Genomic DNA, 190,327 nt, shown 5'->3' with positions numbered 1-190,327 from the left:
TGTGGCGCAGGAAAAACAGAGATCCTTTTTGAAGGCGTTAATGAAGCCTTAAAACAAAACATGAGAGTCTGCATTGCCACACCCCGCACCGATGTCGTTCTCGAACTTGCCCCTCGATTGCAAAAAGTTTTTCCAACGATCCAAGTGGCAGCCCTTTATGGAGGAAGTGAAGATCGACATCTATTTTCACCCTTAACGATCGCAACGACCCACCAATTATTCCGTTTCTACGAGGCTTTTGATGTCATCATTGTCGATGAGGTCGACGCCTTTCCGTACACTTACGACCACACACTACAATGGGCCGTGAAAAAATCAGCAAAAAGCTCGGCAGCAAAAATCTATTTAACGGCAACACCTAACGAAAAATGGCAGCTTGAATGTAAAACAGGCAAACGTCCATTTATCACAATCCCAGCCCGATTTCATCGCTATTCCTTACCAGTTCCAACTTTCACATGGTGCGGAAATTGGAAAAAGTCATTTGAAAAAGGAATCATCCCCGCACCTATCGAAAAATGGACAAAAGAAAGAATACAAAGAGGAAAACAAGCCCTTATTTTTCTCCCAAACATCAAATTAATGGAAAAAACGGCCCCATACTTTAGAAAACTTCATCCAAACATCGAATCCGTCCATGCTGAAGACCCAAACAGGAAAGCCAAAGTCGAACGAATGCGCAAAAAAGAAACACAAATCCTTCTCACGACAACCATTCTCGAAAGAGGTGTCACATTTCCGAATATTGATGTCGCAGTCGTTGGAGCCGAAGATGGCATTTTTACCGAAGCCGCCCTCGTGCAAATTTCCGGTCGCGTCGGAAGAAGTTTACAACATCCAACTGGAAACATCACGTTTTTCCATCATGGACGAACAAGGGCAATGAATAAAGCGTACAACCACATTATCCAAATGAATAAAGAAGCGAAAGAAAGGGGATTAATCGATGTCTAATCATTGTTTAAATTGTCATCTCCCACTTCCATTCGAACTCACCTGGCAATCACTATTCAAACAATTGCCACCCTCCTATTTATGTAAAGACTGCAAAAAGCAATTGGCTCCTATACACCCGCCAATCTGTCCAAAATGCAGCCGCCCGCTTGAAAAACTTTCGAAAGACTATATTAAGGGGGATGTATGTCTCGACTGCTATCGCTGGGAAAATGATACGAACTGGACCAACATTCTCGATAAAAATATTTCTTTCTATGAATACAATGACTTTTTAAAAGATTTGCTTGCCCGTTTCAAATATCGCGGCGACTATATACTAGCAAAAATTTTTTCACAAAAAATCCAAAAGGAACTAGAAAAAATCAGCTGCGACGAAATCGTTCCGATCCCGCTTAGCAATGAACGCCTTCTCGAACGAGGATTCAATCAATCCACTGCATTAGCAACCGAAGCAAACTTAAACGTTGCTAATCTCCTAACAAGAGTGCATACCGAAAAACAATCAAAAAAGTCTCGCCAGGAACGAATTCATCTTCAACAAGTTTTCAATCGAAAAGATGACGTTAAACTGGAAGGGGAAAATATTCTCCTGATCGATGACATCTATACAACGGGCTCAACACTTAGACATGCGGCAAAAATATTAAAAGAGGCAGGCGCAAAAAGCGTCACATCCATCACAATTGCAAGAGGTTAACTATTAACAAAATCAATTAACATCCGATATAATAAATATATTAGTGATCAGTAGGAGGAGAACCGGATGGCAGATTTAGAAAACTGTCCGAAATGTGGTGCATTGTATATTAAAAACAATGTTCGTGACGTTTGTGAAAAATGCTATAAAGAAGAAGAAAAACGATATGAAGTTGTTTATAAATTTTTGAAAAAACGCGAAAATCGCTCGGCTACTAAAGATACCGTCGTCGATGAAACAGGAGTCGAAGAGGAATTACTATATAAATGGGTTCGTAAAGGCCGGCTCCAGCTCGCACAATTCCCTAACCTTGGATATCCTTGTGCAAAATGTGGAACAATCATAAGAGAAGGGAAACTCTGTGTAAAATGTACAGGAAGCATCCTAAATGACCTAGAATTACATAAAAAAGAAGAAAAACGAAAAGAAAAACTCCAAAAACGCACATACTATAGTCAGTCATAATTAACAAAAAAATCCAAACTCGCTGTTTGGATTTTTGACTAAATGGGAAAAATCGACTATAAAACTTTCACAAAAACTACCGATATAAACAATATAGGAAAAAATACGTTCGAACGAAAGGGGCGTAACCAATGAAAATTAACAACATTGGAAATCATGGAATCAACCCATATAAAAAGCAAATGAATAAAATGGAACAAGTAAATAAGAGCGGAAAACAAGTTGATAAAGTAGAGATATCCGGTGCGGCAAAGGAAATGCAGCAACTATCGAGCATCGAAAAAGAACGCCAAGCAAAAGTGGAACAATTAAAAAAACAAGTCGAGAACGGTCAGTATAAGATCGATCCGGAGAAAATTTCCACTAGTATAATGAAATATTACCGACCATAAAGTTTAACGGAGCGTGAGAAACATGCAAGTGCAAAATGATATGAAGATTCCATCTTTTACACAACAAGAAAAGCCCCTTGAATTAAAAGCGGGCGATGTCTATCAAGCAACAATAAAAGATAAAATCTCTGATCATGAGGCTGTACTGCAAATTAGAGGCCAAGAGGTAAAAGTGAGTATCCAAGGTAATTTCCCTTCAAGCGGGAATTTGTCAATTGAAGTAAAGGATACAAAACAGGCCATGCCAGTTGTAAAAGCGCTCCCACAAACAGAAGCAGCAGTTAATCAACAAAAGACTGTCCCATTTGTTATGGGAAATACAAAATTACCTGATGATTTAAAGGCTGCTGTAAACCTCCTAGTGAAACACAATATTCCTCTTGAACAAACCACACTGAGTCAAGTGAAGTCTTTTATGGAGCATGAAACAGGGACAACTACTCAAAAGTTGGAAACAATTGCAGCAATCATAAACAAAGGCTTGGATCTCACAAAGTCCCAGTTACAAGCAGTTCATCAAGCATTGCACTCATCTTCAATCGAACAGCTTGTTCAAGACATCGCCCCTGGCTTTGATCAGAAAACAATGGAAGCGATAAAAGGCAACACTACAGTCATTCTTTCAAAAAATAGAAACATTACTCAATCGGATCAGCTTTATCGTGTTGGTATGGATAAAGTAAATGAGGTTCTAGAAAAATTAGCACAGGGTATAAAGGATCCGCAAAAACTGCGGTTAATTGACTCATTACAAAAGGAATTAATAAAGGAAGGAGGATTGGAGCGGGTAATCAAACTTCTTCACGCGAATTTTTCCAGTGAGCTTAAAGCCGATCCTGCCCTATCCTCTTTAGTAAAAGATGCGATAAAACTTGGGTCACTAAGTCAATCATTCTTATTTGAAGCAGTAGAAAAATCGAACGTTCAGACGAATCAGGCAAATACCATTCAACAGGCGATCAAAATGGTTCAAAAAAGCCCAAATATGAATGAACTGATGCAATTCATTAAAGAGCAACTAATAGATTCAACCAATCTATCAACTATAGAATCAGAATCATTGAGAAACGTAGTGGAACATGCTGAACAGCTTCAGTCAAGTGGACGAGAATTGGCAGCACGTAAAGAATTGATGACCGAATTACATGCCATTAATAAAAATCATAAACTGCCTGTGACAGCGCCTATCTCGGAAGATACCGCATACCAAGTCAATGATGATTTCTTAGCAACATTGCCTATCCAGTCTAAGGATGTAATCGTCACGACGATTACAAAAAAGCTATCACAAGCGGCTATTGATTTTAAAGAAATAAAAAGGGAAATTTCAAACAATCTACAATCAATAATTAAATTATTTGATATGTTTAAACAAAATGCCGGAAACCAAGCAAAGCCCTTATTAGAATCAACGATTAAACAATTGGATAAAGCCATTTTACGAAGCGACTTTATGCTTTATACCGATATGACAACAGAAAAGAAGCTATTACAAGCAAGTTCACAGTTAAATGAAGCGAAAAAGCTTTTAAGCACAGGCAATTTTTCGGACGCAAATAAAATTGTAAGTGAAGTCAAAACGATGATGGACAAGTTGATTTTTAAACCTTCAAATGTGAAAGTACAGCATTTTGTAACAAAAGAATTTTTACAGCAAGAGGAGCCATCATTATCTAAGCAGCTGATTCATTCATTAAATGATTCAAACCAAACATTAAAACAATCACCATCCGCACGGCAAGCATTTGAGTTTGTTCGAAATTTAGGTTTAACCTATGAGTCAGAACAGGCACATTCCTTAATCACAAAAGGGCAGGGCCAAGCATCGTTAGACTCTACTGTAAAAGGGATCTTACAGAGGCTTGCACAGACTGAAGGGAATCCTACGATAGATCAAACATTGCAAAACCTTACCGGACAACAGCTATTAAGCAGGTCAGATCAATCAAGTACACAAAGTTTAATGTTTGCTCTACCATTTCTTATTCAAAATAAAGTGGAGAATGTGAAAGTCTATATTAATTCTAAAAATCAGTCGGAAAAAATAGATTGGGAGCATTGCAGTCTTTATTTTCTATTTGAAACGAAGAAGCTTGGTGAAGTGGGGATTCTACTTTCCTCATCCGATCGGGTCCTAAATCTCACGATAAAAAACGACCGCCAAGGATTTAAGGAAAAAATTACACCACTTGCTGAAGTGGCAAAAGAAAGATTAAAGGAAATCGGCTATAGCATAGGGACAATCCAATTTACACGATTAACAGAGTCAAATAAGTCTTTAACACCTAAAGTAGAAGCTGAAAAAAAGAACATCACAAGAGGATTGGACCTTACGATATGACAATGAAATATTTTAACCCCAAAAACAAACGAATACTTAATGGTCCATCGGCAGCAGTTATCCGCTATGATGAAACACAACCTGGTCCAACAGTCGTTGCACATGGTACAGGCAATGTTGCCGAAAAAATCATTGAACTAGCAAAAAAACACGGAGTTCAAATGCAAGAAGATGCAGGACTTCTTCAGCAATTGATTGATGTAGACTTAGGTGATAATATTCCTCCACAACTATATTCAGTCATTGCCGAAATATTAATATTAATTGAGGAAATGGAAAAAAACTATTAAAAAATGAAAGAATCATCCGATATATAGAGTGATTAGGAGGTTAAAATCATGGAATTTTTAACAAAAGAATTCATTTATTCAAAATCATCACAAGAAATAACCTCATTGCTCTATGAAGCATTAATGGATCGAGTGCGCGAAGCAATTGATGCAATAGAAAAAAAGGACTTTATTGAAGCAAATACAAAGCTTCAAAAGGCAAATGATATTTTACAACGATTAGGTGTAGGTTTGAATTATGAAGCGGGGATTATTGCTGACCAGCTTGATACCCTTTATAACTATATGGCAAATAACTTAGTAGAAGCAAACTTGAAAAAAGATACGACCCTTTTAATAGAAGTTCTTCAAATCACGGAATCTATCGCAAATGCTTGGAATGAAGCATTAAAAAATAAAGAAAAACAAGAAACTCAACTTCAACGAAAAGCGAATGCTTACGAACAGCATGTAGCAGTAGCAACACAGGAATAAGAGAAATGAGGAGAATCGAACATGAGGATTAATCACAATATCCAAGCATTAAATGCGTACAGAAATTTATCACAAACGATGAGCAGTACATCGAAAAGCCTTGAAAAACTTTCATCCGGACTGCGCATTAACCGTGCGGCAGACGATGCGGCAGGACTTGCCATTTCCGAAAAAATGCGTTCACAAATCCGCGGTTTAAGTATGGCTGAACGAAATTCATTGGATGCTGTTTCTCTTATTCAAACTGCTGAAGGGGCATTGAACGAAACCCATTCCATTTTGCAAAGAATGAGGGAATTAAGTGTGCAGGCATCAAATGGCACACTAGAGGATAATGATCGTGGCGCGATACAAGCCGAAATGAATCAATTAACATTTGAAATTGATCGTATCGCTGATACGACGCAATTCAACCAAAAGAAATTATTCAGTGGTGCGGAAAAAGGAAGACCATTTGCCGAAATTAGCTCGGATCAAGTGACTTATCAGGGAACGGGAACATGGAAGGGTACGATTACAGCGGATCCTACAGACCCTGCTCAAGTCGTAATGGACTTTTCTGCAGCATTTGGAAAGCAACTATCGACAGCAATTGATGGCAAAACCTTTACAGTTAATGGCAAGACGTATGAAATAGATATTACAAATGGCAAAACACCTGGCCTTTCTAAATCTAGTAATATCGCTGTCAATTTAACAACGGCTCAATGGAAAGACAACGCAGCGAATGATACAGATGCCGTTTCAAATATAAATAATTTACTTGGTGCATTAACATCAGCAATTAATGCAAATGATCCTACTTTCACTGCAAAAGCAACAAATGCGGCAAATACTGGAACTACAACTGATAATATCATTAATAATGGTAAAATCACTTTAACGACTAAAGCGAATATGGCTCCAATTGATGCCGCAACTATAAAAGTAAGTACAACCTTTGCAAATACAGCAGTCAAATATTTAGACCCTACTAATTTAACAACAGAAGTAAAAAATGTCATCGGCAAACCAAATGCAATTAATGCTGAGACGTTTAATCTAAAATTTTCTGAAGTTCCAAAAGCAGGGGATCAATTAAAAATTGGCAACTTAACGATTAATTTCGGCACTCCATCAAAAGCGTACGCAAACAATAGCGCAACAATCGATATAACTGGAAAAGATGTTTTTACTGTATTAAACGAAATTAATCAAACTTTAGTAACTGCACAAAAGGATACGACAAATAACCCGTTAAAAGATCTTGCACCAACCTTTAGTGTTGTTGGAAATACATTATCATTAGGCACGACAAAAACGAATGACGGTACGAGCGGTTTGGCAATCCAGCTAATTGACAAAGATTTTGAAGCAAACGCAGGAAAAGATCTTGAAATTCAGTTCCAAATTGGAGCAAACAGCTCCGAAACATTAACGATGTCTATCGGAATAATGGATGCTGCTAGCTTAGGACTTGCAAGAGACTTACAAGGAAACAAAATTACAACACCAGGACTAAACGCTCAAGCAGGAGTAGATGTAAGTACGGCGCAAGGAGCTAGTGAAGCGATTGACCTTATCGATCAAGCGATCCAAAAGGTTTCTGCAGAACGAAGCAAATTAGGGGCATACCAAAACCGATTAGAGCACACCGTTACAAATTTACAAACTGCCAATGAAAACTTAACAGCTGCTGAATCACGTATTCGTGACCTTGACATGGCAGAAGAAATGACAAATTATACACGTAACAATATTCTAAACCAAGCCGGTCAAGCAATGCTCGCGCAAGCAAACCAGCTGCCACAAGGAATTCTACAGTTATTGAAATAAATTTCAACATGGGGTGGAGGACAAATAGGACTCCACCCTTATTTATTGGGGATAATCTCCAACTGAAATTTTATTGAAACTCACGTAAAATAAGAAAAAAGCGATGAAGAGGTGAGCACCGTGGAAGTAGGGAAAGTAGATAAATTAGGTTTAAATAAACTTCAAAAAAAGAATCAAGTAGCTTCAGAGACGGTCTCGTTTTCAGAAGTCATGTCTAAAGGACGTGAAAATAGAACGTTAGAAAGAATGACCAAGCTGATGCAAGACATCGAGGACCAAGGACAAAAGCTTGCCAAATCAAGAACGATTGAAGATTTTCGTAAATATAAAAAACTTGTGAAATCCTTTATGGAGGATGCCGTCAATAATGGTCTAAAGCTGGAAGAACAGCGCGGTCTCAACTGGCGTGGACGTTCAAAAGTTTATAAAATCGTTAAAGAAGTAGATTCGAAATTAATCGATTTAGCCAATAAAGTACTGGAAAAAGAACAAAAAGGAATAGATATATTAGGACTTGTCGGAGAAATTCAAGGATTAATCGTTAATATTTACACTTAACATTTTTCCTTATTTGCCGATAAAAAAGATAGAAACTTAAAACAGGAGGGTCTTTCATGCTGACCCAAAAGCTAATAGAAATATTGCAAAAAACACTTAAGCTTCATCAAAGTCTATATGAAATTGCTGTTGAAAAAACAGAAGTTATAAAATCAGCCAATATCGAATCATTACAGAACATCATCCAAAATGAACAAAAGCATATTGCAGCCATTCAAATGTTTGAAAATCAACGACAAGAATTGGTTGCACGATTTAAAAAAGATTTAGCCATTGAAATGGACGGGTTCACTATTTCAGCACTACTTACTCATTTAAATGGACCCGAGAAGGAACAGATTCAAGAACTACAAGCGAATTTAATCCAACAAGTGGATGAATTGAAAAATGTAAATACGTTGAATCAACAATTACTTATGCATTCCTTACAATTCGTTCATTTGAATTTAAACTTTTTCGATCCAGAGCCTGAATCACCAAATTATACAAAATCAGCAGATGAAGAGCTTGTCGAAACGACGCGATCTTTATTTGATTCTCAAGCCTAACGAGAAAAGGAGGGAAACCATTGCGTTCAACATTTTTCGGTTTAGAAACGGCCAAACGCGGAATGTTTACTTCGCAAAGTGCCATTTATACAACAGGAAATAATATTTCAAATGCGAATACACCTGGATATACAAGACAACGAATAGAATTTATCCAAACAGAAGGTTTTCCATCACCGGCGATGAACCGACCTGAAATTCCGGGCTTACTCGGAACAGGAGTAAAAGAAGGATCGATTGAGAGAATTAGGGATCAATTTATCGATCGGCAGTATCGCAATGAAAATACGAAATTAGGATACTGGCAATCCTATGCTGGGTCTGTACAAAAAATGGAAGAAATTATGAATGAACCGAGTGACTATGGTTTATCAAAAGCGATGTCGCAATTTTGGCAGTCACTTCAAGATTTAAGTGTAAACCCTGAAAATGAGGGGGCAAGGATGGTTGTTTTACAACGTGGACAATCATTAGCAGAAACATTTAATTATTTGCATGATTCTTTAACGTCCGTGCGCAATGAGCTGAATCATGAAATGGATGTAACGGTTCAACAAGTCAATTCATTAACGACCCAGCTTGCCGCTGTAAATAAGCAAATTAGTGAAGTAGAGCCTCATGGTTATTTACCGAATGATTTATACGACCAAAGAGACCGTTTACTTGATGAATTATCGAGTATTGTTCCTATTGAAACGACCTATCAAACATCAGGTGGCAAACCATCACCAAAAGCAGAAGGTACAGCTAGTATCAATCTAGTCATTGGAAATAAAAAGATAAGCTTAGTAAACGGCTCAAATGCAAGTGCTCTTTCTATTGAAAAAGATGAAAAAGGTGTAAGTTCAATTTCAGTTAATGGTGAAATCGCGACAAGTGATATGAATAGCCTCACAGGCCAAGGAAAACTAAATGCATTAATTCAAGCATATGGAACAGGTGAAGGCAAAGGGTTGTATCCGGAAATGCTTGATAACTTAGATAAACTAGCTTATACATATGCAAGCATTTTTAACGAGATTCATTCAAAAGGCTATGATAAGGATGGAAATGGCGGAGTCGATGCAAATGGCAATCCACTAGGCAAAAACTTTTTCGAAGGACTAGGAACTGATTATAAAGGGGCGGCAGGAAGTATTAAGGTAGCTGACCTCAAACCGTCAGAAATCGCTGCTTCACTAGTGAAAGGTAATGCAGGAAATGGTGGCAACGCGATTGCTTTAGGGAATATTAAAGACTTGCAATTCTCTAATAACTCTGTCACGTTAAGCGATGGAACGAAACTTGAAAATTTAGAAATAAATAATGGAACGATCCAATCGTTTTTTGAAGGGACAATTGGAAGTATGGCGGTAAAAGGTCAGCAGGCAAATCGACTCGCACATAATAGTGAAGTCCTTCTAAATTCTGTAGATAAAAACCGTCAATCAGTTACAGCAGTTTCTTTAGATGAAGAGTTTTCAAACTTAATACAATTTCAACATGCCTATTCAGCATCTGCTCGCATGATTACAGCAATCGATGAGATGCTTGATCAAATTATTAATGGACTGGGACATGTTGGGAAATAGGGGTGAAATGAGATGCGCGTAACACAAAGTATGATATCGAATAATGTGATGTTTAATATTAACCAAAGCTATTCACTCATGGATAAGCTAAATGAACAAATGACAACTCAAAAAAAGATTTCAAGACCGTCGGATGATCCAGTCGTTGCGATGAAAGGAATGTTTTATCGGACAAATGTAATGGAAATTGAGCAGTTCAAAAGCAATTTCTCAGAAGCGCGAAATTGGGTAGAAACAACCGATTCTGCATTAAGTGAAATGAATAAAGCCTTGCAACGGATTCGTGAAATAACGGTAAGTGCGAATAATGGAACATATGATAAAGAGCAAACGAAAGCAGTAGCGGATGAAGTTAGTCAATTAAAAGAACATATTGCCTCCATTGCTAATTCTAAAGTCGGCGACAAATATATTTTTAACGGAAGCAATACATTAACAGCCCCTGTTCAAACGACTGATGCAGGTATCAAAGCACAATTTTCTGAAGGTAATGTAAATATGGAGCTTTCTAAAGGAATCTATGTTCCAGTTAATATCAATGGAACGAATGCCTTTATGGGTGGTGCAAATGGGGACAGTGTCTTTACAGAATTAGACAATCTGGAAAAAACATTACGAGGAGAAGGATCCGGAAAAATAGGCGACTTCATTCAAACGATGGATGACCGGATTTCTAAAGTTTTATCTGCTCAATCCGAAATCGGTGCACGAACAAACCGCTTAGATTTCATGGAAGAAAGAATTGACAATCAAAAACTTATCGCGAAACGGGTCATGTCAGATAATGAAGATATCGACTTTGAAAAACTCGTCACAGACTTCAAAACACAGGAAGCCATTCACCGTGCTGCGATGGAAGCCGGTGCAAGAATCATCCAACCGACACTATTGGATTTCCTAAGGTAAAAGGGAAGCTATTCATTTCGAATAGCTTTTTTTGTAAGATATAGAAAGAAGGGGATGAATTTCTATGCAGGTGTCACAAATTAGACTCCAATCCCAGCAGGCACAAATTGAATTACAAACGAGACCAGCCACACAAACGATCGAACAGCCAAAAGCACAAATGGATATCCAGCAGCCCCATGCGGAATTACAAATACATACAATTCCCGGCAAACTTTCCATTGACCAAACCGAAGCATGGGAAGAGATGGATATTAAAAGTGTCTTTCGACGAACCGAAGAAAATGCCCAATATGGCAAGCAGAAGGCAATGGAAGGAATCGCAAGAATTGCCTCTGAAGGCGACCAACTGATGAAGATAGAAAACAGTCGGAAAGTAATCGTCGAGCAATCGGCCCAACGAGCACTTGAGAACCAAACATTCGACACGAATATTACATGGATTCCATCGTTTTTTTCTGTAAAAACGGACTACCAGCCAGCGAAAGTAACTATTGATTGGAATACCCACCAAGCAAACATCAATGTGAACACACAAAAACCAATTATTACGTATCAACCAGGTGAAGTAACAGCAAGATTGAAACAGCATCAAGCATTAAATATAGACTTTACGCTGTAAGATGAAATGGAGTGTTATAAATGAAAATCGAAACAAAATATCACGGCGAAACCGAAATAAATGAAAAAGACGTTCTCCACTTTGAAAAGGGAATCCCAGGGTTTCCAGAAGAACACAAATTTATTTTGCTTCCATTACCAGACCAAGCCTTGTTTACGATTATGCAATCGCTTCAAACGGCCGGACTTGCATTTGTCTTAACAAGTCCATTTAATTTTATCGACAAATACGAATTTGCTCTTGATGAAAGTACAATGGAACAATTGTTTATCGAAAGTCAGGAAGATATTAGCGTATTCACAATTGTAACGGTCCAAGATCCATTTGAAAAAACAACCGCAAACCTGCAAGCACCAATTGTGTTAAACATAAAAAATAACAAAGCAAAACAAGTCATCCTAAACGATTCACCATACAAAATCAAACATCCGCTCTTTGAGCAACCAGTAAAGGGGTGAGACGATGCTAGTCCTATCACGAAAAAAAGGTGAAGCCATCCAAATCGGTGATGACATCGAAATCACCATCACCGCCATCAAAGGCGACCAAGTCAAAATCGGCATCAACGCACCAAAAAATGTAGAAATCCATCGGAAAGAAGTCTACCTAGACATCCAATCCGAAAACACCGAAGCATCAAAAGATATCACAAACCTTCTATCACTCCTACCAAAAACAAAAAAAGAATAAAATTTTTATCAAAAACTATTAAACCTCCTCGAAACCTGTCGATATAAATAATGTAAGCGAGAGTTGAAAGGACGGCCGACTTTCTGCTCTTGCTAAACAAACTAATTTATATCGTTCACAAGGATGTGAGCGGGATATTCAAGGAGGAAATTATATTATGCAAATCAATCATAATATTGCGGCGTTGAATACTTATAACAAGTTAAATGCTGCTTCAAATGCTCAGTCTAAATCTATGGAGAAATTGTCTTCTGGTATGCGTATTAACCGAGCAGGAGATGATGCAGCTGGTCTTGCTATTTCTGAAAAAATGCGCGGACAAATTCGTGGATTAGATATGGCATCTAAAAATGCTCAAGATGGTATCTCATTAATCCAAACAGCTGAAGGTGCATTAAACGAAACACATGATATCCTTCAACGTATGCGTGAATTAGCAGTTCAATCTTCAAACGATACAAATACAGATGCAGATAGAAATGAAATTCAAAAAGAAGTTAGCCAATTAAAAGATGAAATTGGCAGAATTGCTAATACAACAGAATTCAACACTAAAAAGCTTTTAAACGGTGACCTTGAGGGAGCAAAAACTGCACAAGGCACAGAATTAAAATCTGTTGAATTAAATGCTGCCGGTGCCGCAGCTACTGACGCTACACTTTTAACAGATTTAACTGATGCAAATGGTAACTCATTAGGTCTTAAATCTGGCGATGTTATAAAAATTAATGCAAAAATTAATGGTACAGCACAATCGGAAACAACAGTAACAATTGCTGATGACACTGATGTGGATGCATTATTAACTGCAATTGGAAGTATCGCGGGCGGAACAGCAACTATTGAAGCTGATGGTACTCTTAAAGTTGTAGGTGCAGATGGAACTGCTGGTGCAATCTCAGATCTTAAATTGTCTGTTGATGATCGTCAATTATTTAATAATAAATTCAGTAACTTTAAAGAAACACAAGCAGCTTTAGATACAAATGTTGATTCAGCACTATCTTTCCAAATTGGAGCAAATGAAGGACAAACAATGAAAGTAGATATTAACAGAATGGATGTTCAAGCACTTTCACTTCAATCCGTTGATTTAAGTACAGAACAAGGTGCTCAAACTTCAATTTCTGTTATCAATAGTGCAATTGAAAAAGTATCTACTGAGCGTTCAAAACTTGGTGCTTTCCAAAACCGCTTGGATCATACAATTAACAACTTAGGTACATCTTCCGAAAACCTAACTGCTGCGGAATCTCGTATCCGTGACGTTGATTATGCTTTAGCTGCCTAACAGTGACAAGCACAGTCGTCCTAGCTGGTAACGGCTAGAGATTATGATCGGGTGAATTGCTGGAAAACCCTTAGAGCTTTTCCTACCACAACGTAGTTGGAAACGACAAGCGTGATGGTGAGAAAAAAGAAAAGATTGGGCAATCAGCAGCCAAGCTCCTGTCTCGAAAGAGTGGAGAAGGTCCAACGACTAGGATAGACCATCTAAGGCGTAAGCTATGATGATGAAATCCATAGGTGAAACAATGATCATCAGCATTGTGAATCCGAAGTGCCCGACCCCTATAAGAAATTATGAGGGTGAAGATATAGTCTAGTCATTTATGAAAGTAAATGTTCGCACGATGGCGAAAGAAATGATGAACCAAACTAAGAATTCTATTCTTTCTCAAGCAGCACAAGCAATGTTGGCTCAATCCAATCAAATGCCTCAAGGAGTATTACAACTCTTGAGATAATTGGTTGAAGGGCGTCTTATCTGGAAACGGGTAAGAGGATTACTGGGTGAATTGCTGGAACTTCCTAAAGCTTCATCAACCACAACGTAACTGGAAACGGTCTGCGTGAAGGTGTGAAAATGATGCAGATGAAACAATGGATAATCAGCAGCCAAGCTCCTGTGAGGAAACTCTGGAGAAGGTTCAACGACTAGAGAATACGGTCTAAGGTGATAAGCTATGACTATGAATCTCGTAGGGCAGCGGGAAGCTGTTCGAAGTGCCCAGCTCCATGAAAAATCATGGATGAAGATATAGTCTATTCTATGATCGAAAGACATAGTCGCAAAGCAAGCGAACCAACAACCACAAGGAGTATTACAACTTCTTCGTTAATTTATTAAAGAAGGGCTTTGGGTTATCCAAAGCCTTTTCTATATTTTTGTAGTAATTCTATAATAAGTTCATTTTCCTAAGTTCTCGTAGTTTATAAACAATAGACCAATAGCTTCTGTCAAGTTGTACAGCGATCTCTTTATCGGAATATCCGTTTTTCTTAAGAAATATGATCCGGTTTATTTCTTCAGTCGTATAATTTCTCCACCTTTCCGAGTCACTTACTACAATTTGATAATTAGAATACTGTTCCTTCCACTTTACTTTTTCCTGTTTCAAGCGAAAAATCCAATTTGTTTTATAATACATACTTGGACATGTTTTTGTTATATCTTCGATTATATTTAAAAATAAAAATGTTTGTTTAACTGATGTAGTACGTAAAATTAATCCATTTCCATCTTTTCTGCTAGCTAAATGTAAATGAATATCAAAAGTATTCTTAATGTGATTTTTTAATAGAGTTAAATCTTCGGAGGTGTAATTCTGTAAGTATAAGTATATTTGCGGAGTTAAGTAAATTTTTTTATTAATATGATTAACGCGATGGGTAATTGACAATGTTCCATCATCCATATAAAGTACAGCTAAAAAATAATTGAGTTTACAGTAGTCTAACATTGATTTTGGAATGGTCTTAGCACCATTTTCAACATAAAATAATTTTAATAACTGGGTAAAAAGTGGATTCGATCCTGATCGAAGTGTTTGACTTTGTGCCGTAATATAAAATAATCCTCCCATTAAATCTGCTTTCCATTCCCGATACGCTTTTTGATTTTTGCCATAATGTTCTCTATAACTACTATTTTTTCTTCTACTTCCTTTATATAGTTTCGTTAGTTCTCCATCTCCGATAATACTAGCTATTAATACATTCGTCTGAACTTCGTTTAAATTTGCAAACATTTTAAACACCTCTCAACAGGAACGTATGTTTCTATTTTAACATGAATACTATTAATTGGCATGAGTAGTAAGAAAAAATTCAGTAGTTTTAGGTAAAATATTTTAATCAGAGTAATCTTTTATTCTAAAATTTATTGTAAATAATTTTCACAATTCTACTAAAAAGTGATAATTTTTTACCGATATAAAAAGCAGGAATTAAAGGAGTTTTTCTAATGATCATTAACTATAATGTTCCTGTTATCAAAACATTAAACCAATTAAATAAAACAAATAAAAAAGTGGCATCTGCTGTCGAAAAACTATCTTCTGGTCTTCAGATTAATCGTGCCGGGGATGATGCAGCGGGGTTAGCAATTTCTGAAAAAATGCGGGCACAAATACGAGGACTTGGGCAAGCCCATCGTAATATCCAAGATGGTATTTCGCTTATTCAAACTGCTGAGGGTGGGCTATCGAATATATTATCACCACCTTTAGAGCGAATGAGAGAGTTAGCAGTACAAGCAGCAAATGATACGTTAACTGAAGAGGATCGAGCAGCGGTTCAAGATGAAATCGAACAGATTAAGCAAGGGATTGAACAAATTGTTCAAAATACAAATTTCAATGGGGTGCCATTACTAAAAGGAATTCGGGATTCTATTCCTCATAATCCGGCACGAAACCCTAATCAATTTCTTGGTATTGATCTTTCAGGAACACAATTTGCATCAAGTGATGGGGTGAACTGGTCAGTCCAAGCAACGACTGGAGCAGGGATTAATACTAATGGCCTAACCTGGGGGGACAACCAGTTTGTAGTTGTTGGAAATAATGGTCTAATCCGAACATCAGTAGATGGAACATCATGGGTCAATCAAAATTCAGGCACTTCCAATACTTTACATAATGTAATCTATGGCAATAACCAGTATGTGGCGGTTGGTTCAAATGGAACGATCCTTACATCTTCAAATGGGAGTGATTGGACTGCTCAAACATCTGGTACGACTGAAAATATCATAAATGTCCTGTGGAATGGTAATCAATATGTAGCAGTTGGAGGAAGAGCAACCATACTCACATCTGACGATGGGGTCACTTGGACAACTCGTTATTCAGGTGTTTCCAATACGTTACGAGCAATAGAGTGGGATGGAAGTCAGTATGTAGTAATGGGCGACAACGGAAAGTTCCTTACTTCATCTGACGGAAAATCATGGGCCTATCATTCTACTGGCATTTCAAGTAATTTTGTGGATGTTGCACGGAATGATAATACGTTTGTAGCGATAACTGATGATGGAAGCATTTTGTCTTCATCAAATGGTAATAACTGGACTATTCAAGTATCGTCTTCAAGAAATTGGTTAAATGATATTGCTTGGAGTGGAAGTCAATTTGTCATCACGGGAGGAACTCCCACTGCGAAAGAGATGATTTTATCTTCATCTGACGGATTATCTTGGACTACACGCATGTCGGGAACGTATGCCCCTATTCAAGCTATGGTATGGGCTGGAAATACTGATTCTGAGCAAGTAGATAATTCTTTAAAACCAATAGTCTTCTCCTTACAAGTTGGACCTAATGCAAATCAATCAGTTCAAATTAGTATAAATGATGCAGGTATCGAGAGCATAGGGATTGCTGATGTAAATGTGCTCACAAGAAATGGCTGGGAGGCTGCGATTGATCGTGTAGACCAAGCGATTGGGAAAATAATTTCAGAACGTACGAAGCTGGGTAGTATGCAAAACCGTCTTGAACATGCAATGAATAATAATGAAAATTATGAAGAAAATCTAACAGCCGCAGAATCTCAAATCCGAGACGCTGACATAGCAAAATCAGTAATGGAGCAAACAAGGAATTCTATTCTTGCTCAAGCAGCACAAGCCATGTTAGCACAATCACAGCAAATGCCTCAAGGGGTGTTGCAGCTTCTAAGATAATAATTTTTAAAAGGAAATATTTCTTCTTTTAAAAGTATATAAAATTTACTGATAAAAAGTATTGGGTCGAGGAATACCTATGGAGGTAATGAACAAGCATGAAAAAATTAATTAGTCTATTATCTATATTAATACTAGTATTTTCTTTCTTTTTACAAGAAACACAAGCGTCCACAGTTAATACGAAAAAAAGTCGTGTGACATATACATTAAAAGATAATAAAGGGAAGAAATGTATTGTTTATGTTGTTCCGACAAGTGAAAAGAAAGCAAGAGGTTCGAATAATGCTAAATATGGTTGGAACACTCTATGGGCTGGAGTAAACGAGGGTGATCTAATATATCACGGAAATTATAAACTTTATATTAAAAAGTCGGGAAAGAAAAATGTTAGTTATACTGGCTTCAAACTTAAAAACTATACTTATAATGCAACAAGAAAAATGATGTATTCCATACCATCGAAACATAAAGGACAGCCAGACCTTTTTATTATCTCTGGAACGGAATCATCCAACTTTGAATATGGTGAAATTTATTACATTCAAAGTGGTAAGCTAAAAAAAGCAAAAAATGCTTTTGAATATACACTGCGCCCACATAATATCGGCAAAAATAAATACCAAGTACCTGCTTATAACAATGCGAACGGAAAATGGTATATTAGTGATTTTAAGTTGGCTCTATCCAGTGGTAAATTGGAAGAAACTCAAGTACTCATTAAAAGATATAAAAATATGGATAAATTTATTAAAGGATGGAGAAAGGACTGGAAATAGAAATTCGAGGAAATATGGGGACGATTCTTTTGTTAATCTAATTTATGTTCTTGGTTTCATAGCAATAGTCCCCGATTTTTGAAAGTTCTACGGAGATTTCCCTTTTAAAAATACCAAATAGAATATTTGTTCTGTTTTTGTTATTATTAATGTATAAGATCGAAAAGGGTTGTGATATATTAATGGTAACGAGCATGGTGTTTGAGAAGCCCCCAATTTATTCCGCTGTTGATTATGATGGACTTTGGAAAAAACTTATTAATGAGCTGTTTGAGGAGTTTGTCCTATTTTTTGCACCCGATTTATATGAAAAAATTGATTTTTAGAAGAAGTATGAATTTTTGCAGCAGGAGCTTTATAAAGAAGTTATTCAAGAGAAGAAGGGCAAACAAATTGCTGATCAAATTGTTAAAGTATACTTAAAAAGTGGTATAGAAAAATGGCTTCTTATCCACATTGAAGTTCAAGGGGATCCCGATCCAGAGTTCCCAAATTGCAGTCTTAGCTGGTATGTATGCAAGTATGTCTAAAAATGATGACGATACCCGCTTTCGTTTCAAACTCAAATTAATGCGGTTACTTTTGCAAAAAAGTAACTTTCCTCAAGAAGAACAACGCATCTATTTATCTGCCCTTATTTATTTTGTAGACTACATCTTGCAAATTCCCGATGAATTGACATCCAAATTAAGAAATGAAATCATGATCATGAAGGAGGAAGTGGATATGTTCTTTTTAGATCGAAAAAATCTACCCCCAACTTTTGGTGAAATAAGAGAAGAAGCACGTGAAGAAGGCTTAGAGCAAGGACGTAAACAGATTGCCCTTGAAATGTTAGCAGATGGTATGGATGTTGAAGTAATTGCTAAATATGTAAAACTTCCTATCGAAGAAATTAAAAGATTGAAGAAAAAGGGATGGACACAGTGACACCCCGAATTCCCCAAAAATGTTGATAAGGGATTTAACGTCTTTTATTTGAGAGGGATTCTATCTATTACCAAGCCAGAGGATAACTGTACTGGAACTTCTATAAGCTTTTTCAACCACAATATAACTGGAAATGGTCCATCGATAGCTTAAATAAAATCATAGGAAACTTGTTTTTATTGAAAACGAGTTTTTTATGATTTTTTTAATTCAAGTCATTCCCGAAAACAAACAAATCCATCCTAAACATTCACAAAAAACTACCGATATAAATAATAGAAGAAAAGACTTTACAGATTAGGGAGTGAAACCAAATGGTTCGTATAAGCGGATTGGCCAGCGGCATGGACATCGACCAAATGGTAAAGGATTTAATGAAGGTAGAACGTATGCCTTTAGATAAATTAAAGCAAAAACAGCAAACCCTTGAATGGCAACGGGATGATTATCGTTCATTGAATACATTGTTTTTTAATTTTCGACAAACATTAACAAATATGAAATTAACGCCAGCATATCGTGCGAGAAGTACCGTTTCAACGAATGATCAATTTCTGACAGCCACTGCTTCAAGTGCAGCTGCGATGTCATCGTACTCAATTTCGAAAGTGAAACAGTTGGCAACGGCTGCCACAAAAGTAAACACAGGGAAGATATCTTCTGGCACAGAAAAAGTAGATATAAATCAAAGTATAATGAGTCAAGCAGGTAAACTTAGTGGACTTACATGGGAACAAGGTGTTGTTGAATCAAAGTCTATTAGTGTATCAGAAGATGGGACTGAACTGAAATTTCCATTGGATGGAGCAAACCTAAAAGATATTAACAACATGAATATTAAAGTCGATGGGAAAACCTATAAACTTGTAACTGACCCTAATGCAGTTCTAGCCGACAATGAAGTTCGTGTCTCTGTATCTGATACTGGTACCGATGGGGTTCTTACATTTAAATCATTAAAAAAAGGAAGCAACGTAAAAATTGACTATGTTGCCGATAAAAAAATAGAAAAAACAACTATATCAGATCAAACAACAGGGTTTCAGTTAAACCATGGAGCAATTGTTACTGATTCCAACTTTTCTATCGTTTTAAATAATAAAACGTTTAAACTTGACGAAAATGGAACTGACTTAATAGAAGTAGATGCATCAGGTAATCCAGCCTCCTCAGGATTGAAACTTGGCACATTAGATAAAGAAACAGGGAAAGTTACATTTAGTGATGCTTATAAAGAAGAACTAAAAAAAGAAGCTGAGGAAAAACGAGCTGCTGAAAATTTAGGTGAGAAGGATACAGTAAGTTTTGATGTTTCCACAACCTATCAACAAAACTACACAAGTTTTAAGGTGGCTACATCTACCTCTCAATATCCTAATGGAGTTGAGGAAAACTTTTTTGTTCAAGGAAACGATTCTTTAAGTAAAGTTATGACAAATGTTAATAATTCCAATGTGGGTGTTTCACTGTTCTATGATTCTTTTTCCGATCAAATGACGTTAACACGTACGGAAACAGGAAACTTTAACGGAGATGAAACAGTTCAAGAAATTTCAACCTCAGGTAATTTTATTGATACCGTATTGAAATTTGGTGGAGCTGCTGAAACAGGCGGTACAAACGCAAAATTCAACATTAATGGTCTAGATACTGAAAGAACATCCAATACTTTTGAAATGAATGGCGTCACATTTACACTGAAGAAAACTTTCGATACTGCCGAAAGTGTATCTATCAAGAACGACTCTTCCAAAGTCTTTGATAATATCAAAGCGTTCGTCGATGAATACAATAAATTAATAGATACGGTGAATAAAAAAATCTCAGAAGATAGATACAGAGATTATGGTCCTCTAACAGACGAACAACGTGAGCAGCTTTCCGATAAACAGCAAGAAATGTGGGAAGAAAAAGCGAAAAGTGGTCTGCTTAAAGGGGATACAATGCTTTCGGGTGCACTTACTCAAATGCGGATGTCAATGTATCAGCCGGTTGATAATGCAAATGTCGCCTTTGCTTTTAAACAATTGGCTGCAATCGGAATTAAAACAACGGCGAATTATTTAGAAGGTGGAAAGCTTGAAATTGATGAAGCTGCACTGAAAAAAGCGATTGAAGATGATCCGACATCTGTAGAAAATCTATTCAGAGGTACAGGAGATACAACTTCCTCCAAAGGGATTGTCCAACGACTCTATGATGATGTCTCAACAACAATTAATAAATTAAATGATCGCGCCGGAAAAGCATATTCCACAAACCAGCAATTTACAATAGGAAGAAATTTAGATGATGTAGCTAAAAAAATAACATCCTTTACCGATCGATTAAAACAAATCGAGGATCGTTATTACCGTCAATTTTCAGCAATGGAATCGGCTATTCAAAAATCAAACAACCAAATGAATTACCTATTACAGCAATTTAGTAGTGGACAGTAAATTTACTAGAAAGGAATGGGAGAGTATGGCAATGTCCAATCCCTATCAAACGTACCAAAAGAACTCTGTCACAACAGCATCGCCAGGAGAGTTAACATTAATGCTTTATAATGGCTGCTTAAAATTTACGAATCTCGCAAAAGTAGCGATTAAGCAAAAAAATATCGAAGAGAAAAATAAATACATCCTAAAAGCTCAGAATATTATTCAAGAGCTAATGGTTACATTGAATATGGATTTAGAAGTTTCAAAAAATATGATGTCACTTTATGACTATATCCATTATCAATTAATTCAAGCGAATATTAAAAATGACATCGCTGCTCTTGAGGAAGTAGAAGAGTTTGTTACGGAGTTTCGTGATACATGGAAACAGGTTATCCAATTAAATCGTCAGCAGCAGTATGGGGTTCAAGGTGGCAAAGCATAATGAATCCGATTCAGGAATGCTGTAACCTTACTAAGGAATTGATCGAGTTTTTAAGAAATAATAATGATGCCGATCGGGATAATGTGATTCAAAAAGTCGAACATTTTCTCGTAAAACGCGAATCACTACTTGAGGATATCAAGCCACCTTTTTCAGCTGAAGATCAATTATTAGGTGAAAGATTGATCTTATTGGGAAAGCAACTAAATCTACTATTGATGAATGTAAAACAAGAAATTCAAAAAGATTTGAATGGATTAAATAAAAAAAAGAAATCGATGAATCAATATGCGAATCCATATGCAAATATTCAAAATGACGGTTTTTTCTATGATAAAAGAAAATAAATGAAAAATAGGACCATCAACTGATGGTTCTTATTTTTTTTAAAGCTTGAAAAATGTATAAAAAAATATAGAACATACGTTTTGGTTTGTGATATAATAAAAAAAAGGACATTTAAACCTTCCACATTAAAGTTCTAAATCTACAAAGACAATTCTTCATGAAAAAACTTAAACTATTCACCAAACAATCACCGATTAGTTTACTTACTAATTTCCACCTAACACTTTTACAAGATTTTTGCGGAAAACATATGGAAAATTTGAATCACATCAATTGAAACAATAAGGCATCGCTCTGTTATCTAAAATCGCATTGAAAAAGATTCGATAACGAAAGGATGATGAACCAATATGGAAACGAATTATATGATTAATCGATCAATTTATTATTGGTCAGGTGTTTATCGTTCTAATTTACAGAAAAGAATGGCCTATCGGGAATTACGAACGGTCATTGCAATAAATATTTTAAATTTTGATCTTCTTAACGATACAAAAAGATTTCATACCTCATTCCATTTATATGAGGATAAAGATTTTTTCAAACTTACTAATATGATGGAATTTCACTTTGTGGAAATGCCGAAGCTAATTAATGAATGGAAACAAGGGAAATTAGATCCATGGAATGATTTATTGGCCAGGTGGTTGCTTCTGTTAGGGATTGTTGATAGTCGGACCGATACGTTCTACGAGGATATTTATAATGAATTGGAGGCGATTGCGATGAAAGATGATGTGTTAAAGTCTGCATTTAAAAATTGGGATTATTTAAGCGCAACCCAAGAGGAACGACTTGCATATGAGGCGAGGCTGAAACATGTTCTGGATGAAGAAGCAGCCATTCGTGAGGCTGAATTAAGAGAAAAAGAAGCACTGGAGAGAGGCCTGCAAAAAGGTATACAGCAAGGAATGAAACAAGGAATTGAACAAGGTATCGAACAAGGCCAATTAGAAAAAGCAAAAGAAATAGCTCAAAAAATGCTTAAAAAAGGGCTTGATATTGAAAGTGTTATGGAATTAACAGGACTTTCGAGTGATGCCATTGAAATATTAAAAAGGAACATAGATTAATTCGCAAAAAACAACTTGCTAATTTTTATTACTCCTCTTATAATAACTTTAATATTCAATCAATTCCCATAAATTAAAAACTACGAAGAGAAAAGTAAGATTTAATCATTTTTTTAAAGAGAGCTTCGGGAGCTGAAAAGAAGCAAAAAATGGAAATCTGAAAAATGGCCTCTGAGTTTCGTGCTGAACGTATCAATCGATATTAGTAGGTTCCGACGAGAGTTGGTACTCGTTATCCATACCACAGTATAAAAGTGTAAGCTTGAGTACTTGTCGAGGCTGTATGTGTGAGCATGCAGTAAAGTAAGGTGGTACCACGTTGATTCAACCACGTCCTTATCGTTAATGATGGGGGCGTGGTTTTTTATTTTGTTTTAAATTTATTAAAGCCAGGGAGGATAACAGCATGGGTAAGAATTTAGTGATTCAAACAGATTTTGGTACAAGTGATGGGGCAGTTAGTGCAACGTATGGAGTGGCCATTTCTGTTGATCCGGATCTTCGGATTTTTGATCTAACACATGATATTCCACAATATAATATTTGGGAAGGCTCTTATCGTCTCTACCAAACCATCACGTATTGGCCAGCGGAAACGGTCTTTGTTTCCGTCGTTGATCCGGGAGTGGGATCAGATCGTTTAAGCATTGTCGCTAAAACGGTGGATAATCAATATATTGTTTCACCTGATAACGGGACACTCACACATATTAAAAAACAGATTGGTATTAAAGAGGCGAGAGTGATTGATGAAACGGTCAATAGATTGCCCAAGTCGGGCGAATCATACACATTCCACGGTCGTGATGTCTATGCCTATACGGGCGCACGCTTAGCGGCAAATGTAATCACGTTTGAACAGGTAGGACCTAAAATCGATGTGAAGCAAATTGTTGAATTACCGAACACAAAGGCTAGCCTCAATAAGGGGGTGATTTCCGGAACAATTGATATTCTAGATGTTCGCTTCGGGAATCTTTGGACGAATATAAGTCGTGAATTATTTAAAAGCGGAGTATTGAATACGGAACATCATTAGAAGTGACGATCTCTAATAATCGACATCAAGTGTATAAAAACAAAATGACATTTGGTCGTTGTTTCGCGGATAGTCGGCTAGGAGAACCATTGCTTTATGTAAATTCTTTAGACAAAATAGGCGTTGCTCTTAACCAAGGATCTTTTGCAAAAGCTTATCATATTTCGACCGGGGCGAATTGGAAAATTAGTATTCGCAAAATAATGTAATAATTGCAGAAAAACTAGCCAAAAGTACTAAACATTCCCATTGACAAACCGATATAAAAAATAAAAGGGTTGTAAGGGGTGAGAGGAAATGATTGATAGACTTGGAGGACAGGCGCTACCTGCAGCAACAATAACTACTACAGTCCAAGGAGATACGGATAATAGTAACCTTGCAGAATCGACGCAATCCAGGCATACAGAAGAAATGAAAGTGGAAGTGGTGCCAAAGGATAAACTCGAAAAAATAATTGATAGTATGAATGAGTTTGTTGCTGCATCAAACACTCATTTAAAATTCGAATTTCATGATAAATTAAATGAGTATTATGTAACAGTAGTTGATGACACAACACAGGAAGTCGTTAAAGAAATTCCTTCAAAGAAAATGCTCGATATGTATGCGGCAATGACTGAATTTCTTGGCGTTATGGTAGATAAAAAAATATAATAAATACATATATGTTTTCCTAGTTAATCCAGTATATGAAATAATTAAAACTATGATAAAATGAGTGTAGCCACCTGGAGTAGGTGGTTTTAATTATGTTTTTAATAATGATCTCATGGGGGACATATTATGCCTGTGTTCAATGTGATGGAGGAAATTGTAAGAAATGCAATTGATGAACATAAAGATCAGTTGAATTTAACATGTGCTTGTGAAAATTGTTTAGACGATATTTTAGCACTTTCATTAAATCGGTTACCTCCGAAATATATCGTGAATCCAAATACGAGTCCATTTGTTCGGGCTGCATATACAGCCGATCGACAAGGCGCGGCGAACATAATTAGCACCGTTTTTCAGGCAGCGGAAATCGTATCGAAAAATCCGCGGCATATATGATGTATTAAGGAATTTTTGAAGTATAGTATTTATGTAGTTTTGTTATTATTTTTCAGATAAATAATAGGTACTTAGTATTGTTCAAATAATACGAGCACCTGCAGAAGAAATCAACAACCTAATTTAACATTGCCTTAACAAAAATAAGATCTAAGAGGTGGCCAATGAATTGGTTCAGTAAAAAAACAATAAATGAACAACCTGTTCTTGAGAAAGATGAGCAACTAATCTCGATAAACATTAAAGATCATGAAGTAAACAAACAGATGCAAATGATTCGTTTTACAGAGGGAGATTTACGCATCGCAGCATCTATAAAATATATTGTTGATCAAAACATTGAAAAGATCGTTGATGATTTTTATGATGCAATCGGTCATCAGGCAAATTTAATGAACATCATCAATCAGTATAGTAGCATCGACCGGCTGCGACAAACATTAAAACGCCATATAAGTGAAATGTTTGTTGGAGTTATTGATGATGGCTTTATCGAAAAGCGGAAAACGATAGCTGTTGTTCATTTACATATTGGGTTAGAACCTAAATGGTATTTAGGGGCATTTCAAAATCTATTGTATTCCTTAATTGAACTCATTGAAGAACATGTAGAATCAAAAGCTAGGGTAATTGAAATCATAAAAAGCATTTCAAAACTTCTTAACTTTGAACAACAAATTGTTCTTGAAACATATGATAAAGAATATCAAAAAGTCCGCAAGCAGCATGAAGAACAAAAGAAAATTATTGAGCAGCAAGTGGCCCAAGTATCTGAAACGCTTTCTCAATTTTCGACCCAAACCAATGATTTTATGAATCAACTAAATTTACAATCTGCTGAAATGCTGTCCATTGCTAGTCAAAATGTTGAAGTAGCAAAACTTATGTCTGCGGAAGCAAGTATTAGTAAAGAAAAATTAAGTCAAGAACTACAATTAATCAATAATATTGAAGCAAGTACTCTAAATATCAATGAACGGGTTAAAGAGCTTAAGAAAGCATCGGATCAAGTTCATTCCATCATTTCCATTATTACGAGTGTTGCTGAACAAACAAACTTATTAGCATTAAATGCAGCAATCGAATCTGCAAGGGCTGGCGAGTATGGAAAGGGATTTTCGGTCGTTGCTGGTGAAGTAAGAAAATTAGCCGAAGAAACAAAAAAATCAATCGGTAATATTTCTACATTAATCGAAAGCATAAAAAGTCAAATTGAGAATGTAACAATTTCGATCGGAGATGTGACAGAACTTACAAAGGAAAGTTCAAAAGAGATCACTAATATGGACTCATTCTTTGATAAAATTTTACAAGCAGCAGATGAAAATAAACATCATAGTGATCGAACTAAAATTGAGCTAACGCAAACGTCGGAAATTATTCAACAAGTGACAAACCTTATGGAACAAATTGCTATTTCTTCTGACGATTTAAAGGAGCTTTCACAAAGATTTAATACAAATTAAATAGGAGGTATCCAAATTTGGATACCTCTTTTTACTATAAAGGATCTACCAGAAGAACCCTGGGTAGCCATATCCATACGGATAGCCGCCGTAAAGGGCAGGAGCTAGCAAGGCAGATCCTGCAAGTCCTCCGAGAACTCCGCCTAAAAATGGTCCACCGAAAAATGGTCTGCCCCACGGACGACCGAACCCCCATGGACGACCAAATCCCCAAGGGCGTCCCCAAATTCGTTGATCATTGGCATTGTATTGATACTCATTCCAATTTGGCATTTGATGATAATACTCAGGATGCATCACATTTCCTCCTCTTTTATTTATAAACGCTTTCCCTAAAGGATATGAAAATTACACAAAGAGGGTTTGGGTGAATATCCCACTTTATGAAAAATAAAAAAATACAGAAAACTAGTTAAGAGTATGCTATAATTTTTTCCAAATAGGACAAATGGGGGATATGGGAGTGGAACAATTTGTAGAGAATCTCTTTACTCAAGACGTTATCGAAAACATATTAAATCGATTTAATCTAGATCATTCCTATAAAAAATTAGGTGATTTTGAAAATTATGTGTTCGAAGTGTATGAGCTGGGTAAGCCTAAAATATTGCGGATAACACATAGTTCGCATCGTTCCAAACAGGAATTGGAATCTGAGTTAGACTGGATTCAATATTTGAATCGTTGCGGAATTAGCATACCAAATGTTTTACTTTCACCTGACGAAAAAACAGTAGAGGAATTTACGGTTGAGAACTCCTCTTTTTTTGCCAGTCTTTTTGAAAAAGCATCCGGTGATCCGATTACATTAGATGATTCCATTTTCAATGAAAAGTTGTTCTATAAATGGGGGAAAATGATCGGGAAGATGCATCGCCACACGAAAGAGTATCAGCCTTCGGAAGGAATTGTTCCAAGACAACACTGGGATTCCGCCGATCTACTTGATTTTGAAAAATATTACTCAAATGAGGAGTTACTTGAACATACAAGGAATGTCGTGGGAAAAATTCAGCAATTAGCGAAAAGCAAAGATAATTATGGATTAATTCATTCTGATATTCATCAAGGGAATTTTTTCTATGATGGTAATACGATACATGTTTTTGATTTCGATGATGCAAGCTATCATTATTTTGCTTCCGACATTGCTATTCCGCTTTATTATGCGACGAATTCAAAGCATTTTTATAGTACGAGGGATGAACGAAATCGGTTTGCTAAAAAATTTTTAACCGCTTTTCTCGACGGATACGAAGAGGAAAATAAATTTTTTAGTGACTGGATCGAAATGATACCTTTATTTTTACAACTTCGAGACAGTGAATTATATGCAGTTTTTAATAAAAAAGTTGCTCCCGAGGAACGAAATGATCGTGTAAAACATTGGATGAAGGAAATTAAACAACGGATGGAAGAGAATGTAGCCATTGTCGATATAGACTTTTTGACATAATTCTCAAATTCGACAAAAAACTTTTCGTTTTAAGCAGGAATATGATGGGCTATAATAGAAATATATAAACATAGTATTTATAATAGGAGGCAGTTTCCAATGTTTAAGCAAATGGAAGCGGCATCCATATAATGAGGAGGAGTCCATATGATGAACTACAACATACGTGGCGAGAACATTGAGGTAACTCCAGCAATTAGAGAATACACAGAGAAAAAAGTAAGTAAATTAGAACGATATTTTACAGAAGTACCTGAAGCAAATGTACATGTTAATCTTAAAGTGTATCAAGATAAATCATCTAAAGTTGAAATTACCATTCCCCTCCCGCAATTAGTCCTAAGGGCAGAGGAAATTAATAACGATATGTATGCAGCAATTGACTTAATTGTTGACAAGCTCGAACGACAAATTCGTAAACATAAAACGAAAGTCAATCGTAAATTCCGAGAAAAAGGAAATGCAATGGAATTTTTCTCAAACGGTGAAAGCCAAGCGGAATCCGACGATGATCTTGAGTTTGAAGTTGTTCGTACAAAGCAATTTGATTTGAAACCGATGGATAGTGAAGAAGCGGTTCTTCAGATGAACATGCTTGGACATAATTTCTTCGTCTTCACCGATGCAGAATCAAATAACACAAACATCGTATATCGTCGAAAAGATGGGAAATATGGTTTAATCGAAACGAAATAGTGATCTGACAATAAGGTGAGTACCTACAGTTGTAGTGTCTCGCCTTTCTTTTTCCTTAAAAGTGGGTGATAAAATGAAGTTGGATGATATTGATCGAAAAATTCTTCAAATTTTAACAGAAAACGGGCGTGCATCCTATGTAGATATTGGCAAGGAATTAAACTTGTCCCGTGTAGCAGTTCGCGAGCGAGTACATCAATTAATGAATAATGGCGTAATCGAAAAATTTACTGTTGTGATTAACTCAGAAAAAATTGGAAAGCACGTATCCGCGTTTTTTGAAGTGGATTGTGAACCAGCTTTTTTAGTTCAAGTTGCACAAGCTCTTGCAGATAATCCAAGTGTAGCCAGTTGCTATCAAATGACAGGTCCTAGCACATTACATATGCATGTTTTAGTCGACGACTTTATTGCTTTGGAAAATTTCATCAACAATGAATTGTATGCGTTAGACGGGATAACAAGAGTTGAAAGTAATATTTTATTAAGGCGATTTAAAAGCCGAAATGGATTGAAGCTTTAAGTGAAACAACTGCATGCTAAGAGTGGAATTTGAGTTCGTAATCCTGGAGCCTGAGACCAAGTGAACGAATCCGCTGGATGCGAGAAGATGAGGACGGGAAATCCAAGTGGACGAATCCGCCGGATGCGGGAAGATAAGGATGGATGCACCCTGCTCAAGTGGACGAATCTGCTGGATGCGGGAAGATAAGGATGGATGAAACCTGCCCAAGTGGACGAATCCGCCGGATACGGGAAGATAAGGATAGATGAACCCTGCTCAAGTGGACGAATCTGCTGGATGCGGGAAGATAAGGAAGGATGAACCCTGCTCAAGTGGACGAATCCGTCAGATACGGGAAGATAAGGCCAGGAAAACCATATTCAAGTGAACGAATCCTCGAAATAAACCCTAAAAATGACATAGCGTGCTAGTTACTAAAATGCGCTTAATCCGAACCGGGCATCTTTTTTGCTCGGTTTTTCTTATTAAAAAAATTTATTGTAGAATAAAATGAAAATTTTCTATATAATCGTAATTAATTAAAAAATAATTCCGTTTGTAAATTATTTTTACAAAAAAGACTAACAAATGTTAATCAAAAAGGATTATTTGTTTTCAAGGAGGGAATAGAAGGTGAAATTGGATCATTTGTATCAGCCATATTCTTCGGTTCGTAACACAATATTTGCGAAAAATGGAATGGTGGCGACATCGCAGCCATTGGCAGCTCAGGCTGGACTTAGTATTCTTCGAAAAGGCGGAAATGCGATTGATGCGGCAATTGCCACGGCGGCCGCTTTAACGGTAGTTGAACCAACTTCAAACGGAATTGGTGGGGACGCATTTGCACTCGTTTGGACGAATGGGAAGTTGCATGGATTAAATGGGAGCGGTCCGGCACCTAAGTCCATTTCTATCGATGACATCAAGGCGAGAGGACATGAAAAAATGCCAACATACGGTGTCATTCCGATTACCGTTCCTGGTGCACCAGCTGCTTGGGTCGAGCTATCAAAGAAGTTCGGCAAACTGCCGCTGCAAGATGTACTCCAACCAGCGATTCGCTATGCGGAGGACGGCTATCCGCTCACACCAATATTAGGGAAAAATTGGATGGCGACCTATAAACGTTTCAAAGAAATTTTCAAAGGGGAAGAATACCAGCCTTGGTTTGACACATTTGCACCGAATGGAAATGCCCCTCTTATAGGTGATATTTGGCGTTCACCTGGTCATGCTGCCACATTACAATCAATTGCAGAGACAGATGGGGAAAGTTTTTACCGTGGAGAATTAGCTGAAAAAATTGCAGATTATATTCAGAAATATGATGGATTTTTATCAAAAGAGGATTTGGCTGATTTCAAAGCGGAATGGGTCGAACCGATTTCTACTCACTATCGCGGCTATGATGTATGGGAAATTCCACCGAATGGGCAAGGGCTGGTAGCATTAATGGCCTTAAATATTGCGCGCGGCTTTGATTTTACCGAAAAAGAAACGGTCGAGACATATCATAAACAAATTGAAGCGATGAAGCTTGCATTTACTGATGGGAAAGCTTTTATTACTGATCAAAGACATATGAAACTTACGACAGAACATTTATTATCAGAAGAGTATGCAAGAACGAGACGTGAATTGATTGAAGACATGGCATTAGTCCCTGATCCATATAAGCCGCCAAGTGGAGGTACCGTGTATTTGGCTGCCGCGGATGGGGAGGGTAACATGGTTTCCTTTATTCAAAGTAATTATATGGGATTCGGTTCGGGAATTGTTATCCCTGGAACAGGCATTGCTTTGCAAAATCGTGGACATGATTTTTCTTTAGATCCGGAGCATTCCAATGCTTTACAGCCTGGGAAGAAAACCTATCATACGATTATTCCTGGTTTTCTCACAAAAGATAATCAAGCTGTTGGCCCATTCGGCGTCATGGGTGGTTATATGCAGCCGCAGGGACATTTTCAAGTAGTCATGAATACGGTCGATTTTCATTTGAATCCTCAAGCTGCCTTGGATGCCCCGCGTTGGCAATGGATAGAAGGGAAGAAAATTGTTGTCGAAGCGAATTTTCCAAACCATCTCGTGCAGGCATTGATTCGTTTAGGTCATCAAATCGAAATTGCTCCTGATACTGGCGGTTTTGGCAGGGGGCAAATTATTTGGCGAAATCCTGAAACGGGTGTTTTAATGGGAGGGACAGAATCTAGAACAGATGGATCGATTGCTGCTTGGTAGTGAATAGGATTGGTTCGATCAAATATGGTCAATCTAACGATATCGATCATTTTGTGTATGAGGAAATTTTTCAACGAGAATAGCATCAATAGAAATGATTAAAGGATTGTGATAGTTTTGAAACAAATGGATATTTTTATTGCCTTTTTCCGATCGGGTATGCTCGGCTATGGAGGAGGATTATCCGCCATTCCGCTTATGCATAGGGAAGTCGTAGAAACGTATAAATGGATGGATGACGAAGAATTTTCCGATATATTGGCATTGGCTAATACACTCCCCGGGCCGATTAATACGAAAATGTCTGGATATATTGGCTGGAGGGTTGGCGGCTTTTTAGGGATGCTTACGGCACTTGCTGCAACGGTTCTGCCTACCGTTATTTTAATGATTATTTTATTAACGGTATTACATGCGTATAATGACAAACCATGGGTAAGAGGGATGTCAAAAGCCGTTGTACCAATTGCTGGTGTCATGTTAGGTGTGCTCACATGGGATTTTGTTAAAAAGTCAAAGAGTTCGATGGGGTGGATGTCAACTCTCATTGTCATCGGGATTAGTATTATCGTTATCAATATTTTAGGACTTCATCCAGCGATCATGATTGTCGGACTTCTAGTTGCTGCTTTATTTTCGAAACAGGAAGAGAAAGAAAAGCAGGTGAAAGCATCATGATCTATTGGCAAATTTTCGTAGCGAATTTTATGGCGAATTTTTTAGGATATGGAGGGGGACCCGCTTCTATTCCCTTACTTGAACATGAAGTAGTTGACCGTTATAAATGGTTTACCGTCCATGAATTTAGTGAAATGGTCGCGTTAGGAAATGCGTTGCCGGGACCAATAGCGACTAAATTAGCTGGTTTTGTTGGTTACCAGCAAGGGGGGATATTAGGAGCCATTGTCGGTTTATTTGCGACCATTGCGCCCTCCATTATTTTACTGATCATTTTATTGGGGATTTTACTAAAATTTAAAGAGTCTCCGAAGGTAAAAAATATGACGAAACTCGTTCGTCCGGCGATAGCGGTACTATTAGGAGTCATGACAATTGACTTTTTCTCCAGTTCATACGAAGGAATTGGTATCATACATACCATCTTTTTAGGTGGTGCGAGTCTGCTATTATTAGAAAAGTGGAAAGTAAGTCCCGTCTACGTTATTTGTGGGGCTTTACTATACGGAGCAATCTTTCTTGGGTAAGGAAATTTTTGGCCTGCTACATGTTATCAGGTCTTAATTTTTTTCTCCTACTTGGTATGAGTTGTCACTTCATAGTATACAATGGTAAAATTTAATCAGGTTTCAAAATAAGAATGCTTGGTGAGAGGATTTTTGGTCTTTCATCACGAAAGAGTTAAGACCTAAACGAAAGTTCACTCACATTTACTATAAAGGAGCGTTTACTACATGGCAGCTTTTTTAGAAAAAGTTTTTGATGCAAACAAACGTGAAATAAAACGACTAGATAAGATGGCGAATCAAATTGAAGAATTAGCATCTGATATGGAAAAAATGTCTGATGAACAGCTTCGCGAAAAAACAGAGGAATTTAAACAACGCTATCAAAACGGCGAATCATTAGATGATTTACTAACAGAAGCTTTCGCTGTTGTTCGGGAAGGTGCTCGTCGTGTTCTTGGTCTTTATCCATACCACGTCCAATTAATGGGTGGGATTTCCTTACATGAAGGAAATATCTCGGAAATGAAAACGGGTGAAGGGAAAACCTTAACAGCGACAATGCCCGTATACTTAAATGCGCTTTCCGGAAAAGGCGTCCATGTTGTCACTGTTAACGAATATTTAGCTAGCCGTGATGCGACAGAAATGGGCGAACTGTATGAGTTTCTTGGCTTAACTGTTGGCTTAAACTTAAATAGTATGTCAAGTGAAGAAAAACAAGAGGCATACGCTGCTGACATCACTTATGGAACGAATAATGAATTTGGGTTCGACTATTTACGTGATAATATGGTGTTATATAAGGAACAGCGGGTGCAGCGTCCATTGTATTATGCAGTAATTGATGAGGTCGACTCCATTTTAATCGATGAAGCGCGGACACCTTTAATTATTTCCGGTCAAGCACAAAAATCTACTTCTTTATATATTCAAGCGAATGCTTTTGTTCGTACATTGAAAAAAGAAGAAGATTACACATACGACGAAAAAACGAAAAGTGTTCAATTAACAGAAGAAGGAATCAATAAAGCAGAACGTTATTTCTCAATTGATAATCTATTCGATATTTCACATGTAACATTGAATCATCATATTAATCAGGCGTTAAAAGCAAATGTCAGCATGCATTTGGATGTTGATTACGTTGTACAAGATGGGGAAATTGTGATTGTCGATCAATTTACCGGTCGTCTCATGAAAGGACGCCGCTTCAGTGATGGCCTACATCAAGCAATTGAAGCAAAAGAAGCCGTTGAGATTCAAAATGAAAGTATGACAATGGCAACAATTACATTCCAAAACTACTTCCGAATGTATGAAAAGCTTGCCGGTATGACAGGTACGGCGAAAACGGAAGAAGAGGAATTCAGAAACATTTATAATATGAGAGTTATTGTTATTCCTACGAATAAACCAATTATTCGGGACGACCGTCCGGATTTGATTTATGCAAGTATGGAAGGGAAATTCCGTGCAGTTGTTGAAGACATTGCCGAACGTCATAAAAAAGGCCAACCGATTCTTGTCGGTACGGTAGCAATTGAAACATCTGAATTAATCTCCGGTTTATTACAGAAAAAAGGCGTTCGCCATAATGTATTGAATGCGAAAAATCATGAACGTGAAGCCGAAATAATTGCTGAAGCAGGCCACAAAGGCTCCGTAACGATTGCTACAAACATGGCTGGTCGTGGAACAGATATTAAACTAGGTGAGGGAGTTAAAGAACTTGGTGGATTAGCCGTTATCGGTACAGAGCGCCATGAATCTCGCCGGATTGATAATCAGCTTCGTGGTCGTTCAGGACGTCAAGGTGATCCAGGGGTCACACAATTTTATCTCTCCATGGAAGATGAATTGATGCGTCGTTTTGGTTCAGATAATATGAAAAACATGATGCAGCGTTTAGGTATGGATGATTCCCAACCAATTCAAAGTAAAATGGTATCGCGAGCAGTGGAATCAGCACAAAAACGTGTAGAAGGAAATAACTTCGATGCCCGTAAACAACTTTTACAATATGATGATGTGTTGCGCCAACAACGTGAAATCATTTATACTCAACGAAATGAAGTGCTCAATTCCGAGAATTTACGTGAAATCGTTGAAAAAATGATTCAGTCTGTTCTTGAACGCAATATTCAACTATATGCTTCAAGTCATGAGGACGAAGAAAACTGGAATCTTCAAGGACTAGTTGATTTTGTTCACGGCAATCTTTTACCTGAAGGCGATTTAACAATTGACGAATTACGTGGTAAGGAACCTGAAGAGATATCAGACCTTATTATGGAAAAAGTCAAAGTCCGTTACGATGAAAAGGAAGAGTCGTTAACACCTGAACAAATGCGCGAATTTGAAAAAGTTGTTCTCCTTCGTGCAGTTGATTCAAAATGGATTGATCATATCGATGCAATGGATCACTTGCGTCAAGGAATTCATCTTCGTGCATACGGTCAAGTGGATCCGTTACGAGAATATCAAAGTGAAGGGTTCGCTATGTTTGAAGGGATGATTGAAGCAATCGAAGAGGATGCAGCGAAATATGTGATGAAAGCTGAAATTAGAAACAATCTTCAACGTGAAGAAGTAGCTAAAGGTCAAGCGGTGAATCCGAAAGAAGACGGGGAAAAGGTGAAAAAGAAACCGGTGAAAAAATCCGTTGATATTGGCCGTAATGCTCCGTGTCCATGTGGAAGCGGCAAGAAGTATAAGCAATGTCATGGTAAGAATGTTTAAATCTAAGATACAAATGGATTTTTTTAAGGGACAGGTGAAAAAGCCTGTCCTAAACTAATTACAAATTACACCCTGAGGTGAGGCAAAATGGAATTATTTGAAATACGTACAGAACTTGAGAAAACAGCTAAGAAACTAGCGGACTTTAGGGGGTCTCTTTGACTTAGAAAACAAAGAAGCCCGCATTGCCGAATTAGATGAAAGAATGCTTGAGCCTGACTTTTGGAATGATCAGCAAGGTGCACAAACGATCATCAATGAAGCTAATGGCTTAAAGGATTTAGTTAATGAATATAAGGAACTTCTTGATATTCAAGAAAACCTTGAATTAACTCATGAACTTGTGAAAGAAGAGAATGATGCGGAACTTGCTGGGGAACTAGAATCTGAATTGGAAATATTAGTGGAGAGAGTAAATCAATTTGAATTACAACTTCTATTAAGCGAACCATATGATAAAAATAATGCGATTCTTGAGCTTCATCCCGGTGCAGGTGGTACGGAATCACAAGACTGGGGTTCCATGCTTTTACGCATGTACACACGCTGGGCAGAGAAAAAAGGTTTCAAAGTGGAAACGCTCGATTATTTACCTGGTGATGAAGCTGGTATTAAAAGTGTCACTTTATTAATTAAAGGACATAATGCATATGGCTATTTAAAGGCGGAAAAAGGGGTTCATCGTCTAGTCCGAATCTCACCGTTTGATTCGTCAGGCCGCCGTCATACATCCTTCGTTTCCTGCGAAGTTATGCCGGAGTTTAACGAAGAGATTGAAATCGACATTCGCACAGAAGACATCAAAATAGATACGTACCGTGCAAGCGGTGCCGGTGGACAACATATTAATACAACCGATTCAGCTGTTCGTATTACTCATATCCCAACAGGTATCGTTGTTACATGTCAAAACGAAAGATCGCAAATCAAAAATCGTGAGCAAGCAATGAAAATGCTCCAAGCAAAACTTTATCAGCGTGAACTCGAAGAAAAAGAAAAAGCACTCGCTGAAATTCGTGGAGAACAAAAAGAAATCGGCTGGGGAAGCCAAATCAGATCCTACGTCTTCCACCCATACTCAATGGTCAAAGACCATCGCACCAACACAGAAGTAGGAAACGTCCAAGCAGTAATGGACGGCGAGCTTGACAACTTCATCAACGCCTACCTCCGCTCCCGCATATAAGTGTCACTTTATAGGTGCCTGACACCGGTGTCATTACACCGGTGTCAGGCACCGTTTGTGGACACTTTCCATCTGGGATGGACAGTTAATGTTTGATTTGAATTCTTTTTATAAGAAGCTTTTACCTGCGTGGTGAAGGCTTCTTAACGTTGAGATTGAAGACCTATCATTAAAATTTTTGAATCGCTCAAACACGGTATTAATTATTACCGAAAAGAAGAAAGAAATACGTAAAGGAATTTTGAATAAAATTGACCGTAGTGTGACAAAACTAACAGCATATGGTGGTTTTACTGAGAGTGAGAGACCGGTACTTATGTGTGGTCGATCAAATAGAATTCACAAAGTTGAAACAACTAGTGAAACCCCTTGATCCATCTGCATTTGTCGTGGTTAAGGATGCATCAGAGGTACTTGGGGAAGGTTTCAAAAGAAGCGAAAAAGGTATATAGTAATAATGATAAAGGATTAATTTTCCAACATCTAAAGACTTGTGGTAATAAGTCAAGAGAAAATCCATAAAAAATAAAGTTGATTTTGGACTTTCAAAGGAAAAAAAGGCGCACTGAACTAAACCCGCACCATCACAAGAACGCTTGTTCGGGTTTGCTGAAAGGATTCAAAAGCAGCTATTTGCTTTTGAGTTACACGCTCCTTTTTGGCGTGTAGAGTTGGTGATTGCGTAGTAGCACATCCACCAAACGCACTAATTTTCTTGCAGTCATGACAAGGGCTCTTTTGTGTTGAAATTTCGGAACTTCTTTATACTTCTTTAAGTAAAATTCACGATAGGCGGGTTCATTTCGTTGGACCGAGTTGGCAGCTTCAACTAAGTAATAACGAAGATACTGATTTCCCGACATGACTCGTGGTGTTCGTTCCGATTCATAGTCGCCTGATTGCGATTTTTTCCAGAAGAGACCGGCATATTTAGCTATTTGCGCTTGTGTTTCAAATCGATCAATTTGACCGATTTCGGCGATAATCCCTGCCGCATAAACCGGACCAATACCCGGCACGCTTTTCAAGCACTGTCCTTCTGGAATAATGTGAAATAGGGACTCAATCCCTTTTTCTAACTCTTTGACCTGGTTTTTAAGTGTTTGAATGAGTTTGGCATAGGTGGCCAATACGACATCAACGGAGTCCTGTACGACCTTGCCTAAACGGTAGGAGTCACGAATCGCCTTTTGGATGGATTTCGCAACTTTTTCTGGCTGACGAAAGCGACCTTTTCCTCTCTCTTGAAGGAACTCAGCCAGCTCTTCCAGCTCCATCTGAGCGATCTCATCCAGCGAAAAGGATTCAGCGAACAACTCCATCATGGTCGAACCAAAAACAGAAGTATCTACTTCATTGGTCAATGTATTGCACTTGTAATAGAGATTTTCAAGGAAATGCTGCTTACACTCGGTCAATTGATGAATGACCTGATAACGAGAACGCGTTAAACGCTGAAGGGCAACATACTTTTCTTCCTTGATGATGGTTTTATTATAGCGCCCAAACCGAAGAAAGTCGGCAATCCGAAATGCATCAATTTTATCGGTTTTATCTTCTTCAAATAAGCCTTTAAACCGATGGATCGCCTTTGGATTTTGAACCACCACTTCCACCCCAATCCGTTTTAAGTCGGCATCGTTATCTAAAAGATGCGCAGGGTGAAAGCTATACACAGAGGTGGATTCCATGCCGACAATGATTTTTTCGTAATGGGATTGTCCATGATAAGCTAAGATATTTTCTTTAATCTGGTTCGCTCCATGAATATCGTTTGGAAAAGTCGTTTCTTTTAAACGTGTGTCTTCGCTGTCCAGAAAACACACATCAAGTTTTTTAGAGCTTACATCAATACCTACAAATAAATTCACGGAAAGGACCTCCTTTCATTTGATTATGGAATAAGCTTGGATACTGCGGGATATCCCTAGAAACAATGGTCTGGCAACAGCCTCGCGTATGAGTATTCAAAAGGTGCGTCTCTAAAAGCTGCCCCAATGTCCACTAACATTGGTATAGAAATACACCGATACAGCTTGTGTGTTTGCAGTACAACCATTGTCTGGGTCACAGTCTTTAATCGTAGTCGAACTACAGGAGGAAACAGCATATTCCCAGTTGGATCCATTCCAATGTCTATTATCCAGGGATATCCCCCAGTATCCAAGCAATTCGGGTTGTGCTATTTATGAATATAAAGAGAGAGCAGCATTGCCTCCATCATAGATAGCAATATCTTAATTATTTAGTTATCAAAGAACAATAAAAGCAATTTCTAAAACTTATTATACGAGGAGGAAATAAAATGGTTAAAAAGCTAATAGGAATTCTGATGATTTTCACATTAGCATTCGGACTTGCTGCCTGCGGCTCTAGTAGCAAGGACAATAATAATGATAATGCTAATAAAAATGAAACAACGACAAATACTAACAAATCGACAAACACAGCAAGTGCTGGGGATGCAGAAAAATTATTTAGTCAAAATTGTGCAAGCTGTCACGGTGGAAACCTCGAAGGTGCAGTTGGCCCTAATTTAACAAAAGTAGGAGCAAAATATAACAAAGATCAAATCCTCGATATCATTAATAAGGGGAAATCAGGCGGAATGCCTGGAGGACTTATTAAAGGTGATGACGCAGATAAAGTAGCTACATGGCTATCTGAGAAAAAATAATAGCAATTCAAATGACCTGATGTTAGTATGACAAACATCAGGTTTTTTCTTTGTTAACAGATATAATGACAAAAATAGAACTTTCATACTATTGAAAAAGTATTTAAAATATGAATATTTTCCTCTCGAAAGAATCAAATTTTTCAATAGAATAAAGCTTTGAAATATAAATGTAATATTATTTTCCATTAACATTCAAGTTTATGATGTTATAATAGTTTTGTGATTAAATTTCGCTATTTTACGTCAGCATTCGAGTTATTCGTGGGAAGTTAGCGAAATAGTAAAGAAAATGACAGTTATGAATTATGGGGATCTAGTAAAATGATCCTAGAAGAGTAAGGTGATTAAATGATAGAAATGCAAAATGTATATAAAAAATATCCCAATGGGATTATAGCTACAAATGATTTGAACATTCAAATCAAACAAGGTGAATTCGTATATGTCGTCGGACCTAGTGGAGCAGGGAAATCGACTTTTATAAAAATGATTTACCGCGAGGAAAAAGCAACACAAGGTAATATTATGGTTAATGGAATTAATTTAAGTAAGTTGAAAAATAGCCGAATTCCATATTTTCGCAGACAAATAGGAGTCGTTTTCCAAGATTTTAAATTGCTGCCTACATTAACGGTTTTTGAAAATGTTGCTTTCGCAATGGAAGTAATCGAGGAACAACCAAAGCAAATCAAACAACGGGTGATGGAAGTTCTTAATTTAGTCGGATTGAAGCATAAAGCAAGAATGCTTCCAACAGAGCTTTCCGGTGGGGAGCAGCAGCGTGTATCGATTGCACGATCCATTGTAAATACACCAAAGGTTGTAATTGCGGACGAGCCTACGGGAAATCTTGACCCAGAAACGTCATGGGAAATTATGAACATTTTAGAAGAAATTAATACACGAGGGACAACTGTGGTAATGGCAACACATAATCGTGAAATCGTTAATACTATTAGACATCGAGTTATCGCTATAGAAGGCGGTCGCATTGTCCGTGACGAGCAACGGGGGGATTACGGATATGAAAGCTAGAACAGTTAGAAGACACCTTCGTGAAAGCTTCAAGAGTTTAGGGCGTAATGGATGGATGATGTTTGCTTCTGCAAGTGCGGTAACTATCACATTATTGCTAGTGGGCGTTTTCTTTGTCATTATGATGAATATGAATAAAATTGCTTCCGATATCGAGCATGATGTCGAAGTTAGAGTTCATATCGATTTAACAGCGAAACAACAAGATCAAGAAGCTCTTAAAAATAAAATAGAGAATTTAAGCCAAGTTAAATCAGTTGAATTTTCTTCTAAAGAGAATGAACTTCAAAATTTAATAAATAGTATGGGGAATGACATGAAGTTATTCGAACAAAACAATCCCCTCTATGATGTATTTATTGTAAAAACAAAGAAACCGACAGATACACCGGCAGTAGCGAAACAAATCGAATCTTTCCCCCATGTCGAATCTGCAAAATATGGTGAGGGGAAAGTAGAGAAACTGTTTAATGTCTTAAAAATAAGCCGTAATGTGGGACTAGTATTAGTTATTGGTTTATTATTTACCGCGATGTTTTTAATCTCGAATACAATTAAAATTACGATTTTTGCTAGACGTAAAGAAATTGAGATTATGAAATTAGTAGGTGCAACAAACTGGTTTATTCGATGGCCATTTATTATGGAAGGCCTTTGGTTAGGGATTCTCGGATCAATTTTACCGATTCTTATTATCACATTCGGATACTATTACATGCATAGTTTCTTAGCACCAAAATTAGAAAGTAATATGATTCAAATTTTAAACTATAATCCATTTGTGTTTGAAATTACAGGCATACTCCTATTAATGGGTATTTTAATCGGTATTTGGGGAAGTACAATGTCCATTCGCCGATTCTTAAAAATTTAAACATATAACCGAGGTAGTGCTGCTACCTCCGCCATCCATACATATACATATAAAATTTCTTAAGGGGGAAAAACATTGAAAAAAAAGTCATTGCTTTCGGTTACTTTAGCATCAGTACTTGGTTTTGGCGGTTTATTTGCTTATCAATCCGATGCCTTTGCATCCAAACTATCGAATTTACAAGATCAGCAAAAAGATGTGCAAAATAAACAGTCAAATATTCACTCAAATATTAAACAAAAAGAGAACAAGATTGATGAAATTAAAGGAAAACAAAACAATCTTGAAAGTGAATTGGAAACATTAGATGTAAATATCGCAGATACAGATGAAAAAATACAAGAAAAGCAGCAACAAATTGATGTAGCTAAAAGGGAAATAGAAAAGCTGAAATCCGAAATTAATGCATTAAAAAAGCGAATCAAGGAACGAAATGAACTGTTGGACAAACGTGCCCGTACAATGCAAACAAATGGTGGGGGCTCAGTAAATTATTTAGATGTTATATTAGGTGCGGACAGCATTGCGGATTTACTTGACCGTGTATCCGCCGTTACTACATTAGTCAATGCAGATAAGCAAATCATTGATGAACAAAAAAGAGATCAAGCGGAGTTAGAAAAGAAGCAAGCAGATGTAACAAAAAAACTAAATAATCTTCAAGAAATGCAACAAAAGTTACAAGCGATGAAAGCTGAATTAAATCAACAAAAATCAAGAAAAAATGTGATATTGAAAGAACTTGGAAAACAAAAGAAAAAACTAGAACATGATAAAATGTCTTTAGAGGAAGAAAATGCAATCCTTTCTGCACAAAAATCCGCGATCGAAAAAGCGATTCAATTAGAAAAGGATCGTATTGCAGAAGAGCAACGTGCCGCAGCAGAAGCAGCAGCTGCACAGAAACAACAAAGCTCATATAGTACAAACGGCAGCGGGAATAGTGGAAACAGTAGTAATAGTGTAAATAGCGTGAGCAGTGGCGGAGGAAAATCTTCCGGAACACCAGCTGTTTCATCCGGAACATTTACACGTCCGGCACAAGGCTATGTTTCTTCTGAATTTGGTAGACGCTCTTTCGATGCAGATGGATTCCATTCAGGAATAGATATTGCTAAGGGAGGAACAGTTCCTATCGTGGCTGCCGGTGATGGAGTAGTAACTCGTTCATATTTTTCTTCAAGTTACGGAAATTGTATCTTCATTACCCATTCTGTTAACGGAAAAATTTATACGACAGTTTATGCACATATGAGTTCTCGTACCATTGGTGAAAATGCAACAGTACGAAAAGGACAAGTCATTGGTTATATGGGAAGCACTGGACAAGCCTATGGCCAACATTTACATTTTGAATTCTATATCGGACCATGGACAGCATCCCATTCAAATGCTGTAAACCCTAGAAACTATATTAATTTTTAAATGAAAGGACCACTTTATGTGGTTCTTTTTTTTGCGGAATTATTGTTATCTGATTGTTGCATGTAAATAATTAGTATTTGTATTTATGATGTTAGAAATTAAAATATGTGTTATGATACAGTGGAATAAGTTTCCGCTATTTCTCAAATAGGTAATTATTTAATTACGATAGTTTCGGACATACTGTACGAAACTATCGTAACAAAAAGAAATAACGTATCTTGTTAAAGGAGTTCAAGATGACAATTATTACTATTTTATTGGCATTTTTTTTTATTTTAAACTTTATTTTATCGGGTGCCGTCATCTTTCTAGAACGGCGAAACATAGGTGCAACATGGGCTTGGCTGTTAGTTTTGTTGTTTATTCCTGTAGCAGGATTCATTATTTATTTAGTTTTTGGACAAAACTTGAGCAGAAGAAGAATCTTTTATTGGAAAGATCAGGAGAAAATTGGAATAAAGGAAATCGCCCATCGTCAAATTGAACTGTTAAGAAATAATTCTTTCCCCTTTCATGATGAGCGGACTGTGCAATATAAAGAATTAGTTTATATGCTTCTAGTTAATGATGATGCGATTATGTCACATGATAATGAGGTAGAAATTTTTATTGATGGTGAGGACAAATTTCGCTCTTTATTTGAAGATATAAAGAGGGCAAACGATCACATTCATCTTGTTTATTACATCGTTCGAAATGACTCATTAGGTCAAAAGTTAGTTGAACTGCTTACTGAAAAGGCCAAGGAAGGGGTCAAAGTTCGTTTTTTATATGATGACATGGGTTCGCGAAAGCTTCCACGGAAATTTTTTAAAGAATTAATTGAAGCCGGTGGCGAGGTCGCGGCATTTTTTCCTGCAAAAATACCGATGCTGAATTTACGTGTCAATTTCCGAAATCACCGCAAACTTGCGATTATCGATGGTAGTATTGGCTATATCGGTGGATTTAATATTGGTGATGAGTATTTGGGGTTGGATAAAAAATTCGGTTATTGGCGGGATACCCATTTGAAAATAACGGGAAAAGCTGTTTATGCAATGCAAACACGTTTTGTATTAGATTGGAATCAAGCCTCGGCTAAAGAAATTCGTTATAAAGAAAGTTTTTTCCCCGATATACAATCTGTCGGCTACACAGATGTTCAGATTGTATCCAGTGGACCTGACTCAGAGTGGGAGCAAATTAAAAACGGTTATATTAAGATGATTAATGAGGCGAAAAAATACATATACATGCAAACTCCATATTTCATTCCAGATGATAGCCTATTGAATGCACTTAAAATCGCGATTTTATCTGGGGTGGATGTTCGTTTAATGATTCCGAACAAGCCTGATCATATGTTTGTTTATTGGGCTACATATTCCAATGTTGGGGAATTATTGAAAACAGGTGCAAAAGTATATATATACGAAAATGGATTCATTCATGCAAAAATGCTCGTAGTTGACGGGAAAATAGCAACAGTTGGTACTGCGAATATTGATAATCGAAGTTTCCGTTTAAACTTTGAAGTGAATGCCTTTTTGTATAGCCATCATCTTTCTAAAAGACTAGAATTGATTTATAAAGCAGATATGGAAAAATCAAGAGAATTAACATTAGAGGACTATTTGCAACGACCGAAATCGATTCGATTCAAGGAATCTGTCTCAAGATTATTGTCTCCAATTTTATAAAACAGCCAAATGATAGGGATAACCCTATCATTTTTTTGACAAAAATATAGATCGGGCGTACAATTTAAAATATTTAAAATTATCCTATAGTTAGAGGTGCTGGCAAAGTGGATCAATCATTTGAAACGAAAATCGTTCATCATTCATTAAAAAAGACCAATCATATTCGTAGTAAAACGACACCAATCTTTCAAACTTCTGCTTTTACTTTTAGTTCATTAGAAGAGCTTGAAGGTTTTTATCAAGGTGATGAATCTTACTTATATTCGAGAACGGGCAATCCAAACACGGATGAACTAGGACAAATGGTAGCAAACCTTGAAGGGGCACCAAGTGGGGTAGCTACTTCTTCGGGGCTATCAGCAATACTAGCTGGTCTGTTATCGGTTGTTTCATCTGGTGATCATATCGTTGCGGCTGAAGATATTTATGGTGGTACACACCATTTGTTAAAGGAAGAATTAAAAAATTTAGGAATTGAAACATCCTTTGTAAACTTTGCTGATCAAACTGCCATCCGAGATGCAATACTGGAAAATACAAAACTATTATATTCCGAAACGGTTACAAATCCCTTTTTACGTGTGGAACAGATTGATACACTAGTAAAACTAGGTAAGGATTATAATTTATATACAATGGTAGACAATACCTTTGCCACACCATATTTGCTAAATCCCTATCAGGAGGGCATCGATATTGTCGCTCATAGTGCGACGAAATATTTAGGCGGCCATAGCGATGTGACGGCGGGAGTTGTTGTTGGTTCCGAGGAATTAATGACGAAAGCACGTCAAAAAGTAGTGAATCTCGGAAGTAATTTAAGTTCTTTTGAAGCTTGGCTAACTTGTCGCGGCATAAAAACATTAGCATTACGGATGGAACGTCAATCCGCAAATGCGAAACAATTGGCAGACGCACTCTATCAAAATTCAAATATCAAAAAAGTCTATTATCCCACCGATCTTTCCAGTAAAGGAAATGGGGCAATTGTCACAATTGAATTAGCTGACACATGTGACATCCATCGATTCTTTTCATCGTTGGGCTGGGTGAAAATTGTACCTACGTTAGCCGGAGTTGAAACGACCGTATCCTATCCGTTAGGCACATCCCACCGAGCACTTTCACTCGAAGAACAGCAGAACATAGGAATCAACCAACAAGTTGTTCGTATTTCGATTGGAATTGAGGATGCTGAGGATATCATTAAGCAATTTGATGAAGCCATTAAAGCATCGGTTTAAATGATATCGCTTTTTCTGAAGGATTGTTACTTTTAACAAAGCGCAGAGTGGATTGGAGCGGAAGGAACCTGACTCCTGCGGGATATAGAGAAAAGGTCGAGACCCCACAGGCGCTAGCGCCGAGGAGGCTCGACTTCCTCCCCGCGGAAAGGAACGGTCACCGTCTATTCTTAGAAAAAATTTTTATAAAAAAAGGTTGACGAAGTAACAATTCGTCTACTATAATGCAAAACAAGAGCAATTTAAAATTTTCTAAAAAAACTAAATGAATCACTCTTATCGAGAGCGGCGGAGGGACTAGGCCCTTTGATGCCCGGCAACCTTCAAGCATTTTGCTTGAAAAGGTGCTAATTCCTACAGATCCTTTAAAGATCTGAAAGATAAGGGGAGGAACCTATTGATTAGCCCTCTTCTTATGAAGAGGGCTTTTTGCTTCCCTTCGTATATCCCACTTCAACGATCACACTTCAGGAATTTCTCGGCTCGCCTAGAGAAAAAATCAAAAACTTTGGAGGAATGTAAAATGACAAACGAACAATTTCAACCCGAAACATTATTACTACACGGAGGGCAAGAACCAGATCCAACAACAGGGTCACGTACAGTTCCTGTATATAAAACCACATCCTATGTATTTAAAGATACAGATCATGCACAAGGTTTATTTGCATTAGAACAGCAAGGATTCATTTATTCGCGAATCGGCAATCCAACTGTTGATGTGTTTGAACAGCGAATTGCCCTATTAGAAGGCGGAACTGCTGCTGTTGCATTGTCTTCAGGAATGGCTGCAATTGCTTTCTCCATTCTAAATATCGCTGGTGCAGGAGACGAAATCGTCGCTGCCGGAAATTTATACGGTGGAACATTTAATCTATTTTCTAATACCCTTCCGAAGTATGGAATTAACGTAAAATTCGTTGATGCAACAGACCCAGAAAATTTTAGAACCGCGATAACATCAAAAACAAAAGCAGTATTTGCTGAAATCATCGGTAACCCTAGCCTGCACGTTCTTGATGTAGAAGAAGTCGCGAAGGTTGCTCATGAAAATGGTGTTCCACTGATTATTGATAACACATTTGGTACTCCATACCTTTCAAACCCTATTAAATGGGGAGCAGATGTGGTCATCCATTCAGCTACAAAATGGATCGGCGGTCACGGAACAACGATTGGCGGTGTTGTAGTTGATGGTGGGAAATTCGACTGGAACAGTGACCGATTCCCGGATTTTAAAGAACCAGACCTAAGCTATCACGGTCTCCGTTATGGTGTTGATGTTCCACAAGCGGCGTTTGCAACAAAATTACGCGTACAAATTTTGCGAGATTTCGGTGCAAGTTTAAGTCCGGATAGTGCGTTCCTATTATTACAAGGTTTGGAAACATTACACTTGCGTGTACAAAAGCATGTTGAAAATGCGGGTAAAGTAGCACAATTTTTACAAAACCATCCTGCAGTTGCATGGGTTAATCATCCAAGTTTAGAAGAACATCCATCACATGAAAGAGCAGCTAAATACTTAAAAGGCGGCTTCGGATCGATTGTCAATTTCGGAATTAAAGGCGGCAGAGAAGCAGGGCGAAAAGTCATTGATAATATTCAATTATGGTCACACGTAGCGAATGTTGGAGATGCTAAATCTTTAATCATTCACCCAGCATCGACTACACATCAACAGTTAAGCGCCGAAGAATTAAAAGTTTCAGGTGTAACCGAAGAACTAATTCGCTTATCCGTCGGACTAGAAGCCGTTGAAGATCTCACAGCCGATCTGAACCAAGCCATTCTTAAAGCAACAAGTGTAACAGTTTAATCGAAGGTGTCAGGCACCGCATTTCCATAACTAGTAAATATGTGGTGCCGTTTATGATATGTATAAAATGCCTTCCCGATGAAGGAATTGAAGATTGGTAAAGGCAGGTGGGAGGTTGTAATGACAGTTATTAAAGTAGCATTGTTAGGTTTTGGAACGGTGGGTGAGGGTGTCTATAGTGCCATTCACTCACATCAAACACAGCTTAGAAAATTATTGGGAAAAGAAGTTGAGATTGTCGCGATTCTCATTCGTGATCAAACAAAAGAGAGAAAGATTGATGCGAATGTTCTTGTGACAACCAATTTTGAGGATATCATCAATATTCCGGATTTGGACGTGATATTCGAGGCAATTGTAGGAGAGGAACCAAGTAGATCCTATTTACTCCAAGCCATTGAAAAAGGCATCCATGTTGTTACTGCTAATAAAGAAATGTTTGCTAATCACGGTCATGAACTAATTCAAAGGGCCCAGCAAAATGAAACCAAAATTGGCTTTGAAGCAACAACAGCTGGAGGAGTTCCAATCATTCGAACGATTAAACAGCTATTACAAGTAAATCGTATCACCAAAATACAAGGGATATTAAATGGAACATCGAATTTTATTTTAACTGAAATGAGAGAACGAAAGCTTTCATTTGATAAAGCGCTCCAACTCGCACAGAAGAAGGGATATGCGGAAGCTGATCCAACGAATGATATTAGCGGAATCGATGCTTTTTATAAATTAATGATACTAAGTCAATTAGTCATTAATCAACAACCGAATTGGTCAGAAGTAATTATTGATGGGATCGTATCTATCACACAGGAACAGATTAAACAAGCGGAAAAACGAGGACAACGTTTTAAACATATTGCTGAAATTACCTTCAATGATCACTCTTTAGTAGCTTCCGTTCAGCCAATCATCGTTGATTCGAATCATCCCCTTTATTCCATTGAAGGTGTTGAAAATGCCGTTGCAATAGAAGCAAGTTTAGTCGGAAAAATTACCCTTCAAGGTCCCGGAGCTGGAAAGTTGGCGACCGCAAGTGCGATGATTGAAGACTTTGTGGACATCATCCAACATTCAGCAACAAAGAAACGACTCGAATATCAATCTATTTAATGAACAGAAAGAAATCGGTCCAACCTTAACGGGTTTACTTGTGAGGTGCATAAAGGAAAATCATAATTCACAGTCAAAAAGACTTAGAGATGTATTTTTCTCTAAGTCTTTTTTTAAACAAAACGACAAGTATATTAGATGCTAAAACGAATTTGAATAAGCGGAGAAATTTCCCTTAATGAGCATAATAGCATTGAAAACAGCTTAAATAGCCGGAAGTTTTCCGGCTATTAACCCAAAAAACGCAAAAAAGGGTAATTTTGCTTTGCTTAATCGGAAAATTTCCGCTTAAATCCCCCAAACCAAGCTCTATTCTACAGTATAACCGGAGATTCTCCGCTTATTTTAAAACCCAAGTTACCCAATAAAGTTAGACCCAACAATCTTCGTAATCACAAAAAATTCACACACCTCTTTATCATTTTGGCTGCTTACTAAAATCCGTTTCTTTAATCAACTTAATCAGTCGAGAGACTTCTAATAATAGAATCATAAAACATACCCAAACTCCACCAAAAGCATACCCGGCGGCAAAATCGCTCGGAACATGGATCCCTAAATAAATTTCGCTCGCAGCGATTGCTAATAAAATAAAGATAACGATCAAAAAAGTGAGTAAATTAAGTAAAGTACTTTTACTATGACGAATGATTTCGTACATAAAAAACGAATATATAATAGAACAACTTAATGCTTGTTCATTTGGAAAGGATTGACTAAACAGTTCTTTTCCGTGTGTCACGTAATGGAAAAGAATATTAAGCCCCTTTCCTAAAAAGACAGCCCCTAGTATACTCAGGAAAAAATAAAGGAATTCAATCCGCTTAATTCCCCCCTTAACGGATATCCAAACGGCAGTAAAGAGGATGAATACCAAAAGTACTTTCCAATTAGACATAGAATTGAAAAGCGTCATCACAGGTTTCCAACGTTCATTAAATGCATACATAATGATCGTATTTGTAATCGAATTAAACTGCTCAAATTCATTAGCAATAAAGTCTTGAATCATTCCAACAATTAAAAATATGAGACCAATGAAAGCAATTAATGCCCCAAATATCACTAGCTTTGTTTTTAAAAAACTATTGAATCGATTAAATGTATTTTCAATTAATAAAAGGATATTTTCTTTAATTTTCTTTCTGTTCGTTTTAATTAAATAATAGGCTAGATAAATTATGCCGATGCCAATGCAGGCAAGGGTAACATATACTTTCGCCTCATTATGAAAAGACTCCCATTTTGGCCCGAAAATATTACCTAAACTAATGAACGTACCAACCCAAATAAAGACCCCGATATAGGCAAAAATCGCAAATGTTTTAAAAGGGATTCGTGTAATACCTGAAAAGATACTAGTAATATGACGCACGCCTGGAATAAAGTAAGAAAAAAGTAATAGCCCCTTCCCATATTTTTTATTCCATTTTGCGATTTTTTCAATTTTGTCTGGCCCCATATGAATTTTACTTCCATATTTATTGAAAAATGGCTTACCTAATTTATAACCGATCCAGTAGGAAATACTTACTCCCACTATCCCGCCAAGACCGCCAAATAAAATGGTTAAATATAAATTTAATTTATGTTGATAAACAAGAAATCCAACATAGCTCATCAATATTTCATTAGGAATAGGAACGATGATTAATTCCAGCATCAATGAAATAAATAGAACCAAATATCCGAACTGATCGATTAAATGAAATAGCCAACTCAAAATGACTTCCCCCTCGATAAATAAAACAAAAACGCACTATATAGACTTTTTTATCATGATAAAAGTTTCACAAACTAAAAATGAGCTTTATATAAATTTATTATAAACAAATATTGAAAGAAATAGAAAATACTCTTCCCTCTACGAGGAAAATTAATCAACCCTTTAATGATTGAATCATCATAACTCGTCCTTTTCACACATATATTGAAATATTAACAGCGTTGAATCCTAACAAATTAGGGGGAGTCAGATGAACCGAAAATGGATGGCCGTTATGGTTTCGTGCGCATTAGTAACCGGAGCTGGCGGTACATATATAGGAATGAAGTGGCTGGAGCCGGAACAAGTACAGACACAAAACACCACAAAAGAAAACCAAATGATTAATTATGTGAAAAACAAAGGAGAATCACTGCCGGACTTAGCAAAAATTGCCCAAGCATATGACTTAATTAAAGGTTCCTATGTTGAAACAGTGGATGAAAGTAAATTAGTTGAGGGTGCCATTCAAGGAATGGTCAGCACGTTAAATGACCCGTATTCCGTCTATATGGATGCAAAAACGGCTTCACAATTTAACGAGACCCTCGAATCAACGTTTGAAGGAATTGGTGCGGAAATGACATCAAAGGATGGGAAAGCAATAATTGTTGCACCTTATAAAAACTCTCCTGCGGAAAAAGCGGGTTTGAAACCAAAAGATGAAATTATCAAGGTAGATGGGACGAGTGTTAAGGGGCTCGATCTATATAAAGTGACGACAAAGATTCGCGGGAAAAAAGGGACGACGGTCACACTTGAAATTAAACGTGAAGGTGTGAGCGATCCACTCGAAATTAAAGTAAAACGTGATAAAATTCCGATGGAAACTGTATTTGCGAGCATGAAAGAAGACGGCACCAAATCAATTGGATACATTGAGATTACTCAATTTTCACAAAATACGGCGGCTGATTTTAAAAGAGAATTAAGTAAGCTGGAAAAACAAAAAATGGATGGATTAATCATAGATGTTAGAGGAAATCCAGGCGGGCTTTTAGTAAGTGTGGAAGAAATTTTAAGCGTTTTAGTTACGAATCAAAAACCGTCTTATCAAATTCAACAGCGTGATGGGGAGAAACTCCCATATTACTCCAAATTAAAAGAAAGCAAAAAATACCCTATTTCTGTATTAGTAGATGAGGGGAGCGCATCAGCTTCTGAAATTCTTGCCGGCGCCTTAAAAGAAGCTGAAGGATATACATTAATTGGTGAAAAGACATTTGGAAAAGGAACAGTTCAGCAGGCTGTCCCAATGGGCGATGGAAGCACGATCAAGCTAACGATGTTTAAATGGCTCACGCCTAATGGAAATTGGATTCACCATAAAGGAATTGAGCCAAACATTGAAATTAAGCAACCAGATTATTTCTATATCCATCCATTGGAAGTAGAAAAAACAATGACCGTTGACATGAATAATGAACAAATAAAAATTGCCCAGCAAATGCTCGATGGACTTGGATACGCTACCGGACGGGCAGATGGGTATTATGATAAGCAAACAGAAAATGCGGTAAAAGCATTTCAAAACGAAGTGGGGCTGCCGGCTACAGGAGAAATTGATCCAAAAACAGCGGAATCGTTAGAAGAGGAAATTACTTCAGCTATAAAAAACGAAAAAAACGACCTGCAACTACAAGTTGCACTTAAAAGCTTTAAAAAATAAGGAACAGGACGCACCTGTTCCTTATTTTTTTTACCAATACTTAATAGGTTTTATGTACACAATCTGATAAAATAGAAATAATAGATTAGGTGGTGAAAAAAGTATGACGCAAATGTGGATAATGGAAATATTGAAAGGCATTGGGAAGATGTTTCTTCATCCAATATTCTACTATTCTATTATTTTAGCCGTTATTACTGGTCTTTCTCGTGTGAAACGAGAACGAAGTGATTTTCATATAAGGGTAAATGATCCATTGCAAGAATTACGTTTTTTATTTCCTGCAGGATTACTAATAGGGTTCATTCTTTCTATTATTACAGTCGGAAGTGGGTTAACAATTTCTTACTCCATCGTTACCATGTTAGCGATTATTACGATTGTGCTTTCACTTATAGGTAATTTTCGCTTTTTGTCTCCAGCATTTACGATCGGATTTTCATTTGTTTTTCTATTTTTAGCGAAACAATTAAACTGGAATCTTCCTATATTATCAGGACATCCATCTGATAATAGTTTATCAGGTTTTATTGTATTATTAGGTCTGCTGTTAATCGTTGAAGGTATACAAATGATGCGAAATGGATCAAAGAAATTTTCGCCAATCCTTCGAAATAGCAGAAGAGGTTTAGTTGTTGGTGCCCATCAGGTAAAACGAATATGGCTCATTCCTGTATTTTGTTTTCTGCCAATTGGCCCATTAACTGCCCCTTTCGAATGGTGGCCGACGTTTGATTTTGGGACAAGCTCGTATTCTTTCATTCTTGTTCCGTTTGCTGTAGGATTTCAACAGCAAATTCAAAGTACTTTGCCTCAATTAGCGGTAAAACGGATTGGGAAACAGGTAATTGCATTAGGGATAGTTATCTCAGCCATTGCTATATCAGGAATGTGGGTACCGATTCTATCAATAGTCGCAGTGATCATCGCAATCATTGGCAGAGGGTGGATTTCTTATCGACATCGTGTCCGGGAAAACGCGGCGCCATATTATTTTACACCTCGAAAAAATGGACTTATCGTTTTAGCTGTTATACCTCATTCTCCCGCTGAAAAATTAGGACTTCAAACAGGAGAGATTATTTATAAATGCAACGGGCAACTAACTGGAAACAAAAAAGAGTTTTACAAAGCCCTTCAAAAAAATCGTGCGTACTGTAAATTAGAAGTTCTTAATTCAGAAGGAGAGGTCCGCTTTGTACAAGGAGCATTATTTGAAGGAGATCACCATGAACTTGGTATTTTAACAGTAGAAGATAGGAAGAAATGGAATGGGAATGAGGCTTCTTAAAAAAACCATTGAGTTTCTAAAAGAATTATCAAATAATAAAGAGGGTAATATGATATTATCCTCTTTTTTGTGGATTGAAAATATCAATAGATAAAGTCAAATTTTAAAAATATTAAAGGATGAAATCACACAATGGTTAGAAGTTCAAAACATTTAGCACGTATATCACTTGCGATCATGGGAGTAGGATTTGTACTTACATTCCCATTTAGTGATTCGAAGATTATCGCATTTTTACACGGAGGATTTGAGGCAGGGATTGTTGGGGGTCTAGCAGATTGGTTCGCTGTCACAGCACTCTTTCGTTACCCGTTTGGAATACCTATTCCACATACCTCATTATTAACGAAAAATCGTTCAAGGATTACGAAGGCGTTAATTTCTACTTTAGAAAATGATTGGCTTTCGAAGAAAAGTATTAAAGATAAGCTGAATACGATTCAGATGACAGAAAAAATAATCAATATAGCCGAAAGGGAATTGCAATCACCACGCTTAAACAAAGCAATCGCAACTTTATTATCACAAATGATTGTGAAAGTTGACGTTCAAAAGCTTGCTCCACTTCTTTCAAAATATATGAAGGATTATCTTTATTTATATAAAATGCAATCTCTACTCGAAGTTGGGTCCAAGAAAATTCTTGATCATCAATTTGATCAAAAAGGATTGGATTATCTATTGATGCATGGGGAGAAATGGATTTCGAAAGAAGAAACGAAATACAAGCTTGGTAGTATGGCAGTAACTGCCCTTAATAAAATTGAATTAGATGGTTTTTTACAATTTGCTCTAAAATCCTTTCAAAGCTTAATTAACGAAGAGAAAATGGGGAAAATCATTCAAAATCTTATAAGTAATGTTATTCATGATCTACAAAATCCGAATAGTAATGATCGGGAAAAGGTTTTATTATCTATTCAAACGTTCTTACATAATGCCGGAGATAATCAAGCGCTCATTGAAGAATTGGAGAAATTCAAGCAATCATTGCTTGAGGAATGGGATCCGTCTGAAAGTATTGAAAAAATACTGTTTGAAATGCAAAAGAAACTAGCGGGTTATATTCAAAATAGTCCTTTTGTGGAAGCACATCTTATTCCATTAATCATGGAGCTATTCCAATCACTTAGAGGAAATCAAGAAAAAATGATGGCAATCGAAACATGGCTCCACACACAAATCACAAACTTTGTCGAAGAAAATCATTCAAAAATCGGCAGACTAGTTGAAGAAAACCTAAACAAACTCGATGATCAAACACTTATCAACATGGTAGAAAACAATATCGGTAAAGACCTGCAATGGATAAGAGTAAACGGAGCAATCTGCGGATTCATCATTGGAATATTGATTACTGGAATTGAGATGTTATTTTCTCTATAAATCCTTTTAACAATATTAAAAGCACAGAGTGGATTGGAGCGGAAGGGTGCGAGACTCCTGCGGGACATAGAGGAAAGGTCGAGACCCCACAGGCGCGAAAAGCGTCGAGGAGGCTCGACTTCCTCCCCGCGGAAAGCGAGCACCCTGTAGCGTAAAGGAACGGTCCATTATTTATTTCTAATTAAACTTTACTAAAATAAATAAGATGTTCATTAGAAGATAGACATCGAGTGATGAAGTCTATCTTCTATTTTTTACTTAATTTAATTTAAAAAAATTTTTAATAAGTAAAATTATCGGAATATATAGACTAAACACATATTATTTTGTACAATGTTTTCAGAACTTGGTTTTTATTTTGAATAATACAAATATAAATAATAAGGAGGAAGAAATACCTGTTTCTAATGAACAAAATTTACTATGTCTAAAAGGGGGAAATTAGAGATATGAAGAAAATCTTAGGTATTTCGATGTCACTTCTACTCTCAGCTGGACTAATGGCCGGCTGTGGCGGAGCAAAGAGTGGGGGAAAAGGCGGGGATGAGATAGTAATCGGAGCCAATCTTGAATTATCCGGTGGGGTTGCTTCTTACGGCCAATCGATTTTAGAAGGGGTGAATCTCGCTCTTGATGAAATCAACAAAGAAGGGATTGACGGAAAGAAAATTAAACTAATTAAAGTAGACAATAAATCGGATGCTGCTGAAGCAACAAGTGTAGCAACGAAATTAATAGATAAGGATAAAGTCTCAGCGATTATTGGTGCAGCAACAAGTACAAATACACTTGCACAAGTACAAATTGCCCAAGGGAAAAAAATTCCGCTCATTACTCCAACTGGCACTAGTCCGACTATTACCTTTGATAAAGGAAAACTAAATGACTTTGTGTTTAGAACTTGCTTTATTGATCCATTCCAAGGAACAGTCGCAGCGAATTTTGCTTCTAATGAATTGAAGGTCAAAACAGCTTCGATCCTTATCGATAGTTCAAGTGACTATGCAAAAGGATTAGCGGCAGCATTTAAAGAAGCATTTGAAAAGAATGGTGGAACCATTGTAGGCAATGACGAAGCCTATGTACAAAAAGATACAGATTTCCGCTCTACATTAACTCGGATTAAATCAAAAAATCCTGAATTTGTGTTTGTACCTGGATATTATGAAGAAGTTGGCTTAATTTTGAAACAAGCACGTGAAATAGGTTTAAATGTACCATTTATGGGTGGAGACGGATGGGATTCTCCTAAACTCATTGAAATTGGTGGAAAAGAAGCAACGAATAATACGTATATTACGAACCACTACTCATCTGGAGATTCGGATGCGAAAATTCAAGACTTTGTAAAAGCATTTAAAGCGAAATACAAAGATAAAACGCCTGACGCATTCAATGCTCTTGGATACGATACGTTATATCTCCTTGCAGATGCCATTAAACGTGCAGGAAGCTCTGAGCCTGAAAAAATTCAAAAGGCACTAGCTGAAACGAAAGAACTTGATTTAATTTCCGGAAAAATGACACTTGACGAAAATCATAATCCGATTAAATCAGCGACGATTTTAAAATTTGTAGATGGCGAACAAAAATTTGAAGCAAAAATTAATCCATAAATTGTAATAGGGGGCTAGTCCCCCTATTTTAGAGTTTATCAGGATTTTAAGGGGAGTGAGACAATGGAGATAATTCAGCAGCTAGTAAACGGTATCTCACTAGGTAGTATTTATGCACTCATTGCACTGGGCTATACAATGGTCTATGGAATTGTTAAACTAATCAATTTTGCTCATGGGGATGTCTTCATGATCGGGTCCTTTATCGGATTTTACTCGATTACCTTTTTACATCTTGGTTTCTTCCCGGCATTGATTATATCGATGGTCGTTTGTGCAATTCTAGGGGTAGTAATTGAAAGAATCGCCTATAAGCCGTTACGTAATGCGACGAGAATTGCCGCACTTATTACCGCAATCGGTGTTTCTTTATTAATTGAATATGGAATGATTTATTTAAGAGGTGCACAACCAGAAGCTTATCCGATTAATACTCTTCCTTCAAAAAGTATCCACATTTTAGGTATTACGATCAATAGTCAATCATTGTTTATTCTAGGTATATCCATTGTGCTGATGATTGTTCTTCAATTTATTGTGCATAAAACGAAAACGGGAAAAGCGATGAGAGCCGTATCTCATGATGCAGAAGCCGCAAAATTAATGGGAATTAGTGTTGATCGAACGATTTCCGCTACTTTTGCCATTGGGTCCGCACTAGCAGGAGCCGCAGGCGTAATATTCGGAACATATTATATAAAAATCGAACCATTAATGGGGCTAATACCTGGGATCAAAGCATTTGTTGCTGCTGTTTTAGGAGGAATTGGAATCATTCCGGGGGCAATGGTAGGTGGATTATTATTAGGTGTCATCGAATCACTTGTCAGTGCATTTGGTTATTCATTATGGCGTGACGGTGTTGCCTTTATCGTACTCATTCTTATACTTATTTTTCGACCATCTGGACTATTTGGCAAAAACTTCAAGGAAAAGGTTTAAGAAGGAGGAGAAGGTATGTCGATACTTAAACAGTCAAAAGGTTTTTGGCTATCAATCATTGTATCCTTAATATTTTTTGTAGTTGTCCAATGGCTAATTAGTAGTGAAATAATTAGTTCTTACTACACGAATACACTTTTTACTTTATCTATTAATATCATTCTCGCGATTAGCCTACATCTAATTATCGGAATTACCGGTCAGTTTTCGATCGGACATGCTGGTTTTCTCGCTGTCGGTGCATATGCATCAGCGATCATGACGATGAAGCTTGAACTGCCATTTCCCATTGCTTTAATTGTTGGGGGAATTGTCGCCACTATTGCTGGACTGATTATCGGGATTCCCAGCCTTCGTTTAAAAGGGGATTATTTAGCAATTGCCACTTTAGGATTCGGTGAAATTGTGCGGATTATCCTATTAAACATTGACTATGTTGGTGGAGCTAGTGGAATGCAGGTAATGAATTATACTACTTGGCCATGGGTTTACGCTTGTCTTTTAATATCTATTATTGTTATCGTCAATTTTACAAATTCGACCCACGGGCGAGCATGTATTTCGATTAGAGAAAATGAGATTGCTTCTGATGCTATGGGGATCAATACGACTTATTATAAAGTAATCGCATTTGCGATCGGTTCCTTTTTTGCCGGAGTGGCAGGAGGATTATATGCTCATAACTTCTATATTATCCAACCGACGAACTTTGGTTTCTTAAAATCATTCGATATTTTAATCTTTGTTGTACTTGGAGGTTTGGGAAGTTTATCGGGAGCAGTGATTGCGGCTGTCATTTTAACGATTGTTTCAACGTTTTTACAAGATTATGCTGAAACAAGGATGATTATTTATTCACTAGTCCTAATCATCGTAATGCTTTTCCGTCCACAAGGATTACTGGGAACAAGAGAAATTACCTCATTCTTCAAAAAAAGCAAAGATGCTGGTGGAGGGACACAAAATGGAAACAAACAAACCACTGCTTAAAGTAGATCATGTAGGGATTACATTCGGGGGACTAAAGGCTGTTTCAGATGTAAATATGGAGTTGGGAAAAGGTGAGTTGGTTGGATTAATTGGACCGAATGGTGCAGGGAAAACAACGTTTTTTAATCTATTAACAGGTGTTTATGAACCTACCATGGGGAATATTGAATTAAACGGAAAACGGATTAATGGGAATGCCCCTTATCAGATTACGAGAAAAGGAATTAGTCGGACCTTCCAGAATATTAGACTATTTAACGAGCTGACGGTTTTAGATAATGTTAAAGTTGCCTATCATTCCAATGCTAAACATGGAATATTTAGCTCTATCCTGCGTCTTCCCTCGCATTTTAAAGGTGAGAAAGAGATGGAGCAGGAAGCGATTGATTTTCTGAAAATCTTCAATCTTGATTTATATAAAGATGAAAAAGCAAAAAATCTGCCGTATGGACAACAAAGACGTCTCGAAATTGCTCGTGCATTGGCTACAAAGCCAAGCCTGCTCTTACTTGATGAGCCGGCAGCAGGAATGAATCCACAAGAAACGGAATCATTAATGAAATTAATTGCTTTTATTCGAGAAAAATTTGATTTAACAATTCTACTTATCGAACACGATATGCAGCTTGTCATGGGCGTATGTCAACGGATTTACGTTCTTGATCACGGACAATTGATTGCAGAAGGCACGCCATTAGAAATACGAAACAATCCGAAAGTGATCGAAGCATATTTAGGGGAGGAGGTTTCATAATGCTAACAATTGAGAACATCAACGTATATTATGGAAATATTCAAGCATTAAAAGGAGTCTCCCTAACGATTAATCAAGGTGAAATTGTCACATTAATAGGTGCAAATGGTGCAGGAAAAAGTACGTTATTAAAAACGATTTCCGGATTACTAAAGCCTAAACAAGGTCAAATTTTGTTCGAAAAAAGCTCGATAGCTGGGAATGCCGCACAAAGTATAGTTAAAAAGGGAATTTCCCATGTTCCTGAGGGAAGAAGGGTTTTCGCCAATATGACTGTCGAAGAAAATCTCGAATTAGGTGCATTTTTACGCAAAGATAAAGCTGGAATTAAAGAGGATTTCGAGAAAGTCTATCAGCTTTTTCCACGTTTATTAGAACGAAAAAAACAACAGGCCGGGACGCTATCAGGTGGTGAACAACAAATGCTGGCGATGGGGCGTGCATTAATGGCCCGACCGAGATTATTGCTGCTCGATGAGCCATCAATGGGATTAGCACCACTTTTAGTAAAAACGATTTTTAAAATAATTGAAGAAATTAATCAGTCCGGTACTACGATATTACTTGTTGAACAAAATGCTAATATGGCATTATCGATAGCTAATCGAGCCTATGTCATTGAAACGGGTCGTGTGGTTGCATCCGGAACTCCGGAAGAATTAGATAGTAGTGATCAAGTGAAATTAGCCTATCTTGGCGGCCATTAGATAGAAAGAGAAAGCATTGATAGTAGTTCAATGCTTTTTCTTTTTGAAATTTTTGCGAAACAATTAGAGTAAGTATGTTAAAATATAGTGGTTATCGTTTGTAAGATATGGAAGAAAAACAAATATATTGGGATTTTGCAATTTTAAATGGAAGGAATAGGTGAGGAAATTAATGAGTAAGAAAAAATTGCTATTTTTCAGTGTGGTCACTTCACTCCTCTTGTCAGCCTGCAATGCAGCAAAAGTGCCAATGTCAGTAAAAGAGCATGATATGAGCTCAATGGAGCCAGTGACAGGTGATGAAACGAAATCAGACTGGACATTGCCGAAAGATCCGAAAGCAAATGAGGATGTTCCAATGTCTATCGTAATAAAAGATAAACACGATAAACTTATCAAACAATTTGAAACTGTAAGCGAAAAGAAAATGCATTTAGTTATTGTCAGCAAAGATTTATCTTATTTCAGTCATATCCACCCAACATTAAAGGATAATGGCGAGTTTACCATCACTACGAAATTTCCGGCGGGTGGCGATTATAAAATGACTGCCGAAATGACACCAGTAGGAGCGAGCGAATACAGTTTGGAAGATCATTGGGTTCATGTAGTAGGAGATGAGCCAAAACCAAAACCAATCGTTCCCGATAAAAATCTAACGAAAGTAATCGATGGTAAGAAAGTCACGCTTTCTTTTGAAAATGAGTTAAAGGCGAAAAAAAATACGAATATTACATTCACATTGTATGATGAACAAACAAAAAAACCGATTAAGGATCTTCAACCCTATCTAGGAACGATCGGGCATGCGGTAGCAATCGATAAAGACTTGAAACATTTTTTACATGTTCACCCTATCTATACGAAAACGACTGGACCAGAAGTTACGTTTATGACGTATTTTCCGAATAAAGGAATCTATCGTATTTGGGGGCAATTTAATATTGATGGCAACATCCTTACTGTTCCATTTACACTTGAAGTTTCATAATTGTTTTACTAATAGATATTCGAAAAATAAAATGCGCTTAGTACAAGACTACTAGGCGTATTTTTAGTAGATTCATATAGATAATCTATCAATCTTGTTCAAATTGCTTTTCTAAATTCTTATCTAATATAAACACTTCAATTCTTTCCCCCATTTTTGTACTAATATCACTATGACTTGAGATTACTGTACAATTCGTAAGTTTCTCGACAATTCTCTCGAAGTTTTCGCTATACATTTCCCTAAGAACTTGACGCATTTGTTTCACTAGCTTTTTACCATATTGGTGATTAACTAAATGTTTCTCTTCAATGGTTAAAACACCTTTAAATCTAGCAATGACCATATCATGGACAATATATGTTTTTGTTTCTTGTGGCCCACGGCCAATAAGATCTCGTTGAAGTTTAATAAAGGCTTCACTAAGATCCGCTTCTAACCTTTTTTTTGTTATTGCCATGGTCAATGCCCCCATTCCATTATCTTGAAGATAATATTACTTTTGGATGTTTACCATTGTCAATAGAAAAATAAAAAAATAAAAAACCAACGAAATATTACGAAAAAATTAGTAATAAATAGATAATTTGAGAAATGATATGGAAATTGAGAAAATTCAACCGGATTTCGTTAAATTTCGTAATTTACAAATAAGCAAGGAGCGAAGTAGAATAAGCGTCATAATAAAAAATATTTCGGCCTAGTCTCAAAATTGAGAACGGAGGAACCACTTTCTTGGGGTTAATTCTACGGTTTGTAGAAGGGATGAGATCTTCTCTTTCGCCATCCTACCCGTCAGCTAACTTCGTCGGCTAAAGCGAAGGAGGTCTAAAGAGACCACCTTACCAAGGTGCTTTTTTGACTATGTTCTATACATAATCAAAAAGGAAACTTGAATTAATAGTAGGTCTTTTTGTTTTGCCTATTTTTAAAAAAGGATACTTGGAAGACAGAATGCAAAGGGAGCGAATGCTTGCTGGGCATTAGGTAGACCAATGTGTACTTTTTCTCCAAAAAATTGAGAAAAATGATTCGAATCAGAGGCATTCAAATCGAATGCATATTTACTGACCGGAACTTTTTTTACTCAAGCGGAGGGAAAGTATGTATTGGTCTATTTTTTTTGGAGGTGAAAGAAGAAAAGTAAAGATTTATTGCAGTGACTAGTTGAAGTGTAAGTTAAAAATCAGTCAAAGACTTGTGGTAATAAGTCAAGAGAAAATCCATAAAAAATAAAGTTGATTTTGGACTTTCAAAGGAAAAAAAGGCGCACTGAACTAAACCCGCACCATCACAAGAACGCTTGTTCGGGTTTGCTGAAAGGATTCAAAAGCAGCTATTTGCTTTTGAGTTACACGCTCCTTTTTGGCGTGTAGAGTTGGTGATTGCGTAGTAGCACATCCACCAAACGCACTAATTTTCTTGCAGTCATGACAAGGGCTCTTTTGTGTTGAAATTTCGGAACTTCTTTATACTTCTTTAAGTAAAATTCACGATAGGCGGGTTCATTTCGTTGGACCGAGTTGGCAGCTTCAACTAAGTAATAACGAAGATACTGATTTCCCGACATGACTCGTGGTGTTCGTTCCGATTCATAGTCGCCTGATTGCGATTTTTTCCAGAAGAGACCGGCATATTTAGCTATTTGCGCTTGTGTTTCAAATCGATCAATTTGACCGATTTCGGCGATAATCCCTGCCGCATAAACCGGACCAATACCCGGCACGCTTTTCAAGCACTGTCCTTCTGGAATAATGTGAAATAGGGACTCAATCCCTTTTTCTAACTCTTTGACCTGGTTTTTAAGTGTTTGAATGAGTTTGGCATAGGTGGCCAATACGACATCAACGGAGTCCTGTACGACCTTGCCTAAACGGTAGGAGTCACGAATCGCCTTTTGGATGGATTTCGCAACTTTTTCTGGCTGACGAAAGCGACCTTTTCCTCTCTCTTGAAGGAACTCAGCCAGCTCTTCCAGCTCCATCTGAGCGATCTCATCCAGCGAAAAGGATTCAGCGAACAACTCCATCATGGTCGAACCAAAAACAGAAGTATCTACTTCATTGGTCAATGTATTGCACTTGTAATAGAGATTTTCAAGGAAATGCTGCTTACACTCGGTCAATTGATGAATGACCTGATAACGAGAACGCGTTAAACGCTGAAGGGCAACATACTTTTCTTCCTTGATGATGGTTTTATTATAGCGCCCAAACCGAAGAAAGTCGGCAATCCGAAATGCATCAATTTTATCGGTTTTATCTTCTTCAAATAAGCCTTTAAACCGATGGATCGCCTTTGGATTTTGAACCACCACTTCCACCCCAATCCGTTTTAAGTCGGCATCGTTATCTAAAAGATGCGCAGGGTGAAAGCTATACACAGAGGTGGATTCCATGCCGACAATGATTTTTTCGTAATGGGATTGTCCATGATAAGCTAAGATATTTTCTTTAATCTGGTTCGCTCCATGAATATCGTTTGGAAAAGTCGTTTCTTTTAAACGTGTGTCTTCGCTGTCCAGAAAACACACATCAAGTTTTTTAGAGCTTACATCAATACCTACAAATAAATTCACGGAAAGGACCTCCTTTCATTTGATTATGGAATAAGCTTGGATACTGCGGGATATCCCTAGAAACAATGGTCTGGCAACAGCCTCGCGTATGAGTATTCAAAAGGTGCGTCTCTAAAAGCTGCCCCAATGTCCACTAACATTGGTATAGAAATACACCGATACAGCTTGTGTGTTTGCAGTACAACCATTGTCTGGGTCACAGTCTTTAATCGTAGTCGAACTACAGGAGGAAACAGCATATTCCCAGTTGGATCCATTCCAATGTCTATTATCCAGGGATATCCCCCAGTATCCAAGCAATTCGGGTTGTGCTATTTATGAATATAAAGAGAGAGCAGCATTGCCTCCATCATAGATAGCAATATCTTAATTATTTAGTTATCAAAGAACAATAAAAGCAATTTCTAAAACTTATTATACGAGGAGTGTAATTAAATGAAAATGGTCCGTCTTTGTTTATTGTTCATTTTGCTATGTGGGTTAATTTATCCATTAGTGACAACAGCTGCTGCTCAACTAATTTTTCCGAAGCAAGCAAAGGGAAGTCTAGTATATGATGAAGATAATATAATAGGTTCTGAATTAATTGCACAACAATTTACAACGAAGCAGTATTTTCACGGAAGAATATCATCGATTCAAAATGATGGAGCTGCTAGTGGTTCTACTAATTATGCACCATCCAATAAAGACTTACTCAAACGAGTAAAAGAATCGATTGACACCTTAAAAAGAGAAAATCCTGGAATAAAAACAAGCGATATTCCATTGGATTTGATTACGAATTCAGGATCAGGACTTGACCCGGAAATTTCTATTAAGGCGGCTGAATTTCAGATTTCCCGAGTTTCAAAAGAATCTGGAATTTCTGAGGAAAAACTTCATCTATTAATTAATCAGTATAAAGAAAAAAGGTCCTTAGGACTATTTGGAGAACCCAGAATTAATGTATTAACTCTTAACCTAGCATTGATGGATTTACTGGAGCATGAAGAGTAGACATTTTATGGTAATCTAAACTTTGGTCTTTGGGGTGATTGAAATGTTTGTAAGTGATAATTTTAGTTTTAGAAGAAAAACCCCCGAGGAAATTCTTCAGGAAATTGAACGATTAAACAAAGGTAAATTAAAGTTATATATTGGCTCTGCACCTGGAGTTGGGAAAACCTATCGAATGCTCCTTGAAGCTCATGACTTAAGAAATGAAGGAATTGATGTAGTGATTGGTTTCATCGAAACACATAATCGTCATGAAACTGAGAAACTTATTCAGAACCTTGAAATAGTGCCATTAAAGGACATTTCATATAAGGGTAAAATCTTTAAAGAGCTAAACCTAGAAAAAATTATTGAAAGAAACCCTGATGTCGTCATCATTGACGAACTAGCACATACAAATGTTCCGGGTTCTTCTAATGAAAAACGATATGCAGACGTTCAGGAGATTCTAACTTACGGGATAAACGTTATCTCCGCCGTGAATATTCAGCATTTAGAAAGTTTACATGATATTGTTCAACAAATAACAGGGGTTCAAGTGAGAGAACGAATTCCTGATTTTATTTTAAATTCTGCTCATGAGGTAATCCTTGTCGATGTGACGCCCGAATTATTACAAAAGCGTTTGAAAGAGGGAAAGATTTATACGGCCAATAAGATTGACCAGGCACTGCAAAACTTTTTTACTAAATGGAATTTATCAGCATTAAGAGAATTGTCACTACGTGAAGTCGCTAATGATGTAGATGAAAAAGCTGAAAAGGAAAATTTCATTCCCCATGGAACAAGTGAAAAAATTTTAGTTTGCATTCAGAATGATCTAAATGCAGAAAAGCTTATTAGAAGAGGATGGCGTATCGCCAGTCGTTTAAAATCAGCTCTCTATATTTTTCATGGAACCTATAAAAGCATGGACATCATGAATAGTAAGGAGAGGAAAAACATACTCGTATGGGAACAGTTGGCACTAGAATTCAATGCACAATTTATTGTAGAAGAAATGACCAATAAAAAGATTGCAAAAGTAATAACAGATATCTCAAAAAAATACAATATTACTCAAATTATTTTAGGTCAATCAGCAAGGTCACGGTTTGAGGAAATAACAAAAGGCTCCATCGTAAATGAAATAATGCGATTAACATCTGGAATTGACATTCACATAGTAGCCTAAACAAAGTTTGTTTTAGTCAAAGATATCTTCGAAAAATGTAAACTTCACCGACATGTATAAATAAACCATTCCGAGAGAAAACTTCTCCCGGAATGGTTTCATTACCCAATCATAAATCTTCCCTTTGGATAACGATAAAGTTCTTTAGTTTGTTTATGTGTTAAGGCAATAGCAATTGTCAGTGGACCTAATCGGCCAATAAACATCGTTATTGAAATAATAATTTTCCCTAGTATGGAAAGCTCCGGAGTAAGCCCCATTGATAGTCCGACCGTTCCAAAGGCCGAGGTTGCTTCAAATAAGATAACCTCGAAGTTTTTCTCTGTTTCAGTTATCGAAAGAAGCATCGTGACGATCACAACGACTGTAAAGCCAATTAATGCTACAGTGATTGCCTTATAAATCATCGTGGGAACTAAGCGTTGGCGAAAGAAAACGACATCTTCCTTCCCTCTCATTTGTGCCCAAGCTGCTCCTAATAACGTAACAAAGGTTGTCGTTTTAATTCCGCCACCCGTTGAGCCTGGAGAAGCACCAATAAACATTAAGATAATAAGTAAAAATATCGTGGAATCAGTTAAATCAGGGATGTTCACTGTATTTGCCCCCGCCGTTCTTGCTGTAACCGATTGGAAAAGGGAAGCGAGGATTTTTCCACTTGAAGAAAGCGGTTGTAGTGTCTTAGGATTACTATATTCTAATAAGAAAATAAACATTGTCCCAAATAATACTAAAGCTCCGGTCGTGCAAAGTACCACTTTACTATGTAACGAAAATCTACGGAAGGATTTATGTTCAAGGAAATCATGAACAACAATAAATCCAATTCCCCCTAGAATAATTAATGATGAGATCACCAAAGTTACAACAGGGTCTGATACGTATCCTGTTAAACTCCGGAATCCGCCCATTAAATCAAAGCCTGCATTATTAAAGTTAGAAATGGAATGAAAAACTCCGAAATATATCGCTTTTGCAAGGGGCATATCAAATGAAAAACGGATACTTAATAAAATTGCTCCTAGCCCTTCCGTAATTAGCGTAAAGAAAAGGACTGTTTTAACTAGTCGGACTACCCCCTGAGTAGAAACCACATTTAATGCTTCTTGTAACAATAATCGTTCCTTCAAAGAGATCTTTCTTCCAATTAACAGGGCGAATAAAGTTGCAAAGGTCATAAACCCAAGTCCCCCAATTTGAATTAAGGCCAACACAGTCATTTGTCCAAATACAGTAAAGGTTGTTCCAGTATCAACAACAACGAGACCTGTAACACATGTTGCAGAAGTTGCTGTAAATAAGGCATTAATCCAGCTTAACCCCTTCCCATCCTGTGTAGCGATAGGTAATTGAAGAAGCAAACAACCAATGAATATAATTACAACAAAACCAAGGATTAATATTTTTGGAGGTGAAAGCTTTAAGCGTTTATACAGATTATTTATCATCGTTTTCGTCCCTTTTTCAAGAATCTTAAGAATAGTTTACAATGACCCTTTTCTTTAATTATTTTTCTATTATATTTGAAAATTATTGAATTTCATATATGTTTATATTCCCCTTTTCAAAAAATTTAATTACAAATATTAATTACCTTATTTTATTGACAGAAACCAATTTATCAATTATCTTTAATTCAAGATATTTAATATACGAAATTATTTTTGGGGAAATAAGAGATAAAATATGTACAAAAGGAGTTGGACACTATGCAACTAAAAGGAATCCATCACGTATCTGCATTTACTGCAAATGCGCAAAATAATTTTTATTTCTATACAAAAACACTTGGAATGCGCTTAATCAAAAAAACTGTAAATCAAGATGATGTTTCGGTTTATCATTTATTTTACGGTGATGAACTAGGTAATGCCGGTACAGAGCTCACCTTTTTTGAAATCCCACATGCGGCAAGGAATCATGACGGAAATAATAGTATTTCTGAAATATCATTACGTGTAAAAAATAATCAAGCATTGGCATTTTGGAAAAATCGATTTGAAGAGTTGGCGATCGAACATAGTGAAATTGAAGAAGTTTTTAATCGGAAAGCCCTTCGATTTAAAGATTTTGAGGGGCAGCGACTCATTCTTGTTTCAGATGAAAATAATCAAGGCGTGGCAGCCGGCACTCCTTGGGGGAAAAGTCCAATTCCAAATGAATATGGGATTATTGGATTAGGACCCGTAAAATTAACCGTTCCGAATAGTGAACCCACTGTAGAGGTACTTACTGACATAATGGGATTCAGTCTAAAAGGAAAGTACCCTTCGGCGGTTCACGGTCAGCCAGATGTTCTCGTTTATGAAACCGGTGAAGGTGGAACAGGAGCCGAAGTTCATATCGAGGAAAGAACAGATTTGCCAAGAGAAAGATTGGGGCGTGGAGGGGTACATCACGTTGCATTCCGGGTGGACAATGAAGAGGAATTAAAGGAATGGGTTCAAAAAATAAAAGGGGAGAGAATGCCAAACTCCGGATTTGTAGATCGATTTTATTTCAAATCTTTATACTATCGAGAGCCGAATGGTATTTTGTTTGAGCTTGCAACGGATGGGCCAGGCTTTGCAACAGATGAGGATATTGAGCACTTAGGAGAAAGATTAGCATTACCACCATTTTTGGAACAAAAACGCAGTCAAATTGAAGCAAACTTAAAGCCGCTAGACACGAAACAATCATAAACAAAACTACTTGATTTTTCTTTTGTAGCTTGCTTATAAATGGGAAAGTCGAAAGATTAGATTATGAACCAGAAGATCAGATCAAAAATGAATAGGAAAAATGGTTAGGTACGGGAGCACATTACATTAAATGGTGCTCCCAATTTTTTTGTCTAAATACAGAGTGCTAGACACAATGGATCGAGCACTATGTGCAATAAGAAATTGAGCCAAATAATAAGTCGTCATGATTAATACATTTGAATATGGAATGTTTGCGACAAACATATTCCATGATAGGATGGAATCAGAAATAACGAATAAAATACTGCCTATGCTCGCCCATATGTTACCGGTCATGATTGCCGACCAAGTCATTAATGAAATAACAATTACATAGAAGATTACAGGAATGACAAGTGAAGCATTTCCATTTTGAATAATTGCTGTAATTAATTCCTTTCCCATGAAAAAGGAATAACAAACAATCGGAATAATGGAAACGAAACGGAGCCATGAAAACCGCCAATTGCTAAAAAAAGCACCCATATAAAAAAGGTGTCCAATAAGAAAAGCGGATAGTCCAACGATAAACCAATGAAGAGTTCCATCACCAAGCATACAGAAGAATAATCCACAAATAATGGTCCAATAGGTTTTTGATGACGTGGATGGGCGATGTAAATAAGCATAGCTAATAATTAACCACATCGGAATTAGTTTGAACAAAATCTTAATTAGCATTGGATGTTCTGGGATGAAAAAAATATACAAAACGCTCATTATTAAGATAAAGATTGGTAACAAATACTTTTTCAATTTGATCCCCGCCTAACGAAATATAATTCAGATAATTCCTAATCTTATAGTACCAAATTGATTCTTAAAGTAGAATGAAAATAAAAACTTTTTACTTGAAAGGGGAATTATGAAAGTGTTTATTAGAAGAGCAGAGATACTCGATGCAGTTGGAATCGCGAAAGTTCATGTAGATAGCTGGAAGACAACCTACAAAAACATCGTACCGGATTCTTTTTTAGATAATCTATCCTATGAACAACGGACAGAATTATGGAAAAAGAATATTAGTGAAGAAGGGAACGATGTTTTTGTTGCCGAAAATGATGAGGGTGAAATTGTAGGATTTGTCAGCGGTGGTAAAAGAGGAAATAATCATACAGAAAATGCGGGGGATCTTACTGCTATTTATATTCTCGAATCGTATCAAGGAATGGGAATTGGAAGAAAGCTAGTGGAACCGATGTTCAATCAATTTGAGAAATTAGGATATACGACAATATTTGTGGAAGTATTAGAACAAAATAAATCCCTCCATTTTTACGAGGCATTAGGAGCAAAATGGTTCGATTCTAAGAAAATTACAATAGGTGGTGCTGAATTGAATCTATTAATTTATAAGTGGGAGTTGGAGCGTAAAATCGGTTTATGAAAGGAGTATAACATGGAAAGAATCGCAGGAAAAACTGTTGAAGAATGGGAAAAGAACTATCCTTTAATTAAGCAAATGATTTCAACCGAAGAAGTATTTTGGACAAATCCGAAATACGGAACATTTAAAGAAGCAATGAAACATATATCCTTGAGTGAAAAAGATGTAAAAGAAGCAGAACAAAGATTACTACGTTTTTCTTCTTATATTGCGCAAGTGTTTCCTGAAACAAAAGAAATGAATGGGATCATCGAATCTCCTACTGTCGAGATTCCTCATATGCAAAAAGTGCTTGAAAGTAAAATGAAAAAAACAATGGAAGGAAGACTTTTGCTCAAATGTGATAGTCATCTTGCCATATCAGGATCAATAAAAGCAAGAGGGGGAATATACGAAGTATTAAAACATGCCGAAGACCTCGCCATCGAAGCAAATATGCTAACGTTTAAAGATGACTATTCTATGATTGATAGTGAGAGGTTTAGAAAATTTTATTCACAATACTCGATTGTCGTCGGCTCAACAGGAAATTTAGGGTTAAGTATTGGGATCATGAGTGCGAAGCTTGGATTTAGCGTAACCGTACATATGTCTGCTGATGCGAAGCAATGGAAAAAAGACCTGTTAAGAAGTAAAGGAGTAAATGTAGTAGAACATCCATCCGATTATAGTAAAGCAGTAGAAGAAGGGAGAAAGCAAGCAGAACAAAATCCTAACGGCTATTTTATTGATGATGAAAATTCGACTACTTTATTTTTAGGGTATGCAGTTGCAGCGTTTCGATTAAAAGAACAATTTGACAAGATGGATATTAAAGTGGATGAGGAGCATCCATTATTTGTTTATCTTCCATGTGGAGTTGGGGGCGGACCAGGCGGAGTAGCTTTCGGGCTTAAATTAGTATTTAAAGACCATGTTCACTGCTTTTTTGCTGAGCCGACCCATTCTCCTTGCATGCTTCTAGGATTAATGACAGAACAGCATGATCATATATCAGTACAAGAATTTGGAATTGATAATGTAACAGCAGCGGATGGACTCGCTGTTGGAAGACCATCACGATTTGTCGGTAAAACATTGGAAAATCTAATTAGCGGAGTATATACAGTAAGTGATGAACACTTATATGCTTTACTTAGCACTTTAGCCGATACAGAGGGGATGTATTTAGAACCTTCGGCGTTGGCGGGAGTAGCCGGACCGATTCGACTATTTAATGATCGGTCGGGACTAAAGTATTTGGAAGACCAATTTGTATTAGGAAAAATGCGAAATGCAGTTCATCTTGCTTGGGGCACAGGCGGGAGTATGGTCCCGAAGGAAGTGATGGAAACCTATTATCAAAGAGGATTGCAATTCCAATTAGGAAAATAATTACTTCGAAAAAACAAACCGGTTCGAATAAAGAACGGGTTCACTTTTGAGGTGCAAACATTGTAAAACACATAGGAAAACGCACTTGAATTCACACTATGATTCACAGTGCGTTTTTTACTGATTTATCAACATTTTGGTGAATTTTAATTGTTAATTGTTTCCTGAATCACATAGTAAAAACACGGAGTATGAAATAATTATTGGAGGTGTGTGAGTTTTTTGTGATTTAGTATGTGGATTATGTTGTGATTACAGGGGTTGTTGGATTTAATTTTAATGGATAAATTTCCCGGGCACACAGATTCCTACATGATTAGCGGTCTTAGAAGACCCCACAGATGCATTTTTACCTCGCGAAGGCTACCTGAAATGTATCCAAATGAGGTTAACTAGATTTCTTACCTTAATTGAAGAAACCAGTGATATTTAATAAGCGGAGATTTTCCGCTTAAACTACAAAATAGAGTCCTGGTTCAGGGATATAAGCGGAGATTTTCCGGTTAGGCAAAGAAAAAATACCCATTTTTACGTTTTTCGAGTCAATAGGCGGAATTTCTTCGTCTATTTAGGTCATTTTCAGTGAAATTTATTAATTAAGGGAAATTTCTCCGCTTATTTTTCAAACTTGCTAGGGCATATACTGAACTTATACAACTGGTTAGTAAAATTAAAAAAAAGGCATGGGATATTTGTATCCCTACACCTTTTTGACTGTGCAATATACTGTGAATTGTGTTGTGAAATTTATGTGATTATGTTTGTGATTTAGCGTTTTGCACCTAACAAGTGAACCCGTTATTCGAATAAACCGGTTTGTCTTTTCTCAATCTTCTTTAGAGTTCTTACCTTTATTTCGTTTATTTCCCTTACTGTTATCCCCGCTAAAAGGATCCTGGCCTTGTGATTGGGGTGCGTTTTGATTTTTACTTCCTTTGTTAAATTTTTTTGTCATGAACACCATCTCCTTTCTTATTTCCATTTCAGTTTGTCCTTATTTGATGTACAGCATTCTATTATTTCTGCTCAGCAGAAACCTTTTCCGCTTCCCAGTAAAATTCGCTGTACACGTCAGCAATAGCTTCTGCTGTACGATACAATTCATCAAGATTATTATCAACGCCACCGATTTCGAATAGCATCGCATTTTTAGCCAGATCTTGATTATACTTTCCATTTCCTTGATTATACCCTTTGATCATTACACCATGAAGCATAATACCGGGATATTTTTTCTCCATTTGCTTAGCAAATTTTAAAGCAAAGCTTCGATTTTTTTCAAAGTTGTTCACTTCTTTTCCAACAATAATAGAAATTTTGGCATATGGCTTCCCATTAATTTTAGTTGTTGTTAATTTTCGTGGTTGAGAATCCCTATGAATATCAATTATATTCGTAATATCTTTATTTCTGGATAAAGTGGATGCAACCATACTTCTTGATAAGGTGTAGGCATCATTTACAGACCATCCTTTGGCATGAAGTGCTTCTGCCATATTAGTTTTATCATGCACCACACCAATCCCACGCTCTTCAAGTTCTTCGGTTAGTTTTTTTCCAACCGCAACGACATTTACCTTTTCATTATTACTTGAAACTGCCCCATTTTTCAAAAGTGGTTTAAATGACTCATAGCTATGCGTGTGGTAAATATATACAACTTTTCTGCCATTTGTCGTCATTTTAGGTTTCTTTTTATTTGTTTCAGGAACGTCAGATTTAATATTTTCCTCATTAATTTCATTATCTTTCAGCACTTCTTCAAGAGGAGGAGAAGATTCAACAGGTAAATTCGTATAATCCGCCCCTTTTCCGGCAAAAAAGATTTCCGCATCATAGGAGTAAAATCCGGGCAGCTCTCTGCCAAGTAAGCTCCGAATATCACCAGGCTTCAAATTTGTAGCTGCATTAAAAACAACTGTCGATATTTTCGGCGGCTTACTTTTTTCCGGTAATACTTCATGTACTTGTGAAAATTCCAATCCCATTAAATAAACAAAGTTTTCCGGAGAGAAGTTTTTCATGGATTGACTTACATAGGAGGAAGTAAAATATTTGCTCCCTACTGAGGTTAGAAGGCTGGAAATAAATAAAATCGCTGCTACAAGTAAAAAGGGGACAATAAATGGTGTCCGTTTCTTCATCAACTCACCTCGTGATTCATGTTATTCTATTTATATGTTTGTAAAAATTTTAGTAGAATCACAAAATGGAATAGGAGAAATGAAAAAAACGCCTGTAGGTTCAGGCGTTTTTCTTAATGATTATCAAGTTGTAAAAAACTTCTTCGCTTTTTCAAAGTACTCCATGTCCTCATCGAGTAATTCTTCTTCGTGGAAGATAGCGTCAACCGGGCAAACTGCTTGGCATGCACCGCAATCAATACAAATATCCGGATCGATGTAAAATTGATCCTTTCCTTCAGCAATACAATCGACTGGGCAAACCTCTACACATTCTGCAGCTTTCTCTCCTTGACAAGGAAATGTAATTACAAAAGCCATATAAACTGACCACCTTTACATGATTTCTCATTAGAAACTGGAATGAGAATGATTATAGTTAGATAAAACAGAGCCAATTGGTTCTCAATTCATTATACTATCAATCAGGATATATTTATCCTATATTCTAGCATATAAAAAATTCAATCATTTTATTTATGATTTAATGATTTTTGCATGAAAACGACTTGATGTGCAAGTCCGTTTATACGTTGAATGACATTTTGATCGATGATTTCATTGCTTGAATTGAAATGGGTATCGTGAACATAGACATAATTCGGTGCAACAAATGATCGAAAAAATCCCGCAATTGGTTTTAATTGGTTTTCAATGACTAAGTAATGTTGGTATGTTCCCCCTGTTGCTGCAAAACCGATGACTTTCCCGCTAAATGCATCGACCGGTACTAAATCAAACAAGTTTTTCAATGCTCCCGTCATCGACGCTTGATAAATTGGTGTTCCAATAATGTAAAAATCAGCTGAAGACACGATATCAATAACGGTTTTCGTATCCCCCGTATACGTAGATGGGTTCCGGCCATCACAAAATTGAACATCGTATTTTTGTAAATCTAATAATTCGATCTCTATTTCAGGGAATTGTTCTTTGGCGGATTGAAGTATTTTTTCAACAACTAACCTTGTTCTTTCACCTGAAATAGTACCAGAAATTCCAAGTAGTTTCATGTTAATCTCCTTAATTATGTAGTAGTACTTCTAAAATATGCAAGGCATACCGATAAGCTACACTTTTTATATATTTTTGTATAAAATGTTGTTATAATCAATATAACAAAATAAACTACTTCGTACAACGAAAAAATTCGGAGGTGAGAAAGTTGGAAAAAAAATCTTCAACGAGGGATCAACTTCTTCATTTATTAAAAAGATATAAAAAATTAAGTGTGGTTGATTTGGAATCTCATCTTGAAATTACCGGAATGGCGGTAAGACGCCATTTAAATAATTTAGAAAATGAACGATTGATCCAATCCGAAACAATACGGAAATCGATGGGAAGACCTGTCCAAGTGTATTTTTTGACAAAAACGGGCGAAAATCAATTTCCAAAAAGCTATTCGAGTATAACAGTTGAATTTCTGGAAGACATTGAAGAAATGAACGGACAAGAGATGATAGATACGTTATTCCAAAACCGTGAACGACGATTAGAAAATAAATATAAAGAGCGTATTCAACACAATCAATTAAAGGATCGGGTAGCGGAACTGGCTAATATTCAAAACGAAAACGGGTATATGGTGGAGTGGGTTGAAAAAGAGGATGGTACTTTTGAATTAACGGAGTATAATTGTCCTATTTTTGACGTTGCTAGAAAGTACCAAAAAGCATGTTCATGTGAGCACTCTTTATTTCAAAAGATATTAAAAACAAATGAAATTGAACAAGTGTGCTGCATGTCTAAAGGCGGCGATCATTGTAAATACGTGATTAAAGAAAAGTAACATTCTTATGTGGAGGTTATTCAATCTATCCGGTGAGAGAAGCAACCAGCCCAACTTGGTCGCCAAAGCCCCGGAATGAAGCCCAAGAGCGAAGCAAAAAGTCCAACTTGGTCGCCAAAGCCTTGGAATGAAGCCCAAGAACGGAGCAACGAGTCCAACTTGGTAGTCAAAACCCCGGAATGGAGCCCAAGAACGAAGCAATCAGCCCAACTTGGTCGCCAAAGCCCTGGAATGAAGCTCAAGAACGAAGCAACCAGCTCAACTTGGTAGTCAAAGCCCTGGAATGAAGCCCAAGAACGAAGCAACGAGTCCAACTTGGTAGTCAAAACCCCATTAAGAAATTTATAGAAACGAAGCTACTTTACACGAATATTTCCAGATCCATTCTAATAGTTTTTTTTGCTTATGAAAATATTTCTTTAATGACATAAAAATCCCTTCCATGTATGATAAAGAAAAATAAGCTGGTACTTGGAGGGAGCTTTTAACATGAATAAAATACTTGTAGTCGATGATGAACCTTCAATCGTTACACTTTTAAAATTCAACTTAGAACAAGCGGGATTTTCCGTTATTACTGCCGCAAATGGTACCGAAGGCTATGAACTTGCCTTGAAGGAACAATTTAGTTTTATCGTTTTAGATTTAATGCTGCCTGGAATGGATGGAATGGAAATTTGTAAAAGACTTCGCCAGGAAAAAATAAAAACTCCAATCTTAATGCTGACAGCTAAAGGGGATGAATTGGACAAGATTCTCGGACTTGAGCTCGGTGCAGATGATTATTTAACAAAACCATTTAGTCCTAGAGAGGTTGTTGCTAGAGTAAAGGCAATCTTACGAAGAACAACGGAAACGAATGAAGCAAATGAAACCGAAGAACCGCATTATACAATCGGCCATTTGAAGGTATATCCGGAGCAATTTGAAGCTTATTTTAAAAGTGAGAAGCTAGAACTAACACCGAAGGAATTTGAACTTCTGCTCTATTTATCAAGTAATAGAGGGAAAGTTTTAAGCAGGGATCAACTGTTAGATTCGGTATGGAATTATGATTATGCAGGAGATACTAGAATTGTGGATGTCCACATTAGTCATTTACGCGAAAAAATTGAAGAAGATACGAAACAACCACAATATATTAAAACGATAAGAGGCTTTGGATATAAAATGGAAGGACCGAAAAATGAATAAACTTTGGTTGAAAATTTCTTTTCGTTTTTTATTGCTATTGTTTTTTGTCCTACTAGCGATAGGTTTTTTTATCGGAGATTTGATGAAAAATACTTATATGGATATGACAAGGAATCAATTATTTCAAGATGCAAATATTGTATCTGAATTTATTAATTCAAAAGAAATTCGAAAACAATCCAATGAATTGCAAGAAAAGGTCGAAAGCTTTTATGCCGAAAACCAACCTAGAATTACCATCATTGATGCGAACGGTGACGTGATAGCGGATTCTGAAGATAACCCGGCAAAGATGGAAAGTCATGCGAATCGTCCCGAGTTTAAAGATATTATCAAACGGCATAAGAAAAATGCTGAGTCCATTAGATTTAGTGAAACCCTTGGTTACAATATGATGTATGTGGCCACTCCTATTCAAAACGATGATCAAGTAGTCGGAGTAATAAGAGTTGCGTTTACATTGCAAAATATTGATCATGCTATAAAAAAATTGTGGCTAAGTCTTGGTTTAGCGATGGGAATTACATTAATTTTAGCAAGTATTATTGCCATTAGCTTAGCGAAAGGAATTACAAGACCGATTGAAGATATTATCCAAGTAGCTAGAAGACTTTCTGAAAAAGATTATAGTAGCAGAGTAAGGGCGAAAACAAACGGGGAACTGGAGCAGCTTTCGATCGCTATCAATACATTAGCGAAAAGCTTACAGCACCAGATGGAGGAAATTAGCGAAAATCAGCAAAAATTAACTGGTGTGCTAACCAATATGGTTAGTGGCGTCATGCTAATCAATCCGGAAGGCCGCATCGTTCTTGTAAATCCAGCTATGGAAAAAATTATTGGATCAACGGCCGATCAATTAAGAGGTAAACTACATATTGAAGCAGGCAAAAGCTTTGGTCTTAGTCAATTAATTGATCAATCATTAAAGAAAAAAATAAAAATTCATGATGAAGTGCAAATGTATTACCCCGATCAAAGAATTTTGGATGCTCATTTAGCACCCTATTTAGGGGCAAATGGAGAAATAAAAGGAATCATTACGGTCCTTCATGATATAACGGACATTCGGAGATTGGAGAAAATGCGTAGCGAATTTGTTGCTAATGTTTCGCATGAATTAAAAACACCTATTACTTCTTTGAAAGGATTTGCAGAAACATTGCTAGATGGTGCAATGTATGATCCCGAAATAGCAAAATCCTTCTTAACGATTATTCATGATGAAAGTGAGCGGCTCCATCGTTTAATTACCGATATTCTTCACTTATCAAAAATTGAACAGCATCAGCTTCCATTTCATCCCGAGCCATTAAATGTAACAGGTGTCATTTACGAAACGATCGATACGATTCAAGAAGAAATTAATAAAAAACAATTAACTATCAAACTTCCTAATCAAAAACCAGTCATCATTGATGCGGAAAAGGATCGTTTGCAGCAAATTATATTGAATCTTGTTGCCAATGCTGTGACCTATACTCCTGACAAAGGAACAATTGAAATTGGGATTGTGGAAAAAGACGACCAAATTGAGTTAACTGTGAAAGATACTGGTATTGGAATTTCGAAAGAAGAATTGCCACGCATTTTTGAACGTTTCTATCGAGTGGATAAAGCTCGCTCACGTAATTCAGGAGGAACTGGACTTGGACTTGCGATTGTCAAACATCTAGTCGAATCCCACCATGGTTCTATCCAAGTAGATAGTGAAGAAGGCAAGGGAACACTATTTACAATAACCCTTCCTAAAAAACAAAATAGGTAGATTTTCTCGAAATTCTATCAAACACATCCGATTATGGATGTGTTTTTTTATTGCAATGTTAAGTCGCTTTGCAAATTTTTACATTTGGTTGATTGAAGCGGAAAAGCGAGCACCTGCAGCGGAAATCAACCCCCTTGTTTAACAGATTCTAATTTACAATATCTTAACATTTCATTAATACACGCTTAATACCCATAGATTATCTTAATCTTGTAAGAAAAATCACCTAAAAAACTAGGGGGCAAAAGTAGATGAGAAAAAGAGTCTTAGCATTATTTAGTATGTTACTAGTGTTTGCAATTTTCGCAGCCGGATGTGGAAGCAATAATGAAACAGGCTCGAAAGCAAATGCAGAAGGTGGAGATAAAGAATCAACAAAAGGCTCAATCACTGCAGTTGGATCAAGTGCATTACAACCATTGGTTGATGAAGCAGCAAATCAATATATGAGTACAAATCAAGGGGCTACCATTAATGTCCAAGGAGGCGGAAGTGGTACGGGCCTAAGCCAAATTAGTGAAGGTGCAGTAGATATCGGTAACTCTGATATTTTTGCAGAAGAAAAGGATGGCATTGATGCAAGTAAACTTGTTGACCATAAAGTCGCAGTAGTAGGCATGGGGCCAGTAGTAAATAAAGATGCAGGTGTAGAAGACATTACGAAGAAACAACTTATTGACATCTTTACAGGAAAAATTAAAAACTGGAAAGATGTCGGCGGTAAAGATGTGAAAATTGTCATTATCAACCGTGCGGAAGGATCTGGAACAAGAGCAGTATTTGAAAAGCATGCACTTGATGGAGCAACACCTGCTAAAGCACAAGAACAAGATTCATCTGGTACTGTTCAAAAAATTGTTAGTGAAACACCAGGAGCGATTAGTTATCTAGCATTCTCTTATTTCAATGATTCGATTCAACCATTAAAAGTGGATGGCGTTGCACCAACGGAAGCAAATGTAGAAACAAATGATTGGAAAATCTGGGCGTATGAACATATGTACACAAACGGTGAGCCTAAAGGATTAGCAAAAGAATTTTTAGACTTCATCCTAAGTGATGACATTCAATCTTCAGTTATTCCGAAACTAGGTTATATTCCAGTGACAGGAATGAAAGTAGAACGTGATGCAGATGGGAATATAAAGAATAAATAGGTAACTTATAGGATTAGAACTTCCATTCATTAGTCGAAAGCTAAGAATGGAAGTTTCATTGATTGTAAGAAAAAGGGAGAAGTATTCGTTTTTTATGCTTGTGTTAGCTGCTAGAATCATTTTCTTCAAGAAACTGACACATGTCTTTGAAAGGGGAAAGTATCTTGGAATTAAAGGATATAAAGATGACTGAAAAACAGTGGAATTCTTCAACTAAGATTTGGACTGAAAAAAGGGGGAGAATTCTCACATTTACTTCTGTTTCTATCATGATTATGATTGCGATTTCCATTTTATATTTTGTTGCATCAAAAGGGTTTAGCACTTTTACAGTTAATAAAGCAAGTATCGTTGACTTTTTTACAGGACTAGAGTGGAAGCCTGGTAGTTTAAATGAATTAGGAAAACCAATTGTAGGGGCGTTGCCGCTTATTTTCGGTTCCTTTGCAGTTACTCTTTTAGCAGCCATTATTTGCTCACCACTTGCTATTGGTGCAGCGATATTTATGACAGAAATTTCACCAAAGTTTGGGAAGAAAGTGTTGCAGCCAGTTATAGAGCTTCTTGTTGGAATCCCATCAGTTGTATATGGATTTGTTGGCTTAAGTGTCGTTGTTCCTTTCTTGAGAGAGCATCTAGGAGGAAGTGGATTTGGCATTGCAGCAGGAACAATCGTTTTGACAGTGATGATTTTACCGACAATTACAAGTCTTTCAATGGATGCCATCGAAGCCGTCCCAATGCAAATAAGAGAAGCTTCTTTAGCATTAGGTGCAACACGCTGGCAAACCATTTACCGAGTTATTCTTAAGACTTCATTACCTGGCTTATTGACAGCGATCGTTTTCGGAATGGCTCGTGCATTTGGTGAAGCTTTAGCCGTACAGATGGTTATTGGAAACTCTACCGTCATACCGACTTCATTAGTAGAACCTGCTTCAACATTAACGAGTATTTTAACAATGGGAATGGGTTATACCGTCATGGGGAAAGCAGAGAATAATGCTTTATGGTCATTAGCATTAATGTTATTGCTCATGTCACTAGTCTTTATCATTATTATTCGCATCTTAGGTCGCAGGAGGGTTTACTAATGAATGCAAAACTCGTCGATCGTATGGCAACCGTTATTTTTTACGCAATTGCCGCTGTTATTGTCTTGCTTCTAGCTGGATTATTTGGCTATATTCTCGTCAACGGGGTCGGAAATATAAGTTGGAAGTTTATTACATCACCTCCACAATCGTTTCAGGCAGGTGGGGGAATTGGACCACAGCTCTTTAATTCATTTTATTTACTCGTTTTAACAATGATCATCAGCATTCCATTATCATTAGGTGCTGGAATATATATGTCTGAATATGCAAAGAAAAATGTATTTACCGATATTCTTCGCACTGTGATTGAAGTATTGTCATCCCTTCCGTCCATTGTCGTTGGTTTGTTTGGATTTTTATTCTTCGTCATTTATATGGGGTGGGGGTTCTCGATATTAACTGGTGCACTCGTCCTTACGATATTTAACTTACCGTTAATGGTTAGTGTAGTTGAAACCTCTTTGAAAGGTGTATCCAATGCACAGCGGGAAGCAGGACTTGCCCTTGGCATTTCGAAATGGGAAACGATCAAAAAAATATTACTTCCAGCAGCCATCCCTGGTATTGTTACCGGAATTATTCTTGCATCGGGGAGAGTATTCGGTGAAGCGGCCGCGTTAATATATACAGCCGGAATGAGTACGCCGATTCTCGACTTTTCAAATTGGAATCCATTTAGCCCGACATCACCACTTAATCCGATGAGACCAGCAGAAACACTTGCCGTTCATATTTGGAAAATTAATTCAGAAGGATTAATGCCTGATGTAAAAGAGGTATCGAGTGGCACATCCGCGTTGCTTATCATCTTAATCTTACTCTTTAACCTTGCAGCACGATGGATTGGAAAACTTATCTATAAAAGAATGACATCTTCTTAATAGCAAACGAAGGAGTGGAATGAATGGAAGCATTAATGGAAAAGAGACAAAGTAAAGTCGTTGTTTCACTTACGAATCGAAAAAATGAACGAAAGGACCGGACAGTAAAGAAAGAAACAGCATTAGAAACAAAGGATTTACATGTTTACTATGGGAGTAATCTTGCTTTGAAAAATATCTCGATGCCCATTTATAAAAATCAAGTGACCGCATTTATTGGACCATCAGGTTGTGGGAAATCTACCTATTTAAGAAGTTTAAATCGAATGAATGACGAGATTCAAGGATGTCGTGTCGAAGGAAGCATCTTTTATAAAGAATTTAATATTAATCAAGCGGATGTCAATGTATTTGAAATCCGAAAAAATATTGGGATGGTGTTTCAACGTCCAAATCCATTTGCAAAAAGTATTTTTGATAATGTCGCATTTGGCCCTAAACAGCACGGAGAGAAAAATAAAAAAGTATTACAGGAAATCGTCGAAAAAAGCCTACGCAAAGCGGCCCTTTGGGATGAGGTTAAAGATCGTTTAAATAAGTCAGCCCTTGCATTATCAGGAGGTCAGCAACAGCGACTTTGTATTGCAAGAGCAATTGCGATGGAACCGGATGTCCTTTTACTTGATGAACCAGCATCCGCTTTAGATCCAATTTCAACGAGTAAAATTGAAGAGTTAATCATGGAATTGAAAAAGGACTATACAGTCGTCATCGTTACACACAACATGCAACAAGCCGCCAGAATTTCTGATTACACAGCATTTTTCTACATGGGGGATCTAATTGAATACGGTGAAACAAGAAACATTTTTACAAATCCTCAGCAAAAACAAACAGAAGATTATGTTTCCGGGAATTTTGGATAGGTAAATTTACAATTTAATTGAAGGAAGTATTAGATATACATTGTTGAATTTATAACTATGTTGATTGGAGCGGAAGGCACGAGACTCCTGCGGGAGTACGGGGCAGGGGAGACCCCGCAGGCGCTTAAGCGCTGAGGAGGCTCCCCGGACCGCCCGCGGAAAGCGAGTGCCTGGAGCGGAAATCAACAGTCACAATTAGCAAAACCTATTTGAACAGAAACACGGATAATATCATACGAAGTAGGTGAAACGAATTGGCCATCTCAATGGAACAACGCGAAACAACGAAAACAATCATTAGCAGCAAGGAATTAAATGTATATTATGATCAATTCCAAGCTTTGAAAAATATATCAATCAATATGAAAAAAAATCGAGTAACCGCACTTATCGGGCCGTCAGGATGTGGAAAATCTACGTTTTTGCGGACATTGAATCGTATGAATGATTTAGTGCCACGCTTCAGAGTAGAAGGCAGTCTAAACTATAATAATCAGGAAATTTATAGTCCGAAAATTGATGTCGTCGAACTTCGAAAACAAGTAGGCATGGTGTTTCAACGTCCCAATCCTTTTCCAATGTCCATTTACGAAAATGTCGCCTATGGCTTGCGAATTCATGGAATGAAGAAAAAAGGAATGATTGATGAAATCGTCGAAAAAAGCTTACGACAAGCGGCGTTATGGGATGAGGTAAAAGATCGCTTACACACATCTGCGATGGGACTATCCGGTGGACAACAGCAAAGACTTGTTATAGCGAGAGTGTTAGCCATTCAACCTGATGTCATTTTGATGGATGAACCCGCTTCAGCTTTAGACCCAATTTCTACCTCAAAAATCGAGCAGCTAATATTAGAATTGAAGGAGCAGTACACCATCATTATTGTCACACACAGTATGCAACAAGCAGCACGCGTTTCAGATGAAACCGCATTTTTTCTAAATGGTGAGATTGTTGAATTCAATCAAACCCATTCTATTTTTACCAATCCAGAAAGAAAAGAAACCGAAGATTATATCTCGGGGAGATTTGGCTAATTGCATATTAAGAATTAAGGGGGTATTCATGGTGGCAAGACGAGTGTTTGAGGATCGCTTAACAGAACTTCATGAAACATTAATGTCGATGGGACTTCTCGTCGAAGAGGCGATATACAAAAGTGTCACATCATTAGTGAACAAAAATAGTGAACTAGCGTTGGAAGTTGTATTAGATGACGAACGGATAAATGAATATGAAGTGGAAATTGAGAAGAAATGTTTCGAGTTAATTGCTTTGCAACAACCTGTGGGAACTGACTTACGACGAATTGCCACAATGTTAAAAGTAGCAACAGATTTAGAGCGAATGGGAGATCATGCCGTTAGTATCGCTAAATCAACGATTCGTTTAAAGGACGAAACCTATTTAAAACCGCTTATTGATATTCCTAAAATGGCTGAAATCGTAAAAGCCATGGTCCGTGAAGTGTTAGATGCTTATATATCCCTTGACCGTGATGGGGCGGTTGCCGTTTCAAAAAAAGATGATGAAATTGATAAATATCTATCAATGATTTTTATGGAATTAATTGAAATTATGCAACAAGACTCAACGAAAGTAAATCAAGCTCTCCACTTTCTACTCGTCGCCCAGCACCTAGAACGAATCGGAGACTACGTAACCAACGTATGTGAATGGATCGTATATTTGAAAACCGGCTCCTTAGTCGATCTAAATAAATAATAAGACTCTAAAGCAGACGAAAAAGCGTCTGTTTTTTATTTTTCTGGCTGTGTTAAAGTAAAATGCTATTTTTGCACTATGATTGGAGCGGAAATCGATATCCTATTTTTCTGATAATACTTGACTTCTTTAAGGCCCATTATATAAAATGAAAAATATAATATATGAACATATATGCATATATTGAATATAATAGAGGTGAAACCAATGACAGAAGATAATAATCGTATTGATTTAGAGCATGATGAATTAGATGAAGAAACATTATTTATCGTTTCCCAAACATTTAAAGCATTATCTGAACCAACAAGGATTCGAATTCTGCATTTATTATCCGAAAAAGAACATTCCGTAAATGAAATTGCCGAAAAACTATCACTTCTTCAAACAACTGTATCGCATCAACTAAGATTTTTGAAAAACCTGCGCTTAGTAAAATACAGAAGAGAAGGCACAACATTATTTTATTCGCACGACGATGAACATGTTATGAATATACTGAAACAAACCATTAACCATGCTAGACATCACTGACTATCTTTTTCACATAATAACACGTGGAAAACACAGATTATAAAAGACGATCAATTAAGTCATAATCGAAAAAATAGTAACAGACTGCTTGCTTTGTTCAAGGGGGAGTTAACATGGCTGAATATAAATTACAAGGCCTTTCATGTGCAAATTGTGCCAGGGAAATGGAAGAGGAAATTCAAAAACTTGAGAATGGCGAGGATGCAAAAGTTTTGTATAACTCGAGCAAGTTAATCGTAAAAGATGATATTTCACTCACCCAAGTAGAAAAGATTTTGGCAAATGATGGAACGGCCATTGTCAAAGACGAACATGCACATGACGATCATAATCATACCCACGCACATTCACATTCAAACCGCATGCTAAAAACATTAATTATAATGTCAGCGGTGCTTTATTTTATCGCGATATTCGTTGGCAAATGGAGCGAAGGTATAGCAATTACGATCTTTATAATTGCCGCAGCATTGAGCGGATACCAAACTTTTATCCAAGGAATCAAAAACTTATTTCGTTTAAAATTTAATATCGATACATTGATGACCATAGCACTCATTGGTGCATTTGGAATTGGTGAATGGAAAGAAGGGACACTAGTCGCCATTCTTTTCGGAATCAATGAATTTCTTGAAGGTCTTGGCATGGAAAAAGCTAGAAGTTCGATGGAGGCATTGCTAAAGGTCGCTCCGAAACAAGCAACATTAATTGCAAATGGAAAAGAACAGATTGTATCTATTGAAACATTAAATGCAGGAGATATCGTATTAGTCAAGCCGGGAGAAAAAATCCCTTCGGACGGAATTGTAATCGAAGGAAAAAGTTCAGTAAATGAGGCGGCCATCACTGGTGAACCGATGCCAGTCGAAAAATCGATCGATGAATCCGTATATGGTGGCAGTATTAATAATGAAGGAATCTTAAAAATTTCCATTACGAAATCATATGAAGATTCTTCTCTTGCAAAAATTCTACACTTAGTAGAGGAAGCACAAGAAACAAAAACACCTACAGAACAGTTTATTAACCATTTTGCAAAGTATTACACACCCGCAATAATAATAATCGCGATTATTGTTATGATTGCTCCGCCACTTTTGGCAGGTGCAGATTGGGGAAAATGGTTTTACCAAGGCTTAGCGGTGTTAATTGTCGGTTGTCCTTGTGCACTCGTTCTTTCGTCTCCAATAGCTATTGTATCCGGAATCACACGGAACGCTCGAAATGGTATTCTCATTAAAGGCGGAGTTTTCCTTGAACAATTAGGAAAGATTGATACGATCGCTTTTGATAAAACAGGAACACTAACGAAAGGCGAACCGTTTGTAGAAATAATGAAAGTATTTGATGAGCGATTTTTGACGATTGCGGGCTCAGTAGAAAAGCTTTCTTCCCATCCCCTTGCAAAAGCAGTGATGCGAAAAGTTGAAGAAGCATCAGCCCCTCTTATCGAAACAACAGATGTGGAAACATTACCCGGTCAAGGGATCTCAGCAATTGTAAACGGAGAGCGCTACTTTGTTGGCAATGAAAAAGGACTGCCTACTACCGCAATGACAGCAAGCATTCAAAAAGAAATTACAGCACTTAAAGATCAGGGATATACACTTGTTACTGTCGCAGATAAAGAAAAAGTTCTTGGTTTAATGGGGATAACCGATGAAGTTCGTAGCGAAAGTAAACAAATTATTAACGAATTACATCAAGCAGGAATTAAACATACGGTAATGTTGACAGGAGATCATCAAAAAACGGCTAAAAAAGTTGCTGAACAAATTGGCTTATCAAATTACTATGCCAATCTTTTACCTGATGAAAAGGTTAAAAAAATAAAGGAACTCACACAAAAGGGAAAAATTGCAATGGTAGGAGATGGAATCAACGACGCACCAGCTCTAGCGACCGCTGATCTCGGAATTGCAATGGGAAAAGGAACGGACAGTGCCATTGAAACAGCAGATATCGTCCTAATGCAGGATCATCTAGGAAAACTACCTTCTGCAGTTAGAATTTCAAAACGCGTTAATCATATTATTAAATTAAATATATCATTAGCTCTAGGTCTAAAATTAATTGCCTTACTTCTAACAATCCCAGGCTGGCTAACACTTTGGATTGCCATTCTTTCTGACATGGGAGCGACGGTTTTAGTTACATTAATTAGTTTAACATTAATGATTGAGGCTAAGAAAAAAGGCTACAGTATTTTTTAAAAAGAAAGAAAAAATGGGGTCTGCCACGGTCATTTGGACTGTGGTACTTTTTTATGGAGAGAAATATTTTTGATAAATAACTATATTGTGAAGCATTCAAGAATAAAAATGGGAGTTTCAACGAAGGAGAAAAAATGAATTCAACCAAGACTTCAAAAAGCGTGCACTAATAATGATGTTGGCTTCTATGTTTATGCCCCAAAACAAAGAGGTAAAATAAAGGAGCAGTTTTCGTTTGATTGCCGTTATATTTGTGGCTAACGATTGGTTTTAATCAAATCAAGAGGCATATGACGGATTTTAAATAAACTTTAAACGTCTCGCATAACGCCACTTTATTTCTAATTACCATCTTCAAGAGTTTGAAAGGGTGACTAACGATCATACCGAATTATTAGTTTAAAAATAGAAATAATAAGAATTTATAGTAAAAATATGATATTATTAACTGGTAAAATATATCTTTTTCTACGGGAGGTAAAAGTATTTGAATACAAGCATGTTTTTTTTAGTTAATTCCTTGGACGTAAAGCGTGGCGGGTTAACAAAAGCATCCTTAAATCAAGCAAATACATTTGCAAATATGGGATATGATACTCATATTCTCACATTTGACTTTAATACTAGGTATGATAAAATTCGTAAAAATTTGATAGAAACAGATCAGTTAAATAAAAACGTTAAAGTATTAAACATGTATGAAGAACTTTGTGGGGAAGAAGAGTTATTAGTAAAGCCTGAACCAATTGAAACAGGGGTTTTAGACCCACATGTTGGACATAATGCATATAGAGTTTATGAAAATGGACTATACACTAGATACAAGAAATATCACGATGATGGTATTTTAGATTTTGTTGATTATTTTAATGAACAAAGATATAGAACGAAAAAAGAGGTTTATGATGAAAATGGTGTAGTTAGAAAAGTTTCATATATGGACATTAATTTAAATAAACCAAGACAAATGGTTTATTATAGAAACGATTCTCAACCGTATCTTTCTAAATGGGTGAATCCAGAAAACGGAAGAGCGATTCGAGTTAATGTCCATGAAATTAACGGAAACATTAAGAAGATCTTTAAGAATGACGAAGAATTAAAAACTGATTGGATTGAGAATGTAATTGAGGCTTGTGAAAATCCAGTCTTAGTATCTGATGCAAGAAACACAGATATTTTGATGATTAAAGTTAAGAATAAAAAAGCGGCTAAAATTTGGAGGTTGCATAGTAGTCATCTTGCCGCACCTTATGAAACGGATTCAGATATTGCACCTACAGTTCAAACGGGTATTAATCATATTGATCACCTAGATGCCGCATTAGTTCTTACTAATCAGCAAAAGATTGATATTGAAAATCGAATCGGAAAAAGAGATAACCTTTTCGTTCTTCCGCATGCAGCTAAATCTAGTATTAAAAAAGGTTTGTTCGGTGGAGTAAAGGTGGAGAAAGATGAAAAGTTGGCAGTAGTGATAGGAAGATATTCAGCTATTAAAAATTTAAATCACATAATTAAAGCCTTTAAAATTGTATTGAAAAGTGTGCCAGATGTAAGGTTAGAATTATGGGGGGAAGGTCCAGAAAGAGAAAACCTTCAAAAGCTTATTAAAGAATTAAAATTAACAGAAAATGTTTCATTGAAAGGCTATACACAGAACCCTTCGGATATTTATCAAGGAGCTTTATTTAGTGTATTAGCTTCTAAAACTGAAGGATTTGCCCTTTCAGTTTTGGAAAGTATGTCTAATTGTACACCGGTAGTAAGTTACGACATCAGATACGGGCCGAGAGAATTAATAGATCATCACAAAAATGGTTTACTAGTTGAAAAATATAATGTAGATAAATTAGCTGAAGCTATGATTACCATGTTTAACAATCCTAAAGATTCAATAAAAATGGGTAAGCTTGCATCAAAAAAGATTGAAAAGAATTACAACCAAAAATTATATGAAGAGAAATGGATAAATATAGTTAATAAGGTTATAAATAACCGACACGTAGATTAATTAATTAAAATTACTGATAAACTGATTTCAGTTGGAGAGTCTGTCAATAACAAAGCCAGAGTAAAAATCATATCATAAGGGGTATGAATTTGTCTCTTTTTCCTAATCTATGTTACAATCTCACGAAATACAAAAAAAGGTGATAATATGGGAATTCATCAATACTTCAAAAGCTTATCGGATTTAGAAAAAATTTATCGCTGTCCAGGAAAGTTTAAATTCCAAGAACATTCCGTTGCCAGTCATTCATTTAAAGTAACAAAAGTAGCCCAATTTCTCGGAACGGTGGAAGAAAATAAAGGAAATAAAGTAAATTGGCAGGCACTTTATGAAAAAGCATTAAATCATGACTACAATGAATTGTTTACAGGCGATATAAAAACACCAGTAAAATACGCCTCAGCCGAGCTAAGAGACTTGTTCAGCCAAGTAGAAGAACAAATGACGCAAAAATTTATTTTTAAAGAATTTCCAAAGGAATATCAGCAAATTTACTTAGACCGTTTTAAAGAAGGAAAAGATGACACATTAGAAGGGAAAATTTTATCAGTCGCAGATAAAATTGATTTGTTATATGAATCCTTCGGAGAAATCCAAAAAGGGAATCCTGAACCGCTTTTTCAAGAAATCTATGAAGAATCCTTATTAACAATTCTTGAATTTAAAGAAATGGAAAGCGTGAGATATTTTCTCAATGAAGTTTTACCAGACATGCTCGATGAAAAATTTATTGAACATAGCGAGCTAAACAAAGTCACACAAAAAATCGTTAAAGCAAATTTAGAAGAATAAAAAATTTTCACCCCCCTTGTGTTTTTTTCCATTTTAGAAAAGAATAGAGATAGGATTTTTAACCTTAGGGGTGAAAACAGTGTTAGATAAAATTTTGGCAGCTATTTTTCTACCAGGAATTCTCGTTGTCTTTTTCACAAGGGTAACATATAACCATATTGTGGGCTTACTATTAACAGTCGCCTTGATTGTCGCTTCTGTTTATAAAGGATACACACATACATGGCCTTTATTTATTATTGACGCTGCATCGTTAACCATTGGATTTTATTATGCAAACCGTATGGTAAACCGAAATAAAAAAAGGAAAAAACCGGAAAGTAAAAACGTTTGAGGCAAATGAAAAGTTCATTGTTTCAAACGTCTTTTTACTTGCGTTAAGTAAATGTTAGGAGAAGAGAACATGATAAAAATAACAAAAGAAATGAAAGAAGATGCAATAAGGGAAATTCAACAATTTTTTCTAAATGAAAGAGACGAAGAAATCGGGGATTTAGCTGCTGAAAATGTCTTTGTATTTGTTAAAGAAAAATTAGGGCCAATTTTTTATAATGAAGCAATTGCAGATGCACAAAAAATGGTCGTGCAAAGGATGAATTCGTTAGAAGAAGAGCTTTATACGTTGGAAAAGAGAATAAAGTAATCGATTAAGAACTTGGAACCTTTTTCCCGGTTCTTTTTCAATTTCTGTGAAATGTTAAAAAACCGAAAATTTGTTCGCTTTTTTATGGTTGAGAAACACTTGTTTGTGGTAAAATAATAAGTATGAAAAAACGTGAATAATGTACCTTTTTGGGAAGCTTTGTTAAAGTTCAGTGTTGATATTGATACCATGTTGATTGAAGCGGAAGGTGCGAGACTCCTGCGGGATCAGCTGGACAGATGAGACCCCGCGGGGAGCGAAGCGATGAGGAGGCTCATCGCCAGCCCCGCGGAAAGCGAGTACCTGCAGCGGAAATCAATAATCTAGTTTAACAGAACCTTTTTTGAAAAGATGACATAGATAGGTAAAGTGGATGGGAGGAAAATGGATTGAACGAACAATTTGAGCTCGTTTCGAAGTATCAGCCGCAAGGAGATCAACCCGAAGCTATTCGAAAAATTGTTGAAGGCATAAAAAATGGAAAGAAACATCAAACCTTACTAGGGGCAACAGGGACAGGTAAAACTTTTACCATCTCCAACGTAATAAAGGAAGTAAAAAAGCCGACTTTAATTATTGCTCACAATAAAACATTAGCGGGACAATTATACAGTGAGTTTAAAGAATTTTTTCCAAATAATGCTGTTGAATACTTTGTCAGTTATTATGATTATTTCCAGCCCGAGGCGTATGTACCTCAAACAGACACATATATCGAAAAAGATTCGAGTATTAATGATGAGATTGATAAGTTAAGACACTCGGCAACGTCATCTTTATTTGAACGTGAAGATGTAATCATTATTGCCAGTGTTTCATGTATTTACGGTTTGGGTAATCCGGAAGAATACCGAGAAATGGTCCTTTCTCTACGAACTGGAATGGAAGTTGAACGAAACCAGCTTCTTCGCAAACTTGTAGACATACAGTTTTCTAGAAATGACATTGATTTTCAACGGGGTACATTTCGAGTAAGAGGCGATGTTGTTGAAATTTTCCCAGCTTCAAAGGATGAACATTGTATTCGTGTTGAATTTTTTGGTGATGAAATAGATCGGATTCGTGAAGTTGATGCTCTAACAGGTGAAATTATTGGTGATCGTGATCATGTCGCTATTTTCCCGGCTTCCCACTTCGTAACACGAGAAGAAAAAATGCGGGTAGCGATTGCAAATATTGAAAAGGAATTAGAAGAACGTCTAAAGGAACTACGTGATAATAATCGTTTACTTGAGGCACAGAGGCTAGAGCAAAGGACTAATTATGATTTAGAAATGATGCGTGAGATGGGATTCTGCTCAGGTATAGAAAATTATTCGCGTCACTTAACATTACGCCCTTCAGGTTCCACACCGTATACACTACTAGACTATTTCCCTGAAGACTTTTTAATTGTTGTCGATGAATCTCATGTCACGATTCCCCAAATACGCGGAATGTATAATGGTGACCAGGCACGCAAGCAAGTTCTTGTGGAGCATGGATTTCGCTTGCCATCAGCTTTGGATAACCGACCATTAAAATTTGAAGAATTCGAATCACATGTGAATCAAATCGTTTACGTATCTGCAACACCAGGCCCGTATGAAATCGAGCATACTCCAGAAATGGTTGAACAAATTATTCGTCCGACTGGCCTACTTGATCCAACAATTGAAGTTCGCCCAATTGAAGGACAAATTGATGACTTGCTTGGTGAAATAAATGAAAGAGTAGAACGCAATGAAAGGGTTCTTATTACTACGTTAACGAAAAAAATGTCAGAAGACTTAACGGATTATTTAAAGGAAGTCGGTATAAAAGTACAATATTTACACTCGGAAGTGAAGACATTAGAAAGAATTGAAGTTATTCGGGATCTACGTCTTGGAAAATACGATGTGTTAGTTGGAATTAACCTGTTGAGGGAAGGTTTAGATATTCCAGAAGTATCACTAGTTGCTATTCTTGATGCAGATAAAGAAGGATTCTTGCGTTCTGAACGTTCACTGATTCAGACGATCGGCCGTGCTGCGCGTAATGCGAATGGCCAAGTCATTATGTATGCGGATAAGATGACGGATTCAATGAAGAAGGCGATTGAAGAAACAAAGCGTCGCCGCACAGTTCAAGAAAAATATAATTCAAAACATGGGATTACCCCTCAAACGATACAAAAGGATATCCGTGATGTGATCCGGGCGACTCGTGCAGCAGAAGACCAAGAAGAATATGTTGCAACAACACCAACGAAATTAACGAAAAAAGAACGAGAAAAATTAATCCAACAATTAGAACATGATATGAAAGAAGCTGCGAAGGCGCTCGACTTTGAACGTGCCGCACAGCTTCGTGATACATTATTAGAATTGAAAGCGGAAGGATGACATATATATGGCAAAAGATAAAATTATCGTTCAAGGAGCAAGAGCACATAATCTGAAAAACATTGATGTCACCATTCCGAGAGATCAATTAGTTGTGTTAACAGGGTTATCCGGTTCGGGAAAATCATCATTGGCATTTGATACGATTTATGCTGAAGGTCAACGTAGATATGTGGAATCACTTTCAGCCTATGCTAGACAATTTTTAGGTCAAATGGATAAGCCAGATGTCGATGCGATTGAAGGCCTATCTCCTGCGATATCAATTGATCAAAAAACAACAAGTCGAAATCCCCGTTCAACGGTTGGAACCGTAACAGAAATCTACGATTATTTACGTCTGTTATTTGCAAGAATTGGGAGACCAATTTGCCCAACACATGGAATTGAAATTACTTCACAAACGATTGAACAAATGGTTGATCGTATTATGGAATATCCGGAAAGAACAAAACTCCAAGTGTTGGCACCAATTGTTTCAGGGCGTAAGGGTGCCCATGTAAAAGTATTTGAAGATATTAAGAAACAAGGCTTTGTACGTGTACGTGTTGACGGAGAAATGCTTGACTTAAGTGAAGACATCGAATTGGAAAAAAATAAGAAACATTCAATTGAAGTAGTAGTGGACCGGATTGTCGTAAAAGATGAAGTTGCCTCCCGATTGGCAGATTCACTAGAAACAGCTTTGAGGCTTGCTGATGGAAGAGTCATTATTGATGTAATCGGCCAGGAAGAACTTTTATTTAGCGAGCATTTAGCATGTCCACATTGTGGGTTTTCAATTGATAAATTAGAGCCAAGGATGTTTTCATTTAACAGCCCATTCGGTGCTTGTCCCGAATGTGATGGACTTGGAACGAAGCTCAAAGTCGAACGCAGTTTAATTATTCCGAATCCGGAACTTTCATTAAAAGAACATGCAATTGCACCATGGGAGCCAGTAAGTTCACAATATTATCCACAGCTGCTTGAAGCTGTTTGTAATCATTTTGGAATTGATATGGATACACCTGTAAAAAATCTTCCAAAGCACCAATTAGATAAGATTTTGCTGGGGTCTGGTGAAGAATCGATTTATTTCCGTTATGAAAATGATTTTGGGCAAATTCGTGAAGGACATGTGAAATTCGAAGGCGTCATACGCAATGTAGAAAGACGCTACCGGGAAACAAACTCTGACTATATTCGTGAACAAATGGAAAAATATATGGGACAGCAACCATGTTCAAAATGCAAGGGCTACCGCCTCAAAGAAGAAAGCCTTGCTGTCAAAATCAATAATAAGCATATCGGGCAAGTAACAGAACTTTCAATTGAACAGGCAGATGAATTATTTATTCAGCTGGATTTAACTGAAAAAGAACGGCAAATCGCCAATCTTGTCCTTCGTGAAATTCGTGAGCGACTAGGATTTCTTGTGAATGTCGGGTTAGAGTATTTAACGTTGAGCCGTGCAGCTGGAACATTATCTGGAGGAGAAGCACAACGCATTCGTTTAGCAACACAAATTGGTTCACGATTAACCGGTGTCCTTTACATATTGGATGAACCATCAATCGGTTTGCATCAGCGAGATAATGACCGTTTAATCCAAACACTCCAAAATATGAGAGATATCGGAAATACATTGATTGTCGTTGAACACGATGAAGACACAATGCTCGCTGCGGATTATTTAATTGATATTGGTCCAGGTGCAGGTGTTCATGGAGGCGAAATTATATCTGCTGGAACACCTAAAGAAGTTATGAATGATCCACATTCATTAACGGGCCAATATTTATCCGGGAAAAAATTCATCCCATTACCAATTGAACGCCGTAAACCAGATGGTCGTTTTATTGAAATCAAAGGGGCAAAAGAAAATAATTTGAAAAATGTCACTGTGAAATTTCCACTAGGTAGCTTTGTGGCAGTAACAGGTGTCTCAGGTTCGGGAAAAAGCACGCTCGTAAATGAAGTGTTACACAAAACCTTAGCTCAAAAGCTGAATCGGGCAAAAAGCAAGCCTGGGGAGCATAGGGAGATCACTGGCATTGATTACCTCGAAAAAGTAATTGATATTGATCAATCACCAATCGGTCGAACACCGCGTTCAAACCCAGCTACCTACACAGGTGTGTTTGATGATATCCGTGACGTCTTTTCAGCTACCAATGAGGCAAAAATTCGCGGGTACAAAAAGGGTAGATTCAGTTTTAATGTCAAAGGCGGGCGCTGTGAGGCATGTCGTGGCGATGGAATTATCAAAATTGAAATGCACTTTTTACCGGATGTATATGTCCCATGTGAAGTATGCCATGGGAAACGCTACAATCGTGAGACATTAGAAGTAAAATATAAAGGGAAAAATATTGCCGATGTTCTCGATATGACTGTTGAAGATGCTGTTGAGTTTTTTGAAAATATCCCTAAAATCAAACGAAAATTGCAGACAATTTATGATGTTGGATTAGGTTATATAAAGCTTGGCCAGCCAGCAACGACTCTTTCAGGAGGGGAAGCTCAACGGGTGAAGCTAGCCTCTGAACTTCACAAAAGGTCAAATGGTAAATCCTTATACATTCTTGATGAACCAACAACAGGACTGCATGTTGATGATATATCAAGGCTATTAGAAGTTCTTCAACGACTTGTTGAAAATGGAGATACCGTTCTTGTGATTGAACATAATCTAGATGTCATTAAAACAGCAGATTATTTAATCGACCTTGGACCAGAGGGTGGTGCGAAAGGTGGAACGATTGTAGGAACAGGAACACCGGAAAAGATATGTGAGATTCCAGAGTCCTATACAGGTAAATACTTAAAACCCATTATTGAGAGAGACCGCGAAAGAATGGAAAAACGGATTGAAGAGCAAGAAAAAGCGGGTGTAGGGCAGTAATTGATAAGGGAGTGACCATTTTGGGTGGTCACTCCTTTTTCATTACATTATGGAAAAAACTTTGAATGAAGCTCAAGATTCAATTTTTAAATCCATCTTGGTCGTAAAAGCGAGTGAATGGAGCCCAAGATTCAATTTTTAAATCCATCTTGGTAGACAAAGCGAGCGAATGAAGCCCAAGATCCAAATCTTAGATCCATCTTGGTCGCTAAAGCGAGCGAATGAAGCCCAAGATCCAATACAAAAATCCATCTTGGTCGTTAAAGCGGGAGAATGAAGCTCAAGATCCAAAACTTAAACCCATCTTGGTCGTTAAAGCGAGTGAATAAAGCCCAAGATCCAAATCTTAAATTCGTCTTGGTCGTTAAAGCGAGTGAATGAAGCTCAAGAACCAAAACTTAGCTCCATCTTGGTCGTCAAAGCGAGAGAATGAAGCCCAAGAACCAAAACTTAGCTCCATCTTGGTAGACAAAGCGAGCGAATGAAGCCCAAGATCCAAAACTAAAACCCATCTTGGTCGTCCCCAAAATCGAAACCCTAGAATCAAGCCTAACCCAAACAAACCAACAATATAAATGCTTCAAAATCATCAACGACTCTTAATTTACATTTAATTTTATACAAGGCTGTTAATTATTACGAATATAATAGGTGGATTTACCATGTCCCAGTTGCTTAAAATGTGTTGAAAGTACCCTTTGAATTGTTTTGTGTGAAGTAATTTTACACCATTCTTGAATCGAGTTTGTTGTCAGCTTTTTATTTGGAAATAGTAAACAATATTCCTCTATACTACGTAATACTGCCGATGTAATATTTTCTTTGTGTCCGCATTTAGGACATACAATGAAATACTTTTCATAATGGTCAATAAATCCTTTACACTTATCACATGTGATGCCTTTTTTTAGTTGATCAAAACTATACTTCGGTACTCGTATAAACGGTGATTCATCCACATGTAAAGATAATAATTGATTGGCAAGTTTAGAATGATAGCTAGTTAGATTTGACGATTTCTTATTCATGCTGTCAATAAATCGTTCAATCTGCGAAGGGAAAATAATGGGCAAATTGATAGGGGCTTGATAAAGATAAAAATCGGGCTTAACGAAGATTAGATGTTCTTCAACTGGCAAGTGACAACCTAAATCTTGGAGGACTCTTCGGAGTAATGATGCACTTCTTTTTAATTGGAGTAAAGGATTCTTTATTTCTTTTTCTTTGCCAGATAGGAAATGCCATTCATCATTTTTGATAATGTAATCACCTTCAAAATATTTTATTTCAAAAAAATGAATGATGTCCTGAAGCATGATTAAAGAGTCAACTTGAAAGAAAGTGTTGCTATGTTCAAACAATAGATCGTTCAAAATAAGGCAATCGATCGTAAGGCTTTCCATCCATTCGTCAAATATTTTTTCACCTTGAAAGCCCTTTTCAAGGTTTAAATAATACGATTTTTCCTTTACGGATAAATTCGTTCGTATATCCATACTTCGAAAACGTCTTAATTCTACTGACTCAATACGAGGCTTCTTAATCATATCCCACATCCTTTTCAAACAATCTATAATTTTATAATATAAAAAGCTTTATGCAAACTCAAGTTAATTTTCCCCCTCATGTTGAATATACATGATAAAAAAGAGGGGGCATGAAAATGGCGATTCTAGTAACAGGTGGAGCCGGATATATAGGTAGTCATACATGCATTGAACTATTACAGGCGGGTGAGGAAATTATCGTTGCCGATAATTTTTCCAATAGTAATATTGAAGCGTTATTTCGTGTGAAAAAGATTACAAAAAAGGCTTTCAATATTTATAAAGTTGATTTGAAAAATAGAGAGGAAATCCAAAAAATTTTTAACGAAAACAGTATAGAAGCAGTTATCCATTTTGCAAGTTTAAAATCAACAAATGAGTCGATAGCAATTTCACTAGAATATTATAAAAACAATATAATAGGTACCCTAAACTTACTCGATATAATGAAGAACCACCATGTGAAAAGAATCGTATTTAGTTCATCTGCAGCTGTATATGGGATACCAGAAACGGTTCCGATTGCAGAAACTGCTGCAACGAAACCTATTAATCCTTATGGAAGAACGAAGCTGATGATTGAGGAGATTCTTCGTGATCTATATAATTCAGATAAGGAGTGGAGTATTACAATTTTAAGATATTTTAATCCAAACGGCGCCCACAAAAGCGGTCTAATCGGAGAGGATCCTAATGATATTCCTACAAATTTAATGCCTTATATTAGTAAGGTGGCGGTTGGGCAATTAAATGAGCTAAAAATATATGGGAATGATTATCCAACAATTGATGGGACCGGAATTCGTGATTATATTCACGTCGAGGATCTTGCAAACGGCCATTTGAAGGCTCTAAATAAAACAAAAGTAACCACTGGTGTTGCTACATATAATCTCGGTACCGGAAAAGGTTATAGTGTTTTCCAAATGGTTAAAGCATTTGAAAATGCAGCCCAACGAACAATTCCATATAAAATAGTCGGACGGAGGCAAGGAGATACAGCCATTAGTTATGCAAATTCGTCAAAAGCTGAAAAGGAATTAAACTGGGTGGCAAAGAAAGGAATTGATGATATTTGCGAAGATACGTGGCGGTGGCAAAAAAACAATCCATACGGATATAAAAGTACAAAATGAAATCAGCAAAAAGCCGATTTCATTTTTCAATTCTACACACTTTCTCATAAAACATATTGATTGCGTCATTCAAATAAGCTTCATAGTCGAAAGCTTGTTCATTTATTCGTTTTCCTTCTAAATAATCGTTCATCCCTTTGACTAAGCCATCAATGGAATTTTCAACAATTAAACCGTAGCCTCCTTCAACAACACTTCTAGATCCCGGAATATCTGTCACAATTACGGGTTTACCGAGGACGAGTGCTTCGAGCAATACCATTGGCTGCCCCTCTTGATTTGAGGAAAGCACAAAACAATCACAAAGATTTAATAAGGTATATGGATTGTCTATCTGACCGGTAAAGATAATTTTATCCTGTAATTGCAATTTTTTTACCTTTTCTTTTAATACGTCCCTTAATGCTCCGTCCCCAACAATATATAATCTGGCATTTTTATTTGCTGATGCAATAACGGAAAATGCATCAATTAATTTAGCATGATCCTTTTCAGGTCCGAGTCTCCCAATCGTAATAAAATTTATATTAGATGTACTGGGCATTGGAAATGCGGGGGCAGTGGACGCTAATCCTTTTAACGATAGATCAGTTTCCATCGCAAATTCATATTGATAATCTTCTTTTTTTGCAAGGATATTTTTATAATCAATCGTATTGATCACGTAGTCCATTTTTCTTGAAGATTCTTCAATAAAACGCATTAAATTTTGTTTGTTTTGCTCATGTGTCAGCTTAGAAACAGATAAAATTTTATCGTAAAAATTATATAAAGAAAAAATGATATGTAAATTTTTTCGATGCGGATATTTTTTATTTACCTTTTTGTCTATTTCTTTTCTCATATCCGAGTGAAGAAAAATACTTTTTCTTTTAAAATCTCCAAAAGCAAACAATAGGGACCAAAATGGACTGTAGCCGCTAAAGTCGATGCCGATATCAAACTTCGTTAACCCAACCATACGTCCCATTTCCCTTTGATACATTTTTGCTGGCATGAGACGTTTCATATATGGTGTGTAGGCACCATTTTGTAAAAACAGTATATGACGTAATCGTTCAGCAATAGTTGCGTTCCAACTCCCAACTCGGTAGATAATATGAACATTTTTATCTATCTTGTTTAAATTATGTATCTTTTCTTCCTTTTGATTTCCATAATCAATGAGGGTAACATCATACAGATCATAATCGATTGATTTTAATAAATTTGTTATGGAAGCAGTTATTCCATTGTTTAAAAAGCCACCGCCGTATATTAAAATTTTTGTTTTATTCGTAGCGGTACGAATAAGATACTTCTCTTGTATTTTTTCATAAAAAACGGCATTTACAAAACGCTCAGTGGCGTGACCGTCATCATGATAGCAAAATTGTTCTATAAATCGTTGATAGACCGGTTTAAATTGTTCTTTTACAGATTCAATATGTTGAATTCTATCAATAACTCCATCAATAGTCCGACAAACAGGACCAGGTAATTGATCTAGGGGGATATATGTACCACGTTTCTCCATATAATCTTCTTCATCATAAGCATAAAAAAGAACGGGACGCTTTGTCGGAAGAAATTCAAAAAAAATACTAGAGTAATCAGTGATTAAAAGATCCACTATAGACAACAGCTCATTTGAATCTATTTTATTTGGTATACAATTACGGTCCATCCCTTTATGTTTGAAATATTGCTGGGCATAATAATGTGATTTAAGCAAAACAATATATTCGGGGCCAACAGATTGTTGAATCGTCTGCACATCTTTTAATAATCTGTCACTTTCATTTACTTCAGCCCCTAACGTACCTCTCCATGTTGGAGCATATAAAATGACTTTTTTCTTTGAAGGGATGGATAATTTTTTTCGAACCAATTCCTTATCCGCATGAAACATTAAGTCAACTCGGGGATAACCCGTATCCAAAACTTTCCCGTTATAAATCGTATAAATAGCATGTGATTTCAGTAATTTTTTATATGTAAATTCATTTGGGCTAACGAGATAATCTGCACATAAAAAATTCCGTTGAATATTTTTATGTTCTGCAAAACCTTTCTTTTTAATATCTAAACCCATTGTTTTTAATGGTGTCCCATGCCACGTATTCACATAGATTTGTCCTTTTCTTTTTAGAAAATAAGAGGGGAAGGTCGTGTCATTGATTAGGTATTTCGCAGTAGCGAGTCGCTTCACATATGGGATACTTTGATAGATGACATATTCAACATTAGGAAAATGAGTAAACTCTTCATGAATGGCTGCTTTATCTTTTATCGCCCAAATATGTTGAAAATCTTTAAATGCTGGATGATCTATCAAATAGGAAAATACGACATATGGGTTCCCTGTCATACTTTCCCCATGATAGGACTCATAAAATATCATTTTATCGTTAATTGCCTTTTTTTCTATGTAATTTGTATAAATCGTTTGTTTTCGAAAATTCTTTCCGAATAGATTCTTTGCTTTTTTTAAACTTTTCTTTAACATGTTTTCCTCCGACTTCCCTTTGAAAATACGATTAAACTATTCATAGTATGGGTAGTAAAACATCGATTTATAATGCTATTTGGAAATTTTCTGCAGATTTTATGAAATAGTGTATATTTCAAATGAGAGAAGAAAAGGATGAATATGAAAGGTACAGGGCATTTCGTAATAATGGAGGAAATATATAAATGAAAGAAAAGCTGCTGCAGGTGAAAAATATTTTAAAACGGCGTATCAAATTTATTAGACAGCCGGTCAGAGACTATTTATGGAATACGAACTTTAGACAAAGAGTAAAGTACACGAAGTTTCTTAATAAAACGAAAGTGAAAAATCACGTCATTTTATATGAAGCATACCATGGGAAAAATATGACAGGTAACCCTTATGCGATTTTTAAAGGAATCCTTAAAGATCCAGCATTTCGTCATTTTCAGCATATATGGGCAATCGAAGAGGAAAAGAATATAATACCTATTTATAAAAACTATAAAAATGTCGTATTCGTAAAAATACATAGTGATGAATACTTAAAATATTTAACGGAAGCAAAATATTTAATCAACAATACGAGCTTTCCGTATTATTTTCAAAAAAAACAGGGGCAAATCTATATTAATACGTGGCATGGAACGCCTTTGAAGACTTTGGGAATGCATGTGAAAGATGCTGCGCTTTCTGATCATAAAAATATTCAAAGAAACTTGCTTCATACTGACTACTTAATTAGTCCAAACAAATTCACATATGAAAAATTATTGCAGTCACATGATATTTTTTCACTCTTTAATGGAAAAATAGCGGATATTGGCTATCCTAGGGTCGATTCGATGTTTCATGCTGATAAAAATAAAATTAGGAAACGCCTGTCCATCCCGTCTGACAAAAAGATTATTTTATTTGCACCAACGTGGAGAGGAAAGGTCAATCAAGAAACGGATACGAGTAGGAAATTACATGAGGAATTGACGGAATTAAAGGAAAAAATGGGAGACGAATATATAATTTTATTAAAAACCCATTACTTTGCATATAAGTTTTTCGAAAATAGTGATATGGCAAATATTTGTGTTCCAGAATGGATGGACACAAATGAATTACTATCAATTGTAGATCTGTTAATTACAGATTACTCCAGTATTTTCTTTGACTTTTTACCTTCAAAAAAACCAATTATCTTTTATGGTGACGATTATGATTTTTATGAAAAGGAAAGAGGTTTTTATATAGAAGTTAACGAGTTACCTGGACCGTTTTGCACAACGATTCAAGGGGTAATTGACGAAATACATCAACTGCAAATCGTAAAGGAGCAATACGAAGGGAAATATAATCAATTTTTGCAGAACTATTGCTATCATGATGATGGAAACGCAACAGAGCGATTTATAGACATTGTTTTGAAGGGCAAGGAGAGTGAAAATGTTATTAAAAATGAAAATAATAAGAAGAAAATTTTGTTTTATTGTGGAGGATTCTATAATAATGGAATTACGATTTCTGCAATTAATCTAATGAATAATCTTGATTATTCAAAATATGAAATCGTTGTTATTGAGTCTTCCGAGTTACATGATGGAAAAGAAAATAATATAAAAAAACTACACCCAAATGTAAGTGTCCTTTACCGTGTAGGCAGTTGGAACATGACGATAAAAGAATGGTATCAGCATCAATTAGTCGTTAGAAGAGGGTTATATTCAAAAGTTATGAGAAGAAATGCCCCAAAAAGCATGTATAAAAGAGAGCTATCACGTATGCTAGGGAATGCAAATTTCGATATTGTCGTTGATTTCGGCGGCTACAACTCATTTTGGACATTATTATTTGCCTGTGGATCGGATAAAAAGAAATGTATTTACTTGCATAATATTATGATGAAAGAATACGAAAAAGTAATAAACGGAGATTATAAGCATCGTAAAAATTTAAAGATCATTTTTTCATTATATCGTTATTTTGATAAAATTATTTCAGTATCTGAGTCAGCTAATAGTGAAAACTTTAATGATTTACATCAATATATTGATCATGCCAAAGAAAAAATGGTTTATGTAAATAATGTCATAAATTATAAACATGTACTAACGATGAAAGACCAAAAAAGGCTAATAAATTTTGAAAACCAACAGTTTTTAATTTTAAGTGGAGGCAATACCGAATTAGGGGTCCTAGATTTGAAAGGAGTAGCTGTACCACAGGAACAAAATATTAATTTTATCAATATAGCTAGACTTTCACCTGAAAAAGATCAAGAAACATTAATTCATGCTTTTGCTAAAGTCACCGAAGTAGAGGAAAAAGCACGACTTTACATTGTTGGAGAAGGACCTTTAGAACAACAATTAAAGCACTTAGTTCAATCTCTAGGAATTGGCAATAAAGTATACTTCACAGGACAAATAGAAAACCCATTCGTACTACTTAACCAATGTGATTGCTTTATCCTATCCTCCGAATATGAAGGGCAAGGATTAGTCTTACTCGAAGCCCTAATACTCGAAAAACCAGTAATTGGGACAAATGTTCCCGGAATAAAAAGTGTACTTGCAGATGGCTACGGAAAATTGATTGAACACAATGTCGAAGCATTAAAACAAGCGATGATTACATTTATAGAAGAAGGAATGGAAATGAAGGAATTTGATTATGTGGGGTATAATAGGGATGCGATTCAGATGTTTATACAAGAAATTTGTTAAAATAAATAGTTGTACTAAAAAGGAAAACCTATTAAGTTTTCCTTTTTTTAATATTAATTACTATTTCATTTCAAAAATATTATATGTTTCAACGTATTCATAACCAATGAAAATTTTATTTGTTTATGTTAAATTTATTTAAGACTTTGTTTTGAGCATCGTAAGACGGTGACTAAATATTAAACAACTTTAAGGAGTTAACATAAATGAGGAAAGTTTCAATTATTATCCCTATATTTAATACGGAAGAGTTTTTAACGGAGTGTCTAAATTCTGTTGTTAATCAAACTTACAAAGATTTAGAAGTTATTTTGATTAATGACGGATCAACCGATCGTTCACAAGAAATTATTGATGAGTTTTCAAATAGGGATTCGAGAATTATATCTATTCATTTAAGTGAAAACAAAGGGGTAGGTTATTCTAGAAATGTAGGTGTTTCTAAAGCAACAGGGGATTATGTGTATTTTCTTGATAGCGATGATTACCTTGCACTTAATACAATACAAATACTCGTTGAAAATATCGGGAACCATGTCATGATTTCGGGTCAACAAAAACGAATCAAAACAAAAGAAGATAGTAAAAGTCTTGTGAGAGAAATAGAACTTAAAGAAAGTAAAGAAATGAAACGGCAATTTAAAAATTGCTCATTATTGAATCGGCTTATTTCAATTGATTTTATTAAAGATAATCACCTGAAATTTTCGGAGGATGTAAGCTACTATTCTGAACTATTATTTATAGTTAATGCTATGATAAAAATGGATACTTATATATATATTAAAGGATGTTACTATAATAAAAGATGGCGTAATGATCCCATCTCGAATCCAGCATTGATGCAACAGGATAGTGATAGAATTGTTACAGACTTTTTAGAAGTATTTAATGATTTAAGGGAAAAGTATGGTAATAGTGAAGATGTCGCCCATTATTTAGATAGATTATTTTTAAATTTTTATAGAAGGAATATTATCAAACTTTTTAGCCAAAGTGGAAAGATCAATAAATTTTTTAGAAGGTTGTCCACCTCCGCAGCAAAGGTTAATAAGGAAAAATGGAAAGAGCAAAATCTTCATATTCGACGTGAATTTAATCTGTTATTAAAAGGAAAACAAAAACAATATGTAAAGTTAATTCGTCTGCATCATTTCGCTAAAAATATAAAAAGTGTAATTAAAAGCAGAAGCAAACGTAAAATTTATGTTCAATTGTATAGATCCTTATTTATGAAAATGTCTCTGAAAGAAAGAACTATAGTTTTTGAAAGTTTTTTAGGGAAAAATTATTCAGACAGTCCTAAATATATTTATGAATATATGCTAAACAATAATATGAACTATAAATATGTATGGGTGTTCAATGAAACGGGCAAAAATATCCCAGGAAATGCTAAGCAGGTAAAGAGATTTAGTCTTGCATATTATTATTATCTTGGTACATCTAAATATTGGGTGAGTAATTCTCGATTGCCATTGCATTTAAATAAACGTCCGGATAATGTATACTTGCAAACTTGGCATGGGACGCCACTGAAAAAACTTGTTTTTGACATGAATGATATTTATTCTGCAAACCCAAATTATAAAAAACATTTTTATCAGCAATCAAGACGGTGGGACTACTTAATATCACCGAATCAATATTCCTCCGATATTTTTCGTAGAGCATTTAAATTTGATAAAACGATGCTAGAATATGGTTATCCAAGAAATGATATTTTATATAAAAACAATAATGAGGAATTTATTAATTCATTAAAGGTTCGGCTAGGCATACCAATTGATAAAAAGGTTATTCTATATGCACCAACATGGAGAGATGATGAATTTTATGAGCCTGGAAAATATAAATTTAAATTAAAATTAGACTTGAATAAAATGAAAGAACAGCTTGGAGATGAATATGTAATTGCTTTAAGAATGCATTATTTCATTGCAGATGACATTGATACAAGCGGTTTAGAGGGATTTGCCTATAACTTTTCTAAATATGATGATATTGCAGAGTTATATTTAATTTCGGATATTTTAATTACTGATTATTCATCCGTCTTTTTCGATTATGCTAACTTAAAAAGACCTATTTTATTCTTTACGTATGATTTAGAAAAATATCGTGATACTTTAAGAGGCTTTTATATAGATATGGAGAATGATATCCCCGGACCAATGTTAAAAACAACAGAAGAAATTATTAGTGCAATAAAGAAAATAGAATTAGTTGAGAATGAATATAAAAGAAAATACGATGATTTTTATAAGAAGTTTTGTGAATGGGATAATGGTAAGGCAACTGAAAATATAGTTGCACATATTTTTAATAAATAAGAAAATAATTAAATAATATAAGCAGGTTTTTCTTAAAAATTTTCTCTTTTTGATTATGACATGTTATACTAAAATTCTATAGTGAAATATACAAGCTGAGGTGACATCATTTGCAAAAAGTTAAAAAGGCGATAATCCCTGCGGCAGGGTTAGGAACGAGATTCCTTCCGGCAACGAAAGCAATGCCAAAAGAAATGCTCCCTATAGTGGACAAGCCAACTATTCAATATATTATTGAAGAAGCAATTGAATCCGGAATCGAGGATATTATTATTGTAACAGGAAAAGGAAAAAGAGCAATAGAAGACCATTTTGACTATGCATTTGAATTAGAGGAAAATTTAATTGCAAAGGAAAAGTTTGAACTACTTGAAAAGGTGCGTCAACCTTCAAAAGTTGATATTCATTATATACGACAAAAGGAACCAAAAGGGCTAGGACATGCAATTTGGTGTGCAAGAAAATTTATTGGTAAAGAACCCTTTGCGGTTTTATTGGGTGATGATATTGTTCAATCTGAAATTCCTTGTTTGAAACAGTTAATAAATGTTTATAATGATGTTAACTCTTCCGTAATTGGTGTACAGCAGGTTCCAAAAGAAGAAGCGTCTAGATATGGTATTATTGATCCAAATAGACAAGAGGGACGATTATATGAGGTGAATAGCTTTGTAGAAAAGCCTTCAATTGAGTATGCACCTTCTGACATTGCAATTATGGGTAGATATGTACTAACTCCTGAAATATTTGATTATCTTGAATTACAACAAATTGGTTCCGGTGGAGAAATACAATTAACGGATGCCATTCAAAAGCTAAATGAAATACAAAAAGTTTATGCATATAATTTTGAAGGTAAACGCTATGATGTCGGTGAAAAACTTGGTTTTATAAAGACAACTATTGAAATGGCATTATCTAGAGAGGATTTACATCACGAAATGGTCAATTATTTGGAACAACTTGTAGAGAATATTTTAATTGATCATAAAAAAGTTTAAAAAAAGAGGCACAAGTGCTTCTTTTTTTTTTGAACACATTCCAGTAAATTAACATTATTTTGACTACTTTCGATAATAATTGATATTGAAGATTATTAGATTTATAATGTTGAAAGTATTAATTCGTAAAGTACTATATATTATTCATGCTAATAAATTCATAAAATTATTATGGGAAACTTGATTTTTATAGTGATTTATTTTAAAATCGTAATTTTTTCTAGGTGTATATAAAAAATATACAGTTAAATAATAATTAACATAAAAATGTTTTTCTTAAATAAATGCTCATGAAAAGTGAATGAGAGGAGTTATTGCAGTGGGTATTCTAGAATCTTTATGGAAACCAAAGGTCATTGAGAATTTTGTAGTACATTCAATCTGTTTTAATGGCCAAAAAATGATAGTAAAATTAAAAGGAACTTCAGAATTAGAAATTGAAAAAAACAATATAGATTTCTATATAAAAGAAAGAAATACAAAACAAAAACTTTTTTTTAAGGTGACCCAGGAATTAAGTGAAGAAAATTTATATGAAGCAATTGTTGATTTCACAGGAAATAACGATTTACTATTAGAAAATAGTGTTTTGGATGCTTATATTAGAGTTAAAACTAATAATAATTCAAAAAAATTCAGAATAAAGAGTCTCCATGTAGATTCTATGCCACAATTACTTATCGACAATAGGGATGCTTCAGTTGTTATTATTCCTTATTCTACGAAAAATGGTAATCTATCTTTTAAAATTGAGAAACCGAGCGTTGTTTCAAAAGTGGAGACTGTTCACTTAAATGAAAATGGAATTTTATCATTGAAGGGTTACGCGTATTATCCAACATGGGATGCTTCTAAACAAAATAATATTACGCTAACTTTACATTTGAGAAATGAAAATGGAGATTTTGAAAAGAGTTTTCAGGTGCAAAATATAAAACGTAATGATTTAGGGGGAAAATTTACTTGGTCCGGCTATGAAGTGAATATAAACTTAGTTGATTTAGATTTTGAACTAATTGAAGGAAATGAAATTAATATTGAAATCGAGCTTAGAAATAATACTCTAGAAAAAAATAATGAAAACTTCATTGAAACATCTACCATTCAGATGTTAGATGATTCAATATCAGATCAATCGATAATTATTAAGGATACACATGAAAATGAAAAAGAAGTATCAATAAAAATAAGAAATAAAACAAAGTCCGTATTTTTAATATTAAATGATAATAATTTACAAATTGAAGTAGATACCATTTTTGTAGATATTGGAAGTATAACTATAAATGCTGTTTTACTATCCAATCATCCGTTATTTCAAAGTGTGGATGGTGACTATACGCTTGTAATGAAAAAAAGGTTTTTGAATGTTATTTATGAATTCCCTATTCATATCGATAATTCTCGTTTTACATTCAAAGCAAATTTAAATGAAATGTTAGGTAAAGGTGTACTGAAGGAAGGTATATGGGATTTGTATGTTAATGTTGAAAATAAACATTACCGTATAGCATCCCGTATGGATAATATACAAAATAAACAAAAAATTATTAGTTTCCCTCAACAACTTGTTAAAGGGATTAATTCGAATGCGATAGTCGTAAAACCATATTATACTATGCATAATTGTGTATCATTATTAATACGAAACTATACATATTCAAAATCTATAAACCGAATTAATATCAATGATACCAGGATGGAAATCCACGGAAAAATTAATATTATGGTACCTAATGATGAAATACCTAATCAAGTTAACGGATCAATCTTTATTAATGGGAGGTATGGTAAATCATATGATTTTCCTGCTATATGGAAATTGCGTAAAACTAATAAGACAAATGTTGAATTTGAGTTTTCTGTAACTGCCACTTTCCCGGAAGACAAGATGACGAAAATGAAGGATTGGGTATTAGATAATATTACGTTTGAATCTATTATATGTAATCTTGATTTTGGTGAGATACAATCAAGATTTCCTTTGAATATTCGACCAGAGAAAATTGATAAATCATTTGAAGATAAACTTAATAATGTTCCGAAAATCAAAAGGTTAATGGGAAAAGGAAAACTTACTTTTTACCGTATAATTAATAAGATACTACCAGTTCAAGAAAATACCTATGTGTTCCAAAGTTATTATGGGAATAGTTATGCATGTAATCCGAAGGCTATTTATGAGGAATTGTTATTGAAACATAAAAAGATAAAAGCAGTTTGGGTTATGAAAGATCTGAGGAAGGATATTCCAGGTAAGCCTATTCTTGTAAAACCAAATTCTATAAAATATTTTTTTTACATGGCAATTGCAAAGTACTTTGTTAATAACGGAAACTTTCCTGATTTTTATGTGAAGAGAAACGGAACAATACACGTTGAAACGTGGCACGGTACCCCTCTGAAAAGACTTGGATTAGATGTTGATCCTAATTCAACTGCATACGCAGAAAATACATCAAAAGAATTATTGAATAGAATAAAACGATGGGATTATTTAATTGCTCCTAACCATTATACTGCTGAGATATTAGAGAGGGCATACAACTATAATAAAAAAACATTAGAAATTGGTTATCCTAGGAATGATATTTTTTACCGAGAAGGCAAAGAAATGAAAATAATAGATATTAAAAAGCAGCTTAATATCGACCCGGATAAAAAGGTCATATTGTATGCACCTACTTGGAGAGAAGAGGATCGGAAAGGAAGTAAAAAGTCATCCCCTTTTGAATTAAGATTTGATCTCGATCAATTCAAGGAAAGATTTGGTGACAAATATGTTTTGTTATTAAGACTACATTATTTTGATGCTGCAAGAATACACTTACTTGGTTATGAAAATTTAGTATACAATGTAACACACTACGATGATATTCAAGAACTTTATTTGATTTCCGATATTTTAATAACTGATTATTCTTCCGTTATGTTTGATTACGCAAACCTAAAAAGACCAATGATTTTCTTTACTTATGACTTGTTAAAATATGCAACTAAAATGAGGGGCTTTTATTTTGACTTTAAAGAGGAAGCTCCAGGTCCATTAGTTTTGAACGATATCGAACTTTATGAGGCAATTGAAAATATCGATGAAGTTCAAAAGGAATACAGTGAAAAGTTGAAAAAGTTCCAAGAAAGGTTCTGTAATTTGGATGATGGATATGCATCAAAACGGGCGATCGAAATGATTTTCGAAAATGGTGAGCGTAGGTGAATGAAATGAAAATATACTTTTTAATATATGATATATATGGTATGGGTGGAACTGTAAGAACGGTTTTAAATGTAGCGAATTATTTGGCAGAAAATAATTATAATATAGAAATTGTTAGTGTACTTCGTAGACGGGCTAAAGAATTTTTTGAAATTGACCCTCGCATTAAAGTAACGGTATTACATGATGAAATTGGAAGAAATAAAAGACCAAAGGATATAAAATCAAAAGTTATAAAGAGGATTAATAAATCGAAAAGTAGGTTAATTCATTCGGATGATGAAGCATTTTCATTTTTTTCACTTTTAACTGATATTAAACTGTATAATTTTATAAAATCAATTGATTCTGGTATCTTGATCACAACACGTCCAAGCTTTAATATATTTGCATCCAAATATGCTAATAAAAATGTTGTGTTAGTCGGTCAAGAACACTTGAATTTCGGAATATACCCAGAAAAATTAAAGGAATCAATTCAAAAACATTACACAAATTTAGATTATTTAATTACACTTACAGATGATGATACTAAAGACTATGATAAAATTTTTTCTGGTAGTGGTGTAATTGTAAGGAAGATTACTAATTCTATCCCTAAATTTACAGGAGCAATCTCAAAGTTGAATGAAAAAGTTGTATTAGCCGCGGGGAGGCTAGCGCCACAAAAAGGCTTTGATATGTTAATAGAAGCATTTAGTAAAGTTAACAAATATTATCCAGATTGGAAATTGAAAATATTTGGATTTGGTAGAGAAAAAAATAATCTTCAGCAATTAATTTCGGATTACCGATTATATAATCACGTTTATCTTATGGGGGCAACTCAAGATATGGAAAGTGAGCTATCGAAATCTTCAATATACGCTTTAAGTTCTCGATTTGAAGGTTTTGGAATGGTTATTGTTGAAGCAATGCAATGTGGTGTACCAGTGGTAAGTTTTGATTGTCCCAAAGGTCCAGCTGAGATTATTTCAAATAACATAGACGGTATACTTGTCGAGAATGGAGATGTAGATGCATTTGCTGATGCTTTAATTGAACTAATAGGAAATGAAGAAAAGAGGCGACAATTAGCCGAAAACGCGCTTGTTAATGTTAAAAGGTTCGAAATTGAAAATATAGGTAAACTATGGATTGATTTAATAAATGAAATTGAACAGAATAGGTTAAGCACTAAAATATTGAATAATTAATAATAAAAAATGAATGCAGAAAAATAATGAATAATGTTTTCTACCTATATAATATAAGATATGTTTTCCGGACTTTACATATTTTATATTTGAAAGAATGTGTATTTTGGTTATAATATGGGGGAAGTTATTTATTTGTAACTCACTAATTTGAGCTTTATTTTTGAACCAAACTGTAAGAGGAGAGGTTAGAATGAAAAAGGTAATAACATACGGAACTTTTGATTTACTTCATTGGGGACATATAAATTTATTAAAGAGAGCCAGAGAACTAGGTGATTATTTAATAGTTGCTATTTCAACTGATGAATTTAACGATCTTAAAAATAAAAAATCTTATCACAGTTATGAAAACCGAAAAATGATTTTAGAATCTATTCGTTATGTTGATGAAGTGATACCTGAAAATACATGGGAGCAAAAGATAGATGATGTTATTAACAATAATGTAGACGTTTTTGTAATGGGTGATGATTGGGAAGGAAAATTCGATTTTTTAAAAGACTATTGTGAAGTAGTTTATTTACCTAGAACTGTTGGTATTTCAACGTCAAAAATAAAAAAGGATTTATTCTCAGTGAGAAATGGTTAGAGAATTCTTGATTGAACTGTATTTATTGCTTTTTAAAATACAGTTTAATTTTTTCAATTTATTTCCTTTAAAAGAAAAGGTAACATTTGTTGTTTCCTTTAAAGATAACGGTCTGTTTGTATATAATGAAATGAAAAAAAAGCAAATCCCCTGTAAAATTGTTTTTCTTTGCGAAAAGTCGAGTTATAGTGAGATAAAAAAGAACGTTGATTCTGAAGTGCTATTATTTGAAATAAAAAATTTTAAAAACTTTATTAAATCTATATATCATCTTGCTACTTCAAAGCATATTATTGTTGATAATTATTTTGGATTTTTAGCAGCAATTAACTTTAAAGATGAAGTAGAGTGTATTCAGTTATGGCACGCAGCTGGTGCGATTAAAACATTCGGATTAAAAGATAAATCCGTTTCATTTAGATCAAACCATGCAAATATACGTTTTCAACGAGTATACAATAAGTTTGAAAAAATAATTGTGGGCTCAGATGAAATGGCAGAAATTTTTAAAGAGGCATTTAACATATCAGAAAATAATATATTATATACTGGTATTCCTCGTACTGATTTATTTTATAATGAAAATTATCAAAATTTGATTAGAGAAGAACTTTTAGGAAAGAATCCACTGTTTAAACATAAAAAAGTTATTTTTTATGTTCCAACTTTTCGTGATGGCAGCCTTAATGATTTTGAACTTCATTTAGATTTAGATCAGTTATATCGGGAATTGTCAAAAGAATACGTAGTAATCATTAAATTACATCCTGCCATCACGAATAAACTTATGATTAATAAAAAATTTGATAATTTTGTGTTTGATTTTTCTTCATATTCTAATGTAAATGATCTATTGTTTATTACAGATTATTTAATTACAGATTATTCGTCTATTCCCTATGAATTTTCTTTGCTAGAGAAACCGATGATTTTTTATCCATATGACTTGGAGGAATATCAACAACAAAGAGGATTTTGGGGTCCTTATGAGAAATTAGTCCCAGGTCCTATCGCTTATGAAACACAAGATATTATAAAAATAATAAAGAATGATCAATTTGATTACGAACAAATTCGCACATTTGCAAAGACTTGGAATAAGTATTCTAAAGGTACATCAAGTGAAAATATAGTAAATTGTCTTTTTAATAAGAAAAGCTTTATGAAACAAAACTAAAATAAATTGTAGACATGGTGTTCTAACTTATGAAAAATCCAATTAAAGGAATAGGGAAAAGTCTATTTATAAAAATAAAAAGACATCCAATTTCAACATATATTTATAAACTTGTTTTTTTCTGTCTCGGATTATTACCGATGAAGAAAAATTTAATTATTTTTGAGAGTTTTTTGGGCAAACAATATAGTTGTAATCCAAGAGCAATTTACGAATATATGAAGGTAAATCATCCGGAATACGTAATGTATTGGAGTGTAGATAAGAAATATCTACAGAATTTCCAAGAAAAAAACTTATTAATTATTCAACGCTTTTCGATAAGGTGGTTTATTGCGATAGCTCGTGCACGGTACTGGGTTAATAATAGTCGTATGCCTCAGTGGATTCCAAAGCCTAAGCATACTGTCTATCTTCAAACATGGCATGGTACCCCCCTAAAACGTTTGGCAATGGATATGGACGAGGTCTATATCCCTGGAATATCAACAGAAAAATATAAACAAGAATTTATTAAAGAAACAAGTAATTGGGACTACTTAATATCGCCTAATGCATATTCATCTGAAATTTTTAAAAGAGCATTTCGGTTTGAAAAGGTAATAATAGAATCGGGTTATCCCCGCAATGATTATTTATATACTAGTAACAATGAAAAAAACTTACATGCAATTAAAGAAGCCTACGGGATACCGAAGGATAAGAAAATTATCTTATACGCTCCTACATGGCGTGATGATCAGTTTTATGAAATTGGAAAATATAAATTTGATATAGAATTAGATCTTCATGAGATGAGAGAAAAACTGGGGGATCATTATATTATAATTTTGAGAATGCATTATCTTGTGGCAGAGAAATTTGATTTACAACCGTATAAAGGGTTCGTTTATGATTTTTCTAACCACGAAGATATTCGTGATCTTTATTTAATTTCTGATTTACTGATTACCGATTACTCCTCGGTATTTTTTGATTATGCTAATTTAAGAAAGCCTATTTTCTTTTATGTGTATGATATTGTAGAATATCGAGATAAGTTACGTGGATTTTATTTTGATTTTGAAAAGAATGCACCTGGTCCACTACTCAAAACTACCAATGACCTAATTAGGAGTATTAAGTCGTTGGAGGATAATGACTTTAAGCTACCAGAGTCTTTTGAATTATTTTATAATAAGTTTTGTTACTTAGAAGATGGAAAAGCATCTCAAAGAGTGGTTGAAATAGTGTTTAAATAAATATATTATTAAAACGTGGATAAAAAGTTTATCCCCGTTTTTTTTTGTTAAAAGCATATTTTTTAGTTTTGACTTTATAATTTTCCAGAAAAAATGTTTGCAAAGCTTTAAAGACTCAGATTAAAAACATTATTACTTAGATGTTAGGGGTTTACGAATTGCAGAAATTTGCTATTATTATACCAGTTTATAATAAAGAACGATTTCTGAAAGAAACTATTGAAAGTATTCTTAATCAGACAATAAATTTTTTCAAGTATATTGAAGTAATCTTAGTTAATGATGGAAGTACTGATAAAAGTGCGGAAATTTGCCAACTATATAAAAATATGTATCCAAATAATATTAAATATATAGAAATTGAAAATAATGGACCCTCTTATGCTAGGAATTTAGGACTCAGAATGGTTTCAAATGACACTAGTTTAATAGGATTTTTGGATGCTGACGATAAATATCAAAATAATTCTCTATATGAGGTATCTAATTTTTTTTACAAATATAAAGTTGATTTGGCGGTAATTCCAATTATGTATTTTACTTCTAAAGGTGAGAAAAGAGAACATAACTTAAATTATCGATTTTCTAAAGGTTCTAGAGTTATAGACATTTTTAAGGAGCATTCCGCTATACACTTTTATGCCGGTGGAGTTTTTATAAAAAAATCCATTTTAGATAAAAAAAACTTTAATTTTGATGAGTCTATAGACTACTGGGAGGACGCTCTTACCTTAAATAAATATTTTCTACTAAATCCGACATACGGAGTTATCGATCAAACATTCTACTACTATAGAAGAGAAGCAGTAGCCGATTCTTTAGTTGATAATTCATGGTCAAACAAAAAAAGATATAACATATTGGTGGAAAATGGTTATTTAACTTTAGTGGAGTTATCTATAAAAAAATATGGAGTAGTACTCCCATATATTCAATTTCTACTTGTTTATCATTTAAAGTTGTTCTTATATAAAAGAAATTCAGAAAAGATTATGACAAACCTATCTGAGATAGAAAAAAAGAATCTCATTTTATCAATTATCAATATTTTGCAGTATATTGATGAGGATTATATACTTGAGCAAAATATGAAACATTATTATAAAGAGTTTCTTATTTCACTAAAAAGAAGTGGATGGCCATTAAAGCTAAACTTGTTACCAAATGAAAATGGCAGTGATGAAATAATTATAAAAAAGAAGCAGTTTATAGGATATGGAATAAAGTTAATTGGATACTATAGTTCAGAATACTATACACTAACTAGTAAGGATTATATAAGTATTAGATCGGGAAAGAAAGATATGATTTGTACACAAAAGCATATTGAAAAGGACATTAAAATATGGGGACAACCAGTAAGAAATTTAGAGTTTGCCGGATTTGAGGTAGTTTTGCCACTTCACCGGCTTAAAATTGAATTTTATCTAAATAAGTACAGTGGATTCAGCTCTAAGTTAAACTCATTTAATTACTACGAGAGAATAGTAAAAAAAATACCTCTTTTGAGGATAGTTAAATTACTTATAACATTTTTCAAAAGAAGGAAACGAAATAGTATGAAAAAAAATGAAAGAAGAGGTATTAACTAAAGTGTGCGATATATCTATTATTATTCCAACTTATAATGCAAGAGAATATATTATAGAAACATTAGAATCTATTAGGAAACAAACCTTTACTGGGAAAACTGAAATAATTTGTGTAGACGATTGTTCGGAAGATAACACGGTAGAGATAATAAAAAACTATAAAGATACAACCGAACTTACTGTAAAAATAATACAACAAACAAAGAATCAACGACAAGGTGCAGCACGTAATCGAGGGATCGAAGAGGCAATCGGGGAATATATATTCTTTTTAGATAGTGATGATTTTCTTGATGAGGACACTTTAGAGGTTATGTATAAAAAAGCAAAAATAAGAGATTGTGATTTTGTATTGTGTGATTGGGTTTATTATTATGAGACAGACGGAGAAGTTTATGTTAATAATGATTTATTTTTATTCGAGGAATGGCTTAGCAAAGAAAATTGCGAAAAGTTATACCAAGCTCAAACATACTTTAGTGTAAATAAATTATACAAAAGAGATTTTTTATTGAAAAATGAAATAAAATTTGGAGAAGGGTATATTTATGAGGATTTTGAATTCTATATAGATGCAGTTCAAAAAGCTGATCTAATAGGAATTGTTAGCAATCCATTTTATAAAGTTAGGGTAAATCCCAATTCTACTACTAAAACTGACTCTACTACAACAGTTCATATGAATGATTTTTTAGTAGCAATTGAAAAAAGCTTAAATAAATTTAATCCTAGACATAAGGATTCATTTTACATGGTTTATAAATATTTTTTTAATAGGGCACAAATCTATTCTGAAAATAGGGTGCCTAGCCGATATAAAAGAAAGATGATAAAAAGAACTGTTGAAATATTAAATAATCGTAGTGTAAATTACTATGTTCCTAAAAATATTGTTTTGCATAATAGAATGTATTTTCAGAAAAGACTCATCCAAAATAACAAAATAACGGCAATAATGACTGTTCGGAAACTGCAAAATAAAGGGACGCTTAATAGGTACTATTTAATTCTCTCTAAAATTTACAAACGATTATTAATTAATAAGTTGAGAGAAAAAATGAGAGCAAGGGCTATGATGAGAATAAAAAATCAATCAAAAAATGCTCCAATAAAAGAAAATACAGTCCTCTTTCTGGGTTTTGATTATCGCTATATAGGTAATTCTAAATACTTATTTAATTATTTAAGAAATAATTTCTCTGAACTTAATATTAAGTTTGTCACAGTAGATTCATCTGTTCCTACAAAATATAGGATAAAACCAAGAAGTAATGAGTTTTGGAAAGCCTTAGGAGAATCAAAAATCATCATTACTGAGAGCTGGACACCTTTAGCATTCTTTAAAAAGGAAGACTCCTTATGGGTTCAACTGTGGCATGGAACTCCGTATAAGCGCTTATTTTTTGACAGTCATGAAAAATTCATTTCCAAATTCAACCGAAATCATAAACGAGATAAAAAGAGAGATATTTCCAAATGGGACTATTTGCTAGCTGATTCATTTGGAGGAAAAAGAAAGTTAAAATCAGCATTTTCTTTTCCAGAAGATAAAATTTTACCTTTAGGTTATCCTAGAGTTCAGTGGCTAAAAGATAATCAAGAAAATAATTTATTAAAAAGTGACATAAGAAAAAGATTGGGGATTAGTGGTAATAAAAAAGTCATATTGTACACACCAACATGGAGAGACTATAATTATAAAAATAGTAATCCAAATTTTGATTATCTATTAGACCTTAAAGTGCTTAATGCTGAGTTAGGGGACGAATTTGCTGTAGTAGCTAAACTACATTCAATGGAGAGAACAAGTATACCAGTGAATAATGTAATTTATCCAGAAGATACGATTGAAACACAAGAACTGTTATTAATCTCAGATATTTTAATTAGTGACTACTCATCGATTATCTTTGACATATTACCATTAAATATGGAGTTTTTATTATATGTAAACGACAAAGATGAATTTGCTTATGCAAGAGGCACATATGAGGATTTGGATAATCTATTGGAGCCATTTACACATAACAATATAGGTAGTATTCTTAATCATATCAAAAATAAATATAGCATTACAAAGCATCCAAATTATGATTTTTTGAGGAAAGAGTATTCAAATATGTTTGATTGGGATAGTAATCGTAAAGTAGCTGAAATGATAGAATCAATAGTCAAAAAAAAAGTTTCGATTTAATTAACAAATTCCCCTGGGTGTGACAATGTAATGTTGGCTCCTATAGGGGAATTTTACTTTGCTTGCCCTTTTTGTTTACGATAAATGAAATTTGGTTATATCTTTTAATAGTCGTGTAGAATAAATTCATTATGACATTTAATTGTAGAAGTGATAAAATATTATTTCAAGTGTGTTTTTTGATGAACTACTTTTATAAGAGTTTGTTAAATTTATTATTACCAATTCGTTAGGTATAAATAATGTATAATAACATTATTTAGTGAATTAATTTCTGCCTCAGAAAGGATCAACACATGCGTTCTGTAACAACAGTCATTAAAGAACAAATTAATAGCTTTTATCTTGCAAGACGTTTGTCTGTTTATGAATTAAAAAGTGCAAATCGAAATCATTATTTAGGGATATTGTGGGAAATCATTAATCCGATGATTCAAATATCGATTTATTGGTTTGTGTTCGGATATGGAATACTTCATAGTAATGGTGGCCGGCAAGCTGTTGAATTATATGGACATAAGATTCCTTATTTCCCATGGATGCTCTCTGGTATTGTTGTATGGTTTTTCGTAAACCAATCGATTACTCAAGGATCGAAGTCTATTTATAGTCGAATTAGGATGATTTCGAAAATGAGCTTCCCGATGAGTGTTATACCTACTTATGTGATATTTGCAAAACTGTATCAGCATTTAATGCTGCTTGCGGTTGTTCTTGTGATTTTTCAATTTCTCGGTTACCCAATTAATATTCATTATTTGCAATTGCCATATTTTATTATTGCAACGGTGATCTTTTTAATAACTTTGTCATTAATAACTTCAACATTAACAACCATTGTACGAGACTTTCAGATGTTGATTACATCTCTTGTACGGATTTTAATTTATTTATCGCCAATTCTATGGCCGCCTTATAACATGGATAGTAGGATTGTTGCGATTATGAAACTTAATCCATTATTCTATCTCATCGAAGGATACCGTGCATCAATCTTAGGATTATCCTGGTATCCCGTTGAGCATTGGGAATACTCCCTATATTTTTGGGGTATAATTCTTGTATTATTATTTTTCGGATCGATTCTACATGTTAAATTTAGAGACCGTTTTGTAGATTTCTTATAACTTCTATCTTTAATTAAGAAAGAACTTACTAAACGTAATGGAGAGAAATTATGAGTCATTCAGTTATTTTTGAAAAAGTAACGAAGAAATATAAAATGTATAATAAGAACTCAGAAAAATTATTAGATATTATTTTTCCCGATGGCTACGGTGAAGATTTCTTTGCTTTGCAAAACATTAATTTTACAGCAGATCATGGGGACGTAATAGGTGTTATTGGGGTAAATGGCGCCGGAAAGTCGACCTTGTCGAATTTAATTACGGGTGTTATTCCTCCGACTTCCGGAACGATTGAAATTAAAGGGCAAGCATCGTTAATCGCCATTAATTCAGGATTGAACAATGAATTAACAGGTAGAGAAAACATTGAATTGAAGTGTTTAATGCTTGGTTTTAATAAAAAGGAAATTCGGGAGTTAATGCCGGAAATTATTGAGTTTGCGGATATCGGGAATTTTATTGATCAGCCGGTGAAAAAGTATTCAAGCGGGATGAAGTCTCGTTTAGGGTTTGCCATATCGGTCAATATTGATCCGGATATTTTAGTTATTGACGAAGCTTTATCGGTTGGGGATCAAACATTTACTGATAAGTGTTTGGACAAAATGAATGAGTTCAAAGAAAAAGGGAAAACAATCTTTTTTATTAGCCATTCAATTGGTCAAGTCAAAAAGTTTTGTCAAAAAGCGCTATGGCTTGAAGCTGGTGAGGTAAAAGAGTATGGAACGATTAAGGAAATTATTCCGCAGTATGAAAAATTCCTAAAAGAATTCAAAGCAATGTCCAAAGAGGAACAACGTAACTTTAAACAACTTGTCCTCGAAAAACGAAGCAAACTAAAGGAATATAGTTCATAATATTAGACCAAAAAGGGTTGTCTCACTTCTCAGACAACCCTTTTTATTTTTAATCCTACATTTGAATAAACGGTATTGTGAAAAATAAATTTTCGATTTTGAAATTGGTGTTCAATTTGATTTTTCGTAAGCTTCCTAATATTAATTTTCATATACTCATCATATCTTAAAAAGATGGAGTAGGTTGATGTGGGAAGCTTGTTTAAAAAATTCAAATCAATTTCTAATCTTCCGTAACCGGACTCGTCGATCATAACAGGTAGTGAATATTCCCGAAAAGCATTTTTTCCATCTTTAATAACTACTTCAGTTATTTTATCCCGTCTTTCTCCGTATACGAAAAAATTAAGTTTATATGTATCGTCAGTAAAATAGTCTTCCTTAAATTTAGCAAACAGAGGAATGCGAATATATTTGTGTTCATCTTCAAGTAATGGAGATATAATGTAGGGAAGATTATCCTTAATCAACACATCCTTAACTTTTTCCTTCTTATTCCATTCAAATAGCTTTTCAAGTTCTTTATAATTTTTTTGACGGAAAAGCTCATAAACCACTTTATTTATCGGCTGGAGAAAGTGATCAGAAAACTCGTATCTTAATCCTTTTGTCGTTTTTAAAACCTTGTTAAGTTTATAATAATAAACTCGCTTGAGCTTCGTTTTTTGAAAATGTGGTGTCGCAAAAAATCTTTCGATACAATCATATTCGTATAATCGATTTAAGATCATTTGCTCTTTTTCCAACTCGAGATTTTTGTTAATAATATAGTTTATAACTTTTAGGTTACATTCTGTTTTTTGCATAATATTTGTTTGATTTGTTAATCGTGTTTGTTGATTATCAAGTCGATTTAAATAATAAATCGGAGTTTTTGTTGTTGAAATTGTGTTGCAATGGGTTAAAACGTCGATGAAAAATTGTTTATCCTCCGCAAACTTCATTTCCGGAAATTGAATCTGATTTTCTTTTATTACGCTCGCTCTAATCATTCGTGCTCTTGGCCCTAAATGATGAAAGATATGGGGAATGGAAAATGGTGATACCGCTCTTCTTTCTTTACAAGATTCATGTTCTCCAATTATTTTCGTACCAGCCGAACGATATTGAATCGTTTTGCCAACGACATAATCACTTCCTGTTTCTTCTAAAATGTTATGTAGTGATTCTATGCCAGTAGGTTCAAGCCAATCATCTGCATCTAAAAAGGTGATGTATTTAGAAGTTGACAAATGAATGCCAATATTGCGCGGCTTACCTGGTGTTCCTGTATTACATTTTAAAAATACAACAATAATGTTATCGAATTTTGAAGAATAATCTAAGAGGATATCTCTTGAGGAATCAGTCGAACAATCATCAATTAGTATATATTCGATATTTTCGAATCCAATTGACTGATTAATTACGGAATCAATTGTTTTTCTTAAATGCTTTTCAGAATTATATACCGGGGTGATGACAGTAACTTTTGATGGTTTTGTTCTGTTTTCTAATTTGTTATCAACGATATGATAGCCTAAAGAATTATAGGTTATCGGGCGGTTTTTGTTTTTTACCTTGAACATAAATTTTCCCTCAACTTTACTTAGTTATTATTTAATTTTTATCATAAGGTTTTTGATTTATACAAATAATTGGAGGAAAGAGGTGGTTTACGTTATTTTTTAGCTGTTTAGCATTAACTCCATCTTAAGACTGATGAACGATTTAAGTGAATGTGTGAAAATAAAGCTAAATGAAACTTATCAAGTCCTTTAATCGTAAAAAGGATAAAGAATACGATCAGTTAACATAAAAAATTGGTGCAATTTTAATGTCAAATTACATTTAAATTGGAGGGGTTTTTCATGCAGGAAGAAAGAAAAAAAATTATTGGAATGGTAAAGGAAGGGAAGTTGTCAACAGAAGAGGCACTCATTTTATTAGACGCGTTAGAAAATAAAAGTGAAAAAGTACCCGAAACGAATCAGGCTCATCAGGAAAAATATCAAGAAAAACAGCAATACTCCAATGAGCAAACAGAGGATAACTACTCATCACAATTCAATGATGCAAAAGATAAAATTATGGATTTTGTGAATACAGCTTTCAAAAAAATAAAAGATATCGATTTGAATTTTAATCAATCTGTTGATATCCCTCATGTTTACCAACAAGCAAATGTGACATTAACCAATATTGATGTTGACGTTGCAAATGGTCATGTTGAAGTAAAAGCATGGGACCAACCAGATGTACGTGTAGAGTGCCAAGCAAGGGTATATCGCAAAGATAACCGCGATGAAGCGAGAGCTTTCTTTATTGACAATAGTTCATTTTATTTAGAAAACGGCTTGCTTCGTTTTTCAACTCAATCGAAGTGGATGAAAGTAGATACGATTGTTTACATTCCAAAAAATGATTATGAAAAAGTATCGATTCGTACATTTAATGGAAGTGTCACTGGAGAAGGTTTGTCAGGAGTTGATTTAAAAGCAAAGACAGCTAATGGTAAAATTGTTTTGAAAAACATGAAATCCGATAAATTAGACGCGGAAACAGTGAACGGCAAAGTTCTTGTAACTGACTCAACTGCCGGTCGTTTTTCAGCTGAAACAATGCATGGCAGCATTGATGTTGAAGGTGAATATGAAACAATTGATTTGCAAACATTAAATGGAAATTTAAGTTCTGTTTTAAACAATGAAATGACAGAAACACTTCATTTAAAAGCAGTTTCTGGTAACATCAATGTTTATCTTCCATCTGACGTAGGCATAGAGGGAGATTGTAAATCAAATTTAGGGAATGTCAAAATTACTCTTGAGAACATTGATGTAATTGAAGAGAAGAAGGAAATGGTCCAGAAACAAGTCAGATTTAAACGCAGTTCTTTGACTGAAAAACCTATCCACATTTTTGCTGAAACACGAACAGGTAATATTATTGTTCAAAATAATGAAAAGGTTGATAGTCGAAGCACCGAACCTGTTCATTCAGAAGGGCAGAATGAGCCTGTCCATTCAGAAGAAAAGAATGATAATGAAGGAGAAATAAAAGAATAGGTTATTAAATCGCATGTTCTAGGAATATCTTCATTTTTGTGCATAAACTATAAATAGAATACTCGTACTCTTAATTGTAAAGGTTGTTGTTAGATGAGATGGTTATTAGGTATATTAATTAATGCTTTACTATTTGTCGCCATGGCAGGGTATTTTGAGGGATTTGAAGTATCGAGCTTTGGTTCAGCTGTCGTTGCTAGTTTTATTTTATCCATATTAAATGTACTTGTACGCCCAATATTAATTATTTTAACGTTTCCGATTACCATTATTACATTAGGGATCTTTCTGTTTGTCATAAATGCTATTACATTAATGATGACTGACCGTTTGATGGGAGATGCTTTTAATTTTGAAGGCTTTGGCACTGCGTTTTTGGTAGCTATCATCATGTCAATAGCTAATCTCATTATCCAAAAAGCTGTTTTTTCTAATAATCGTGATGAATAAAGGACAGGAATAATTTCCTGTCCTTTATTTTTGGTGATATCTTTTACTTATCCTTCACGATCACAGGATCGTACCCCTTATCCTTTAATTCCTTTAACAGCCTTTCTGCATTTTTTTCTTCTGCAAAGGCACCAATTTGGACCCTATATAGCTCCTTTGGTTTTGCTTCTTTCTTCGGAGGTGTTGTTGCTTTCTTCTTTTTAAGCTTGTATTGATCAACAATACCTTTTACAATTGCTTCTGCACATGTTTTTTGATACGATTCTGAGCGGATTAGTTTGAGTTCGCTTTTATTCGTATAAAATCCACATTCGGTAAGAATGGCTGTCATATTCGTTTCTCGAAGCACATGAAAATCCGCTGTTTTAACTCCTCGGTCAGCAAGTCCGGTAGCGATGATCAGATTTTTTTGAACTTTATTTGCAAGAGCAACTGCTTCCTTCGGCTTTGTTAAATATACATACGTTTCAATGCCGTTTGCACTTGTCCAAGTTGTTCCGTAAGCATTTGCATGAATGGCTACGTAACAGTCGACCTTTAAGCGATTTGCTTTATCTGTCCTTTCCTTTAATGGAACATCTTCTTTTTTGGAGTGTGCGAAGTAAACCGAAACATTTTCATATGTTTCAAGTAATGCTTTCGCATGATCGGCTACAGAACTTGTAAATGAGAATTCTTTATAATTATCTGGACTTCTTTTTCCAGGAGTATTCGGTCCGTGACCCGCATCAAGCATAATCTTCAACATAATCTTCTCCTTTCATTATGTCTCACTTTCATAATATGAATTTCACTTCGTTTTCGGTACCCTTAGCAAATGAATGAGGTATTTGGGGTGGTCTTAAATAGTGGTAAAATGCTAAAATAAAGAAAGTTTAATATTCCAGACTGATGAAAATAGTCATAGTCGGTTTTAAGGGAGGATGCCAATTTGGCAAAGGTTCGTATAGAGGATATAATTAAAAAATTTAATTTAGAATTAATTAGTGGTGAGGAAGGGATCCATCGACCAATTACAACGAGTGATATTTCACGTCCAGGGTTAGAGTTGGCTGGTTTTTTTAATTATTATCCGGCTGATAGAATCCAGCTGTTAGGGATGACAGAAATTACTTTTTGTGAGCGATTGGATCCAACTGAACGAAAAATTCGTTTAGAAAAACTTTGTAATGATATTACGCCGGGAATCATTATTTCAAGGGAAATGGATGTCCCGGAAGAATTAATAGAGGCGTCAGAGGAGTACTCTATTCCCCTCATGCGTACAAAAATGAAGACGACACGGTTTTCCAGCCATTTAACGAATTATCTAGAGTTTAAGCTAGCTCCAACTACAGCTGTTCATGGAGTCCTAGTTGATATTTACGGTGTAGGCGTTTTAATCACTGGGAAAAGCGGTGTCGGTAAAAGTGAAGCCGCTTTAGAACTTGTGAAACGGGGACATCGTCTTGTAGCGGATGATTGTGTGGAAATTCGCCAAGAAGATACCGATACGCTTGTTGGTAATGCCCCTGATTTAATTGAACATTTGCTTGAAATTCGCGGATTAGGAATTATTAATGTCATGACTTTGTTTGGAGCAGGTGCTGTTAGAAGTCATAAACGAATTACTTTAGTTGTTGATCTTGAATTATGGGATCAGAGTAAGCACTATGATCGCCTTGGCCTTGACGAAGAAAAAATGAAAATCATTGATACGGAATTAACTAAGCTGACAATCCCTGTTCGACCGGGAAGAAACTTAGCGATTATTATTGAGGTGGCAGCTATGAATTTCCGATTAAAACGAATGGGTGTAAATGCCGCCCAACAATTTACCGATCGTTTGGCAGATGTCATTATTGATGAAGGTGATCGGGAAGAAATGTAGAATTTACATAGAAGAGGGAAGGAGTTAAATACATATGGAATCAAACATTACACCTTTGAATCCGATTGCCTTTAAATTAGGAGGGCTTGAGGTTCATTGGTATGGAATAATTATTGGAGTAGGTATTGCTCTTGGTTTGTACCTGGTAATGAAAGAATCCGAGAGACTTGGTCTTAATAAAGATTTGTTTGCCGATCTGTTAATCTGGGCGATTCCAATTTCAATTATTTGCGCCCGTATTTATTACGTAATATTTGAATGGAATAATTATTATTCAACACACCCGCAAGACATTATTAAAATTTGGAACGGCGGAATTGCCATCCATGGTGCATTAATTGGCGCGATCATTACAACGATTATTTTTTCACGGTTAAAAAAGGTTTCATTCTGGAAATTAGCGGATATTGCAGCGCCAAGTATTATTCTCGGACAAGCAATTGGTCGCTGGGGAAATTTCATGAACCAAGAAGCCCATGGCGGTGAGGTGAGTCGTTCATTTCTAGAAAATCTCCATTTACCTGATTTTATTATTAATCAAATGTATATTGATGGAACATACTACCAGCCAACATTTTTATATGAATCAATTTGGAATATTGTTGGGTTTATCATACTTATTTTATTGAGAAGAGTGAATTTGCGAAGAGGGGAACTTTTCTTAAGCTATATTATTTGGTATTCAATCGGTCGTTTCTTTGTAGAAGGTTTAAGGACGGACAGTTTAATGCTTACGAGCAATTTAAGAATGGCACAAGTGATTTCGATTGCTTTAGTTGCCATTGCGATCGTTCTTTGGATTATTCGTAAAGTAACTGGAATGGCGAAAGAACGCTATCGTGAGTAGAACAAATGATGGGGAGAAATGAAAAATGGTTCAGTCTTTAAAAATAGGGATATGGTCAGGTTTAAAAACAACGTGGACATTGGGGAAAATAATTTTTCCTGTTACTTTAATTGTAGCCGTTTTACAATATACGCCCGTGTTACCGTGGATAATTAAACTTATCTCGCCTTTAATGGGGATTTTCGGTTTATCAGGGGATGCAGCCATTCCTATTGTGCTTGGTAACTTTCTAAACTTATACGCAGGGATCGCAGGAATTCTTTCGGTGGATCTTTCGGTAAAAGAGGTGTTTACGATCGCAGTTATGCTTTCATTTGCACACAATCTTTTAATCGAATCAAGTGTAGCAGTTAAGGTGGGCGTGAAGGTTTGGGTGATGATTCTTGTCAGGGTAGGATTAGCCATTTTGTCAGCTCTTTTTATTAATCTTGTTTGGCATGGTGGACATGAAACGGCCCAGTACGGAATGATTGCCCCACAGGATGAACAATTGTCCGGAATATGGGCAATTGCTTGGCATGCAGTTGAAAAGGCTGCATTAGGCGTTTATCAGTTAGCGATTATCGTTATTCCGTTAATGGTTGGGATTCAGATTTTAAAAGATTTAAAAGTTTTACAATGGTTTTCGCGAATGATGGCACCATTTACCCGAATTCTTGGAATGAAAGAAAACACATCTACTACTCTAGCCGCCGGATTATTATTTGGTTTAGCCTACGGTGCCGGAGTGATGATTCAAGCGGTAAAAGAAGATGGCGTAAGTAAAAAAGACGTGACATTAGCATTTATATTTCTAGTAGGTTGTCACGCGGTAGTAGAAGATACGTTAATTTTTGTCCCGTTAGGAATTCCTGTTTTACCATTGTTATTCATTCGGCTGTTTACGGCCATTCTATTAACCCTGATCGTCGGATTTATTTGGGATCGTAGGGAAATTGCAAAAAATAATATTCAAAATGCATTTGAAAGGTAGTTGGAGGAAAGATTCCCCCGTTAACAATTCAACTACGGGAACCCCTTTTTTATACATAAATAGAAAGGAAGAGCTCTATTATGACTAATAAAATCGTAGGGATACATGTTTAATGCGTAATACTAGTCGTCACCCTGTTTCGGGTGCTAATTCCTTGTGGCATGTGTATAAGACTGTCCCATTTTGGAAGGTAGTCAAAAACTTTCTAGTGATTCAACTCGCTAGATATACCCCATTTCTATCGATGAAAAATTGGCTATACCGTACATTTTTAAAAATGAAAGTTGGGGACAAAACATCTTTCGCTCTGATGGTCATGCTGGATGTTATGTTTCCGGAAAAAATTTCTGTCGGTGAGAATTCGGTTATCGGTTATAATACAACAATTCTTGCTCACGAGTATTTAATTAAAGAATATCGTCTAGGAGAAGTAAAAATTGGCAGTGAAGTAATGATTGGAGCAAATACAACAATCCTACCCGGTGTCGAAATTGGGGATGGAGCAATTGTTTCAGCGGGTACACTCGTTCATAAGGACGTACCTGCCGGAGCATTCGTTGGTGGTAATCCAATGCGAATAATCTATACGAAAGAGGAAATGGAAAAACGCAAGTAAAGAAGATTCTATCCCCCTAATTTTTTTAAGGGGGTTTTTTCTTGTTGTATAAGCTTTATGAAGGGTTGCCTCTTTAATATACAATGTTTGACTGTTAATCATTGTTCGTTTATATGTTATACTACAGAAGTTAACTATGTACGATTTGTGAGGGACTTTCATGGCAAAAGACTCAAAGGTAAGACAAGAAAATGGAGTAGTCTTGTCGTTCATACCTACTGGAGAATATTATTTTAATAAAGGAATAAATGCTTTTCATCGTCATGATTTGACAGGCGCAAGGAAATACCTTGAACGTGCAATTCAACTGGAACCATATGAACCGATGATTGCTTGTCAACTTGGCTTAGTATATATGCAATTAGAACAATACCAAGAATCTAATGATCTCTTTAATCGAATTCTTGAGGAACTTGATCCGAGTATGACCGAGTGTCTTTATTTTTTGGCGAATAATTTTGCTGAACTTGGATTATTTAGTGAGGCGAAAAACTATGCAACTTCATATCTCGATACAGATCCATACGGTGAGTTTATAGAGGATGCGGAAGATTTGCTTTATATTGTTGGGATGGAAGAAGATGGCGAGGATGACTTTCCAATCAAGGATGAGTTGATTTTAAAACAAGATAAAGCAAGACAACTCCTTGAATCAGGTAATTTTGAAAAAGCAGTAGAAATTCTCACTAATGTAATCGAAGAGTTTCCTGACTTTTGGTCTGCATATAACAACCTAGCACTAGGATATTTCTATTTAGGTGACATGGATAAAGCAGCATCCGTATTAGACGAACTCCTCGTTAAAAATCCCGGTAATCTGCATGGCATATGCAATTTAGCTGTATTTCTTTATCACCAACGACGTGATCAAGAACTGCAAGTTTTACTTGAAGGATTGGAAAAAGTCAAGCCACTATTGATTGAACATAAATATAAATTAGGTGCTACCTTTGCATTAATAGGGAGATACAAGCAAGCTTATATGTGGCTGAATAAATTAAAAAAGTATGGATTTGAAGGGGATTCCAGTTATTATTATTGGTTGGCACAATCAGCATATTATACCGGGCACGAACAAACGGCGAAAAATGCGTGGAAGCAATTATTAGAGCTTAATCCTGAAAAAGAAGGACAGGAACCATGGAATGATAAAAATATGCAAGGCGTAGGATTTGAAGACGATGTAACTTCGACACTCAAAAAACTGCGTAGTGATTATATGGAGGAACGATTGTTTGGGATTTTCATCCTATCAAAGTCAACTCGTAAAGATGAAATGGTTTCACATCCTGATTTTAAATCGCTAGATGAATTTTCACTCACAGAAAAGGTTTATTTAGCAAATGTACTTGATGCGGATTTAAAAAAACAGTTTGATCCGAATGGGATTATTTCAAGGGCACATCAAGTGGCGGATATTTTATATGAAAAGCATCATCCGATCGACGCCGCTTCGTCTGGCCTATTTCTAATGTGGTTTTCCGTTTTCTTGGAAGGCGTGAAAAATGGGCAAGAATTTACAAACTTGCGCGGATTTGCCGCTGCAACGGAATATCTATGGAATAAATTAAAGCATGAGAAAAAATCTCAGGCAGAAATATCTAAAACCTATGAAATTTCAAACTCAACCTTGCAAAAATACACAAAAATTGTCCTCCAATATTGCAAGTAAGCATATATTTGGACGGAACTGACTTTGTCTTATAGGATAGAGGTAGTTAGGGAATGCTTATAGCATTAAATAGATTGAAAAGTTGCTGACTAGTAAAGATTCTTTTCTAAAAGAATGTTGCTTTTTCTGTATTAATACGGAGTGGATTGGAGCGAAAGGAGCTTGACTCCAGCGGGACATAGAGGAAAAGTCGAGACCCCGCAGGGCGAATGCCCGAGGAGTTAGAAAAGTAGAGGCGGCTTGCTTATCGACGTACGAACTGGAGGGCAGCGACTGAGATAAAGGAATCACGATGAACCCAAAGGGTGAATCGATGATGACTTATCGTAGGGAGGTGACCGGAAGTTCGCTAGTCGATAGCCGCCGGAACTAGACAGACTCGACTTCTCACCGCGAAAAAGCAAGCTCCTGCAGCGGAAAGAAACGGACTATGTTATTTCCAAAAAAACAATCTATACGATAACGATTATTTTTGACATTTGCTAAGGAGTGTTGAGTATGTCAGAGGAAAAAATTTATGATGTCATCATTATAGGTGCAGGTCCAGCAGGAATGACTGCAGCCGTCTATACATCACGTGCCAATTTATCAACATTAATGATTGAACGTGGAATCCCGGGTGGTCAAATGGCCAATACCGAGGAAGTAGAAAATTATCCAGGGTATGATCACATTCTCGGACCTGATCTTTCAAATAAAATGTTTGAACATGCGAAAAAATTTGGTGCAGAATACGCTTACGGTGATATTAAAGAGATTGTTGATGGGGAAGAATACAAAACAATCAAAGCGGGCGCAAAGGAATATAAAGCCAGAGCGATTATTCTCGCAACTGGAGCGGAATATAAAAAAATTGGTGTTCCCGGTGAAAAAGAATTAGGTGGACGCGGCGTTTCTTATTGTGCTGTCTGTGACGGTGCATTCTTCAAAGGCAAAGAATTAGTTGTCGTTGGTGGCGGTGATTCTGCAGTTGAAGAAGGAGTTTATTTAACACGTTTTGCAAGCAAAGTAACAATTATTCACAGACGTGATCAGCTTCGTGCCCAAAAAATTCTTCAAGACCGTGCCTTTTCTAACGAGAAAGTTGATTTTATTTGGAATCATACAATTAAAGAAATACACGAAGAGAATGGTAAGGTTGGTTCTGTTACTCTTATTTCAACCGAAAATGGCGAGGAAACGGAATTTAAAACGGATGGTGTATTTATCTATATAGGAATGGTTCCACTAACAAAGCCATTCCAAAATTTAGGGATTACTAACGAAGCTGGCTATATTGTAACCGACGAAAATATGGTTACAAAAGTTCCTGGAATCTTTGCAGCGGGGGATGTACGTGAAAAGACATTACGCCAAATCGTCACTGCAACAGGTGATGGAAGTATTGCAGCTCAAAATGCTCAAATCTATGTAGAAGAACTAAAAGAAAAGCTTCACGTGTAACGAATGTCAATCGGTGTTGACTGAACTTTTTCTTAGGAATATAACCTTAACTAAAAAGTCATTGTTTTGTAACGCTCTTGAAATAAACATTCGGTATGATATAAGTAGTTGAAATTGACCCCCTTTTTTTATAAGATCCCTTGTTAGCATAGGCTCAATGCCTATGCTTTTTTTTGCTTTTAACCCCCTTTGTTCTCGATTTTTACTCACTAACATGGAATGTTTTGTCTTTCATTGTTTGAAACCTTTAAAAATAGTATAATTAAGTGACTTATATAAGAAATTTACTTTTTTACCCTACTGAGGTGATGCCGATGCAACGAGTAACTAATAATGTGTATATAAAAGAAGATAAGGTGTTGCTTTTACAAAAACCGAGTAGAAACTGGTGGGTTGCTCCTGGTGGAAAAATGGAACAGGGGGAATCTGTTCGTGAATCAGTCATTCGTGAATTTCGCGAAGAAACGGGAATATATATTAAACAACCACTACTTAAAGGTGTTTTTACTTTCAATATAAAAGACGGCAAAGACATCATTTCGGAATGGATGATGTTTTCGTTTAAGTCAACTGAAGGAGATGGCCAACCTCTGCAATACTCCGAGGAAGGCATTCTAAAATGGCATCCTATTAAGGAAATAAACAAATTGCCAATGGCAGCGGGCGATTATCATATATTGGATTATGTGATCCACGGGAATGGGATCATTTATGGGAATTTTACCTATACACCGGAATTTGAATTACTATCGTATCGATTAGATCCTAGTTAATTACATAGACACGGTATTGGAAACTAATTTTAGGAGGAGAAAGAATGAGCACAGGTGCAAATAATGTTCAATTAGTGATCATTACTGGAATGTCTGGTGCTGGTAAGACCGTTGCAATTCAAAGCTTTGAAGATCTCGGCTTTTTTTGTGTAGATAATTTACCTCCTACACTGCTTCCGAAGTTTTTGGAACTAATGAAAGACGCGACCAACAAAATGAATAAAGTGGCACTCGTTATGGATTTGCGAGGAAGGGAATTTTTTGAGCACTTATTCAAGGCTTTGGATGATCTAACCGAAACTTCCTGGGTATCTCCGCGTATTCTCTTTTTAGATGCCGATGATTCAGTATTAGTGCGCCGGTATAAGGAAACAAGACGAATGCATCCATTATCTCCGTCCGGCTTACCGCTAGAAGGAATCCGTCAAGAGCGAATGCTTCTGGAAGAGCTTAAAGGACGGGCGCAAATAATTTTTAATACATCAGAATTAAAGCCGAAAGAGTTGCGGGAAAAAATTCTAGAAGAGTTCTCAATAAATAAACAATCGATATTCACCGTCAATGTTATGTCGTTTGGATTTAAACATGGGATTCCAATAGATGCGGATTTAGTGTTCGATGTCCGTTTTCTTCCTAATCCTTTCTATATTGAAAATATGCGTCCAAAAACAGGTCTTGACCAAGAGGTTTATGACTATGTTTTAAAATGGAACGAAACGAATAAATTTCTTGAAAAGGTTATAGACTTATTAGCCTTTATGCTTCCTCATTATAAGCGTGAAGGAAAAAGTCAATTAATCATTGCGATAGGCTGTACAGGTGGACAACATCGTTCCGTAGCGTTAACAGAATATATTGGACAATATTTTAAAAATGATTATCATACTAGAATTACACATCGTGATATTAAAAAAAGGAAGGTAACAACAACATGAGCATAGAAAAAAAGCCGCGGATCGTCATTATCGGCGGCGGGACTGGATTACCTGTATTATTAAGAGGGATTAAAAAATATCCGGTTGATATTACAGCAATTGTAACAGTAGCAGATGATGGAGGAAGTTCAGGACGAATCCGAGATGAAATGGATATTCCCTCACCAGGTGATATTAGAAATGTCATGGCAGCACTTTCGGAGGTGGAACCGTTAATTGAACAAATGTTTCAACACCGCTTTAAGACATCGAATGAGCTCGCAGGACATTCGTTAGGAAATTTAATTATTGCAGCTTTAACTTCAATTACCGGTGATTTTGTTCATGCTATACAAGAAATGAGCAGAGTGTTAAATGTGCGAGGCAAGGTGCTTCCGGCTGCTAATCAGAGTGTCGTTCTCCATGCAGAAATGGAAGATGGGACAATTGTCTCCGGTGAGTCAAAAATACCTTTTTCCGGGAAGAAAATTAAACGCGTTTTTCTGACTCCCGAAGTCATCCATCCTATGCCAGAAACCATTCGCGCTATTCGAAAAGCAGATTTAATCGTTGTTGGACCGGGGAGCTTATATACAAGTATTTTACCTAATTTACTCGTTCCAGAATTAGGTAAAGAGGTATGTAATGCCAAAGCAAGAAAGGTATATATTTGTAACTTAATGACACAAGCAGGTGAAACATTAGATTTCACTGCAAGTGATCATGTGAAAGCGATTTATGATCATATGGATTGTTCGTTTATTGATACGATACTCGTAAATAATGAGGAAATTCCGGCAAATATACAGGAGAAATACAAAGAAGAGCTTGCCAAACCTGTAGTCTATGACGTCGAAAAATTAGTAGCACTTGGGATTGATGTCATCTATGATAAATTCGTCACTTATCATGATGGAGTCATCCGTCATGATACCGAAAAGGTTGCTAAAATACTTTACTCATTACTTGATCAGCCTTTAATGAATGTAGATTCTAAATAAAGAAGCTCGGGGATTAATTATAATTTCCATTACCTACATTTTATATGAAAAGCTTCTCCCCTTTTATTTGGTAGTCAAATCGATGATTGCTAAAAAAGAATAGGGAAAGGAGGTATGAAGAATGTCATTTGCTTCGGAAACAAAAAAAGAGCTCACAAATTTACAAATTAAAGATTGTTGTGCACGAGCAGAATTATCTGCTCTTATTCGTATGAACGGTTCATTGTCTTTTTCAAATAAAATCTTGGTCGTAAACGTTCAAACCGAAAATGCAGCAATCGCCAGAAGAATTTATACATTAATTAAAAGGATTTATGACACTCCTGTTGAATTATTAGTTAGAAAGAAAATGCGTCTAAAGAAAAATAATGTGTATATTGTTAGATTGAGAACAAAGGCAAAGGAAATTTTAGAGGATCTTGATATTTTAGGTGAGGGATTTACATTTATTCATCATATTTCACCTGCATTGATTAAGAAAAAGTGTTGTAAACGGTCTTATTTGCGGGGAGCCTTTCTTGCAGGGGGATCAGTGAACAATCCGGAAACTTCATCCTATCATTTGGAGATTTTTTCACTATATAAAGAACATAATGATTCGTTGTGTGAACTTATGAATTTCTTTCACTTGAATAGCAAAACATTAGAACGAAAAAAAGGGTTTATTACGTATTTGAAAGAAGCGGAAAAAATTACCGAATACTTAAATGTAATTGGCGCCCATAATGCACTTCTTCGCTTTGAGGACGTAAGAATTGTAAGAGATATGAGAAATTCAGTCAATCGCTTAGTCAATTGTGAAACGGCAAATTTAAATAAAACGATCGGTGCAGCATTAAGACAAGTAGAAAACATTCGGTATATTGATGAAACGGTTGGGCTGCAAATTCTTCCGGATAAGTTAAGGGAAATTGCGGAATTGCGTGTGGCGTATCAAGATGTCACCTTAAAGGAATTAGGGGAAATGGTTTCATCCGGTAATATAAGCAAGTCGGGCATTAATCATCGTTTGCGAAAAATCGACGAAATTGCTGATAAGTTGCGAGCAGGAGAAATAGATAAAAATTCAATGGCAAAATAAATAATTTGAAGCTGAATAAAAAGGGGGATAAAGAATAAATGATAGAAAGACAAGTTGAAGTTAAACTAAAAACCGGATTACAGGCACGCCCGGCAGCATTGTTCGTTCAGGAGGCCCATCGATTTTCTTCAGAGATTTTTCTTGAAAAAGATGGGAAAAAGGTAAACGCCAAAAGCATTATGGGATTAATGAGTCTTGCAGCTGGTGTGGGCTCAACGATTAGCTTAAGCGCAGATGGTCCTGATGAAACAGAAGCTTTAGACACGTTAGCTAAATTTATTGAAAATGAATAAAAGAAAAAGAACTGTCACTTGTACAGTTCTTTTTCGCTTTAATTTACTTTTTTTCTTCTGAACGTGTAATAATTTGATCAATTAAACCATATTCTTTTGCTTTTTCAGCTGTCATGAAATTATCGCGATCAGTGTCTCTTTCAATGACTTCTAGAGGTTGGCCTGTACGTTCAGCTAGTATTTTATTTAATTTTTCACGTAAGAATAAAATACGTTTAGCAGCAATTTCAATTTCAGTCGCTTGACCTTGCGCACCTCCAAGTGGTTGGTGAATCATTACTTCACTATTTGGAAGGGCATAGCGTTTTCCTTTTTCACCGGCAGCTAGTAAAAAAGCACCCATAGATGCTGCCATACCTGTACAAATTGTTGATACATCGGATTTGATAAATTGCATTGTATCATAGATAGCCATACCAGCTGTGATACTGCCACCAGGGCTGTTAATATAAAGGGAAATGTCCTTACCTGGGTTTTCAGCATCTAAAAATAATAGTTGAGCAACAATCGAGTTTGCTACATTATCATCGATTGCACTACCAAGCATAATGATACGGTCTTTAAGCAAGCGTGAATAAATATCATATGCACGTTCACCACGATTTGTTTGTTCAATAACTGTAGGAATTAAGTTCATACTTGTTCCTCCTTTTTGATTGGCTCGGCGAATGGTTGCCGAGATTTTTATCAAATTTTTATTCAAAGGAAAATAAATCCTTATGTAATGTTATCATACACTGATGGTCAATAAAGGTCAAACAAATCACTTTCTATTTATAAAATTTTTTCTTCTTTTGATTACACTTTAATCATAGTATCCAAAATAAATGGTTTTTAAACTTTTTCGTAAATGGTTAGTTTTTTGTTGTTTTCGTTGAACGTTCCTTTCCGCTCCAGGGTGCTCGCTTTCCGCGGGGCGGGGGCGGTGAGCCTCCTCATCGCTTCGCTCCCCGCGGTGTCTCACCTGTCTAGCTCCAGCGCCTAGCCCCTCGAGGTCAAATAACCTTCGACAAATGAAGTTAAAGAGCAAACTTCATTTGTCGAAGGTTATTTGCTTGTCGGGGCTGACCAAGGCGCTTCCGCTTTTCTTACTGTCCCGCTGATCCCGCAGGAGTCTCGCCCCCTTCCGATCCAATCCACTCTGTGCTTTCAATATGTTATTAAAGTAAAAACTAAAGAAAAAACAGCTAATAAAAAACCTCTTGTTCTATTAGAACAAGAGGTGGGTACGCCCTCGGAGGGAATCGAACCCCCATTTTAAGAACCGGAATCTTACGTGCTATCCGTTGCACCACGAGGGCATTTTATAAACCGTACGATAAAAAATTATATCCTATAACACTTGAAATTGCAATAAATAATATGAAAACAAAAAGTTATGAATATATATATATGTACGGATACTTGAATGTAAGGTAAAATGTAATTGAAAGGCAAAGGGGTGAGATTTAATTGGATTTAAAATTTGGCTTATACCAACAACAAACCTTAAAATTGTCTATGACGCAAGAATTGAAACAGGCAATCGAACTTCTCCAATATTCTACACAAGAATTGACCTCTTTTTTGGAAGCGAAAGCGACTGAAAATCCTCTTATTCAATTAGAAAATACGAATATAAAATATATAGATATACGTAACGATGGATCGAAAAAAAGTAGGTCGAAAGTTAAAGAACGGGACGACAAGCAATGGATAGATCAAATATCCCAAACGTCAATGAGCCTTCAGGATTATCTATTTATTCAAATCTCTTTGAAAACGCTATCAAAAGATGAAAAAAGAATGCTTACTCAGCTTATTTATAATCTTGATGCAAATGGATATTTAACGATTTCGCTTGAGGAGGCAGCGCAGATTTGCGGTTTGACAATCGAAATGGCGGATCAGTGTCTTAAATTAATCCATAATTTAGAACCAGCAGGAGTAGGAGCACGTAACCTTAAAGAATGTTTATTGCTCCAAATTAATCGAAAAGCGGATTGCCCACAAATTGTAAAGGATATTGTAGTAAACTATTTTAATGAATTTGCGGAGAAAAAATGGAAAGTTATTTCACATGAACTTGACGTTCAAATGAATGAAATTCAAAAGGCAGCAGATTATATTAAAAAACTTGAACCTCGGCCTGGTTCAGCTTATCATAAAGAACAGCCGCAATATATTGTACCGGATTTAATTGTAACGATAGAAAATGATAATATTGAAGTTAGTCTTTTTCAAAAACATCTACCTAATGTGCAATTTCAAAAGGATTATTATACGAAAATGTCTGCATATAAAGATCAACAAGTAAAACACTTTTTGAAAGAGAAAACAAAAGATTATCAGTGGATCATGAAAAGCCTTCAACAACGAAATGAAACACTTTTAAAAGTAGGAATGGCGATTATCGAAAAGCAGTTTGATTTCTTTTTAAAAGGACCGGCGTATTTAAAACCGTTAACGATGAAAGAAGTGTCTCAGGAAATTGGCATACATGAATCTACTGTAAGTCGGGCCGTTCGAGAAAAATATATTCAAACACCGTTTGGGACTTATGAATTAAGATACTTTTTTTCTGCCGGCTTAATGAAAACGACGGGGGAAGAAGAAGAGCAAGCATCCGCATTTCAAGTGAAGACGATGATCGCAAATTTCATTGAGAAGGAAAATAAATTAAAACCGCTATCTGACCAGTTAATCGTTGATAAATTAAAGAACCACGGAATCGTTGTATCAAGAAGAACGATTGCAAAATATCGTGAACAATTGAAGATACCTTCTTCTGCAAAGCGGAAACGGTATGGATAATAGTAAGGAGCGTTTATATGGAAGTAATTTTTTATACAAGAGAGAAATGTCAACTTTGTAAGGAAGCAAAGGAAGTATTAAAAATTCTTCAAAGTGACTATGATTTTGAATTAATAGAGAAAAATATTGACGATAGTGATGAGCTGACAGAAAAATACGGCTTAATGATACCAGTCATTGAAATGAATAAAGATATCATTCAATATGGACAAATTGATTATTATACATTAAGTAAACGATTGCAAAAAAAAGTTGATCCATCATAGTTGAATTTCTATATTTACCCTGCTAAAATAGAAAATGTAGCAAGGGTAATTTTTTTTATTGCTAATGGGACATAATATGTCTACGCGGGACGTAATACGACCAGAAGAACTGAAGGGATTAATTCTATGTATTCTTTAATTGAGCTTCAAAAGAAATTATTACCTGACATGCTTTTAATTATGCAAAAGAGATACCAAATTCTTCGTTCTATTCGATTTATGGAGCCTGTTGGTAGAAGAACTTTGGCACAAGCACTTGGTCTATCAGAACGCATATTGCGTAGTGAAGTTGAATTTTTAAATGACCAAAAGTTAATCACGATTAAAACAAGTGGTATGACTATTTCTCAGCAAGGCCTATCCGTTTTACAAGGTTTGGAAGGAATAATGAGAGATGTATCGGGTATTAATGAAATGGAAGAGCGATTAAAAAAGGAATTAAATCTTCAAGAAGTAGTAATCGTTCCCGGAGATAGCGATGAAACGCCATGGGTTAAACAAGAACTAGGAAGAGCTTGTGCAAAAAGAATGAAAAAGCGCTTAGTTGGGGAAAATATCATCGCAGTAGCTGGCGGAACGACGATGGCGGCTGTAGCTGATATGCTGACATTTGATTTTATTGGGAATACCAATACGCTGTTCGTCCCGGCAAGAGGCGGGATAGGTGAAGATGTCAAAAACGAAGCGAATTCCATTTGTGCAAAAATGGCTGAAAATACCGGCTGCAAACATCGTGTTCTATATGTACCTGATCAAGTAAGTAAAGAGGTTTATGACTCCTTTGTCAAAGAACCTATTATTAAAGAGGTTTTAAGTTTAATTAAGAAAGCCAACATGGTTTTACATGGTATTGGGGATGCTAACGTAATGGCGGAGCGCCGTAATACGAAGGAAGAAGATATGAAAATCATTCAGGATGGACATGCGGTAGGGGAGGCTTTTGGTTATTATTTTAATGAAGCCGGAGAGGTAGTACATAAAGTTCCTACTGTTGGATTGAAACTTGATGATTTTTCTCATATCGAGCATGTTCTTGCGGTTGCAGGCGGATCTTCAAAAGCAAAAGCAATAAAGGCTTGCATGAAAAGTGCTACTAATTCAACCGTGTTAATTACTGATGAAGGTGCCGCAAAAAAAATATTAAGCTAGTAGTTAAGTTATTCTTTTTCAAAAGAATTTACTTTTGAAATTAAATAAATAATTAAGTGAACTTAAGGAGGAAATTATAAATGACTGTAAAAGTTGGTATTAATGGTTTTGGACGTATTGGACGTAATGTATTTCGCGCTGCTTTAAATAATCCTGATGTAGAAGTAGTTGCTGTAAATGATTTAACAGATGCAAACATGCTTGCACATCTTTTGAAATATGATACTGTTCACGGAACTCTTGAACAAGATGTAACAGTAGACGGTGATAGCCTAGTTGTTGGCGGTCATAAAGTGAAAGTTCTAGCTGAACGTGAACCAGCACAACTTGGCTGGGGAGATCTTGGAGTAGATATCGTTGTAGAATCTACTGGTCGCTTCACAAAACGTGCAGATGCTGCTAAACATTTAGAAGCTGGTGCGAAAAAAGTAATTATCTCTGCTCCTGCAACAGATGAAGATATTACAATCGTTATGGGTGTTAACGAAGATAAATATGATGCAGCAAATCATAATGTGATCTCTAATGCATCTTGTACAACAAACTGCTTAGCTCCATTTGCTAAAGTTTTAAACGAAAAATTTGGTATCAAACGTGGTATGATGACAACTGTTCACTCTTACACAAATGACCAACAAATTCTTGATTTACCACATAAAGACTACCGTCGTGCTCGTGCAGCTGCAGAAAACATGATTCCTACAACAACTGGTGCTGCTAAAGCTGTTGCGTTAGTATTACCTGAATTAAAAGGAAAACTAAATGGTATGGCTATGCGTGTACCAACTTCAAACGTTTCTATCGTTGACTTAGTTGCAGAACTTGATAAAGATGTAACTGTTGAAGAAGTAAACGCAGCTTTAAAAGAAGCAGCTGAAGGTGAATTAAAAGGAATTTTAGCATACAGTGATCTTCCACTTGTATCACGCGATTATAATGGTGCTAAAGTTTCTTCAACTGTTGATGCGTTATCAACAATGGTTCTTGAAAACAACATGGTAAAAGTACTTTCTTGGTATGACAATGAAACTGGCTATTCTAACCGTGTAGTTGACTTAGCTGCATATATTGCAAAAAAAGGTTTGTAATCTTTTAAATAACGTAAACTAATGGTATATTTTTCTTGAACCATTTCTATTATGTCTAGCTACAGTGTCTAGCCCCTTTGCTTGTCGGGGCTGGTCGAGGCACTTTTAGCTTTTCTATGAAGTGGACAAAGGGGAGCGGGGAACATTCCCCTCTCCCTTTTTACATAGTTTTTGTACACAAAAAGGAGGGTACCTTACAGATGAATAAGAAAACCATTAAAGATATCGATTTAAATGGGAAAAAAGTATTTTGCCGTGTTGATTTTAATGTACCGTTGCAAAATGGAAATGTTACGGATGATACACGTATCCGCGCCGCATTACCAACAATTCAGTATTTAATTGACCAAGGTGCAAAAGTAATTTTAGCTAGCCATTTAGGCCGACCAAAGGGTCAAGTAGTTGAAGAATTGAGATTAACTCCGGTCGCGAAACGACTAAGTGAACTATTAAAAAAAGATATCCGTAAATCAAACGAAGCTTATGGTGAAATTGCCCAAGCAGAAATTGATAAGTTAGAAAATGGTGATGTCCTCCTTTTAGAAAACGTTCGTTTCTACCCTGGTGAGGAAAAAAATGACCCGGAATTAGCGAAAAGTTTTGCAGAATTAGCGGATGTATATGTGAACGATGCATTTGGTGCTGCTCATCGTGCCCATGCGTCAACAGAAGGAATTGCTCAATATCTACCAGCAGTTGCCGGCTTCTTGATGGAAAAGGAACTTGAAGTGCTTGGTAAGGCTCTTTCAAATCCTGAACGTCCTTTCACAGCGATTATTGGCGGAGCGAAGGTAAAAGATAAAATTGGTGTTATCGATAACTTGCTTGATAAAGTCGATAATCTCATTATCGGTGGCGGGCTTGCTTATACATTTGTGAAAGCGAACGGCCATGAAGTAGGGAAATCATTATTAGAAGAAGATAAAATTGATTTAGCAAAATCCTTTATGGAAAAAGCTAAACAAAAAAATGTGAAATTCTATATGCCTGTCGATGTAGTAGTTGCCGACGATTTTTCTGATTCTGCCAACAAAAAAGTCGTAGCAATCGATGAAATCCCATCCGATTGGGAAGCGCTAGACATCGGTCCAAAAACAGTTGAAATTTATCGTGAAGTGATTGGACAATCTAAGCTTGTCATTTGGAACGGACCAATGGGTGTATTTGAACTTGAATCATTTGCAAATGGAACAAAAGGTGTCGCAAATGCGTTAGCTGAAGCATCAAATACGTATTCTGTCATTGGCGGCGGAGACTCTGCAGCCGCAGTTGAAAAATTCAATCTTGCGGATAAAATGAGCCATATCTCAACAGGTGGCGGAGCTTCCCTTGAATTTATGGAAGGTAAAACATTACCAGGAGTAGCTGCCTTAAACGATAAATAATCAATAATGAAGAAAGGGTGTTAGAAATGCGTAAACCAATTATCGCTGGAAACTGGAAAATGCATAAAACAATGTCTGAAGCGAAAGCATTTGCTGAAGAAGTAGCTAGTTTAGTCCCTAAAAAAGATGTTGTTGATTCCGTTATTTGTGCACCAGCATTATTTTTAGATCGACTTGTTGAATCAACTCATAGCTCTGATGTAGCGATCGGAGCTCAAAACATGCATTTTGAAGAAAGTGGCGCTTTTACAGGAGAAATTAGTCCGAAAGCACTTGAAGATTTAAATGTTGACTATGTCATTTTAGGACATTCTGAGCGTCGTGAAATGTTCAATGAAACAGATGAAGCAGTAAACAAAAAAGTATTAGCTGCATTCAAGCACAACTTAGTTCCAATTGTTTGTGTCGGTGAAACACTTGAACAAAGAGAAAACAATGAAACAAAAGATTTAGTCGCTTCTCAAGTACAAAAAGCATTAGCAGGTTTAACAGAAGATCAAGTGAAACAAACAGTTATTGCTTATGAACCTATTTGGGCGATTGGAACAGGAAAATCTTCGACAGCAGAAGATGCAAATGAAGTTTGCTCCCATATTCGTTCTGTAGTTGAAGGTCAATTTTCAAAAGCAGCAGCAGACGCTGTTCGCATTCAGTACGGTGGTAGTGTAAAACCAACAAATATTAAAGAATATATGTCCCAACCGGATATAGATGGTGCGTTAGTCGGCGGAGCAAGTCTTGAGCCGCAAAGCTTTTTACAACTTTTGGAGGCGGTAAGCCATGAGTAAATCACCTGTTGCTCTCATCATTTTAGATGGGTTTGGCCTTCGCCAAGAAACGAAAGGAAATGCCGTTACACATGCGAAAAAGCCTAACTTTGACCGCTACTGGGAAAATTACCCGCATAATACTTTAACAGCTAGTGGTGAAGCAGTAGGACTGCCGGAAGGACAAATGGGTAATTCCGAGGTAGGACATTTAAACATTGGTGCAGGACGAATTGTTTACCAAAGCTTAACCCGTGTAAACGTGGCGATTCGTGAAGGGGAGTTTGTTAAAAACGAAACTTTCCTTCAAGCGATTGAACATGCGAAAAAAAATGGCACGAGTCTTCACTTATTTGGTTTATTATCTGATGGCGGTGTTCACAGTCATATTAATCATTTATTCGCCTTATTACAACTTGCTGCAAATGAAGGATTGAAAAATGTCTATGTTCATGCATTTTTAGATGGGCGTGATGTTGGACCGAAAACTGCTGCAAAATACATTAAAGAAACACAAGAAAAAATGGATGAATACGGTGTTGGTGAATTTGCTACGATTTCCGGCCGTTATTATTCGATGGACCGGGATAAACGTTGGGATCGTGTAGAAAAATCATATCGTGCAATGGTATATGGAGAAGGACCTACTTATACTGATCCATTGGAACTTGTAGAAGATTCATATTCACATGGAATTTTCGATGAATTCGTCATACCTTCTGTTATTACAAAAGAGAATGGTGAACCCGTTGCAACGATAAAGGATAATGATTCGGTAATTTTCTATAATTTTAGACCTGACCGTGCGATCCAAATCTCTAATACATTTACAAATAAAGATTTTCGATCATTTGATCGAGGACCAAAGCATCCTAAAAACTTATTTTTCGTTTGCTTAACACATTTTTCTGAAACAGTAGACGGATATGTTGCTTTTAAACCAGTAAACCTTGATAATACTCTTGGTGAGGTTTTATCGCAAAATGGATTGAAACAGTTACGTATTGCCGAAACTGAAAAATATCCGCATGTGACTTTCTTTATGAGTGGGGGCCGTGAAGCAGAGTTCCCTGGAGAGACAAGAATTCTCATTAACTCACCGAAAGTGGCGACATATGATTTGAAACCGGAGATGAGTGCTTACGAAGTGACGGATGCCTTGTTGAAAGAAATTGAAGAGGATAAACAAGATGCAATCATATTGAATTTCGCGAATCCGGATATGGTTGGTCATTCAGGTATGCTTGAGCCGACTGTTAAAGCAATTGAGGCAGTTGATGAGTGCTTAGGTCGTATTGTTGACCTTATTATCGAAAAAGGTGGTACTGCCATCATCACAGCTGATCACGGTAATGCCGACGAAGTAGTAACACTTGAGGGGCAGCCAATGACTGCACATACAACAAATCCAGTTCCTGTGATTGTTACGAAAAAAGGTATTGAGCTCCGTGATGGAGGAATTTTAGGTGATTTAGCTCCAACGATGCTTGATTTACTTGGTGTTCAACAACCTAAAGAAATGACTGGAAAGACCATTATTAAACATTAATTTTATAAAAAACTAATTTAAGAATAGGAGAAATAAACATGCCACATATTACTGAAGTATATGCAAGAGAAGTACTAGATTCCCGCGGAAATCCCACTGTAGAAGTTGAAGTTTATACAGCTTCAGGTGCATTCGGACGTGCACTTGTTCCAAGTGGTGCATCAACTGGAGAATATGAAGCAGTAGAACTTCGCGATGGCGATAAAGGCCGTTATTTAGGTAAAGGTGTAGAGACTGCAGTAAAAAATGTAAATGATATCATCGCTGAAGAACTAATTGGTTATGATGTTACAGAACAAGTTGTTATTGATAAATTGTTAATTGAGCTTGATGGAACTGAAAATAAAGGGAAACTAGGTGCGAATGCGATCCTTGGTGTTTCTATGGCAGTCGCTCGTGCAGCAGCTGATTTCCTTGGAGTAGAACTTTACGAATATCTTGGAGGATTCAACTCTAAACAACTTCCAGTGCCAATGATGAATATTGTTAATGGTGGAGAACATGCCGACAATAACGTTGATATTCAAGAATTCATGATTATGCCAGTTGGTGCTCCTACTTTTAAAGAAGCATTACGTATGGGTGCTGAAATCTTCCATAACCTTAAATCTGTATTAAAAGCAAAAGGCTTAAACACAGCTGTTGGTGATGAAGGTGGATTTGCTCCTAACCTAAAATCAAACGAAGAAGCACTTCAAACAATTATTGAAGCAATTGAAAAAGCCGGATACAAACCAGGAGAAGAAGTTATGCTAGCAATGGATGCTGCATCTTCTGAATTCTATAATAAAGAAGACGGAAAATATCATTTATCAGGTGAAGGTGTTGTTCGTACATCTGCTGAAATGGTTGACTGGTATGAAGAACTTACTTCTAAATACCCAATTATCTCTATCGAAGACGGTTTAGATGAAAACGACTGGGAAGGTCACAAGCTTCTTACCGAACGTATCGGCCATAAAGTTCAATTAGTTGGTGACGATTTATTCGTAACAAACACGAAAAAACTTTCTGAAGGTATTAAACAAGGCGTAGGTAACGCGATCCTAATTAAAGTTAACCAAATCGGTACATTAACTGAAACATTTGATGCAATCGAAATGGCTAAACGTGCTGGTTATACTGCAATCATTTCTCACCGTTCTGGTGAAACAGAAGACACAACAATTGCAGACATCGCCGTTGCTACAAACGCAGGACAAATCAAAACAGGTGCTCCTTCAAGAACAGACCGTGTCGCAAAATACAACCAATTACTTCGCATCGAAGACGGCTTAGCAGACACAGCTCAATACTTAGGAAAAGACACATTCTACAACCTAAAAAAATAGTAAACCAAAAATGCCGGCACTAAACTGCCGGCATTTTTCACTTTATTCACTTTTTAGAATAATTATGCGGAAAAATGAATATTTGGTGTCAGGCACCAAAATTTCGTTTGTGTACAAGTTGGAAGTGTGGTACATTTAAAGTACGTTTAGATGTTCGATTTGGAGGTGGGGTCTCATGCATACTTTATTTTTGACTTTATTGGTGATTGATGCGATTGCTTTAATTATTGTAGTGCTTTTACAGTCGGGGAAAAGTGCTGGATTATCAGGAGCGATATCCGGTGGTGCAGAGCAGTTATTCGGAAAGCAAAAAGCTCGCGGGATGGATTTAGTTTTACACCGAATTACAGTTGTTCTTGCAGTATTATTTATTATTTTAGCGTTAGGCGTGTCGTATTTCGGAATATAATAATACTAAAGCTACCTGACTTACCGTACGGTTGGTCGGGTTTTTTGTTTTGCCCCTTTTCTATAAAACCGTTGCTTTTAGCAAAGCTCAGAGTTGAAAGGAACGGTTTATTTAAATCATATTTCTGGATTGTTCTTTATTTCTCTGTTAAAAATAAGGTAAGAATACGTATGTAAAGGAGTTCACATCATGAAAATAGTACCACCAAAGCCTTTTACATTCGAAGCTGGAAAACGTGCTGTCTTGTTATTACATGGTTTCACAGGCAGTTCAGCCGATGTTCGGATGTTAGGACGATTTCTTGAAAAACAAGGATATACTTCTCACGCACCCATCTACAAAGGACACGGAGTTCCACCCGAAGAATTAGTACATACAGGTCCGGACGATTGGTGGAAAGATGTCATGGCTGGCTATGAACATTTAAAAAATAAAGGATACGAAGAAATAGCTGTAGCCGGATTATCACTAGGTGGGGTATTTTCCCTGAAATTAGGTTACACTGTACCTGTAAAGGGAATAATTCCTATGTGTGCTCCGATGTATATTAAAAGTGAAGAAACAATGTACAACGGTGTTGTCGACTATGCGCGCCAGTATAAAAAATTTGAAGGAAAAGATGATCTTCAAATTAATAAAGAAATTGAGGAATTCAAGAAAACGCCAATGGAAACATTAAAAGGATTACAAAACTTGATATCAGAGGTAAGGGAAAATGTCGATATGATCTACTCACCGACCTTTGTCGTTCAGGCAAGACATGATGAAATGATTAATACTGACAGTGCGAATATTATTTATAATCATGTGGAATCTGAACAGAAAGAAATAAAATGGTATGAAGAATCCGGACATGTTATTACGTTAGATAAGGAAAAAGAACAATTGCATCAAGATGTTTTCCATTTTCTTGAACAACTAAACTGGTCCGAATAAGACTTGTGGTAATAAGTCAAGAGAAAATCCATAAAAAATAAAGTTGATTTTGGACTTTCAAAGGAAAAAAAGGCGCACTGAACTAAACCCGCACCATCACAAGAACGCTTGTTCGGGTTTGCTGAAAGGATTCAAAAGCAGCTATTTGCTTTTGAGTTACACGCTCCTTTTTGGCGTGTAGAGTTGGTGATTGCGTAGTAGCACATCCACCAAACGCACTAATTTTCTTGCAGTCATGACAAGGGCTCTTTTGTGTTGAAATTTCGGAACTTCTTTATACTTCTTTAAGTAAAATTCACGATAGGCGGGTTCATTTCGTTGGACCGAGTTGGCAGCTTCAACTAAGTAATAACGAAGATACTGATTTCCCGACATGACTCGTGGTGTTCGTTCCGATTCATAGTCGCCTGATTGCGATTTTTTCCAGAAGAGACCGGCATATTTAGCTATTTGCGCTTGTGTTTCAAATCGATCAATTTGACCGATTTCGGCGATAATCCCTGCCGCATAAACCGGACCAATACCCGGCACGCTTTTCAAGCACTGTCCTTCTGGAATAATGTGAAATAGGGACTCAATCCCTTTTTCTAACTCTTTGACCTGGTTTTTAAGTGTTTGAATGAGTTTGGCATAGGTGGCCAATACGACATCAACGGAGTCCTGTACGACCTTGCCTAAACGGTAGGAGTCACGAATCGCCTTTTGGATGGATTTCGCAACTTTTTCTGGCTGACGAAAGCGACCTTTTCCTCTCTCTTGAAGGAACTCAGCCAGCTCTTCCAGCTCCATCTGAGCGATCTCATCCAGCGAAAAGGATTCAGCGAACAACTCCATCATGGTCGAACCAAAAACAGAAGTATCTACTTCATTGGTCAATGTATTGCACTTGTAATAGAGATTTTCAAGGAAATGCTGCTTACACTCGGTCAATTGATGAATGACCTGATAACGAGAACGCGTTAAACGCTGAAGGGCAACATACTTTTCTTCCTTGATGATGGTTTTATTATAGCGCCCAAACCGAAGAAAGTCGGCAATCCGAAATGCATCAATTTTATCGGTTTTATCTTCTTCAAATAAGCCTTTAAACCGATGGATCGCCTTTGGATTTTGAACCACCACTTCCACCCCAATCCGTTTTAAGTCGGCATCGTTATCTAAAAGATGCGCAGGGTGAAAGCTATACACAGAGGTGGATTCCATGCCGACAATGATTTTTTCGTAATGGGATTGTCCATGATAAGCTAAGATATTTTCTTTAATCTGGTTCGCTCCATGAATATCGTTTGGAAAAGTCGTTTCTTTTAAACGTGTGTCTTCGCTGTCCAGAAAACACACATCAAGTTTTTTAGAGCTTACATCAATACCTACAAATAAATTCACGGAAAGGACCTCCTTTCATTTGATTATGGAATAAGCTTGGATACTGCGGGATATCCCTAGAAACAATGGTCTGGCAACAGCCTCGCGTATGAGTATTCAAAAGGTGCGTCTCTAAAAGCTGCCCCAATGTCCACTAACATTGGTATAGAAATACACCGATACAGCTTGTGTGTTTGCAGTACAACCATTGTCTGGGTCACAGTCTTTAATCGTAGTCGAACTACAGGAGGAAACAGCATATTCCCAGTTGGATCCATTCCAATGTCTATTATCCAGGGATATCCCCCAGTATCCAAGCAATTCGGGTTGTGCTATTTATGAATATAAAGAGAGAGCAGCATTGCCTCCATCATAGATAGCAATATCTTAATTATTTAGTTATCAAAGAACAATAAAAGCAATTTCTAAAACTTATTATACGAGGAGGGATGTAAATGGATGAAAAAACGCAATCGCAGATTGAACGTATTTTAACCTATATGAAAGACGAAGCATACAAACCATTGACAGTGCAGGAACTGGAAGAAGTATTCGGAATTGAAGACTCTACTGGATTTAAAGATTTTGTAAAAACGCTCGTGTTAATGGAAGAGAAAGGACTTGTCGTCCGAACAAGAAGCAATCGCTATGGACTCCCGGCCAAAATGAATTTAGTCCGCGGAAAAATGATTGGTCATGCGAAAGGCTTTGCCTTTGTAACACCCGATGAACCGGGATTTGATGATATTTTTATCCCACCACATGAAAAAAATAATGCCATCCATGGTGATGTCGTATTAGTTCGCGTTTCATCTGAAAGTTCCGGTTCAAGACGTGAAGGTTCAGTTGTAAGAATTTTAGAACGTGGTATTACAGAAGTTGTCGGAACTTATACCGAGAGTAAATATTTTGGCTTTGTTATTCCGGACGATAAAAAATTTGGCAGCGACATTTTTATTCCGAAAAACGCGAATAAAGGTGCAGTTGAAGGACATAAAGTTGTTGTACATATAACGGGATATCCTGAAGGACATAAAAATGCCGAGGGTGAAGTTGTCCAAATTCTTGGTCATAAAAATGACCCAGGTGTAGACATCTTATCTATTATCCATAAACACGGGCTTCCGCTGGCATTCCCGGAAGAAGTACTGCAACAGGCGAATAGTGTACCGGAAGAAATTGATGAAAATGAAATAGGAAACCGCCGGGATCTTCGTGATCAGACAATCGTGACCATTGATGGTGCCGATGCTAAAGATTTAGATGATGCGGTGACAGTATCAAAATTAGAAAATGGCCATTATAAATTAGGGGTACACATTGCAGATGTCACACATTATGTGACGGAAGGCTCCCCAATTGATCGGGAAGCTTTAGAAAGAGGCACAAGTGTTTATTTAGTCGATCGAGTCATCCCGATGATTCCACATCGTTTATCAAATGGGATATGTTCATTGAATCCAAAAGTGAATCGTTTTACATTATCTTGTGAAATGGAAATCAATGATAAAGGTGAAGTCGTTAATCATGAAATTTTCGAAAGTATCATTAAGACGACGGAGCGAATGACATATTCCGATGTAAATAAAATTTTAGTTGATAAAGATGAGGAATTAAGAGAGCGGTACGAGCCAATTGTTCCGATGTTTGAAACGATGGAAGAGTTGGCACAAATTTTACGAACGAAACGGATGGAACGCGGCGCCATTGATTTTGACTTTAAAGAAGCAAAAGTGATTGTAAATGATGAAGGAAAACCTGTTGACGTTGTTACACGTGAACGTTCTGTAGCGGAACGATTAATCGAAGAATTCATGCTGGCGGCGAATGAAACGATTGCAGAACATTTTCACTGGCTCGATGTCCCGTTCATGTATCGAATCCATGAAGATCCTAAAGAAGAAAAGCTGCAACGATTCTTTGAATTTATTACAAACTTCGGATTAATTGTCCGTGGAACTGCTAATTCTGTTCATCCACGTGCACTTCAGGAAATTATCGAAGCGGTCCAAGGAAAACCGGAGGAAATGGTCATCTCTACCGTCATGCTTCGCTCTATGCAGCAAGCAAAATATGACCCGGAAAGTCTTGGTCACTTTGGATTATCAACACAATTCTATACACATTTCACTTCACCTATCCGACGTTATCCCGATTTAATCGTCCATCGATTAATTCGTACGTATTTAATCGAAGGCAAAATGGATGAAGCAACAAGAGCCAAATGGGATGCATCCTTACAGGAAATTGCTGATCATGCATCGAAAATGGAAAGACGGGCTGTTGATGCCGAACGCGATACAGATGAGTTGAAAAAAGCAGAGTACATGGAAGACAAAGTGGGCGAAGAGTTTGATGGAATTATCAGTTCTGTAACTAACTTTGGTATGTTTGTAGAATTACCAAATACGATTGAAGGACTTGTTCATGTCAGCTATATGACAGATGATTATTATCATTATGATGAGCGTCAATATGCTATGATAGGGGAAAGAACAGGGAATGTCTTTCGGATTGGCGACGAAATTACTATTCGTGTTATAAACGTAAATAAAGACGAGCACGACATCGACTTTGAAATTGTAGGTATGAAAAATAATCGAGCAAGAAGGGGCGCACAAGAAAAACCGCGAATCGTAAAAGTACGGGGATACAAAAAAGATTCGCAACAAAAAGGCCCACAAGGAAATAAAGATGAAGGCGAATGGTCCACACGCCCACCGAAAGCAAAAAAGAAAAAAAATAAATCTTTTGCGAACACACCAAAAAATAAACGAACAAAAAAACGCAAATAAATTGTAGCATCAATTAGGTGTCAGGCACCTGGTGTCAGGCACCTTTTAGGTCTTAAGATCTAGGGGGAGTTGAAAATATGCCAAAAGGAGAAGGCAAGGTTGTAGCCCAAAATAAAAAGGCAAATCATGATTATTTTATCGAGGAAACATTTGAAGCAGGGATCGTCCTTCAAGGAACGGAAATTAAATCGATTCGTGCAGGACGTGTGAACTTAAAGGATTCATATGCGCGAATTCATAAAGGTGAAGTGTTCATCTATAATATGCACATCAGCACATATGAACAAGGAAATCGCTATAATCATGATCCATTGCGGGAAAGAAAATTATTGCTTCATCGTAAACAAATTAATAAATTAATCGGTGAAACGAAGGAAGCAGGATATGCATTAGTTCCTCTTAAAATGTATTTAAAAGATGGCTATGCAAAGGTTTTAATTGGACTTGGAAAAGGGAAAAAGAAATATGACAAACGAGAAGATTTAAAGAAAAAAGAAGCAAAACGTGAGATTGAAAAAGCGTTTAAAGCACGTCAGCAAATGTAGCTTACACAAATTTACAATTGCATTTATCGCGAAACATGGTATAATAAGACATGTAACAGCCAGTTACTTTTAATGTTAAGCTCAGTTGTCTCGAGCGTCTTTCTCTTTATAAAAGAGATCGTAACCTTTCTATCATGGGGACGTTACGGATTCGACAGGGACAGTTTGAGCTTAAGTTGCGAGTCGAGGGGGTCGTCCTCGTAAAAACGCCAAAGCCAATAATAACTGGCAAAAACAACAATAACCTCGCTTTTGCAGCGTAAGCTAGCATAGCGGATCCTCCCTCCATCGCCCATGTGGTAGGGTCAGGGTCTCAACTTTAGTGGGCTACGCCGGTTGTCCTCCGCCTGAGGACGATGGAAGAGACCAATCAGGCTAGCACTTCGGACGCCCGTCGATAGGCAGATGAAGCTGCGAAATGCGAATATATCGACTACACTCGTAGACGCTTAAGTGGCAATGTTTCTGGACGTGGGTTCGATTAGTAAATAGTCGCCTTATGTGGTAACACATAAGTGAAAATCCGGCTTTATCGGTGAAACCTAAGTCACAAATAGTGATAGGGCAATGCCGAGCGGTATGTGGAGCAATCCAACAGCCGTGTATCGACTTATAGGCTGCCTCATGGGTAGTACTAGGATGCGGAATTCTGCATGAAGGAACTCGTGTAAATTTATATTTCGCATAATACGCCGGGGTACCTGAAGGATATTCAGGTACAAGATATAGTCAGTGCCATTACGAAAGTATGGAATAGCACGTCCCACCGTCTCCACCAAATACATATTTAATGTACATTGGTGGAAAATAACCAATATATTATAAAAGCGACTCATATAATAATGAGTCGCTTTTTATAATTTAAAAAAGTTATCTTCAAACAATATCTTCTTTTTAAGAAGCTCCGGAGTATATTTCCCATTACGAGGAGTTACCGAATCATAATTTTCGAGAATCCAAATCGAGCGCAATCTTTTTTGTTTAATTCTTAGAAATGGTAATACATTCTGCAATGTATAGAAAACATCTGATTTCTTTTTTATATATAAAGTATATGAATCTTTATACTTATCTGGATGATAATTCTTTTTATTGTTTATTGTTCCACCGGTAATAGATTGGATATAAATGAGAAGTTCTTTATCTGTTGATGCAATTGTTATACATGGACGTCGATTTTCTTTTTCGTGCATTCTTGTTAAAGTAATGCTGCCTTCTCCATCAATAATGCCTGCCACATAAGAGGCTTCCCATTTTTTCATTATGATTCCCCCTGTTTCTAACTGTACGAAACATACGTTCTTATCCTATTGTATTTTAGATAATTTTTATTTGCAATATTAAACTAAAAATAGTTCGCAGAAAAGTAAGCAGTTTCGTATTTAAATGAATTTGTGTAAATAATAGAAAACTGGTTTCATAAAAAAACCAAACAGATACACTTAAATTCTGCTTGGTTTTTTATAACCATTGTAGTCACATTGAATTGTTTCGGAAGTTATACTCTTTTCTGTAAGAAGCGCTACTTACAATTGAATAATATCTTAGAAGTAAAGTAACAAAAATGCTCTCATAAAGCTACCGACTGGAATTGGAAAAGAAATAAAAATCTGTGGAGTTTTGCATCTATCACTATCGGGGCAGGATTATTGAATAAGCCAAATAATATGTAATAAATGTAATTTTCTGATATAATTAGATAATAAATACTTACTATTATTCGGGGTGTTTAAATATGAATTTATTAGAACATGAAATATAACAACTTACTTTTTATGTAAGAGGACCTCCCATTATACGTTTCATACCTAGCTTTAAACAATTTGGGAGGTAAATTATGATAAGAGATAATCAATTTTTAAGTTATTTAAACGATGTAAATAAAGAATTTTCTGGATGGGACTTCTCGTTTATTACGGGAACTGGACGAATGAGAAGTGGCTTACTTTCTTGGTCTTATGGGAGTATGGCAAGACATCTAATTCAAAATGTTGATTCTATGTTGGACATGGGAACTGGTGGTGGAGAATTCTTATCAATGTTGAGACCATTTCCTCGTTCTGTTTATGCAACAGAAGGTTACAAACCAAACTTCGAAATAGCAAAAGAAAACCTTGAGCCTTTAGGAATAAAAGTTGTTCAACTTGAAGAGGATTCTGAACTACCATTTAATGATAATCAGTTCGAATTGATTTTAAATCAACATGAATCATATTCATCCGAAGAGATAAGAAGGACGATTCAAAAAAATGGTGTATTTCTAACACAGCAAGTTGGTGGCTTAGATTGTAAAGAAATTAATGAATCATTTGCTGTTTCATTGAACCTTGAGTTTGAAAATTGGAACCTAAAGACAGCTTTACAGGAACTTAAAAAGAATAATTTCGAAGTATTGTATAGAAATGAAGAGTTCCCAATTCAACGATTTTATGATGTGGGTGCATTAGTATATTATCTAAAAGCAATACCTTGGCAAGTTCCCGACTTTAGTATCGAAAAATATGAAGAAAGTTTATATGATATACACAAACATATTCAGTCAAAAGGATTTTATGATGTGAAACAGCATCGCTTTATTATTAAGGCTAAAGCGATATAAATAAATGAAGTCTTCTTATAAAAGGAGACCTCGACTTTACTCTTATTGTGCTAAAGGGTGCTTTAACACAACAAGGAGTTAATTAAAGAGCCTAAATGTACACTTTTTGTATATTTGGGCTATTTTTCCATTAATACAACATACTGCCATAAAAGCATTTGGTTCAATGTGCTAGTGAAAGTCGGAATTGGGAGATCTGAATAGATTCCAGTCGATATCAGAATTTTAGCGGCTACAAATCGTAATAAATGATAGTAATCTAAAGGCAATTGCTATTATAATGTCGACTATCGTTAATTTTTTTACTTAATTCGAACGATAAACAAATTGTTCGCAATTTTTCAGAAGGGGGTGCCTTTTTTCTTCATAAATTTATATTTCATATATGAAGGCAATTTTAAATGAAGAAAGGGCAGGGATGAAAATGGCAAAGTATAGAATGGTGCGTACGGATTTTTGGAAGAATCCGATTGTTATAGAAGAGATGACCCCTGAGGAAAAGTACTTTTACTTTTATCTGCTGACGAATCCGCGTACGACGCAAATTGGAATCTATCAAATTACGAAAAAGGAAATAGCTTTTGATCTGGGATATTCCATTGAGAGTAGAGAGTATTCATTCGCTAATGGAGCTTTTCGAGAAACACCATCAATTGATCCTTTACAATCCTGAAACAAGGGAGCTAGCTATTAAGAACTGGGGAAGAGAGAACCTTCAAAAAGTTGGAAAACCAGTAATGGATTGTATTGTTTCCGAATTAAAAGAGGTAGAGGATCACTCGCTTATCCAATATGTTTCGGAATGCATACATAAAGAAGAGATCCGCAGCTTATATGAAGCTTTTTATCAGCAAAAAGAGATGCTCATGGAGACGGAAGAAAAAGAGGATGATGAAAAAGTTCCATGTGAAGAAATTGACGATGCTTTACCGCTTCGTTATACGATTGGTGGACAAAAAGAAGAGGATGAAAAAGCTCTCTGTATCGAATTTGACGATACGTTGCCGACTCGTTTTACGACACGTGGGCAAAAAGAAAAAGAAAAACAAAAAGAAAAACAAAAACAACAAAAAGATCTCTATCCAAGTATAGCGAATAATCTACGCATAGTGAATCCGTCACTGAGTAATGATGATGTGAAGGAAATTATCGAGTTTTGGGATACAAATGGATTTGGTTTAACGAATGTAAATGCAAAAGAGCAGTTGTTGTCGTCGTTGGATGATTCAAGTTTTTTACAACCGAAGGAAATGATTGTAAATGCCATGAAAATAGCCTGTGCCAAGGCATTGGTGAGGTTCTATGAGGCGCCTTGGGAAAATCAACATCATTCGAAAGGTGGGACAATGGGGATTAAAAAGCTCAATCTCGTAACGGGAATGCCTTCGATAGGAAAAACTGAAAACGACCCTTAGTTTAGAATGTTTTTAGGACAACCCCCATATGAATAGAGTAAATAGGGGGGGATTAACATGTTTGCCAGAATTGCTGCAATGATAATAGGAAGTGGTCTTATAGGGATTGGAGTGAATGGCTTTTTGGTTCCTCATCATTTACTAGATGGAGGAATTATCGGTCTAGCTCTTATATTGCATTATTATTTTGACTTTCAAACAGGGTTATGGTCGGCGCTGTTAAGTATTCCATTGATCCTTTATGCATGGGTGAAGGATCGCGGCCAATTTCACGGCAGTATTTACGGAATGATTGTGACAGCTATTTTTCTGGATCTGCTAGCTCCTTATCAATTTCCTTTGCCTATATGGATAAGTGCTATTTTAGGTGGAGCCATTTGCGGAATTGGAGTGGGGTTAATGCTTCGTTATAAGACAAGCACTGGGGGAACCGACTTGATTGCTTATTTCATAGCCAAAGCTACCCCATTGAGTATAGGGCTAATTATTGCTATATTGGATGGTATCATCGTCTTAATCGGGTTTCAAACGTTGGGACTTTGGAGCGTCGTATTTTCAAGCATCACCATTTTGTCTGCTGGGCTTCTAGCAAATATCTGTTATGAACGTCCGAATAATGGGTCTGTCCCCAACTAAGTGTTAAAATTGTAATCAAATTACTTAAGGAGTGACAAAGGTGGCACGTGTATTATTTATTAATATTGGATCTGAAGGGCATATTAATCCAACGGTCGGAGTTGTACAAGAGCTTATTTCGCGTGGAGAAGAGGTCGTGTATTTTACGATTGAAGATTTTCGAGAGCGTATTGAAAAGACGGGAGCAACGGTACGAACCGTAGACGGTCAAAAATTTATTAAAGCGTTTATCTCGGGTGGCAGAAATAATGTACTCGAAAGAATTAATGGTCTCTTACATACTGCAGATATTGTCATACCAAGCGTTCTTGAACAGATTGAAGGCGAACATTTTGATTACATTATCCACGATTCCATGTTTGGTTGTGGACGTATACTTGCTCAAATCCTTAAACTTCCGGCAGTCAATTCGTGCACTACTTTTGCTGAGACCCAAGAATCGTTCAATAAAATGTTCGAACAGCTTTCACAAAAAATCCCCGAAGAAACATTTGATGAGTTTCAAAGGTTAACAGAAATGGTAAAGGATAAGTATGATGTTGAGATCCGTTCCCCATACGAAGTTTTTTGTAATCCAGCATCACTTACAATCGTTTATACAATTAAAGAATTTCAACCTTTTGGAGAAGACTTCGATCAAACTTATAAATTTGTAGGACCATCTATCACTTCACGATTAAATCAAGAAACTTTCGACATTCCTGCAATCAAGGGAAAGAGCCCAATCTATATTTCACTGGGAACTGTCGTAAATCAGGCGATTGATTTCTATAAGCTTTGTTTTAAAGCATTTGAAAACACTGACCATTCGGTTATCATGTCAATTGGGGAGAAAGTTCAACAATCTGACTTAGGTGAGATTCCGAATAATTTCATTGTGAAAAACTATGTTCCGCAAACCGAGGTGCTGAAATACACTAAATTATTTATCACACATGGTGGAATGAACAGTGTCCATGAAGGTCTCTATTACGGGGTTCCGCTAATTGTAATCCCACAAAGCGCGGATCAGCCGATTATTGCTGAGCAAGTTGCTGCTATTGGAGCGGGCATTAAATTGCAAATGCAAAGCTTGACTGCAAATGAACTACGTGAAGCCGTAAATCATGTCTTAAACGAGCCATCTTTTCATAAAAACGTTGCAAAAGTTAAGAACTCCTTTCAAAAATCGGGTGGTTCTCGTCAAGCAGTCGATGATATTTTCGAATATAAAAGACAAAAAGATATCCAAAAATAATAATTTCCGTGACAACTGCATCTTCCGGTCAGCTTTTTAACTTTATACATAATACAAAAGATTTTGTGAAAAATAACAAAAAAGGTCGAGGTCCAGGAGGTGCATCATGGAAAAAGATTATCAAGTGAGGCTTACATCAACAGAGATTACTGCTCTTTGGGGATCTTATATTAATGACAGTGCTATTTCGTGTAAACTGGAATATTTTTTATCCAAAGTGGAGGATAAAGAAATTAAACCAATAATCCAACATGCTATAGAGATTGCTCAAGGTAATTTAAGAACTTTAACTGAAATTTTTAATAAAGAAAAGTACCCAATACCATATGGGTTTAAAACGAATGAGGATGTTGATCAATCAGCTGCTAGATTGTACTCAGATACCTATGTTTTGTATTACCTCCATCAAGCATGTCAAATTGCCATTCAAGGTTACAGTGTTAATTTGTCTTTATCAGTTAGAGCAGATGTATACAGCTATTTCAGTGAGTGTATTTCACAATTGACTACATTTCTCAGAGAGATAAAGGAGCTGTTATTATCCAAAGGTCTTTATATTAGGGCTCCTTATTTACCAATCCCAGAGGATATTGATTTTGTTAAAAAGCAAAGTTTCCTTAAAGGCTTTTTTGGTGAAAAAAGACCCTTAACTGGTACAGAAATTACGAATCTTATTACCAATTTTGAGAGAAATGCTTTTGGAGCAGCAACTTTACTAGGATTTAGCCAGGTTGCTCAATCAAAAGAGGTTTCCGAGTTTTTGTTCAGGGGAGTGGAGATTGCTAAAAAGCATTGTGATATTTTTGAATCTACTCTTAATGAGGCTTATCTTCCTGCACCTATGACATGGAATATAGAGGTAACAGACTCAACCTCTTATACTTTTTCAGACAAACTAATGATGTTTTATACAACAGCACTTATTGCACTCAGTATAGGATTTTATGGCACAAGTATGGCAATGAGCCCAAGAAAGGATTTGGCTTTGCAATATGTAAGACTTTCCGCTGAAATTGCAAAGTATGCTGAGGACGGTGCAAAAATCATGATTAAAAATGGGTTTCTTGAACAACCCCCGATGGCTCTTGATAGAGAGGAATTAGCAATGCAAAAGACGAAGGAATAGGCAATATAGCCCTGACTTAGTAGAGGGCTTTTTTCTTTGAGCATGAATACTGATTTAAAAATGGGTGATTAAATGTAAAAAAAGGTATTCTTAATCTCTTGACATACTCTAGGGGGGTATTGTATATTTTGAGTGTGGAGGTGAAAGGGATGGGAGAAAACATGAATCATGAATGTAATCTTTCCGAGGGAAGGAAGAGTCATCATTCCGATAAAGTGAAGAAAAACTTGGTTACTCGCTTAAATCGAATTGAAGGTCAAATTCGTGGAATAAAAGGATTAATCGAAAAGGACACGTATTGTGACGATGTTATTACCCAAATCGCAGCCACACAGTCAGCTTTAAACAGTGTGGCAAAAATCCTTCTAGAAGGGCACTTAAAAACTTGTGTCTTGGAACGGGTGAACGAGGGTGACACAGAAGTATTAGACGAAGTACTTTTAACAATAGGAAAATTAATGAAAAAATAAATGGGAGTGAGTATAAATGGAAACAATTACTTTGAATGTTAATGGAATGTCATGTGGTCATTGTGTAAATGCTGTTGAAGGAAGCGTCGGGAAATTACAAGGTGTGAAATCAGTAAAAGTACATTTGGAATCAGGAACTGTAGACGTAGAATTTAATCCATCCGATGTATCCTTAAATGAAATCAAGGAAACAATTGACGATCAGGGGTATGACGTTGAATAAAAAAGGAAAACGTGCCTAAAAAAGCACGTTATCTTTTTCAATGAAATATACCCCCCACCAGTATAAAAGAGGTGCTAGATATGAGTAATGAAATCAAAGAAACAGATTATCAAATTATAGGAATGACCTGTGCAGCATGTGCCACAAGAATTGAAAAAGGGCTCAAAAAAATGGATGGCGTAAAAGAAGCGAATGTTAATTTAGCACTCGAAAAGTCCTCTATTAAATACGATCCAGAGGTAGTATCTGATCAAGATTTTCAAAAGAAAATTCAAAGTTTAGGCTATGATGTTGTAATGGAAAAAACAGAATTCGATATTTCAGGAATGACCTGTGCAGCTTGCGCGAATAAAATTGAAAAAAGATTAAACAAATTAGATGGAGTGGATAAAGCCACAGTTAACTTTGCATTAGAAACCGTTCTAGTCGAATACAATCCAGAACACATCTCTGTCCCTGAAATGAAAGAGGCGATTAAAAAGCTAGGATATACCCTTGAACAAAAGAAGGAAAATGCAGGGGAACAGGTGGACCATCGCCAAAAAGAAATTGAAAAACAACAAGGAAAATTTATATTCTCGCTAATCTTGTCATTTCCGTTATTGTGGGCAATGGTTAGTCACTTTAAATTTACGTCTTTCATTTGGCTTCCGGATATGTTTATGAATCCTTGGGTACAATTTGCCCTTGCAACACCAGTGCAATTTATCGTCGGTAAACAGTTTTATGTGGGCGCTTTTAAAGCGTTAAGAAATAAAAGCGCAAATATGGACGTCCTTGTTGCACTAGGAACATCGGCTGCTTATTTCTATAGTCTATATTTAAGTATTAGATCGATTGGCTCCGGCGCTCATATGGTAGAACTCTATTATGAAACAAGCGCTGTCCTTATTACTTTAATTCTGTTAGGAAAACTGTTCGAGGCAAAAGCAAAAGGGCGTTCTTCTGAAGCGATTAAGAAGTTAATGGGATTACAGGCTAAAAATGCAATTGTCGTTCGCGATGGCAGGGAGATGATTATTCCGATAGAAGAAGTTTTACAAGGGGATATTGTGTATGTTAAGCCGGGAGAAAAAATTCCGGTAGACGGAGAAATTGTAGAAGGCGAGTCGGCACTTGATGAATCGATGTTAACAGGGGAAAGTATTCCGATTGATAAAGCGGTTGGAGATGCAGTTATTGGTTCCACGATTAATAAAAATGGTTTCCTAAAAATCAAAGCAACAAAAGTCGGTAAAGATACAGCTTTAGCACAAATTATTAAGGTAGTTGAAGAAGCACAAGGTTCAAAAGCACCGATTCAGAGATTAGCTGATGTCATATCAGGGATATTTGTACCGATTGTAGTCGGTATTGCGGTTATTACTTTCTTAATATGGTATTTCTTCGTAAGTCCTGGTGAGTTTGCGGAAGCCCTTGAAAAATTTATCGCGGTATTGGTTATCGCTTGCCCTTGCGCACTAGGTCTAGCTACTCCAACTTCGATTATGGCTGGCTCCGGTCGTGCAGCCGAATTTGGGATTTTATTTAAAGGTGGAGAACATCTTGAAACAACCCACCGCATCGATACGATTATTCTTGATAAGACAGGTACGGTTACAAACGGAAAACCGTCTTTAACAGATGTTATTTTATCTGAAGGCATGGATGAAAAGGAATTTCTAACTCTGGTTGGTACGGCGGAAAGAAACTCTGAACATCCACTTGCAGAGGCAATAGTTGAAGGGATAAAAGAAAAAGGGATTGAGCTGCTGGCATCTGAAACATTCGAAGCTATTCCCGGTTTCGGCATTCAATCCACAGTGAATGGCAAACAATTATTCATCGGAACACGCAGACTCATGGCGAAGCGAAATATTAGTGTGCAGGATCAATTAGCAAAAATGGAGAACTTGGAAAAGCAAGGGAAAACGGCAATGCTCGTTGCCATCGATGGACACTTTGCCGGGATTGTGGCCGTTGCAGATACCATTAAAGAAACTTCAAAAGAAGCCATTTCTCGTTTGCACAGTATGGGATTAGATGTTGTGATGATTACAGGGGATAATACCCAAACAGCACAAGCCATTGCGGATCAAGTGGGGATAAAGAAAGTCATTGCTGAGGTTTTACCGGAAGGCAAGGCAGAAGAAGTCGAAAAACTTCAGAAAGCTGGTAAAAAAGTAGCAATGGTCGGGGATGGAATTAATGATGCTCCGGCACTTGCAACAGCTAATATTGGGATGGCGATTGGTACAGGTACCGATGTAGCGATGGAAGCTGCCGACATTACCCTCATTCGTGGTGACTTAAAGAGTATTGCGGACGCAATATTCATGAGTAAAAAGACGATTACTAATATTAAGCAAAATCTTTTCTGGGCGCTTGCTTATAACTGTATAGGCATTCCCATTGCAGCGGTAGGTTTCTTAGCACCGTGGTTAGCCGGTGCAGCGATGGCATTTAGCTCCGTATCGGTTGTTCTCAACGCTCTAAGACTGCAGAGGGTTAAGTTAAAAGTTTAATTATAGAAAGGAGTAGCTTCCATGAAAAAAAGTGTCATGATTTGGGCGACTTCAGCAATCGCTTACCTTGGGATCATCATCTTAGTATACAGTGTTTTTTGCTAGCATAAATCCAAAAGCAGATGAACCCTCTAATTCGTAAATAATAAATGGGCATGGATTATGCCTACGAGACTTGTCCTGCTGAAGATTAATGTTATTTTAAAAGTCCGATACACCGAATACGGTATCGGACTTTTTTGAGAAGCTGACATACATACATGGCTACCGATTGAACAAAAAATGACATTTATGCTCGGTAAACATACCGATTTTGACCCTGTTCTATCGGCATTCAAAGAATTAATTGAAGCTGAAGGTGAAAAGAAGTTGAGAGATGCAGGTATTGATACTTCTAAATTAAAAAATGAGCTATAAGTTTTTAAAATATCATATAATGAAAGTTGTAAAATAAACGGAAAAATTCCGTCTAAATCGGGAAATACCCATATTTCCCTAAAAATAAAGGAAGTTTTTCCGGTTATCTTATCAAAATCGTTGGATTTTGTCTTTTTTAGAGCAGTTAACCGGAAAACTTCCGGTTATTTCTGCTTCTTAAGCCTCTTTAATGTGCATTAGCCGGAATTTCTCCGCCTATGAATTCTCATATCTATTTTCCTCCAAATTATCGTATGTAAATTCTAGTTACATTTAAGAACACCACGTCTCGGTGTAACTAAATCCCATTATATCAGCATTTTGATGGTTGATTTTGGAGTTTTACATGGGGTTAAAGAATATAAAAAGCATGGCATTAAATTTCCATGCTTTTTCGTAATTATCTAACCTGTTTTTTCACTTTTTGCACTTCAAAAGGGACCCCTAACTTAAGTGTACTGTTTGTTTAACGACTTAGTATCATCGAAAACAATATTCCCGTCAGTAATTGTTAGCTGTACCTTTGTATCGGGTATCTCTTCAACAGGGATGTCAAAGAGGTTCCGTTCTAAGACGACGATATCAGCAAGCTTACCTGCTTCTAATGTACCTAGTTCATGCTCTCTAAATGTACCATAAGCCGGTCCGGCGGTATACGCCTTCAATGCTTCGGCAAGTGTGATCCGTTCATGTGGATGCCATACCGTTTTTCCGCTGTTGTCGATTCTCGTTACGGCCCGATAAATTTGTAGGAGTGGATTAAGGACGTCAATTGGGAAGTCCGTTCCAAACGCTAATCTTGCACCGGATTTTTGTAATGTATTAATTAGAAAGACATACTTTTCTCTTTCGTTTCCAATTCGATCCGTGTAGACACCTCGTTCAGACATTGCGAAATGATCTGGTTGCATGGAAGCAGTAACGTCTAGCTCTTTGAAGCGACCGATATCATCAGGATGAATTACTTCGACATGTTCAATCGAATGACGTGAATCGCGCTTACCATTCGTCTTTTGTGCTTCTTCATAGGCATCTAATGCAAGACGAATTGCGCCATCGCCAATTGCATGAAAACGAATGCTGAATCCTTCTTTATCCGCATCAACAACCCATTTTTTTATCGTATCAGAAGGAAATGAAATTTCTCCACGTGTTTCGGGTTGATCCGCATATGGCTCGAGTAAATAGGCGGTGCGAGGGGTAATGACGCCATCAATAAATTGTTTGAGACCTGACACACGAAGTTTATCCGATTGATAGGTATCTCTTAATCGTTTGACATGTTCAAGATTGCCATTTAAAGCAGGCCATAAATGAACGCGTGTTGTTAATTTCCCATTGTCTTCAAATTCTTTGAAAACATCAAAATCATTAAGAATCTCCAATGATTCCGTTGCAAATAGGTCATGAACGGCCGTTACACCTAAACTGGCAGCATGATCGAGGAAATTTGCGAATAGTTCTTTCTTTTCATCTTTTGTAAAATTATAGGCATGACGAATAACTAAACCCATTGCTTTTTCGTATAAAAGGCCATCCGGTTCCCCGTTTTCATCTTTACCGATAATGCCGTAAGAGGGGTTTTCTGTATCTCGATGAATGTTTGCAATTTCCAAAGCTTTCGTATTCACCCATACATAATGACCTTCTGCGTGAAACATAAGTGCTGGACGATCGGGGAGAATACGATCCAACGAAAAGCGATTCGGTAATTGCTGCGTATCCCAATAACCTGCATCCCATGTTGTGCCGATCACCCATTGATCTTCCGGTATTGACTCGGCAAAATTGCGAATGATTTCTAACGCTTCTTCTTCCGAGCGGGCAGGAAATAAATTGGCACTGTTCATCGCCACCGCCCCATCCATAATATGAAGGTGGAAATCATGAAATCCCGGCATAATTAATTGATCATTAAATTGATAGATTTTCGTATTCTTTCCTAAATAAGGCTTAATCTGCTCATCAGAACCAATCGCAATGATTGTCTTGTCCTTTATCGCAATAGAAGCGGGTTCCGGTTGGTCAGAAAGCCCTGTAAATACAGTGTTACTTGAAACGATTATATCTGCTAGTTGTTGACTCATTATCAATCTATCCTTTCTTTTTATAGATTAGCTTCATTATTACTCAAATTTTCATCAAAACTAAGTTCGGGAGGTGGTTTTCTAAACATTTTTGTTAAGTTTAATAGATAGATAACCCCGATAAGAAGCCAAGTTCCTCCCAGTATCAGTGAATGTATGTCTAGTTTTATCCAAAATAATCCTGTTAGTGAAGCTCCAATTAACGGAATAATAAGGTACCGGATCGTTCCGATAATCGATCTCTGTTTTTTTCGGAAAAAAAAGTTTGAGATAACCGAAAGATTAACGAAAGTAAAAGCAAAAAGTGCCCCAAAATTTATGAGAGATACGGCTGTTGTTAAACTTAAGAAAAGTGAACTTAAAGCAATGACTCCTATAATTAATATATTATAGACAGGTGTCCGAAATTTAGGTGAAAGATATCCAAATACTTTTGCAGGAAGTACACGTTCACGTCCCATGGCATACAAAATACGTGAAGCGCTTGCTCCTGATGCAATTGATGAAGCTAAACTTGCGATGATTCCTTCTGCAAGAAAAAAACTAATCAAAAAGTTGCCCCCAATATAAAATGCAATTTCCATATAAGCGGCCTCTGGGTCTTTAAATGATTGGTAATCCGGCCAGATTAGCTGTAAAAAATAGGACCCAATAAGATAATACAATCCACCAATGATAGTAATAAGATAAATCGCCTTAGGGAGCGTTTTTCGAGGATTTTTCGTTTCCTCGGAAAGAGTTGTAGCTGCATCAAAACCTAAAAAGGAAAAGCGTAGAATTGGAATCACAGACATGAAAGACGATAAATCTACATTTGAATCAATAAATGGAAGGATTGAAAAAAGTGTTCCCGCTCCTTGACCATTTAAAAGCCCTTTTATTGAAAAGACAACGAACAACGCAAGTGTTCCGAATTGCAGGATTAGAAGTGCTGTATTAACTTTAGCTGCTACCTTTATGCCTAGTATATTTATAACAGTAATTATTAGGATAAAAAGAATGATCCAAACGTACATAGGAATGGAAGGGAAATAAGCCCTCATGGCTATCCCTAGTAATAAAGCACTAATCATTGGACTGAACATATAATCTAGTATAATTGTCCAGCCAATGATAAACCCAATGTGCGGACTAAGTGATTTTTGCGTAAAAGTATAGGCTGCGCCCGCGTTTGGATAGGCTTTCACCAATTGCGCATAACTGTAGGCTGTAAATAACATAACGAATAGGGCGACAATATAAGCGGTTGAAATCATTCCATTTGTGCTATGAGCAGCAACTCCATATGTTGAAAACAACGTTGTTGGAGCCATGAAGGCTAAACCAAAAAAGACAACATGTTTTAATGAAAGGGAGCGCTTTAGAGTTGGTGAGTTTGTATCATTCATTTACCATTCCTCCATCCCCAAACGTCTAAAAAATTTATTATCCATGACACCGCCCAAAGAAAAGCGCAGCGTGATAACAGTAAATTTCACCAATGCCCTGGTACGATCTTTACATTTCCTGTTCTTGAAAATCAATTTTTGGCGGCTCCTTTTTGAAAAAACCTGTAGATATAGTTAGGTAGATAACACCAACAATAACCCAGCTAATTCCAAGTGTAATCGCAATGATATTAAGACTGCTCCAAAGGTATAGGATAAAACCTAGACCGATAAGGGGAGCTATCAAATACCCTAGTGTAAAGCCGAGGTTTTTTTGCTCTTTAGATGTAAAAAACAACACGATGACACAAATATTCACGAAGGAAAACGCAGTAAAGGCACCGACATTAATCAAAGAAGTTGCTGTTTCTAAATCTAAGAAAATGGCTGTTGAAGCTAAAACCCCAATTAATAGAATACTGTACACCGGTGAGTTGAACTTTGGATGTAAATACCCAAAGAATCGTTGCGGTAATACCTTATCTCTACCCATTGCATACAACAAACGTGATGCGCTCATTTGCGCTGCTAAACCGGAAGCAAATACGGAGAACAAAGCTCCTGCCGTGAAAATAGATAGAAATAGATTTCCGCCAATCATATATGCAATTTCTGGGGAAGCTCCTTCGATATCTTTAAATGTAGATACATCTGGAAATAGGGATTGCATAAAGTATGTGACCGTGAAGAAAAAAATTCCACCAAACGTTGCAACTAGGATAATTCCCCTAGGAATGGTCTTTTTTGGCTTAATTGTTTCTTCAGAAAGTGTTGTGATTGCATCGAATCCGATAAAAGCTAGGGCTAGTAATGCTGCAGCAGTGAAAAGACCGGAAAATTCCTTGCCAGAAGGAAATAGATTTATTGGAGCAATAAAATGCTCAGGTCCTTGTGCAATCGAATGATACGTTAGGAAAATAAAAATGATCCCAATTAGAACTTGAAACACAACGAGCAACATATTTACCGATGCTGCTAACTTTACACCGAAGATGTTTAAAACACTTATGATAATGATTAGTCCTACAATCCAGACCCACCCGGGAACGCCGGGTAATGCTGCGGAAAGGTAAATATTTGCTAATAAAGCATTAATCATTGGAAGTGCTAAGTAATCGATAAAGGAGACCCAACCAACCATTATCCCAACGTATGGATTTATAAGATTTTTAGTATAAGAGTAAACAGAACCTGCAGCAGGATATCTTTTTACTAGTTTTCCATAACTTAAAGCAGTAAAAAGAATTGCGGTAAAGACAACTATGTATGCTGCTGGGACATGACCTGAGGAAATATCAGATGCAATTCCAAACGTGTCAAATACAGCAAAAGGTGACATGTAGGCAATCCCTATTGCAATAATATGGAATAAATTTAGCCTCCGTTTCAATCGATTCGTTTCATTCATAAAACCATTCCTATCTATACAATTTGGAATTTTCGGACGTTACTAATTGTAGTAAGGTTATATAAGACTTTTTGAATCGGCTTTTAAAAGGAAAAACTCAGAAATTGAAAAAGTTTACCTAACAATCCTCATCAGATAAAGGATTGTTAGGTTCGGTATTTAATCTAGATTAACCCACACACTTTTAACTTCAGTATAATTGTCTAATGCGTAGGACCCCATTTCGCGGCCGAATCCGGATTGTTTATAACCACCAAAAGGAACGCCTGCATTCGTGAGATTATAGCAATTGACCCAAACGGTCCCAGCTTTTAATTTTCGAGAAATTGTATGGGCATTTTTTAGGTTTTCAGTCCAGAGTCCTGCTGCTAAGCCATAACGACTATTATTCGCACGGGAAACAACTTCGTCTAAACTACTATAAGGCATTGTCACAACAACTGGCCCAAAAATTTCTTCTTTTGCAATAGTCATCTCATCTTTAACATCGGCAAATACTGTTGGTTTCACAAAGAACCCTTTTTCTAACTTCTCTCCGCCAATTAAGAGAGATGCCCCTTCCTCAACGCCTTTATTTACATAGGAAGTCACTATTTCCTGTTGTCTTTCTGAAATTAGTGGACCCATTTCGGTTGTTTCATCAAGTCCATTGCCTAATTTAACATTTTTCGCATAATCTACTAGTCTATCGACAACTTCATTGTAAAGATGGTCTGGAATAAACACTCGGGAACCGGCGCAGCAAACTTGACCCTGGTTCACCATTATGCCGGAAAATACACCGGGAATAGCTTTATCTAAATTGGCATCAGGCAATATAATATTTGGCGACTTTCCGCCTAATTCTAAGGTCACACGTTTCATCGTATTTGCTGCTTCTTTCATGATTGCCTGGCCGACAGGAGTGGACCCGGTAAAAGCAATTTTATTCACTTTTGGATGTTTAACAAGAGCATTTCCGGCGGTTTTCCCAAACCCATTAATAATATTAATAACCCCTTTAGGGAATCCTGCTTCTTCTATTAGTTTTGCTAAATATAATGCAGACAATGGTGTTTGTTCTGCAGGTTTTAAAATAATCGTACAACCAGTTGCTAAAGCTGGTGCTATTTTCCATAGTGCCATCTGGATAGGAAAATTCCATGGAATGATTTGTCCAACAACACCAACAGGTTCATGATGTGTATAGTTCAAGAAGGAATTGGAAATAGGGATGGTTTGACCCATCATTTTTGTCGCCCATCCAGCAAAATACCTAAGATTTTCAATCGCATTTGGTAAGTCACCATGGACCATCTCATTGATCGATTTACCATTGTCTAATGTATCTAGTTGAGCTAAAACATCAAAATCCCGTTCCATTAAATCGGCTAGTTTATACATTAATTTTGAACGGTCATAGGCGCTCATTTTTGGCCAAGTTCCGTATTCAAAAGCCTTTGATGCGGCCTCAACTGCTAGGTCAACATCAATTTCGCTCGCTTCATAAATCGTTGCCAGCGCTTCACCTGTTGCCGGATTAATCGTATGAAATGTGTCACCTTTGACAGATTCAACTTCTTTTCCATTTATAAATAATTTTTTTGGTCCTTTTAAAAATTCACTCACCTTGGGATGTAGTTTTACGACATGATCTATCACAACGAACCTCCTATATTAAAAATTGTTCTCACTACTTTTCTTAATAAATAATAGACCGTTCCTTTCCACTGCAGGAACCTGCTTTTTCGCGGTGAGAAGTCGAGCCTCCTCAGCGCTCCTGCGCTTGTGGGGTCTCGACTTTTCCTCTATATCCCGCAGGAGTCAGGTTCCTTCCACTCCAATCCACTCTGCGTTTTCAATTAATGCAACAATCTTTTAGAAAAGAGTTTAAAGTTTTTTTGACAGAGCTGAAAGCGAGTCATCGACAATATGGATAATTTGTTCTAACTCGTTTTTCGTGATGATAAGAGGTGGAGCGATTGCGATAATATTCATTCCGGGTTCAAAGTCAAATGGTCTGATTAGTAAGCCTCTTTGATAACATTCATCGACGAGGGAAACAGACGCTTTTACTGATTCGTCGAATGGAATGATTGCATCAGGATCTTTCATTAAATCAAAACCTGCCAATAAACCTTTCACCCTTGATTTTGTAACGAATTCATATTTATCTTCTAAATAATGCAGTGCTTTTTCTAATTCAATCCCCATTCGATACGCATTTTCAACAAGACCATCCCGTTCTAATATTTCAATATTTTTTAAGCCGACGGCACAGGCAGTTGGATGTCCACTATAGGTAAATCCGTGTGCCAGCATCCCATCAAATTGTGAAATCGCATCTCTAATTTTTTCCCGCATGACTACGCCGCCAAGCTGGGCATATCCACTTGTAATCCCTTTAGCAATCGACATAAAATCAGGAACAATGTTCCAATGATCAACGCCGAACATTTTACCAGTACGGCCAAAACCGCAAATTACTTCGTCTGCAATGAGATGAATATCATTTTCATCACACAATTTTCTAATTGCTTGTAAGTATTCATCTGGTGGAATATGAACCCCGCCCGCACCTTGAATAGGCTCGACAATCACAGCAGCGATTTTATCTTTTCCTTCTTTTTCGATAATGCTTCTAATACTGCCTTCATATTCTGGGTGATTCTTATCACCAAGTTCACATTCAGTAACATGGGCTTTTGCATTTACAATGTCGGGATCCATTGAACCAGAAAAATCACGATACACATCGATTCCCGTTGCTCTTTGTGCTGCAACAGTTACCCCGTGATATCCTCTTCTTAATGAAATAATTTTTCTTTTTTCTTTATACCCTTGTAACTGCCAATAAAATCTTGAAAGCTTGAATGCTGTGTCATTTGACTCCGAACCGCCAGATGTAAAGAAAACGGTATTTAAGTCTCCAGGTGTTAAGGATGCGATTTTTTCGGCTAAGCGGACAGTTGGTTCATTGGCATATCCGTAGAAAGCGGAAGCATATGCAATATCGGTCATTTGTTTATAAGAAGCATCCGCCAATTCTTTATTTCCGTGCCCTAGATTGACATTCCAAAGCATAGATACACCATCAATATAGGTGTTTCCTTTCATATCATACAGATTGATCCCTTTTCCACTCGTAAAAATAATTTTTGGTCCACTTTCAGCTTGAGCTTTTGGATTGGTAGATGGGTGAAGAAGATGTTTAACATCAAGCTTCGTTAATTCAGCGGCTAAAGATTCCTTTTGAACGATTTGATTTTGACTCATATCTATCACTCCTATGTTAATTTTCTAATTTGATTTGTTATAAGGCATAATGATTGATTACTTGAATAGGAAATTCACTTCATATTTGCTAGTTTGTGAATGACATAAAGAAGCACATTAGCTCCTTTTTCGATATCATCGTCTAACGTAAGTTCTTGTTCATTATGACTAATTCCATTAATACTTGGCAGAAAAATCATTCCTGTATCGGCAATTTTATTCATGTATTTTGCGTCATGTCCAGGTCCGCTAAATAATTTTAAGGATGAGTAGCCTCTTTTGTCAGCGCCTTCATTTACCGCTTCAATGACTGTTGGAGAAAATTTAACGGCATCGGAGTTCCATTCTGTCGTAATCGTGACATCTACGTTATTCATTAGTGCAATGGTGCTTAATTTCTCTTTTAATCTTTCAATAGCCTCTAATCTAATTTCGTCATCCTGGTGTCGTATATCAATCGTAAATTCTACTTCTCCAGGTATTACATTTGAAACATTGGGCTTAATATTCATCTTGCCTACCGTCGTTTTTAACCCGAAAATTTCTTTTGTTATCTCATTCACTTTTGCAATCATTTTAGATGCGGGTACTAAAGCATCCCGGCGATTATCCATCGGTGTCGGACCCGCGTGATTTGTCTCGCCGATTACTTTCACACTTAACCAACTCATGCCTTGAATTCCTTCAACAACACCAATTGATTTATTTTGGGAAGCTAAAATAGGTCCCTGTTCTACATGGAGCTCGATGAAATACTTAACATCCTTCAATCGATTTTTTTCATCCCCCATGTAATTAATCGTCTCTAATGCAACTTTGTAACTAATATTTGCGCTGTCCCTTGAGTTATAGATGAACTCTTTTGTAAATTCTCCTGCAATCCCACCGGACCCTAGCATTGGTGGTGCAAACCGAGCACCTTCTTCATTGGTAAAATTAATAATTTCAATTGGGTAAATCGTTTCAATATTATTTTCATTTAAGACACGGATAACCTCTAAAGCTGATAAAACGCCAACAATTCCGTCATAACGCCCTCCACAAGGTTGGGTATCTAAGTGAGACCCCATAGCAACGACTGGACCATTATGGATTGTTCCCTTTCTTTTTCCATAAATATTGCCAAAGTCATCTACACGAACTTCTAATTTTTCTTCATGGAGCCATTTTATAAATAGGTCTCTCATGACTTTATCTTCTTCGGTTAAGGCTAAACGATTAAGTCCGCCATTTTTAGAAGATCCAATCGAAGAGCTTATGTTAAGTGATTCAAGTAAACGCTTTCTATTTACTTCTAGTAAGATTGAATTCATATGCTACCTCCTCACTAGTAATTAATGCAAGTTGCGTGCCAAAAAACAATCAGAAAAAAAAGCCTAAAAAATAGACTGTAATTCAGAAAATTAGTATTATATAAATAATTTAGAACCACATTCGAATCAAAAATGAAGCGAATTCGATTCAATTTCATTTACAAAATTCACAAGGGGGGATATAAATGGGCAAAAAGTTTTTTGAAGATCGCCATTTTTATCATATTTTTAACAAATTAAAAGATGGTATTTTCATAGCGGATCATAATGGAGTTGCATTATGGGTTAACGATACGAGTACAAAGCAGCAAGGTGCACCACGATCTAAAATAATAGGAAGAACGGTAACGGAATTAGAGAATAATGGTATGTTTACTCATTCCGTAACAAAAATTGTATTAGAAAAAAAGGAGACTGTAACAAAGGTACAAGTATCTAAAGGTAGACAATATTTAGCGACCGGATATTTGGTGAATATAAAGGAAGATAACACGGAATATGTTCTTGTACATGTTAAGGATGTCACAGAGACGGTAAAGAACTCTCTGAAGCTAGAGCAAGCTGAAACACTTCTACAAAACTATTGGGAGCAACTTCAACAAATAAAACGAAAACAAAATGTAGCTGACAGCCATCAATTTGTCATTGGTAAAAGCAAGAAACATGAAGAAATGCTTGATTTAATAGACAGGGTCGCAACGGTGGACGCTACTATCTTATTAAATGGTGAGACCGGTGTGGGAAAAAGTATGATAGCGAGGGAAATTCATCAAAGAAGCAATCGACAAGAGAAACCTTTTATCCAAATAAATTGCGGTGCAATCCCAGAATCACTGTTAGAATCTGAATTATTTGGTTATAAAAAAGGGGCATTTACTGGGGCAAATAGCAGCGGAAAAATCGGATTAGTTGAAAAGGCAAATGGGGGGACGCTTTTTCTTGATGAAATTGGCGAACTTCCGTTGACACTGCAACCGAAACTTCTTCAATTAGTTCAAAATAAATCATTTATCCCTATTGGATCAACTGAACTAAAAAAAGTCGATATTCGAATCATAACGGCTACAAATCAAAATCTTTTACAGATGGTGGAGGAAAAACGTTTCCGAGAGGATTTATATTATCGAATTAATGTCGTTTCAATACATATACCCGCATTAAGAGAAAGAAAAGATGATATTCTTCCCTTGATATATTACTATTTTGAGTTATTTAAAACGAAGTACAATAAGGCATCGGTTTTAAGTCAAGAATTACTAGATTACTTACAGAATTATAGTTGGCCCGGGAATATTCGTGAATTGGAAAATATGATCGAAAGGCTTGTTGTTACTGCGAAACCAGGTGTTATTGAAAAAACTGCTCTTTCAAATAAAGTATTGGAGGAGTTTGACAAAAAAGAAAGTAATGATTTTTATTTAAATGGGAAAAGTTTACCAAACTATCTAGAGGAAATCGAAAAAAGAATTATAATTGAAGCGCAAAATAAACATAAATCGACACGAAAAGCAGCACAATCGTTAGGGTTAACCCAATCTTCATTGATGCGAAGAATAAAGAAGTACAACATTTAATCATACAAATTTTAAATAAATAAACGATGATTCGATTTCGGTTCGAATTTATTCTACGAATTTCTGAATCACGTATATTTGTCTTGCAACTATCTAAAATTGAATTTCTGAACAGTTTGAAAACGTGGCACAAAATTTGCATGTAATTATATAGAGATTTCTTTTTAAAGGGGGAATTGGACATGGTTTTTACTATAAATAGTACACCAAGAAAAGATGGATTTAGAATGCCAGGAGAATTTGAGGAACATAAGGGGACGTGGATGCTTTGGCCAACCCGAACAGATACATGGAGGTCCGGTGCTAAACCTGCTCAAAGAGTATATATTGAAGTAGCGAAAGCGATCTCACAATTCGAACCGGTCACTATGTGTGTGAAAGCAGATCAATATGAAAACGCACGTGCTTTATTACCACATAATATACGTATCGTTGAAATTTCATCTAATGATGCATGGATGCGTGATATCGGACCAACATTTGTTAAAAATGATAAAGGTGAAGTTCGGGGGATCGATTGGGGATTTAATGCTTGGGGTGGATTGGATGAAGGGTTATATTTCCCATGGGATTTAGATCTGCTAGTAAAACATAAAGTAATGGATATTGAGCAAATAAGCCGATATGATGCCACTGATTTTATTCTTGAGGGTGGGGCCATTACTGTAGATGGCGAAGGAACATTAATAACGACAGAGCAATGTGTATTAAACCCGAATCGAAATAGAAATCTATCAAAAGAGGAAATTGAAAATAAATTAATTGAATATTTAAATGTAGAGAAAATAATTTGGTTAAAAGATGGATTGGTTGGCGATGAAACAGATGGTCACGTGGACGAAGTTGTTTTTTTTGTTAAGCCGGGTGAGGTAGCGATGGGATGGACGGATGATCCGAATCATCCACAATACGATGTACTTCAAGATGCGTATAAACGATTAGCAGAGGCAACAGATGCCAAAGGAAGAAAATTAAAGATAAATAAAATACAAATGCCCGAACAAATTACTTTAAGTGAAGCGGAAAGCATGGAAATTGACTTCTCGAGACATAGCTCCAACCGATCGCCTAATCTAACATTTATCTCAACTTATGTAAATTGTTATCTATGTAACGGTGGTGTCGTATTACCTACGTTTAATGATCCTCAAGATGAACATGCGATTGCAGCTTTTGAAAAGATGTTCCCGGATCGAAAAATTGTTACGGTAAACACCCGTGAAATTTCAGTAGGCGGAGGAAATATACATTGTATTACACAACAGCAACCTTTACCTTAAAAAATAGAGTAAAGGATTGTGTGAATAAGATGAAATAATTGGCATGAAATTTGCAACATTCTTCTGTAAGAACACGAACTGATAAAGTAAATATTTTCATATTTTTAAAGACGAATTTATGAGGTGATGATCATGAGTGAAAGCAAAATAGTAGCTCAAGAGTTGGCAGATCTTGATAAAAAACATTTCTTACATCCGACTTCTTCCATTCAACAACAACAAGAACAAGGTCCGGGGTTTATTTTCACTAAGGGTGAAGGTGTTTATCTTGAAGATGTAAGCGGGAAAAAAGTGATTGATGGCATGTCCTCTCTTTGGAATGTGAATATTGGACATGGAAGAAAAGAATTAGGGCAGGCAGCAATGGAACAAATGAATAAATTGGCTTTTAGTTCTTGTTTCGCAACATTCAGTAATGAGCCTGCGATTCGTTTAGCGGCAAAGTTGGCTGAGATCACTCCGGGTAATTTAAATACAACCTTTTTTACATCCGGTGGATCCGAAGCAAACGACACAGCTTACAAACTTGCCAGGCATTATTGGATTTTAAAAGGGAGGCCGGAAAAAAAGAAGATTATATCCAGAAAAAGATCCTATCATGGGGTAGCGATGGGAGCAACGAGTGCAACAGGTCTTAAACCTTTTAGAGACTTCACAAATTCACTGGCGCCTGATTTTTATTATGTCGATAATTTATCAGCTCGATCCTTACGTGAAATGGTTGAAGCAGAAGGTCCTGAGTCCATTGCTGCATATGTTGCAGAACCTGTGCAGGGTGCTGGCGGGGTTCATATTGCACCGGAAAATTATTTCAAAGAAGTTCGAAAAGTGTGTGATGACTACGATATTTTATTTATTACAGATGAAGTAATTACCGGTTTTGGCAGAACAGGAAAAACATTCGGGATCGAACATTATGGTGTTGTCCCGGATATGATGTGTTTTGCAAAAGGAGTAACTAGTGGCTATGCACAACTTGGTGGGGTTGTTCTTTCAGAATCTATGTTTGATGATTTTAAAGAACGATCTGTTGGCACTCTTTTACATGGTTACACATATAGCGGCCATCCGATGGCATGTGCTGTAGCATTAAAGAATATTGAAATAATAGAGAATGAAAACCTAATTGAAAACGCGAAAAATATGGGTGAAGAACTGCTTAAAGGCTTTAAATGGATTCAAGGTGAAAGAAAACTCGTTGGGGATGTAAGAGGTCTAGGTTTAATGGGAGCAGTGGAAATTAAAAGTAATAAAGGTCCATTATCTCCAATAATAGTAAATGAAGCTGCAAAACAAGGACTAATTTGCAGATCTGTAGTATTTGATGATATGGATACACTAGTATTTTCGCCGCCATTAACCATTAATAAACAAGAGATAGAAAGTTTAATAAATATTCTTCACGATTCAATTTATGCGATTGAACAGAAGTTTCTATAATAATGACCTAGTACAGATATTAGGAGGGGAATTTTGTGATAAAAAAACAATTGTTTATCAATGGTGAATGGGTTGAGGCAAAAAAACATACCCCTCTACTTTCTCCATATACGGGAGAGGTGATTGCAAATGTTCCCGATGCAACGATGGAAGAAGTAGAATTTGCTATCGAAGCTGCCTATCAAGCTAGGAACACTATGGCGGAAATGCCAATCCACCAACGGGCTACAATTCTTGAAAAACTTGCGAATTTACTTGAAAATCGCGCGGAAGAAGCAGCCATTCTTATTTCTAAAGAATCTGCTAAACCTCTTAAAGATGCAAAAGGTGAAGTAGCAAGAACAGTTCAAACTTATAAATTTTCAGCAGAGGAAGCAAAAAGAATTAACGGTGAAACAATTCCAATGGACGCTGCACCAGGAGGCGAGGGGCGCTTAGCCTATACGGTAAACATGCCGCTTGGGGTAATTGGTGCTATTACACCATTTAATTTTCCAATGAATCTAGTTGCGCATAAGGTTGGCCCGGCAATCGCTGCCGGAAATACGGTCGTTTTAAAACCAGCTAGTCAAACTCCGCTATCAGCCTATTTTCTTGCTGAACTTATGGAGGAGGCAGGATTACCACCAGGTGGTCTAAACGTAATTACAGGAAGCGGGTCGGTAGTTGGTGGAAAGCTAGTCACTGATGATCGAGTGAAGAAAATTTCCTTTACAGGTAGCCCAGAGGTCGGTATCTGTATCCGTAACAAAGCGAATTTAAAGCCAGTTACCCTTGAATTAGGATCAAATGCAGCAGTAATTATCGATAAAGACGTTAACATTGAAAAAATTATCCCGCGTTGCGTTACAGGTGCATTTAGTTCTCAAGGACAAGTATGTATTTCTTTACAAAGGATTTATGTACATAAAGAATGCTATGATACTTTCGTAGAAAAGTTTGTGACAGCAACAAAAAATCTTAAAGTCGGTGATCCTTTAAATCTACAAACAGATGTATCGGCTTTAATTCATCGTAAGGAAGTGGATCGTGCACTTTCATGGATTGAGGAAGCCAAACAAAAAGGCGCAAAAATTGCCATTGGTGGGACAAGTGAAGGAAGTATTTTACATCCAACAGTTTTACTAGAAGTAGAAAAATCAGCGAAAGTTTCTTGCCAGGAAGTTTTTGCCCCAATTGTTTTAATTAATAAAGTTGAATCTGTCGAAGAAGCGATTGATTTGGTAAACGACTCACGCTACGGTCTTCAAGCAGGTATTTATACGGAGAACATCCATACAGCTATGTATGCCTCTAAAAAGTTATATGTAGGAGGTGTATTGATAAATGATATTCCTACTTTCCGGGTCGATCATATGCCGTATGGTGGTGTCAAAGAAAGTGGGATTGGCAGAGAAGGAGTCAAGTATGCAATGAAAGATATGACTGAGCTTAAATTAGTAATCTTTAATAATAATTAGTTGGAGCTCACATGTTAAATAGAAACTTTAATAGTGGAGGCACATAATTTAGCGCTTTGGCTGCTAAAAAATGTGCCTCTTTTTTTCAAGCGTCATTATTTTTTTATTTGGAAGTTAATCGTCCATTCTCCTTTTTGATGAAGAATGGCATTTGTATTAAATGCCACGTTTGATGTAGCAGGTATATATTGTGGCAAGTTTACCTTTACAGCACCTTGATAGGTTTGGTTGTTTATTTTTTTATGCCACGTATGATTTCCTTGAACGAGATTATCACCAATGGAAATAACAGGATTATCCATTAATCCTTTGGCGTTTTCATCCATCTGATGCCTCGATTTTGATTGAATCGTATAATACACCACCATCTCCTGACCACGGTTTGTAATGGTGTAATTATTTATTATCAGTTTGATACCGTTATTTTCTGCAGACCCGATAACTGTTTCTGATTGGGCGAATGAACTTTGAAGAGGAATAGATGCCACCCCAACAAGTAAGCAAAGCAAAAAGATCATTCTACTAAATCCATTTAAGAAAACTTTCATTCAATCACATCCTAAACATGTAATTTTGCGTTCAAGAAGGAAGTATGGAAATATATGTAAAGCCCTTCGTGAACTACCTCATTTATAGATTGTCTCCATTTTTCGTAAATATGCTAAATCCAAATAAATTTGTGAAAATTAATACGAGCATCGTTAAGCTTTCTATGTAGAATTTTTTACTTGCTCTTTTGCATAATTAAGGATTGTTTTACTCAATATAGAAAAAGAGAAAATTCTAATTCAGATTTAAAGCATAGGAGGTCTTTTCTTGAGACGCTATTTAAAAGTAATAGGTATAGCTTTGATGGCTTTGGTATTAGTTGTTGGATGTCAAACAAAAACTGACAAAAACAAGAACAATGCCAATAATCAAGCCGCCAAAAATAATAACGAAACCGGATTTCCCAATTGGGGCTACGACTATCAACAAACAAGGCATGTACCTTATGACAAAATTACAAAAGATAATGTTAAAAAGCTAGGCATTGTCTGGCAGAAGGATTTGGCAGATTGGGACCCGAACGTTCCAAATGCTTCAGAAGATTTCCCGGTTGTTAAAGATGGTGTAATATACGTAACAACTTCCTATAACCGTGTGTTTGCGATGGACGCTTCAACTGGTAAGAAGATTTGGAGTTGGAAGCCGCCTAAAGAAGTACAGGATCATTTTGATAGTGCAAAAATGGAAGCCTTTTCAATTATTGCTAGTCGAGGTGTTGCGGTTGCGGAGGGAAACGTGTTTGTACTGATTGCGGATAATCGTTTGGCGAAACTGGATGCAAAAACCGGAAAACTCGTGAAAATGATTAACCTTTGGGACACGATAAAAGGAGCCACACTAGAAAATAGATACTATGAAACAAATGCTCCAATGTACTATAAAGGAAACATTTATGTTGGAAGTAGTGGAGGAGATAGTGGAGGTTTCCGAGGCTTTGTAATGGCTTTTAAAGCGAGTGATTTGACTCCGGCTTGGGAAAAACCATTCTATACTGTTCCCGAGAAGGGAAAAGGTTGGATGAAAGGGAAATATACAGGTGGCGGTGCTGTATGGTGTCCGATGTCTTTTGACCCGGATACCGATATGATGTATTTTGGCGTAGGGAATCCTGCCCCTGATTATTTTAAAAAAGTTCGACCTGGCACAAATCCTCATACTGATTCAGTAGTTGCGCTTGATAGTAAAACAGGGAAATTGATTTGGGCGAAGTCTGAAGTCGATGAGGATGAATGGGATTATGATGCAGGGTCTACTCCGATGGTTGTTAATGCCAAAGTAGGTAACAAAAAGAGAAAAGCAGTTGTTCATGGGGGAAAGAACGGAAAATGGTATGCATGGGATGCGAAAACAGGGGATACCATTTATGATGGTGTACCATTTGTCAAAATCAAACACACATCTCCGCCAACTGATAAAAATAAGGCGGTTCTCCAATGGCCGGGAACGGAAGGCGGACAAAATTACGCGCCCGAAACATATGATCCAAAAAGCAATTATGTTTTGATACCTGGTATAAACAAACCATCTTTATCTGTCGGTGCAAAGGATATAAGTGATATTGAGGAAAGGGATGGATTATTTCCGGGAACGGAAATTTTACCTACTCCTAAAGATGTTGAGATATCAGGAACGATTACGGCTATCGATATGAATACCGGCAAAAAGGCGTATCAGAATAAGACGAAACAACCGATGCGCGGAGGCTTTACGAGCACGGCCACAGGACTGGCCTTCTACGGGGAGCTGGATGGAACGGTTAACGCTCTTGATATTAAAAGCGGAAAAGTATTATGGAACATGAATAGCGGAGGAGCCCAGATTATGATGGCGCCATCGATTTATGTGCAGGACGGTAAACAATATGTAGTGTACGTTTCAGGAACCAAGGTTATTGCCTATGGCCTTGGTGGTAACAAAACCGTTACACCAGCAAAAGACCCTCAAGGATCAGGTAAGGAAACTGAGGCAAATCATGGCAGCAGCGGTAATAAGGAAAAAGATAAGAAGCAGCCGGCAAATAATAGTGTTAACGCCGAAGCTATTTATAAAAAGAGCTGTGCTTCCTGTCATGGTGGAAATCTTGAAGGATCAGTCGGCCCTGACATTAGTCATGTTGGTAGAACCATGTCTGAGGAGGACATTTTAAATCAAATCATTAATGGAAGCGGACGGATGCCGGGGAATCTTGTTAAAGGTGACCAAGCAAAAGCGCTAGCGAAATGGTTGTCTCAAAAGAAATAACTTTTTAAGGCACAAATTGTCAACCTAACCTTTTATGAACTATCAATAAAAACTGAGTCCATGAATACGGACTCAGTTTTTTTATTAGGCTCCTTTTTAACGAAAGTAACGGCTCATTTCTTACGAAAATGGACAACCATTATTCAAAATTCTGGTTATTTCGAGTAATCCATCGACATAAGATAAAGTCGAAAGGGAAAAACATAAGACACTAATAAAAACAATAGTCTTTATAACGTATGACATAAAAGGGGGTGAACTACATGTGGATGAAGCCTGAGTACAAAGAGATCAATACATCTTCTGAAGTGACAATGTATGCTTATATCGGAAAATAGCAATGTTAATACTCGATTTTAGCACTTTATAAATATACGCAAGGTGGTGTTAGATAGTATGAATGGTTATTTAAAGGCGGTGATCGGTGCAATTATCGGGGCTGCAACTGCAGGAGGTTGGTTGGTTGTTGATCTTCTGCTTCCGGAACCAATTGGAGATTATCTCTTATTTGGCATCATGGGACTTGCAAATGCTGCAATTGGATGGCAAGTTGGAAGAGTTTTGGAAAGAAAGCGAAATGTTGATAACGGCAATCTTGAAACTTCTCGGAAAGGACTGAAGACAAATTCGAATTAGAGTTTTAGGAACCGCTGCAGGAGGTGGGTTCCCACAGTGGAACTGTGCCTGTCCAAACTGCCGAGATGTTCGGGAAGGGGATACAGCACTCACTCCTTTATTACAATCATCTCTTGCGATAAGTGCTAATGAAAAAGACTGGTACCTTATCAATGCTGGACCGGATGTAACGAAACAAATTGAATCCTTTGAACCACTGCATGCAGGTCCTGAAATAAGAGAAACCCCTTTAGCAGGTGTTATTTTAACAGATGCCCAGCTTGATCATACGATTGGATTATTATCATTGCGCGAGGGGTCCAGATTGACTATATATGGAACGGAGGCTGTTAAAAAGAGTTTGCATTCAGCTTTTCCGGTGTTTCCAATGCTTAAAAACTACTGTTCATGGGAATGGCAAACTCTTTATCCCGAATTTATGCAAAAAATCGGAGCTTTTGATGAAGAAGAGCAATTGACATTAATTGTTGAGACTGTACCCGTTTCGAGAAAACCCCCGCTTTATATCCGATTAAATAAAGAGGATGATAGTCTTGTTGATGTATGGGAAGTTGGCTTAGTTTTTCACAATAAAGGTACCGGAAAACGTTTCGCTTATTTCCCTACTTTAGAAAACATTTCGCCGGATATAGAAGCACACTTGCGGAAGGCTGATGTTTTAATGATCGACGGAACCTTTTGGTCGGAAGATGAATTGACAAGGATGGGGGCAACCAATCGCAACGCAAAAAACATGGGACATTTGCCAATTAGCGGATTATCAGGAACCGCTCAAAAATTAGCATCATTCCCTGCAGAACGGAAAATTTTGGTCCATATAAATAACAGCAACCCTATTTTGAGAAAGGATTCAAGGGAGAGGTATACATTGGAACAACTTGGTTTTGAGATTGCCTATGATGGAATGGAAGTGGAGGTGTAATCGTGCTCGAACATCGTAAGTTCGTTAATAGGGAAATGGAGCCGGATCAAAAGAAAGAAAAGGTGTGGACACGGGAAGAATTTACTGAACGATTGAGGGATGTCGGGCGTTCTTCCTATCATGATAAACATCCCTTTCATACGGCGATGCACGAAGGAAAACTAAGTCGTGAGCAAATCCGTGGTTGGGTAGCTAACCGTTACTATTATCAGAAATCGGTTCCAATTAAAGATTCAGCCATTTTGTCTAATTTACCATCGAGTGAGCTTCGTCGTGAATGGATCGGGCGCATCATTGACCACGACGGCACGCACGGAGAAGATGGCGGTATTGAAGCATGGTTGCGACTAGGCGAAGCTGTAGGGTTGTCTCGTGAAGAAATTGTACGGGAGGAGCATGTTGTACCGGGTGTTCGTTTTTCCGTCGACGCTTATGTTAACTTCGCGCGGTCAAAGCCATGGATTGAAGCAGTAGCCTCCTCATTAACTGAATTGTTTTCACCTACTTTAATAGCTAAGCGTATTAAAGTACTAGAGCAGCAATATCCTTGGATCGACAGTAAAGGATTTGACTATTTTCAAAGTCGCTTAACGCAAGCGCCTCGTGATTCGGATGTAGCTCTCAAACTTGTATTGAATTATTGCCAAACGCCTGAAGCTCAAAGGCGGGCTGTTAATGCATTACGTTTTAAGTGTGATGTATTGTGGGCACAGCTTGATGCCATAGAAAAAGCCTTTCCTTGTGCAGCATATTCAGAATAAGAAAGAATAGGTGGTGAAGTCAATTTTACTTAGAAGCTCTCCGAAACTTGCAGCAAAAGCACGTTTGAAATTTGATAAGGTTAGAGGGAAACATCTTCTTTTATTACCGGAAAGGGTAGTCATTTTGAATGAAACGGCTGCCTCCATACTTACACTCTGTGATGGTAGTCAAACGGTAAGTAGTATGAGTGAAAAGTTAAGGGCTTCGCTATTGAAAGATGCGGAAGCAAAGGGGAACGATGTGAAGCCTGACTTGAATACGATAAAGGAAGATATTTCTGAGTTTCTGCAGGAGATGGTGGAACAAGGATGGGTGGTGATTTCTACAAATGAAACAGTCGATTATAAGGAGCAATAATGAAGTAGAACCCCCATATTCACTGCTCGCTGAGTTAACTCACCGCTGTCCATTACATTGTCCGTATTGTTCAAATCCGATTGAAATGACTTCAAAGGAGTCTGAACTTTCAACCGAAGAATGGAATCGCGTATTGTCCGAGGCCGCTGATTTAGGAGTGGTAGAGGTTCATTTTTCCGGCGGAGAACCGCTCCTACGTGACGACTTGGAAGTCTTAATAAGCCGAGCACATTCATTAGAAATGTATAGCAATCTCATTACAAGCGGCATTGGATTAACAATGGAAAAAGCCACTCAGTTCAAGGAGGCAGGTTTAGAAAATGTGCAGGTGAGTTTCCAGGCTGGGGAAGCAAAACTGTCGGACAAAATCGGCGGATATAAAGCATTTGAAAAGAAACGAGAAGCTGTTCAGGCGGTAAAAGAAGCCCAATTGCATTTATCGCTAAATGTTGTACTGCATCAAATGAATCTAGAAAATTTAAATGATATTATTTCACTTGCCGAAGAAATGGGAGCTGAACGATTAGAACTGGCAAATACTCAGTATTATAACTGGGCTTTGCTCAATCGTAAACGGCTGTTACCGAGCCGGGATCAAGTCGAGCGGGCACGTGAAGTTTATGAAGCCGCTAAAGTGCGTCTTAAAAGAAAAATGGAAATTATTTGGGTTATTCCTGATTATTATTCATCGACACCTAAACCTTGTATGGGTGGCTGGGGGGCAATTGGCCTAACAGTAGCACCGAATGGGGTTGTTCTTCCTTGCCCAACGGCCGGGATGATTAAAGATTTATCCTTTGAAAATATTCGACATGCATCATTAAAAGATATTTGGTATGATTCTATGTCCTTTAACAGTTTCCGTGGTGATGAATGGATGCCTGACCCTTGCCGTTCATGCGATTTGCGACACGAAGATGGAGGGGGCTGCCGTTGTCAAGCTTTTGCCCTAACGGGGGATGCCTATGCGACCGACCCAACGTGCATGTGGGCTCCGGATCATCAATTGATCGAAGCGGCAATACAGGATGCGAATAGCGTATCTTCAACACAATCATCACCAATAATCTATCGAAGGCATTTTCAAGATAAGCCCGCGTTAAAAAAATAAAAATTATTGCAAATTTGTGCTTAAGGGCCCCATACATACCCTTAAGCACTCTTTTTTTGCTAAGCAAGGCGCTTCCTCTTTTTTTTAGCAACGAAGGATAGTTAAAATAAGCGGAAATTTTCCGGTTATACAGCAGAATAGAGCTCAGTTCGGGGGATTTAAGCGGAGAATTTCCGGTTAAGCAAAGCAAAATTACTCATTTTCACGTTTTTTGAGTTAATAGTCGGAATTTTTCCGGCTATTTAAGGTATTTTCGGTGCTATTTCTTAATTAAGAGAAATTTTTCCGCTTATTTATCAAACTCGATTTAGCGTCTAATGAATTGACTTAAAGCAATTTGAATATCTTTTATTTTAAAAAATATTTAAAGAGAATAGATGTCGTAAGGCTAAACCAAATAAGTACGATGACAATGGCTGCCGGCCAATTTTTTCGTAACTTTTTTGGTGTACTGCTGGCTGTCACCCGACACTCTTGTAAAATATGTTTTGGTATTAAAGAGAATGCTCCTAAAATTCCTAATGGAAGTAAAATGGCTTCATCTAAATAACCTAATACTGGAATCACATCTGGAATAAAATCTATAGGACTTAATGCATAAGCAACAATACATACTGAAAAAGCTTTTGCATACCATGGGGTTTCCGGATGGCGATAAGCTAGATAGAGAATATAGATATTACGTTTTAAATTTTGGATAAATTCCTTCCATTTGTTTAGCCGTATTGCCATTTTTATTTCAATTCCTCTCTAATCCTCGATTGGGGTAAGTAGTTATCTTTATCCTGCTTCAAACCAATTCTTTTTAAACATGTTATGACATAGAATACTTTGTTGTGTTTATAAAGGACATCACTTCTTTCCAATTAGTTGTGTATAAATTATATTTTGGAATGGAACCCTTTTAAAGAGACTCAATTTATGAAATGAAGTGATGATCGTGGGCACGTTAATTGGACAAATTCATTCATCGGTTAGACAACTTATGCTTGTCAATCTTTTACGCAGCATTGGACAAGGCATGCTAGTTGTTGATTTGGCTTTATATCTTGATGAATTGGGTTGGAGTACTGTGGCAATAGGAAGTGTGCTTGCATCTGGGGGCTTACTTGGTGTTGGACTTGCACCTTTCATTGGGATTTACAGTGACCGATTGGGAAGAAAGCCGTTTCTGCTTTTTTCCGAATTATTAACAGCCGGGTGTGCGGTGATTGGGATCTTGACGACAAATCCAATTTTCCTGTTTATCGCTATCACACTTTCCGGTTTCGGGAAGGCGGATGCTGGTTCCCCCAGTCCGTGTGCCCCGGCTGAGCAAGCTTGGCTTGCATCCTTTATCCCAACAAAAGAACGCGGCAAAGTATACAGTCTGAATAATGCAGTTAGTTTTTTTGGAATGGCAGCGGGAGCAATGTTAGCTGGGATTATGCCCTTATGGGAAAGTTATTTTCAAGGTATATCCTTTTATCGTCTAATATTTTGTTTTATCTTCCTTACTTCACTTATTAATGCAATGATCATTTTTACAATTCGGGAAGATAAAGTTGAAAGAAAACAAGTAATAGAAGAGGGAGTAAGGAATCAAGAAAAGAAAATCTTATACGAAGAAAATGTTGCGGTCATAAAGTTGGCTGCTATTAATATCCTAAATGGAATTGCAATCGGATTAACAGGACCAATGATGGCTTATTGGTTTTCAGTGAAGTTTGGAGCGAGTAATACTCAGATTGGCGGCACACTTGCAGTCACCTTTTTGGCGACAGGTATGACTTCGATTATGCAAGCAAGATTATCCCACCAACATGGGACCATTCGATCGATTGTAATAATTCGTTTTATCGCCAGTCTGCTTTTAATTTTAATGCCAATTCTTTCTTCCTATACACTCGTTTCCGCCATGTATATCATGCGAACAGCATTAAATCGAGGAACACAGGGTGCACAGCAAGCACTAAGTGTGAGCTTGACCCGGGACATGCGCCGTGGTTTCGCATCAAGTATCAATATCTTTTCCATGCGTCTGCCGATATCAATCGGACCGTATATTACCGGTTATCTTTTCGGACTAGGTTCATTGGCCCTGCCTTTTTATATAGCATCCGGATTACAATGTAGTTTTGCATTGCTATACGGGAAAATTTTCTGCACCTACGATATGAAGGTGAAATCCCAAGTGTCATCCGGTTAATTAATTCAAAGTTATTTTGTAAAAGAATACAAAAGCGACTCTACTTTACTTTATAGTGAGTCGCTTTTATATTTAAAGTAAGAGTATGGAAGCGAGGGGAAGCAAATGAATATCCGCGTGTTAACGGAGTCCGATGCGGTAGTTTACCAGGAATTACGATTAAAAGCATTGAAAAATAATCCTGAAGCATTTGGCTCCACTTATGAGAGGGAAAGTAAGTTCACACAACAAATGATTGAAGATCGCATAAAGCCAACAAATAATAAATTTGTGCTAGGGGCATTCGATGACAGGGGAATAGTCGGAATGGTGACGTTTATGCGCGAAACTAGCCCAAAAACAATACATAAAGCGAATATTTTCGGAATGTTTGTTGCACCCGAAGCAAGAGGAAAGAATATTGGAAAATCACTCCTACTCGAATTAATAAAAATGGCAAAAAAGTGTAATGGAGTAGAGCAATTAAATCTAACGGTAGTATCAGAGAATAAACCAGCGAAAAAATTGTATGAGTCTTTAGGATTTAAGGTGTATGGGGTCGAACGAAATGCTCTTAAATTTGACGGAAAGTATTATGATGAGGATTTAATGGCATTCTACATTAATAGAAAGGATACTATTTAGATATTTCATATACTGGAGGAGTAAACATGAAAGCTGTAATCGTAAATCAAAATGGCACCAATCAGTTGGAACTTGTCGAGCACCCTATTCCAAAGGCAAAAGAAGGAGAGCTGCTCATCAAAGTACATACAGCGGCAATCAATCGAACAGATATAGTTACGAGAGAAGGGAAAAGTGGTTATTTAACAAATCCAATCCTCGGTGTTGAGGTCGCGGGAACGATTGTTGAAATCAATGGAAAGAGTTCCTTTTCTGTTGGAGATCGGGTGATGGGGCTCGTTAATGGCGGGGGTTATGCAGAATACGCAACTATGCCTATTAATCGAGCAATGAAAATACCTGAGAATTTCACATTTGAAGAAGCAGCAGCTATCCCGGAAGTATTTTTGACGGCGTATCAAACATTATTTTGGATCGGCAAGCTTCAAAAACAAGAATCGGTTTTGATTCATGCAGGTGCGAGTGGAGTTGGAACTGCAGCTATTCAACTCGCAAAAAAGCTTTGCGATGCGAAAGTAATTGTTACTGCAGGTTCAAAAAGAAAACTAGATTTTTGCAAAGAGCTTGGTGCCGATGTAGTAATAAATTATAAAGAGCAGTCATTTGAAGAAGAGGTTCAAAAAGCCACTAATGGGTTCGGTGTTGATGTAATTTTAGACTTTATTGGTGCCGAGTATTGGCAAAAGAACTTTGAAAGTATTAAAAAAGGTGGACGTTGGGTTTTAATAGGAATTCTTGGTGGCAGTGAAATTGAAAAGGTTAATTTAATGGGGTTAATGTCAAAGTATATCCAATTAACAGGTACGCTACTAACACCAAGAAGTGATGAATATAAAGCACAATTAACAAAAGAATTTATTGAAAATGTGACTCCATATTTTGAACGTAAAGAAATTAGACCGATCGTTGATACGATGTTTCCATTAGAAAAAGCTAGAGAAGCTCAACAATATATGGAGGAAAGTCGCAATATCGGTAAGATAATTCTTAAAGTAAATGAGCACCTTTCCTAAATGGGAGAGGTGCTTTAATGGGTGTGACTGAAAACTAACCGATATCCACAAATGTTTAATTTTCCCTATTTTCTTCAGATCCCATCGATTCTTTTTCCGGAAGTTTAAATGAGGCACTTGGTACTTTTCTTGGAGAGATTTTTAAATCCTCTGATGAATAGATAACAATGCTAGCTGTACCGCCATATACATGAGATCGGATCAGTATGGGTTGTTGATAATTGTTCGTAAACCGGAAATCGGGTCCGTACCAGCTGACGGTAGCATCCCTCCCCGGTGGCACATAAGCGACTCGTTTGCTATGGGAATAACGTTCCGTAATCGTCATTCCCGCTGAATCAACAGCATTATATAACGTTGAAGAGATTTGGCAGATGCCGCCGCCAATATCTTCAGAAAGTTCTCCTCTTACTATAACTGGAGCACGCAAATATCCTTTCTCCTTTGTTCTTTTTCCAACTGTTTTGTTAAAGGAAAAGGTTTCTCCCGGAAATATAACTTGGTTATTAATAGCTTCGCTTGCCAGTACAATATTATGGGAACGCTCCTGATTGCTAGAATTAAAATAGGTAGCATACTGACCGATACGTTTCACTCTTATTTGAGAAAGGAGCTCACTATCAACCGCAGGATATACTTTTCTCATAGGAGCTTCAATAGTTGAGGCATCTTTTGTGAAAAAATATGTATAAAATAATCGTTTAAATATTTCGCGATCAAGTGTATAGCCTACCTTTTCAGATATAATATTTCCATGTTTATCAATGCTGGCATTAGCAGGCGGTACATAGACGGACTTTTCAAGACGTTGAATAAATGCTTCCAATTTATCATGATCAGCTATTGGAAGATTTATTAATGGATTTGCAAAATACGTTCGATTGACACTCGCAATCGTGTCCCCTTCATATGTTATTGTCAAATTATCAGGAAGATTGCTTGTACTCCCTATTAATAAAAAAATTGAAACTAAAAAATGCTTCATAAATCGCTATCCCTCCCATCAATAGTATGGGTAGGTTTATCATTTTTCATGTTAATTAATTTTCATATACATAGTAAAAAAAAGCGAAAATATGTAAAGTAACAGACGAACAGAACGAAAAAGAGTAAGGACTTGTTATGAAAAAAGTCCTTACTTTTTTATGAGAAAAAAATTTTTTATTGTAAATCAAAAATGCCTGTGCTAATATAATGACATAAGTTCATGCAATCGTTTGCACTACTTAGAAACTCTTAAGTCAATACTATTATTTGTTGCGTTTCTTTTTTTGTAAAGGATGAAAGCGGTTTAATATAAGATTAATAGCTTTGATTCTACTTAAGAAAAGAACGCATTATTTAACGGATTTAATGCAAACGGTTTCCTAAGTAGACGACATTTCATGAATAAGTGTCAAAACAAATAATGGGGGTATCATTGATGAAAATGAAAAAGCTATTTCCAGTCATGCTTGCACTTTTGCTTTTAGTAAGTGTTGGATTAGTTGGATGTTCTTCCGGTAAATCTAGTGGTGGAAGTGCATCTAAAGGTGATGTAGTGGTTGATATTTTTCAATTTAAAGTGGAATTTAAAGATCAATTTAAAGAGGTTGCAAAAAAATACGAAGATGAACATAAAGGCGTAAAGATTAATATTACTTCAGTTGGTGGCGGAGAAGACTATGGTGCTGCATTGAAATCTAAGTTTGCGTCTGGTAATGAGCCAACTATCTATAATGTTGGTGGACCACAAGATGTAAAGGATTGGGAAGCGAAATTAGCAGACCTTTCTGATACAAAAGCAGCTTCAGTTGCATTAAAAGGAACACTTGATGGTGTGAAAAAAGGAAATGAAGTGTTAGGACTTCCATATAACCAAGAAGGTTATGGCTTCATTTATAATACAAAAGTTTTTGAAAAAGCGGGAATCAATCCGAAAGATATTACTACTTTTGCTAAATTGCAAGATGCAGTAAAAACATTAGATAGCAAGAAAAAAGAATTAGGATTAAAAGGTGTATTTGCCTTACCGGGAAAAGAAACTTGGGTAACGGGCTTACATTTATCTAATACGTTCTTATCACCAGAATTTAATGGAAATGTCATTGATACATTTAATGCGAAAAAAGTTGATTTCAAATATGGTGATGCATTCAAAAATGTACTTGATTTAGAAAACAAATATTCAGTACAACCAACAGTAAGTCTTGACTATTCTCAACAGGTAGAAGAATTATTCTCTACTGGTAAGGTAGCAATGATTCAACAAGGAAACTGGGTATATAGTTCAATTGCTGGTATTGACCAAGATTTAGCGGACAATGGCATCGGACTTTTACCAATCCCTGTAGAAGGATTTAAAGAAGATGCGATTCCGGTTGGCGTGCCAATGTACTGGGCAGTAAATAAAAATAAAGATAAGAAAGAAGTAGAAGAAGCGAAGAAATTTTTAGATTGGCTATATACTTCTGATGCTGGTAAAGAAGCGGTTATTAATGATTTCAAATTCATCCCTGCTTATGATGGTTTTGATGCAAGCAAGATTTCTGATCCACTTGCTAAAGCAGTTTACCAATATGCACAAGATGGAAAAACAATTCCTTGGGTATTCATGGGCTATCCTACTGGATGGGGACAAGAAAAATTAGGTGTTAACATCCAAAAATATTTAAGTGGAGAAATGAGCTGGGATGAATTAGTGAAAGATTCAAAAACAGCTTGGGAATCTTCAAGAAAATAATATAGCTTACTAAAAAAATAGAAAACAAGGCAGCATGAGTTGCTTTGTTTTCTATCTTATTTTAAATCTAAGTCATCTTAATGAGTGGCTTTACGGTTAGCCACTCATTAAGGTGACTTATAAAAGGCGCTTTCGCTTTTCTATACTGCTAGGAGGAATAATGATGAAGAAGAGGAATTTATGGTACTGGTTGTTTTTAGCTCCTACACTAATCGCGCTAACAATCGTTGTTATTTTACCATTAATTTATGGAGTGTATTACTCATTTACAAACTGGAATGGGATAGAAACCCCTCAGTTTATCGGTTTTGAAAATTATATCAACTTATTTAAAGATCAGGAATTTTTGGATTCCTTATGG

166 protein-coding genes, 1 tRNA gene, 1 other RNA gene, 4 pseudogenes, 2 riboswitches and 1 other annotated feature (1 of these 175 running past the window's edge) are annotated in these 190,327 nt (G+C 36.3%); of the genes and pseudogenes, 143 read left to right on the top strand and 29 right to left on the bottom strand.

What is annotated here, in order from left to right:
- From MKY81_RS20690 to MKY81_RS20610, 17 genes are all read left to right on the top strand, one after another.
- On the top strand, positions 1 to 954 hold a 954-nt coding region (locus MKY81_RS20690; RefSeq protein ID WP_341118722.1), incomplete at its 5' end, for a DEAD/DEAH box helicase.
- Positions 947 to 1,654 (top strand): ComF family protein, encoded by a 708-nt coding sequence (locus tag MKY81_RS20685; protein ID WP_341118721.1) that lies wholly within the window; start codon positions 947 to 949, stop codon positions 1,652 to 1,654. The genes MKY81_RS20690 and MKY81_RS20685, both read left to right, overlap by 8 nt.
- Before the next feature lie 66 nt (positions 1,655 to 1,720).
- Positions 1,721 to 2,119, top strand: coding sequence for a TIGR03826 family flagellar region protein (locus MKY81_RS20680; RefSeq protein WP_341118720.1), 399 nt, complete (start codon positions 1,721 to 1,723; stop codon positions 2,117 to 2,119).
- Positions 2,120 to 2,250: 131 nt separating this feature from the next.
- Entirely contained in the window at positions 2,251 to 2,511 is a 261-nt protein-coding gene (gene flgM / locus MKY81_RS20675) for a flagellar biosynthesis anti-sigma factor FlgM (RefSeq protein WP_066229091.1), read from the top strand.
- A 40-nt stretch (positions 2,512 to 2,551) separates the two neighbouring features.
- The gene (locus MKY81_RS20670) at positions 2,552 to 4,852 is read left to right on the top strand and encodes a hypothetical protein (protein WP_341118718.1); all 2,301 of its coding nucleotides are present in this window, start codon (positions 2,552 to 2,554) and stop codon (positions 4,850 to 4,852) included.
- A gap of 2 nt (positions 4,853 to 4,854) precedes the next feature.
- Positions 4,855 to 5,142, top strand: a complete 288-nt coding sequence (locus MKY81_RS20665; protein WP_066229154.1) for an EscU/YscU/HrcU family type III secretion system export apparatus switch protein — start codon at positions 4,855 to 4,857, stop codon at positions 5,140 to 5,142.
- A gap of 48 nt (positions 5,143 to 5,190) precedes the next feature.
- Positions 5,191 to 5,616 carry a flagellar export chaperone FliS gene (gene fliS, locus MKY81_RS20660; protein ID WP_108070150.1) on the top strand — a complete coding sequence of 142 codons (426 nt, stop codon included), beginning with the start codon at positions 5,191 to 5,193 and terminating at the stop codon, positions 5,614 to 5,616.
- Positions 5,617 to 5,637: 21 nt separating this feature from the next.
- A complete protein-coding gene (locus tag MKY81_RS20655) occupies positions 5,638 to 7,431 on the top strand; it encodes a flagellin N-terminal helical domain-containing protein (protein ID WP_341118716.1) in 1,794 nt (597 codons plus the stop codon).
- A 120-nt stretch (positions 7,432 to 7,551) separates the two neighbouring features.
- Positions 7,552 to 7,989 (top strand): YaaR family protein, encoded by a 438-nt coding sequence (locus tag MKY81_RS20650; RefSeq protein WP_066229106.1) that lies wholly within the window; start codon positions 7,552 to 7,554, stop codon positions 7,987 to 7,989.
- Between the two features lie 56 nt (positions 7,990 to 8,045).
- Positions 8,046 to 8,537 (top strand): flagellar protein FlgN, encoded by a 492-nt coding sequence (locus MKY81_RS20645; RefSeq protein ID WP_341118714.1) that lies wholly within the window; start codon positions 8,046 to 8,048, stop codon positions 8,535 to 8,537.
- Positions 8,538 to 8,557: 20 nt separating this feature from the next.
- The gene (flgK, locus tag MKY81_RS20640) at positions 8,558 to 10,108 is read left to right on the top strand and encodes a flagellar hook-associated protein FlgK (RefSeq protein ID WP_341118713.1); all 1,551 of its coding nucleotides are present in this window, start codon (positions 8,558 to 8,560) and stop codon (positions 10,106 to 10,108) included.
- Between the two features lie 12 nt (positions 10,109 to 10,120).
- Positions 10,121 to 11,014, top strand: a complete 894-nt coding sequence (gene flgL / locus MKY81_RS20635) for a flagellar hook-associated protein FlgL (RefSeq protein ID WP_341118712.1) — start codon at positions 10,121 to 10,123, stop codon at positions 11,012 to 11,014.
- A gap of 64 nt (positions 11,015 to 11,078) precedes the next feature.
- Positions 11,079 to 11,636, top strand: coding sequence for a DUF6470 family protein (locus tag MKY81_RS20630; RefSeq protein ID WP_341118711.1), 558 nt, complete (start codon positions 11,079 to 11,081; stop codon positions 11,634 to 11,636).
- A 20-nt stretch (positions 11,637 to 11,656) separates the two neighbouring features.
- Complete coding sequence (fliW, locus tag MKY81_RS20625) at positions 11,657 to 12,094, top strand: flagellar assembly protein FliW (RefSeq protein ID WP_341118708.1); 438 nt, start codon at positions 11,657 to 11,659, stop codon at positions 12,092 to 12,094.
- Positions 12,095 to 12,098: 4 nt separating this feature from the next.
- Entirely contained in the window at positions 12,099 to 12,326 is a 228-nt protein-coding gene (gene csrA / locus MKY81_RS20620) for a carbon storage regulator CsrA (RefSeq protein ID WP_341118705.1), read from the top strand.
- A 157-nt stretch (positions 12,327 to 12,483) separates the two neighbouring features.
- Positions 12,484 to 13,617, top strand: a complete 1,134-nt coding sequence (locus tag MKY81_RS20615; protein ID WP_341118704.1) for a flagellin N-terminal helical domain-containing protein — start codon at positions 12,484 to 12,486, stop codon at positions 13,615 to 13,617.
- Positions 13,618 to 13,939: 322 nt separating this feature from the next.
- A complete protein-coding gene (locus tag MKY81_RS20610; RefSeq protein ID WP_009792986.1) occupies positions 13,940 to 14,074 on the top strand; it encodes a flagellin in 135 nt (44 codons plus the stop codon).
- 432 nt (positions 14,075 to 14,506) lie between these two features.
- Here the strand turns inward: MKY81_RS20610 and MKY81_RS20605 are convergent, their stop codons facing one another.
- Complete coding sequence (locus MKY81_RS20605; RefSeq protein WP_341118702.1) at positions 14,507 to 15,358, bottom strand: DNA endonuclease; 852 nt, start codon at positions 15,356 to 15,358, stop codon at positions 14,507 to 14,509.
- A 215-nt stretch (positions 15,359 to 15,573) separates the two neighbouring features.
- Here MKY81_RS20605 and MKY81_RS20600 point away from each other — a divergent pair, with 215 nt between their 5' ends.
- The 13 genes and pseudogenes from MKY81_RS20600 to MKY81_RS20540 all read left to right on the top strand — a co-directional run bounded on the left by MKY81_RS20600 (position 15,574) and on the right by MKY81_RS20540 (position 26,857).
- Entirely contained in the window at positions 15,574 to 17,295 is a 1,722-nt protein-coding gene (locus MKY81_RS20600; RefSeq protein ID WP_341118700.1) for a flagellin N-terminal helical domain-containing protein, read from the top strand.
- 98 nt (positions 17,296 to 17,393) lie between these two features.
- Positions 17,394 to 18,074 carry a hypothetical protein gene (locus tag MKY81_RS20595; protein ID WP_341118698.1) on the top strand — a complete coding sequence of 227 codons (681 nt, stop codon included), beginning with the start codon at positions 17,394 to 17,396 and terminating at the stop codon, positions 18,072 to 18,074.
- A 149-nt stretch (positions 18,075 to 18,223) separates the two neighbouring features.
- Positions 18,224 to 18,400 carry a hypothetical protein gene (locus MKY81_RS20590; protein WP_341118696.1) on the top strand — a complete coding sequence of 59 codons (177 nt, stop codon included), beginning with the start codon at positions 18,224 to 18,226 and terminating at the stop codon, positions 18,398 to 18,400.
- A gap of 15 nt (positions 18,401 to 18,415) precedes the next feature.
- Positions 18,416 to 18,604 (top strand): hypothetical protein, encoded by a 189-nt coding sequence (locus tag MKY81_RS20585; protein WP_341118694.1) that lies wholly within the window; start codon positions 18,416 to 18,418, stop codon positions 18,602 to 18,604.
- The gene (locus MKY81_RS20580) at positions 18,585 to 19,004 is read left to right on the top strand and encodes a hypothetical protein (protein ID WP_341118692.1); all 420 of its coding nucleotides are present in this window, start codon (positions 18,585 to 18,587) and stop codon (positions 19,002 to 19,004) included. Before MKY81_RS20585 ends, MKY81_RS20580 begins: the two co-directional genes overlap by 20 nt.
- A 314-nt stretch (positions 19,005 to 19,318) precedes the next feature.
- Entirely contained in the window at positions 19,319 to 21,445 is a 2,127-nt protein-coding gene (gene fliD / locus MKY81_RS20575; RefSeq protein ID WP_341118689.1) for a flagellar filament capping protein FliD, read from the top strand.
- A gap of 25 nt (positions 21,446 to 21,470) precedes the next feature.
- Positions 21,471 to 21,875, top strand: coding sequence for a flagellar export chaperone FliS (gene fliS, locus MKY81_RS20570; protein WP_327990799.1), 405 nt, complete (start codon positions 21,471 to 21,473; stop codon positions 21,873 to 21,875).
- A complete protein-coding gene (locus MKY81_RS20565) occupies positions 21,875 to 22,222 on the top strand; it encodes a flagellar protein FliT (RefSeq protein ID WP_327990797.1) in 348 nt (115 codons plus the stop codon). The genes fliS (MKY81_RS20570) and MKY81_RS20565 overlap by 1 nt, the downstream gene beginning before the upstream one ends.
- A gap of 351 nt (positions 22,223 to 22,573) precedes the next feature.
- A complete protein-coding gene (locus tag MKY81_RS20560) occupies positions 22,574 to 23,296 on the top strand; it encodes an Rpn family recombination-promoting nuclease/putative transposase (protein WP_341118687.1) in 723 nt (240 codons plus the stop codon).
- A 73-nt stretch (positions 23,297 to 23,369) separates the two neighbouring features.
- Positions 23,370 to 23,637 (top strand) — a binding site (T-box leader).
- 65 nt (positions 23,638 to 23,702) lie between these two features.
- Positions 23,703 to 24,544, top strand: a pseudogene (locus MKY81_RS20555) (SAM hydrolase/SAM-dependent halogenase family protein).
- 88 nt (positions 24,545 to 24,632) lie between these two features.
- On the top strand, positions 24,633 to 24,992 hold the full coding sequence (gene flaG / locus MKY81_RS20550) for a flagellar protein FlaG (protein WP_066235718.1): 360 nt from the start codon (positions 24,633 to 24,635) through the stop codon (positions 24,990 to 24,992).
- Positions 24,993 to 25,121: 129 nt separating this feature from the next.
- Positions 25,122 to 25,391 (top strand): late competence development ComFB family protein, encoded by a 270-nt coding sequence (locus MKY81_RS20545; RefSeq protein WP_084347933.1) that lies wholly within the window; start codon positions 25,122 to 25,124, stop codon positions 25,389 to 25,391.
- 164 nt (positions 25,392 to 25,555) lie between these two features.
- A complete protein-coding gene (locus MKY81_RS20540) occupies positions 25,556 to 26,857 on the top strand; it encodes a globin-coupled sensor protein (RefSeq protein ID WP_108070134.1) in 1,302 nt (433 codons plus the stop codon).
- Between the two features lie 45 nt (positions 26,858 to 26,902).
- Here the strand turns inward: MKY81_RS20540 and MKY81_RS20535 are convergent, their stop codons facing one another.
- Positions 26,903 to 27,154 (bottom strand): hypothetical protein, encoded by a 252-nt coding sequence (locus tag MKY81_RS20535; RefSeq protein ID WP_407716576.1) that lies wholly within the window; start codon positions 27,152 to 27,154, stop codon positions 26,903 to 26,905.
- 166 nt (positions 27,155 to 27,320) lie between these two features.
- On the opposite strand from MKY81_RS20535, the gene MKY81_RS20530 reads away from it, so the two are divergent.
- The 9 genes and pseudogenes from MKY81_RS20530 to MKY81_RS20490 form a co-directional block, all read left to right on the top strand.
- Positions 27,321 to 28,313, top strand: a complete 993-nt coding sequence (locus MKY81_RS20530) for a phosphotransferase enzyme family protein (protein ID WP_066228291.1) — start codon at positions 27,321 to 27,323, stop codon at positions 28,311 to 28,313.
- Positions 28,314 to 28,460: 147 nt separating this feature from the next.
- Positions 28,461 to 29,009 carry a ribosome hibernation-promoting factor, HPF/YfiA family gene (hpf, locus tag MKY81_RS20525; protein ID WP_108070132.1) on the top strand — a complete coding sequence of 183 codons (549 nt, stop codon included), beginning with the start codon at positions 28,461 to 28,463 and terminating at the stop codon, positions 29,007 to 29,009.
- 73 nt (positions 29,010 to 29,082) lie between these two features.
- A complete protein-coding gene (locus tag MKY81_RS20520; RefSeq protein ID WP_108070130.1) occupies positions 29,083 to 29,532 on the top strand; it encodes an Lrp/AsnC family transcriptional regulator in 450 nt (149 codons plus the stop codon).
- A 615-nt stretch (positions 29,533 to 30,147) separates the two neighbouring features.
- Entirely contained in the window at positions 30,148 to 31,758 is a 1,611-nt protein-coding gene (locus tag MKY81_RS20515) for a gamma-glutamyltransferase family protein (RefSeq protein WP_066228300.1), read from the top strand.
- Positions 31,759 to 31,875: 117 nt separating this feature from the next.
- Positions 31,876 to 32,436: a chromate transporter gene (locus tag MKY81_RS20510; protein WP_108070128.1), complete on the top strand. Its 561-nt coding sequence runs from the start codon at positions 31,876 to 31,878 to the stop codon at positions 32,434 to 32,436.
- A complete protein-coding gene (locus MKY81_RS20505) occupies positions 32,433 to 32,963 on the top strand; it encodes a chromate transporter (RefSeq protein WP_066228306.1) in 531 nt (176 codons plus the stop codon). The genes MKY81_RS20510 and MKY81_RS20505 overlap by 4 nt, the downstream gene beginning before the upstream one ends.
- A gap of 207 nt (positions 32,964 to 33,170) precedes the next feature.
- Positions 33,171 to 35,684 carry a preprotein translocase subunit SecA gene (gene secA, locus MKY81_RS20500; RefSeq protein ID WP_066228308.1) on the top strand — a complete coding sequence of 838 codons (2,514 nt, stop codon included), beginning with the start codon at positions 33,171 to 33,173 and terminating at the stop codon, positions 35,682 to 35,684.
- Positions 35,685 to 35,771: 87 nt separating this feature from the next.
- Positions 35,772 to 36,870, top strand: a protein-coding gene (prfB, locus tag MKY81_RS20495; protein WP_341118675.1) for a peptide chain release factor 2 whose coding sequence is annotated in 2 segments (ribosomal slippage) — positions 35,772 to 35,834 and positions 35,836 to 36,870 — 1,098 coding nt in all. Because the reading frame shifts where the segments join, the coding sequence is not laid out codon by codon here.
- Positions 36,871 to 37,057: 187 nt separating this feature from the next.
- Positions 37,058 to 37,322 (top strand): annotated as a pseudogene (locus MKY81_RS20490) (YitT family protein); the annotation flags it as partial.
- 192 nt (positions 37,323 to 37,514) lie between these two features.
- On the opposite strand, the gene MKY81_RS20485 reads toward MKY81_RS20490, so the two are convergent.
- Positions 37,515 to 38,741, bottom strand: coding sequence for an IS110 family transposase (locus MKY81_RS20485; RefSeq protein WP_108073350.1), 1,227 nt, complete (start codon positions 38,739 to 38,741; stop codon positions 37,515 to 37,517).
- 434 nt (positions 38,742 to 39,175) lie between these two features.
- On the opposite strand from MKY81_RS20485, the gene cccB reads away from it, so the two are divergent.
- The 8 genes from cccB (at position 39,176) to MKY81_RS20445 (ending at position 48,751) form a co-directional block, all read left to right on the top strand.
- Positions 39,176 to 39,547 (top strand): cytochrome c551, encoded by a 372-nt coding sequence (cccB, locus tag MKY81_RS20480; protein WP_066228314.1) that lies wholly within the window; start codon positions 39,176 to 39,178, stop codon positions 39,545 to 39,547.
- Between the two features lie 351 nt (positions 39,548 to 39,898).
- Positions 39,899 to 40,585: a cell division ATP-binding protein FtsE gene (ftsE, locus tag MKY81_RS20475; RefSeq protein ID WP_066228316.1), complete on the top strand. Its 687-nt coding sequence runs from the start codon at positions 39,899 to 39,901 to the stop codon at positions 40,583 to 40,585.
- The gene (ftsX, locus tag MKY81_RS20470; protein ID WP_066228319.1) at positions 40,575 to 41,459 is read left to right on the top strand and encodes a permease-like cell division protein FtsX; all 885 of its coding nucleotides are present in this window, start codon (positions 40,575 to 40,577) and stop codon (positions 41,457 to 41,459) included. Before ftsE ends, ftsX begins: the two co-directional genes overlap by 11 nt.
- Positions 41,460 to 41,534: 75 nt before the next feature.
- Entirely contained in the window at positions 41,535 to 42,884 is a 1,350-nt protein-coding gene (locus tag MKY81_RS20465; RefSeq protein WP_107921423.1) for a murein hydrolase activator EnvC family protein, read from the top strand.
- 239 nt (positions 42,885 to 43,123) lie between these two features.
- A complete protein-coding gene (gene cls / locus MKY81_RS20460) occupies positions 43,124 to 44,569 on the top strand; it encodes a cardiolipin synthase (protein WP_066228326.1) in 1,446 nt (481 codons plus the stop codon).
- Between the two features lie 107 nt (positions 44,570 to 44,676).
- Positions 44,677 to 45,816 carry a trans-sulfuration enzyme family protein gene (locus MKY81_RS20455; RefSeq protein WP_066228329.1) on the top strand — a complete coding sequence of 380 codons (1,140 nt, stop codon included), beginning with the start codon at positions 44,677 to 44,679 and terminating at the stop codon, positions 45,814 to 45,816.
- Between the two features lie 273 nt (positions 45,817 to 46,089).
- Positions 46,090 to 46,203, top strand: a riboswitch (SAM riboswitch).
- 136 nt (positions 46,204 to 46,339) lie between these two features.
- Positions 46,340 to 47,635 (top strand): O-acetylhomoserine aminocarboxypropyltransferase/cysteine synthase family protein, encoded by a 1,296-nt coding sequence (locus MKY81_RS20450; RefSeq protein WP_066228333.1) that lies wholly within the window; start codon positions 46,340 to 46,342, stop codon positions 47,633 to 47,635.
- Positions 47,636 to 47,755: 120 nt separating this feature from the next.
- The gene (locus MKY81_RS20445) at positions 47,756 to 48,751 is read left to right on the top strand and encodes a homoserine dehydrogenase (RefSeq protein ID WP_066228337.1); all 996 of its coding nucleotides are present in this window, start codon (positions 47,756 to 47,758) and stop codon (positions 48,749 to 48,751) included.
- Positions 48,752 to 49,169: 418 nt separating this feature from the next.
- Here MKY81_RS20445 and MKY81_RS20440 read toward each other — a convergent pair whose 3' ends face one another.
- A complete protein-coding gene (locus MKY81_RS20440) occupies positions 49,170 to 50,474 on the bottom strand; it encodes a VTT domain-containing protein (protein ID WP_107921161.1) in 1,305 nt (434 codons plus the stop codon).
- 253 nt (positions 50,475 to 50,727) lie between these two features.
- Between MKY81_RS20440 and MKY81_RS20435 the strand changes: the two genes are divergently transcribed.
- From MKY81_RS20435 to MKY81_RS20395, 9 genes are all read left to right on the top strand, one after another.
- Complete coding sequence (locus tag MKY81_RS20435) at positions 50,728 to 52,185, top strand: S41 family peptidase (RefSeq protein ID WP_108070124.1); 1,458 nt, start codon at positions 50,728 to 50,730, stop codon at positions 52,183 to 52,185.
- Positions 52,186 to 52,288: 103 nt separating this feature from the next.
- Positions 52,289 to 53,476 carry a PDZ domain-containing protein gene (locus MKY81_RS20430; protein WP_066228345.1) on the top strand — a complete coding sequence of 396 codons (1,188 nt, stop codon included), beginning with the start codon at positions 52,289 to 52,291 and terminating at the stop codon, positions 53,474 to 53,476.
- A gap of 132 nt (positions 53,477 to 53,608) precedes the next feature.
- The gene (locus MKY81_RS20425; RefSeq protein ID WP_066228348.1) at positions 53,609 to 54,862 is read left to right on the top strand and encodes a DUF445 domain-containing protein; all 1,254 of its coding nucleotides are present in this window, start codon (positions 53,609 to 53,611) and stop codon (positions 54,860 to 54,862) included.
- Between the two features lie 449 nt (positions 54,863 to 55,311).
- A complete protein-coding gene (locus MKY81_RS20420) occupies positions 55,312 to 56,478 on the top strand; it encodes an ABC transporter substrate-binding protein (RefSeq protein ID WP_066228354.1) in 1,167 nt (388 codons plus the stop codon).
- Between the two features lie 63 nt (positions 56,479 to 56,541).
- Positions 56,542 to 57,420, top strand: coding sequence for a branched-chain amino acid ABC transporter permease (locus tag MKY81_RS20415; protein ID WP_341118665.1), 879 nt, complete (start codon positions 56,542 to 56,544; stop codon positions 57,418 to 57,420).
- A gap of 15 nt (positions 57,421 to 57,435) precedes the next feature.
- Entirely contained in the window at positions 57,436 to 58,410 is a 975-nt protein-coding gene (locus MKY81_RS20410) for a branched-chain amino acid ABC transporter permease (protein ID WP_341118664.1), read from the top strand.
- Entirely contained in the window at positions 58,385 to 59,164 is a 780-nt protein-coding gene (locus MKY81_RS20405) for an ABC transporter ATP-binding protein (protein WP_066228361.1), read from the top strand. The genes MKY81_RS20410 and MKY81_RS20405 overlap by 26 nt, the downstream gene beginning before the upstream one ends.
- Entirely contained in the window at positions 59,164 to 59,871 is a 708-nt protein-coding gene (locus MKY81_RS20400) for an ABC transporter ATP-binding protein (protein ID WP_066228365.1), read from the top strand. Before MKY81_RS20405 ends, MKY81_RS20400 begins: the two co-directional genes overlap by 1 nt.
- Positions 59,872 to 60,043: 172 nt before the next feature.
- On the top strand, positions 60,044 to 60,862 hold the full coding sequence (locus MKY81_RS20395) for a hypothetical protein (RefSeq protein WP_108070120.1): 819 nt from the start codon (positions 60,044 to 60,046) through the stop codon (positions 60,860 to 60,862).
- 88 nt (positions 60,863 to 60,950) lie between these two features.
- Here MKY81_RS20395 and MKY81_RS20390 read toward each other — a convergent pair whose 3' ends face one another.
- On the bottom strand, positions 60,951 to 61,322 hold the full coding sequence (locus MKY81_RS20390; RefSeq protein ID WP_108070118.1) for a DUF2294 domain-containing protein: 372 nt from the start codon (positions 61,320 to 61,322) through the stop codon (positions 60,951 to 60,953).
- A gap of 227 nt (positions 61,323 to 61,549) precedes the next feature.
- Positions 61,550 to 61,691: riboswitch (cyclic di-AMP (ydaO/yuaA leader) on the top strand.
- 522 nt (positions 61,692 to 62,213) lie between these two features.
- Complete coding sequence (locus tag MKY81_RS20385) at positions 62,214 to 63,440, bottom strand: IS110 family transposase (RefSeq protein ID WP_108073350.1); 1,227 nt, start codon at positions 63,438 to 63,440, stop codon at positions 62,214 to 62,216.
- 435 nt (positions 63,441 to 63,875) lie between these two features.
- Here MKY81_RS20385 and kdpC point away from each other — a divergent pair, with 435 nt between their 5' ends.
- Positions 63,876 to 64,439, top strand: a complete 564-nt coding sequence (gene kdpC / locus MKY81_RS20380; protein WP_108071984.1) for a potassium-transporting ATPase subunit KdpC — start codon at positions 63,876 to 63,878, stop codon at positions 64,437 to 64,439.
- Between the two features lie 43 nt (positions 64,440 to 64,482).
- Positions 64,483 to 65,613 carry a KdpD-like non-kinase potassium sensor gene (gene kdpDN, locus MKY81_RS20375; protein WP_108071986.1) on the top strand — a complete coding sequence of 377 codons (1,131 nt, stop codon included), beginning with the start codon at positions 64,483 to 64,485 and terminating at the stop codon, positions 65,611 to 65,613.
- Positions 65,614 to 65,714: 101 nt separating this feature from the next.
- On the opposite strand, the gene MKY81_RS20370 is transcribed toward kdpDN, so the two are convergent.
- Positions 65,715 to 67,061 (bottom strand): TrkH family potassium uptake protein, encoded by a 1,347-nt coding sequence (locus MKY81_RS20370; RefSeq protein ID WP_108071988.1) that lies wholly within the window; start codon positions 67,059 to 67,061, stop codon positions 65,715 to 65,717.
- A gap of 261 nt (positions 67,062 to 67,322) precedes the next feature.
- On the opposite strand from MKY81_RS20370, the gene MKY81_RS20365 reads away from it, so the two are divergent.
- On the top strand, positions 67,323 to 68,297 hold the full coding sequence (locus tag MKY81_RS20365; protein WP_108071990.1) for a ring-cleaving dioxygenase: 975 nt from the start codon (positions 67,323 to 67,325) through the stop codon (positions 68,295 to 68,297).
- A 126-nt stretch (positions 68,298 to 68,423) separates the two neighbouring features.
- Here MKY81_RS20365 and MKY81_RS20360 read toward each other — a convergent pair whose 3' ends face one another.
- The gene (locus MKY81_RS20360) at positions 68,424 to 69,095 is read right to left on the bottom strand and encodes a lysoplasmalogenase (RefSeq protein WP_244913485.1); all 672 of its coding nucleotides are present in this window, start codon (positions 69,093 to 69,095) and stop codon (positions 68,424 to 68,426) included.
- 115 nt (positions 69,096 to 69,210) lie between these two features.
- Here MKY81_RS20360 and MKY81_RS20355 point away from each other — a divergent pair, with 115 nt between their 5' ends.
- Both MKY81_RS20355 and MKY81_RS20350 read left to right on the top strand, forming a co-directional pair.
- A complete protein-coding gene (locus MKY81_RS20355) occupies positions 69,211 to 69,726 on the top strand; it encodes a GNAT family N-acetyltransferase (RefSeq protein ID WP_108071992.1) in 516 nt (171 codons plus the stop codon).
- Between the two features lie 12 nt (positions 69,727 to 69,738).
- Positions 69,739 to 71,100, top strand: a complete 1,362-nt coding sequence (locus MKY81_RS20350; protein WP_108071994.1) for a D-serine ammonia-lyase — start codon at positions 69,739 to 69,741, stop codon at positions 71,098 to 71,100.
- A gap of 826 nt (positions 71,101 to 71,926) precedes the next feature.
- Here the strand turns inward: MKY81_RS20350 and MKY81_RS20345 are convergent.
- The 4 genes from MKY81_RS20345 to MKY81_RS20330 form a co-directional block, all read right to left on the bottom strand.
- Entirely contained in the window at positions 71,927 to 72,055 is a 129-nt protein-coding gene (locus tag MKY81_RS20345; RefSeq protein ID WP_280523957.1) for a hypothetical protein, read from the bottom strand.
- A 61-nt stretch (positions 72,056 to 72,116) separates the two neighbouring features.
- A complete protein-coding gene (spoIIP, locus tag MKY81_RS20340) occupies positions 72,117 to 73,244 on the bottom strand; it encodes a stage II sporulation protein P (RefSeq protein WP_108071996.1) in 1,128 nt (375 codons plus the stop codon).
- A 123-nt stretch (positions 73,245 to 73,367) separates the two neighbouring features.
- Positions 73,368 to 73,604: an indolepyruvate ferredoxin oxidoreductase subunit alpha gene (locus tag MKY81_RS20335; RefSeq protein ID WP_066228382.1), complete on the bottom strand. Its 237-nt coding sequence runs from the start codon at positions 73,602 to 73,604 to the stop codon at positions 73,368 to 73,370.
- A gap of 152 nt (positions 73,605 to 73,756) precedes the next feature.
- Entirely contained in the window at positions 73,757 to 74,296 is a 540-nt protein-coding gene (locus MKY81_RS20330) for an NADPH-dependent FMN reductase (RefSeq protein ID WP_108071998.1), read from the bottom strand.
- Between the two features lie 152 nt (positions 74,297 to 74,448).
- On the opposite strand from MKY81_RS20330, the gene MKY81_RS20325 reads away from it, so the two are divergent.
- The 17 genes from MKY81_RS20325 to uvrA all read left to right on the top strand — a co-directional run bounded on the left by MKY81_RS20325 (position 74,449) and on the right by uvrA (position 95,215).
- Positions 74,449 to 75,075 carry a helix-turn-helix transcriptional regulator gene (locus MKY81_RS20325; protein ID WP_108072000.1) on the top strand — a complete coding sequence of 209 codons (627 nt, stop codon included), beginning with the start codon at positions 74,449 to 74,451 and terminating at the stop codon, positions 75,073 to 75,075.
- 489 nt (positions 75,076 to 75,564) lie between these two features.
- Positions 75,565 to 76,269, top strand: a complete 705-nt coding sequence (locus tag MKY81_RS20320) for a response regulator transcription factor (RefSeq protein WP_066228394.1) — start codon at positions 75,565 to 75,567, stop codon at positions 76,267 to 76,269.
- Positions 76,262 to 78,037, top strand: a complete 1,776-nt coding sequence (pnpS, locus tag MKY81_RS20315) for a two-component system histidine kinase PnpS (protein ID WP_066228398.1) — start codon at positions 76,262 to 76,264, stop codon at positions 78,035 to 78,037. Before MKY81_RS20320 ends, pnpS begins: the two co-directional genes overlap by 8 nt.
- A gap of 251 nt (positions 78,038 to 78,288) precedes the next feature.
- Complete coding sequence (locus tag MKY81_RS20310; protein WP_108072002.1) at positions 78,289 to 79,194, top strand: phosphate ABC transporter substrate-binding protein PstS family protein; 906 nt, start codon at positions 78,289 to 78,291, stop codon at positions 79,192 to 79,194.
- Between the two features lie 146 nt (positions 79,195 to 79,340).
- Positions 79,341 to 80,288, top strand: coding sequence for a phosphate ABC transporter permease subunit PstC (gene pstC / locus MKY81_RS20305; protein ID WP_066228457.1), 948 nt, complete (start codon positions 79,341 to 79,343; stop codon positions 80,286 to 80,288).
- Positions 80,288 to 81,172, top strand: coding sequence for a phosphate ABC transporter permease PstA (gene pstA, locus MKY81_RS20300; protein WP_066228402.1), 885 nt, complete (start codon positions 80,288 to 80,290; stop codon positions 81,170 to 81,172). The genes pstC and pstA overlap by 1 nt, the downstream gene beginning before the upstream one ends.
- Positions 81,173 to 81,207: 35 nt before the next feature.
- Positions 81,208 to 82,038, top strand: a complete 831-nt coding sequence (gene pstB, locus MKY81_RS20295) for a phosphate ABC transporter ATP-binding protein PstB (RefSeq protein WP_066228462.1) — start codon at positions 81,208 to 81,210, stop codon at positions 82,036 to 82,038.
- A 260-nt stretch (positions 82,039 to 82,298) separates the two neighbouring features.
- Positions 82,299 to 83,078: a phosphate ABC transporter ATP-binding protein PstB gene (pstB, locus tag MKY81_RS20290; protein ID WP_373454623.1), complete on the top strand. Its 780-nt coding sequence runs from the start codon at positions 82,299 to 82,301 to the stop codon at positions 83,076 to 83,078.
- Positions 83,079 to 83,106: 28 nt separating this feature from the next.
- Positions 83,107 to 83,766: a phosphate signaling complex protein PhoU gene (gene phoU / locus MKY81_RS20285; RefSeq protein ID WP_107920044.1), complete on the top strand. Its 660-nt coding sequence runs from the start codon at positions 83,107 to 83,109 to the stop codon at positions 83,764 to 83,766.
- Between the two features lie 207 nt (positions 83,767 to 83,973).
- Complete coding sequence (locus MKY81_RS20280; protein WP_165797716.1) at positions 83,974 to 84,300, top strand: ArsR/SmtB family transcription factor; 327 nt, start codon at positions 83,974 to 83,976, stop codon at positions 84,298 to 84,300.
- Between the two features lie 113 nt (positions 84,301 to 84,413).
- Complete coding sequence (locus MKY81_RS20275) at positions 84,414 to 86,513, top strand: heavy metal translocating P-type ATPase (protein ID WP_341118649.1); 2,100 nt, start codon at positions 84,414 to 84,416, stop codon at positions 86,511 to 86,513.
- A gap of 487 nt (positions 86,514 to 87,000) precedes the next feature.
- The gene (locus tag MKY81_RS20270) at positions 87,001 to 88,527 is read left to right on the top strand and encodes a glycosyltransferase (RefSeq protein WP_341118647.1); all 1,527 of its coding nucleotides are present in this window, start codon (positions 87,001 to 87,003) and stop codon (positions 88,525 to 88,527) included.
- A 147-nt stretch (positions 88,528 to 88,674) separates the two neighbouring features.
- Complete coding sequence (locus MKY81_RS20265; protein ID WP_341118646.1) at positions 88,675 to 89,319, top strand: HD domain-containing protein; 645 nt, start codon at positions 88,675 to 88,677, stop codon at positions 89,317 to 89,319.
- Between the two features lie 79 nt (positions 89,320 to 89,398).
- The gene (locus MKY81_RS20260; RefSeq protein WP_084347470.1) at positions 89,399 to 89,653 is read left to right on the top strand and encodes a CsbA family protein; all 255 of its coding nucleotides are present in this window, start codon (positions 89,399 to 89,401) and stop codon (positions 89,651 to 89,653) included.
- Positions 89,654 to 89,722: 69 nt separating this feature from the next.
- Positions 89,723 to 89,962 (top strand): DUF2164 domain-containing protein, encoded by a 240-nt coding sequence (locus MKY81_RS20255; protein WP_066228415.1) that lies wholly within the window; start codon positions 89,723 to 89,725, stop codon positions 89,960 to 89,962.
- A 389-nt stretch (positions 89,963 to 90,351) separates the two neighbouring features.
- Entirely contained in the window at positions 90,352 to 92,328 is a 1,977-nt protein-coding gene (gene uvrB, locus MKY81_RS20250) for an excinuclease ABC subunit UvrB (RefSeq protein ID WP_107920039.1), read from the top strand.
- Between the two features lie 7 nt (positions 92,329 to 92,335).
- The gene (uvrA, locus tag MKY81_RS20245; RefSeq protein WP_341118639.1) at positions 92,336 to 95,215 is read left to right on the top strand and encodes an excinuclease ABC subunit UvrA; all 2,880 of its coding nucleotides are present in this window, start codon (positions 92,336 to 92,338) and stop codon (positions 95,213 to 95,215) included.
- A 629-nt stretch (positions 95,216 to 95,844) separates the two neighbouring features.
- Here the strand turns inward: uvrA and MKY81_RS20240 are convergent.
- A complete protein-coding gene (locus tag MKY81_RS20240) occupies positions 95,845 to 96,762 on the bottom strand; it encodes a nuclease-related domain-containing protein (protein ID WP_181294651.1) in 918 nt (305 codons plus the stop codon).
- A 116-nt stretch (positions 96,763 to 96,878) separates the two neighbouring features.
- Between MKY81_RS20240 and galE the strand changes: the two genes are divergently transcribed.
- Positions 96,879 to 97,898, top strand: a complete 1,020-nt coding sequence (galE, locus tag MKY81_RS20235; protein WP_108072010.1) for a UDP-glucose 4-epimerase GalE — start codon at positions 96,879 to 96,881, stop codon at positions 97,896 to 97,898.
- Positions 97,899 to 97,917: 19 nt separating this feature from the next.
- On the opposite strand, the gene MKY81_RS20230 is transcribed toward galE, so the two are convergent.
- Positions 97,918 to 100,386 carry a glycosyltransferase gene (locus MKY81_RS20230; RefSeq protein WP_341118638.1) on the bottom strand — a complete coding sequence of 823 codons (2,469 nt, stop codon included), beginning with the start codon at positions 100,384 to 100,386 and terminating at the stop codon, positions 97,918 to 97,920.
- Between the two features lie 188 nt (positions 100,387 to 100,574).
- On the opposite strand from MKY81_RS20230, the gene MKY81_RS20225 reads away from it, so the two are divergent.
- From MKY81_RS20225 to tagH, 12 genes and pseudogenes are all read left to right on the top strand, one after another.
- A complete protein-coding gene (locus tag MKY81_RS20225; RefSeq protein ID WP_341118637.1) occupies positions 100,575 to 103,088 on the top strand; it encodes a glycosyltransferase in 2,514 nt (837 codons plus the stop codon).
- A 206-nt stretch (positions 103,089 to 103,294) separates the two neighbouring features.
- Positions 103,295 to 105,421, top strand: coding sequence for a bifunctional glycosyltransferase/CDP-glycerol:glycerophosphate glycerophosphotransferase (locus MKY81_RS20220; protein ID WP_341118636.1), 2,127 nt, complete (start codon positions 103,295 to 103,297; stop codon positions 105,419 to 105,421).
- A 110-nt stretch (positions 105,422 to 105,531) separates the two neighbouring features.
- Complete coding sequence (gene galU, locus MKY81_RS20215; protein ID WP_341118635.1) at positions 105,532 to 106,422, top strand: UTP--glucose-1-phosphate uridylyltransferase GalU; 891 nt, start codon at positions 105,532 to 105,534, stop codon at positions 106,420 to 106,422.
- 301 nt (positions 106,423 to 106,723) lie between these two features.
- Complete coding sequence (locus MKY81_RS20210) at positions 106,724 to 109,639, top strand: CDP-glycerol glycerophosphotransferase family protein (RefSeq protein WP_341118633.1); 2,916 nt, start codon at positions 106,724 to 106,726, stop codon at positions 109,637 to 109,639.
- 5 nt (positions 109,640 to 109,644) lie between these two features.
- Positions 109,645 to 110,835 (top strand): glycosyltransferase family 4 protein, encoded by a 1,191-nt coding sequence (locus tag MKY81_RS20205; RefSeq protein ID WP_341118819.1) that lies wholly within the window; start codon positions 109,645 to 109,647, stop codon positions 110,833 to 110,835.
- Between the two features lie 193 nt (positions 110,836 to 111,028).
- Positions 111,029 to 111,427 (top strand): glycerol-3-phosphate cytidylyltransferase, encoded by a 399-nt coding sequence (tagD, locus tag MKY81_RS20200; protein WP_341118632.1) that lies wholly within the window; start codon positions 111,029 to 111,031, stop codon positions 111,425 to 111,427.
- Complete coding sequence (locus tag MKY81_RS20195; RefSeq protein ID WP_341118631.1) at positions 111,420 to 112,604, top strand: CDP-glycerol glycerophosphotransferase family protein; 1,185 nt, start codon at positions 111,420 to 111,422, stop codon at positions 112,602 to 112,604. The genes tagD and MKY81_RS20195 overlap by 8 nt, the downstream gene beginning before the upstream one ends.
- 41 nt (positions 112,605 to 112,645) lie before the next feature.
- Positions 112,646 to 113,845, top strand: a pseudogene (locus MKY81_RS20190) (CDP-glycerol glycerophosphotransferase family protein); the annotation flags it as partial.
- A gap of 158 nt (positions 113,846 to 114,003) precedes the next feature.
- A complete protein-coding gene (locus tag MKY81_RS20185; RefSeq protein ID WP_341118628.1) occupies positions 114,004 to 115,437 on the top strand; it encodes a glycosyltransferase family 2 protein in 1,434 nt (477 codons plus the stop codon).
- Positions 115,415 to 117,631: a bifunctional glycosyltransferase/CDP-glycerol:glycerophosphate glycerophosphotransferase gene (locus MKY81_RS20180; RefSeq protein ID WP_341118627.1), complete on the top strand. Its 2,217-nt coding sequence runs from the start codon at positions 115,415 to 115,417 to the stop codon at positions 117,629 to 117,631. The genes MKY81_RS20185 and MKY81_RS20180 overlap by 23 nt, the downstream gene beginning before the upstream one ends.
- A gap of 296 nt (positions 117,632 to 117,927) precedes the next feature.
- On the top strand, positions 117,928 to 118,758 hold the full coding sequence (locus MKY81_RS20175) for an ABC transporter permease (protein ID WP_066230338.1): 831 nt from the start codon (positions 117,928 to 117,930) through the stop codon (positions 118,756 to 118,758).
- Between the two features lie 50 nt (positions 118,759 to 118,808).
- Positions 118,809 to 119,615: a teichoic acids export ABC transporter ATP-binding subunit TagH gene (gene tagH / locus MKY81_RS20170; protein WP_341118625.1), complete on the top strand. Its 807-nt coding sequence runs from the start codon at positions 118,809 to 118,811 to the stop codon at positions 119,613 to 119,615.
- A gap of 29 nt (positions 119,616 to 119,644) precedes the next feature.
- Here tagH and MKY81_RS20165 read toward each other — a convergent pair whose 3' ends face one another.
- Positions 119,645 to 121,183 carry a glycosyltransferase family 2 protein gene (locus MKY81_RS20165; RefSeq protein ID WP_341118624.1) on the bottom strand — a complete coding sequence of 513 codons (1,539 nt, stop codon included), beginning with the start codon at positions 121,181 to 121,183 and terminating at the stop codon, positions 119,645 to 119,647.
- Positions 121,184 to 121,465: 282 nt separating this feature from the next.
- Here MKY81_RS20165 and MKY81_RS20160 point away from each other — a divergent pair, with 282 nt between their 5' ends.
- Positions 121,466 to 122,662 carry a DUF4097 family beta strand repeat-containing protein gene (locus MKY81_RS20160; protein ID WP_108070003.1) on the top strand — a complete coding sequence of 399 codons (1,197 nt, stop codon included), beginning with the start codon at positions 121,466 to 121,468 and terminating at the stop codon, positions 122,660 to 122,662.
- A gap of 93 nt (positions 122,663 to 122,755) precedes the next feature.
- The gene (locus MKY81_RS20155; protein ID WP_108070001.1) at positions 122,756 to 123,112 is read left to right on the top strand and encodes a phage holin family protein; all 357 of its coding nucleotides are present in this window, start codon (positions 122,756 to 122,758) and stop codon (positions 123,110 to 123,112) included.
- A 43-nt stretch (positions 123,113 to 123,155) separates the two neighbouring features.
- On the opposite strand, the gene MKY81_RS20150 is transcribed toward MKY81_RS20155, so the two are convergent.
- Complete coding sequence (locus tag MKY81_RS20150) at positions 123,156 to 123,860, bottom strand: N-acetylmuramoyl-L-alanine amidase (RefSeq protein ID WP_341118621.1); 705 nt, start codon at positions 123,858 to 123,860, stop codon at positions 123,156 to 123,158.
- Between the two features lie 183 nt (positions 123,861 to 124,043).
- Here MKY81_RS20150 and hprK point away from each other — a divergent pair, with 183 nt between their 5' ends.
- The 11 genes from hprK to MKY81_RS20095 all read left to right on the top strand — a co-directional run bounded on the left by hprK (position 124,044) and on the right by MKY81_RS20095 (position 134,595).
- A complete protein-coding gene (gene hprK, locus MKY81_RS20145; protein ID WP_066230353.1) occupies positions 124,044 to 124,982 on the top strand; it encodes an HPr(Ser) kinase/phosphatase in 939 nt (312 codons plus the stop codon).
- Between the two features lie 34 nt (positions 124,983 to 125,016).
- A complete protein-coding gene (lgt, locus tag MKY81_RS20140; protein WP_108069999.1) occupies positions 125,017 to 125,829 on the top strand; it encodes a prolipoprotein diacylglyceryl transferase in 813 nt (270 codons plus the stop codon).
- A gap of 25 nt (positions 125,830 to 125,854) precedes the next feature.
- A complete protein-coding gene (locus tag MKY81_RS20135; RefSeq protein WP_341118620.1) occupies positions 125,855 to 126,802 on the top strand; it encodes a nucleoside recognition domain-containing protein in 948 nt (315 codons plus the stop codon).
- Positions 126,803 to 126,914: 112 nt separating this feature from the next.
- Complete coding sequence (locus MKY81_RS20130) at positions 126,915 to 127,418, top strand: acyltransferase (protein WP_066230361.1); 504 nt, start codon at positions 126,915 to 126,917, stop codon at positions 127,416 to 127,418.
- Between the two features lie 160 nt (positions 127,419 to 127,578).
- Positions 127,579 to 129,090: a tetratricopeptide repeat protein gene (locus MKY81_RS20125; RefSeq protein ID WP_341118619.1), complete on the top strand. Its 1,512-nt coding sequence runs from the start codon at positions 127,579 to 127,581 to the stop codon at positions 129,088 to 129,090.
- A gap of 498 nt (positions 129,091 to 129,588) precedes the next feature.
- Entirely contained in the window at positions 129,589 to 130,533 is a 945-nt protein-coding gene (gene trxB, locus MKY81_RS20120; RefSeq protein WP_066230366.1) for a thioredoxin-disulfide reductase, read from the top strand.
- Positions 130,534 to 130,847: 314 nt separating this feature from the next.
- Entirely contained in the window at positions 130,848 to 131,306 is a 459-nt protein-coding gene (locus MKY81_RS20115) for an 8-oxo-dGTP diphosphatase (RefSeq protein ID WP_066230369.1), read from the top strand.
- A 44-nt stretch (positions 131,307 to 131,350) separates the two neighbouring features.
- On the top strand, positions 131,351 to 132,241 hold the full coding sequence (rapZ, locus tag MKY81_RS20110) for an RNase adapter RapZ (RefSeq protein ID WP_341118618.1): 891 nt from the start codon (positions 131,351 to 131,353) through the stop codon (positions 132,239 to 132,241).
- Positions 132,238 to 133,221 (top strand): gluconeogenesis factor YvcK family protein, encoded by a 984-nt coding sequence (locus MKY81_RS20105; protein ID WP_280523945.1) that lies wholly within the window; start codon positions 132,238 to 132,240, stop codon positions 133,219 to 133,221. The genes rapZ and MKY81_RS20105 overlap by 4 nt, the downstream gene beginning before the upstream one ends.
- Positions 133,222 to 133,342: 121 nt before the next feature.
- Positions 133,343 to 134,302: a DNA-binding protein WhiA gene (gene whiA / locus MKY81_RS20100; RefSeq protein ID WP_107920643.1), complete on the top strand. Its 960-nt coding sequence runs from the start codon at positions 133,343 to 133,345 to the stop codon at positions 134,300 to 134,302.
- Between the two features lie 38 nt (positions 134,303 to 134,340).
- The gene (locus MKY81_RS20095; protein ID WP_066230377.1) at positions 134,341 to 134,595 is read left to right on the top strand and encodes an HPr family phosphocarrier protein; all 255 of its coding nucleotides are present in this window, start codon (positions 134,341 to 134,343) and stop codon (positions 134,593 to 134,595) included.
- Between the two features lie 43 nt (positions 134,596 to 134,638).
- Here MKY81_RS20095 and clpP read toward each other — a convergent pair whose 3' ends face one another.
- Together clpP and MKY81_RS20085 are read right to left on the bottom strand one after the other, a co-directional pair.
- Positions 134,639 to 135,265 (bottom strand): ATP-dependent Clp endopeptidase proteolytic subunit ClpP, encoded by a 627-nt coding sequence (gene clpP / locus MKY81_RS20090; RefSeq protein WP_268766454.1) that lies wholly within the window; start codon positions 135,263 to 135,265, stop codon positions 134,639 to 134,641.
- Positions 135,266 to 135,824: 559 nt separating this feature from the next.
- Positions 135,825 to 135,896: transfer RNA gene (locus MKY81_RS20085), tRNA-Arg, on the bottom strand.
- 151 nt (positions 135,897 to 136,047) lie between these two features.
- Here MKY81_RS20085 and rpoN point away from each other — a divergent pair.
- The 10 genes from rpoN (at position 136,048) to MKY81_RS20035 (ending at position 146,268) form a co-directional block, all read left to right on the top strand.
- A complete protein-coding gene (gene rpoN / locus MKY81_RS20080; RefSeq protein WP_066230382.1) occupies positions 136,048 to 137,388 on the top strand; it encodes an RNA polymerase factor sigma-54 in 1,341 nt (446 codons plus the stop codon).
- A 17-nt stretch (positions 137,389 to 137,405) separates the two neighbouring features.
- Positions 137,406 to 137,654 carry a glutaredoxin family protein gene (locus tag MKY81_RS20075; protein ID WP_325947562.1) on the top strand — a complete coding sequence of 83 codons (249 nt, stop codon included), beginning with the start codon at positions 137,406 to 137,408 and terminating at the stop codon, positions 137,652 to 137,654.
- Positions 137,655 to 137,780: 126 nt separating this feature from the next.
- The gene (locus tag MKY81_RS20070) at positions 137,781 to 138,803 is read left to right on the top strand and encodes a sugar-binding transcriptional regulator (protein ID WP_066230388.1); all 1,023 of its coding nucleotides are present in this window, start codon (positions 137,781 to 137,783) and stop codon (positions 138,801 to 138,803) included.
- A gap of 80 nt (positions 138,804 to 138,883) precedes the next feature.
- Complete coding sequence (gap, locus tag MKY81_RS20065) at positions 138,884 to 139,891, top strand: type I glyceraldehyde-3-phosphate dehydrogenase (protein ID WP_066230391.1); 1,008 nt, start codon at positions 138,884 to 138,886, stop codon at positions 139,889 to 139,891.
- Between the two features lie 200 nt (positions 139,892 to 140,091).
- Positions 140,092 to 141,276: a phosphoglycerate kinase gene (locus MKY81_RS20060; RefSeq protein WP_066230394.1), complete on the top strand. Its 1,185-nt coding sequence runs from the start codon at positions 140,092 to 140,094 to the stop codon at positions 141,274 to 141,276.
- 26 nt (positions 141,277 to 141,302) lie between these two features.
- Complete coding sequence (gene tpiA, locus MKY81_RS20055) at positions 141,303 to 142,064, top strand: triose-phosphate isomerase (protein ID WP_066230398.1); 762 nt, start codon at positions 141,303 to 141,305, stop codon at positions 142,062 to 142,064.
- Positions 142,057 to 143,592 carry a 2,3-bisphosphoglycerate-independent phosphoglycerate mutase gene (gene gpmI / locus MKY81_RS20050; protein WP_108069987.1) on the top strand — a complete coding sequence of 512 codons (1,536 nt, stop codon included), beginning with the start codon at positions 142,057 to 142,059 and terminating at the stop codon, positions 143,590 to 143,592. The genes tpiA and gpmI overlap by 8 nt, the downstream gene beginning before the upstream one ends.
- 38 nt (positions 143,593 to 143,630) lie before the next feature.
- Positions 143,631 to 144,923, top strand: a complete 1,293-nt coding sequence (gene eno / locus MKY81_RS20045; RefSeq protein WP_107920636.1) for a phosphopyruvate hydratase — start codon at positions 143,631 to 143,633, stop codon at positions 144,921 to 144,923.
- 175 nt (positions 144,924 to 145,098) lie between these two features.
- A complete protein-coding gene (secG, locus tag MKY81_RS20040; RefSeq protein WP_066230408.1) occupies positions 145,099 to 145,332 on the top strand; it encodes a preprotein translocase subunit SecG in 234 nt (77 codons plus the stop codon).
- Between the two features lie 189 nt (positions 145,333 to 145,521).
- Entirely contained in the window at positions 145,522 to 146,268 is a 747-nt protein-coding gene (locus MKY81_RS20035; RefSeq protein WP_108069985.1) for an alpha/beta hydrolase, read from the top strand.
- Positions 146,269 to 146,424: 156 nt separating this feature from the next.
- On the opposite strand, the gene MKY81_RS20030 is transcribed toward MKY81_RS20035, so the two are convergent.
- Positions 146,425 to 147,651, bottom strand: coding sequence for an IS110 family transposase (locus tag MKY81_RS20030; protein WP_108073350.1), 1,227 nt, complete (start codon positions 147,649 to 147,651; stop codon positions 146,425 to 146,427).
- Positions 147,652 to 148,085: 434 nt separating this feature from the next.
- On the opposite strand from MKY81_RS20030, the gene rnr reads away from it, so the two are divergent.
- The 3 genes from rnr (at position 148,086) to ssrA (ending at position 151,454) form a co-directional block, all read left to right on the top strand.
- The gene (gene rnr / locus MKY81_RS20025; protein ID WP_108069982.1) at positions 148,086 to 150,425 is read left to right on the top strand and encodes a ribonuclease R; all 2,340 of its coding nucleotides are present in this window, start codon (positions 148,086 to 148,088) and stop codon (positions 150,423 to 150,425) included.
- 77 nt (positions 150,426 to 150,502) lie between these two features.
- Positions 150,503 to 150,970, top strand: coding sequence for an SsrA-binding protein SmpB (gene smpB / locus MKY81_RS20020; protein ID WP_066230416.1), 468 nt, complete (start codon positions 150,503 to 150,505; stop codon positions 150,968 to 150,970).
- Between the two features lie 144 nt (positions 150,971 to 151,114).
- Positions 151,115 to 151,454, top strand: a transfer-messenger RNA (tmRNA) gene (ssrA, locus tag MKY81_RS20015).
- A gap of 370 nt (positions 151,455 to 151,824) precedes the next feature.
- On the opposite strand, the gene MKY81_RS20010 is transcribed toward ssrA, so the two are convergent.
- Complete coding sequence (locus tag MKY81_RS20010; protein ID WP_066230418.1) at positions 151,825 to 152,232, bottom strand: LAGLIDADG family homing endonuclease; 408 nt, start codon at positions 152,230 to 152,232, stop codon at positions 151,825 to 151,827.
- A gap of 575 nt (positions 152,233 to 152,807) precedes the next feature.
- Between MKY81_RS20010 and MKY81_RS20005 the strand changes: the two genes are divergently transcribed.
- The 10 genes and pseudogenes from MKY81_RS20005 to MKY81_RS19960 form a co-directional block, all read left to right on the top strand.
- Entirely contained in the window at positions 152,808 to 153,569 is a 762-nt protein-coding gene (locus MKY81_RS20005; protein WP_066230420.1) for a methyltransferase domain-containing protein, read from the top strand.
- A gap of 385 nt (positions 153,570 to 153,954) precedes the next feature.
- Positions 153,955 to 154,242 (top strand): hypothetical protein, encoded by a 288-nt coding sequence (locus tag MKY81_RS20000; RefSeq protein ID WP_066230422.1) that lies wholly within the window; start codon positions 153,955 to 153,957, stop codon positions 154,240 to 154,242.
- Positions 154,196 to 154,984 (top strand): hypothetical protein, encoded by a 789-nt coding sequence (locus MKY81_RS19995; RefSeq protein WP_321165984.1) that lies wholly within the window; start codon positions 154,196 to 154,198, stop codon positions 154,982 to 154,984. The genes MKY81_RS20000 and MKY81_RS19995 overlap by 47 nt, the downstream gene beginning before the upstream one ends.
- Positions 154,985 to 155,041: 57 nt before the next feature.
- Positions 155,042 to 155,620, top strand: a complete 579-nt coding sequence (locus MKY81_RS19990; protein WP_066230428.1) for a YitT family protein — start codon at positions 155,042 to 155,044, stop codon at positions 155,618 to 155,620.
- A 40-nt stretch (positions 155,621 to 155,660) separates the two neighbouring features.
- Positions 155,661 to 156,857: a macrolide family glycosyltransferase gene (locus MKY81_RS19985; RefSeq protein WP_341118615.1), complete on the top strand. Its 1,197-nt coding sequence runs from the start codon at positions 155,661 to 155,663 to the stop codon at positions 156,855 to 156,857.
- A gap of 106 nt (positions 156,858 to 156,963) precedes the next feature.
- Positions 156,964 to 157,983, top strand: coding sequence for a DUF3231 family protein (locus MKY81_RS19980; protein WP_341118614.1), 1,020 nt, complete (start codon positions 156,964 to 156,966; stop codon positions 157,981 to 157,983).
- A gap of 149 nt (positions 157,984 to 158,132) precedes the next feature.
- Complete coding sequence (locus MKY81_RS19975) at positions 158,133 to 158,453, top strand: metal-sensitive transcriptional regulator (protein ID WP_066230447.1); 321 nt, start codon at positions 158,133 to 158,135, stop codon at positions 158,451 to 158,453.
- A 16-nt stretch (positions 158,454 to 158,469) separates the two neighbouring features.
- Positions 158,470 to 158,676 carry a copper chaperone CopZ gene (gene copZ, locus MKY81_RS19970; protein ID WP_066230449.1) on the top strand — a complete coding sequence of 69 codons (207 nt, stop codon included), beginning with the start codon at positions 158,470 to 158,472 and terminating at the stop codon, positions 158,674 to 158,676.
- Between the two features lie 80 nt (positions 158,677 to 158,756).
- Positions 158,757 to 161,180 carry a heavy metal translocating P-type ATPase gene (locus MKY81_RS19965; RefSeq protein WP_341118613.1) on the top strand — a complete coding sequence of 808 codons (2,424 nt, stop codon included), beginning with the start codon at positions 158,757 to 158,759 and terminating at the stop codon, positions 161,178 to 161,180.
- 243 nt (positions 161,181 to 161,423) lie between these two features.
- Positions 161,424 to 161,597, top strand: a pseudogene (locus MKY81_RS19960) (HD domain-containing protein); the annotation flags it as partial.
- A 449-nt stretch (positions 161,598 to 162,046) separates the two neighbouring features.
- On the opposite strand, the gene MKY81_RS19955 reads toward MKY81_RS19960, so the two are convergent.
- The 6 genes from MKY81_RS19955 to MKY81_RS19930 all read right to left on the bottom strand — a co-directional run bounded on the left by MKY81_RS19955 (position 162,047) and on the right by MKY81_RS19930 (position 171,087).
- Positions 162,047 to 163,684 carry an amidohydrolase gene (locus MKY81_RS19955; RefSeq protein ID WP_341118612.1) on the bottom strand — a complete coding sequence of 546 codons (1,638 nt, stop codon included), beginning with the start codon at positions 163,682 to 163,684 and terminating at the stop codon, positions 162,047 to 162,049.
- A gap of 20 nt (positions 163,685 to 163,704) precedes the next feature.
- Positions 163,705 to 165,072 carry an APC family permease gene (locus tag MKY81_RS19950; RefSeq protein ID WP_341118611.1) on the bottom strand — a complete coding sequence of 456 codons (1,368 nt, stop codon included), beginning with the start codon at positions 165,070 to 165,072 and terminating at the stop codon, positions 163,705 to 163,707.
- Between the two features lie 109 nt (positions 165,073 to 165,181).
- Complete coding sequence (locus MKY81_RS19945; protein WP_341118610.1) at positions 165,182 to 166,519, bottom strand: APC family permease; 1,338 nt, start codon at positions 166,517 to 166,519, stop codon at positions 165,182 to 165,184.
- Positions 166,520 to 166,678: 159 nt separating this feature from the next.
- A complete protein-coding gene (locus MKY81_RS19940; protein WP_412733868.1) occupies positions 166,679 to 168,157 on the bottom strand; it encodes an aldehyde dehydrogenase family protein in 1,479 nt (492 codons plus the stop codon).
- Positions 168,158 to 168,388: 231 nt separating this feature from the next.
- Complete coding sequence (locus tag MKY81_RS19935; protein WP_107920542.1) at positions 168,389 to 169,774, bottom strand: aminotransferase family protein; 1,386 nt, start codon at positions 169,772 to 169,774, stop codon at positions 168,389 to 168,391.
- A 74-nt stretch (positions 169,775 to 169,848) separates the two neighbouring features.
- On the bottom strand, positions 169,849 to 171,087 hold the full coding sequence (locus tag MKY81_RS19930; RefSeq protein ID WP_107957886.1) for a M20 family metallo-hydrolase: 1,239 nt from the start codon (positions 171,085 to 171,087) through the stop codon (positions 169,849 to 169,851).
- Between the two features lie 185 nt (positions 171,088 to 171,272).
- On the opposite strand from MKY81_RS19930, the gene MKY81_RS19925 reads away from it, so the two are divergent.
- The 4 genes from MKY81_RS19925 (at position 171,273) to MKY81_RS19910 (ending at position 176,841) form a co-directional block, all read left to right on the top strand.
- Positions 171,273 to 172,661: a sigma-54 interaction domain-containing protein gene (locus MKY81_RS19925; RefSeq protein WP_341118609.1), complete on the top strand. Its 1,389-nt coding sequence runs from the start codon at positions 171,273 to 171,275 to the stop codon at positions 172,659 to 172,661.
- 182 nt (positions 172,662 to 172,843) lie between these two features.
- The gene (aguA, locus tag MKY81_RS19920) at positions 172,844 to 173,941 is read left to right on the top strand and encodes an agmatine deiminase (RefSeq protein WP_108069961.1); all 1,098 of its coding nucleotides are present in this window, start codon (positions 172,844 to 172,846) and stop codon (positions 173,939 to 173,941) included.
- A 132-nt stretch (positions 173,942 to 174,073) separates the two neighbouring features.
- Complete coding sequence (locus MKY81_RS19915; RefSeq protein WP_108069959.1) at positions 174,074 to 175,381, top strand: aminotransferase family protein; 1,308 nt, start codon at positions 174,074 to 174,076, stop codon at positions 175,379 to 175,381.
- A 35-nt stretch (positions 175,382 to 175,416) separates the two neighbouring features.
- Positions 175,417 to 176,841 carry an aldehyde dehydrogenase family protein gene (locus MKY81_RS19910; RefSeq protein ID WP_341118607.1) on the top strand — a complete coding sequence of 475 codons (1,425 nt, stop codon included), beginning with the start codon at positions 175,417 to 175,419 and terminating at the stop codon, positions 176,839 to 176,841.
- Positions 176,842 to 176,936: 95 nt separating this feature from the next.
- On the opposite strand, the gene MKY81_RS19905 is transcribed toward MKY81_RS19910, so the two are convergent.
- A complete protein-coding gene (locus MKY81_RS19905; protein ID WP_107920536.1) occupies positions 176,937 to 177,389 on the bottom strand; it encodes a hypothetical protein in 453 nt (150 codons plus the stop codon).
- Between the two features lie 268 nt (positions 177,390 to 177,657).
- On the opposite strand from MKY81_RS19905, the gene MKY81_RS19900 reads away from it, so the two are divergent.
- The 7 genes from MKY81_RS19900 to pqqE all read left to right on the top strand — a co-directional run bounded on the left by MKY81_RS19900 (position 177,658) and on the right by pqqE (position 183,419).
- Positions 177,658 to 179,631, top strand: coding sequence for an outer membrane protein assembly factor BamB family protein (locus MKY81_RS19900; RefSeq protein ID WP_108069955.1), 1,974 nt, complete (start codon positions 177,658 to 177,660; stop codon positions 179,629 to 179,631).
- Between the two features lie 263 nt (positions 179,632 to 179,894).
- Entirely contained in the window at positions 179,895 to 179,969 is a 75-nt protein-coding gene (pqqA, locus tag MKY81_RS21165; protein ID WP_133174944.1) for a pyrroloquinoline quinone precursor peptide PqqA, read from the top strand.
- 58 nt (positions 179,970 to 180,027) lie between these two features.
- Entirely contained in the window at positions 180,028 to 180,267 is a 240-nt protein-coding gene (locus MKY81_RS19895) for a hypothetical protein (RefSeq protein WP_066229338.1), read from the top strand.
- Positions 180,257 to 181,189, top strand: a complete 933-nt coding sequence (gene pqqB / locus MKY81_RS19890) for a pyrroloquinoline quinone biosynthesis protein PqqB (RefSeq protein ID WP_107920534.1) — start codon at positions 180,257 to 180,259, stop codon at positions 181,187 to 181,189. The genes MKY81_RS19895 and pqqB overlap by 11 nt, the downstream gene beginning before the upstream one ends.
- 2 nt (positions 181,190 to 181,191) lie before the next feature.
- On the top strand, positions 181,192 to 181,950 hold the full coding sequence (gene pqqC, locus MKY81_RS19885; RefSeq protein ID WP_235598287.1) for a pyrroloquinoline-quinone synthase PqqC: 759 nt from the start codon (positions 181,192 to 181,194) through the stop codon (positions 181,948 to 181,950).
- A gap of 10 nt (positions 181,951 to 181,960) precedes the next feature.
- On the top strand, positions 181,961 to 182,308 hold the full coding sequence (gene pqqD, locus MKY81_RS19880; RefSeq protein WP_202759711.1) for a pyrroloquinoline quinone biosynthesis peptide chaperone PqqD: 348 nt from the start codon (positions 181,961 to 181,963) through the stop codon (positions 182,306 to 182,308).
- Positions 182,280 to 183,419 (top strand): pyrroloquinoline quinone biosynthesis protein PqqE, encoded by a 1,140-nt coding sequence (gene pqqE, locus MKY81_RS19875; RefSeq protein ID WP_108069953.1) that lies wholly within the window; start codon positions 182,280 to 182,282, stop codon positions 183,417 to 183,419. The genes pqqD and pqqE overlap by 29 nt, the downstream gene beginning before the upstream one ends.
- A 348-nt stretch (positions 183,420 to 183,767) precedes the next feature.
- On the opposite strand, the gene MKY81_RS19870 is transcribed toward pqqE, so the two are convergent.
- On the bottom strand, positions 183,768 to 184,151 hold the full coding sequence (locus tag MKY81_RS19870) for a YkvA family protein (RefSeq protein WP_066229322.1): 384 nt from the start codon (positions 184,149 to 184,151) through the stop codon (positions 183,768 to 183,770).
- 202 nt (positions 184,152 to 184,353) lie between these two features.
- Between MKY81_RS19870 and MKY81_RS19865 the strand changes: the two genes are divergently transcribed.
- From MKY81_RS19865 to MKY81_RS19855, 3 genes are all read left to right on the top strand, one after another.
- Positions 184,354 to 185,607 carry an MFS transporter gene (locus MKY81_RS19865; protein WP_108069949.1) on the top strand — a complete coding sequence of 418 codons (1,254 nt, stop codon included), beginning with the start codon at positions 184,354 to 184,356 and terminating at the stop codon, positions 185,605 to 185,607.
- A 105-nt stretch (positions 185,608 to 185,712) separates the two neighbouring features.
- Positions 185,713 to 186,231 (top strand): GNAT family N-acetyltransferase, encoded by a 519-nt coding sequence (locus tag MKY81_RS19860; protein WP_066229318.1) that lies wholly within the window; start codon positions 185,713 to 185,715, stop codon positions 186,229 to 186,231.
- Positions 186,232 to 186,257: 26 nt separating this feature from the next.
- On the top strand, positions 186,258 to 187,244 hold the full coding sequence (locus MKY81_RS19855; RefSeq protein ID WP_066229315.1) for an NAD(P)H-quinone oxidoreductase: 987 nt from the start codon (positions 186,258 to 186,260) through the stop codon (positions 187,242 to 187,244).
- 55 nt (positions 187,245 to 187,299) lie between these two features.
- Here the strand turns inward: MKY81_RS19855 and MKY81_RS19850 are convergent, their stop codons facing one another.
- Positions 187,300 to 188,229 (bottom strand): VanW family protein, encoded by a 930-nt coding sequence (locus tag MKY81_RS19850; RefSeq protein ID WP_341118606.1) that lies wholly within the window; start codon positions 188,227 to 188,229, stop codon positions 187,300 to 187,302.
- Between the two features lie 438 nt (positions 188,230 to 188,667).
- Between MKY81_RS19850 and MKY81_RS19845 the strand changes: the two genes are divergently transcribed.
- Positions 188,668 to 189,966 (top strand): ABC transporter substrate-binding protein, encoded by a 1,299-nt coding sequence (locus tag MKY81_RS19845; RefSeq protein WP_341118605.1) that lies wholly within the window; start codon positions 188,668 to 188,670, stop codon positions 189,964 to 189,966.
- 163 nt (positions 189,967 to 190,129) lie between these two features.
- Positions 190,130 to 190,327: the beginning of a carbohydrate ABC transporter permease gene (locus MKY81_RS19840; protein ID WP_066229312.1), read on the top strand. The gene runs 663 nt beyond the window's last position; the window shows 198 of its 861 coding nt (coding positions 1-198); its start codon is at positions 190,130 to 190,132; its stop codon lies off the right edge, out of view.

It is taken from the genome of Heyndrickxia sp. FSL W8-0423, assembly GCF_038009395.1.
GTDB classification, from domain to species: Bacteria; Bacillota; Bacilli; order Bacillales; family Bacillaceae_C; genus Heyndrickxia; species Heyndrickxia sporothermodurans.
Note: the sequence above shows the minus strand (reverse complement) of the source record. Positions and strands in the feature narration are given on the sequence as shown.

What these genes read in the sequence shown, in the direction of transcription:
- MKY81_RS20205 (WP_341118819.1), top strand. Translation starts at nt 109,645, where the DNA reads ATGAAAATATACTTTTTAATATATGATATATATGGTATGGGTGGAACT.
- secG (WP_066230408.1), top strand. Translation starts at nt 145,099, where the DNA reads ATGCATACTTTATTTTTGACTTTATTGGTGATTGATGCGATTGCTTTA.
- fliS (WP_327990799.1), top strand. Translation starts at nt 21,471, where the DNA reads ATGGCAATGTCCAATCCCTATCAAACGTACCAAAAGAACTCTGTCACA.
- smpB (WP_066230416.1), top strand. Translation starts at nt 150,503, where the DNA reads ATGCCAAAAGGAGAAGGCAAGGTTGTAGCCCAAAATAAAAAGGCAAAT.
- MKY81_RS20590 (WP_341118696.1), top strand. Translation starts at nt 18,224, where the DNA reads ATGTATAAGATCGAAAAGGGTTGTGATATATTAATGGTAACGAGCATG.
- trxB (WP_066230366.1), top strand. Translation starts at nt 129,589, where the DNA reads ATGTCAGAGGAAAAAATTTATGATGTCATCATTATAGGTGCAGGTCCA.
- phoU (WP_107920044.1), top strand. Translation starts at nt 83,107, where the DNA reads ATGGTGGCAAGACGAGTGTTTGAGGATCGCTTAACAGAACTTCATGAA.
- MKY81_RS20265 (WP_341118646.1), top strand. Translation starts at nt 88,675, where the DNA reads ATGGGAATTCATCAATACTTCAAAAGCTTATCGGATTTAGAAAAAATT.
- MKY81_RS20430 (WP_066228345.1), top strand. Translation starts at nt 52,289, where the DNA reads ATGACGCAAATGTGGATAATGGAAATATTGAAAGGCATTGGGAAGATG.
- MKY81_RS19950 (WP_341118611.1), bottom strand. Translation starts at nt 165,072, where the DNA reads ATGAATGATACAAACTCACCAACTCTAAAGCGCTCCCTTTCATTAAAA.
- MKY81_RS19870 (WP_066229322.1), bottom strand. Translation starts at nt 184,151, where the DNA reads ATGGCAATACGGCTAAACAAATGGAAGGAATTTATCCAAAATTTAAAA.
- gpmI (WP_108069987.1), top strand. Translation starts at nt 142,057, where the DNA reads ATGAGTAAATCACCTGTTGCTCTCATCATTTTAGATGGGTTTGGCCTT.
- spoIIP (WP_108071996.1), bottom strand. Translation starts at nt 73,244, where the DNA reads ATGAAGAAACGGACACCATTTATTGTCCCCTTTTTACTTGTAGCAGCG.
- MKY81_RS20345 (WP_280523957.1), bottom strand. Translation starts at nt 72,055, where the DNA reads ATGACAAAAAAATTTAACAAAGGAAGTAAAAATCAAAACGCACCCCAA.
- flgM (WP_066229091.1), top strand. Translation starts at nt 2,251, where the DNA reads ATGAAAATTAACAACATTGGAAATCATGGAATCAACCCATATAAAAAG.
- MKY81_RS19895 (WP_066229338.1), top strand. Translation starts at nt 180,028, where the DNA reads ATGAATGGTTATTTAAAGGCGGTGATCGGTGCAATTATCGGGGCTGCA.
- MKY81_RS20310 (WP_108072002.1), top strand. Translation starts at nt 78,289, where the DNA reads ATGAGAAAAAGAGTCTTAGCATTATTTAGTATGTTACTAGTGTTTGCA.
- MKY81_RS20075 (WP_325947562.1), top strand. Translation starts at nt 137,406, where the DNA reads ATGGAAGTAATTTTTTATACAAGAGAGAAATGTCAACTTTGTAAGGAA.
- MKY81_RS20160 (WP_108070003.1), top strand. Translation starts at nt 121,466, where the DNA reads ATGCAGGAAGAAAGAAAAAAAATTATTGGAATGGTAAAGGAAGGGAAG.
- MKY81_RS20225 (WP_341118637.1), top strand. Translation starts at nt 100,575, where the DNA reads ATGAAAGAAAAGCTGCTGCAGGTGAAAAATATTTTAAAACGGCGTATC.
- MKY81_RS20405 (WP_066228361.1), top strand. Translation starts at nt 58,385, where the DNA reads ATGGAAACAAACAAACCACTGCTTAAAGTAGATCATGTAGGGATTACA.
- MKY81_RS20670 (WP_341118718.1), top strand. Translation starts at nt 2,552, where the DNA reads ATGAAGATTCCATCTTTTACACAACAAGAAAAGCCCCTTGAATTAAAA.
- MKY81_RS19995 (WP_321165984.1), top strand. Translation starts at nt 154,196, where the DNA reads ATGGAGCTTTTCGAGAAACACCATCAATTGATCCTTTACAATCCTGAA.
- MKY81_RS20565 (WP_327990797.1), top strand. Translation starts at nt 21,875, where the DNA reads ATGAATCCGATTCAGGAATGCTGTAACCTTACTAAGGAATTGATCGAG.
- MKY81_RS20505 (WP_066228306.1), top strand. Translation starts at nt 32,433, where the DNA reads ATGATCTATTGGCAAATTTTCGTAGCGAATTTTATGGCGAATTTTTTA.
- MKY81_RS20150 (WP_341118621.1), bottom strand. Translation starts at nt 123,860, where the DNA reads ATGTTGAAGATTATGCTTGATGCGGGTCACGGACCGAATACTCCTGGA.
- aguA (WP_108069961.1), top strand. Translation starts at nt 172,844, where the DNA reads ATGGTTTTTACTATAAATAGTACACCAAGAAAAGATGGATTTAGAATG.
- MKY81_RS20435 (WP_108070124.1), top strand. Translation starts at nt 50,728, where the DNA reads ATGAACCGAAAATGGATGGCCGTTATGGTTTCGTGCGCATTAGTAACC.
- rnr (WP_108069982.1), top strand. Translation starts at nt 148,086, where the DNA reads ATGGATGAAAAAACGCAATCGCAGATTGAACGTATTTTAACCTATATG.
- cls (WP_066228326.1), top strand. Translation starts at nt 43,124, where the DNA reads ATGACAATTATTACTATTTTATTGGCATTTTTTTTTATTTTAAACTTT.
- MKY81_RS19850 (WP_341118606.1), bottom strand. Translation starts at nt 188,229, where the DNA reads ATGAAGCATTTTTTAGTTTCAATTTTTTTATTAATAGGGAGTACAAGC.
- MKY81_RS20220 (WP_341118636.1), top strand. Translation starts at nt 103,295, where the DNA reads ATGAGGAAAGTTTCAATTATTATCCCTATATTTAATACGGAAGAGTTT.
- MKY81_RS20135 (WP_341118620.1), top strand. Translation starts at nt 125,855, where the DNA reads ATGGTTCAGTCTTTAAAAATAGGGATATGGTCAGGTTTAAAAACAACG.
- MKY81_RS20175 (WP_066230338.1), top strand. Translation starts at nt 117,928, where the DNA reads ATGCGTTCTGTAACAACAGTCATTAAAGAACAAATTAATAGCTTTTAT.
- MKY81_RS19915 (WP_108069959.1), top strand. Translation starts at nt 174,074, where the DNA reads ATGAGTGAAAGCAAAATAGTAGCTCAAGAGTTGGCAGATCTTGATAAA.
- flgL (WP_341118712.1), top strand. Translation starts at nt 10,121, where the DNA reads ATGCGCGTAACACAAAGTATGATATCGAATAATGTGATGTTTAATATT.
- galE (WP_108072010.1), top strand. Translation starts at nt 96,879, where the DNA reads ATGGCGATTCTAGTAACAGGTGGAGCCGGATATATAGGTAGTCATACA.
- tagH (WP_341118625.1), top strand. Translation starts at nt 118,809, where the DNA reads ATGAGTCATTCAGTTATTTTTGAAAAAGTAACGAAGAAATATAAAATG.
- pstB (WP_066228462.1), top strand. Translation starts at nt 81,208, where the DNA reads ATGGAAAAGAGACAAAGTAAAGTCGTTGTTTCACTTACGAATCGAAAA.
- secA (WP_066228308.1), top strand. Translation starts at nt 33,171, where the DNA reads ATGGCAGCTTTTTTAGAAAAAGTTTTTGATGCAAACAAACGTGAAATA.
- MKY81_RS20335 (WP_066228382.1), bottom strand. Translation starts at nt 73,604, where the DNA reads ATGGCTTTTGTAATTACATTTCCTTGTCAAGGAGAGAAAGCTGCAGAA.
- MKY81_RS19990 (WP_066230428.1), top strand. Translation starts at nt 155,042, where the DNA reads ATGTTTGCCAGAATTGCTGCAATGATAATAGGAAGTGGTCTTATAGGG.
- cccB (WP_066228314.1), top strand. Translation starts at nt 39,176, where the DNA reads ATGGTTAAAAAGCTAATAGGAATTCTGATGATTTTCACATTAGCATTC.
- MKY81_RS19965 (WP_341118613.1), top strand. Translation starts at nt 158,757, where the DNA reads ATGAGTAATGAAATCAAAGAAACAGATTATCAAATTATAGGAATGACC.
- MKY81_RS20400 (WP_066228365.1), top strand. Translation starts at nt 59,164, where the DNA reads ATGCTAACAATTGAGAACATCAACGTATATTATGGAAATATTCAAGCA.
- MKY81_RS20255 (WP_066228415.1), top strand. Translation starts at nt 89,723, where the DNA reads ATGATAAAAATAACAAAAGAAATGAAAGAAGATGCAATAAGGGAAATT.
- MKY81_RS20545 (WP_084347933.1), top strand. Translation starts at nt 25,122, where the DNA reads ATGCCTGTGTTCAATGTGATGGAGGAAATTGTAAGAAATGCAATTGAT.
- MKY81_RS20600 (WP_341118700.1), top strand. Translation starts at nt 15,574, where the DNA reads ATGATCATTAACTATAATGTTCCTGTTATCAAAACATTAAACCAATTA.
- uvrA (WP_341118639.1), top strand. Translation starts at nt 92,336, where the DNA reads ATGGCAAAAGATAAAATTATCGTTCAAGGAGCAAGAGCACATAATCTG.
- MKY81_RS20105 (WP_280523945.1), top strand. Translation starts at nt 132,238, where the DNA reads ATGAGCATAGAAAAAAAGCCGCGGATCGTCATTATCGGCGGCGGGACT.
- MKY81_RS20005 (WP_066230420.1), top strand. Translation starts at nt 152,808, where the DNA reads ATGATAAGAGATAATCAATTTTTAAGTTATTTAAACGATGTAAATAAA.
- MKY81_RS20165 (WP_341118624.1), bottom strand. Translation starts at nt 121,183, where the DNA reads ATGTTCAAGGTAAAAAACAAAAACCGCCCGATAACCTATAATTCTTTA.
- ftsE (WP_066228316.1), top strand. Translation starts at nt 39,899, where the DNA reads ATGATAGAAATGCAAAATGTATATAAAAAATATCCCAATGGGATTATA.
- MKY81_RS20320 (WP_066228394.1), top strand. Translation starts at nt 75,565, where the DNA reads ATGAATAAAATACTTGTAGTCGATGATGAACCTTCAATCGTTACACTT.
- MKY81_RS20230 (WP_341118638.1), bottom strand. Translation starts at nt 100,386, where the DNA reads ATGTTAAAGAAAAGTTTAAAAAAAGCAAAGAATCTATTCGGAAAGAAT.
- MKY81_RS20180 (WP_341118627.1), top strand. Translation starts at nt 115,415, where the DNA reads ATGAAAGAAGAGGTATTAACTAAAGTGTGCGATATATCTATTATTATT.
- copZ (WP_066230449.1), top strand. Translation starts at nt 158,470, where the DNA reads ATGGAAACAATTACTTTGAATGTTAATGGAATGTCATGTGGTCATTGT.
- MKY81_RS20535 (WP_407716576.1), bottom strand. Translation starts at nt 27,154, where the DNA reads ATGCATCCTGAGTATTATCATCAAATGCCAAATTGGAATGAGTATCAA.
- MKY81_RS20630 (WP_341118711.1), top strand. Translation starts at nt 11,079, where the DNA reads ATGCAGGTGTCACAAATTAGACTCCAATCCCAGCAGGCACAAATTGAA.
- eno (WP_107920636.1), top strand. Translation starts at nt 143,631, where the DNA reads ATGCCACATATTACTGAAGTATATGCAAGAGAAGTACTAGATTCCCGC.
- MKY81_RS19845 (WP_341118605.1), top strand. Translation starts at nt 188,668, where the DNA reads ATGAAAATGAAAAAGCTATTTCCAGTCATGCTTGCACTTTTGCTTTTA.
- gap (WP_066230391.1), top strand. Translation starts at nt 138,884, where the DNA reads ATGACTGTAAAAGTTGGTATTAATGGTTTTGGACGTATTGGACGTAAT.
- MKY81_RS20655 (WP_341118716.1), top strand. Translation starts at nt 5,638, where the DNA reads ATGAGGATTAATCACAATATCCAAGCATTAAATGCGTACAGAAATTTA.
- fliD (WP_341118689.1), top strand. Translation starts at nt 19,319, where the DNA reads ATGGTTCGTATAAGCGGATTGGCCAGCGGCATGGACATCGACCAAATG.
- MKY81_RS20390 (WP_108070118.1), bottom strand. Translation starts at nt 61,322, where the DNA reads ATGGCAATAACAAAAAAAAGGTTAGAAGCGGATCTTAGTGAAGCCTTT.
- MKY81_RS19860 (WP_066229318.1), top strand. Translation starts at nt 185,713, where the DNA reads ATGAATATCCGCGTGTTAACGGAGTCCGATGCGGTAGTTTACCAGGAA.
- MKY81_RS20115 (WP_066230369.1), top strand. Translation starts at nt 130,848, where the DNA reads ATGCAACGAGTAACTAATAATGTGTATATAAAAGAAGATAAGGTGTTG.
- MKY81_RS20350 (WP_108071994.1), top strand. Translation starts at nt 69,739, where the DNA reads ATGGAAAGAATCGCAGGAAAAACTGTTGAAGAATGGGAAAAGAACTAT.
- MKY81_RS19925 (WP_341118609.1), top strand. Translation starts at nt 171,273, where the DNA reads ATGGGCAAAAAGTTTTTTGAAGATCGCCATTTTTATCATATTTTTAAC.
- tpiA (WP_066230398.1), top strand. Translation starts at nt 141,303, where the DNA reads ATGCGTAAACCAATTATCGCTGGAAACTGGAAAATGCATAAAACAATG.
- MKY81_RS20645 (WP_341118714.1), top strand. Translation starts at nt 8,046, where the DNA reads ATGCTGACCCAAAAGCTAATAGAAATATTGCAAAAAACACTTAAGCTT.
- MKY81_RS20425 (WP_066228348.1), top strand. Translation starts at nt 53,609, where the DNA reads ATGGTTAGAAGTTCAAAACATTTAGCACGTATATCACTTGCGATCATG.
- hpf (WP_108070132.1), top strand. Translation starts at nt 28,461, where the DNA reads ATGATGAACTACAACATACGTGGCGAGAACATTGAGGTAACTCCAGCA.
- MKY81_RS19975 (WP_066230447.1), top strand. Translation starts at nt 158,133, where the DNA reads ATGGGAGAAAACATGAATCATGAATGTAATCTTTCCGAGGGAAGGAAG.
- MKY81_RS20130 (WP_066230361.1), top strand. Translation starts at nt 126,915, where the DNA reads ATGCGTAATACTAGTCGTCACCCTGTTTCGGGTGCTAATTCCTTGTGG.
- MKY81_RS19945 (WP_341118610.1), bottom strand. Translation starts at nt 166,519, where the DNA reads ATGAATGAAACGAATCGATTGAAACGGAGGCTAAATTTATTCCATATT.
- pnpS (WP_066228398.1), top strand. Translation starts at nt 76,262, where the DNA reads ATGAATAAACTTTGGTTGAAAATTTCTTTTCGTTTTTTATTGCTATTG.
- MKY81_RS20060 (WP_066230394.1), top strand. Translation starts at nt 140,092, where the DNA reads ATGAATAAGAAAACCATTAAAGATATCGATTTAAATGGGAAAAAAGTA.
- MKY81_RS19980 (WP_341118614.1), top strand. Translation starts at nt 156,964, where the DNA reads ATGGAAAAAGATTATCAAGTGAGGCTTACATCAACAGAGATTACTGCT.
- MKY81_RS20685 (WP_341118721.1), top strand. Translation starts at nt 947, where the DNA reads ATGTCTAATCATTGTTTAAATTGTCATCTCCCACTTCCATTCGAACTC.
- MKY81_RS20560 (WP_341118687.1), top strand. Translation starts at nt 22,574, where the DNA reads ATGGAAACGAATTATATGATTAATCGATCAATTTATTATTGGTCAGGT.
- MKY81_RS20000 (WP_066230422.1), top strand. Translation starts at nt 153,955, where the DNA reads ATGAAGGCAATTTTAAATGAAGAAAGGGCAGGGATGAAAATGGCAAAG.
- MKY81_RS20595 (WP_341118698.1), top strand. Translation starts at nt 17,394, where the DNA reads ATGAAAAAATTAATTAGTCTATTATCTATATTAATACTAGTATTTTCT.
- MKY81_RS20210 (WP_341118633.1), top strand. Translation starts at nt 106,724, where the DNA reads ATGAGAGGAGTTATTGCAGTGGGTATTCTAGAATCTTTATGGAAACCA.
- kdpDN (WP_108071986.1), top strand. Translation starts at nt 64,483, where the DNA reads ATGTTTGTAAGTGATAATTTTAGTTTTAGAAGAAAAACCCCCGAGGAA.
- MKY81_RS20330 (WP_108071998.1), bottom strand. Translation starts at nt 74,296, where the DNA reads ATGAAACTACTTGGAATTTCTGGTACTATTTCAGGTGAAAGAACAAGG.
- MKY81_RS20445 (WP_066228337.1), top strand. Translation starts at nt 47,756, where the DNA reads ATGACAGTTATTAAAGTAGCATTGTTAGGTTTTGGAACGGTGGGTGAG.
- tagD (WP_341118632.1), top strand. Translation starts at nt 111,029, where the DNA reads ATGAAAAAGGTAATAACATACGGAACTTTTGATTTACTTCATTGGGGA.
- MKY81_RS20370 (WP_108071988.1), bottom strand. Translation starts at nt 67,061, where the DNA reads ATGATAAATAATCTGTATAAACGCTTAAAGCTTTCACCTCCAAAAATA.
- MKY81_RS20580 (WP_341118692.1), top strand. Translation starts at nt 18,585, where the DNA reads ATGTATGCAAGTATGTCTAAAAATGATGACGATACCCGCTTTCGTTTC.
- MKY81_RS20415 (WP_341118665.1), top strand. Translation starts at nt 56,542, where the DNA reads ATGGAGATAATTCAGCAGCTAGTAAACGGTATCTCACTAGGTAGTATT.
- MKY81_RS20605 (WP_341118702.1), bottom strand. Translation starts at nt 15,358, where the DNA reads ATGTTTGCAAATTTAAACGAAGTTCAGACGAATGTATTAATAGCTAGT.
- MKY81_RS20195 (WP_341118631.1), top strand. Translation starts at nt 111,420, where the DNA reads ATGGTTAGAGAATTCTTGATTGAACTGTATTTATTGCTTTTTAAAATA.
- kdpC (WP_108071984.1), top strand. Translation starts at nt 63,876, where the DNA reads ATGAAAATGGTCCGTCTTTGTTTATTGTTCATTTTGCTATGTGGGTTA.
- MKY81_RS20665 (WP_066229154.1), top strand. Translation starts at nt 4,855, where the DNA reads ATGAAATATTTTAACCCCAAAAACAAACGAATACTTAATGGTCCATCG.
- MKY81_RS20240 (WP_181294651.1), bottom strand. Translation starts at nt 96,762, where the DNA reads ATGATTAAGAAGCCTCGTATTGAGTCAGTAGAATTAAGACGTTTTCGA.
- fliW (WP_341118708.1), top strand. Translation starts at nt 11,657, where the DNA reads ATGAAAATCGAAACAAAATATCACGGCGAAACCGAAATAAATGAAAAA.
- whiA (WP_107920643.1), top strand. Translation starts at nt 133,343, where the DNA reads ATGTCATTTGCTTCGGAAACAAAAAAAGAGCTCACAAATTTACAAATT.
- MKY81_RS20520 (WP_108070130.1), top strand. Translation starts at nt 29,083, where the DNA reads ATGAAGTTGGATGATATTGATCGAAAAATTCTTCAAATTTTAACAGAA.
- MKY81_RS20395 (WP_108070120.1), top strand. Translation starts at nt 60,044, where the DNA reads ATGAGTAAGAAAAAATTGCTATTTTTCAGTGTGGTCACTTCACTCCTC.
- MKY81_RS20010 (WP_066230418.1), bottom strand. Translation starts at nt 152,232, where the DNA reads ATGAAAAAATGGGAAGCCTCTTATGTGGCAGGCATTATTGATGGAGAA.
- csrA (WP_341118705.1), top strand. Translation starts at nt 12,099, where the DNA reads ATGCTAGTCCTATCACGAAAAAAAGGTGAAGCCATCCAAATCGGTGAT.
- MKY81_RS20035 (WP_108069985.1), top strand. Translation starts at nt 145,522, where the DNA reads ATGAAAATAGTACCACCAAAGCCTTTTACATTCGAAGCTGGAAAACGT.
- MKY81_RS20615 (WP_341118704.1), top strand. Translation starts at nt 12,484, where the DNA reads ATGCAAATCAATCATAATATTGCGGCGTTGAATACTTATAACAAGTTA.
- flaG (WP_066235718.1), top strand. Translation starts at nt 24,633, where the DNA reads ATGATTGATAGACTTGGAGGACAGGCGCTACCTGCAGCAACAATAACT.
- ftsX (WP_066228319.1), top strand. Translation starts at nt 40,575, where the DNA reads ATGAAAGCTAGAACAGTTAGAAGACACCTTCGTGAAAGCTTCAAGAGT.
- MKY81_RS20680 (WP_341118720.1), top strand. Translation starts at nt 1,721, where the DNA reads ATGGCAGATTTAGAAAACTGTCCGAAATGTGGTGCATTGTATATTAAA.
- MKY81_RS20155 (WP_108070001.1), top strand. Translation starts at nt 122,756, where the DNA reads ATGAGATGGTTATTAGGTATATTAATTAATGCTTTACTATTTGTCGCC.
- MKY81_RS20275 (WP_341118649.1), top strand. Translation starts at nt 84,414, where the DNA reads ATGGCTGAATATAAATTACAAGGCCTTTCATGTGCAAATTGTGCCAGG.
- MKY81_RS19855 (WP_066229315.1), top strand. Translation starts at nt 186,258, where the DNA reads ATGAAAGCTGTAATCGTAAATCAAAATGGCACCAATCAGTTGGAACTT.
- MKY81_RS20095 (WP_066230377.1), top strand. Translation starts at nt 134,341, where the DNA reads ATGATAGAAAGACAAGTTGAAGTTAAACTAAAAACCGGATTACAGGCA.
- MKY81_RS20610 (WP_009792986.1), top strand. Translation starts at nt 13,940, where the DNA reads ATGAAAGTAAATGTTCGCACGATGGCGAAAGAAATGATGAACCAAACT.
- lgt (WP_108069999.1), top strand. Translation starts at nt 125,017, where the DNA reads ATGGAATCAAACATTACACCTTTGAATCCGATTGCCTTTAAATTAGGA.
- MKY81_RS20410 (WP_341118664.1), top strand. Translation starts at nt 57,436, where the DNA reads ATGTCGATACTTAAACAGTCAAAAGGTTTTTGGCTATCAATCATTGTA.
- fliS (WP_108070150.1), top strand. Translation starts at nt 5,191, where the DNA reads ATGGAATTTTTAACAAAAGAATTCATTTATTCAAAATCATCACAAGAA.
- rapZ (WP_341118618.1), top strand. Translation starts at nt 131,351, where the DNA reads ATGAGCACAGGTGCAAATAATGTTCAATTAGTGATCATTACTGGAATG.
- MKY81_RS19955 (WP_341118612.1), bottom strand. Translation starts at nt 163,684, where the DNA reads ATGAGTCAACAACTAGCAGATATAATCGTTTCAAGTAACACTGTATTT.
- MKY81_RS20365 (WP_108071990.1), top strand. Translation starts at nt 67,323, where the DNA reads ATGCAACTAAAAGGAATCCATCACGTATCTGCATTTACTGCAAATGCG.
- MKY81_RS20070 (WP_066230388.1), top strand. Translation starts at nt 137,781, where the DNA reads ATGTATTCTTTAATTGAGCTTCAAAAGAAATTATTACCTGACATGCTT.
- MKY81_RS20125 (WP_341118619.1), top strand. Translation starts at nt 127,579, where the DNA reads ATGGCAAAAGACTCAAAGGTAAGACAAGAAAATGGAGTAGTCTTGTCG.
- MKY81_RS19935 (WP_107920542.1), bottom strand. Translation starts at nt 169,774, where the DNA reads ATGAGTCAAAATCAAATCGTTCAAAAGGAATCTTTAGCCGCTGAATTA.
- MKY81_RS20450 (WP_066228333.1), top strand. Translation starts at nt 46,340, where the DNA reads ATGACAAACGAACAATTTCAACCCGAAACATTATTACTACACGGAGGG.
- MKY81_RS20420 (WP_066228354.1), top strand. Translation starts at nt 55,312, where the DNA reads ATGAAGAAAATCTTAGGTATTTCGATGTCACTTCTACTCTCAGCTGGA.
- pqqE (WP_108069953.1), top strand. Translation starts at nt 182,280, where the DNA reads ATGAAACAGTCGATTATAAGGAGCAATAATGAAGTAGAACCCCCATAT.
- pstA (WP_066228402.1), top strand. Translation starts at nt 80,288, where the DNA reads ATGAATGCAAAACTCGTCGATCGTATGGCAACCGTTATTTTTTACGCA.
- MKY81_RS20280 (WP_165797716.1), top strand. Translation starts at nt 83,974, where the DNA reads ATGACAGAAGATAATAATCGTATTGATTTAGAGCATGATGAATTAGAT.
- MKY81_RS19930 (WP_107957886.1), bottom strand. Translation starts at nt 171,087, where the DNA reads ATGAATTCAATCTTACTAGAAGTAAATAGAAAGCGTTTACTTGAATCA.
- MKY81_RS19865 (WP_108069949.1), top strand. Translation starts at nt 184,354, where the DNA reads ATGATCGTGGGCACGTTAATTGGACAAATTCATTCATCGGTTAGACAA.
- MKY81_RS19905 (WP_107920536.1), bottom strand. Translation starts at nt 177,389, where the DNA reads ATGAAAGTTTTCTTAAATGGATTTAGTAGAATGATCTTTTTGCTTTGC.
- MKY81_RS20540 (WP_108070134.1), top strand. Translation starts at nt 25,556, where the DNA reads ATGAATTGGTTCAGTAAAAAAACAATAAATGAACAACCTGTTCTTGAG.